Source organism: Rhizobium sp. CECT 9324, assembly GCF_918741265.1.
Lineage (GTDB): Bacteria > Pseudomonadota > Alphaproteobacteria > Rhizobiales > Rhizobiaceae > Allorhizobium.
Genome location: NZ_CAKKMZ010000001.1, coordinates 1,612,404 through 1,836,461, shown reverse-complemented (window position 1 = coordinate 1,836,461; position 224,058 = coordinate 1,612,404). Strand labels below are relative to the sequence as shown.

231 protein-coding genes, 1 tRNA gene and 2 pseudogenes (1 of these 234 cut by a window edge) are annotated in these 224,058 nt (G+C 62.0%); 107 read left to right on the top strand and 127 right to left on the bottom strand.

What is annotated here, in order from left to right:
* Positions 1-1,464, top strand: partial view of a LysM peptidoglycan-binding domain-containing protein gene (locus LQ231_RS09080; RefSeq protein WP_230171106.1) — the 3' portion only. It extends 579 nt beyond the left edge of the window; only the last 1,464 of its 2,043 coding nucleotides appear in the window; its start codon lies beyond the left edge, outside the window; the stop codon is at positions 1,462-1,464.
* Positions 1,465-1,590: 126 nt separating this feature from the next.
* Entirely contained in the window at positions 1,591-3,477 is a 1,887-nt protein-coding gene (locus LQ231_RS09075; RefSeq protein WP_230171105.1) for an ABC transporter ATP-binding protein/permease, read from the top strand.
* Between the two features lie 31 nt (positions 3,478-3,508).
* Here LQ231_RS09075 and LQ231_RS09070 read toward each other — a convergent pair whose 3' ends face one another.
* Complete coding sequence (locus LQ231_RS09070) at positions 3,509-4,798, bottom strand: GGDEF domain-containing protein (protein ID WP_230171104.1); 1,290 nt, start codon at positions 4,796-4,798, stop codon at positions 3,509-3,511.
* A gap of 186 nt (positions 4,799-4,984) precedes the next feature.
* On the opposite strand from LQ231_RS09070, the gene LQ231_RS09065 reads away from it, so the two are divergent.
* The 3 genes from LQ231_RS09065 to LQ231_RS09055 all read left to right on the top strand — a co-directional run bounded on the left by LQ231_RS09065 (position 4,985) and on the right by LQ231_RS09055 (position 6,968).
* Positions 4,985-5,746: a phosphatidylserine decarboxylase gene (locus LQ231_RS09065; protein ID WP_290371349.1), complete on the top strand. Its 762-nt coding sequence runs from the start codon at positions 4,985-4,987 to the stop codon at positions 5,744-5,746.
* Positions 5,747-5,757: 11 nt separating this feature from the next.
* The gene (locus tag LQ231_RS09060; protein WP_230171103.1) at positions 5,758-6,639 is read left to right on the top strand and encodes a phosphatidylcholine/phosphatidylserine synthase; all 882 of its coding nucleotides are present in this window, start codon (positions 5,758-5,760) and stop codon (positions 6,637-6,639) included.
* 191 nt (positions 6,640-6,830) lie between these two features.
* Complete coding sequence (locus LQ231_RS09055; RefSeq protein ID WP_230171102.1) at positions 6,831-6,968, top strand: hypothetical protein; 138 nt, start codon at positions 6,831-6,833, stop codon at positions 6,966-6,968.
* A 33-nt stretch (positions 6,969-7,001) separates the two neighbouring features.
* Here the strand turns inward: LQ231_RS09055 and LQ231_RS09050 are convergent, their stop codons facing one another.
* Complete coding sequence (locus LQ231_RS09050; RefSeq protein ID WP_230171101.1) at positions 7,002-7,766, bottom strand: SOS response-associated peptidase; 765 nt, start codon at positions 7,764-7,766, stop codon at positions 7,002-7,004.
* 146 nt (positions 7,767-7,912) lie between these two features.
* Between LQ231_RS09050 and LQ231_RS09045 the strand changes: the two genes are divergently transcribed.
* The 9 genes from LQ231_RS09045 to LQ231_RS09005 all read left to right on the top strand — a co-directional run bounded on the left by LQ231_RS09045 (position 7,913) and on the right by LQ231_RS09005 (position 13,951).
* Complete coding sequence (locus LQ231_RS09045) at positions 7,913-8,335, top strand: NUDIX domain-containing protein (protein ID WP_230171100.1); 423 nt, start codon at positions 7,913-7,915, stop codon at positions 8,333-8,335.
* 3 nt (positions 8,336-8,338) lie between these two features.
* Positions 8,339-8,794, top strand: a complete 456-nt coding sequence (locus LQ231_RS09040; protein WP_230171099.1) for a TIGR02301 family protein — start codon at positions 8,339-8,341, stop codon at positions 8,792-8,794.
* Positions 8,795-8,892: 98 nt separating this feature from the next.
* Complete coding sequence (locus LQ231_RS09035) at positions 8,893-9,150, top strand: hypothetical protein (RefSeq protein ID WP_007600255.1); 258 nt, start codon at positions 8,893-8,895, stop codon at positions 9,148-9,150.
* A 21-nt stretch (positions 9,151-9,171) separates the two neighbouring features.
* A complete protein-coding gene (locus tag LQ231_RS09030; protein ID WP_230171098.1) occupies positions 9,172-9,921 on the top strand; it encodes a hypothetical protein in 750 nt (249 codons plus the stop codon).
* A 99-nt stretch (positions 9,922-10,020) separates the two neighbouring features.
* A complete protein-coding gene (locus LQ231_RS09025) occupies positions 10,021-10,860 on the top strand; it encodes a folate-binding protein YgfZ (RefSeq protein ID WP_230171097.1) in 840 nt (279 codons plus the stop codon).
* Between the two features lie 2 nt (positions 10,861-10,862).
* Positions 10,863-11,492, top strand: a complete 630-nt coding sequence (locus tag LQ231_RS09020) for an HD family hydrolase (RefSeq protein WP_113140849.1) — start codon at positions 10,863-10,865, stop codon at positions 11,490-11,492.
* The gene (locus tag LQ231_RS09015) at positions 11,489-12,025 is read left to right on the top strand and encodes a tyrosine phosphatase family protein (RefSeq protein WP_230171096.1); all 537 of its coding nucleotides are present in this window, start codon (positions 11,489-11,491) and stop codon (positions 12,023-12,025) included. The genes LQ231_RS09020 and LQ231_RS09015 overlap by 4 nt, the downstream gene beginning before the upstream one ends.
* Positions 12,022-13,002, top strand: coding sequence for an NAD regulator (locus LQ231_RS09010; protein WP_230171095.1), 981 nt, complete (start codon positions 12,022-12,024; stop codon positions 13,000-13,002). The genes LQ231_RS09015 and LQ231_RS09010 overlap by 4 nt, the downstream gene beginning before the upstream one ends.
* Before the next feature lie 58 nt (positions 13,003-13,060).
* On the top strand, positions 13,061-13,951 hold the full coding sequence (locus LQ231_RS09005) for a mechanosensitive ion channel domain-containing protein (protein WP_230171094.1): 891 nt from the start codon (positions 13,061-13,063) through the stop codon (positions 13,949-13,951).
* 34 nt (positions 13,952-13,985) lie between these two features.
* On the opposite strand, the gene LQ231_RS09000 is transcribed toward LQ231_RS09005, so the two are convergent.
* The 4 genes from LQ231_RS09000 to nadA all read right to left on the bottom strand — a co-directional run bounded on the left by LQ231_RS09000 (position 13,986) and on the right by nadA (position 18,451).
* Positions 13,986-14,579: an EF-hand domain-containing protein gene (locus tag LQ231_RS09000; RefSeq protein ID WP_230171093.1), complete on the bottom strand. Its 594-nt coding sequence runs from the start codon at positions 14,577-14,579 to the stop codon at positions 13,986-13,988.
* Between the two features lie 242 nt (positions 14,580-14,821).
* Entirely contained in the window at positions 14,822-15,727 is a 906-nt protein-coding gene (gene nadC / locus LQ231_RS08995) for a carboxylating nicotinate-nucleotide diphosphorylase (RefSeq protein ID WP_230171092.1), read from the bottom strand.
* A gap of 20 nt (positions 15,728-15,747) precedes the next feature.
* Positions 15,748-17,340 (bottom strand): L-aspartate oxidase, encoded by a 1,593-nt coding sequence (locus LQ231_RS08990; RefSeq protein ID WP_230171091.1) that lies wholly within the window; start codon positions 17,338-17,340, stop codon positions 15,748-15,750.
* 31 nt (positions 17,341-17,371) lie between these two features.
* Positions 17,372-18,451: a quinolinate synthase NadA gene (gene nadA, locus LQ231_RS08985; RefSeq protein WP_230171090.1), complete on the bottom strand. Its 1,080-nt coding sequence runs from the start codon at positions 18,449-18,451 to the stop codon at positions 17,372-17,374.
* Positions 18,452-18,673: 222 nt separating this feature from the next.
* Here nadA and LQ231_RS08980 point away from each other — a divergent pair, with 222 nt between their 5' ends.
* The 5 genes from LQ231_RS08980 to LQ231_RS08960 all read left to right on the top strand — a co-directional run bounded on the left by LQ231_RS08980 (position 18,674) and on the right by LQ231_RS08960 (position 25,067).
* Positions 18,674-21,478 (top strand): DUF2339 domain-containing protein, encoded by a 2,805-nt coding sequence (locus LQ231_RS08980; RefSeq protein ID WP_230171089.1) that lies wholly within the window; start codon positions 18,674-18,676, stop codon positions 21,476-21,478.
* Positions 21,479-21,540: 62 nt separating this feature from the next.
* On the top strand, positions 21,541-22,194 hold the full coding sequence (locus LQ231_RS08975; protein WP_230171088.1) for an HD domain-containing protein: 654 nt from the start codon (positions 21,541-21,543) through the stop codon (positions 22,192-22,194).
* Between the two features lie 7 nt (positions 22,195-22,201).
* A complete protein-coding gene (locus tag LQ231_RS08970; RefSeq protein WP_230171087.1) occupies positions 22,202-23,050 on the top strand; it encodes an MOSC domain-containing protein in 849 nt (282 codons plus the stop codon).
* 138 nt (positions 23,051-23,188) lie between these two features.
* Entirely contained in the window at positions 23,189-24,415 is a 1,227-nt protein-coding gene (locus tag LQ231_RS08965) for an MFS transporter (protein ID WP_230171086.1), read from the top strand.
* Between the two features lie 397 nt (positions 24,416-24,812).
* Positions 24,813-25,067, top strand: coding sequence for a hypothetical protein (locus LQ231_RS08960; protein ID WP_113140841.1), 255 nt, complete (start codon positions 24,813-24,815; stop codon positions 25,065-25,067).
* Here LQ231_RS08960 and recO read toward each other — a convergent pair.
* Together recO and LQ231_RS08950 are read right to left on the bottom strand one after the other, a co-directional pair.
* Positions 24,995-25,768: a DNA repair protein RecO gene (recO, locus tag LQ231_RS08955; RefSeq protein WP_113140840.1), complete on the bottom strand. Its 774-nt coding sequence runs from the start codon at positions 25,766-25,768 to the stop codon at positions 24,995-24,997. The genes LQ231_RS08960 and recO overlap by 73 nt on opposite strands.
* Positions 25,769-25,818: 50 nt before the next feature.
* On the bottom strand, positions 25,819-26,457 hold the full coding sequence (locus LQ231_RS08950) for a TetR/AcrR family transcriptional regulator (protein ID WP_230171085.1): 639 nt from the start codon (positions 26,455-26,457) through the stop codon (positions 25,819-25,821).
* 105 nt (positions 26,458-26,562) lie between these two features.
* Between LQ231_RS08950 and LQ231_RS08945 the strand changes: the two genes are divergently transcribed.
* Positions 26,563-27,720 carry an AbrB family transcriptional regulator gene (locus LQ231_RS08945; RefSeq protein ID WP_230171084.1) on the top strand — a complete coding sequence of 386 codons (1,158 nt, stop codon included), beginning with the start codon at positions 26,563-26,565 and terminating at the stop codon, positions 27,718-27,720.
* Between the two features lie 16 nt (positions 27,721-27,736).
* Here the strand turns inward: LQ231_RS08945 and era are convergent, their stop codons facing one another.
* The 8 genes from era to rpoZ all read right to left on the bottom strand — a co-directional run bounded on the left by era (position 27,737) and on the right by rpoZ (position 34,498).
* On the bottom strand, positions 27,737-28,693 hold the full coding sequence (gene era, locus LQ231_RS08940; RefSeq protein WP_113140838.1) for a GTPase Era: 957 nt from the start codon (positions 28,691-28,693) through the stop codon (positions 27,737-27,739).
* Positions 28,694-28,702: 9 nt separating this feature from the next.
* Positions 28,703-29,425 (bottom strand): ribonuclease III, encoded by a 723-nt coding sequence (gene rnc, locus LQ231_RS08935; protein WP_230171083.1) that lies wholly within the window; start codon positions 29,423-29,425, stop codon positions 28,703-28,705.
* Positions 29,422-30,165 (bottom strand): signal peptidase I, encoded by a 744-nt coding sequence (lepB, locus tag LQ231_RS08930; protein ID WP_113140836.1) that lies wholly within the window; start codon positions 30,163-30,165, stop codon positions 29,422-29,424. Before lepB ends, rnc begins: the two co-directional genes overlap by 4 nt.
* Before the next feature lie 97 nt (positions 30,166-30,262).
* Positions 30,263-30,667, bottom strand: a complete 405-nt coding sequence (gene acpS, locus LQ231_RS08925; protein WP_230171082.1) for a holo-ACP synthase — start codon at positions 30,665-30,667, stop codon at positions 30,263-30,265.
* 2 nt (positions 30,668-30,669) lie between these two features.
* Positions 30,670-31,257, bottom strand: a complete 588-nt coding sequence (locus LQ231_RS08920) for a DUF2062 domain-containing protein (protein ID WP_113140834.1) — start codon at positions 31,255-31,257, stop codon at positions 30,670-30,672.
* A 128-nt stretch (positions 31,258-31,385) separates the two neighbouring features.
* Positions 31,386-31,538 (bottom strand): DUF3563 family protein, encoded by a 153-nt coding sequence (locus LQ231_RS08915; protein ID WP_007600225.1) that lies wholly within the window; start codon positions 31,536-31,538, stop codon positions 31,386-31,388.
* Positions 31,539-31,777: 239 nt separating this feature from the next.
* Positions 31,778-34,006 (bottom strand): bifunctional (p)ppGpp synthetase/guanosine-3',5'-bis(diphosphate) 3'-pyrophosphohydrolase, encoded by a 2,229-nt coding sequence (locus tag LQ231_RS08910; protein WP_230171081.1) that lies wholly within the window; start codon positions 34,004-34,006, stop codon positions 31,778-31,780.
* A 96-nt stretch (positions 34,007-34,102) separates the two neighbouring features.
* Positions 34,103-34,498 carry a DNA-directed RNA polymerase subunit omega gene (rpoZ, locus tag LQ231_RS08905; RefSeq protein WP_113140832.1) on the bottom strand — a complete coding sequence of 132 codons (396 nt, stop codon included), beginning with the start codon at positions 34,496-34,498 and terminating at the stop codon, positions 34,103-34,105.
* A gap of 295 nt (positions 34,499-34,793) precedes the next feature.
* Between rpoZ and LQ231_RS08900 the strand changes: the two genes are divergently transcribed.
* Both LQ231_RS08900 and LQ231_RS08895 read left to right on the top strand, forming a co-directional pair.
* A complete protein-coding gene (locus LQ231_RS08900) occupies positions 34,794-35,381 on the top strand; it encodes an NYN domain-containing protein (protein WP_007600220.1) in 588 nt (195 codons plus the stop codon).
* Positions 35,382-35,495: 114 nt separating this feature from the next.
* The gene (locus LQ231_RS08895) at positions 35,496-36,578 is read left to right on the top strand and encodes a trifunctional transcriptional activator/DNA repair protein Ada/methylated-DNA--[protein]-cysteine S-methyltransferase (RefSeq protein ID WP_230171080.1); all 1,083 of its coding nucleotides are present in this window, start codon (positions 35,496-35,498) and stop codon (positions 36,576-36,578) included.
* Between the two features lie 182 nt (positions 36,579-36,760).
* Here LQ231_RS08895 and smpB read toward each other — a convergent pair whose 3' ends face one another.
* Together smpB and dapA are read right to left on the bottom strand one after the other, a co-directional pair.
* Complete coding sequence (smpB, locus tag LQ231_RS08890) at positions 36,761-37,240, bottom strand: SsrA-binding protein SmpB (protein WP_113140830.1); 480 nt, start codon at positions 37,238-37,240, stop codon at positions 36,761-36,763.
* Between the two features lie 133 nt (positions 37,241-37,373).
* Positions 37,374-38,258: a 4-hydroxy-tetrahydrodipicolinate synthase gene (gene dapA / locus LQ231_RS08885; RefSeq protein ID WP_230171079.1), complete on the bottom strand. Its 885-nt coding sequence runs from the start codon at positions 38,256-38,258 to the stop codon at positions 37,374-37,376.
* A gap of 219 nt (positions 38,259-38,477) precedes the next feature.
* Between dapA and LQ231_RS08880 the strand changes: the two genes are divergently transcribed.
* Together LQ231_RS08880 and LQ231_RS08875 are read left to right on the top strand one after the other, a co-directional pair.
* Entirely contained in the window at positions 38,478-40,562 is a 2,085-nt protein-coding gene (locus tag LQ231_RS08880) for a lytic transglycosylase domain-containing protein (protein WP_230171078.1), read from the top strand.
* 59 nt (positions 40,563-40,621) lie between these two features.
* Positions 40,622-41,503 carry an alpha/beta hydrolase gene (locus LQ231_RS08875; RefSeq protein ID WP_230171077.1) on the top strand — a complete coding sequence of 294 codons (882 nt, stop codon included), beginning with the start codon at positions 40,622-40,624 and terminating at the stop codon, positions 41,501-41,503.
* A gap of 121 nt (positions 41,504-41,624) precedes the next feature.
* Here the strand turns inward: LQ231_RS08875 and LQ231_RS08870 are convergent, their stop codons facing one another.
* The gene (locus LQ231_RS08870; protein ID WP_230171076.1) at positions 41,625-42,602 is read right to left on the bottom strand and encodes a porin; all 978 of its coding nucleotides are present in this window, start codon (positions 42,600-42,602) and stop codon (positions 41,625-41,627) included.
* A 621-nt stretch (positions 42,603-43,223) separates the two neighbouring features.
* Here LQ231_RS08870 and LQ231_RS08865 point away from each other — a divergent pair.
* The 3 genes from LQ231_RS08865 (at position 43,224) to LQ231_RS08855 (ending at position 45,804) form a co-directional block, all read left to right on the top strand.
* Positions 43,224-43,314 (top strand) — tRNA-Ser (locus LQ231_RS08865).
* Between the two features lie 251 nt (positions 43,315-43,565).
* A complete protein-coding gene (locus tag LQ231_RS08860) occupies positions 43,566-44,603 on the top strand; it encodes a porin (RefSeq protein ID WP_230171075.1) in 1,038 nt (345 codons plus the stop codon).
* Positions 44,604-44,868: 265 nt separating this feature from the next.
* The gene (locus tag LQ231_RS08855) at positions 44,869-45,804 is read left to right on the top strand and encodes a site-specific integrase (RefSeq protein WP_113140825.1); all 936 of its coding nucleotides are present in this window, start codon (positions 44,869-44,871) and stop codon (positions 45,802-45,804) included.
* A 164-nt stretch (positions 45,805-45,968) separates the two neighbouring features.
* On the opposite strand, the gene LQ231_RS08850 is transcribed toward LQ231_RS08855, so the two are convergent.
* Complete coding sequence (locus LQ231_RS08850; RefSeq protein ID WP_230171074.1) at positions 45,969-47,186, bottom strand: FAD-dependent oxidoreductase; 1,218 nt, start codon at positions 47,184-47,186, stop codon at positions 45,969-45,971.
* Between the two features lie 282 nt (positions 47,187-47,468).
* Between LQ231_RS08850 and LQ231_RS08845 the strand changes: the two genes are divergently transcribed.
* From LQ231_RS08845 to LQ231_RS08835, 3 genes are all read left to right on the top strand, one after another.
* Positions 47,469-47,822, top strand: coding sequence for a hypothetical protein (locus LQ231_RS08845; protein ID WP_230171073.1), 354 nt, complete (start codon positions 47,469-47,471; stop codon positions 47,820-47,822).
* 197 nt (positions 47,823-48,019) lie between these two features.
* Entirely contained in the window at positions 48,020-48,430 is a 411-nt protein-coding gene (locus LQ231_RS08840; RefSeq protein WP_230171072.1) for a PilZ domain-containing protein, read from the top strand.
* A gap of 114 nt (positions 48,431-48,544) precedes the next feature.
* A complete protein-coding gene (locus LQ231_RS08835) occupies positions 48,545-49,657 on the top strand; it encodes a pyridoxal phosphate-dependent aminotransferase (RefSeq protein WP_230171071.1) in 1,113 nt (370 codons plus the stop codon).
* A gap of 162 nt (positions 49,658-49,819) precedes the next feature.
* Here the strand turns inward: LQ231_RS08835 and LQ231_RS08830 are convergent, their stop codons facing one another.
* On the bottom strand, positions 49,820-50,086 hold the full coding sequence (locus LQ231_RS08830) for a sel1 repeat family protein (protein WP_007600180.1): 267 nt from the start codon (positions 50,084-50,086) through the stop codon (positions 49,820-49,822).
* 513 nt (positions 50,087-50,599) lie between these two features.
* On the opposite strand from LQ231_RS08830, the gene LQ231_RS08825 reads away from it, so the two are divergent.
* Positions 50,600-50,935: a DUF2147 domain-containing protein gene (locus tag LQ231_RS08825; RefSeq protein ID WP_007600172.1), complete on the top strand. Its 336-nt coding sequence runs from the start codon at positions 50,600-50,602 to the stop codon at positions 50,933-50,935.
* 101 nt (positions 50,936-51,036) lie between these two features.
* Here LQ231_RS08825 and LQ231_RS08820 read toward each other — a convergent pair whose 3' ends face one another.
* A complete protein-coding gene (locus tag LQ231_RS08820; RefSeq protein WP_113140820.1) occupies positions 51,037-51,249 on the bottom strand; it encodes a 4-oxalocrotonate tautomerase family protein in 213 nt (70 codons plus the stop codon).
* A 42-nt stretch (positions 51,250-51,291) separates the two neighbouring features.
* Positions 51,292-52,032: an SDR family oxidoreductase gene (locus LQ231_RS08815; protein ID WP_230171070.1), complete on the bottom strand. Its 741-nt coding sequence runs from the start codon at positions 52,030-52,032 to the stop codon at positions 51,292-51,294.
* A 103-nt stretch (positions 52,033-52,135) separates the two neighbouring features.
* On the opposite strand from LQ231_RS08815, the gene LQ231_RS08810 reads away from it, so the two are divergent.
* Positions 52,136-53,032 carry a LysR family transcriptional regulator gene (locus tag LQ231_RS08810; protein ID WP_230171069.1) on the top strand — a complete coding sequence of 299 codons (897 nt, stop codon included), beginning with the start codon at positions 52,136-52,138 and terminating at the stop codon, positions 53,030-53,032.
* 45 nt (positions 53,033-53,077) lie between these two features.
* Here LQ231_RS08810 and LQ231_RS08805 read toward each other — a convergent pair whose 3' ends face one another.
* Positions 53,078-53,455: a glyoxalase superfamily protein gene (locus LQ231_RS08805; RefSeq protein WP_230171068.1), complete on the bottom strand. Its 378-nt coding sequence runs from the start codon at positions 53,453-53,455 to the stop codon at positions 53,078-53,080.
* A 294-nt stretch (positions 53,456-53,749) separates the two neighbouring features.
* Here LQ231_RS08805 and LQ231_RS08800 point away from each other — a divergent pair, with 294 nt between their 5' ends.
* Positions 53,750-53,920, top strand: a complete 171-nt coding sequence (locus LQ231_RS08800) for a hypothetical protein (RefSeq protein WP_162742590.1) — start codon at positions 53,750-53,752, stop codon at positions 53,918-53,920.
* Between the two features lie 49 nt (positions 53,921-53,969).
* Here the strand turns inward: LQ231_RS08800 and LQ231_RS08795 are convergent, their stop codons facing one another.
* Positions 53,970-54,263 (bottom strand): hypothetical protein, encoded by a 294-nt coding sequence (locus LQ231_RS08795; RefSeq protein WP_230171067.1) that lies wholly within the window; start codon positions 54,261-54,263, stop codon positions 53,970-53,972.
* A gap of 236 nt (positions 54,264-54,499) precedes the next feature.
* Between LQ231_RS08795 and LQ231_RS08790 the strand changes: the two genes are divergently transcribed.
* Positions 54,500-56,002 carry an AMP nucleosidase gene (locus LQ231_RS08790; RefSeq protein ID WP_113140816.1) on the top strand — a complete coding sequence of 501 codons (1,503 nt, stop codon included), beginning with the start codon at positions 54,500-54,502 and terminating at the stop codon, positions 56,000-56,002.
* A 150-nt stretch (positions 56,003-56,152) separates the two neighbouring features.
* On the opposite strand, the gene LQ231_RS08785 is transcribed toward LQ231_RS08790, so the two are convergent.
* Positions 56,153-57,019: an aldo/keto reductase family oxidoreductase gene (locus LQ231_RS08785; RefSeq protein ID WP_230171066.1), complete on the bottom strand. Its 867-nt coding sequence runs from the start codon at positions 57,017-57,019 to the stop codon at positions 56,153-56,155.
* A 127-nt stretch (positions 57,020-57,146) separates the two neighbouring features.
* On the opposite strand from LQ231_RS08785, the gene LQ231_RS08780 reads away from it, so the two are divergent.
* Positions 57,147-58,070, top strand: a complete 924-nt coding sequence (locus LQ231_RS08780) for a LysR substrate-binding domain-containing protein (RefSeq protein WP_230171065.1) — start codon at positions 57,147-57,149, stop codon at positions 58,068-58,070.
* 48 nt (positions 58,071-58,118) lie between these two features.
* Here LQ231_RS08780 and LQ231_RS08775 read toward each other — a convergent pair whose 3' ends face one another.
* On the bottom strand, positions 58,119-58,592 hold the full coding sequence (locus LQ231_RS08775; protein ID WP_230171064.1) for an OsmC family protein: 474 nt from the start codon (positions 58,590-58,592) through the stop codon (positions 58,119-58,121).
* Positions 58,593-58,796: 204 nt separating this feature from the next.
* Between LQ231_RS08775 and LQ231_RS08770 the strand changes: the two genes are divergently transcribed.
* The 3 genes from LQ231_RS08770 to LQ231_RS08760 all read left to right on the top strand — a co-directional run bounded on the left by LQ231_RS08770 (position 58,797) and on the right by LQ231_RS08760 (position 60,595).
* Positions 58,797-59,405, top strand: a complete 609-nt coding sequence (locus tag LQ231_RS08770; RefSeq protein ID WP_230171063.1) for a PadR family transcriptional regulator — start codon at positions 58,797-58,799, stop codon at positions 59,403-59,405.
* A 2-nt stretch (positions 59,406-59,407) separates the two neighbouring features.
* Positions 59,408-59,695, top strand: a complete 288-nt coding sequence (locus LQ231_RS08765; RefSeq protein WP_230171062.1) for a DUF2218 domain-containing protein — start codon at positions 59,408-59,410, stop codon at positions 59,693-59,695.
* A 108-nt stretch (positions 59,696-59,803) separates the two neighbouring features.
* Complete coding sequence (locus LQ231_RS08760; protein ID WP_230171061.1) at positions 59,804-60,595, top strand: SDR family NAD(P)-dependent oxidoreductase; 792 nt, start codon at positions 59,804-59,806, stop codon at positions 60,593-60,595.
* 29 nt (positions 60,596-60,624) lie between these two features.
* Here LQ231_RS08760 and LQ231_RS08755 read toward each other — a convergent pair.
* Together LQ231_RS08755 and LQ231_RS08750 are read right to left on the bottom strand one after the other, a co-directional pair.
* Positions 60,625-61,078 (bottom strand): annotated as a pseudogene (locus LQ231_RS08755) (DUF1801 domain-containing protein).
* Between the two features lie 91 nt (positions 61,079-61,169).
* On the bottom strand, positions 61,170-62,543 hold the full coding sequence (locus LQ231_RS08750; protein WP_230171060.1) for an aspartate aminotransferase family protein: 1,374 nt from the start codon (positions 62,541-62,543) through the stop codon (positions 61,170-61,172).
* A 196-nt stretch (positions 62,544-62,739) separates the two neighbouring features.
* Between LQ231_RS08750 and LQ231_RS08745 the strand changes: the two genes are divergently transcribed.
* From LQ231_RS08745 to LQ231_RS08725, 5 genes are all read left to right on the top strand, one after another.
* The gene (locus tag LQ231_RS08745; RefSeq protein ID WP_230171059.1) at positions 62,740-64,098 is read left to right on the top strand and encodes a glutamine synthetase family protein; all 1,359 of its coding nucleotides are present in this window, start codon (positions 62,740-62,742) and stop codon (positions 64,096-64,098) included.
* Between the two features lie 218 nt (positions 64,099-64,316).
* Positions 64,317-65,912 carry a peptide ABC transporter substrate-binding protein gene (locus LQ231_RS08740; protein WP_230171058.1) on the top strand — a complete coding sequence of 532 codons (1,596 nt, stop codon included), beginning with the start codon at positions 64,317-64,319 and terminating at the stop codon, positions 65,910-65,912.
* 58 nt (positions 65,913-65,970) lie between these two features.
* Positions 65,971-66,894, top strand: coding sequence for an oligopeptide ABC transporter permease OppB (oppB, locus tag LQ231_RS08735; protein WP_230171057.1), 924 nt, complete (start codon positions 65,971-65,973; stop codon positions 66,892-66,894).
* Positions 66,887-68,011, top strand: a complete 1,125-nt coding sequence (locus LQ231_RS08730) for an ABC transporter permease subunit (protein ID WP_230171056.1) — start codon at positions 66,887-66,889, stop codon at positions 68,009-68,011. Before oppB ends, LQ231_RS08730 begins: the two co-directional genes overlap by 8 nt.
* A 2-nt stretch (positions 68,012-68,013) precedes the next feature.
* A complete protein-coding gene (locus tag LQ231_RS08725) occupies positions 68,014-69,615 on the top strand; it encodes an ABC transporter ATP-binding protein (RefSeq protein WP_230171055.1) in 1,602 nt (533 codons plus the stop codon).
* Between the two features lie 39 nt (positions 69,616-69,654).
* Here the strand turns inward: LQ231_RS08725 and LQ231_RS08720 are convergent, their stop codons facing one another.
* Complete coding sequence (locus tag LQ231_RS08720; RefSeq protein WP_230171054.1) at positions 69,655-70,575, bottom strand: diacylglycerol kinase family protein; 921 nt, start codon at positions 70,573-70,575, stop codon at positions 69,655-69,657.
* Positions 70,576-70,831: 256 nt separating this feature from the next.
* Here LQ231_RS08720 and LQ231_RS08715 point away from each other — a divergent pair, with 256 nt between their 5' ends.
* Positions 70,832-72,058 carry an MFS transporter gene (locus LQ231_RS08715; RefSeq protein ID WP_230171053.1) on the top strand — a complete coding sequence of 409 codons (1,227 nt, stop codon included), beginning with the start codon at positions 70,832-70,834 and terminating at the stop codon, positions 72,056-72,058.
* Here LQ231_RS08715 and LQ231_RS08710 read toward each other — a convergent pair.
* Positions 72,047-72,448 carry a helix-turn-helix domain-containing protein gene (locus LQ231_RS08710; RefSeq protein WP_230171052.1) on the bottom strand — a complete coding sequence of 134 codons (402 nt, stop codon included), beginning with the start codon at positions 72,446-72,448 and terminating at the stop codon, positions 72,047-72,049. The two genes, LQ231_RS08715 and LQ231_RS08710, sit on opposite strands and share 12 nt — an antisense overlap.
* Positions 72,449-72,569: 121 nt before the next feature.
* Here LQ231_RS08710 and LQ231_RS08705 point away from each other — a divergent pair, with 121 nt between their 5' ends.
* Positions 72,570-73,592 (top strand): zinc-binding alcohol dehydrogenase family protein, encoded by a 1,023-nt coding sequence (locus LQ231_RS08705; protein WP_230171051.1) that lies wholly within the window; start codon positions 72,570-72,572, stop codon positions 73,590-73,592.
* A gap of 104 nt (positions 73,593-73,696) precedes the next feature.
* Here LQ231_RS08705 and LQ231_RS08700 read toward each other — a convergent pair whose 3' ends face one another.
* Positions 73,697-74,683: a DMT family transporter gene (locus tag LQ231_RS08700; protein ID WP_230171050.1), complete on the bottom strand. Its 987-nt coding sequence runs from the start codon at positions 74,681-74,683 to the stop codon at positions 73,697-73,699.
* 122 nt (positions 74,684-74,805) lie between these two features.
* Between LQ231_RS08700 and LQ231_RS08695 the strand changes: the two genes are divergently transcribed.
* The gene (locus tag LQ231_RS08695) at positions 74,806-75,576 is read left to right on the top strand and encodes a helix-turn-helix transcriptional regulator (protein WP_230171049.1); all 771 of its coding nucleotides are present in this window, start codon (positions 74,806-74,808) and stop codon (positions 75,574-75,576) included.
* A 3-nt stretch (positions 75,577-75,579) separates the two neighbouring features.
* On the opposite strand, the gene LQ231_RS08690 is transcribed toward LQ231_RS08695, so the two are convergent.
* Positions 75,580-76,194, bottom strand: a complete 615-nt coding sequence (locus tag LQ231_RS08690; RefSeq protein ID WP_113140799.1) for a L,D-transpeptidase — start codon at positions 76,192-76,194, stop codon at positions 75,580-75,582.
* A gap of 173 nt (positions 76,195-76,367) precedes the next feature.
* Here LQ231_RS08690 and LQ231_RS08685 point away from each other — a divergent pair, with 173 nt between their 5' ends.
* Positions 76,368-76,574, top strand: coding sequence for a type II toxin-antitoxin system VapB family antitoxin (locus LQ231_RS08685; RefSeq protein WP_230171048.1), 207 nt, complete (start codon positions 76,368-76,370; stop codon positions 76,572-76,574).
* Between the two features lie 36 nt (positions 76,575-76,610).
* Here LQ231_RS08685 and LQ231_RS08680 read toward each other — a convergent pair whose 3' ends face one another.
* From LQ231_RS08680 to LQ231_RS08670, 3 genes are all read right to left on the bottom strand, one after another.
* Positions 76,611-77,126: a GNAT family N-acetyltransferase gene (locus LQ231_RS08680; protein WP_230171047.1), complete on the bottom strand. Its 516-nt coding sequence runs from the start codon at positions 77,124-77,126 to the stop codon at positions 76,611-76,613.
* Between the two features lie 61 nt (positions 77,127-77,187).
* On the bottom strand, positions 77,188-78,849 hold the full coding sequence (locus LQ231_RS08675) for an electron transfer flavoprotein-ubiquinone oxidoreductase (RefSeq protein ID WP_230171046.1): 1,662 nt from the start codon (positions 78,847-78,849) through the stop codon (positions 77,188-77,190).
* A gap of 197 nt (positions 78,850-79,046) precedes the next feature.
* Positions 79,047-79,910 (bottom strand): DMT family transporter, encoded by an 864-nt coding sequence (locus LQ231_RS08670; protein WP_230171045.1) that lies wholly within the window; start codon positions 79,908-79,910, stop codon positions 79,047-79,049.
* Between the two features lie 128 nt (positions 79,911-80,038).
* Between LQ231_RS08670 and LQ231_RS08665 the strand changes: the two genes are divergently transcribed.
* The 5 genes from LQ231_RS08665 (at position 80,039) to LQ231_RS08645 (ending at position 85,325) form a co-directional block, all read left to right on the top strand.
* Positions 80,039-81,463 (top strand): PLP-dependent aminotransferase family protein, encoded by a 1,425-nt coding sequence (locus LQ231_RS08665; protein ID WP_230171044.1) that lies wholly within the window; start codon positions 80,039-80,041, stop codon positions 81,461-81,463.
* Positions 81,464-81,652: 189 nt separating this feature from the next.
* The gene (locus LQ231_RS08660) at positions 81,653-82,564 is read left to right on the top strand and encodes an NAD(P)-dependent oxidoreductase (RefSeq protein WP_230171043.1); all 912 of its coding nucleotides are present in this window, start codon (positions 81,653-81,655) and stop codon (positions 82,562-82,564) included.
* Positions 82,565-82,640: 76 nt separating this feature from the next.
* The gene (locus LQ231_RS08655; RefSeq protein WP_230171042.1) at positions 82,641-84,038 is read left to right on the top strand and encodes an FAD-binding oxidoreductase; all 1,398 of its coding nucleotides are present in this window, start codon (positions 82,641-82,643) and stop codon (positions 84,036-84,038) included.
* Positions 84,039-84,145: 107 nt separating this feature from the next.
* Positions 84,146-84,931 carry an SDR family oxidoreductase gene (locus LQ231_RS08650; protein ID WP_230171041.1) on the top strand — a complete coding sequence of 262 codons (786 nt, stop codon included), beginning with the start codon at positions 84,146-84,148 and terminating at the stop codon, positions 84,929-84,931.
* Between the two features lie 193 nt (positions 84,932-85,124).
* Complete coding sequence (locus LQ231_RS08645; protein WP_230171040.1) at positions 85,125-85,325, top strand: hypothetical protein; 201 nt, start codon at positions 85,125-85,127, stop codon at positions 85,323-85,325.
* Between the two features lie 22 nt (positions 85,326-85,347).
* Here LQ231_RS08645 and LQ231_RS08640 read toward each other — a convergent pair whose 3' ends face one another.
* Positions 85,348-85,698 carry a HepT-like ribonuclease domain-containing protein gene (locus LQ231_RS08640; protein ID WP_230171039.1) on the bottom strand — a complete coding sequence of 117 codons (351 nt, stop codon included), beginning with the start codon at positions 85,696-85,698 and terminating at the stop codon, positions 85,348-85,350.
* Positions 85,698-85,997: a nucleotidyltransferase domain-containing protein gene (locus tag LQ231_RS08635; RefSeq protein WP_159952948.1), complete on the bottom strand. Its 300-nt coding sequence runs from the start codon at positions 85,995-85,997 to the stop codon at positions 85,698-85,700. The genes LQ231_RS08640 and LQ231_RS08635 overlap by 1 nt, the downstream gene beginning before the upstream one ends.
* A 229-nt stretch (positions 85,998-86,226) precedes the next feature.
* Here LQ231_RS08635 and LQ231_RS08630 point away from each other — a divergent pair, with 229 nt between their 5' ends.
* From LQ231_RS08630 to LQ231_RS08615, 4 genes are all read left to right on the top strand, one after another.
* Positions 86,227-87,519 (top strand): Hsp70 family protein, encoded by a 1,293-nt coding sequence (locus tag LQ231_RS08630; protein ID WP_230171038.1) that lies wholly within the window; start codon positions 86,227-86,229, stop codon positions 87,517-87,519.
* 76 nt (positions 87,520-87,595) lie between these two features.
* Positions 87,596-88,477, top strand: a complete 882-nt coding sequence (locus LQ231_RS08625; protein ID WP_230171037.1) for a uracil-DNA glycosylase family protein — start codon at positions 87,596-87,598, stop codon at positions 88,475-88,477.
* 142 nt (positions 88,478-88,619) lie between these two features.
* Complete coding sequence (locus LQ231_RS08620; RefSeq protein WP_230171036.1) at positions 88,620-88,811, top strand: hypothetical protein; 192 nt, start codon at positions 88,620-88,622, stop codon at positions 88,809-88,811.
* A gap of 274 nt (positions 88,812-89,085) precedes the next feature.
* A complete protein-coding gene (locus LQ231_RS08615) occupies positions 89,086-89,244 on the top strand; it encodes a hypothetical protein (protein ID WP_162742588.1) in 159 nt (52 codons plus the stop codon).
* Positions 89,245-89,339: 95 nt separating this feature from the next.
* On the opposite strand, the gene LQ231_RS08610 is transcribed toward LQ231_RS08615, so the two are convergent.
* A complete protein-coding gene (locus LQ231_RS08610; RefSeq protein ID WP_230171035.1) occupies positions 89,340-90,236 on the bottom strand; it encodes a hypothetical protein in 897 nt (298 codons plus the stop codon).
* Between the two features lie 375 nt (positions 90,237-90,611).
* Here LQ231_RS08610 and LQ231_RS08605 point away from each other — a divergent pair, with 375 nt between their 5' ends.
* Entirely contained in the window at positions 90,612-91,862 is a 1,251-nt protein-coding gene (locus LQ231_RS08605; protein WP_230173297.1) for an MFS transporter, read from the top strand.
* A 12-nt stretch (positions 91,863-91,874) separates the two neighbouring features.
* Here the strand turns inward: LQ231_RS08605 and LQ231_RS08600 are convergent, their stop codons facing one another.
* Positions 91,875-92,813 (bottom strand): DMT family transporter, encoded by a 939-nt coding sequence (locus LQ231_RS08600; RefSeq protein ID WP_230171034.1) that lies wholly within the window; start codon positions 92,811-92,813, stop codon positions 91,875-91,877.
* 310 nt (positions 92,814-93,123) lie between these two features.
* Between LQ231_RS08600 and LQ231_RS08595 the strand changes: the two genes are divergently transcribed.
* The 3 genes from LQ231_RS08595 (at position 93,124) to LQ231_RS08585 (ending at position 99,818) form a co-directional block, all read left to right on the top strand.
* The gene (locus LQ231_RS08595; protein WP_230171033.1) at positions 93,124-94,233 is read left to right on the top strand and encodes a methyl-accepting chemotaxis protein; all 1,110 of its coding nucleotides are present in this window, start codon (positions 93,124-93,126) and stop codon (positions 94,231-94,233) included.
* A gap of 237 nt (positions 94,234-94,470) precedes the next feature.
* Positions 94,471-97,119 (top strand): aminopeptidase N, encoded by a 2,649-nt coding sequence (pepN, locus tag LQ231_RS08590; protein ID WP_230171032.1) that lies wholly within the window; start codon positions 94,471-94,473, stop codon positions 97,117-97,119.
* A gap of 347 nt (positions 97,120-97,466) precedes the next feature.
* Positions 97,467-99,818, top strand: a complete 2,352-nt coding sequence (locus tag LQ231_RS08585) for an ATP-binding protein (protein WP_230171031.1) — start codon at positions 97,467-97,469, stop codon at positions 99,816-99,818.
* Positions 99,819-99,866: 48 nt separating this feature from the next.
* On the opposite strand, the gene LQ231_RS08580 is transcribed toward LQ231_RS08585, so the two are convergent.
* The 4 genes from LQ231_RS08580 to LQ231_RS08565 form a co-directional block, all read right to left on the bottom strand.
* Positions 99,867-102,839, bottom strand: coding sequence for a bifunctional [glutamine synthetase] adenylyltransferase/[glutamine synthetase]-adenylyl-L-tyrosine phosphorylase (locus LQ231_RS08580; protein ID WP_230171030.1), 2,973 nt, complete (start codon positions 102,837-102,839; stop codon positions 99,867-99,869).
* A gap of 61 nt (positions 102,840-102,900) precedes the next feature.
* Positions 102,901-104,400, bottom strand: a complete 1,500-nt coding sequence (locus LQ231_RS08575; protein WP_113140784.1) for an ATP-binding protein — start codon at positions 104,398-104,400, stop codon at positions 102,901-102,903.
* Position 104,401: 1 nt separating this feature from the next.
* Entirely contained in the window at positions 104,402-105,079 is a 678-nt protein-coding gene (locus LQ231_RS08570; RefSeq protein ID WP_192814344.1) for a response regulator transcription factor, read from the bottom strand.
* 288 nt (positions 105,080-105,367) lie between these two features.
* On the bottom strand, positions 105,368-106,930 hold the full coding sequence (locus LQ231_RS08565; protein ID WP_230171029.1) for a Do family serine endopeptidase: 1,563 nt from the start codon (positions 106,928-106,930) through the stop codon (positions 105,368-105,370).
* A gap of 219 nt (positions 106,931-107,149) precedes the next feature.
* Between LQ231_RS08565 and LQ231_RS08560 the strand changes: the two genes are divergently transcribed.
* Together LQ231_RS08560 and LQ231_RS08555 are read left to right on the top strand one after the other, a co-directional pair.
* The gene (locus LQ231_RS08560; protein ID WP_230171028.1) at positions 107,150-107,410 is read left to right on the top strand and encodes a ribbon-helix-helix domain-containing protein; all 261 of its coding nucleotides are present in this window, start codon (positions 107,150-107,152) and stop codon (positions 107,408-107,410) included.
* A gap of 2 nt (positions 107,411-107,412) precedes the next feature.
* A complete protein-coding gene (locus LQ231_RS08555; protein WP_290371374.1) occupies positions 107,413-107,724 on the top strand; it encodes a type II toxin-antitoxin system RelE/ParE family toxin in 312 nt (103 codons plus the stop codon).
* On the opposite strand, the gene LQ231_RS08550 is transcribed toward LQ231_RS08555, so the two are convergent.
* The 19 genes and pseudogenes from LQ231_RS08550 to LQ231_RS08460 form a co-directional block, all read right to left on the bottom strand.
* Positions 107,725-108,165: a cytochrome c-type biogenesis protein gene (locus tag LQ231_RS08550; RefSeq protein ID WP_230173296.1), complete on the bottom strand. Its 441-nt coding sequence runs from the start codon at positions 108,163-108,165 to the stop codon at positions 107,725-107,727. It lies immediately after the preceding gene.
* Positions 108,166-108,440: 275 nt separating this feature from the next.
* Entirely contained in the window at positions 108,441-110,441 is a 2,001-nt protein-coding gene (locus LQ231_RS08545) for a heme lyase CcmF/NrfE family subunit (RefSeq protein WP_230171026.1), read from the bottom strand.
* Positions 110,438-110,887: a cytochrome c maturation protein CcmE gene (gene ccmE, locus LQ231_RS08540; protein ID WP_230171025.1), complete on the bottom strand. Its 450-nt coding sequence runs from the start codon at positions 110,885-110,887 to the stop codon at positions 110,438-110,440. Before ccmE ends, LQ231_RS08545 begins: the two co-directional genes overlap by 4 nt.
* Entirely contained in the window at positions 110,884-112,068 is a 1,185-nt protein-coding gene (gene ccmI / locus LQ231_RS08535; RefSeq protein WP_230171024.1) for a c-type cytochrome biogenesis protein CcmI, read from the bottom strand. The genes ccmE and ccmI overlap by 4 nt, the downstream gene beginning before the upstream one ends.
* A 202-nt stretch (positions 112,069-112,270) precedes the next feature.
* Complete coding sequence (locus LQ231_RS08530) at positions 112,271-113,398, bottom strand: hypothetical protein (protein ID WP_230171023.1); 1,128 nt, start codon at positions 113,396-113,398, stop codon at positions 112,271-112,273.
* Between the two features lie 323 nt (positions 113,399-113,721).
* Entirely contained in the window at positions 113,722-114,129 is a 408-nt protein-coding gene (locus LQ231_RS08525) for a hypothetical protein (protein ID WP_113143898.1), read from the bottom strand.
* Between the two features lie 131 nt (positions 114,130-114,260).
* Positions 114,261-115,655, bottom strand: coding sequence for an ATP-binding protein (locus tag LQ231_RS08520; protein ID WP_113143890.1), 1,395 nt, complete (start codon positions 115,653-115,655; stop codon positions 114,261-114,263).
* Complete coding sequence (locus LQ231_RS08515; protein WP_113143889.1) at positions 115,652-116,317, bottom strand: response regulator transcription factor; 666 nt, start codon at positions 116,315-116,317, stop codon at positions 115,652-115,654. The genes LQ231_RS08520 and LQ231_RS08515 overlap by 4 nt, the downstream gene beginning before the upstream one ends.
* 84 nt (positions 116,318-116,401) lie before the next feature.
* The gene (locus LQ231_RS08510; RefSeq protein ID WP_230173295.1) at positions 116,402-116,683 is read right to left on the bottom strand and encodes a hypothetical protein; all 282 of its coding nucleotides are present in this window, start codon (positions 116,681-116,683) and stop codon (positions 116,402-116,404) included.
* 167 nt (positions 116,684-116,850) lie between these two features.
* Positions 116,851-117,060 (bottom strand): hypothetical protein, encoded by a 210-nt coding sequence (locus LQ231_RS08505; protein WP_230171022.1) that lies wholly within the window; start codon positions 117,058-117,060, stop codon positions 116,851-116,853.
* Between the two features lie 34 nt (positions 117,061-117,094).
* Positions 117,095-120,880 carry a glycoside hydrolase/phage tail family protein gene (locus tag LQ231_RS08500; RefSeq protein ID WP_230171021.1) on the bottom strand — a complete coding sequence of 1,262 codons (3,786 nt, stop codon included), beginning with the start codon at positions 120,878-120,880 and terminating at the stop codon, positions 117,095-117,097.
* Positions 120,881-120,883: 3 nt separating this feature from the next.
* The gene (locus LQ231_RS08495; protein WP_230171020.1) at positions 120,884-121,438 is read right to left on the bottom strand and encodes an NlpC/P60 family protein; all 555 of its coding nucleotides are present in this window, start codon (positions 121,436-121,438) and stop codon (positions 120,884-120,886) included.
* A 166-nt stretch (positions 121,439-121,604) separates the two neighbouring features.
* A pseudogene (locus LQ231_RS08490) lies at positions 121,605-121,754 on the bottom strand (phage BR0599 family protein); the annotation flags it as partial.
* A 111-nt stretch (positions 121,755-121,865) separates the two neighbouring features.
* Positions 121,866-122,762 (bottom strand): DUF2163 domain-containing protein, encoded by an 897-nt coding sequence (locus LQ231_RS08485; RefSeq protein ID WP_230171019.1) that lies wholly within the window; start codon positions 122,760-122,762, stop codon positions 121,866-121,868.
* Positions 122,759-123,394 carry a DUF2460 domain-containing protein gene (locus LQ231_RS08480; RefSeq protein WP_230171018.1) on the bottom strand — a complete coding sequence of 212 codons (636 nt, stop codon included), beginning with the start codon at positions 123,392-123,394 and terminating at the stop codon, positions 122,759-122,761. Before LQ231_RS08480 ends, LQ231_RS08485 begins: the two co-directional genes overlap by 4 nt.
* A 229-nt stretch (positions 123,395-123,623) precedes the next feature.
* A complete protein-coding gene (locus tag LQ231_RS08475; RefSeq protein ID WP_230171017.1) occupies positions 123,624-124,277 on the bottom strand; it encodes a phage tail tape measure protein in 654 nt (217 codons plus the stop codon).
* 179 nt (positions 124,278-124,456) lie between these two features.
* Entirely contained in the window at positions 124,457-124,642 is a 186-nt protein-coding gene (locus LQ231_RS08470) for a phage tail assembly chaperone (protein WP_230173294.1), read from the bottom strand.
* A gap of 29 nt (positions 124,643-124,671) precedes the next feature.
* On the bottom strand, positions 124,672-125,043 hold the full coding sequence (locus LQ231_RS08465) for a gene transfer agent family protein (RefSeq protein WP_230171016.1): 372 nt from the start codon (positions 125,041-125,043) through the stop codon (positions 124,672-124,674).
* Positions 125,044-125,050: 7 nt separating this feature from the next.
* Positions 125,051-125,458, bottom strand: a complete 408-nt coding sequence (locus LQ231_RS08460) for a phage major tail protein, TP901-1 family (RefSeq protein WP_230171015.1) — start codon at positions 125,456-125,458, stop codon at positions 125,051-125,053.
* Between the two features lie 125 nt (positions 125,459-125,583).
* On the opposite strand from LQ231_RS08460, the gene LQ231_RS08455 reads away from it, so the two are divergent.
* Complete coding sequence (locus LQ231_RS08455) at positions 125,584-126,816, top strand: MFS transporter (protein WP_230171014.1); 1,233 nt, start codon at positions 125,584-125,586, stop codon at positions 126,814-126,816.
* Between the two features lie 144 nt (positions 126,817-126,960).
* Here LQ231_RS08455 and LQ231_RS08450 read toward each other — a convergent pair whose 3' ends face one another.
* The 13 genes from LQ231_RS08450 to LQ231_RS08390 form a co-directional block, all read right to left on the bottom strand.
* Positions 126,961-127,461: a GNAT family N-acetyltransferase gene (locus LQ231_RS08450; RefSeq protein ID WP_230171013.1), complete on the bottom strand. Its 501-nt coding sequence runs from the start codon at positions 127,459-127,461 to the stop codon at positions 126,961-126,963.
* Positions 127,462-127,468: 7 nt separating this feature from the next.
* On the bottom strand, positions 127,469-127,735 hold the full coding sequence (locus tag LQ231_RS08445; protein ID WP_230171012.1) for a DUF1778 domain-containing protein: 267 nt from the start codon (positions 127,733-127,735) through the stop codon (positions 127,469-127,471).
* A gap of 65 nt (positions 127,736-127,800) precedes the next feature.
* On the bottom strand, positions 127,801-128,202 hold the full coding sequence (locus LQ231_RS08440) for a DUF3168 domain-containing protein (protein WP_230171011.1): 402 nt from the start codon (positions 128,200-128,202) through the stop codon (positions 127,801-127,803).
* Positions 128,180-128,347: a hypothetical protein gene (locus LQ231_RS08435; protein WP_230171010.1), complete on the bottom strand. Its 168-nt coding sequence runs from the start codon at positions 128,345-128,347 to the stop codon at positions 128,180-128,182. Before LQ231_RS08435 ends, LQ231_RS08440 begins: the two co-directional genes overlap by 23 nt.
* Positions 128,344-128,691, bottom strand: coding sequence for a phage head closure protein (locus LQ231_RS08430; protein WP_230171009.1), 348 nt, complete (start codon positions 128,689-128,691; stop codon positions 128,344-128,346). The genes LQ231_RS08435 and LQ231_RS08430 overlap by 4 nt, the downstream gene beginning before the upstream one ends.
* Before the next feature lie 2 nt (positions 128,692-128,693).
* Positions 128,694-129,263 (bottom strand): phage head-tail connector protein, encoded by a 570-nt coding sequence (locus LQ231_RS08425; RefSeq protein WP_230171008.1) that lies wholly within the window; start codon positions 129,261-129,263, stop codon positions 128,694-128,696.
* Between the two features lie 309 nt (positions 129,264-129,572).
* Complete coding sequence (locus LQ231_RS08420; protein WP_230173292.1) at positions 129,573-130,868, bottom strand: phage major capsid protein; 1,296 nt, start codon at positions 130,866-130,868, stop codon at positions 129,573-129,575.
* 94 nt (positions 130,869-130,962) lie between these two features.
* A complete protein-coding gene (locus LQ231_RS08415; protein WP_230171007.1) occupies positions 130,963-131,574 on the bottom strand; it encodes an HK97 family phage prohead protease in 612 nt (203 codons plus the stop codon).
* A gap of 423 nt (positions 131,575-131,997) precedes the next feature.
* A complete protein-coding gene (locus tag LQ231_RS08410) occupies positions 131,998-132,318 on the bottom strand; it encodes a DUF6107 family protein (RefSeq protein WP_230171006.1) in 321 nt (106 codons plus the stop codon).
* Between the two features lie 339 nt (positions 132,319-132,657).
* Positions 132,658-133,302: a glutathione S-transferase family protein gene (locus LQ231_RS08405; protein ID WP_230171005.1), complete on the bottom strand. Its 645-nt coding sequence runs from the start codon at positions 133,300-133,302 to the stop codon at positions 132,658-132,660.
* Positions 133,303-133,392: 90 nt separating this feature from the next.
* Positions 133,393-134,565, bottom strand: a complete 1,173-nt coding sequence (locus LQ231_RS08400; protein WP_230171004.1) for a phage portal protein — start codon at positions 134,563-134,565, stop codon at positions 133,393-133,395.
* A gap of 327 nt (positions 134,566-134,892) precedes the next feature.
* Positions 134,893-135,198: a Dabb family protein gene (locus LQ231_RS08395; protein ID WP_113143871.1), complete on the bottom strand. Its 306-nt coding sequence runs from the start codon at positions 135,196-135,198 to the stop codon at positions 134,893-134,895.
* 87 nt (positions 135,199-135,285) lie between these two features.
* Positions 135,286-135,900: a glycoside hydrolase family 19 protein gene (locus tag LQ231_RS08390; protein ID WP_230171003.1), complete on the bottom strand. Its 615-nt coding sequence runs from the start codon at positions 135,898-135,900 to the stop codon at positions 135,286-135,288.
* A gap of 207 nt (positions 135,901-136,107) precedes the next feature.
* On the opposite strand from LQ231_RS08390, the gene LQ231_RS27195 reads away from it, so the two are divergent.
* Complete coding sequence (locus LQ231_RS27195) at positions 136,108-136,242, top strand: hypothetical protein (RefSeq protein ID WP_290371348.1); 135 nt, start codon at positions 136,108-136,110, stop codon at positions 136,240-136,242.
* Between the two features lie 376 nt (positions 136,243-136,618).
* Here the strand turns inward: LQ231_RS27195 and LQ231_RS08385 are convergent, their stop codons facing one another.
* From LQ231_RS08385 to LQ231_RS08345, 9 genes are all read right to left on the bottom strand, one after another.
* Positions 136,619-138,073, bottom strand: coding sequence for a terminase family protein (locus tag LQ231_RS08385; RefSeq protein ID WP_230171002.1), 1,455 nt, complete (start codon positions 138,071-138,073; stop codon positions 136,619-136,621).
* A 237-nt stretch (positions 138,074-138,310) separates the two neighbouring features.
* Positions 138,311-138,664, bottom strand: coding sequence for a DUF559 domain-containing protein (locus LQ231_RS08380; RefSeq protein WP_230171001.1), 354 nt, complete (start codon positions 138,662-138,664; stop codon positions 138,311-138,313).
* A gap of 252 nt (positions 138,665-138,916) precedes the next feature.
* On the bottom strand, positions 138,917-139,381 hold the full coding sequence (locus LQ231_RS08375) for a hypothetical protein (protein WP_230171000.1): 465 nt from the start codon (positions 139,379-139,381) through the stop codon (positions 138,917-138,919).
* Positions 139,382-139,534: 153 nt separating this feature from the next.
* Positions 139,535-140,695, bottom strand: a complete 1,161-nt coding sequence (locus LQ231_RS08370) for a diguanylate cyclase (protein WP_230170999.1) — start codon at positions 140,693-140,695, stop codon at positions 139,535-139,537.
* 421 nt (positions 140,696-141,116) lie between these two features.
* On the bottom strand, positions 141,117-141,311 hold the full coding sequence (locus LQ231_RS08365) for a heavy-metal-associated domain-containing protein (RefSeq protein WP_230170998.1): 195 nt from the start codon (positions 141,309-141,311) through the stop codon (positions 141,117-141,119).
* A gap of 146 nt (positions 141,312-141,457) precedes the next feature.
* Complete coding sequence (gene cueR / locus LQ231_RS08360; protein WP_230170997.1) at positions 141,458-141,889, bottom strand: Cu(I)-responsive transcriptional regulator; 432 nt, start codon at positions 141,887-141,889, stop codon at positions 141,458-141,460.
* A 224-nt stretch (positions 141,890-142,113) separates the two neighbouring features.
* Entirely contained in the window at positions 142,114-144,654 is a 2,541-nt protein-coding gene (locus LQ231_RS08355; RefSeq protein ID WP_230173290.1) for a copper-translocating P-type ATPase, read from the bottom strand.
* A gap of 86 nt (positions 144,655-144,740) precedes the next feature.
* Positions 144,741-145,034 carry a type II toxin-antitoxin system RelE/ParE family toxin gene (locus LQ231_RS08350; RefSeq protein ID WP_230170996.1) on the bottom strand — a complete coding sequence of 98 codons (294 nt, stop codon included), beginning with the start codon at positions 145,032-145,034 and terminating at the stop codon, positions 144,741-144,743.
* A complete protein-coding gene (locus tag LQ231_RS08345) occupies positions 145,031-145,339 on the bottom strand; it encodes a type II toxin-antitoxin system RelB/DinJ family antitoxin (protein ID WP_230170995.1) in 309 nt (102 codons plus the stop codon). The genes LQ231_RS08350 and LQ231_RS08345 overlap by 4 nt, the downstream gene beginning before the upstream one ends.
* 150 nt (positions 145,340-145,489) lie before the next feature.
* Here LQ231_RS08345 and LQ231_RS08340 point away from each other — a divergent pair, with 150 nt between their 5' ends.
* Positions 145,490-145,723: an antitoxin MazE family protein gene (locus LQ231_RS08340; protein ID WP_230170994.1), complete on the top strand. Its 234-nt coding sequence runs from the start codon at positions 145,490-145,492 to the stop codon at positions 145,721-145,723.
* Entirely contained in the window at positions 145,720-146,043 is a 324-nt protein-coding gene (locus tag LQ231_RS08335; protein ID WP_230170993.1) for a type II toxin-antitoxin system PemK/MazF family toxin, read from the top strand. Before LQ231_RS08340 ends, LQ231_RS08335 begins: the two co-directional genes overlap by 4 nt.
* 362 nt (positions 146,044-146,405) lie before the next feature.
* Here the strand turns inward: LQ231_RS08335 and LQ231_RS08330 are convergent, their stop codons facing one another.
* Positions 146,406-146,996, bottom strand: a complete 591-nt coding sequence (locus LQ231_RS08330; RefSeq protein WP_230170992.1) for a TetR/AcrR family transcriptional regulator — start codon at positions 146,994-146,996, stop codon at positions 146,406-146,408.
* Positions 146,997-147,173: 177 nt separating this feature from the next.
* On the opposite strand from LQ231_RS08330, the gene LQ231_RS08325 reads away from it, so the two are divergent.
* A complete protein-coding gene (locus LQ231_RS08325; RefSeq protein WP_230170991.1) occupies positions 147,174-147,572 on the top strand; it encodes a RidA family protein in 399 nt (132 codons plus the stop codon).
* 48 nt (positions 147,573-147,620) lie between these two features.
* Here LQ231_RS08325 and LQ231_RS08320 read toward each other — a convergent pair whose 3' ends face one another.
* A complete protein-coding gene (locus tag LQ231_RS08320) occupies positions 147,621-148,085 on the bottom strand; it encodes a YcgN family cysteine cluster protein (protein WP_230173288.1) in 465 nt (154 codons plus the stop codon).
* Positions 148,086-148,468: 383 nt separating this feature from the next.
* Here LQ231_RS08320 and LQ231_RS08315 point away from each other — a divergent pair, with 383 nt between their 5' ends.
* The 3 genes from LQ231_RS08315 to LQ231_RS08305 all read left to right on the top strand — a co-directional run bounded on the left by LQ231_RS08315 (position 148,469) and on the right by LQ231_RS08305 (position 152,805).
* Positions 148,469-150,625 carry a PBP1A family penicillin-binding protein gene (locus LQ231_RS08315; protein ID WP_230170990.1) on the top strand — a complete coding sequence of 719 codons (2,157 nt, stop codon included), beginning with the start codon at positions 148,469-148,471 and terminating at the stop codon, positions 150,623-150,625.
* 182 nt (positions 150,626-150,807) lie between these two features.
* A complete protein-coding gene (locus tag LQ231_RS08310) occupies positions 150,808-151,998 on the top strand; it encodes a GGDEF domain-containing protein (RefSeq protein WP_230170989.1) in 1,191 nt (396 codons plus the stop codon).
* Between the two features lie 525 nt (positions 151,999-152,523).
* The gene (locus LQ231_RS08305) at positions 152,524-152,805 is read left to right on the top strand and encodes a hypothetical protein (RefSeq protein WP_230170988.1); all 282 of its coding nucleotides are present in this window, start codon (positions 152,524-152,526) and stop codon (positions 152,803-152,805) included.
* Here the strand turns inward: LQ231_RS08305 and LQ231_RS08300 are convergent, their stop codons facing one another.
* Positions 152,806-153,579, bottom strand: coding sequence for a hypothetical protein (locus LQ231_RS08300; RefSeq protein ID WP_230170987.1), 774 nt, complete (start codon positions 153,577-153,579; stop codon positions 152,806-152,808).
* 351 nt (positions 153,580-153,930) lie between these two features.
* On the opposite strand from LQ231_RS08300, the gene LQ231_RS08295 reads away from it, so the two are divergent.
* The 4 genes from LQ231_RS08295 (at position 153,931) to LQ231_RS08280 (ending at position 156,627) form a co-directional block, all read left to right on the top strand.
* A complete protein-coding gene (locus LQ231_RS08295; RefSeq protein WP_113143544.1) occupies positions 153,931-154,281 on the top strand; it encodes a helix-turn-helix domain-containing protein in 351 nt (116 codons plus the stop codon).
* Between the two features lie 201 nt (positions 154,282-154,482).
* On the top strand, positions 154,483-155,166 hold the full coding sequence (locus LQ231_RS08290) for a hypothetical protein (RefSeq protein WP_113143545.1): 684 nt from the start codon (positions 154,483-154,485) through the stop codon (positions 155,164-155,166).
* Positions 155,145-156,050, top strand: coding sequence for a hypothetical protein (locus LQ231_RS08285; protein WP_230170986.1), 906 nt, complete (start codon positions 155,145-155,147; stop codon positions 156,048-156,050). The genes LQ231_RS08290 and LQ231_RS08285 overlap by 22 nt, the downstream gene beginning before the upstream one ends.
* Before the next feature lie 85 nt (positions 156,051-156,135).
* Complete coding sequence (locus LQ231_RS08280) at positions 156,136-156,627, top strand: hypothetical protein (protein WP_230170985.1); 492 nt, start codon at positions 156,136-156,138, stop codon at positions 156,625-156,627.
* A gap of 81 nt (positions 156,628-156,708) precedes the next feature.
* Here the strand turns inward: LQ231_RS08280 and LQ231_RS08275 are convergent, their stop codons facing one another.
* The 3 genes from LQ231_RS08275 to LQ231_RS08265 all read right to left on the bottom strand — a co-directional run bounded on the left by LQ231_RS08275 (position 156,709) and on the right by LQ231_RS08265 (position 161,489).
* Positions 156,709-157,614: an NAD(P)-dependent oxidoreductase gene (locus LQ231_RS08275; RefSeq protein WP_230170984.1), complete on the bottom strand. Its 906-nt coding sequence runs from the start codon at positions 157,612-157,614 to the stop codon at positions 156,709-156,711.
* A 175-nt stretch (positions 157,615-157,789) separates the two neighbouring features.
* Entirely contained in the window at positions 157,790-158,308 is a 519-nt protein-coding gene (locus LQ231_RS08270; RefSeq protein WP_230170983.1) for a histidine kinase, read from the bottom strand.
* A gap of 172 nt (positions 158,309-158,480) precedes the next feature.
* A complete protein-coding gene (locus tag LQ231_RS08265) occupies positions 158,481-161,489 on the bottom strand; it encodes an SIR2 family protein (protein ID WP_230173286.1) in 3,009 nt (1,002 codons plus the stop codon).
* A gap of 286 nt (positions 161,490-161,775) precedes the next feature.
* Between LQ231_RS08265 and LQ231_RS08260 the strand changes: the two genes are divergently transcribed.
* A complete protein-coding gene (locus LQ231_RS08260) occupies positions 161,776-162,384 on the top strand; it encodes a DUF2026 family protein (RefSeq protein ID WP_230170982.1) in 609 nt (202 codons plus the stop codon).
* 228 nt (positions 162,385-162,612) lie between these two features.
* On the opposite strand, the gene LQ231_RS08255 is transcribed toward LQ231_RS08260, so the two are convergent.
* Positions 162,613-162,969 carry a DUF1236 domain-containing protein gene (locus tag LQ231_RS08255; protein ID WP_230170981.1) on the bottom strand — a complete coding sequence of 119 codons (357 nt, stop codon included), beginning with the start codon at positions 162,967-162,969 and terminating at the stop codon, positions 162,613-162,615.
* Between the two features lie 371 nt (positions 162,970-163,340).
* On the opposite strand from LQ231_RS08255, the gene LQ231_RS08250 reads away from it, so the two are divergent.
* Together LQ231_RS08250 and LQ231_RS08245 are read left to right on the top strand one after the other, a co-directional pair.
* Positions 163,341-163,928 carry a DUF1214 domain-containing protein gene (locus tag LQ231_RS08250; RefSeq protein ID WP_230170980.1) on the top strand — a complete coding sequence of 196 codons (588 nt, stop codon included), beginning with the start codon at positions 163,341-163,343 and terminating at the stop codon, positions 163,926-163,928.
* Positions 163,921-164,469 carry a DUF1254 domain-containing protein gene (locus tag LQ231_RS08245; RefSeq protein ID WP_230170979.1) on the top strand — a complete coding sequence of 183 codons (549 nt, stop codon included), beginning with the start codon at positions 163,921-163,923 and terminating at the stop codon, positions 164,467-164,469. Before LQ231_RS08250 ends, LQ231_RS08245 begins: the two co-directional genes overlap by 8 nt.
* A gap of 120 nt (positions 164,470-164,589) precedes the next feature.
* Here the strand turns inward: LQ231_RS08245 and LQ231_RS08240 are convergent, their stop codons facing one another.
* The gene (locus LQ231_RS08240) at positions 164,590-164,805 is read right to left on the bottom strand and encodes a hypothetical protein (RefSeq protein WP_230170978.1); all 216 of its coding nucleotides are present in this window, start codon (positions 164,803-164,805) and stop codon (positions 164,590-164,592) included.
* A gap of 387 nt (positions 164,806-165,192) precedes the next feature.
* Here LQ231_RS08240 and LQ231_RS08235 point away from each other — a divergent pair, with 387 nt between their 5' ends.
* Positions 165,193-166,299 (top strand): DUF2336 domain-containing protein, encoded by a 1,107-nt coding sequence (locus tag LQ231_RS08235; protein WP_230170977.1) that lies wholly within the window; start codon positions 165,193-165,195, stop codon positions 166,297-166,299.
* An 18-nt stretch (positions 166,300-166,317) separates the two neighbouring features.
* Here the strand turns inward: LQ231_RS08235 and LQ231_RS08230 are convergent, their stop codons facing one another.
* Together LQ231_RS08230 and LQ231_RS08225 are read right to left on the bottom strand one after the other, a co-directional pair.
* A complete protein-coding gene (locus LQ231_RS08230) occupies positions 166,318-166,692 on the bottom strand; it encodes a VOC family protein (RefSeq protein WP_230170976.1) in 375 nt (124 codons plus the stop codon).
* A gap of 48 nt (positions 166,693-166,740) precedes the next feature.
* Entirely contained in the window at positions 166,741-167,088 is a 348-nt protein-coding gene (locus LQ231_RS08225; protein WP_230170975.1) for a DUF1491 family protein, read from the bottom strand.
* A 223-nt stretch (positions 167,089-167,311) separates the two neighbouring features.
* On the opposite strand from LQ231_RS08225, the gene LQ231_RS08220 reads away from it, so the two are divergent.
* Together LQ231_RS08220 and LQ231_RS08215 are read left to right on the top strand one after the other, a co-directional pair.
* Positions 167,312-167,665, top strand: a complete 354-nt coding sequence (locus tag LQ231_RS08220; protein ID WP_230170974.1) for a hypothetical protein — start codon at positions 167,312-167,314, stop codon at positions 167,663-167,665.
* Positions 167,622-168,140, top strand: coding sequence for a nucleotidyl transferase AbiEii/AbiGii toxin family protein (locus tag LQ231_RS08215; protein WP_230170973.1), 519 nt, complete (start codon positions 167,622-167,624; stop codon positions 168,138-168,140). The genes LQ231_RS08220 and LQ231_RS08215 overlap by 44 nt, the downstream gene beginning before the upstream one ends.
* A gap of 131 nt (positions 168,141-168,271) precedes the next feature.
* On the opposite strand, the gene LQ231_RS08210 is transcribed toward LQ231_RS08215, so the two are convergent.
* Together LQ231_RS08210 and LQ231_RS08205 are read right to left on the bottom strand one after the other, a co-directional pair.
* Positions 168,272-169,369 (bottom strand): peptidoglycan-binding domain-containing protein, encoded by a 1,098-nt coding sequence (locus LQ231_RS08210; RefSeq protein WP_230170972.1) that lies wholly within the window; start codon positions 169,367-169,369, stop codon positions 168,272-168,274.
* Entirely contained in the window at positions 169,341-170,894 is a 1,554-nt protein-coding gene (locus tag LQ231_RS08205; RefSeq protein WP_230170971.1) for a HAMP domain-containing sensor histidine kinase, read from the bottom strand. The genes LQ231_RS08210 and LQ231_RS08205 overlap by 29 nt, the downstream gene beginning before the upstream one ends.
* Before the next feature lie 456 nt (positions 170,895-171,350).
* On the opposite strand from LQ231_RS08205, the gene LQ231_RS08200 reads away from it, so the two are divergent.
* The 4 genes from LQ231_RS08200 (at position 171,351) to LQ231_RS08185 (ending at position 173,307) form a co-directional block, all read left to right on the top strand.
* Positions 171,351-171,842, top strand: a complete 492-nt coding sequence (locus tag LQ231_RS08200; protein ID WP_230170970.1) for a DUF5330 domain-containing protein — start codon at positions 171,351-171,353, stop codon at positions 171,840-171,842.
* Between the two features lie 291 nt (positions 171,843-172,133).
* Entirely contained in the window at positions 172,134-172,550 is a 417-nt protein-coding gene (locus LQ231_RS08195; protein WP_230170969.1) for a SufE family protein, read from the top strand.
* A gap of 53 nt (positions 172,551-172,603) precedes the next feature.
* Positions 172,604-173,041, top strand: coding sequence for a putative toxin-antitoxin system toxin component, PIN family (locus tag LQ231_RS08190; RefSeq protein ID WP_230170968.1), 438 nt, complete (start codon positions 172,604-172,606; stop codon positions 173,039-173,041).
* Positions 173,038-173,307: a hypothetical protein gene (locus tag LQ231_RS08185; RefSeq protein WP_230170967.1), complete on the top strand. Its 270-nt coding sequence runs from the start codon at positions 173,038-173,040 to the stop codon at positions 173,305-173,307. The genes LQ231_RS08190 and LQ231_RS08185 overlap by 4 nt, the downstream gene beginning before the upstream one ends.
* Positions 173,308-173,322: 15 nt before the next feature.
* Here the strand turns inward: LQ231_RS08185 and LQ231_RS08180 are convergent, their stop codons facing one another.
* The 10 genes from LQ231_RS08180 to LQ231_RS08135 all read right to left on the bottom strand — a co-directional run bounded on the left by LQ231_RS08180 (position 173,323) and on the right by LQ231_RS08135 (position 182,378).
* On the bottom strand, positions 173,323-174,321 hold the full coding sequence (locus tag LQ231_RS08180; protein ID WP_230170966.1) for a DUF6456 domain-containing protein: 999 nt from the start codon (positions 174,319-174,321) through the stop codon (positions 173,323-173,325).
* A gap of 97 nt (positions 174,322-174,418) precedes the next feature.
* Positions 174,419-174,817, bottom strand: coding sequence for a helix-turn-helix domain-containing protein (locus LQ231_RS08175; RefSeq protein ID WP_113140680.1), 399 nt, complete (start codon positions 174,815-174,817; stop codon positions 174,419-174,421).
* Positions 174,818-175,138: 321 nt separating this feature from the next.
* Positions 175,139-175,567: a MucR family transcriptional regulator gene (locus tag LQ231_RS08170; RefSeq protein WP_113140679.1), complete on the bottom strand. Its 429-nt coding sequence runs from the start codon at positions 175,565-175,567 to the stop codon at positions 175,139-175,141.
* Positions 175,568-175,974: 407 nt separating this feature from the next.
* Positions 175,975-176,313: a monovalent cation/H(+) antiporter subunit G gene (gene mnhG, locus LQ231_RS08165; protein ID WP_113140678.1), complete on the bottom strand. Its 339-nt coding sequence runs from the start codon at positions 176,311-176,313 to the stop codon at positions 175,975-175,977.
* Positions 176,310-176,726, bottom strand: coding sequence for a cation:proton antiporter (locus tag LQ231_RS08160; protein ID WP_230173283.1), 417 nt, complete (start codon positions 176,724-176,726; stop codon positions 176,310-176,312). The genes mnhG and LQ231_RS08160 overlap by 4 nt, the downstream gene beginning before the upstream one ends.
* Before the next feature lie 14 nt (positions 176,727-176,740).
* Positions 176,741-177,214, bottom strand: coding sequence for a Na+/H+ antiporter subunit E (locus tag LQ231_RS08155; RefSeq protein WP_113140677.1), 474 nt, complete (start codon positions 177,212-177,214; stop codon positions 176,741-176,743).
* Positions 177,211-178,818, bottom strand: a complete 1,608-nt coding sequence (locus LQ231_RS08150) for a Na+/H+ antiporter subunit D (protein WP_230170965.1) — start codon at positions 178,816-178,818, stop codon at positions 177,211-177,213. Before LQ231_RS08150 ends, LQ231_RS08155 begins: the two co-directional genes overlap by 4 nt.
* 2 nt (positions 178,819-178,820) lie before the next feature.
* Positions 178,821-179,198, bottom strand: a complete 378-nt coding sequence (locus tag LQ231_RS08145; protein WP_113140675.1) for a Na+/H+ antiporter subunit C — start codon at positions 179,196-179,198, stop codon at positions 178,821-178,823.
* Positions 179,198-179,617 (bottom strand): Na+/H+ antiporter subunit B, encoded by a 420-nt coding sequence (locus tag LQ231_RS08140; protein ID WP_113140674.1) that lies wholly within the window; start codon positions 179,615-179,617, stop codon positions 179,198-179,200. The genes LQ231_RS08145 and LQ231_RS08140 overlap by 1 nt, the downstream gene beginning before the upstream one ends.
* 358 nt (positions 179,618-179,975) lie before the next feature.
* The gene (locus tag LQ231_RS08135; RefSeq protein ID WP_230170964.1) at positions 179,976-182,378 is read right to left on the bottom strand and encodes a putative monovalent cation/H+ antiporter subunit A; all 2,403 of its coding nucleotides are present in this window, start codon (positions 182,376-182,378) and stop codon (positions 179,976-179,978) included.
* 329 nt (positions 182,379-182,707) lie between these two features.
* Here LQ231_RS08135 and msrB point away from each other — a divergent pair, with 329 nt between their 5' ends.
* Entirely contained in the window at positions 182,708-183,121 is a 414-nt protein-coding gene (gene msrB, locus LQ231_RS08130) for a peptide-methionine (R)-S-oxide reductase MsrB (RefSeq protein WP_230170963.1), read from the top strand.
* Here msrB and LQ231_RS08125 read toward each other — a convergent pair.
* A complete protein-coding gene (locus tag LQ231_RS08125; protein ID WP_230170962.1) occupies positions 183,084-184,058 on the bottom strand; it encodes a hypothetical protein in 975 nt (324 codons plus the stop codon). The genes msrB and LQ231_RS08125 overlap by 38 nt on opposite strands.
* Before the next feature lie 168 nt (positions 184,059-184,226).
* Entirely contained in the window at positions 184,227-185,516 is a 1,290-nt protein-coding gene (locus tag LQ231_RS08120; RefSeq protein WP_230170961.1) for an MFS transporter, read from the bottom strand.
* 160 nt (positions 185,517-185,676) lie between these two features.
* Between LQ231_RS08120 and LQ231_RS08115 the strand changes: the two genes are divergently transcribed.
* The gene (locus LQ231_RS08115; RefSeq protein ID WP_230170960.1) at positions 185,677-185,925 is read left to right on the top strand and encodes a plasmid stabilization protein; all 249 of its coding nucleotides are present in this window, start codon (positions 185,677-185,679) and stop codon (positions 185,923-185,925) included.
* 241 nt (positions 185,926-186,166) lie between these two features.
* Here LQ231_RS08115 and LQ231_RS08110 read toward each other — a convergent pair whose 3' ends face one another.
* Complete coding sequence (locus LQ231_RS08110) at positions 186,167-186,733, bottom strand: nucleoside 2-deoxyribosyltransferase (protein ID WP_007598068.1); 567 nt, start codon at positions 186,731-186,733, stop codon at positions 186,167-186,169.
* Between the two features lie 133 nt (positions 186,734-186,866).
* Positions 186,867-187,970 (bottom strand): helix-turn-helix domain-containing protein, encoded by a 1,104-nt coding sequence (locus LQ231_RS08105; RefSeq protein ID WP_230170959.1) that lies wholly within the window; start codon positions 187,968-187,970, stop codon positions 186,867-186,869.
* Positions 187,971-188,186: 216 nt separating this feature from the next.
* Between LQ231_RS08105 and LQ231_RS08100 the strand changes: the two genes are divergently transcribed.
* The 3 genes from LQ231_RS08100 to LQ231_RS08090 all read left to right on the top strand — a co-directional run bounded on the left by LQ231_RS08100 (position 188,187) and on the right by LQ231_RS08090 (position 190,748).
* A complete protein-coding gene (locus LQ231_RS08100) occupies positions 188,187-188,924 on the top strand; it encodes a hypothetical protein (RefSeq protein WP_230170958.1) in 738 nt (245 codons plus the stop codon).
* 127 nt (positions 188,925-189,051) lie between these two features.
* Positions 189,052-190,542: a hypothetical protein gene (locus LQ231_RS08095; RefSeq protein WP_230170957.1), complete on the top strand. Its 1,491-nt coding sequence runs from the start codon at positions 189,052-189,054 to the stop codon at positions 190,540-190,542.
* A 20-nt stretch (positions 190,543-190,562) separates the two neighbouring features.
* The gene (locus LQ231_RS08090) at positions 190,563-190,748 is read left to right on the top strand and encodes a hypothetical protein (protein WP_230170956.1); all 186 of its coding nucleotides are present in this window, start codon (positions 190,563-190,565) and stop codon (positions 190,746-190,748) included.
* A 280-nt stretch (positions 190,749-191,028) separates the two neighbouring features.
* Here the strand turns inward: LQ231_RS08090 and LQ231_RS08085 are convergent, their stop codons facing one another.
* A complete protein-coding gene (locus tag LQ231_RS08085; protein WP_230170955.1) occupies positions 191,029-191,526 on the bottom strand; it encodes a GNAT family N-acetyltransferase in 498 nt (165 codons plus the stop codon).
* Between the two features lie 134 nt (positions 191,527-191,660).
* Between LQ231_RS08085 and LQ231_RS08080 the strand changes: the two genes are divergently transcribed.
* The gene (locus LQ231_RS08080; RefSeq protein ID WP_230170954.1) at positions 191,661-192,110 is read left to right on the top strand and encodes an ABZJ_00895 family protein; all 450 of its coding nucleotides are present in this window, start codon (positions 191,661-191,663) and stop codon (positions 192,108-192,110) included.
* A gap of 35 nt (positions 192,111-192,145) precedes the next feature.
* Here the strand turns inward: LQ231_RS08080 and LQ231_RS08075 are convergent, their stop codons facing one another.
* Positions 192,146-192,832 (bottom strand): hemolysin III family protein, encoded by a 687-nt coding sequence (locus LQ231_RS08075; RefSeq protein ID WP_230173281.1) that lies wholly within the window; start codon positions 192,830-192,832, stop codon positions 192,146-192,148.
* 175 nt (positions 192,833-193,007) lie between these two features.
* Between LQ231_RS08075 and LQ231_RS08070 the strand changes: the two genes are divergently transcribed.
* Positions 193,008-193,427: an MAPEG family protein gene (locus tag LQ231_RS08070; protein WP_356635410.1), complete on the top strand. Its 420-nt coding sequence runs from the start codon at positions 193,008-193,010 to the stop codon at positions 193,425-193,427.
* Between the two features lie 132 nt (positions 193,428-193,559).
* On the opposite strand, the gene LQ231_RS08065 is transcribed toward LQ231_RS08070, so the two are convergent.
* Positions 193,560-194,624, bottom strand: coding sequence for a class I SAM-dependent methyltransferase (locus LQ231_RS08065; RefSeq protein ID WP_230170953.1), 1,065 nt, complete (start codon positions 194,622-194,624; stop codon positions 193,560-193,562).
* A gap of 98 nt (positions 194,625-194,722) precedes the next feature.
* On the opposite strand from LQ231_RS08065, the gene LQ231_RS08060 reads away from it, so the two are divergent.
* Entirely contained in the window at positions 194,723-195,799 is a 1,077-nt protein-coding gene (locus tag LQ231_RS08060; RefSeq protein WP_230173278.1) for a helix-turn-helix domain-containing protein, read from the top strand.
* A gap of 271 nt (positions 195,800-196,070) precedes the next feature.
* Here the strand turns inward: LQ231_RS08060 and LQ231_RS08055 are convergent, their stop codons facing one another.
* Positions 196,071-196,742, bottom strand: coding sequence for a glutathione S-transferase family protein (locus LQ231_RS08055; protein ID WP_230170952.1), 672 nt, complete (start codon positions 196,740-196,742; stop codon positions 196,071-196,073).
* 182 nt (positions 196,743-196,924) lie between these two features.
* Between LQ231_RS08055 and LQ231_RS08050 the strand changes: the two genes are divergently transcribed.
* Positions 196,925-197,830 (top strand): LysR family transcriptional regulator, encoded by a 906-nt coding sequence (locus tag LQ231_RS08050; RefSeq protein ID WP_113140659.1) that lies wholly within the window; start codon positions 196,925-196,927, stop codon positions 197,828-197,830.
* Between the two features lie 54 nt (positions 197,831-197,884).
* On the opposite strand, the gene LQ231_RS08045 is transcribed toward LQ231_RS08050, so the two are convergent.
* From LQ231_RS08045 to xylF, 4 genes are all read right to left on the bottom strand, one after another.
* The gene (locus tag LQ231_RS08045; protein WP_113140757.1) at positions 197,885-198,085 is read right to left on the bottom strand and encodes a hypothetical protein; all 201 of its coding nucleotides are present in this window, start codon (positions 198,083-198,085) and stop codon (positions 197,885-197,887) included.
* Positions 198,086-198,320: 235 nt separating this feature from the next.
* On the bottom strand, positions 198,321-199,106 hold the full coding sequence (locus LQ231_RS08040) for an ATP-binding cassette domain-containing protein (protein WP_230170951.1): 786 nt from the start codon (positions 199,104-199,106) through the stop codon (positions 198,321-198,323).
* Between the two features lie 14 nt (positions 199,107-199,120).
* On the bottom strand, positions 199,121-200,434 hold the full coding sequence (locus tag LQ231_RS08035) for a sugar ABC transporter permease (RefSeq protein WP_113140657.1): 1,314 nt from the start codon (positions 200,432-200,434) through the stop codon (positions 199,121-199,123).
* 270 nt (positions 200,435-200,704) lie between these two features.
* On the bottom strand, positions 200,705-201,745 hold the full coding sequence (gene xylF, locus LQ231_RS08030; RefSeq protein ID WP_230170950.1) for a D-xylose ABC transporter substrate-binding protein: 1,041 nt from the start codon (positions 201,743-201,745) through the stop codon (positions 200,705-200,707).
* 235 nt (positions 201,746-201,980) lie between these two features.
* Here xylF and LQ231_RS08025 point away from each other — a divergent pair, with 235 nt between their 5' ends.
* A complete protein-coding gene (locus LQ231_RS08025; RefSeq protein WP_230173276.1) occupies positions 201,981-203,231 on the top strand; it encodes an ROK family transcriptional regulator in 1,251 nt (416 codons plus the stop codon).
* A gap of 85 nt (positions 203,232-203,316) precedes the next feature.
* The gene (gene tam / locus LQ231_RS08020; protein WP_230170949.1) at positions 203,317-204,087 is read left to right on the top strand and encodes a trans-aconitate 2-methyltransferase; all 771 of its coding nucleotides are present in this window, start codon (positions 203,317-203,319) and stop codon (positions 204,085-204,087) included.
* Positions 204,088-204,141: 54 nt separating this feature from the next.
* Here the strand turns inward: tam and LQ231_RS08015 are convergent, their stop codons facing one another.
* From LQ231_RS08015 to LQ231_RS08005, 3 genes are all read right to left on the bottom strand, one after another.
* Positions 204,142-205,122, bottom strand: coding sequence for a magnesium transporter CorA family protein (locus LQ231_RS08015; RefSeq protein ID WP_230170948.1), 981 nt, complete (start codon positions 205,120-205,122; stop codon positions 204,142-204,144).
* A gap of 292 nt (positions 205,123-205,414) precedes the next feature.
* Positions 205,415-206,218 (bottom strand): class I SAM-dependent methyltransferase, encoded by an 804-nt coding sequence (locus tag LQ231_RS08010; protein ID WP_230170947.1) that lies wholly within the window; start codon positions 206,216-206,218, stop codon positions 205,415-205,417.
* A gap of 435 nt (positions 206,219-206,653) precedes the next feature.
* Complete coding sequence (locus tag LQ231_RS08005; RefSeq protein WP_230170946.1) at positions 206,654-207,364, bottom strand: helix-turn-helix domain-containing protein; 711 nt, start codon at positions 207,362-207,364, stop codon at positions 206,654-206,656.
* A gap of 171 nt (positions 207,365-207,535) precedes the next feature.
* Between LQ231_RS08005 and LQ231_RS08000 the strand changes: the two genes are divergently transcribed.
* The 4 genes from LQ231_RS08000 (at position 207,536) to LQ231_RS07985 (ending at position 212,509) form a co-directional block, all read left to right on the top strand.
* Entirely contained in the window at positions 207,536-207,781 is a 246-nt protein-coding gene (locus tag LQ231_RS08000; RefSeq protein WP_113140650.1) for a DUF982 domain-containing protein, read from the top strand.
* Between the two features lie 267 nt (positions 207,782-208,048).
* Positions 208,049-209,317: a hypothetical protein gene (locus LQ231_RS07995; RefSeq protein ID WP_230170945.1), complete on the top strand. Its 1,269-nt coding sequence runs from the start codon at positions 208,049-208,051 to the stop codon at positions 209,315-209,317.
* Positions 209,318-209,326: 9 nt separating this feature from the next.
* Complete coding sequence (locus tag LQ231_RS07990) at positions 209,327-211,168, top strand: cell wall hydrolase (RefSeq protein ID WP_230170944.1); 1,842 nt, start codon at positions 209,327-209,329, stop codon at positions 211,166-211,168.
* A gap of 498 nt (positions 211,169-211,666) precedes the next feature.
* Positions 211,667-212,509 (top strand): hypothetical protein, encoded by an 843-nt coding sequence (locus tag LQ231_RS07985; RefSeq protein WP_230170943.1) that lies wholly within the window; start codon positions 211,667-211,669, stop codon positions 212,507-212,509.
* Between the two features lie 145 nt (positions 212,510-212,654).
* Here the strand turns inward: LQ231_RS07985 and LQ231_RS07980 are convergent, their stop codons facing one another.
* Positions 212,655-213,416, bottom strand: a complete 762-nt coding sequence (locus tag LQ231_RS07980; protein WP_230170942.1) for an SDR family oxidoreductase — start codon at positions 213,414-213,416, stop codon at positions 212,655-212,657.
* A 149-nt stretch (positions 213,417-213,565) separates the two neighbouring features.
* On the opposite strand from LQ231_RS07980, the gene LQ231_RS07975 reads away from it, so the two are divergent.
* Complete coding sequence (locus LQ231_RS07975; protein WP_230170941.1) at positions 213,566-214,177, top strand: TetR/AcrR family transcriptional regulator; 612 nt, start codon at positions 213,566-213,568, stop codon at positions 214,175-214,177.
* Between the two features lie 89 nt (positions 214,178-214,266).
* Here the strand turns inward: LQ231_RS07975 and LQ231_RS07970 are convergent, their stop codons facing one another.
* Together LQ231_RS07970 and LQ231_RS07965 are read right to left on the bottom strand one after the other, a co-directional pair.
* Positions 214,267-215,949 carry a PAS domain-containing methyl-accepting chemotaxis protein gene (locus tag LQ231_RS07970; RefSeq protein ID WP_230170940.1) on the bottom strand — a complete coding sequence of 561 codons (1,683 nt, stop codon included), beginning with the start codon at positions 215,947-215,949 and terminating at the stop codon, positions 214,267-214,269.
* A gap of 426 nt (positions 215,950-216,375) precedes the next feature.
* Entirely contained in the window at positions 216,376-216,768 is a 393-nt protein-coding gene (locus LQ231_RS07965) for a hypothetical protein (protein WP_113140641.1), read from the bottom strand.
* A gap of 383 nt (positions 216,769-217,151) precedes the next feature.
* Here LQ231_RS07965 and LQ231_RS07960 point away from each other — a divergent pair, with 383 nt between their 5' ends.
* The 5 genes from LQ231_RS07960 to LQ231_RS07940 all read left to right on the top strand — a co-directional run bounded on the left by LQ231_RS07960 (position 217,152) and on the right by LQ231_RS07940 (position 220,947).
* The gene (locus LQ231_RS07960) at positions 217,152-218,726 is read left to right on the top strand and encodes a helicase HerA-like C-terminal domain-containing protein (protein WP_230170939.1); all 1,575 of its coding nucleotides are present in this window, start codon (positions 217,152-217,154) and stop codon (positions 218,724-218,726) included.
* Between the two features lie 370 nt (positions 218,727-219,096).
* The gene (locus tag LQ231_RS07955) at positions 219,097-219,903 is read left to right on the top strand and encodes an EAL domain-containing protein (RefSeq protein WP_113140639.1); all 807 of its coding nucleotides are present in this window, start codon (positions 219,097-219,099) and stop codon (positions 219,901-219,903) included.
* A gap of 75 nt (positions 219,904-219,978) precedes the next feature.
* Positions 219,979-220,299: a YnfA family protein gene (locus LQ231_RS07950; RefSeq protein ID WP_113140638.1), complete on the top strand. Its 321-nt coding sequence runs from the start codon at positions 219,979-219,981 to the stop codon at positions 220,297-220,299.
* Positions 220,300-220,393: 94 nt separating this feature from the next.
* Positions 220,394-220,642: a BrnT family toxin gene (locus tag LQ231_RS07945; RefSeq protein ID WP_230170938.1), complete on the top strand. Its 249-nt coding sequence runs from the start codon at positions 220,394-220,396 to the stop codon at positions 220,640-220,642.
* On the top strand, positions 220,639-220,947 hold the full coding sequence (locus LQ231_RS07940) for a BrnA antitoxin family protein (protein ID WP_230170937.1): 309 nt from the start codon (positions 220,639-220,641) through the stop codon (positions 220,945-220,947). The genes LQ231_RS07945 and LQ231_RS07940 overlap by 4 nt, the downstream gene beginning before the upstream one ends.
* A gap of 55 nt (positions 220,948-221,002) precedes the next feature.
* Here LQ231_RS07940 and LQ231_RS07935 read toward each other — a convergent pair whose 3' ends face one another.
* Both LQ231_RS07935 and LQ231_RS07930 read right to left on the bottom strand, forming a co-directional pair.
* Entirely contained in the window at positions 221,003-222,055 is a 1,053-nt protein-coding gene (locus tag LQ231_RS07935) for a fatty acid desaturase (RefSeq protein ID WP_113140635.1), read from the bottom strand.
* A 339-nt stretch (positions 222,056-222,394) separates the two neighbouring features.
* Positions 222,395-222,886 (bottom strand): histidine kinase, encoded by a 492-nt coding sequence (locus LQ231_RS07930; RefSeq protein ID WP_113140634.1) that lies wholly within the window; start codon positions 222,884-222,886, stop codon positions 222,395-222,397.
* A gap of 470 nt (positions 222,887-223,356) precedes the next feature.
* Here LQ231_RS07930 and LQ231_RS07925 point away from each other — a divergent pair, with 470 nt between their 5' ends.
* Positions 223,357-223,566 (top strand): cold-shock protein, encoded by a 210-nt coding sequence (locus LQ231_RS07925; RefSeq protein ID WP_007599595.1) that lies wholly within the window; start codon positions 223,357-223,359, stop codon positions 223,564-223,566.
* 223 nt (positions 223,567-223,789) lie between these two features.
* On the top strand, positions 223,790-224,029 hold the full coding sequence (gene rpsU, locus LQ231_RS07920; RefSeq protein ID WP_007599597.1) for a 30S ribosomal protein S21: 240 nt from the start codon (positions 223,790-223,792) through the stop codon (positions 224,027-224,029).
* Positions 224,030-224,058 lie beyond the last annotated feature (29 nt).

Genomic DNA, 224,058 nt, shown 5'->3' with positions numbered 1-224,058 from the left:
GACGGCTCGACCGTCATCGCCGGCAATGCGACGCCGGGCGCCAAGGTCGAGATCGTCAACGGCAACACGGTGATTTCATCCCTCACGGTCGATGGCACCGGCGATTTTGCCGCCGTGCTCGACAATCCGCTCTCGGCGGGCGACCATTCTCTGCAACTGCGTGCGACCGACCCCGACGGCCGGGTCGTGACTTCGGACGAAGTCGCAACCATTTCGGTGCCGGCAGGCGGCAAGGGCGAATTGCTGGCCATGGTTTCCAAGCCGGGCGAAGCCAGCCGCATGATCACCCTTCCCGGTCAGCCCGCGGCATCGGGCACGACCGCGACCCAGGGAAGGCTCCCGGCAGCGACAGCATCCACCGATGCCACAACTGCACCGGCAACATCCACGACTGTCTCCGCGAGCAATCCAGCCGTTGCGACCACCGACGTCGCTTCGGTCGATCCGAAAGCGGCAGCCGTGTCCGTCAACGGTGTAGCCGAAGTGCAGGTCAGTGCCGTCGAAATCGAAGGCGACAAGATTTTTGTTGCCGGCAAGGCACCTGCAGGCTCGACCGTACGAGGCTTTGCCGACAAGACCGTCATCGGTGAAATCACTACCGATGCCAGCGGCAATTTCATTATCGAGGGCGAAGTGAAGCTTTCGGTCGGCAGCCACATCATCCAGGTCGAGCTGCTTGATGCCGCTGGCAAAGTCATCGTGCGCGCCTCCGTGCCGTTCGAGCGTCCGGAAGGCGAGCAGGTTTCCGTCGTGGCGCAGACACCCGGCACCAACGATGCAACCGCGCAAGCCGGTCCCGATCTGGCCGAGTTCGAACGGCTGCGCATGGCCCTGACCAAGGGTCTGACCATTCTCGAAGGCCTGTATGCCGACGGCAAGAAGCCCGTGCTGGAACAGGTTGCCGCGGCCCGCTCCGCCACCGAATTCGGCCTGCAGTCGATCATCGACTTCCGCCCGACGGCGGCGGCTCCGGCTGAACTTGTCGAGCAGGTGGCAAAGAGCGCAACCACGGCACGCGAAGCGCTTTCGACACTGCGCGCCATCAAGCCTGGCGACATCGACGGACTGGGTGCAGCGCTGCCGAAGATCGTCGGCCTGATCCGTAACTTGCTGTCCATGCCACTGCCTGCGCCTGTCGTCGCCTTGGGCACCCAGAGCACCGTGGCTGCGACGCAGACCGACAGCGGCGCAAGTGTTTCGGGCGAACCGAAGGTGATCGAACAGGCGCCATTGTCCGAGAGCAAGTCGAGTGTGATCATCCGCCGTGGCGATACGCTGTGGCAGATCTCCCGTCGTCTCTATGGCCAGGGCGTGCGCTATACGACCATTTACCTCGCCAATGCCGAGCAGATCAGCAATCCGGATCGTATCGAACCCGGCCAGATCTTCAATGTGCCGACCGAAGCATTGCCGAATGCCGAGGAAATCCACCGCAAGCGGCTGAGTGGCGAAGCGGTGAACTGATCGTTCTACGCTGTGGCCCCTGCCGATCATTGCAATCGGTTGCTATAGAACTTATGTGATGCCAAGCGGCGGCCCCAACGGGTCGCCGCTTTTTATCTGCATGCGATCATGGCGGGGGCTCGTCCAATGGCAACCAAGAAGAAGACCGTTTCGGCGGATTCCAGCAATCCGATGGATACGCTGGTCAACCTCTGGCCCTATATGTGGCCTTCCGACCGGCTGGACCTGAAAATGCGCGTCGTCTGGGCGACGGTGTTTCTGGTGATCTCGAAATTCGTGCTGATCCTGGTTCCCTATTTCTTCAAATGGGCGACCGATGCACTGAATGGCAAGCTCGACATGGTCGGCTTGCTGCCGACCTTCCTCTTGGGCGCTGTCGTGCTGGTTGTCCTCTACAATCTGACCCGCATTGCCCAGGTCGGCCTCAACCAGTTGCGTGACGCGCTGTTTGCCAGCGTCGGCCAGTATGCCGTGCGCCAATTGGCCTTTCGCACCTTCGTGCACATGCACCAGTTGTCACTGCGCTTCCATCTGGAGCGCAAGACCGGTGGCCTGTCGCGGATCATCGAACGCGGCACCAAGGGCATTGAAACGATTGTCCGCTTCACCATCCTCAATTCCATTCCGACCCTGATCGAATTCCTGCTGACGGCGGCGATCTTCTGGTGGAGCTATGGCTTCTCCTATCTCGCCATCACAGCCTTCACCGTCTGGGCCTATATCTGGTTCACCATCCGCGCCAGCGACTGGCGCATCGGCATTCGCCGGGCGATGAACGACAGCGATACGGACGCCAATACCAAGGCAATCGATTCGCTGCTGAACTTCGAGACGGTGAAATATTTCGGCAACGAAGAGATGGAAGCCAGGCGCTTCGACCAGTCGATGGAGCGCTACGAAAAGTCGGCGACCCAGGTCTGGACCTCGCTAGGCTGGCTGAACTTCGGCCAGGGCGTGATTTTCGGCGTCGGCACCGCCGTGATCATGGTGATGTCGGCGCTGGCCGTGCAGAGCGGCCAGCAGACGATCGGCGACTTCGTCTTCGTCAATGCGCTTTTGATGCAGCTGGCCATGCCACTCAACTTCATCGGCTTCGTCTACCGCGAAATCCGCCAGGGTCTGACCGATATCGAACAGATGTTCGATCTGCTCGAGGTCGAGGCGGAAGTGGTCGACAAGCCGGATGCGACGACGCTATCCATCGACAAGGGCGCGATCGCCTTCAAGGATGTGCATTTCCACTACGACCCCGAGCGGCCGATCCTCAAGGGCATTTCCTTCGAGGTTCCGGCCGGCAAGACGGTCGCCGTAGTCGGCCCGTCGGGTGCCGGAAAATCGACAATTTCGCGCCTGCTCTACCGCTTCTACGACGTGCAGCAGGGTTCGATCTCCATCGACGGCCAGGATGTGCGCGACGTGACGCAGAAGTCGCTGCGCAGCGCCATCGGCATGGTGCCGCAGGATACCGTGCTGTTTAACGACACCATTGCCTACAATGTCCGTTACGGCCGCCCCGGCGCGAGTGACGCGGAAATCGAGCAAGCAACGGAAATTGCCCAGATCGGCCACTTCATCAAGGAGTTGCCGGACGGCTACGGCACGATGGTCGGCGAACGTGGGCTGAAGCTTTCGGGCGGAGAAAAGCAGCGCGTCGCGATTGCCCGCACCGTGCTCAAGGCCCCACCGATCCTGATCCTCGACGAGGCGACATCGGCACTCGACACCACCACCGAACATGAAATCCAGTCGGCGCTCGACATCGTGTCGAAAAACCGTACGACCCTGGTCATTGCACACCGGCTGTCGACGGTGGTCGGCGCGGACGAAATCATCGTGCTCAAGGGCGGCGAGATTGCCGAGCGCGGCAGCCACAACGATCTTCTGTCGCAAAATGGGCTCTATGCCTCGATGTGGAACCGCCAGCGGGAGGCGACCCAGGCGGAAGAGCATCTGCGGCAGGTCCGCGAAAGCGACGAACTTGGCGTGGTCGTCCGCCGGCCGCCAGCTATCTGACGGGAGCCAGCCTCCCCGCCTGACACCGCCCCTATTTGGCGCGGCTCAGGCGGTTTCGGCCGTTGCGCTTGGCGTGGTAAAGCGCTGCATCGGCGCGGCGCAGGGCGCGGTCGATGTTTTCGGCAGCCGGATCAAAGACCGCCATGCCGACACTGATCGTACCCGCCAGCCCGCCGGCCGCGGTCCTGATCTGGCAATAGTGGCTGATTTCGGTGCGCATCGCCTGCAGGATTTCCTCTGCCCTGGCGGCAGCGGTGCCAAAGAAGAAGACGAAGAATTCCTCGCCACCGGCACGCGCCACGATCATGCCTTCTGTCTCGTGCGAACGCAGGATATCAACGATCGAACACAGCGTGATATCCCCTTCAGCGTGGCCGAACTCATCATTGATCGATTTGAAATGGTCGACATCAATGGCCGCAACACAGAGCGTCTCGCCGTGCGCGATCGCATCGGCAATTGCGTCGTTAGCGATTTCAAAGAACTTTCGGCGATTGTAGGCATCCGTCAGCGGATCACGCTCGGCGGCGTTCATCAGCCTTGCCTCAAGACGTTTGCGCTCGGTGATGTCAATCATGACGCCGGCAATGCCGCATGGCTTGCCGTGCTCGTCCGTGACCAGCGCCTTGTGCAACATGACGTAGCGCTCATCGTCGTCATGCAGGCAGACATCGGTTTCGTAACACATCACGCCACCGATCTGGAGAAGATGGGCGTCGGACGTCTCGTGTTTTTCGGCCGTCTCAGACGGAGCGAGTTCGTGGAGCCGGTGGCCTATGACGTCTTCGCGCGGGCGACTCAGCAGGCTTGCAAAGGCCGTATTGCAGGCCAGATAGTGCCCATCAAGATCCTTCAGATAAATCGGGGTCGGCAGATGATCGAGGGCGGCCTGCAACACGTCCAGTCGCTCTCTCAGATCCCGACGCACCGCCTCGACGCCATGCAATCGCTGGAAATGCCGCTTGGCGCGTGCAAGGCAGGCAAACATCGCCTGGCGCCCGTCCAGCACATGCAGGTCATCGGCCCCCTCGTCATAAAGCTGCTGCTGTCGCGCGAGGTCCAGAGACTGGCGGGAAACCGCAATGATGTAGACGCTTTCGCCATGAACCGCGCGGATATGGCCGGGCCCATTGGGCGTGCTGGACGGCGATACCGGCAGGAACACGATCGCATGGGGCCCCAACACACCGAGATCACCGACAACGGTCAGCGCGAGATCGCACTCCGCAGGAACAGGTTCGCCGTTGGCAGCATACCAGCACAAACCGGTGACGGTTCCGGGGCGCGCCTGAAAAAACTCCGGTTTTCTGGCTAAATTCAACAAAATCATCCATGCCATTCGGCGCACATGGCCGCAGCCGTGCACGCAATTGATATATCTACCACCTCTTTTTTAGGGAGCAATTATTGATAGTTTATCGCTATAGATCATAAACACACTGATTTATTTTGGGCCGGTTGCCGATGTCGCAGCCCGGCTTTTGCGCGCCAGTTTGGCCCGTCAGCATTGCCCGCGGCGTACTTTCGCGGTACTCAGCGGGCGAACTTTTCTCAAAAGACTGAGGATTCCATGGATTTGCTCGAAACCATCCGCAAGACGATCGTGCCGGTTCACAAGGAGGGTTATCCCTTCATTGCGGCCTTTTTCGTCGGCTCGCTGGTCCTTGGCTGGTTGTGGGACCCGCTGTTCTGGGTCGGCTTGATCCTGACGCTGTGGTGCGCCTACTTCTTCCGCGATCCTGAGCGCATGACACCACAGGATGACGATCTTGTGATCAGCCCGGCCGACGGTCGCGTATCATCGGTGCAGATGTCGGTGCCGCCGGAAGAGCTCCAGCTCGGATCCGAGCCGATGTTGCGCATCACCATTTTCATGAATGTATTTAACTGCCATGTGAACCGCGCTCCGATGCGCGGCCGGGTGAGCAATATCGCCTATAAAGAGGGTAGCTTCCTCAATGCGGAACTGGACAAGGCCAGCGTCGAGAACGAGCGCAATGGCTTGGTGATCGACACGGCGCATGGCACTATAGGCGTTGTGCAGATTGCAGGTCTTGTCGCCCGTCGCATCGTCTGCTGGGCTAATCCTAACGACACCCTGAACGCCGGCGAGCGCTTCGGTCTCATTCGTTTCGGCTCGCGCCTCGACGTCTTCCTGCCCGCAGGTGCCGAACCGCGGGTCTCGCTTGGCCAGACAGCCATTGCCGGCGAAACGGTCATTGCCGAATTCGGTTCGGCCAAGGGTCCGGTCGTCAGCCGCCGCAGCTAAGGGACGAGCCGATGGAAACGCCAGACCAGACACCCGACCATGCAGTCGCCAACACGACTTCAGGATCGACCGGCCAGCAGGACAACAGTGCCCGAGGCCCAAGGCTGCGGGAAATCCCCTTGCGCCTCGTTGTGCCAAACCTGATCACGGTGCTCGCCATCTGCGCCGGATTGACCGGCATCCGTCTTGCGTTTGAAAATCGGTATGAACTGGCCGTCGCCATGGTTTTGGCGGCCGCATTTCTCGATGGTATCGACGGACGCATCGCCCGGATGATGAAAGCGACGTCGAAATTTGGCGCGCAGATGGATTCGCTTGCCGATATCATCAATTTCGGCGTGGCCCCTGCCCTCGTACTCTATGTCTTCGTGCTGGATCAGGCCCGCTCGCTCGGCTGGATCGCGGCGCTGATCTATACAATCGCGGCGGGTCTTCGGCTGGCGCGGTTCAATGTGATGTCCGAGCGGGAAACCAAGGCACCGTGGCAATCGGAATTCTTCGTTGGCGTGCCTGCCCCCGGCGGTGCGCTCCTCGTGCTGCTACCGGTCTATCTGGGCTTTCTCGGCGTAGCGCCGGTCGGCATCTTTGCCTATGCAAGCACCGCCTATACGATCATCATCGCTTATCTGTTGGTCAGCCGTCTTCCCGTCTGGTCGGGCAAGTCGGGGTTTGGCCATATCCGCCGCGATCTGGTCTTCCCGATGATCCTCGGTGTCGTGCTCTACGTTGCCCTGCTGATGAGCTTCACGTGGGAAGTTCTTGTCGTGACGGTGATTCTCTACCTCTGCTCGCTGCCTTTCGGTGCCCGCAGCTGGCACCGCCGCTATGGCACTTTGACGATTGGCGAGGAAACAGCCGAAAAAGGTCTGAGCGAGATCGATCGGGGCGTTTGAGACGGTTTTCCTGCATTTCCGGGGCAAAGCGCGGCCAAAACAGCGCCTTTCGATGCGCGAAGCTCGCTGAATGTATCCTTTTTGTTTAAATTTGATTTGTCTCTGTGCTTCGGCCACGCTTTTGTCATGATCTCCGCAGAGAGAGCGAAAAAACAAATACTGCGGTCAGGAACATTCAGAGGAACATGACAATGACAGCCCAGAACGAAGCCGAGCAACAAAAGCCGGCGAACCAGAATCTGGTGGCGAACTACCAGCCGATCGGCCTCAAGGCCGTGATCGCGGCAGCCTTGATGCTGAAGCCCAAGCCCGCCCCCAAGGTCGCCTGAACGACCCAAGCTTTGCGGCGATCGATTTCCTGATCAGAACAGGCTCATCTGCCCGCCCTCGGACTTCTTCGAGGCGGGCTTTTGCAGTTCAATACGTGGCACAACCGGCGTCTGCAGGTCCTGGCCGACATTGGCGACCTTGTTGACCAGATCCGAGACGGCAATGGCCTCGAACAGATCCTCATCCGCCGGTTTCATCAGGTCGGCCACTTCGCGCGGCTCCTGATTGAGACAATCGAGCCAACGGGTGAAATCTTGCTGTGCGATGACCACCGGCATACGGTCATGGACAGGCCGGATCGTCTGGTTGGCGGCGACTGTCAGAATACAGCCGGTGTCGAGTTCCGAACCGTCTTTCGACATATAGGTTTCCATCAACCCGGCAAAGGCGACGATGCCACCCCGCTTCGGGCGGATCCAGTAGGCTTGCGATTTTTCGCCACTTTCCTTCGATGGCCGATGCCATTCGTAAAATCCGGATGCCGGGATCAGCACGCGGCGATGGCGCATCGCCGCCTTGAACGACGGCTTGCTGATCGCCGTTTCTGAGCGGGCATTGATCAACAGGGTGAATTCAGCCGGATCCTTGACCCATCCCGGGATCAACCCCCAGCGCACAAGCAGCGCCTTGCGGTCCGGCGCGTTGCTGCCACGGTCGGCCGGCGGGGCAGGTTCCACGATCAGAATCGGCTGCGTCGGGGCAATGTTGAAACGCGCCGGAAAGTCCTCGACTTCCATCAGGCCGAAATGCTCGATCAGTTGCTCGGCTGTTGCCGTCAATGCGTAACGTCCACACATCCGCATTTCATCGCACCCTGTTTCGGACCGGTCAAGCGCGGCAGACCTTGCCGCGACCGGCAAAAGTGGCGATAGTTCGTGCGATCGACTGCTTCGTTTCTTTCGTGTCTCCGCGTCTCTGCCTGCCATTTGGAGTAAGCCTTTCCATGAGCCAAGCTCGTCTTGCCTCCTCAGCAATCGTCGAACGGTCGGGGCGGTTCCTGCTCGTGCGCCGCGGCAATCCGCCGGCAGCCAATCTGTTCGCCTTCCCGGGCGGCAGGGCCGAGCCGGGTGAAACGCCCGCCGAGACGGCGCTGCGCGAACTGCTTGAGGAGACCGGCGTGGTTGGGCGCAATCCGCAATTGTTCGAGACAGTCGAACTGCTGCCTGAACCGGGCGTTGCCGGAAGCCATTACCTGCTGTCGGTCTTCCGCGTCGAGGCCGACGACACATCCATCGCCAAGGCGGAAAGCGACGCACTTGAAGCCGGCTGGTACATGCCTGAGGAAATCTTCGCACTGCCGGTTCCGCCGAGCGTGCGCGACTGCGTGATGCGCCTGGTCGCACTTCGCGATCTGTCGGAAGCTTGAGCAATGGCGTTTGATCCAGTCATCCGCAGATCTGTCTGGCCGGCGATGGCAATTGTTGTGGCGACGGCAGGTTTCACTATCGCGCCCACAACACCTGTGATGGCGCAGTATACAATCGAGGACATCATTCGAAACGCGCCGGATCCTGAAAAGCCGACGCCTTATGACGGACGGCTTGGCCGGCTTTCGGAAGTCGTCGGCGCGGTGCATTATCTGCGCAATCTGTGCAACAAGCAGAGCGAGCCGGAATGGCGCGATGCCGTCCAGGCATTGATCGACGTCGAGACAAAAGACGAGCCGAAACGGCGGGCGCGGCTGACGGCCGCCTACAACCGTGGCTACCGATCTTTCGCATCGGTTTACACCTCTTGCACTGCGGCTGCGGTTCGGGCAGAGGAGAACTACCGTAACGAAGGCGCAACACTCGCCACGGAAATTACCGCCCGCTATGGAAATTAACGATTAATTCACCTCTTTTGGCTGTGCCCCGTGTCGTTTTGGCAAAAGGCTGATAGTGTTGTTAATGACTGAGTAAGATTGTGCTTCGAGGAATGCCCATGGAACCGCGCCGCAACGAGATCGACGAAATGATCGTTCACGAAAAGATGCAGGCCGCGCTGGAATACCAGAATGAAGCCTGGGCCGACGGCATGGCAGACGGTATCGAGCCGGAAATCATCGCGGACGCCGCGTTTGCGCTGGCCATGCGCGAAACCATTCGCATTCATGGGGAACATGGCGCAGAAGCCATTCTCGACGCACTGAAGGACCGGCTGCTTGCCGGCGAGTTTTCGCCCGAACGCCGGGTTCAGTGACACTTTAATCAGGGATGCATCATGACGTTCGCTTCGCGGGTCCGGCTCCTTTGCCTGACGAGCGCCTTGACCGTTTTCGCGGCAACTGGCGCGACGATCTTGCCTGCACGCCCAGCCTTGGCGTTGTCCGATATCAAGGACATCACACCGCCCGCCGCTGACAATCCTGCTCCGGGTAAGGCTGAACCCGGCATCGACGAAGAAGGCGAAGAACTGCCGCCGGAAGACGGCATTCCCGATCCTGATCCGCTGATCAAGGCGCCCGAACAGCACGACACAGCGGCGCCGGAGCCTGACGAACCGCCGGCGGAAGTCTTCTATGACATCGAAAAAGCACCCGAGCCCGTGCGCCGCATGCGTCAATTGATCATCGACGCCGCCGCGACAGGCGACATTTCGCGGCTGCGCCCGCTGATGAATCCCGGCCCGGATCAGACCCAGGTACAGCTGGAGGGCAGCGACAAGGATCCGATCGACCTGCTGAAGTCGCTATCGGGTGATCCGGAAGGCATGGAAATCCTGGCCATACTTCTCGACATCCTGTCAACCGGCTTCGTGCATGTCGACAAGGGTACACCGGACGAAGCCTATGTCTGGCCCTATTTTGCCGGAAAGCAGCTCGGCAAACTGACGCCGGTCGAGAAAGTCGAACTGCTGCGAATCGTCACTGCCGGCGATGTCGCCGAGATGCAGGAATACGGCAATTACAACTTCTTCCGTGCCGGCATCACCCCGGACGGGCGCTGGAAGTTCTTCACCGCTGGCGATTGATTGACCGTGGTCAATCTGTGGGCTGTGACAGAGGCGGCTTGTCGTTTAGACTTGCAGCTCTTAACTCTTCCGGCATCGAACTCATCGCGGTGATTTATCATGCCCTCAGCTTTTCTGCCCGACCGCGCCTTCATCCGGATCAGCGGTCCCGATGCCGAGCCTTTCCTGCAAAACCTGATTACCACGGACTTGGCCGCACTTCAGACGAGGTTGGCTTTGCCGGGCGCTCTGCTGACGCCCCAAGGCAAGATCCTGTTCGACTTCCTGATCTGGCGTGAGGACGCTGACTTCGTGATCGACACGCGGGCAGATCAGCAGGAAGCGCTGATCCGTCGGCTTTCGATGTACAAATTGCGCGCGCCCGTCGTGATCGAAGCTTTCGGCGAAAACGGCGCAACGGTCAGTTGGGGCACGGACCAATCTGATGCAGGCATCTCCGACCACCGCTTTGCCGTGGCAGGCGTCGATGTTCGTCGCCGCATCGGCTCATCTGCCGAGGCAGGACCGGTCAGCGCCTATGATGCGCTGCGCATTCTGAGCGGCGTGGCCGAATCAGGGAGCGACTACGGCCTGCAGGATGCCTTCCCGCATGACGTGCTGCTCGATAAATCCGGCGGGGTATCCTTCCGGAAGGGCTGTTACGTCGGCCAGGAAGTGGTGTCGCGCATGCATCATCGCTCGACGGCACGGCGCCGCGCAGTGATCGTGGCGGCCGAAAGCCCTCTTCCCCCGAGCGGCAGCGACGTGACAGTTGACGGCAAGATCATCGGCACGCTCGGGACGGTGGCCGGGCTGCGCGGGCTCGCCATCCTGCGCATCGACAAAGCTGGCGAAGCCATGGCCAAGGGTGCGGCGATCCTTGCCGGAGAGGTGCCGATTGCTGTCAGCCTGCCCGGCTGGACGGCGCTGACCTTCCCGGCAAACGCGGAGGAAAGCTGAGCATGCTTCCGGCTGACACCGTTTCGGGACGTGCCTGGCAGCGCATGCTTTCGGGGCGTCGGCTCGACCTTCTCGATCCCTCGCCGCTCGACGTGGAGATTTCCGACATTGCCCATGGCCTTGCCCGTGTCGCAAGATGGAATGGCCAGACCTCTGGCGACCACGCCTTTTCAGTTGCCCAGCACAGCCTGATCGTCGAGGACATCTTTCGCCGGTCGAACCCGAAGGCGACGCTGGATGATCTGCTGGTCGCCTTGCTGCACGATGCGCCGGAATATGTCATCGGCGACATGATCTCGCCGTTCAAGGCGGTGGTCGGCGGCGGTTACAAGGTTGTCGAAAAGCGGCTGGAGGCGGCCATCCATCTGCGCTTCAGCCTGCCGGCGCATGCCAAAGCGTCATTGAAAGACCAGATCAAGAAGGCCGATATCGTCTGCGCCTATTTCGAGGCCACCGTGCTCGCCGGATTTTCCGAGGCAGAGGCGCGCAAGTATTTTGGCCAACCGCGCGGCTTTACCCGTGACATGGTGGCAATCGAGCCCCTGCCCGCCTATCTGGCTCAGGCAAAGTTCCTGGAGCGCTTCGAGGCGCTGGAAGCTCAGCGCGCGAACCTGCCCATGGAGGCAAGATGAGCCTGATCGTCGTTTCGCCACTCGCGCGCATCGCGGAAATGGCCGTTCGCCACAAGGCGTGCGAGATGATCAGCCTTTTGGCCGTCAATCAGGATTTCCATCGGCCGGCAGTCATCCGCGCGGACCGGCATCTGAAGCTCGGGGTCAATGACATCACGGTTGCCGGGACCGGCGACCTGATCGCGCCGCAGGAGGTGCATGTCGGTCAGATCATCGACTTTGCCCGGTCCTGGGATCGTGAGGCGCCCTTGATCGTGCATTGCTGGATGGGCGTATCGCGCTCGCCGGCCGCAGCCCTGATCGCAAGCCTGGCAGTCGCGCCGGATGACGATGACGAGGATCTGGCCAACAGATTGCGCGCGGCATCGCCGTTTGCCACGCCGAACATGCTGCTGATCGAGATCGGCGACCAGATGCTTGGGCGGGGCGGCAGGCTGATTGCGGCGGTCAAATCGATCGGGCGCGGTGCCGATGCGGATGGCAATACGCCTTTCGCCCTGCCCTTGCCGATGCGCGAAACATTCAGCCGATGAGCGCCGCTGCCGAGATCGAGATCGGGCTCAATGCTGCCATCGTCGCTATGGCGGGCCGCAGCCCTCGCCTGCTGGTCGTCGGCGAGACCCACAACTCTCTGGAGGGCCTGCCTTTCGGTCCATTTGACCCGACCCGGCACCGGACGATGGAAATGTCGCTCCGCCACACGGTCGAAGCCCAGACTGCACTCGAACTTGGCTATATCGAACAGCTCTACACGTTTGGCGACCGCGGGCGGCACAAGCTGCCCGGTGATCGCGGGCCGCATGTGGTGTCGGTCGGCTATCTCGCCCTCACCCGCATGGAAGCCGACCGCGCCGCTCGACTGGAGGCATCCGGTGCGAAATGGCGTGACTGGTACGGCTATCTGCCATGGGAGGACTGGCGACAGGGCAGGCCCGATGTTCTTGATCACGTCATCCTGCCTGCCCTGCAAAACTGGGTGGAAGAAACGGTTGTGGCAAAGTCCGGCGGCCCGCAAATCGCGCGGCGCGCGCGGCTGAAGCTTGCATTCGGCCTGGATGATTTTCCGTTCGACGAAGAACGTGTGCTGGAGCGCTACGAACTGCTCTACGAAGCGGGCTTGCTCGATGAGGCCGTCGTCGACGGCAGGCTTGCGAGGCGGCGGATCGCCGGCGCGCTCGGCATCGCAATGCGTCATGATCACAGGCGAATTGCCGCTACAGCACTCGCCCGGTTGCGCGGAAAGATCAAATACCGACCGGTGGTGTTTGAATTGATGCCGTCGGAGTTCACCCTGACGGACCTGCAGGCCACCGTCGAGGCGATCTCGGGCCGACACCTGCACAAGCAGAATTTCCGGCGTCTCGTCGAGGGAGCCGAACTGGTGGAACCGACCGGATTGACGCAGTCCGCAACCGGCGGCCGACCTGCAGCACTCTTTCGGTTCCGGCGCCAGATTCTGGACGAAAGACCAGCCCCCGGCCTCAAGCTTGGTGGTCGTACCGGCGGTTGACCTCACGCGCCCCTGCCCCATGTAGCCCATTGACGACAATGGCAGAGGAGCAGAAAGCATGGAAGAACAAGCCAGCGAAGTTATCGTCGCGACACAAGCAGCGTTGACCCAGGCCAGCGCACTTGTCGTGCAATATTCGTTTTCGGTGATCGGCGCGCTGCTGCTTCTGGTGCTTGGCTGGTGGCTTGCGGTGCTGCTCAGCCGGTGGACCCATACGGCGCTGATGCGGATCCGCGGTCTGGATGAGACATTGGCGCGGTTCTTCGCTCATGTGGTCCGCTACGGCATTCTCATCCTTGTGTTTGTGACGGCCCTTGGCCAGTTCGGTGTGCAGACGGCATCCATTATCGCAACACTGGGTGCTGCCGGCCTTGCGATCGGCCTTGCCCTTCAGGGAACGCTGCAGAATATCGCGGCCGGCATCATGCTTTTGGTGCTGAGGCCATTTCGCGTCGGCGAGTACATCGATACCGGCGAAATTTCCGGCACGGTCGTGGATATCGGGCTTTTTGCGACCGAATTGAAAACACCGGATGGACTTTACCGGCTGGCACCGAATTCGATCCTGTGGAATGTACCGATCACGAACTACAGTCGCGAGCCCACGCGGCGCTTCGAGCTGAAGATCGGCATCGGCTACGATGACGATATCGAACTTGCCGAGACGATCATGCGAAAGCACGCGGAGGCAGACACGCGCGTGCTGCGCAGTCCGGAAGTCTCTACCTTTGTCGATCAATTGGGCGACAGCTCCGTCGTCCTGACCCTGTGGTACTGGACAAAGGCTGGCGATTTCTGGCCGACGTCGCGGGAGATGATCAAGAAGATCAAGACCTCCTTCGACGAGAACGGAATTTCCATCCCGTTCCCGCAGGTGACGTATCACGGCTTCGCTCCGCCCGTCAGCCTGCCCCGGCAATCCGAAGACGCCGAGGCGAAGACGGCCTGAATGCCGGACTGCCGCCACAATCCGGCATTGGCTATCAGGCCTGCTCGATTTCCGTTATGTCGCCGGAATTTTCACGATACGCGTCGATTACCTTCTGCATCTCGTCGAGAACGTCGAGCAGGCTCATCGTCGAACCGTCATCGCCGGTTTCCGCGTCTGCTAGCGGCGGAGCAGCCATTGGCGGTCCGCTGACCTCAAAAGCCTGAAGGAACTGATCCTCGGTCAGAGACCCAACGCCTTCGGTGTCGGCCGCAGAAAACAGGCTGATTGCCTCTTCCTCGCTCATGCCATCCGGCCGGCCGGTGACAAATTCTTCCTGCGTCACCGTGCCATCGGCATCTGCGTCAATGGTGGCAAACAGGTCGCGTGCATGCTCGGTCTGCCGATCATTGCCAGCCGCAGAATTGGCGCCGCTTTCGAGCAGCATGGTGATCAGGCTGCTGGTCAGTTGTGAGGCCATGCCTGTCGCGGCATTTTCGCCCTCGACGGTTGGATCCTGCGTCCGGGAAGGCTTGGCCGCTTCGAGTTCCTCGGCGCTGACGACGCCGTCGCCATTGGTATCGAGGCTCGAGATAGAGAGAGTGGAGCCCGCGCTTGCGCCGCTCGACATCGATGAGATACTCGTCATACAAACCTCCTTATGAAAAGGGCTTCAATGTTTGTATCCGCAGCACGCAAAACCAAAACCTGAGAACGACTTTGGGCTAGGAGATTCGATCTGGGGCGTCAAAAACCAATAATCACCCCTGATAAGTAGCGCACATGGCTGCTAATATTCACCCAAGACATTGATAAATATTAATTAAGCAATAACAATTTCGCGCCGGACGGCAGCAAATTCAGACAAATTCAGTCCTGCCGGGTACCAGATTATTTCAGTTCGATGTCGAGACCGATGTCGAGCGTCGGGGCGGCCATGGTTATCTTCGAGGTCGAGATGTAATCGACACCCGTCTCCGCAATGGCCCTGATCGTCTGGAGATTGACATTGCCGGAGGCTTCCAGCGCGATCCGCGCGGCGATTTCGCCATAGGCTTCGACCGACAGGCCGTGATGCTTGCGGTTGATCTCCACTGCCTCGCGCAGCATGTCCGGGCCCATATTGTCGAGCAGGATCGCATCCGGGCGTGCTGCAAGCGCCTCACGCATCTGGTCGAGCCCGTCGACTTCAACTTCGACCTTGACCAGATGGCCTGCATAGGCGCGGGCGGCGCGGATCGCGGATGCGACGCCGCCCGAAACGGCGATGTGATTGTCCTTGATCAGGATGGCATCGTCGAGGCCGTAGCGGTGATTGGAACCGCCGCCGAGCCGTACCGCATATTTCTCCACCGAACGCAGGCCCGGCAGGGTCTTGCGCGTGCAGGTCACGCGAGCGGCCGTGTGGGCGATCTCATCGGCGAAGCGGGCGGTATAACTTGCAACGCCGGAGAGATGCATGAGGAAGTTCAGGGCGACGCGTTCTGCCGAGAGAACAGCACGGGCCGGGCCTTCGACCCGCGCCAGCGGCTGGCCGGGTTCGACGCGGTCTCCATCAGCAACCAGCGCCTCGAAACGCAGCTCAGGATCCAGCAGGCGAAATGCGGCGCGCGCCAGCGGCAAGCCGGCGACCACGCCATTTTCCCGGCTGTTCATCGCGGCAAGCGCCATCTTTTCCGGCCCGATCGTCGCATAGGTGGTAATGTCGCCGGCGCGACCGAGATCTTCCAGAAGGGCTGCACGGACGAGATCGTCAACCATCAGGGGCGAGAGTTCGGGACGAAAGCTGCCGGTCATGATACGGTCCTTTTCCTGTCTCAGCCGATGATCTCGGCAACGATGCGATCGGCATCCTTGAGGGTCATATAGGTGCGGTGGCGCTGGGTGTCGCTGATTTGGGGGAAATCAGACCGCATATGGGCGCCGCGGCTTTCGGTGCGCTGCAAGGCGCCGACAGCGATCAGCTTGGCAACAGCCGCCATATTGCTGAAGCGAACACGGCTGTTTTCCCGCTCCAGCCGGGCAATCTCGCGGATCAGCGTCTTCAGCCCTTCCGCGTCGCGAATGACGCCCGCATGGGCGCTCATCAACTGGCGTAGCGCCTTCAACTGCCGACTGTCTTCGATGGTTACAAGGTCATCGTTTTCGCCGGCCGTCTTCGGCCATTCATACAGCGTCGCCTCCGGCAGCAGACCCTTGATATGATCGGCGATGCGACCGGCAAAGACCACCGCTTCGAGCAGCGAATTGGAGGCCAGGCGATTGGCACCGTGTACGCCGGTCGAGGTCACCTCGCCGGCGGCCCAAAGGCCGTCCAGCGAGGTGCGACCATCGGCATCCACCGCCACGCCGCCCATGTGATAATGCACCGCCGGCACGACCGGGATCGGCTGGGTGACGGGATCGATGCCGGCCGCGATGCAGGAGGCATAAACGGTCGGGAACTGGGTTGGAAAATGACTGCCGACCGCCTTGGTGCAATCGAGGAAGGCACCACGCCCGGCCGAAACCTCGGCGAAGACGCCACGCGCAACGATGTCACGCGGCGCCAGTTCGGCGTCGGGATGCAGATCGGTCATAAAACGATGGCCGGCCTTGTTGACCAGGATCGCGCCGTCGCCGCGCAGCGCTTCGGTCGCCAGGGGTGCCGGATCATGGCCGATATCGATGGCCGTCGGGTGGAACTGGACAAATTCGGCATCGGCCAGCGTGGCGCCCGCCTTGGCGGCCATGCCGACCCCGGTGCCGCGCGCTTCCGGCGGATTGGTGGTCACCTTGTAGAGGTGGCCGACACCGCCGGAGCACAAAACGACGGCGCGGGCCGGAAAGGCGACACGGCTTTTCGACTGGCCGGCATCGGGACGGGCGATGACGCCGGAGACGAAACGCCCTTCGGCGATCAGTTCCTCGACGACATAACCTTCCATGACGCGGATCGACGGGGTGCGGCGGACAGCGGCGATCAGGGCTTCCATGATCGCGCCTCCGGCCCGATCGCCGGCAACCCGGACGATGCGGCGTTCAGAATGGGCGGCCTCGCGCGACAAGAGCAGATGACCTTCCAGGTCGCGGTCAAACGGTACGCCATAGGCGAGAAGATCGTGAATGCGGTCCGGGCCTTCCGAGATCATCAGCCGGGCAATCTTTTCCTCGACGATTCCGGCACCGGCCGCAACCGTGTCGGCCAGATGCTTTTCGAAACTGTCGCCGGGGCTCATGGCCGCAGCAATGCCGCCCTGTGCCCAGGCGGAGGACGCGCCCTGCCCGATCGGTGCGGCCGCGAGAATCGTGACAGGCCGCGGGCTGAGCTTCAGGGCGCAGAACAGCCCCGCCAGCCCACCGCCGACGATGACGATATCGTCGATCCCCTGCCAGGATTGCGGCCGCATCGATTCCAGATTGATTGCCATGTCTGCCTCCCCCAGCACAGGCCGGGCATTCCTAATTCTTCAGATTGATCATGCGCTCGACCGCAAGCCGCGCGCGGCCGGCAATCGCCGGATCCACGGTCACCTCCTCCGTCATATAGAGCAGGCTGTCGAGGATCTTCGGCAGGGTGATCCGCTTCATGTGCGGACAGAGGTTGCAAGGCTTGACGAAATCGACGTCGGGGACCTCCACCTGGATGTTCGAGGCCATCGAGCATTCGGTGACCAGAAGCACACGGCCAGGACGCCTGGTCTTGACGTAGTCGATCATGCCCTTGGTCGAGCCGGAGTAGTCTGACACCGCGAGCACGCTCGGATGGCATTCCGGATGGGCGACGATCTCGATCGACGGATCGGCGCGCTTGTATTCGAGCAACTCATCGGCGGTGAAACGCTCATGCACCTCGCAATGGCCCTTCCAAGTGAGGATCTTCTTGGTCGTCTGGTTGGCAACGTTCATCGCCAGATATTCATCGGGAATGCAGAGCACGGTATCGCTGTCGAAGCTGTTGACCACGTCAACGGCATTGGCCGAGGTGCAGCAGATATCGGTCTCGGCCTTCACGTCAGCAGACGTATTCACATAGGTGACGACGGGCACGCCGGGGTAACGTTCTCGCAACAACCGGACATCGGCGCCGGTGATCGATTCCGACAGCGAGCAGCCGGCGCGGCCATCCGGGATCAGAACGGTCTTTGCCGGATTGAGCAGTTTCGAGGTCTCGGCCATGAAATGCACGCCGCACTGGACGATGATCTCGGCATCGACGGTGGTCGCATCGCGGGCGAGCTGCAGCGAATCGCCCTTGATGTCGGCAACGCAGTGGAAGATCTCCGGCGTCTGGTAATTGTGGGCAAGGATGACCGCCCCGCGCTCCTTCTTGATGCGATTGATCGCATGGATGTAGGGCGCAAACACCGGCCACTCGATGGCCGGAATGAAATCTCTGACCTTGTCGTAGAGATGCGCGGTTTCCTTGGCGACGGCCGGGGTGTAGCTCAGGTCCGGACGTTCCAGCACGCCGAAACGCTCGGCTGCGGTGCGCGACAATGCCTTGGCCGGATCAGCCTTCAGGGCTCTAACTTCTTCCATGGCGGCCTCTCCTCCCACTATTATGCTCATTTTGAGCATAATAAAATCCAAAGAAAACCGGCTGCTGCCGGTGACCTCGATTTAGGAAGTTTCGCATCGGAATGCAAGCGCGTTTGCATAAACGGCATGTCGGACACCGACGGCCCGCGTGACCAAGCGCTCTTTCACTGCTGCTGAAAAACGCTAGTGTTGTAGCAACCAAAGCACCCAACACGAGGCCGCATGCTCGAAATCCTGGTCCTGATCCTTGTCGGCATCTTGTTCACCACCCAGCGCGGAGCGAGCAAACGCATTGCCAAGCTCGAAAGCGACGTGGCCATCCTGAACGAACGGTTGGTGATGGGGCATCCAGCCACAGCCGTGATTTCGCTGGCTTCAACGGAGACCGCACCGGGCGCAGCGTCGAACGATATTGAAGGGCAAACGCCGGAGCAGATGCCCATTGTCGCTGCGCCAGAGGTGGACGAACCGGACGCAGGCCTGGATATCGCGGCGCGCGAGCAAGCGGTCGACGAGGCACCGGTCGGCGCATCGCAACCTGATACCGTGGCAGCGCGCGCGACATCCGCCACCAAGACCGACACGCTGGAAAATCTGCTCGGCGCACGTTGGGCCGTCTGGGCGGGTGGTCTGGCACTGGCGCTCGGCGGCCTGTTCCTCGTCCGCTATTCGATCGAAAGCGGCCTGCTCGGTCCGGGCGTCCGGCTGACGCTCGCGGTCCTGTTCGGCCTGTTGTTGATTGCCGGCGGCGAACTCGTCCGGCGCAAGGCCTTGCCGAAGATGGCGGCTCTTTATGAAAACGCGATGATCCCCGGTATCCTGACGGCTGCCGGCGCGTTGACTTTGTTCGGCGCGATCTACGCAGCACACGGGATCTACGCCTTCATCGGCGCGACCGCTGCCTTCCTGCTCCTGTCACTGGTTGCCTTTGCCGTGCTCGGCCTGTCTTTGCTGCATGGCCAGGTGTTGGCAGGCCTTGGTCTTGCCGGTTCGATGGTCACGCCGGCTCTGGTCTCGAGCACCGCGCCAAGCCCATGGACGCTGTTCGGCTTCCTGACCCTGTCGCTGGTCGCCACCGCTTTCGCCTCGCGCTTCAGGCGCTGGCATATCGTGCCCGCGATCGCCCATGCCGGGCTCGGGCTCTGGGCGCTCGTCTATATTGCCTTCAGCGGCCCTGCCGACCTGACACCGGTGACGCTGGCGCTGATTGCCATGGTCGCCAGCTGGCTGCTGATCTGGCCGGGCACGACATCCAGCGCCGAGCCGGACAACACGTCGCTTACCTGGGACAATCTCGGCAAGCTCGCCATTCGTGGCGCGATCGGCCTCGACATCACGATGGCGCTTGCCGTGATCTTGCCGGCGCTGATGCTTCTGTTCGTCGACAGCGTTGCGGACCTCTTTCCGCTCTACGCCTCGGTGGCCCTGATCGGCTCGCTCGCGGCGGCGGGTGCCGCCCGTCATGGCGCATTCTGGCCGGCCGTGCTGGCCGCCGGTGGCGCCCTGCTCACTGCTCTTGCCGAGGCGGGCTTGACGACGAATGTCCTGTGGATGCTGGGTTCGGCCAGTGGCAGCACTGTCAGCCTGCCAAGCCTCGGCAATCTGCAGATCCTCGTCTCCCTCGGCCTTGGCGCGATCTTCCTGCTGCTCGGCCTCAGCTTCATCCGCCGCCGCGGCGCTGCCGATCCGATCTTCGCCACGCTCTGGGCCGGCATTGCCGCAGCCGTTCCGACCGCACTTGCGGTAATCAGCTTCGTCTTCTACGGCGTCTACAGCCGCGACTGGACGCATGGCCTCTACGGGATTGCGGTCGGTCTCATCCTGATTGCTGCGGCCGAGGCGATCGGCAAGATCGGCCGGCAGGATGACCTGCGCCGCGCCCGCGACGTCATGATTGCCGGCAGCTTTGCAGCATTTGCCTTTGCGCTGCATGCACTGACCGATGGCATCGTCACGACCGTGCTGCTCTCGGTTCTCGGCTTTGCCTTCCTGATCGCCACGCGCCTGCGAGCATGGAGCGGATTGCCGTGGATGATGGCCGCGGCCTCTATCGGCGTGCTGTTGCGCATCGGCTGGGAGCCGACTCTGGTCGGGGCGGATGCACTCGGCAAGACGCCCTTCGTCAATGCCCTTCTGCCCGGTTACGGGATCCCGGCACTTCTGGCCGCGGCCGCAGCCTATGAATTGCGCCGCTGGCCGGGCGCGCGGGTGCGCAACGCCCTGCAGGCGATCGCCAGCCTGCTCGGACTTCTGGCTGTCGCCATCCTCATCCGCCATGCGATGAACGGCGGCGTGCTCGATGACAGCGTGCCGACGCTTGGCGAACAATCGATCTATACGCTGCTGTTCATCGGCCTTTCTGGCATCATGATGACGCTTGACCGGAAATCGCCGAGCCCGGTGTTCCGCTATGGATCGATGGCCGCCGGGGTTGTATCGATACTGCAGGTGCTGACGGCCCATCTCGGTGCGCTGAACCCATTCTTCACCGGTGAAAGCACCGGCAACTGGCCGCTGATCAACCTGCTTTTCATCGGCTATCTGTTGCCCGGCCTCGCCTATGCCGGACTGGCCCTTTATGCCCGCGACAAGCGGCCGCTGCCTTATGTGACGCTGCTGGCCATCAGTGGCGCAGCCCTTGGCTTTGCCTGGGTGACGCTCAGCGTGCGCCGCTTCTGGCAGGGCGAATTCATCGCCGAATGGAAGGGCTTCCTGCAGGCCGAGACCTACAGCTATTCGGTCGCCTGGCTGATGATCGGCGTCGGACTTCTGGCGCTCGGCTCGCGGCTGAATGCCCGCAGCCTGCGCATTGCCTCTGCCGTGCTGGTCATGCTGTCGGTCGGCAAGGCGTTTCTGATCGACATGAGCAATCTCGAAGGCGTGCTGAGGGCTCTGTCCTTCATCGGGCTTGGCGTGGTGCTGATCGGCATTGGCCTGTTCTACCAGAAGATCCTGAGCAGCAGACCGGTCCGGGACAATGAGGAGATCGCATCGGCACCGGCCGAAGAGGTTGCAGAGAAAAATTGAGTCCAATTGCTAGAGCCGGTTCGACTGGTCTAAATAACGCGCCGCAACCGCATGGAATCATCATGGCCGAGACACTGACCGCGAGCGCCTTTGCGCCCTTCGAAGCCTTGGCTGTGCATCTGCTGCCACATGCGACGGACAGCGATGACGGTTCGCATGACATCGCCCATATCCACCGGGTGTTCCGCAATGCGATGCGCATCCATGCGGGTGAAGGCGGCGATGGCGAGGTTCTGGCCGCAGCCGTGTTGCTGCATGACTGCGTTGCCGTCGAGAAGAATTCCCCACTGCGTTCGCAGGCATCGCGACTGGCGGCAGACAAGGCCTCCGGCATTCTGGCCGGTCTCGGCTGGGAGGCAGCCCGCATCGCCGCCGTCGCCCATGCCATCCTGACGCACAGCTTTTCCGCGAATATCGCGCCCGAAAGCACCGAAGCGAAGATCCTGCAGGATGCCGACAGGCTCGACGCGATCGGCATGGTCGGCGTAGCGCGCTGTTTCTATATTGCCGGCCGCATGGGCTCCGGGCTCTATGACCCAGCCGACCCCGAGGCGAAAGACCGACCGCTCGACGACAGGCGTTTCGCCATCGACCATTTTCCGGCAAAGCTGCTGAAGCTCTCCGACGGTTTCCAGACCGCGACCGGTCGCGAACTGGCCATGGAGCGGCACGAGCGCCTGAGCCACTTCCTGTCCCTGTTCCACGATGAAATCTGAGGCTGTCATGCAGGTCACCGAACTCAATATCTTTCCGCTGAAGAGCGCCCGCGGCATCACCGTGCCCTCCGCCCGCGTCGAGGCCATGGGACTTGCCGGCGACCGGCGGATGATGATCGTCGACCCGACCGGTCAATTCATCACCCAGCGCGATTTGCCGGCTCTGGCGAGGTTGACGGTTACCCCGACCGAGAACGGCATCCGCCTGACGCTGGACGACGGCCGCGAGCGCATCGTCGCACCGCCGCAGCCGGACAGCCGCATGGACGTGGCCGTGTGGAAATCGATCGTCAGCGCCGCAGTGGCGGACGATGCGACCAATGCGACGCTCTCGGCCTGGTTCGGCACGCCGATGAAGCTTGTGTTCTTCGATACGGCCGCCCGACGTCTCGCCAGCAAGGAATGGGCCGGCAACGACAGTCCCGTCAGCTTCGCCGATGGGTATCAGGTCCTGGTGACGACGACCGGTTCGCTGCGTGCCCTCAACGACGACATGGCCAAGCATGGCGAAGGCGCAGTCGGCATGGAGCGCTTCCGGCCGAATATCGTCGTCGACTGCGACGAGGCCTGGGCCGAGGATCGCTGGACGGCGATCGAGATCGCCGGCATCCGCTATGACTTCGTCAAGCCATGCGCCCGCTGCATCATGACCAGTCAGGACCAGAAGACCGGTTCGCGCGAGGGTGCAAGTCCAATCCCGGCCATGGGCCGGATCCGCATGTCGGCCGACCGGCGAGTGCCCGGCCCGCTGTTCGGCTGGAACGCCGTGCCGCGCGGTGAAGGCGCGATCGCGCTGGGCGACGGGGTGACCATCATCGAAGAGCGTTCGGAACCCTGGGCAATCAAGAAGCGCTGAGCCAGCGAGCCACGCGACATTACCTGTTTCGCGCGCGATGCTGACGTTCATCAATTAAGCTGATGGCCAGTTCATCAATTGGCGTTTTTCGTCACGAGAACGCTCCTGTATTGTCTGCGGACAATCGGAGCGAATCTCATGGCCACGACCACCATCCCCCGTTCCACCATGCCCTGGCTGATCATCATCGCCGGTTCACTTGTTGCCGTCATGACATTCGGCCCGCGTTCTGCGATGGGCTTCTTCCAGTTGCCGATGCTGGCGGATCGCGGATGGGACCGCTCGACCTTCGGTCTGGCCATGGCGGTACAGAACCTGTGCTGGGGCCTCAGCCAACCGTTCTTCGGAGCCCTCGCCGACAAATACGGAACCGGCCGCGTGGTTGTCATGTCCGGCGTGCTCTATGCACTCGGCCTGCTGATGATGGCACATGCGTCCGCGCCGATCTGGCTGCATATCGGTGGCGGCGTTCTGGTCGGCACGGCCATCGGTGCCGGCTCGTTCAGCGTCATTCTCTCGGCATTCGCCCGCAATGTGACGCCCGAGCAGCGCTCGATGGCGTTCGGCATTGGCACGGCTGCCGGGTCTGCAGGCATGTTCCTGTTTGCGCCACTGTCCCAGGGCCTGATTTCGGCCGTCGGCTGGTCGGACGGGCTTGTCTATATGTCGATCATGATGCTGATCGTGCCGCTGCTCGCCTATCCACTGCGCGGCAATGCCAACTCCGGCAGCCAGTCGAAGGCGCAGTACGAGCAGACGGTGGCCGCCGCGCTGAAAGAAGCGCTGACCCACAAGAGCTACCTATTGCTGACCACCGGCTTTTTTGTCTGCGGTTTCCAGGTGGCCTTCATCACCGCGCATTTTCCCGCCTATCTCGGCGATATCGGCATCGAGGCGCGCTATGCCGTGATCGCCATGGCGCTGATCGGCTTCTTCAACATTATCGGTTCGCTGGCCGCCGGCGTGATCGGCCAGCGCTATTCGAAACCGTATTTCCTGGCGCTGATCTATATCGGCCGCTCGATCGCGGTGACGGCCTTCCTGCTGTTGCCGCAATCACCGGCATCGGTGGTGATCTTCGCCGCCGTGATGGGCCTGCTGTGGCTGTCCACCGTGCCGCCGACCAATGGCCTCGTGGCGATCATGTTCGGCACGCGCCATCTCGGCCTGCTCGGCGGCCTGGTGTTCCTGTCGCACCAGATCGGCTCGTTCCTCGGCGTGTGGATGGGCGGCTATCTCTACGACCGCTTCGGCACCTATGACCAGGTCTGGTGGCTGGGTGTAATCCTTGGCCTGTTCGCCGCTGTGGTGCATTGGCCGATCCGCGAGAAAGCGGTCGAACGACCGGCTGTCGTCGCGGCTTAAATTTGCTCCAAATAAGATATTATTTCGGCTTTTCGGCCGGAGCGGATCAATTTTGCCTCAATTTGTGCACCTGCGAACGTCAGCAGAAAATTATTTTATTTTTGCTGGCAACCCCGTTGACGGATTCGCATCCTGCACCTACCTTGGGGATGCTGGATCGATACTGACTACGATCCCAGCGTAAGGTCTCGCCCTTGAGACCGCAGCCAAAGAAGGAGGTCAGCGAAATGCCAGTTGTGTTTCATGATACCGCCCGATCCTGGCAGATGACCCCGCGCTTTGTGATGGGCAAATCCCATCTCAAATGCACCTGTCGAATGTGACACTGCGCAAGCACTGAACTCAATACATCGACATCTAGTTTTGCTCCGTGCGTGCACGGGCGGGGAATATTGTTATGAAGAAGCAAGTTATCGAATATGCCGGAGTTCCGGTTGGCATCACCATACCCGATGGCGATCGGTTCAAGTTCATTGCCGTGAAATATCCAGTCATTGACCTGGATGGCGGCAGCTACCGGACCATTGGCGACCTGCAGGTTGCCATTCACCAACATATGCAGAAGTCTGCGCCGGAAGATCAGGAGATCTTCTTCGGCGCAGCCAATTCGGCAGGCTCAGCCAGCGACCGCAAGGTCTTCAATGCAGCCTGACAGAAACCTTCGCGTGCCGTGCCGGCTTCGAGCCCGCGCGGCACGTAGACGTGGCGATCGAGGAAATAGCGGGTAAGCCGAAACGCGGATGCCAGACTGTCGGCATCGGCTGCGGTGCGGGTTCCGGGCGACAGGAAACCCGGCAGTGTGAGCATTTTTTCGGCCCAGGGCTGACCGGCATCCCGACTGACGGCACGACCGGTCTTGGGAGAAACAAAAACGAGATCGTCACGCCTGCCGGTCGCGGCACATTCTTCCAGATCGAGACCAAACCCCAGATCGTCGAGCAACGCCAGCTCAAAGCGGACGAAGAGTTCGCCGGCCGAGGCCGGTTCGTGCAGATGATCGAGGATCACATCCAGCGCTTCGAAAAGATGCGGATGCGGGTCGCGCTCCGGCAATAGCCGCAGCAACGACCCCAGCGCCTGAACGCCGTAGACGGCCGTGGCACTTTCCATCAATCGCCCTGCCCGCAGTTCCACCGGCTCGACCCGGTATTCGCCCATATGTTCGTCCAGGCGTGCACGCCATGTCACCTCCAACCGGTTGCCCGGCTGCAGCACTGGCTGCATAGAGCGCGAACGCCCCGAGCGGACCATGCCAAGATGACGGCCGCGTTGACGCGTCATCATTTCGGCGATGACGCTGGTTTCGCCATGTCGCCGCACACCGAGAAGGATCGCTTCGTCTGTCCATTGCATCGGTGAATTCTACTCCGCCGGCGGCCTCAATAACAACCGCAGGCGAGACCTCAACCCGCCATATCGGCGAGATATGTGACCACCCAGCGACGCCAATGCGCCAGAGCCAGGGATTTGCCCGGAAAGCGCCCCTCCTGATGGAATTGCGCCATGGTTTTCATCGCCTCCAGCACCACCGCCGCCATGGCCTGCCGCTCCTCCTCGGCAAGAGATGGACGCCACGCGGCGAGAATCGAGACGATCTGTTGCCTTAGGCTGGCCCGCAGCACGCCGGGCCGTACACCGGGCTGCTCCCAGCGCGCATCAAGAAGGCTGAGCACAAGGCTGCGTTCCGCTGCATGCGCCACGAACAATTCCAGCAGTTTTCCGGCGAGGCCGTCAGCCTGCAAATGCGGGGCGGCCTCACGGATTGCCTCAAGCTCCGTCGCCAGATGCTCGGCGTAGCGGGCAACCAATGCGTCAGCGAGCAGATCCTTGCTGGGAAAAAACTGGTAGAGCGAACCGATTGGCGCGCCTGCCCTCACGGCAATTTCGGTCATTGTCGCAGCCTTGTAACCTTGCTCGGCGAAGACTGCGGCACCGGCATCGAGAAGCTTGGCAACCCGTGCGATACCGCGCTTGCGCTTGGGTTCCTTGGCGGTGGGCGGCACCTGAGGCGGCGGTGGCGAACTTGACTTTTGCGAGACCATATTCATAAATCTCAATTGTGAGGATAGCCTCATTTATTGTCTAATTCGACGTTTCGTCCAGCCCTTTCCATCCACGGGCGCCTCAGACGAAAGACGGGGTACCGCATGCCAGAGGATCAGGGTCAAAACAGTCCGCATTCGATCGTGACGGACGAAGCCCCGATCACCGTCCCGCCCGCGCTGCCTCTCGTCCCTGCACCACCCCCCGGCGTGCTGACCTCGCTGCCTAGCCTCGCCCGCTGGGCCACACTGGCCCTGGTTTCCTTCGTTCTGTCCGCAGCACTGTTTCTCAGCCATATCCCCGGCGCCCTGCTGCTTGGGCCGATGGCGGCCGCCATTCTGGTGGCGACCAATGGCGCCCGGCTGTCGGTGCATCGCGTGCCCTATATGGTGGCTCATGCTCTGATTGGCTGCATCATCGCCCGCTCGCTGGATCTCCAGACCTTGAAAGCCGTGGCGCATGACTGGCCGATCTTTCTCGCCATCGTGCTCGCCGTCATCGCGGCCAGCAGCCTGCTCGGCTACCTGATCGGCAAGGCCGATATCCTTCCCGGCACGACCGCGGTCTGGGGCACGTCAGCAGGTGCAGCCTCGGCCATGGTGCTGATGGCCGAGGCGCATGGTGCCGATGCGCGCCTCGTCGCCTTCATGCAATATCTGCGGGTGGTGTTTGTCGCGACCGGCGCCTCGATCATGGCCGCCTTCGTCTTCAACATTGAGGGCGGCGCGGCGCAGGAGATCGTCTGGTTTCCGCCGACCGACTGGATCGAACTGGCCAAAACAGTTGCTGTTGCGCTTGCTGCGGCTGTCGTGGGGGCTAAGGTGAGAATGCCGGCCGGTACCATGCTGCTGCCGATGATCGCGACCACCACGCTGCATGTACTCGGTTACATCACGATCGACCTGCCGGAATGGCTGCTGGCGGCCGCCTATGGCCTGCTCGGCTGGAAGATCGGGCTCAGCTTCACCCGGCGCATCCTGCGGCATGCGGCAAGCGCGCTGCCGCAGGTGGTCGGTTCGATCGTGTTGCTGATGGGTTTCTGCGGCGGACTGGCCTTCCTGCTCTGGTGGCTGAAGGGCATCGATCCGCTCACCGCCTATCTGGCGACCAGCCCGGGCGGGCTTGATTCGGTCGCCATCATCGCCGCCTCGACGCCGGTCGACATGTCCTTCGTCATGGCCCTGCAGACCACGCGCCTGTTGCTGATCATCCTGATCGGGCCGGCGATCTCAAGCTTCGTTGCCCGACGCCTGAAAGCATGAAGGGAGCCGCGCGACATCAGTCGCGCGGGAACTCAAGGCCCATCTCGCGGAAGCGTTCCGGGTCATTGCCCCAGTTTTCACGCACCTTGACGAACAGGAAGAGATGCACCTGCTGCTCGAGGATTTCCGACATCTCGCGGCGGGAAGAGCTGGAGATGGCCTTGATCGCATCGCCGTTCTTGCCGAGCACGATCTTCTTCTGGCTGTCGCGCTCGACATAGATGACCTGCTCGATGCGCACCGAGCCGTCCTTGCGCTCTTCCCACTTTTCCGTCTCGACATGCGAGGAATAGGGAAGTTCCTGATGCAGGCGCAGAAACAGCTTTTCGCGGGTGATTTCGGCGGCCAGCTGACGCATCGGCAGATCGGAGATCTGGTCCTCGGGATAATACCAGGGACCTTCCGGGAAGGTGTCGGCCAGATAATCCATGATGTCGTCACAGCCCGAACCGGTGGTCGCCGAGATCATGAAGGTGCGGTCGAACTTGACGGTCTCGTTGGCGGTCGTCGCCAGCTTGAGCAGCGCCTCGCGCTCGACCCGGTCGATCTTGTTCAAGACGAGGATCTTCGGCTGCGGCACATCCTTCAGCGCCTCGAGGATCGCCTCGGCATCACCGCGCAAACCACGCTCGCTGTCGATCAGGAGCAGGATCAGGTCGGCATCCTTGGCGCCGCCCCAGGCCGATGTCACCATGGCGCGGTCGAGTTTGCGGCGCGGCTTGAAGATGCCGGGCGTGTCCATGAAGACGATCTGGGCGTTCTTGTGGATGGCGATGCCGCGCATGACGGCGCGGGTCGTCTGGACCTTGTGGCTGACGATCGACACCTTGGCGCCGACGAAGCGATTGACCAGGGTCGACTTGCCGGCATTGGTCGGGCCGATCAGGGCAACGAAGCCCGACCGGGTCGGGCCGGTTCGGGTCGAGGTGGCGTCGGTCACTTCACCGACGTCAGGGGTTTGGTTCTCTGTCATATCTTCCAATCAGTTCGCGTCCGTGGCCTTGGCCCAGATGCCTTCGCGTTCGAGAATCTTGGTCGCGGCCACCTGTTCGGCAGCGCGCTTGGAACGATCGGTTCCCATTTCCGACTTCACACCGGGGATTTCGACGATCACCGTAAAGCGGGGATCATGATCCGGTCCGGAGCGTTCGGCAACCTTATATATTGGCGATGTCGCATGTTTGGCATGCGCCCATTCCTGCAGTTCCGTCTTGGCATCGCGGCGGGCACCATCGGCACGACTGGCACGCGCCGTCCAGTAGCGCAGGATGAAACCGCGCGCAGCCTCAAGACCGGCATCGAGATAGATCGCCGCGATCAGGCTTTCGACGACGTCGGCGCGGACATTGAGCATGTTGGACGCCATGATCTTTTTGACGTCGGAGCCGGTTCGGATGTAACGGTGAAGCTCCATCTCGTCGGCAACGGCTGCACAGGTTTCGGCACTGACCAACTGGTTGAAGCGGACCGACAGCTCGCCTTCCGCCGCATCGCGGTAGGTCATGAACAGCAGTTCGGCGACGCAGAGGCCAAGGACGCGGTCGCCCAGAAACTCAAGCCGCTCATAGTCTCCACGGCTTTTTGACACTTGCGCGCTCGCATGGGTGAGCGCGCGCTGCAACCGTTCACGCTCGGCAAAGCTATGACCGATCACAGCTTCAAGCTGTTTCCAATCCTCTTCGCCGAGCCCTCTTGCCTTCTTCATTCGACAACCTTGAACAGACGATCCCAACGCATGTTGGCAGGCCACTTCCAGATCTCGCGGAACGAAGTGTCGTTGCCGAGCGAGAAGAAGATCACCGAAGCGCGACCGATCAGGTTTTCCGCCGGCACGAAACCGACATCGAACCGGCTGTCGAGCGAGTTGTCGCGATTGTCGCCCATCATGAAATAATGGCCTTCGGGCACGATGAATTCGCGGGTGTTGTCACCGCGGGTATCGGGCGCCTGATCAAGCGTCTGGTAGCTGACGCCATTGTCCATGGTTTCGCGGAAGACCGGTACGTCGGTGCCCGGATCCATGCGATAGTCCGAGGTAAACGCACCGTCGGGCGCACGCGGCACAGGCTGGCCGTTGATATTCAGTACGCCATCGATGACCTGGATGCGGTCGCCCGGCAGACCGACAAGGCGCTTGATATAGTCGATCTTCGGGTTCGGCGGGAAGCGGAACACGACAATGTCGCCCCGCTCCGGCGCGCTTTCGAAGATGCGGCCTTCGAACAGGTTCGGCGAGAAAGGCAGCGAATACTTCGAATAACCATAGGAAAACTTGTTGACGAAGATATAGTCGCCCACCAGCAACGTCGGCATCATCGACCCGGACGGGATCGTGAAAGGCTGGAAGAACACGGTGCGGATGACCATGGCCAGCAGCAGGGCCTGGATGATGACCTTGATGTTCTCCCAGAGGGCACTTTGCGTCTTTTCAGCTCGTTCGCTCACGCGGGTCTATTCCTTTTTGCGAATTTCTTGCCCTGTCTAGTCGGTTCGCACCGGCGCGGCAACCGCTGCCGATGTCAAACAGGCGCGACCAAGCCGCTCAGTTGCTCTCTGGCAGGGCTTCGATGATGACGAATGCCTGGGCCAGCGGGTAGTCGTCGGTGATTGTCAGGTGGATGGACGGCACATGGCCGGGCGGCATCAGGCCAAGCAGAATGGTTTGCGCCCCGCCGGTCAGCTTCATGGTCGGCTTGCCGGACGGCAGGTTGACGACGCCCATGTCCTTCCAGAACACGTTCTGGGCAATTCCCGTTCCGAGCGCCTTGGACATGGCCTCCTTAGCGGCAAAACGCTTGGCATAGGAGGCTGCACGGTTCTTGCGACCATCCGATTTCTTGCGCTCGATTTCGGTGAAGCAGCGATGGGTAAAGCGGTCGCCGAAGCGCTCGATGGATTTTTCCACGCGCCGTATATCGATAAGGTCACTTCCAAGGCCGATGATCATGGTCAGACGCTCGCGGTCCCATCAAGCGCCTCGGCCAGACGCTGGCGGGCGCGGGTTGCCAGATGACTGCGCCGCCTGACCTGAAAACCGTGCACGGCCCAGTAGGTCGCACCGTAAATCACGATTGCGCTAACGGCAGCCAGCGGAATTGCGCCAATCAACATGGGTTTCAATACCGGCTCCCACAAGTGGGTCAGATCGAAGGAATGCAACAGTCGGTGGAGATCGAGCGGGGCTGCCTTCCCAGGTCCGTCGCGACCGAGAATGACTTCGCCGACTTCCCAGGTGGAAGCCCAGATCAGGGGAAAGGTCAGTGGATTGCCAAATGCCGTACCGAGAGCGGCTGCGGCAAGATTGCCGGCGACGACGTAGGCGATGGCCAGGGCAAGCACGATGTGCAGGCCCATGAAAGGGGTCCAGGATGAAATGACGCCTGCCGCTACGCCGGCTGCCACCGCGTGCGGGGTTGCCGTCAGCCGCAGGATCCGCTTGCGGACATAGTGCAGCGAACGCATGAAACCCTTACGGGGCCAAAAGAAGTCCCGGAGTCTCTGTATCAAGGGCAGTGGTCGGCGGCGTCGGAAAAGCATGCTGCACATGTAGTGGATCGGACACGCATCCGGCAAGAGCAGGGCCGAAAATCGACACAAGGCCTAAAAGCGAACGCCGGCATAAAAGCCGGCGTCGAAATCGTCACAATCGGTTGGGATCGATCAGCTTAGAAGCCGCGACGGAAGGCGCCACGATCGATTTCGCGCTGACGGTATTCCAGGTCAACCAGGTCACGGGCGCCGTTCAGGTAGTTCATTTCGCGCTCGGCAACAGTCGGGACGCGAAGGGCACGGGCAAATTTACGAATAGGAGCAAACATTTTTCTGTCCTCAGTTCTGTGTTTCATCTGTTGAGGAGAAGATAATATTGCGCCGCACAAACCACCAGTCCTGATTGGCGACACCAGCCATGCACGCAACGCATGCCTGAGCCCTGAAGGTTTACGTTTTAGGCAGAATAGTGACTAAAACTGAGGCAGGTCGCCTCCAGTGTGGCCCAGACAGGCCACACTGGAGGCCGTAACATGTGGAAACGGCAACGGCAGGCCGAGCGGCAGGTTTAGTCGTAGATCCGCTTGACCGTGGAGATGCAGTCGAGCTCTTTCAGTTCGCCGAGCAACTGGTTGAGCTGGCGAAGATCCCAGACTTCGATATCGAGGCCCATTTCAGTGAAGTCGGTTGCGATACGGATCATGTTCAGCACGCGGATGTTGATATCGAGACGCGCGACGCATTGCGCGACCGTGGCCAACGTGCCCGGTTCGTTCAACGCATTGATCAGGATGCGGGCGACAAAGCGCGATTTGTTGGCCTCGTCCAGATCCCAGCGCACATCGATCCAGCGTTCCGGTTCATCGTCGAAGCGCTGCAGCGCTGAGGCCTGGATAGGATAGATGGTGATCCGCCTGTCGTCTTCCATGATGCCGACGATGCGATCGCCAGGGACAGCGCCTGCCGGACCGAAATGCACTTCGGCATTGCCCGAGAGACCGCGGATCGGCAATGGCTCCGGTCCATCGCCGGCCGTCGGCGTATCGCCCACCAGCCGCGCCTTGCCCGGAATCTTGAAGACCATGCCATTGGCGCTGTTCATCGCGAACCAGCCTTCATCGGCATTAGGCTTCACGGTGACGCGCTCGTCCTGATAGTCAGGATAGACGGCACGCAGGACATCGAGCGACGACATTTCGCCGCGGCCAACCGAGGCAATCGCGTCTTCGACATCGCGCTGGCCAAGCCGGTGCAGGACGGGACGGAGATTGTCCTTGGAGAAAACCTTGCCGGCGCGCTCGAACGTGCGCTCGAGAATGCGCTGGCCGAGACCCGCATATTGCTTGCGGATCGCCATGCGGGTGGCGCGGCGGATAGCGGCGCGCGCCTTGCCGGTGACGACGATCTCTTCCCAGGCGGCGGGCGGAACCTGGACTCCGGAGCGGATGATCTCGACCTCATCGCCGTTCGACAGGCGCGTGACCAGCGGCATGATCGAACCGTTGATCTTGGCGCCGACCGTTGTGTCGCCGATATTGGTATGGACCGCATAGGCAAAGTCGATCGGGGTCGCACCGCGCGGCAGCGCGATCAGCTTGCCCTTCGGGGTAAAACAGAAGACCTGATCCTGGAACAGTTCGAGCTTGGTGTGTTCGAGGAACTCTTCCGGATTGTCGCCTTCGGCCAGCGCCTCGATCGTATGGCGCAGCCAGGAATAGGCATTGCTTTCCCGCGACAGAAGTTCGCCCGGCTCGCCGTTTTCGCCATCCTTGTAGAGTGCATGCGCGGCAATGCCGAACTCGGCGATCTCGTGCATGCGGCTGGTACGGATCTGCAGTTCGATACGCTGGCGCGACGGACCGACGATCGTCGTGTGGATCGAACGGTAGTCATTCTGCTTCGGGGTGGAGATATAGTCCTTGAAGCGCCCCGGCACGACACGCCAGCGGGTATGCACGATGCCGAGCGCCCGGTAGCAGCCGGGAATATCATCGACCAGGATGCGGAAACCGTAGACATCGGACAGCTGCTCGAAGGACAGCGACTTCGACTGCATCTTGCGGAAAACCGAATACGGCTTCTTCTGCCGGCCCTTGACGGACGTGTTGAGCAGGCCGTTGGCGACAAGCAGGTCGCGCAATTCATCTTCAATTTTGGTGATCAGCCCTTCGTTGCGGGTCGAAAGTTCGGCCAGACGCTGGGTCACCGTCTCGTAGGCTTCGGGATTGATATAGCGGAAGGACAGATCCTCCAGCTCGTCGCGCATGTCCTGCATACCCATGCGGCCGGCAAGCGGCGCATAGATTTCCATCGTCTCTTCGGAAATGCGGGCGCGCTTGTCATCGCGCATATGCTCGAGCGTGCGCATGTTGTGCAGCCGATCGGCGAGCTTGACGAGCAGCACGCGCACGTCATCGGAAATGGCGAGCAGCAGCTTGCGCAGGTTCTCTGCCTGCTTGGCCTTTTTCGAAACCAGATCCAGCTTCTTGAGCTTGGTCAGGCCTTCGACCAGGCGACCGATATCCTCGCCGAACAGTTCGTCGATTTCCGCGCGGGTCGCCGATGTGTCTTCAATCGTGTCATGCAGGAGTGCGACGGCAATCGTCGATTCATCGAGACGCATGTCGGTGAGAATCGCAGCGACCTCAAGCGGGTGGGATATGTAGGGATCGCCACTGGCGCGCGTCTGCTTGCCGTGCTTCTGCATGGCATAGACATAGGCCTTGTTGAGAAGAGCTTCATTGGCGTCGGGCTTGTACTTTTGTACCCGCTCCACAAGCTCATACTGCCGCATCATTCAGACGTCTCCTAGAAACGAAAAGCGCGCCAGTCTGTGTGACTGGCGCACGCAATTCAACCGTCCGAAGCAGACTAAGGTCTGACCTGTTGACGATTAGTAATCGTCGCTTTTTTCCGGCGGCACAAGGCCTTCGATTCCGGCCAGAAGATCTTCTTCCGACATCTGGTCGAACGTCACCGTTTCCGGTGCGTCATCTTCGTCGTCAGACTTCGATGCAGAGCCAGCAATCATCGAACCCGAATCCTGTTCAGGCTCGTCGACTTCGACATGCTTCTGCAGCGAATGGATCAGATCTTCCTTCAGATCGTCTGGCGAAAGGGTCTCGTCGGCGATTTCGCGCAGAGCGACGACCGGATTCTTATCCTTGTCGCGATCGATTGTGATCGGCGCACCCTGAGAAATCTGGCGGGCACGATGGCTTGCGAGCAGCACGAGCTCGAAGCGATTTTCGACTTTGTCGATACAGTCTTCAACGGTGACACGGGCCATTGCCTGTCCTTTGCGGTCATGAATGCATGGGATTGGGGCTGCGATACAATCAATAGAGGGGAAATTCAAGTTTTTCGTCATTCTCCGTTGCCAGAACGGCTAATAAAACGCGGGAAAGCCAAAAAGCGTCACCTGATTCAACCTGTGCGTGCTTGGAATATTAGAAATCCTGCCCTACATCTTTTCATATATGAACACTTCTTAATGTACTAGGAGTGCTCTGAAGTTGAAAGGCAAAGTCTTGTTTTGATTACTTTTTGCCCAGTATGAATATTTGCATCCAAGGATAATTCCCATGTTCGACCCCCGCGAAAAGATCGCCCTTTTTATCGACGGCGCCAATCTCTACGCTGCTTCCAAGAGCCTTGGCTTCGATATCGACTACCGTAAGCTGCTCAAGGCATTCCAGAAGCGCGGCTACCTGTTGCGGGCTTACTATTACACGGCACTGATCGAGGACCAGGAATATTCGTCAATCCGCCCGTTGATCGACTGGCTCGACTACAATGGCTACAAGGTCATCACCAAGCCGGCCAAGGAGTTCACCGATTCCATGGGTCGCCGCAAGGTCAAGGGCAATATGGATATCGAACTGGCCATCGATGCTATGGAACAGTCGGAAACCGTCGATCACCTGGTCATTTTCTCCGGCGACGGCGATTTTACCACACTGGTCGAAGCGCTGCAGCGCAGGGGCCGCAAGGTCTCGGTGGTGTCGACCATGGCAACCCAGCCGCCGATGATCGCCGACGATCTGCGTCGGCAGTCCGATCATTTCATCGACCTGATGACGCTGAAGGCGGAAATTGGCCGTGACCCGAGCGAACGGGGAGCGCCGCGCGTCATGAGCGAGCCGGCTCCGGCAAGCGAACACGACCACTAAGCACGCGGAACCTCAGAGGCCATAGCGCTTTCTTTGGGCTCACTCAGCGACACTGAGCAATATCGGCGCCCGATTTCCGGCGGCATCTGTCGCGCTTTGCGCTAGTATCGGGGCATGCTGTTCAAACGCCCCACCCACGACACATTGTACACTGCGCTGGTCAATCGCGATGCCGCCTATGACGGCTTCGCTTATGTCTGCGTGACCTCCACCAGGATCTTTTGCCGCTTCACCTGCACCGCGCGCAAGCCGAAGCCGGAAAACTGCGTCTTCGAAGAGACGATGGCCGCATGCATGGAGGCCGGCTTCCGGCCGTGTAAACGCTGTCGCCCGATGCTCACCTATGGTGCACCCGATCCGATGGTGAAAGGCCTGCTGGAGGCGCTTGATGCAGACCCCGTCCGGCGCTGGAGCGAGGATGATATTGTCGCGCTCGGCCACGATCCCTCGACCGTACGGCGCAGCTTCAAAAAACGGTTCGGCATGAGCTTTCTTGAAATCGCCAGGCTGAGGCGGGCGGGCCAGGCCGCTCAGACCCTGTCCCAGGGCGAATCGGTGATCGACGCACAGCTCGACGCCGGTTACGAATCGGGCAGCGGCTTCCGCCAGGCCATCACCCAGCTGTTTGGCGCAGCGCCGGCGGAACTCAAAGGCCGATCGCTGCTCAAGGCCGACTGGATCGAAACGCCGATCGGTCCGATGATGGCGATTGCCGACGAGCATGCCTTGCATCTGCTGGAATTTGCCGATCGCCCTGCCCTGCCGAACGAGATCCGCCGGCTGCAGACGCTAAACGGCCAGGTGGTGACACTCGGGCGCAACGCAGTCATCGAGCAGATAGCGGCCGAGCTTTCAGACTATTTCCACGGCGCGCCGGCCCCGTTCCAGACCCGGCTCGCTGGGCATGGAACCGCGTTCGAACGCGCCGTCTGGCAGGCGCTGCGTCAGATCCCGGTCGGCGTCACCCGCAGTTATTCAGGCCTTGCTGCAGACATCGACCGCCCCACCGCCGTCCGGGCTGTCGCCCGCGCCAATGGCGCCAACCAGATCGCGATCGTGGTCGCCTGCCACCGGGTGATCGGGGCGGATGGCAGTCTGACGGGCTATGGTGCCGGTCTCTGGCGCAAACGATGGCTGCTGGAACACGAACGCCGCATGGTCGAACGGGCCGGCGAAAAACACGCGGCAAACGGCTGAACTAAACCAATTCAGCCGCCATCGGCACGTCGCCGCGCGGCGTGTGGCCGATGGTTCTCGAAGCGTGCGCCGAACAGGAAATTACCGACCGGGACAGACTGCCTTGCCGCTCCAGCGCAAACATTGCCTCGAAGACAAATTCACCCACGGTAACCTTTAGCTGCGATGCGCGCTTTTACCGATCAACCGCCCGTCTTCAACAGACGGCTCTTCTGCCGGTTCCAGTCGCGTTCCTTCTCGGTCTCGCGCTTGTCATGCAGTTTCTTGCCCTTGGCGAGCGCCAGTTCGAGCTTTGCCCTGCCCTTTTCGTTGAAGTAGATCTTCAACGGCACCAGCGTCATGCCTTCACGGTTGATCGAATTGCGCAGACGGTTGATCTCGCGCTTCGACAGCAAGAGCTTGCGGCGGCGGCGCGGCTCGTGATTGAAACGATTGGCCTGCAGATATTCCGGCAGATGGGAATTGATCAGCCAGATCTCGTTGCCTTCGTCGGAGGCGTAGGATTCCGCAATATTCGCCTTGCCTTCGCGCAGAGCCTTGACCTCGGTGCCGGTCAGAACCAGACCGGCCTCGTAAGTGTCAATGATCTCGTAGTTGAAGCGCGCCTTGCGGTTTTCCGCGACGATCTTGTTGATGGTGCGCTGGCTGCCTCTGGGTGCCATGGTGAATTCCGATCCGCCCGATGCTTTTGTTATTGTGGACGGCGGGCTCCCGTTCCTGATGTCTGTGCCTCTATGTAGTATAGAGAGACCGGGAAGAAAAGGCGCCGAGTGTCTTGCCCCGGCGCCGACTGTCTCAGTTCAGCAGGCCCGCATGCTTCAGCGCCGCGTCGATGGCAGCTTCCGTTGCACCTTCCAGCGTCGGCAGAAGCGGCAGGCGCACGGTGCGGCTCATCCGGCCGAGGCGGTTGAGCGCATATTTCGCCCCGCACAGGCCCGGCTCCATGAAGATCGCCTTGTGCAGTGGCATCAGGCGATCCTGATATTCCAGAGCCTTGGCATAATCGCCGGCCAGCATGGCGGCCTGGAATTCGGCCGACAGGCGTGGCGCGACATTGGCGGTCACCGAAATGCAGCCGACGCCGCCATGGGCGTTGAAGCCGAGGGCCGTCGCATCTTCGCCGGACAGCTGGATGAAATCCGCGCCGCAGGTGATGCGCTGCTCGGAAACACGCTCGATCTTGCCGGTCGCATCTTTCACACCGACAATATTCTTGTGCGCCTTGGCGAGCACGCCCATGGTTTCGGGCGTCATGTCGACCACCGAACGACCCGGAATGTTATAGATGATGATCGGCAGCGAGACGGCCTCGGCGATCGCCGCATAATGGCCAATCAGGCCCTTCTGCGTCGGCTTGTTGTAATACGGCGTGACGACCAGCAGGGCGTCCGCGCCGGCCTTTTCGGCGTGCTGCGCGAGATCGATCGCTTCCTTGGTGTTGTTGGAGCCTGCACCGGCAATTACCGGCACGCGCTTGGCGGCCACCTCAATACAGAGTTCGACGACACGTTTGTGCTCAGCATGGGAGAGTGTCGGCGATTCACCCGTCGTGCCGACCGGCACGAGACCGGATGAGCCTTCGGCGATCTGCCACTCGACATGGGCGGCGAAAGCGGCTTCATCAACAGTACCCGCTTCGGTGAAGGGGGTAACGAGAGCGGGAATTGATCCCTGAAACATGCACTGAACTCCTCAGGGCCGATATCCACGCTTCGGCCGCATTCTCTATTTAAATCGGGGGCACATTACTTCGCGCCTTCGGGTGCGACAAGCGCATGTCGCGTGCTTTTGTGATAGTTTCAACGGGCTGATCGACGGAATGTGATCGCCCCGGTTAAGGACTTGTTAAGCAAGGTTTCGCCTTACTGAAGGGGTGGCGCATATAGGTCTGGTGTGTAGATGAGAAAGTCGTCTCTTTTTGTTTCGGCCCTGGGGCTCGGCATTGCCGGGATCATTGGCGTGCAGAATGCCGCCGCCCTTTCCGACGTCCCGGCAGGCGTTCCGGTTCCGGCGGAAAAACCGCTGGGCTTTGCGCCGATGAAAGCCGAACCGCCGTCCTTCGAGACGACCGGCACCATTCCCAAGACATCCTCGCCGGCTGCGCAGGTCAACCCGCTGCTGAAAGCCGGGCTCGACGCGCTGTCGGACAAAGATGGTGCCAAAGCACTTTCGATCCGTAACCGGATGACCGTTGGCCTCGATCGCCATATGCTGACCTGGTCGATCGCCATGTCGGGGTTGCGGGACGTATCCTCCAGCGAAATCGCCACGGCGCAGCGTGAGCTGAAGGGCTGGCCGGGACTGAAATCGTTCCGCGCCAATTCAGAACGGGCGCTCTACAGAGAAAATCCAAACCCGAAAGGTGTTCTTGCCGCATTCGGAAATTCCGAAGCCGAGACGACCGAGGGCGCGATGTTGCTTGCGCGAGCGCATCTTGCGATCGGCAATACCACGCAAGCAGCCAAGGTGATCCGCAAGCTGTGGCACGAGGACGGCCTGGACAAGCCGACGGAAGACAGGATACTCGGCGAGTTCACTTCTCTGCTGCGCCCGGCGGACCACAAGGCGCGCATGGACTATCTGATGTATCGCGGTCGCGCGAGCCAGGCAAAGCGCTTCTCGGCGCTCGGCGAGGCACAATCGCTTTACAATGCCTGGGCAGCGCTGATCCAGAAATCCGGCAACACCGCCGCCCTGATCAAGGCAGTCGACAGCCGCTGGGCGTCCGACCCTGCCTATCTCTTCATTCGCATCGAGAACCTGCGCCGACAGGACAAATACGAAGACGCTGCAAAGCTTCTCGAACAGATGCCGCGCGACAAAGCCAAGCTCATCAACACCGGCGAATGGTGGAACGAGCAGCGGATCGTGGCGCGTGGGCTCGCCGATCTCGGCAAGTTCCGCGCCGCCTACCAGGTCACCGCGCATCATGCGGCCGGCGAGACCGCGGACATGGCGGATGCCGAGTTTCATGCCGGCTGGTATGCCTTGCGCTACCTGAACGACCCGAAGACCGCCTCGAAGCATTTCCAGCGGATCCTGGAAGTATCAAACCGACCGCTTTCCGCCTCGCGTGGCTGGTATTGGCTTGGCCGCGCGGCGGAAGCCGCCGGCGACGACAAGGCGCGCGACTACTTCAATCGTGCGGCCCAACATCCAAGCACCTTCTATGGCCAGCTTGCCAGCGCGCGGGTGCAGATGGGTGCGATCAGGATACCATATCCGGCGCCATCGCCCGCCGAGCGCGACCTGTTTACGTCGCGCGAAGCGGTTCAGGCCATATCGCGCTATGAGTCCGCCGGCCATGGATGGCGGGCGCAAAGCCTGTACCGGGCGCTGGCTGAACAGCTGGACAATCCCGGCGAGCTGGCTTTGCTCAGTTCACGCGCGGAAAAGTCGGAAGGCGGGCACCAGCTCTCGCTGCAGATCGGCAAGACGGCCTATGCCCGCGGCATCAATGTGCCGGCGCTTGCCTTCCCGATCGGCGTCATTCCCTCCTCGGCCAACATTGCCGGCTCCGGCAAGGCGCTGGCCTATGCCATTGCCCGCCAGGAGAGCGCTTTCAATCCGGCCGCTGTTTCGCCGGCGAATGCGCGCGGACTGCTGCAACTTTTGCCATCGACCGCCAAAGGGGTCGCTGCCCGGCATGGGCTTGCCTATGCACCGGCCAAGCTGACCACGGATCCGGGTTTCAACGCCACGCTTGGCGCGCATTATCTTGGCGAGCAGATCGATGCATTCGGCGGCTCCTACATCATGACCTTCATTGCCTATAATGCCGGGCCGCGCAAAGTGCCGGAATGGATCGGCCGTTACGGCGACCCGCGCGGCAAGTCAATCGACGAGGTCGTCGACTGGATCGAACGCATCCCCTTCCCCGAGACACGCAACTATGTGCAGCGGGTGATGGAGAACTATCAGGTCTACAAGAGCCGGCTCGGCCAGGAGACCGACATCGTTCACGACCTTCGCTTCGGTCGCTGATCGACGGCACTGAAGATCTTCGCTAGCGTGTCTTCCAGCAACACTCAGCGGAGGACTAAATGCCTGATCCTGTGACCAACGGCATCGAAGATCGCTTCATCAGCGTCCCGGATGGCCTCAAGCTTCATGTGCGGGTTCACGGCCGTGAAAATTCCGGCCTGCCCGTCGTCTGCCTGCCGGGCCTGACCCGCAACGGCCGCGATTTCGAAGCCATTGCCCGCTTGCTGTCTAGCGCGCCACACGACTGCAAGGTTATCAGCATCACCTCGCGTGGGCGTGGCCTGTCAGACCGCGACCCGGAGCCTACGCGTTACACGATCCCGGTCGAAGCGATGGATGTGGTGGCCGTGCTCGACCAGTTGGCGATCGAGAGGGCGCATTTCATCGGCACATCGCGCGGCGGACTGATCCTGCATGTGCTGGCGATGACCCATCTCGATCGGATCGCGAGCGTTGTCCTCAACGATATCGGCCCTGTCCTCGAGATCGAAGGACTGCGCCAGATCCAGGCCTATCTGGGCCGTCGGCGCAAGCCGCAGACATTTGCCGAGGCGGCGCTGATCCTGAAGGAGGCGCATGGCGACGAGTTTCCGGCTTTGTCCGATGAAGATTGGCAGGGGCTTGCCTCGGCGATCTACCGGGAGACCGACGGTGAGATTGTCACCGACTACGATCCGGAAATCGGCATCCAGTTCCGCGCGGCGGACTTCAATCAACCGCTTGCAGATCTCTGGCCGCAGTTTGCATTGTTGGCGGATCTTCCGGTTATGGTGATCCGGGGGGAGCATTCGCGGCTGTTGTCTTCCGAAACGGTGGATTTAATGAGTGAGCGGCATCCGCGTCTGCTTGCTGTTACCGCCAGCGGCCAAGGCCACGCGCCGCTGCTGGATCTGGGACCACTGCCCGAACAGATCGCCGGCTTTCTCAACAAGAGCATTTAGAGAAGACAAAGTTCGCGGCAGTTCGCGTAGACGAAGCTGCGCGGTCCGTTGGCAACCATCTCGCCAAACGGAAAAAGCCCGGCACAAGGCCGGGCTTTCCCTATCCAATCCGTAGATTGAATTAGAATGCGCGCTGCAGACGGAAGTAACCGTACGTGTCGTCCGATTCGTCGTTGTGCTGAAGCGATACGCGAGCAAGCAGGTTTTCAACCGGCTTGTAGTCCAGCGTGATGCCGTATGTGAAATCGTCGGTGCCGTCTACGAAATCGACGTTATCCCAGTACTGGATGCCCGGAGTGATGGTCAGCTTGTCCGTTGCCTTGAAGGCGTAGGAAGCAGCAATCGTCCACTCAGCAGCATCGTAGTAAACGTTTGCGTCCGAAGCGTAAACGCCGGCGAGGTAGAAGGTGCCCGGACCAACGTCAGCCGAAGCGATAGCGCGAACAGCGCCTTCTTCAACGTCGAAGTCGTAACCGCCGAGGATGGCGATCGAAGCCGGACCGAAGGTTGCCGTTACAGTACCAGCAAGACCGATGTCGGTGTTGGCCGAGGTGCCGTTGATTTCGTCAACCGAAACGCCGATCGAGAAAGCATCAGCAGCGTATGTGTAAGCGAACGAGACGAATTCGGTGTCGTTGCCGAGGCCATCGGTCTCGCCAGCGATACCAAGGTCCCACCAGCTGTAGAACCAGCCAGCCTTGAAGCCGCCGAGAGCGAGGTAAGCTTCGTCAGCGTAGAAGCCCTGCTCAGCGCCGTTAACGCTGATGTCGCTTTCGAGAGCGATGAAGGACTGCAGAACGCCGAGCTCGGTGTCCGACTTTGCGTCAACCGTGATCAGGGCAGAAGCGCGCATGTCGTAGTCGTTGCCAGACTGCGAGTCAGCATCGCGACCGAAGTCGACCTGTGCACGAACCCAACCACCGATCTGGAGGCAGGTTTCGGTGCCCGGGATGTAGAAGTAGCCGGTGCCGAAAGCGTCGCAAACGCGAACGTATTCCATCGGCTCTGGCTCAGCAGCAACGATAGCGTCGGCAGCCTGGGCGCCAGATACTACAGCGAGAGCTGCAGCGGAGCCGAGAAGAAGGCTCTTGATGTTCATTATTGACCTCCAGTCAAGTTTCGTATGGGTCTGGCCAAATTGGCTGAAGGACAGCAGTTCCTGCCCCATCCCCGTCGGTTTCTCAGAAGACGGACGATCCACCGCCTCGCTTCCGAAGTTGAAAATACAAAACGCCGCCCGTCATGCAATCACCAATCACCGGAAAGAATGGAAACGGGGGACCCTTCCGTCTGCGCTGTTGCTCAAAGGACACAAAACCGTGTCCAGGGATCATTAAAACTTTACACTTCGTTAAGAAAGCCCTTAGGAAATGGGCACTTAGCGACTGGCCTCAGAAACACTGGCGGTTAAAACCAGGATTTGTTTCCAACCGAAATGGGCGAAATCCCCTATGGCCAAACGCTTTTTGCGGGCAGCGGTGACAAGCGCTCACTCTATATAAGGATCGATATGTTGAGTGAAGCGCCGTGGGCGACCGCCATTTTCGATCTTTGAGAACAGAATCGATCATTGAAAAGCCTCTCGATTCGGGAATCGCCGCGGTCGCCCGTAGCCCGGCGCCGGCGATTCCCTGAAATTTGCCGGCTCCATAAGGTAAAATGTGCAGGATTGCGAAAAACCCTTGCAATCGCCGATTCAAGCACATAATCAGGCCGCACCGGAGAGGTGGCCGAGTGGTCGAAGGCGCTCCCCTGCTAAGGGAGTATACGTCAAAAGCGTATCGTGGGTTCGAATCCCATCCTCTCCGCCATTCAACCCAATCTCAAAATTCCCGCATTTGCTTCTGCCCGCGTCGTCGAGCTGTGTTTTCGCATGGCGTTCCCGCACGTGAGCTGTCGACGGAAAGCCGTGCTGGCGACGGCCAATCCGAGGCCATGCTGGCGCGATTGGCGGCACCGCTCCCGATGAGCGCCGCGACAATTATCACTTATCTATATGATTTAAAACGATAATAACAATATATCCGCAGTGCTCCGGTCTATAATTGACTGGAGGTCAATAATGAACATCAAGAGCCTTCTTCTCGGCTCCGCTGCAGCTCTCGCTGTAGTATCTGGCGCCCAGGCTGCCGACGCTATCGTTGCTGCTGAGCCAGAGCCGATGGAATACGTTCGCGTTTGCGACGCTTTCGGCACCGGCTACTTCTACATCCCGGGTTCGGAAACCTGCCTCAAGATCAGCGGTTATGTTCGCTTCGAGACCCAGTTCTCGGAAGACGACAATGAAGATCTCGACTGGAACGCCCGTACCCGCGCCAAGATCAACTTCGAAGCCAAGAGCGATTCCGAGCTCGGCACCGTCGGTTCCTACATCGCAGTCCGCACCTGGGCTGAAAGCGACGGCACCGACAACGGCTCGGGCAACGACCTCGAGATCGACGAAGCCTACATCACTGTCGGCGGCTTCAAGGTCGGCTACATGTATAACTACTGGGATAACGATCTCTCGGGCGAAACCGATGACCTCGGTTCGAACCGCATCAACTCGATCGGTTACCAGTACACTGCCGATGCGTTCTCGGCTGGCGTCTTCCTTGACGAACTGACGAAGACCTATTCCGGCGACTTCGACACCTTCTACGACGACAACGACAACCTCGGCATCGAAGGCCAGATCGCTGCGACCTTCGGCGTTGTCACCGCAGAACTTCTCGGCTCCTACGACTTCGCAGCTGAAAATGGCGCGATCCGCGCAAAGCTTCTGGCTGATGTTGGTCCGGGCACATTCGGCCTCGCCGCCATCTACTCGACCGGCGCAAACGCCTACTACGACGTTTCCGAGTGGACCGTTGCTGCTGAATACGCCGTCAAGCTGAGCGAAAAGTTCACCCTGACGCCTGGCGTTCAGTACTGGGACAGCTACGGCCTCGTTTCGGCTGACGACTTCGACTCCAGCAACGACGCCTGGAAGGCCGGCCTGACCCTCGATTACAAAATCGCCCAGGGCCTGACTGCCAAGGTTGCCGTCAACTACTTCGACGAAGACGCAGCTGATGATGGCGTCTGGGACGGCTTCGTCCGTCTGCAGCGCTCGTTCTAATTCGATCTTCGGATTGATACGAGATCCGGCCTTCGGGCCGGATCTCACGCAAAACCCACTGAAAACGTGGTTTTGCCGAATACAGGTTGTGAAATGTCAAATGCTGGCCAGTTGTGACGACTGTTGCCGGCCGGCACCGTTTCTTGAGGAAAAACTCCACCATCCGTGCTTCCGCGCAATTATGAGCTATACTTTTTATAATGTATAACGATATTCGATCTCGTGAGGCCCGCATGGCGCTGGCCGGATCGTATGAGGCCATGGCGTGAACAACATGATATCGGAAAAAAGCGAGGCATTCGACACAGCCGTCGAAGTGCCCTCCTATTCCGTTCATTATCAGTACAGCACCGCGAACAAGCTTTTCGAAGTCCGCGACACGTCGCTGCGTGCCCTGTTCGCAAAATATGGCGACATTCTCTGGCTCAACGGCAGCCACAAATACAATGTCACCAATTTCATCGCCGAACTTCATGACATGTTGGATATCCCGGGCTTCTCCACCTTTTCCCAGGAGATGCTCGATCAATTGATTGGCAAATTGCGCAAGCGCGGTAACAGCAACGCCACCATCAATCGAAAGATGGCGGCCCTAAGCAAACTGCTGCGAAAGGCGTATAAAATGGGAGATGTCTACAGTCTGCCCGAATTCAAGCGCGAAAAGGAAAAGGCAGGGCGTATCCGCTTCCTCGACAGAGACGAAGAGGACTTGCTGTTTTCCGAAATCCGCGCGCATTCGGACCTTTATTATCGTTTCTGCACATTCCTGGTGGATACCGGTGCCCGCCTGAGCGAAGGTACCGACCTTCGCTGGGGTGACCTCAATGCACACCGCGCCACATTCTGGGTGACAAAATCCGGGCGTTCGCGTTCCGTCCCCCTCACCCAGCGGGCCGCTGCTGCAATCGCTGCCTCGGACCGGCGCTTCCCTGGTCCCTTTTCAGAGATTGACCAGCAAAGGTTCCGGATCGCCTGGCACAATGCCAAGGACGCCATCGGTCTCGGCGATGACAAAGATGTCGTGCCGCACGTGTTGCGCCATACCTGCGCCTCGCGCCTGGTCCAGGGCGGCATCGACATCCGCCGCGTTCAGATGTGGCTTGGCCACCAGACCCTGACAATGACCATGCGATACGCACACCTCGCCTCGCATGATCTCGATATGTGTGTTCCCGTTCTGGAGCGCGCAGCCGCAAACTAACGGTTCATTTTTTTGTTAGTGACATGATAGCGCTACCATCACTTTGATTCTGCTTATTATTTGTTGTCATAAATAACAGTTATTATAAAAACACAAAAGGGGTCCCGGAGAAAAATCCGGGACCCCTTTTCACTATAAGGTGTAGAGAGTGTGCTTGTACTGCGTCAGAGGATCAGCGTCTTGAGATCCAGTAACGGGTCAGCGATCGCGGCCCTGTCCGGAGTTCGACCCAGATCGAGAAGTTTCTTGCCGGCAACATAGGCCTTGGCATCATTGATCGCATCCACTGCGATGAAGTCCCCCTTGGCAAAATACCAAACAGACAGACTGCCTTCGCGTGCACCAGGGCGGACGACCGTTTCGTCATAGCCGAGATTGAAGCCGGCGATCTGCAGCTTGACGTCATACTGATCCGACCAGAACCACGGTTTCGGCCGATAGGGCAGCGCCACGCCCGCCAGATTGCTGGCGGCCGCCTCAGCCTGGTCCACGGCATTCTGCACCGACTCGAGCCGGATCTTCTGCCCCTTCCAGTCGAAGACCGCGCAATCGCCCACGGCATAGACGTTCGGATCGGAGCTTTGCTCCATGTCGTCGACGAGAATGCCGTTGGCGGTTTCGATCCCGGCTTCTGCGGCAATCCGGTCATTGGGCACGACACCGATCCCGGCAATGACCAGATCGACGTCGATGACGCTGCCATCCGACAGTTCGGCCGCCTTGACCCGTCCATCCTCGCCGATCAAGCGCTTGAGGCCGGTGTTTTCGCGAATGACGACACCCTCTGCCTGGTGGATTGCGCGCATTGCATCGGCGGTTTCCTTCGCGGCAACGCGGGCGAGCACGCGTTCGGCCATTTCGATCAAGGTCACGTCCAGGCCAAGTTTGCGCGCCACGGCGGCAGCCTCAAGACCGATGTAACCGCCGCCGACAATCAGCAGCCGTCGCCCGGCCTTCATTTCATCGGCAAGGCGATCGGCATCGGCCTTGTCGCGGGCGGTATAGACACCGTCAAGATCACCGCCGATCTGCGACGGCAGGCGGCGCGGCGTAGCACCCGTGGCAAAGACCAGCGTCTCATAAGCAATCGTCGAGCCATCGAAGAGCCGAACGGTCCTGGCCTCGCGGTCAACCGCCTCTACCGGCGTCGATAGGCGGATCTCGACATTGTTTTCCTCGTACCAGGCTTGCGGGCGAAACAGCAGGCGATCGAAACTCATCTCGCCCAACAGATATTTCTTCGACAGCGGCGGGCGCTGATAGGGAAGGCAGGGCTCGGAACCCAGAAGGAGGATGGGGCGCTCGTCCTTCAATGCCCGAAGTTTAGCCGCCAACGCAAATCCTGCCTGGCCTGCGCCAATGATCACCAGTCTGCCCGCCACGTGTCACGCCTCGTCTTGTTTCAGGAAAAGTCTTGCTTCAGGAAAAGCGCCTGACATCCGCAATGGGAGGCGCGTCAATGAACAAGGCGTAGCTTTATGGCAATTTCCGGTCAAGGAGCGGATGCAGGGCCGCGATGACGCATCCGCCCGCGACAAGCCGTGTAAGCACCTGAGTTCAAAGACAAAACATTCACTTCCCATGCATTTTAACGATCCGATTGAGAAAGCGTCGAAGAAGATGCGTTAAATTGGGATTGTGCCAAATCGCCAAGGGAGGGTGAGATGCCCTTACAGATGATACCCGACGTAAAAGCGAACATTCCGCAGGACAAGGTCTTCGAGAAATTCAGGATCGACCGGCCGGGCAAGATCATCTTCGTCGGCCATCACCTGAGCACCACGACCTCGCTGCGATGCCTGATCCGCACGATATCCCTGCATGGCGCAGAACTCGAGGTCTCGCCACACCTGCCGATGCCCAGCAACTTCTTCCTGGAGATCCTTGGCATTCATGACGAAATCGGCTGCACGCTCATCCGCCGCGAAGCTGAGAAGCTCACCATCGGCTTCAACATGCTGATCGATCCAGAATTCCTGCACCACGTCGTGCGACTTTCCTTCGAGCTGGGCCATTGAGCCGCGCTTCTCCACCTAAAAACAACTGGCTGGATCGAGACGGGTATCGATGTAGCGACAAGACAGTATTTCTCTTTGTGTTTTCTTCCCATTCGAGAAAGCGCAAATACTTAAAACTTGACTGATCCTCTTGACGCTAATGCAAATATTAGAACCCACAGTGCAAGCAACACCGGGCTTGGAACGCGAGAACAACAATGGAAAACGCAACGCATCTGGCGACAGTCAAGTCGGAAATGTACGAACGCAAATGGGAGCGTTTCTATGTCCAACGTCCCGCCAAGGTCATGGCGGTCAGCCCTGGACTGAGCGGCATCACGATCCGCAGTTGTGAAGTCGTGGATATTTCGCAAGGCGGCGCCGCACTTGTGATGACAACCACCATCGGCCTGTCCTCCCATTATTACCTGCAGGTCGTTGGTCTTGCCGATCGCATCGGCTGTGCTGAAGCCTATCGAAACGGCAATCGGGTTGGCGTGAAATTCATCCGGCCGATCCCGGAAGCCATGCTGCACCGGATCGTGCGCGCCGACTTCATGCTCGGCGAAAAGATGGATGCGCCGATCAAGCCGTTCACCAACGGAAACGGTGCGCGCCTGGGGCGCTGATTTCGGCAAAACTTTCTACCGGCAGGCCAATGGCGCCGGTTCTCGCCCTTGCGCGCGCCCTGCGGAAACCTATTGTGGGCTCAGTTCAAACTCTGCCCGGGATTCCAGCATCGCATGTCCGCCTTCTCTCGCTTTACACACCTGTCGTCCACCCTGCCGGCAACCGTACCCTTCGTTGGGCCGGAGGCCATCGAACGCCAACGCGGACTGCCGGTAAAAGCCCGGATCGGCGCGAATGAAAGCGGCTTCGGCCCGGCCCCTTCCGTCATTGCGACGATTGCGGAGAAATCGGTCGAGATCTGGAAATACAATGATCCGGAAAACCACGCGCTGAAGACCGCGCTGGCAGCGCATCTGTCGCTGAAGCCGGAGAATTTCGTCATCGGCGAAGGCATCGACGACCTGCTCGGCTTGATCGTCCGGCTGGTGATCGAGCCCGGCATGCCGGTCGTCACCTCGCTCGGCGGCTATCCGACCTTCAATTTCCATGTGAACGGCTTTGGTGGTCGCCTGGTCACGGTGCCCTACCGCGGCGACCGCGAAGATCTCGACGGATTGCTTGCCGCCGTCAAAGCCGAGGATGCGCCGCTGGTCTATTTTGCCAATCCCGATAATCCGATGGGCAGTTGGTGGGATGCCGACAGCATCGTCGCTTTTGCCCGCGCGCTGCCGGAAACGACGCTGCTCATCCTGGACGAAGCCTATAGCGAAACGGCCCCGGCCGGCTCGATCCCGGTTGCCGACGCCTTGATCGACCTGCCCAACGTGATCCGCACCCGGACATTCTCCAAGGCCTATGGTCTTGCCGGCGCCCGCGTCGGCTATGGCATCGGCACGCCCGGCACGGTCTCGGCCTTCGACAAGATCCGCAATCATTTCGGCATGCCGCGGCTGTCGACGGAAGCGGCACTCGCCGCGCTGAAGGACCAGCGCTACCTGGCCGACGTTCTGGCGCGCATTGCAGACGCGCGTACACGGATTTCGGCCATCGCCACGGCCAATGGTCTGAAACCGCTCCCGTCCGCGACGAATTTCGTCACGGTCGATGCGGGACGAGACGGTGTCTATGCGCGTGCGATCGTCGATGGGCTGATGGAGCACGGCATTTTCATTCGCATGCCCGGCGTTGCGCCACTGAACCGCTGCATCCGCATCTCGACAGGCCTGCCGGCTGACATGGATCTTTTGGAAGAGGCCTTGCCGAAGGTGCTGGCCGCGCTCGCCTGAGACTAGCGTCAGCGCAATAAAAAGAACCGCGCCGGCCTTGTTCCTGCCGGTCGCGGTTCTGATGTGTTGGCACTGGCCCCGTCCAAAGGTCCCCCGCCACGTTCCCCTGCATCAGGGTTCTTGTGCTTTTTCGTCCTCCCGCCAAAGGCGGGGTAACTGCATTCAGTGGATGGTCATCCATTCGCGGGCCGCGCGCAGCGCTGCGGCGAGATCGGGCTTCGTCATCGTCTGGGCGAGATCGGCACGCAGTTCGGCGGCGCGCTCGCATCCCTTGATTGCCGCGATGTTCAGCCACTTGTGGGCCGAGACCAGGTCGATCGGGCAACCGCGGCCGGTTGCATACATCAGACCCATGTCGCAGAAGACATCGGCTCGGGTTTCGCCACCCATGGTGGCCATTTCGGAATTGCGCATTTCAAAGCGTGCCATCGGATTTGTCCCTGTCTAGCCTAGTGGTTTAAACTGTCCCTGTTTTGCCCCTTTCGGAGCGCCTTCCGGACCGTTGCCATCTTCTTTTGTGGCGTTTCGAACCTTCAGGTATCGGCGGGTTTTTCCCTGCTCGTTTGATGACCCAACTATGCCGGAAGGCTTTCAATGGTCGCTTAAAATGCATGCTTAATTTGCTGAAAACAAAGTACAAATGCTTCGTAAACTTGGTTTTTTGTTAAGCATCGGATGCCCTGCATTTTAAGGAATTTGGCTCGAAATTTACGAAAACTTCAGGTCTGGAAATCAACCGATTGTTCACCACGAAATTCGAAGGCACTTTTGACAAAGCCCGGAAACGCCGGTTTTGAACGCCATCCACAGCTGCAAAATCCGGCGGATTGCATTTTACCTTTACGTGTGCGTAAGATAATTCTTAACCGTTGAGCCGCGATTTCGGAGGAATTCAAGCGCGCTTGACGGCTGTTACCATCATCCCGGGAGGAAAGATCACACATGCGGACCATCATCATCGCAGCCGCGCTGGCATTTTCGGCCATCACCGCGCAGGCGGCAGAGCCCATCGAGGGCAACTGGAAGACGGCAACCGGCGCCACGGCCGAAATCGCCCCTTGCGGCGGCGCGTTCTGCGTGACGCTCAAGACCGGCAAATTCGTCGGCAAGCAGATCGGCAAGATGTCGGGCAGCGGCGACAGCTATTCCGGCGAAATCACCGACCCGGAAACCGACAAGACTTATTCGGGTTCAGGCACCGTCTCTGGCAGTTCGCTGAAGATGAAGGGCTGCGTTCTCGCCGTCCTTTGCAAGAGCCAGACCTGGTCGCGGCTCTGATCGGCTGACGCTCTCACTATAAAGAGCGGAACCGGGCACTATAAAGAGGGGAACGGGCGGTGGGAGCGATCCCCCGCCCGAACTTTTTCCGCCTGACGCACCTAGTCGACGGCGCGATAGTCGTCGGGGATGGTGAAGACGATATCGGCCCGACCATAGCCGCCGTCCTTGACCTCCTCGATCAGCACCATGGTATGCGGACGTGCTGCCTCGGACAAATACTCGACCAGCATGGCAGTCGTTCGGTGGACGATTTCCTCTTTCTGGACCTTGGACAGCGCCCCTTCCGGGGTCTTGATGTTCACAAACGGCATTTCATTCTCCTGCTTGGTTGTCTCTCAGAAGGGCTGCGCGTGTCAGACCACGCCGCCATTGGCGCGGATCACCTGGCCGTTGACCCAGCCGCCATCGGGGCCGGCGAGGAAGGACACGACAGCGGCGATATCATCGGGCTGGCCGAGCCGCTTCAGTGGGTTCATGCCGATGATCGCGTTGACCAGGTCTTCCGACTTGCCCTTCATGAACAGTTCGGTCTCGACCGGGCCCGGCGCGACGGCATTGACGGTGATCGCTTTCGGTCCGAGTTCCTTTGCCAGGATATGGGTCATGGCTTCGACCGCCGCCTTGGTTGCGGCATAGACGCCGTAGGCCGGCTGGTAGACACCAACCACGCTGGTCGAGAAGCTGATGATGCGGCCGCCGGGGCGGATGCGGTTCGCGCCTTCGCGCATGCCGCGGAAGACGCCGCCAAGATTGGTCGCGACCTGGCGCTCAAAGGCTTCATCCGACGTGTCGGCAATCGGCGAAAGCTGCATGATGCCTGCATTGTTGACCAGCACGTCGACACCACCGAAAGTTTGATCGGCGGCATCGAACAACGCTCTCATACCGTCGATCGAGGCGATATCGGCCTGAACCGCCACGGCGCGGCCACCGGCCGCTTCAATATCGCCGACAACGGCTGCGGCTGACTCTGCGCCCCTTGCATAATTGACCACGACGGCAAATCCGTCGCGGGCAAGACGTCTGGCAATCGCCGCTCCGATGCCTTTCGATGATCCGGTGACGATGGCAGTCCTGGTTTCAGTATCGATCATGGCAGCTCTCCTTGTTTCTGTCTGCCTGAAGATATGCCGATGCTCGTTCCAAACAATCACCCGTGTCTTGACATCATAATTCTGTTGGTGCGAACAATGAGCGATGGATCGACTTGACCGAATGCAACTCTTTCTTCGTGTGGTGGAGCGGCGCAGTTTTTCTGCGGCGGCGGCCGATCTCGGGCTCGGACGATCGACGGCGACCGAAGCGATCAAGCAGTTGGAGGCCGATCTCGGCGCGCGGCTGTTGGAGCGGACAACGCGCCATGTAACGCCGACTCTGGAGGGGCAGGTTCACTACCAACGCTGCCTCGCCATTCTTTCGGACATTGACGAAGCCGAAAACGCATTTCGCGATGGCAAACCGCGCGGCATCCTCAGGATCGATGCGCATCCGCTGCTGACGCGGACCTTCCTCCTGCCGCATCTGCCGGAATTCCTCGAGTGCTATCCCGGTCTCGATCTGCATATCGGCCAGGGCGACCGGTTGGTGGATCTGGTCCGCGAAGGCATCGATTGCGCCCTTCGCGCCGGAGAGCTTGCCGATAGCGGCCTGATCGCGCGCAAGCTTGCGACGATTAACGAAGTGACCTGTGCCAGCCCCGCCTATCTTGCCCGCCATGGCATGCCGGCAACGCTTGATGATCTTGCGACCGGGCATCTGTGCATCGGCTTCGTCTCGTCGCGCACCGGCGAGGTGATGCCGCTCGAATTCATGGATGGCAAGGACATAAGACTGGTGCCAATCGCCTCGCGCGTCACCGTCAACAATTCCGACACGATGACGGATCTCTGCCGGCTCGGCTTCGGTCTGATCCAGGCACCGCGCTACCGGCTGGCACAAGATCTTGCCGAGGGCCGGCTGGTCGAGGTCCTGGCGAACCATCCGCCCTCACCCACGCCACTGTCGGCCGTCTATCCGCAAAACCGACATACCGCCGCCCGCCTGCGCGTCTTCCTCGACTGGGCGACGGAGATCTTCGCCAAGGCGAACCTTTAGCTGCGGCGGAACCCTCCCCCACAGCCAGCAGCACCGCTATACGGCTCAGATCGGTTCGCCGACGTCGATGCGATTGCCGTCAGGATCCTCGAAGACAAAGGCGCGCAGCCCGTAATCCTTGTTCTGCAGCCGTTTGATCACCCGCAGGCCCTTGCGCTGGATGACGTCATGCAGCGCATCGATATTCTCGACCATCATATGGGCGACGTTGAAGTCCGCGGCTTCATAACCGGGCTGTAAGGTCAGGTGCAATTCAGCCGAATCCCGCTTCAGGATCATGAAGCCGACCGGACTGCCGTTCTCGAAGGTTTTGCTGAAACCCAGTACCTCCGTGTAGAATTTTTCGGCGCGTGCCATCTGCTTGACCGGTAGCATGACAGCGACCCGCCCGAAGCGCATCGTCTCGTGTTTGATGTTGTCCATCGTGTGGTCTCGTTTTGTGAAGACCGCATATCCCGGCCGCGGTCGGTGCCGCGCAGGGAAGCGTGCTCAATTGTTGTGACAAACGAGACGGTGCCCGTTGCATCAGTATTGCAGAGAGAGGCATCCGGATAAAGACCCGAAACCCGTATCCTCGCCGGATGACGCCGCGCCTCGGAGCCGCGCCCCCCCAGAATTGCCCCGATTTCTGAATGCCTGATGAACCCGACTATCAGCAGGCGTTCAGGCAGGTGTCAGCATAGTCGGTCACAGGGACAAGGGACTGGAGATTTTCACATGAGCACGCTTTCTCGCCGCATGACCATTCTGACGTTGACCATGGCCGTTTTCGCCTTCCTGTTCGCCCAGCTGGTGGTGTCCACAGGACCCGGTCAGCGGCACGGGCAGGCAGCGATGATCTCAAGCTGCGGCATTCCCGGCAGCCCGCTCTGCAAGGCTGTCTTCTAGGAACAGCTCTCATCGGCTCAGGTTCGGCCAGACGGTCTGTGGTTGCCGCCTATTTGGCCAACAGCTTGTTCTTGATCAGCCCGACGACGATCTGGACCACCAGACCCGCGACACCGCCGCCGACAAACTGGCCGGCAAGCGCTGCAATATCCACGCCTCCCGCGGCCGCGGCTCCCCCCGAGCCGACCAGCGAGCCCAGAATCGTCCCGCCTCCGACGCCGCCGATCGCCCCGGCGAGCAGGTTGCCGATCTGACCGAGATCCGAATCCTTCAATATCTTGCCGCCTGCCGTTCCACCGGCTGCGCCGCCGATGAGCTGCGCCAGGATTGATGCGATATCCATGAAAAATCGCCCTCCACACGATCCCGTCCACCAGAACGGAACAACTCTGGCATTGTAAGCCGTATGCACTCGCCCGAAAAGACACCGGAGCATTTAATTATTCCGATGTTCTAATGTCTGTTTTTCTCACACAGGAGCGTTCGTCGGCGCGGCTTCACGAACGGCGTCTTGTGGTTTTCTGAAATCAGCCGACAAAACGTCGTTTGCTTGTCAAACTCTCTCTCTTATAATGCATCATGAACACACGAATCCCTATCTCCGCACCCGTCAATTTCATCAGCCCCGAGCCGTATGAACCGCAGGCTTTCAACAATGCCGCTGAAGCGGTCGATGCGCTGACCGCGCTTTATGAGCGCAATACCAGCTTCCTGATCGACGGGTTTGGCGACCTTGCGCAAGGCGGCCCGATTGCGGGCCGCTACCGCGCATTTTATCCGCAGGTGGCACTCGAGACGACCAGTTTCGGCCATATCGACACCCGTCTCGCCTATGGGCATGTGACCTCGCCCGGCCTCTACACCACGACGATCACACGCCCGACGCTGTTTCGTCACTACCTGAAGGAACAGCTCGGCCATCTGATGCGCAATCATCAGGTTCCGGTGATCGTGTCGGAATCCGCCACGCCGATCCCGCTGCATTTCGCCTTTGCCGAAGGTGCGCATGTCGAGGCGTCGGCCGGCGGTCTGGTCGACATGCAGTTGCGCGACATCTTCGATACGCCGGATCTGGCAGTCACCGACGATGAGATCGCCAATGGCGAATACGAGCCGAAGCCAGGCGAGCCGCATCCGCTTGCGCCGTTTACCGCCCAGCGCATCGACTATTCGCTGGCGCGCCTGTCGCATTACACGGCGACCAGTGCCAACCATTTCCAGAACTTCGTGCTGTTCACGAATTACCAGTTCTATGTCGACGAGTTCTGCGCCTATGCGCGCAAGCTGATGGCCGATGGCGGTGAAGGCTATACGGCCTTTGTCGAGCCGGGCAATATCATCACCAAGCCCGGCGACACCGAGGCGAGCGAAGGCGTTTCGCTCGGACGCCTGCCGCAGATGCCGGCCTATCACCTGAAGATGAAGGGCCATGCCGGCATCACGCTGGTCAATATCGGCGTCGGCCCGTCCAACGCCAAGACGATCACCGACCATATCGCCGTGCTGCGCCCGCATGCCTGGCTGATGCTCGGCCACTGCGCCGGGTTGCGCAACAGCCAGAGACTTGGCGATTATGTGCTGGCACATGCCTATGTGCGTGAAGACCATGTTCTCGACGACGACATCCCGGTCTGGGTGCCAATCCCGGCGCTGGCCGAAGTGCAGCAAGCGCTGGAAGATGCGGTCGAGGAGGTGACCGGCTACGAGGGCTTCGAGCTGAAGCGCATCATGCGCACCGGAACCGTTGCCACGATCGACAACCGCAACTGGGAACTGCGCGACCAGCGCGGCCCGGTCAAGCGGCTGTCGCAGTCGCGCGCGATCGCGCTCGACATGGAATCAGCCACGATCGCCGCCAACGGCTTCCGCTTTCGCGTGCCTTACGGCACCCTGCTCTGCGTTTCCGACAAGCCGCTGCATGGTGAGCTGAAACTGCCCGGCATGGCGACCGCCTTCTACAAGACCCAGGTCAGCCAGCACCTGCAGATCGGCATCCGCGCCCTGCAAAAGCTTGGCGCCATGCCGCAGGAAAGACTGCATTCGCGCAAGCTCAGGAGCTTCTTCGAGACTGCATTCCAGTAGAGGTCCAGACAGCGGCCTTACGCCCCAGTCTTGAATGCGAAGCGAATGCGCGCTTGCGTGTAAATATGAACCGTCGGCTATCTGGACGTTGCCGACGGGGCTGCATCTCCGGACCGGTGGCAATCCTTTGCCACCGGCATTTCCTGTCTGCTAGGCGGCCATTCCATTGAGTTCCGACATAACTTCGTCAGAAAGCTCGATCGCGGCGACGCCGAGATTTTCCCGCAAATGCGCCCGTGACGACGTTCCGGGAATAAGCAGGATATTGGGCGCTCGCTTCAGGAGCCAGGCGAGTGCGACCTGCATGGGCGTTGCCTCCATATGCGCAGCCACGTCGGAGAGCGTGGATGACTGGAGCGGCGAAAAGCCGCCGAGCGGGAAGAACGGAACATAAGCCGTTCCCTGCTCTGCGAGCTGGTCGATCAGGGCGTCGTCTCCCCGGTGCGCGAGATTGTACTGGTTCTGCACGCAGACGATGTCGGTGATCTTCCTCGCATCGTCGATTTGTTTCGCCGTGACATTCGACAGACCGATGTGTCGGACAAGGCCCTGGCGCTGCAAATCCGCGAGAACCTCCAACGGTTCTTCCAGTGAACCTTCCGCCGGACCATGCACGTCGAACATGGCGCGCAGGTTGACGACTTCGATCACCTCGAGACCGAGGTTTCTGAGATTGTCGTGCACCGCCCGGGTCAGCTCCTCCTTCGAAAAGGCCGGATTCCAGGAGGCGTCCTCACCACGGATGGCGCCGATCTTCGTGACGATCACCAGATCATCCTTATAGGGATGCAATGCTTCCCTGATGATTTCATTGGTGATGTGAGGACCATAGAAATCGCTTGTGTCGATATGATTGACCCCGCTTTCCACGGCCTCTCGCAACACCAACACAGCTTCCTGGCGATCCTTTGGCGGACCGAACACGCCTTTGCCGGCAAGCTGCATGGCCCCGTAGCCGAGGCGGCGTACGGCACGATCGCCAAGTCTGTATTGGTTCGAATTGCGTAAGTTCGACATGACGTCATCTCCAATTGATTGCCCGCAGTTGATACGGCCGATTGATATATGCCACAATCGCGTACAATCCGAACGAGCTGTCCGCTTTGCCGGACACTCTCGCAAACTATCAAACGTGGGGACTGACATGTCGGAGGTCGATGATTTGAGCGCGTTCCTGATGGTGGCTCGCGCTGGTGGCTTCAGACAGGCCGCACGCGCCAGCGGTGCGAGTTCTTCGGCGCTAAGCGATGCGGTCAAGCGCCTGGAAACCGAACTCGGTGTTCGACTTTTGAACCGCACCACGCGCAGCGTCCTGACCACGGAAGCAGGTCGCGCCCTCATGGAGCGCGTGGGGCCGGCGCTGCGTGAAATCAGGGCAGCGCTTGACCATGCCAGCAGCCTTCGTGATCGCCCCGCGGGATTGCTTAGACTGAACGTGCCGGTCAGCGCTACCCGGCTGGTTCTGCCGCAGATTGTACCCGCATTCCTCGCAGCCTACCCCGATATCCGGCTCGAAATCGCCACCGACGAAAATTTTGTCGACATCATTGCAGAGGGTTGTGACGCGGGAATCCGATATGATGAGCGTCTCGAACAGGACATGATCGCCGTGCCCATAGGGCCGCGCATACAACGCTTTGCGCTTGCTGCCTCATCCGACTATCTGGCCGCACGCGGGAGACCCGAACACCCCGGTGATCTTCTGTCTCACGCCTGTATCCAGGGTCGTTTTGCCGGACGAGCCGTCACCCCCTGGGAGTTTGAAAGGGACGGCGAATCGATGGTCGTCAACACATCCGGTCCACTCCTGGTCCAATCTGGCGGCGGCTCCGATCTTGCAGTGGCGGCGTCTGTCGCGGGCACAGGCATTATCTACCTTTTCGAGGACTGGCTCCGCCCGCACTTCGAAAACGGCACACTCGAGCCGGTCATGGAGTCTTGGTGGCTAAATTTCTCAGGCCCGTTTCTGTACTATCCCGGCAGGCGGCTGGTTCCCGCGCCGCTTCGTGCCTTTATCGACTTCGTCAAGGCCATGCAGAGGACCGACGGGAAGGAACAGGATCGTTGACCCGCGTGGGCTGGGGGAAACCGCAGAGTCTGCAGATCGGCGGGACTGTCACGCCTCGATAATCTCGGCCTGACAGCGAACGGGGAAATTGACCGAATTGGCAATGAAACACTTCTCATGCGCCTCGGCATGCAGCTCAGCGGCGATATCGGGATAGGTGCCGGCCTTGATCGTCACGCGCGGCTTCAAGAGCACATCGGTAAAGCGGCCCGTGCCTTCCGCATCGATCTCCATCACGCCTTCGGCATGATCCTCATAGTGGGTGACGATGACGCCGGAAACGGCGCAGAAATGCAGGTACCAGAGCTTGTGGCAAGCCGACAGCGAGGCGAGGAACATATCCTCCGGGTTCCAGCGGCCCGGATCGCCGCGAAAGGCAACATCCGACGAGGCCAATATGTCGGGCTTGCCGTCCGCGGAGATCACATGGTCACGGCCGTAATCGCGGTAGCCGGATGTGCCGGTTCCGGTATTGCCCTGCCAGGTGACCGTCACCTTATACTCGTGGCGCTTATCACTCATGTCGTCGTCTCCCGATATCCTGCTTGCCACGCCGAGTCTGAATCGCGTGGGCTATAACGAACGATAGGCCAAGGCCATGTCAGCCGAAAGCGTTCCGCGCGCACTTGCCTGCACCTGCCTGAAATTTAATCGTGAAGCCTCTTGCAACGATCGCGCTAAGATATATCTTAGATGCAGTTGAAACCTATCAGAAAGAAACCGACAATGAGACATTCCAATTGTGAGCGCCAAGGGCGCGACGGACCCATGCAGGCGATGCGCGAAGCCTTCCATGCCATGCGCCATGGCGGGCCATTTGGCGGCCCGTACGGTGGCAGACCGGAAGGTGGCCCGCGCGGACGAGGCGGCGAACGTCGCCGGATGTTCGAGAGCGGCGAGTTGCGCCTCGTGCTGTTGAAGCTGATCGAGGAACAGCCGCGCCATGGCTACGACCTGATCCGCGAAATCGAAACCCTGTCCGGTGGCGCCTATGCACCAAGCCCTGGTGTGGTCTATCCGACGATGACCCTGTTGCTCGACATGGGCCTTGCCGACGAGCAGGCGAGCGACGGCCCACGCAAGCTGCTCGGCATCTCCGATGCCGGTCGCCTGCATCTGATCGAGCGCGCCGACGAGGTTGCGACCGCCATGGCGCGGTTGACTGCCCTTGCCAAGGTCACCGAACGCACCGATGCGGCACCGGTTCGCCGTGCCATGCATAATCTCCGCGCCGCCCTGCAGGACCGCCTCGCCCTTGACGGCGTGACACGTGAAACCCAACTGGAAGTAGCCCGCATTCTCGACGAGGCGGCGAGCAAGATCGAAAGGCTCTGAACATGGCGAAAGTAACGGCAACGGTTGCCACGGAACACGGCTGGAAATATGTCCAGCAACTGTGCAAGCACTGGGCACACAAGCTGGAGGTCGAACTGACCGACAACATGGGCGTGGTCAAGTTCTCGGAAGCGGTCGCGACCATGACCTCGGATGAGACCGGCCTGACCGTCGTCATCGAGGGCGAGCAAGCGGAGGTGCTCGAACGGATGAAGGGCGTGGTCTCCAGCCATCTCGACCGCTTTGCCTTCCGCGAGGCGCCGCTGCCTTTCGCGTGGCAAGCCGCCTGAGACTGCCGCATCCGCTCCACGCATCGGGATGCGGATAATCTTTAGACCGGTCTTGCCAAGTTGGGGCATGACCGGTCTAAGCTTGTCCGACAACAGGAGGACTGCCGCATGACCGATCATCTCATCATTCCCGACCTCATCATTCCAGACCTCTCCGGCAAGGCCGTGCTGATTACCGGCGCCTCAAGCGGCATCGGTGCTGCATTGGCCCGCGCATTCGCCGCCCAGGGCGCCCTGATCGGGCTGCACTATAATTCCAATGGCGCTGCGGCCGAGGCGATCGCCGGCGAGATCACGGCATCGGGCGGTAAGGTCGTCACCCTCAAGGCGGATGCGGCGAACTCCGCGGACATGGCGGCGGCCGTCGACAAGATGGCGCAGGCATTTGGCCGGATCGACGGCCTGATCAACAATGCCGGCAGCATGATCGCCCGCGTCGCCTACGAGGAGATGACGGACGCGCATTACGACAAGGTGATGGACGTCAATGCCCGCTCGGTCATTTCCACCAGCCAGGCGGCGCTGCCGCACCTGAAGAAACAGGGCGGCTTCATCATCAACACGACGTCCGTCGCGGCCCGCACCGGCGGCACCGCAGGCTCCGGCGTCTATGGCTCGTCCAAGGCCTTTGTCGGCGCGGTCACCAAGGGCATGGCGCTGGAATTCGGCAAATACAATGTGCGCGTCAATGCCGTGGCCCCCGGCTTCATCGCAACACCGTTCCAGGACCATTATGCCCTGCCCGGCCAGGCCGAGCAGGTCGCCGCCGCCGTGCCGTTGAAGCGGGCGGGCACATCAGAGGACTGCGTCGGCGCCTATCTGTTTCTCGCCTCTGACATGCTGTCGGGCTATATCACCGGCCAGACGGTGGACGTGAACGGCGGTCAGTTCATGCCGTGACGGCGTCTGCGACGGTCGCCGCTTGACGTTTACAGACGTTCGCCAGGCAAGCGGCTGGCTTGATCCACCCAATCGAGGAACTGTGCCTCGTCGAAATGACCGCCCTCGTAGATGTCGAGATAACGTACCGTCGCCTGCTTTGATTTGCCGGGCGGCGGTGGCTGCAAGGACGTGCCGTCGAAGAATGTGACCTTCAGGTATTTGGTGAAGCAGTGGAATGCGAGAAACCAGCGCCCGCTTTCCACCCCATAAAAGGGCGTATTCCACTTTACCGCCTTGCTTACTCCTGGCACCACACTCTCGATGAGAGCGTCGATACGTCTGCCAAGATCGCTTTTCCACCCGGGCATGGCGGCAATATAGGCTTGCACAGGCGCGTCACCATCGCCCTTGGCGATCTGCGGATTGCCCCCCCGACAGCAGTCGAACGTCGACCCCGGCATGGGGCTGTGCCGTTGCCGATCCAGCCGTTTTGGCCGGCAAGGTTTTGGCGGCCTTTGCTGCTTTCCTCGTGCTCTCGTCCGATATCGGCTGGCTCCTTGCTGAAAGGGCGCCCGTCTTTCCGACGGATGCCTCACCCCTCGCCGCGATTGTCCTTCAGCCAGTCGAGACCGTTGCGCAAGGCGCCGACCGCCTGGTCGATCTCGCTGCGTGAAATGATCAAGGGCGGCGAAAACAGCATGCGGTCGCCGGTGGCCCTGAGGACCACACCGGCATTGACGCACTGGTTGCGCACGGCGGTGCCCGTGTCGTCCGGCTTGACGAACCGGCGGCGGGTCGCCTTGTCGGCGGCAATCTGCACGGCTCCCATCAGGCCGACGCTGACGGCTTCGCCGACCAGGTCGTGATCGGCCAAGGAGGCAAGGGCCTCGGCCAGATAGGGGCCGACATCGTCGCGCACGCGCTCGACCAGGCCTTCCTCCTCGATGATGCGGATGTTCTCGAGTGCGGCGGCTGCCGCCACCGGATGACCGGAATAGGTGTAGCCGTGATAGAAGTCACCGACCTCGTCCATCATCACCTGCGCCACACGGTCCGATACCAGCACGCCGCCGATCGGCAGGTAGCCCGACGACAGGCCCTTGGCGATCGGGGCGAGATCCGGCTCGAAATCGTAATATTGATGGCCGAACCATGTGCCGAGACGGCCAAAGCCGCAGATCACTTCGTCGGCCACCAGCAGAATCTGGTACTTGGCGCAGATGCGCTTGATCTCCGGCCAATAGGTCGAGGGCGGCACGATGACGCCACCAGCGCCCTGGATCGGCTCGGCGACAAACGCCGCGACATTCTGCTCGCCCAGTTCGATGATCTTTTCTTCGAGTTCGCGCGCCACCTTTAGGCCGAAGTCTTCCGGCGTCTGGTCGCCGCCCTCGCCATACCAATAGGGCTGATTGATGTGGTGAATGCCCTCGATCGGCAGGTTGCCCTGTTCGTGCATCCATTTCATGCCGCCGAGCGAGGCGCCGGCAACCGTCGAGCCGTGATAGCCATTCTTGCGGGCGATCACCTGCGTCTTGGTCGGGTGGCCGAGCGCCTTCCAGTAGACGCGGACCATGCGGAACCAGGTGTCGGAGGCTTCCGATCCGGAATTGGAGAAGAAGACGTGGTTCAGCGTCTTGCCGGCCTTTTCCGCCACCTTCTGGGCAAGCAGCGTGGTCGGCGGCGTCGTGGTGCCGAAGAAGGTGTTGTAATAGGGCAGTTCCTGCATCTGCGCATAGGCCGCATCAGCAATCGATTTGCGACCATAACCAACATTGACGCACCACAGGCCGGCAAAGGCGTCGAGATACTTCTTGCCGGTCGAATCCCAGATATGCACTCCATCCGCACGGTTGATGATCTTGGTGCCTTCGGCATTCAGCTTCTTCATATTGGAGAAGGGATGCAGGTGGTGGGCGGCATCAATGGCACCGAGATTGGAAACGGCGGAGGCAATCTTGTTCATGGTTTCTGATCCTTGCCGGAAGCGACGGGAACGCCCGCCCGGCCAATCTTGGTCCGGTCGGGCGCCTGCCTCCGCATTGAAAGGCGGAACTTTATCGGCTACGAACATGACCTTCCAAAACGTGTTTGGCAAGGCACCGCGTGCCGCGTTTCTCCGGCCAAAACCGTTCCCATCGAGCCCATGAAAGTCCACCCGCATGACCGCACAGACCGAGGCAGCCGATCTCAATGCAGCCGATCCTTCCGCACGCATCGAGGTGCTGCTTGTCGGCATGAACGGCGACCTGCGCGGCAAGATGATCCCGCTCGGCGCGGAGGACAAGGTGTGGAAAAACACGGTGCGGCTGCCCGCCTCTACCCAGTCGCTCGACATCTGGGGCGACGACAATGACGACATTACCGGCCTGTCGCTGACGCTCGGCGACCCGGACGGCATCTGCGTGCCGGACAAGGGATCGCTCACCACCCTGCCCTGGGGACCAGCGGGCTCGAAGCAGGTGCTCGCCACCATGCACACACTGCAAGGCGAACCACATTTCATCTGCCCGCGCGCCATTCTCGCCAATGTGCTGAAGCGTTACGCGGAACGCGGCCTGACGCCGGTGGTTGCGACCGAACTCGAATTCTATGTCATCGAGGACGACTGGCGCGAGACCGGCAAGCCGAGACCACCACAGGCCTTGACCTATCGCGGCGAGCCGAACGGCTTCCAGCTTTATGACATGAGCGCCACGGCGGCGATGGAAGACTATCTCGATATCATCCGCCGCTATTGCGACGACATGGGCCTGCCGGCCGATGCGACGACCGCCGAATTCGGCCCCGGCCAGTTCGAAGTCAACCTGCTGCACAAGCCGAATGCGCTCGCTGCCGCCGACGACTGCATCTATCTGAAGCGTGTCGTCGATTTCGCCGCGCGCCGCCTCGGCCTGCGCTCGACCTGCATGGCCAAGCCTTATGGCGACCAGGCCGGCTCCGGCCTGCATGTGCATGCCTCGATCATCGACAAGGATGGCAAAAATATCCTCGACGCCAAGGGCGGCGATCCGGTGAAGCTGCGCTCGGTGACCGCCGGCATGCTCAAGACCATGCAGGATGCGCAGCTGATCTTTGCGCCGCTGGCCAATTCCTATCGCCGGTTCCAGCCGGGCTCGTTTGCGCCCGACAAGGTCGACTGGGGCTTCGGCAACCGCGGCACCGCCGTGCGCATTCCCGACAAGGACGGCCCCGCGGCCCGTGTCGAACACCGCGTCGCCGGCGCAGACGCCCATCCGCATCTGCTGCTGGCTGCCATCCTCGGCGGCATGCTGCTCGGCCTCGACGAAGATCTCGATCCCGGCCCGGTCACGACACCGACCAGCGCGCCGGAAAACCCGGCCATGCTGACGCATGACTTTTTGACCGCCGTCGACCGTTTCCGCCAGTCGCCTTTTATCGCCGATGTCTTCGGCGCCGGCTACCAGAAGCTCTATGGCGATACCAAGCGCAAGGAGGCGATCGCCTATCTGCGCACGGTGTCCAGCTTCGACTACCAGACGTATCTGGCTCGGCTGTGATAGATATCAACAATACCAATTTTATCAGGCAACCAAAGATGTCGTGATTGCGACGCAATCTTTTCATTGATTGCGCCAAAATCAAATTTACGTTTGAAATCGTGCGTTTGCACTGACTTCGATCAATTCTGCCCAGTGCCCTAAAATTGGCCTCTTGTATTTCTTGTCTTTTTCTCGTCTGTTTCGGCCTTCCATCACGCCTGAAAGGGGAGAACAAAATGACAAAAATGCAAAAACTGGCGACCTCGCTTCTGTTCGGTACCATGCTCATGAGCGCCGCTCCGGCATTTGCCGAAGCCGTGCTTCATCGCGGCAATGCCGGCGAACCGCAGACACTCGACTATGCCCATATCTCCATCGACATCGAAGGCTTCGTGGTCCGTGACCTGTTCGAAGGCCTGACGATTTATGACGCCAATGGCAAGATCGTTCCCGGCACGGCGGAAAGCTGGACCGTTTCGGACGACGAAACCGTCTACACCTTCAAGATCCGCGACAATGCAAACTGGTCGGATGGCTCGCCGGTAACGGCTGAAGACTTCGTCTTTGCCATGCGTCGCCTTGAGGATCCGAAGACGGCTGCCGAATACGCCAACATTCTCTACCCGATCAAGAATGCCGAAAAGGCCAACAAGGGCGAAGTGCCGATCGACCAGCTCGGCATCAAGGCGATTGACGCCAAGACCGTCGAAATCACACTCGAGCGTCCGACGCCGTTCTTCCTGCAGCTTCTCGCCCACTATACCGCGCTGCCGCTCAGCAAGGCCAATTTCGAGAAGTTCGGCGACCAGTTCGTCAAGCCGGGCAACATGGTCTCCAACGGCGCCTTCGTCCTGCAGGCTCACGTGCCGAACGACACGCTGACCGTGGTGAAGAACGAAAAGTACTGGGATGCCGCCAACGTCAAGCTCGACAAGGTGATCTTCTACCCGATCGACGACGATGCCGCTTCGGTTCGCCGCTTCGAGGCCAAGGAACTCGACCTCGTCTACAACTTCTCGGCCGACCAGATCAAACGCCTGCGCGAAAGCTACACCGACCAGGTGCATGTGACCCCGGGTCTCGCCACCTACTACTATGTCTTCGACAACCGCGAGCCGCCGTATAACGACGTCAACGTTCGCCGCGCACTGTCGATGGCGGTCGACCGCGACTTCCTTGCTCAGGAAATCTATGCCGGCGCCCAGCTTCCGGCCTACAACCTCGTGCCGCCGGGCCTTGAAGGCTACGGCCAGGGTCCGCAGCCGGATTTCGCAGCGCTGTCGCAGATCGATCGCGAAGACAAGGCTGTCGAGCTGATGAAGGCCGCCGGCTACGGTGAAGGCGGCAAGCCGCTCGAAATCGAGATCCGCTACAACACCAACGCCAACCACGAACGCGTCGCAACCGCCGTCGCCGACATGTGGAAGAACACCTTTGGCGCCAAGGTCTCGCTGGTCAATCTCGACGTGGCTTCGCACTATGCCTACCTGCAGGAAGGCGGCAAGTTCAACGTTGCGCGCGCCGGCTGGACAGCCGACTATGCCGACCCGGAAAACTTCCTGGCGCTGAACGTCGGCAGCAACGTCACGTTCAACTACGGCAAGTACAAGAACGATGAATTCGATGCGCTGATGAAGGCTTCCTACGAGGAACGCGATCCGGCCAAGCGCATGGAAGAAATGAAGAAGGCTGAAACCATTCTCATGAATGATCAGCCGATCGCGCCGCTGATGAACAACGCCAATCTGTGGCTGGTTTCCTCGCGCGTTTCGGGCTGGGGCGACAATCCGGTGAACGAACACCTGTCGAAGTTCCTCAGCGTTTCCGAATAACAAACATAGGGAATGGCGCGCGGCAGCATGATGGCTGTCGCGCGTCATCTTTTTCACCATGATCTCATTTGTCCTGCGCCGACTTCTGAGCGCCGTGCCCACGGTGTTCGTCGTCGTGACGATCTCGTTCTTCCTGATGCGTTTCGCGCCGGGTGGTCCGTTCAATCTCGAACGCCCGCTTCCGCCGCAAACGATGGCCAACATCATGGCCACCTACAAGCTCGACCAGCCGCTGTGGCGCCAATACGTCAACTATCTCGGCAACGCCGCGACCGGCGATTTCGGTCCAAGCTTCATCTACAAGGACAACACGGTTTCCGAACTGATCGGCAAGGCCCTGCCCTATTCGGTCGAGCTCGGTCTCTATGCCATCCTGATCGCCCTGATCGGCGGTGTGACGCTCGGCACCATTGCCGCCCTTCGCCAGAACAGCGCGCTGGATTTCGGCCTGATGGCCTTTGCCACCGTCGGCGTTACAGTTCCCAATTTTGTCGTCGGCCCTGTTTTGACGCTGATCTTTGCCGTGATGCTGTCGTGGCTGCCGGCCGGTGGCTGGGGTGACGGTTCGGCCCGTAACCTGATCCTGCCGATGACCGCACTCGCTCTGCCGCAGCTCGCGGTCTTTGCCCGCCTCACTCGCGGTTCGATGATCGAGGCCCTGCATACGGACCATATCCGCACCGCCCGCGCCTATGGCCTGCCGTCGCGGGTCGTGGTCATCACCCATGCGCTGCGCGGCGCCATGCTGCCGGTCGTGTCGTATCTCGCCCCCTGCGCTGCCGCCCTGCTTACGGGTTCTGCCGTGGTCGAGAGCATCTTCACCATTCCCGGGGTCGGCCGCTATTTCGTGCTCGGCGCGCTCAACCGCGACTATCCCCTGGTCATGGGCACCGTCATTCTCGTCGCCGTGTTCGTGATCGTCTTCAACCTGCTGGTCGACATTGCCTATGGCCTGCTCGATCCGAGGGTCCGCCATGACTGATACAACCACAACTCTTGCCCCCACCGTCGAGGGCCGCAGCCTGGGCCAGCTTGCGATGATGCGCTTCCGGCGCAACAAGGCGGCCATGGCCGGCTGTTTCGCTTTGCTGCTGATCTGCATCTTCTCCTTTGCCGGTCCGCTCGTCTCGCCGCATACCTATGACGAGGTCTTCCCGTCCTATGTCTCGATCCCCCCGAGCCTGACACCGCGGCCGGATCCGCAGACGCTGACCGAGGTTGCCGAAAGCACTGCCAAGCGTGCGCGCCTGACGCTCGAAAGCTTCGAGATCGAGAGCGGCGTGTTCACCGCCAAGGTAACGTCGACCCGGCCGATCGATCCGCGCTCCGTGCGCTATTTCGACCGCGTCAACGAGTTCAAGAACACCACGGTTGCCGAAACATCGCCGGACCAGCTGTCGATGACGCTGACCGGCTCGGTCAATCAGCAGTATTTCCTCTTCGGCACCGACAGCAATGGCCGCGACCTTCTGGTGCGCGTCATGCTCGGTGGGCAGATCTCGATCGCCGTCGGCCTTGCCGCCTCGCTCGTGTCGCTCGGTATCGGCGTGGTCTATGGCGCGACATCGGGCTATATCGGCGGCCGCGTCGACAACGTCATGATGCGCTTCGTCGAGATCATCTATTCGCTGCCCTTCGTCTTCCTCGTCGTCGTGCTGGTGGTCTTCTTCGGCCGGTCGATCGTGCTGATCTTTGCCGTCATCGGCGCGGTGCAATGGCTGGAAATGGCCCGTATCGTGCGCGGTCAGACGCTGTCCCTGAAGCGTCGGGAATTCGTCGGTGCGGCACAAGCGCTTGGCCTGACCGACTGGCAGATCATTCGCCGCCACATCATCCCGAACACGGTCGGCCCGGTCATCGTCTTCGTCACCGTCGTGGTGCCGCAGGTGATCCTGACCGAAAGCTTCCTGTCCTTCCTCGGCCTAGGTGTCCAGGCGCCGCTGGCCAGCTGGGGCACGCTGATCTCGGAAGGCACGAAGAACATGCAGAGCGCACCGTGGCTGTTGATCTTCCCGGCGATCTTCTTCGTCATCACGCTGTTTGCCCTGAATTTTGTGGGTGACGGCCTGCGCGATGCGCTTGATCCGAAGGACCGATAAGCATGGACAGGACTGAAATGACCAATGTGCTGGCCGTCAGGGACCTGAAGGTCACCTTCACCACACCGGATGGCGACGTGCAGGCGGTGAAGGGCGTGTCCTTCGACGTCAAGAAAGGCGAAACACTCGCCATCGTCGGCGAATCCGGTTCCGGCAAGAGCCAGACGATGATGGGCATCATGGGATTGCTCGCATCGAACGGCCGCGTCGAAGGCTCGGCGTTCTACGGCGCGACAGATCTTGCCCATGCCGGGCTGAAGGAGTTGAACGAGGTGCGCGGCTCGAAGATCACCATGATCTTCCAGGAGCCGATGACTTCGCTTGATCCGCTCTACACGATCGGCAAGCAGATCGCCGAACCGCTGCGCTACCACCGCGGCATGGGCAAGCGCCAGGCGCGTGAGCGCGTGCTGGAACTGCTCAACCTGGTCGGCATCCCCGATCCGAACCGGCGCATCGACAGCTATCCGCACGAACTGTCCGGCGGCCAGCGCCAGCGCGTGATGATCGCCATGGCGCTTGCCAACGAGCCCGACGTGCTGATTGCCGACGAGCCGACCACTGCACTCGACGTCACCATCCAGGCGCAGATCCTCGACCTGCTTGCCGACTTGCAGAAGCGTTTCGGCATGGCGATCGTGCTGATCACTCATGACCTCGGCGTGGTCAAGCATGTCGCCGACCGCGTCGTTGTGATGCGGCGCGGCGAGGTCGTCGAACAAGGCTCGCGCGAGGACATCTTCGAGCGGCCGACGGCCGACTACACCAAGATGCTGCTGGAAGCCGAGCCGCATGGCGTCAAGGCGCCGCCGGCCGACGATGCGCCGATCATGCTGGAAGGCCGCAATGTGGTGGTCGACTTCAACATCGGCGGTGGGTTCCTGTTCAGGGGCACAAAGACTTTCCGCGCCGTCGACAATGTCAGCCTGACCCTGCGCCAGGGCCAGACCATCGGCGTTGTCGGCGAATCCGGTTCGGGCAAGTCGACGCTCGGGCGTGCCCTGCTCAGGCTGCTGACCTCGGACGGTCGCTACCGTTTCGAAAGCACGGACATCTCGCTGCTCGACCGCAGCCAGATGCGGCCCTATCGCCGGCAGATGCAGCTGGTGTTCCAGGACCCCTACGGCTCGCTGTCACCGCGCCAGACCGTCGGCGAGATCATCACCGAGGGCCTCTATGTGCACGAGCCACAGCTGACCAAGGCCGACCGCGACAAACGGGCGATTGCAGCACTTCTCGAAGTTGGCCTCGATCCGGCGGCTCGCAACCGCTATCCGCACGAGTTCTCCGGCGGACAGCGCCAGCGCATCGCCATCGCCCGCTCGATCATCCTCAAGCCGAAAGTCATCGTGCTCGACGAGCCGACCTCGGCACTCGACCGGTCGGTGCAGTTGCAGGTCATCGAACTGCTGCGCGACCTGCAGGCCAAACATGGCCTGTCCTATGTCTTCATCAGCCATGACTTGTCCGTGGTCAGGGCGATGTCGGACCATGTCGTGGTGATGAAGAACGGCAAGATCGTCGAACAGGGCGATACCGAAGCGATCTTCGAGCGGCCGGCCGAGGATTATACCAAGGCCCTGATCGCCGCAGCATTTGCGTAGTGATCATATCCTCCCCCGACAGGGGGGAGGATTTCCGGCTCAGGCGGGCATTGCAACCTTCTGTGCCGGCACGAGCACTTTCAATTCGCCGGCATGGATCTTGATCTCGACGTCACGCGGCATGCGCAACAATTCGCCGTCTAGAACGCAGGCTGCCCCCTGGCGATGCTTGGGGAAATGCAGCCGCAGAACCTTGGCTGTCGAGGCGGTTACCGCCTGATTGTCGGTGAAGCGTCCACGCATGATATCGAAGGCCAGCGAGAACACGCCCGTCGGCTCGAGCGGATCGGCGAGATAGACGCCGAGCTTGCCCGTGGTCAGGTCATCGGCAAAAAACAGCGCATTGTTGCCGAGCGGATTGTTGGACACCGAAATGGCAGAGACCGGCCGTTCGTCGCTGCGGCCGTCACCGTCGATATCGAAGATGACCTCGAAACGCGGCGGGTCGAGCATCACGCCGAAGGCGGCATTGGTGCTGGCGCGCATCTTGCCGAGCTTCGAGGCAAAATTCATCGAATTGCGCATGCGCACCATGCGCGCGTGAAGGCCTGCGGAAAACTGGTGCACATAGGGACGGCCGTTGGCCGTTGCGATGTCGACCGACTGGATCTGCACATCCGCCAGCGTATCGAGCACTTTCCAGATGTCGAGCGGCAGTTTCAATGAGCGGGCAAACAGGTTCATCGTGCCGGCCGGAACCACGCCGAGCGGCAGGCCAGTCTTCCAGGCGATGCCGGCAGCGGCCGAAATGGTGCCATCGCCGCCGCCTGCCACCAGTGCATCAGCGCCGGATGTGCTGGCTGTTTCCAGCGCCGAGACGACCTCGTCACCTCCGACCACGACACAATCGAGATCATGCCCCTTGGCCGCAAACGCCTTGACGGCACTGGCGCAATAGGCCTGCATGTCCGTGGTCTTGAAGGTACCACCGTCGCGATTGAGTACAGCCGTGATCTTCATTTCGTCCTTTCACAGCGCCATCATGCGCCGCAGCCTTCGACAACGCGCCATTTCGGCAAATGTTTCCTTATCGCAACAGATCGCGTCCGATCGGGTAAAATTCAAGGGCACGGACAAAAGCCTTTGCCGCAGTGCACACTGATATGATAAATAACAATTCTGCCTCTGCTTCGGTCCATCACGGATCGCCTTCCCTTCCCTGCTTCTGATGAAGCCTTTTGCGCCGTCGCTCCCGGTCGGCGCCTGTGGTATTTTGATGACCGATTGCACGACCGCCGACCGTTCCCTCGCCGACAGCCGGGTCGATCCGGCGCAGCTGGCACCCGCCACCATCCTGCTGATCGAAATTGCGCTGGCCGCCGGCGGCTTTGGCATAGGCACCGGCGAATTCGTCATCATGGGCCTGTTGCCGGAAGTCGCCACCACCTACCAGGTCAGCGTGCCGGAGGCCGGCAATGTCATCAGCGCCTATGCGCTCGGCGTGGTCATCGGCGCACCCATCATCGCGGCCCTTGCCGCCAAGCTGCCGCGCAAGACCTTGCTGCTGATGCTGATGGGCCTGTTTGCCATCGGCAATTTCGCCAGCGCCATGGCGCCCGGTTTCCTCTCCTTCACCGCATTGCGCTTCATCACCGGCCTGCCGCATGGCGCCTATTTTGGTGTCGCGGCGCTTGTTGCCGCCTCGATGGCGCCGCCGCACAGGCGGGTTCGCGCCGTTGGCCGCGTCATGCTCGGATTGACCATTGCCACGCTGATCGGCACGCCGATCGCGACCTTCCTCGGCCAGATGATGAGCTGGCGGGCGGCCTTCTTCATGGTGGCGGCCATCGCCTGGCTTACGGTGGCGCTGATTGCGATCTACCTGCCCAGGGATGAAGTGGCGGAAGGCGCCAGCATCCGCCGCGAACTGAGCGCCTTCGGGCGCCTGCAGGTCTGGCTCTCGCTTGCCGTGGCCGCCGTCGGCTTTGGCGGCATGTTTTCGATCTTCAGCTATATCGCCAAGACGACAACCGACACCGCAGGACTGCCGACCGCCATGGTCGCCGTCGTGCTGGCGCTGTTCGGGATCGGCATGAATGTTGGCAATGTGCTGGGCTCGCGCATGGCCGACTATTCACTCAACGGGACGATCGGCGGCGTGCTCGCCTTCAATGTCGTGCTGATGGCGATCTTCTCGCTCACGGCCCACAACCCGGTCATGCTGTGCATCTGCGTTTTCCTCACCGGCTGCGGCTTTGCCGCCTGTCCGGCCGTGCAGACCCGCCTGATGGATGTGGCAGCCGATGCCCAGACGCTGGCAGCCGCCACCAACCATTCGGCCTTCAACATCGCCAATGCGATCGGCGCCTGGCTCGGCGGCATGGTGATTGCAGCGGGCTACGGCTACGGCGCGACCGGCTTTGTCGGCGCCGTGCTGTCGGCGCTCGGCCTCATGATCTTCCTGGTTTCGGTAGCGCTGGAAAAACGCACGTCACGCGGCTGACGCAGCCTGCGGGACGTCATCGGGATGGACCACGCGCTGCGTGCCGTCCTCGCAGACAATGTGGCGGCTTCCCCACTGCTCAAGCGCCTGGATCACCGGACGCATGCTGTGACCAAGCGCGGTCAGCCCGTAGTCGACCCGCGGCGGAACGACAGGAAAGACCGTGCGCGTCACCAATCCCTGCTCCTCGAGTTCACGCAGCTGCTTGGTCAGCATTCTTTGGGTGACGGCGGGCAATCTGCGGCGCAACTCGCTGAAACGCAGGCTGCTGTCGGCGATCAGCAGGTGGTAAAGGATGACACCTTTCCATTTTCCATCGATAAAGCCGAGCGTCGTCTCCACTGGGCAACCCGGGAAGTGGGTGTTCATCTTCGCCCGCGGCTTTGACATTGACGGTATCCTTTTGGGTAGTAAGGGCCTATTTTGTGCCTATAGACACAATTTGTGCATTCTTGCGCTGTTCAAGCCTACGTCGTTAAACGGCGCTGTGCAAACTTGACAGGAGACCTTCATGCGCGCCATCGGTTTTTACGCTCCGCAGCCCATTACATCCGACACAGCCCTGGTCGATCTCGACCTGCCCACGCCCGAGGCCCATGGTCACGACCTGTTGGTTGCCGTCAAGGCCATCTCGGTCAACCCGGTCGACACCAAGGTCCGCCGCAGTCATCAGCCGCCGGACGGCCAGCCGCGGATCCTCGGCTATGATGCGGCCGGCGTGGTGACCGCCGTCGGACCCGAGGTCACACTCTTCCAGCCCGGCGACGCCGTCTATTATGCCGGCGCCATCGGTCGCCCCGGAACCAACGCGGAATATCATCTTGTCGACGAGCGGATTGTCGGGATGAAGCCGCAGAGCCTGAGCTTTGCCGAGGCGGCGGCATTGCCGCTGACCGCAATCACCGCTTATGAGGCGCTGTTCGACCGGCTGCGGGTCGATCAGCCGGTGCCGGGTGCTGCCCGGGTGTTGCTGATCACCGGCGGCGCCGGCGGCGTCGGCTCGATCGCGATCCAGCTCGCCAAGCAACTGACCGACTTGACGGTTGTTGCGACGGCGTCGCGCCCGGAAACGGCCGATTGGGCCAAGTCGCTCGGGGCCGACCATGTCATCGATCACAGCAAGCCGCTTGCGGCGGAATATGCAGCACTGGGCATCGGCGCTCCCGGCTTCATCTTTTCCATCACGCACAGCGTCCAGCATCGGCTTGATCTGGCCGAGATCATCGCGCCTCAAGGACGTCTGGTGCTGATCGACGACTTCGATCAGGCGTTTGATATCATGGCCTTCAAGTCGAAGGCCGTGTCGCTGATTTGGGAATTGATGTTTACCCGCTCGATCTACGGGACACCGGACATGATCGAGCAACACAAACTGCTGAACCATGTCGCCCAGCTGGTCGACAGCGGCGCCCTGCGGACGACCCTCAACACCGTTCTCGGCCCAATCAATGCCGCCACCTTGAAGGAGGCGCATGCGCAGGTCGAAAGCGGTCGCATGCGGGGCAAGGTCGTGCTCGAAGGCTTTGCCGACTGACGACGCCCAAGGCGAGCCACTGTCCCATGCGTGGCGGCTCGCTGCGACAAGCCCCATCGTTGACGACACGCGTCACGACAGTCGCCAGCTGCCCTGACTGCCGATCACCGGCTGCGCCAGTCCCGTCGCCGGTCGAGCGCGGCGCCTTGAGAAAGCGGATCCCTGGCCGCGGCGTCGAGACCCTGGCCCGACGGCTGGCGCATGCCGATCGCCACGCCGGCCAGCGCCATGCCGCCGCCGACCAGATGGAAAAACGCCAGCGTTTCTCCGAGCAGCAACCATGCCAGCGCCGCCACCAGCAGTGGCAGCAGGTTGATATAAAGTGCGCTGCGGGCAGCCCCCAATTCACGCACGGTAATCATCCAGCAGAACGGAGCCAGAAGCGATGTCGGGATCGCGGCAAACAGGACCAGTGGTAGGTTCTGTTGCGTGAGCGGACTGATGTCGCTGAGCAGCCAGAGCGGCAACAGGAAAGCCGTGGCCACGGCGATCTGACACCAGATCTGCTGCCACATCGGCAATGGCAGCGCCCAGCGCTTGAGCAAGACGCCATAGAAGGAATTGGCAATAATTGCGACGATCATCAGCGCGTCGCCGATATGAAGGCCGCCCGCCAGCAACCGAACCGGGTCACCGTGTGAAATCAGATAGATAACACCCAGCAGCGACAGAATTCCACCAAGGATTCGCGAACGGGTCAGCCGTTCGCCGGCGAAAGCGGATGCCAGGAAAATGGCGATCAGCGGCATCAGCGCTGCCAGAAGCCCCATGTTGAGCGCCGTCGTGGTCTTGGCGGCCTCATAGGCAAGGCTCTGGTAGATCACCATGCCCAGCATGCCGAGAACGGCCAGTTTCGGCCAGAGCCGGAGCGCCACCCGGCGATTGCCCCAAAGGCCGCGCATGACAAAAGGCGTCAGCAGCACCAGGGCAATCAGCCAGCGATAGAACGCGATCGAGGCCGGTTCGATCAAGCCCGCCGATGCCTTGGTGACGATCGTATTGCCCGACCATATCAACATGGTCAGCAATGGCATCAGGGCAAGGTAGAAGCCACCGCTTGTCCTATCTGTCCGCTGCGCGTGAGCTGTCATCTTGCATGCCTTCATCTTCGGAACCGCAAATCCTGATGGCGGCGATCATCGCACCATGCTCTAGCAGACGTCCTGATTTCGTTATATAATGAATTTAAGACACAAAATTGCGGAGAACGGCCATGCTTTATGCGCATGAAGGGATTGACGGCGAGCCACCCCGGCCGGTGTCCTTCCGGACCGTCCGCTACAAAGGCGGCACCGGTTTCCCCCTCAAGCGTCAGGTGTGGGGCGAACTGAACTACGCCCTGCAAGGGATCGCCCAGATCAATATCGAAGGCGTGCGCTTCCTGTCGCCGCCGCAATACGCCATCTGGATCCCGCCGGGTTTCGAACATGACGCCAGCAACCCGCAGGACGTGCTCTATGTGACGACCCATATCGCCGCCGAGCTTTGCGCGGATCTGCCGCAGCAACCCTGCACACTGGATCTGAGCGCCCTGTTGAAAGCGGTTCTCGCCGATTTCGACCAGCGCGGCATCCGCCATCCCCGCGCGCCGGAAGATCTGCGGCTGGCCATGGTGATCGTCGACCAGGTGCGGGCAGCGCGCCATTTTGTGCAATATCTGCCGACCACCGACGATGTCTTGCTGGGGCCCGTGTTCGGCCAATTGCAGCAAGCGCCGGGCGACAAGCGCTCGGCTGCCGAATGGGCACGAAGCGCCGGCACCACCGAACGCACGCTGTCGCGCCGCTGCCAGGAGGTGCTTGGCATGTCATTCAACGACTGGCGCCAGCGCCTCAGGCTGCTGACAGCCCTTGCGCTGCTGGACGAGGGAGAAAGCGTGCATCAGGTGGCGGAACGGCTGGGCTACAGCAACCCTTCCGCCTTTATCGCGATGTTCCGGCGCTTGACCGGTACCAGCCCGTCACAGATGCGCAAGCGCCCCTAGATCTTAAGCCTGCAGCACGACGACCTTGTCGCCGACACTGGTGCGGGCATAGAGGTCGATGACATCGTGGTTCATCATGCGCACGCAGCCGGACGACATGGCCTCGCCGATTGACCAGGGCTGGTTGGTGCCGTGCAGGCGGAACAGCGTGTCGTTGCCGCCGCGATAGAGATACATGGCGCGGGCGCCAAGCGGATTGTTCGGGCCACCCGGCAGACCGCCGGCATATTTCAGGTTCTTTTCCGGATCCCGGCGGATCATGTTCGGCGTCGGCGTCCAGGTCGGCCATTCCGCCTTGCGGCCGATATAGGCATTGCCGGCCAGCGCATAACCGTTGCGGCCGACACCGATGCCGTAGCGCATGGCGCGACCGTCACCCAGCACGTAGTAGAGCCGGCGTCCGGGCGTATCGACCACCACCGTTCCAGCCGAATAGGCAGTCTCGTAGGCCACTTCCTGACGGCGCAGTTCCGGCTTGATCTTGTCGAGCGGCACCTTCTTCAAGGGAAAAGGCTCGGTCGTCACGTCGCCATACATGGCCTGCTGGTTCGGAACGGCCTGGCAGCCGGCAATGAAGAGTGGCAGGCCAAGCAACAGACCGCGGCGGGAAATGGTCATGGATCAAACGTCCTCGGAGATGATTCTTCTGCCGAGAAGCCTAGGAAATTTATGGTTAATGCCCGGTTAAATCCGGAGGTGCGGATTAAGATCAGTGGCAGAATGAAGGCGGGGCCTGCGTTGTTGGTGTCACGCGAAGATGCTAGAATTAAAGCCTGCCAAAGGAAGTGACCATGCGCACGACGGTCACCATTGACGACGATTTGCTTGCCGCCGCAAAGGATTATACGGGAATTTTCCGGACGTCAGCCGTACTCAGGGAGGCGCTGACTGCCCTTGTGCAAAGGGAAGCTGCGCACAGACTGGCTTTGCTCGGTGGCATCGCGCCCGACCTTGATCGGCCATCTCGGCGGCAGCTTGGGCCGGATGATCCGAACTGACCTTGGTTGGGTGCCGATGACGCAGCGGGCTCAGTCTCATGAGAGGACCATTTCCATCGCGCAGCGGCGTGCCGGATCGAGTCCTTTGGCGACTTCTTCCCGCAAAAGCTGCGTCAGCCTCGCCGGCATCTCTGTCTCTTCGATAATCTGGAACCTTAGCTTTGCGTAGAATGGCGCGTTGAAATCCGCCAAGCGATCCGTGGTCAATGTCACCGTGGCGACACCTCGAAGTCGAGCCTGCTCTATCATCGTCTGCATGAGGCATCTGCCGATTCCTCGACGCTGCATATCTGGATCGACATCCATCTCGGCAACATGGACAGCACCATCCTCCGTCTCGTAACCGCCCACATAGCCGACAGGCCGCCCCGCGAGGTCGAAGGCGGCGAAAAGAAGCCCCTGGTCGAAAAAATGCATCAGATCCTCATCCGAACTGGCGACGGGCACACCTCGCACAGCGCCTGCGGCTAGAAGTGTCCGGAATGCCTGCAATTCGATATTGCGCAGTTGGGAAAAGTGTTGTGGGCCGGCAGATTGAATCCGAAAGTCCATGTTCATGTCCAAGCAAGTCGGGACTCAGAAGAAAGGCGGCCTCTCGGCCGCCCCTCTCTTATCACATATTCGGATAAACCGGCCCCTCGCCGCCCTGGGGCGGCACCCAGGTGATGTTCTGGTTGGGGTCCTTGATGTCGCAGGTCTTGCAGTGCACGCAGTTCTGGGCGTTGATGACGAAGACGTCCTCGCCGTCCTTCTCCACCCATTCATAGACGCCGGCCGGACAGTAGCGCGTCGACGGACCGGCATAGACGCCGAGTTCGGAGCGCTTCTGCAGGTCCATATCCTTGACCTTGAGATGGACCGGCTGGTCCTCCTCATGGTTGGTGTTGGACAGGAAGACCGAGGACAGGCGGTCGAAGGTCAGAACGCCATCCGGCTTCGGATAGGCGATCGGCTTGTGCTTGGCCGCAGGCTCCAGCGACTGGGCGTCGGTCTTGCCGTGTTTCAGGGTGAAGGGCGAGGTGCCGAAAATCTGGTTGATCCACATGTCGAGGCCGCCGAGCGCGACGCCGAGCACGGTGCCGAGCTTCGACCACAAGGGCTTGACGTTGCGCACGCGCTTGAGGTCGCGGCCGATATCGGTCGAGCGCCATGCGTTCTCGATCTCGATCGGCTCGTCATTGGCGCGGCCATTGGCAATGGCGTCTGCGATCTTGTCGGCCGCCAGCATGCCCGACAGCACGGCATTATGGCTGCCCTTGATGCGCGGCACGTTGACGAGACCGGCGGAACAGCCGATCAGCGCGCCGCCCGGGAAGGACAGCTTCGGCACCGACTGGTAGCCGCCCTCGGTGATGGCACGGGCGCCATAGGACAGTCGCTTCGCCCCTTCGAAGGTCTTGGCGATCGCCGGATGGGTCTTGAAACGCTGGAATTCCTCGAAGGGATAAAGATAGGGGTTCTTGTAGTTCAGGTGCACGACGAAACCGACGGCGACCATATTGTCTTCGAGATGGTAGAGGAAGGAGCCGCCGCCGGTCTTCATGCCGAGCGGCCAACCGAAAGAATGCTGCACGAGACCCGGCTTGTGATGCTCGGGCTTGACCTGCCAGAGCTCCTTCAGACCAATCCCGTATTTCTGCACGTCTCTGTCCTTCGACAGATCGAACTTTTCGATCAGCTGCTTGGCCAGCGATCCGCGCACGCCCTCGCCGATCAGCACATATTTGCCGATGAGCTCCATGCCGCGGGTATAGGCCGGACCCGGCTCGCCGTTCTTCTCGATGCCCATGTCGCCGGTGGCCACGCCAATCACGGCACCTTCGTCATTGTAGAGCACTTCGGTTGCGGCAAAGCCCGGATAGATCTCAACACCCAGCGCTTCGGCATGGGTGGCGAGCCATCGACAGACATTGCCAAGCGAGACGATGTAGTTGCCGTGATTGTTCATCAGCGGCGGCATGGCGAAATTCGGCAGGCGGACGGAACCAGCCGGGCCGAGCAGCAGGAACTGGTCGTCCGTGACCGGGGTCTTGAACGGATGATCGGCCTCATTGCGCCAGTCGGGCAGCAGCTTGTCGATGCCGATCGGGTCGACCACGGCGCCCGAGAGAATATGTGCACCGACTTCGGCACCCTTTTCCAGCACGACGACGGTCAGATCCGGATTGACCTGTTTCAGTCGGATCGCTGCCGACAGACCGGCCGGGCCAGCGCCCACGATCACGACGTCGAATTCCATGCTTTCGCGTTCCGGCAGTTCCATCTCAGTGCTCATCGTCATTCCTCCGCGCGGCGGTTCTTTGCGCCTACCTCCTTGACAAAACCCAACCAGATTGTCGAGCCGAAGCGCGACACCACAGGCGCAAATTCCGGCAGGGGGCTATGAAGGACAAGAATATCTGACGTGCACGTAAGCGTCAATCGTGGAAACCGGCGAGCGGGTGTGGCGGGTCTGTCTGACTGGCCGCCGCCTTACCTGGCGAAGCGTTTCGCGCCGGCGACACACAGCACGATTGCAGCCGTGCTGGCGACCATGCCGAAACTCACCGGCTCGTGCAGCAGCACGGCGGCAAGGGCCAGGCCGAAAAACGGCTGCAGCAGTTGCAGCTGGCCGACGGCGGCGATGCCTCCGAGCGCCAGGCCGCGATACCAGAAGACAAAACCGACCAGCATGCTGAACACCGAGACATAGGCGAGCCCGAGCCATGCCGGCATGGTGATCGCCTGCCAGGAGCCGGGCACGGTCAGCAAAGCAAGCGCCAGCATCACCGGCAGCGACAGCAGCAAAGCCCAAGAAATCACCTGCCAGCCACCAAGCCGGCGCGACAGTTTGGCGCCTTCAGCATAGCCAAGTCCGCAGAGCACAATGGCTGCGATCATCATGAGATCGCCCATGCTTGACGTCGCGTCACCGGTGACCAAGGCGAAACCAGCAACAATGGCGCTGCCGAGACCGGAAAACAGCCAGAACAACGGTTTCGGCCGTTCGCCGCCGCGCATGACCGCAAAAATTGCCGTCATCAGCGGCAGCAGACCGACAAAAACCACCGAATGCGCCGCGGTGATGGTCTGCAGCGCCCAAGCGGTCAACAGCGGAAAGCCGATGACAACGCCGAGCGCAACGATGGCGAGCGAGACGAGGTCCTGGCGCGCGGGCCGCTTCTGGCGCCAGAGGACCAGCAGGGCCGCGGCCAGAAGGGCTGCGATCACGGCGCGTGCCGAGGTCAGGAACAGCGGTGAAAAGCCGCCGACCGCAATGCGGGTCGCCGGCAGTGATCCGCTGAAGATCAGCACGCCGAGCAGACCACTGCCCCAGCCGTCCATGGATGTTTTCATTTGTCCTCGCTTTCTGCACCCGTCCTAGGTCGAGCGCGCTGGCGATAACAGAAACAGTTCAATACAATTTGGCAAAACTGTATTGGTCAATTCACAATACAGATCATCCTTGTCGAGGAACATTCAGCATGGACAGCAAGACGCGCACGGGCGAGGTGATGGCAGCCATCCGGCAAAGGATCGCCGGCCGCGTGCTCGGTTCCGGCGACCGCCTGCCCTCCATCCGCAGCTTTGCCGGCACAATGGGCGTTTCCCCCTCCACCGTGGTCGAGGCTTATGACCGCCTGGCGGCGGAAGGCCTGATCCGGGCGCAACGCGGTTCGGGCTTTTATGTCTCGACCAGCGCCTCGACCAGCGCAATGGCGCCGCTGAAGCTCGCCGAGGCTACGGCACCGCTCGACCGGGCGGTCGATCCGTTCTGGGTTTCCCGTCAGTCGCTCGATGCCGATGCCGCGGTGCTGAAGCCCGGCTGCGGCTGGCTGCCGGCGGCATGGATGCCGAACACGGCACTCCGGCGCGCGCTGCGCAGCCTGTCGCGCGCCGATGATGCCCTGCTGTCGGACTACGGCAATACGCGCGGTCCGCTTCTTCTGCGCCGGCTGCTGCTGTCCCGTTTTGCCGAAGACGGCATTCAGGCCTCGCCCGACCAGGTGTTGCTGACCGGTTCCGGCACCCAGGCGCTCGACCTGTTATGCAGGTTCCTGCTTCGGCCCGGCGATACGGTGCTGATCGACGATCCTTGTTACTTCAATTTCCAGGCGCTGCTGCGCGCCCACCGGGTCAGGATCGTCGGCGTGCCCTATACCACCACCGGGCCTGATGTCGCCGCCTTCGAGGCCGTGCTTGCCGCCGAAAAACCGTGCCTCTACATCACCAATTCCGCCCTGCACAACCCGACCGGGGCGACGCTTTCGCCGCAGGTCGCGCACCGCCTGCTGAACGCGGCGGCACTTCACGACCTGACGATCATCGAAGACGATATCTTTGCCGATTTCGAGCCCGAACCATCGTCACGGCTGGCAGCGCTCGACGGCTTGAACCGCGTCATCCGCATCGGCAGCTTTTCCAAGACGCTGTCGTCGTCGGTGCGCTGCGGTTACATTGCGTGCCGACCGGACTGGATCGAGGCGCTTGTCGACCTGCAGGTTGCCACCAATTTCGGCGGGCCAAGCCCGGTCGCGGCCGCCCTGATCCTCGAGGTGCTTGCCGGCGGCAGCTATCGCAAACATATGGAAGAGCTGCGCCAGAAGCTGGTGCGCACGCGGCGCCAGACAGCCGAGCGTTTGCAGTATCTCGGCATTGCGCCATGGCACATGCCGCGCGGCGGTTTCTACCTCTGGTGCCGGCTGCCGGACGCGGTGGATTCGGCCGAACTGGCGCAGTCGGCCCTGGCAAAAGGCGTGGTCCTTGCGCCCGGCAATGTCTTCAGCGTAACGCAATCGGCCGGCGCCTTCATGCGCTTCAATGTCGCCCATTGCCAGGATCCGGCCGTGTATGGGGTGCTGTCAGGGGCAATTGAGACCTTGCGCACTCACCACTATCATCAAACCTGACGAACGGCTCCAGGTCTCATGATAATCGCGGAGACCTCTTCGGGCACCGCCAACACGTCGCCCACGCAGAAAAAACGTGTCCGCCTGTTCTGCCTGCGCCACATCGCGTCGCCTGCCAAATTCTGCCTTTGAACGCGCCTTCGCTTTGTCGCACTCTCTCTACCAAACGCCACAGGAGACAAGCAGGACATGGCCATCACATACGGTTTCATCGGTCTCGGCCATCTCGGCCGGCATCTGGCGGGCAGCCTGGTCAGGGCCGGATTTGACGTCACGGTCCACGATCTCGACCCAGGCAACGCGATAGACCTTCTCGCCAATGGCGCCCGCTGGGCGGATGATCCACAGGCCGTGGCGCAAGCGGTCGATGCCGTAATCACCTGCCTGCCCTCGCCGCGCGTCAGCGAGCGCGTGCTGACCGGCGAGCGCGGCATCCTCAAAGGTCTGAAGCCCGGCGGAACCTGGATCGAGATGAGCACGCTCGACGAGCAGGAGGTGCTGAGACTGGGCAAGATCGCCGCCGATCACGACGTGCGCATGCTCGAGGCACCAGTGACGGGCGGCGTGCATCTGGCCGCCTCCGGCGAGATCACTGTGATCACCGGCGGCGATGCCGACCTGCACGCGCTGCACCTGCCGGCCTTCGAAGCGATGGGAAACAAGATCTTCCGCGCCGGCCCGCTCGGCAAGGCCTCGGTGATCAAGGTGATCACCAACATGCTCGCCTTCATCCACCTGATCGCCACCGGCGAGGCGCTGATGCTCGCCAAAAAAGGCGGCATCGACCTGACCGACGCCTTCAACATCATCAAGGCCTCCTCGGGCAACAGCTTCGTGCACGAGACCGAGGGCCAGGTAATCCTGAACGGCAGCTACAACATCAATTTCACCATGGACCTCGCCGTCAAGGATCTCGGTTTTGCGCTCGGCTTCGGCCGCGACTACGGCGTGCCGCTCGACCTTGCCTCACATGCTCTGCAGACCTTCATCCGCGCCCGCTCCACCTATGGCGGCGACGCCTGGTCGTCGCAGGTGGTCAAGCTGCTCGAGGATGCGACCGGCACGGACCTGCGCGCGCCGGGCTTTCCGGCGGAACTCTGAGGCGGTCGGCTTCGATCTCTTGCGACGGCGGGATTTTCACGGCAAGAAGCGGGCAACGCAAGTCCGGATACCCACAATGCCGCAGATTCCCACCCCGCTCCAGATCGCCGGTTCGCTGGCGACCTTCCATCCAGATCTGCGGCTCATCGGACCCGATGCCCTGGCCGGTCGCCATCCGGGAGAGCATGAGGACAATCTCGGCGCTGGCGTGGTTGCACAGCCCGCAACCACGGCTGCCGTCATGGCGCTCATCGACTGGTGTCGCCAAAACGGCGTTTCGATCGTGCCTCAGGGCGGCCTCAGCGGATTGGTCGGCGGAGGCGTGAGCGATGCAGGCCAGGTGATCCTGTCCTCGATCCGGCTCAACCGGATCATCGCCGTTCATCTGGAGGAGGAGACGGTGGAGGTAGAGGCCGGCGTGACGCTCGAAGCTCTGCAGGCCGCACTCGCGCCGCATGGCCTGACCACCGGTATCGACCTCGGCTCACGCGGCAGTGCCACGATCGGCGGCATGGTGTCGACCAATGCCGGCGGCATCCTCGCCTTCCGCAACGGCGTGATGCGCCACCAGATCCTCGGGCTCGAGGCTGTTCTTCCTTCCGGCGCGCTGTTCAGCGACATGACGCGCGTGGTCAAGGTATCGGCCGGACCGGACCTCAAGCAGTTGTTCATCGGCGGCGAAGGCGCATTCGGTTTCGTCACGAAAGTAGTGATGAAGGTCGAACCTCTGCGCCCCCATCGCGCCGTCGCCCTGCTCGGCGTGGCGGATGCCGGCCGGGCGCTGCAGGTCGCGGCGCGCCTCAGGCGACACGGCGCGCTGGTGCTCGAGGCCGCGGAAATGATGTGGCCGCGTTATCTGCGCGACCATGCGGCGCTGAAAGGCTTCGACCTGTCATGGCTCGAAGACGACGCTGCCGTGCTCCTGGTCGAGATTTCGGCGCAGAGCGCGGACCACGCGACCACGCGTCTCGAAGACGAACTCGCGGCAATCTGGGACGAGGCGGATATCAAGGGCGCAATCGTCGCCCAATCGTCGGAGCAGGCGCGGCGGTTCTGGGACCTGCGCGAAGACTCCGGCTTCTATTTTTCAGCTTTTCCGCAGGCGCCGTCCTTCGACGTCTCCCTGCCGCCGACGCTCGTCGATGGCTATGTCGTCGAGATCACCAGCCGACTGCGATCCATCGGCATCGGCTATGACGCCTATATCTACGGTCATATCGCCGACGGCAATCTGCATATCGCGCTGGCCACGCCCGGTCCTCTGCCGTCCGACACCAAGCAGCTTGTCGAAGACGTGGTCTATCACGGCATCACCGCCTGTGGCGGCAGTTTTTCTGCCGAACACGGCGTCGGACTGGACAAGCGGCAGGCCTATCTCGCCCACGCAGATCCCGGAAAACAGGCGCTGGCGCGGCAGTTGAAGAGCTTGCTCGATCCGGGCGGCCTGTTCAATCGGGGCAAGGTGCCGTTCTGATCAACGGTTGCCGACGGAGGTTGGGCTTCCGTCCGGCATCATCGCCCGATAGACTGTGCACGAAACATTTGCCTTAGACCACATTTGCATCAGACAAGGACATCGCCATGGATCTCGGTATTGCCGGTAAACGCGCCCTCGTACTCGCCGCCTCGCGCGGCCTTGGCCTCGGCATTGCCAAGGCGCTTGCGGCTGAGGGGGTGCATGTGCTGATCTGCGGCCGCACGGAAGAAAAGCTCAAGGCCAATGTCGCGGCGATCGTGGCTGCCGGCGGCAAGGCGGACTATGTCGTGGCCGATCTCGCCGACGCGCATTTCGTCGATACCATGCTTTCGGCCGTGCATCACAAGCTCGGCGGCATCGACATCCTGGTCAACAATACCGGCGGCCCGACGCCCGGGACTGTCGAGGACATGGATGCGGAAAAACTCTACAACTTCTTCCAGTCGATGGTGGTGCGCGTCATCACGCTGACCAATGCGCTGGTGCCGCTGATGAAGACGCAAGGCTTCGGCCGCATCCTCACCGTCGCCTCGTCCGGCGTCTTCGAACCGATCCCGAACCTTGCACTGTCCAACACGTTGCGTGGCGCACTGGTCGGCTGGAACAAGACGCTCTCGTCGGAAGTCGCGTCTTATGGCGTCACCGCCAACATGATCCTGCCCGGCCGCATCCATACCGACCGCATCGACGAACTCGACGGCGCCAATGCCAAGCGCAGCGGCAAGTCGCTGGAGGAGATCCGCTCCGCCTCGGTCAAGTCGATCCCGGCACAGAGGCTCGGCACCGTCGAGGAATTCGGCGCGGCCGGAGCGTTCCTCTGCTCGGCCCAGGCAAGCTACATCACCGGCACGATGTTGCGCGTCGATGGTGGCGCGGCGAAATCGAACTGACGGCATCTACGGCAGAGGCGGACATGGCGCAGCCGGTGCCCGCCTTCGCTGAAAACCCACTGAGTTCGATGTGTTCGACGGGCACCTGTCGCCTGCATCATTGTCGCGCCGGCAGGCGAAATTCGGCGCTCTGGCGCCTTTGTCACGTCATTGCTATGCTTGTCCGGCCCCTCTTGTTCCGGAGAACCACGTCATGGCCGTCATTCGTATCGTGTTGCAGGTCATCTCAGTCCTTGCCGTCCTGATCGGCCTGATCTGGATCGGCCAGGGAACCGGCCTCTTCCCCTATCCAGCCTCCAGTTTCATGATCAACCAGACGCCCTGGATCCTGCGCGGCGCGATTCTCGCAGCCATCGGGGTGGCCGCCCTCCTGTTCATCCGGCCGCGGCGCTAGAAATCGGCGGCATCGATGCTCCTTATCCTGCCTGATCGGCAAGCATTTTGTCGATCACGACGGAAAGTCTGGGCAAGCTGACGGTCACTGTTCGCCAGAGGGTCCGCGGTTCAACCCTCTCGTACTCGTGACGCAGAAGATTGCCGATCGATCGCACCGCATGCCATTCGATCTGCGGATAGGAATCCAGCATATCGATGGGCAGGGCCTTGGCCGCCTCGGAAATGATCAGCAGCCCTCTTTCGGCTGCCCTTATCTGCACAATATCTGCGGCAAAAGATTCAAAGGACACATCGTGGAACGTTGGCAGAATCCAATCGAGCTCATCGCGTATATGCCGTAACCGAAGCAAAGGCGCTTTCGAGGCCGACATCAGAAGACCCGCACGGCTTCACGCTCCACGGCAGCCCGAATATAAGCCGAGAGACCATTGCGCGTGACATATCCTATTTCGCTGCCGCCAAGCGCTTGCTGGATATCGCGATAGGCTCCCATGAAGTTTTCGAGGTCATAAAACCGATCGTTGGCAGGATCGACAAAGACATCGACATCGCTGCCTTGCCGGGCCTCGTCGCGCGCATGCGAACCATAGAGATACAGGGCTGCCACCCCGTGCGCGCGGATTTGCGGCTCGGCGGCTTTGAGACGGGCAATAGCGACATCACGCTTCATGGACGCCAGAATACTGCCACAAGGCGCGTTTGTCACGGAGGCGAACCGCGTGTAGATCGCAGGACCCCGGCTGAGATAGGCCCGGCCCACTCGCAATGCAGCATTTTCGCTTGCCCTTCAGCCACCCCTGTGGCATCAGGCGCGCTTTCCCGTGCCCGGCCAGACGCCCGGGCCATGTGCCGGCCCGACCGGCATTCTCTGACAGCACAATGATAAGGGAGCGGCGGCCATGGCACACGCGCTTGGGCTCGATTTCGGCACGACCAATACGGTAATCGCGCAGGCTGAAAACCGCGAGCAGACCCATTCGATCCGCTATACCTCGCCGGCCGGCACGTCCGACAGCATGCGCACCGCGCTCTCCTTCCTGAAGGACCGCCAGCTCGGCGCAGGCGTGCTGAAAGTCGAGGCCGGACAGGCCGCCATCCGCACCTTCATCGACAATCCCGGCGAATGCCGCTTCCTGCAGTCGATCAAGACCTTTGCCGCGTCTGCCGTGTTCCAGGGCACGCTGGTGCATGCGCGGCGCTTCCAGTTCGAAGACCTGATGGAAGTTTTCCTCAAGCGCCTCGAAGCCTATGCCGGCGACGGCTGGCCGAGCGACGCGAAACGGCTGGTTGCCGGGCGCCCGGTGCATTTTGCCGGCGCCAGCGCCGATCCGGCACTCGCCACCACCCGCTACAACGAAGCGCTGTCGCGGCTCGGCTTTCCCGAGATCCATTATGTCTATGAGCCGGTTGCCGCCGCCTTCTACTTTGCCCAGAACCTGAAACAGGACGCCACCGTCCTTGTCGCCGACTTCGGCGGCGGCACAACCGACTTCTCGCTGGTGCGCTTCGAGACCCATGGCGGCAAGCTGTCGGCCAAGCCGATCGGCCATTCCGGCGTCGGCATTGCCGGCGACCAGTTCGATGCACGCATCATCGATCATCTGGTGGCGCCCGAAATCGGCAAGGGCAGCCAGTTCAAGAGCTTCGGCAAGCTGCTCGACGTACCGAGCAACTACTATCTGTCGTTTTCGCGCTGGAACCAGCTGTCGGTGTTCAAGACGATGAAGGAATTCACCGATCTGCAGTCGCTGGTGCGCCAGGCCGTCGAGCCGGACAAACTCGAGCTGTTCATCGAACTGATCGAACATGACGAGGGCTACCCGCTCTATCAGGCGGTGTCGGCCACCAAAATGGCACTATCATCGGCCGACGAAGCGGATTTCCGCTTCGCACCGCTTGGCAAGGCCGGGGAAAAGCGTGTCACCCGCGCCGAGTTCGAAGGCTGGATCGCCGAGGACCTGACACGCATGGAGACAGCGCTCGACCAGTTGCTGACCGAGACCCAGACGGCTGCCGGCGAGATCGACAAGGTCTTCCTGACCGGCGGCACATCCTTCGTGCCGGCCGTGCGCGATATCTTCAAGCGGCGCTTCGCCGCCGACAAGATCGAAACCGGCGGCGAGCTCGTGTCGATTGCCCATGGTCTGGCGCTGATCGGCGAGCGCGACGACATCAGCCAATGGACAGCCTGAGGGCTATCGCGTCTGGCAGGCTTCTGGCGGCGGAATCGGTTTGCATTCCAACGGCGGGCAAGGCTAGAACAGTGCCATGATCCAAGCCCGTGACATGACGCATGCCGAACTGGCCGCGCTTTTGCATTTTCATGCGGAAGCGGGTGTTGAGTGGCTGGTCGAAGACGCGCCGATCGACAGGATTGCCGCCTTTGCCGCGGAGAAAACGGCGCGCCAGGCAGCCCGGGCGGTGCCGGAGCCGCAGGCGGCCGCATCTGCGCAGACGCAGCGCGGCACGTCATCCAACGAACGCCAGGCGGCGCGGCCAGCACCCTCGCTGTCCTCCGCCCTGCCCGCCATTCCCGACGAAAACGCCGTGGCGGAAGCCCGCTTTGCCGCTGAAAGCGCGCGTTCGCTCACGGAATTGAAGACGGCGATCGAAAGCTTTGCCAGCTGCAACCTCAAAACCAGCGCCCGCTCGACCATCTCGGCAACCGGCGGAGCCGCATCCGGGATCATGCTGATCGGACCGATGCCCAATGCCGATGACGACCGCGAGGGACAGGCCTTTTCCGGCCGTGCGGGGCTGCTGCTCGACCGCATGCTCGCCGCCATCGGCCAGACCCGCGAGACAGTGACGATCTCCACAATCATCCCGTGGCGGCCACCCGGAGACCGCATGCCATCCGTGCCGGAATGTGCGATCTGCCGGCCGTTCATCGAACGACAGATCGCGCTCGCCGCGCCGAAACAGGTTCTGGTGCTCGGAAATTTTGCCGCGCGATTCTTCTTTGGCGAGAGCGGCACGATCCATGCGCTGCGCGGCCAGTGGCGCTCACTCGGCGCCGGCGGCCATGCGGTTCAATCCATGGCAACCCTGCATCCGCAGGAGCTGTTGACCGCGCCGGCCAGCAAGGCATTGGCCTGGCAGGATCTTTTGGCGTTTTCCGCACGGATGAATACCGGCGACGCTGATTAAAAAAGCGCCATTATTAAAGAAATATGAAATAAGCCATGCGTTTAACGCAATGCAGCAACGCACTTTGTGATCTTGCCGAATCCATGCTGCACTGCGATATCTGATATCGAAAGGGAGGACGTGCTTAACAAGGAATTTCACCGTGAGCCTTCGCACACGCCCGATCCATTGCAAGTTTGAAACCGTGCGTCTCGCCGGAGAATATGCACGGACAAGCAACCCCTATCACCGCGGTGCAGCGCTTGCCGCCTGCGAGCAACTGAGCGCCCGGTTCACCGACGCCAACGGCCGCATCGCCCGCCCGTCCACCGTGTTTGCCGACTTCCGCGCCTGAACCTTCTGGCACCGTCGCCGATAACTATGCCGCGCGTCAGATCTGACACGCCGATCACGCCGATCACGCCGATCACGCCGAAAGGCGTTTGATCCTCAGCCGACTTCGCGTCAATCCCCATCATTCTACATTGCAGGAAGCGCATTTGCGCCCGGTGCCCCATGTCTGCGCAGGATGCATGGCAGGGTCACCGATTTGTGCATTGCACAAACGGTTCAGCCATGAACTAATATAGGCATTGAAGCTGATATGCGTTCACAGCAGAGGACTAGCCATGACCCTTTCGTTCCATCCCGTCCGCAGCCTGCGCCAGGTCGTCCATCAGATCGGCCACGCGGTCAACGCCTCGGCCGAATATTCCCATGCCGCCCGCCAGCGTCAGGCCGCGCTGTCGCGTGGTGAACGTCCGGCGGTTCAGCCGCTGGCCTTCTGATAGATCCGACCGTTCAGGACAGCCAAGGCATAAAACCGGGCCGCTGACGCAACTGCCAGGCTGTGCAAGCAAGTCGGCGAACCTGCGCCTGGGGCTTACCCTTCGCCGACCGCCATCAGTTGCGGCTCAGGCTTTGCCACGCAGACTGGTCCACAAATCATTTCGTAGGCGTGGTCGACGATCGAGAACTTGACCGCTTGCCAGCCACAATATTCGGCGAGAAAGTCTGCGTTGAGCAGATACCGGCTCTTCGCCTTGTCCGACCACGCGAGGCAACCGGTGTCGACCGCGCGGCGCAGAAGACGCTGAAGATGCGTTCTTGAGATCATGAATTGTTCGGCCATCTGGCGGGCATCGATGCGACCGATGTCATAACCCTCGGTGCCGGGAGACAATTCGATCGCCCGGCGGATCAGATCGTCCATGACCAGACCGCCAGCCTCGGTCCAGAGAAACAGCGCCACGCGGGGTGGCGGCTCAAGCCAGCGCGGATCAAGGCAGGCCCGTCTGGCGATCTGCGGCTGGATACGATGCATCAGTGTCGGCTCGTCCATGACGCGTGCCACACGCCCCGCGCCGTCGAGGCGATCGAGGACCGACAGATTGGCCAGCACCCAGCGATACATTGCCGCATAGGAAACCTCGGTTGCCTCATAGCGGCGCGGACGTCGGTTGCTTTCTCCGGCAATGCGCAGGAAGCGATAGCTGAGCAGCTGGTCGAGGAAGTTCAGCACTGTGTTGCGGCTCGCCGCATTGCTGGAGGTGATGATCTCGCGCAGGTTCGTTGTCGTCAGCCCGCTGCCGGGCTGGTTGGGGTCGTATTCCAGCTGCAGGGCGAAAGCGGCCTGACTCAACAGCCAGCGCTGATGCGAGGCCAGCATGCGAGACAGGCGCGGGCTTTCATCAAACTGGGCGCGAAGCGTAGCGGCGAACACCTGCAACGCTTCGATAAAACCGGGATGGCCGGTAACGTCGTCAACCTTCAAAGCCATCGGCAATCTCCGACCGCCGACGCTTCACGGGCTCGTCCGCCATGCAATCGGCCCAGCCTGTCCCCGCGCGAACCATTTCGGCACAATGCAAGGATCATGGTTCCGCAAGGAACCGCGCGCCGGAGCATTGGAGTTTGTTCGAAACGCATGGAACCCCTTCGGCTCTACAGAATTTCCCGCAAGTGAAGTCCACCCTCTGGGAATTTATAGTATCGTAAATGAAATCGTATCGGCTTTTCAATCAATTATTCCCAGGCCCTTATGACAATACGTGAAACGACGTAGAGGCTTTGCGTCGCAACACGTCGCAATCGACAGTTCACGCAAGACCGAATATTGGCAGAGTTCGTTTTCCATGATGCGATAGGTATCCCATTGCTCAATAGCCTCGCTTCGATCACCACCCTGATGTTCTCGACCCTGCTGATGATGGCGGGTTTCGGCCTGATGGGGTTCATGCTGCCGATCCGCTCGATCAGCGAGGGCTGGTCCACCTTCACCATTTCCGTCATCGCCACGGGCTACACCTTCGGCTTCACGGTGTCTTGCATCGTCACGCCGATCTTCGTGCGCCGGGTCGGGCATGTGCGGGTGTTCGGGGCGCTCATCACCCTGCTCACCGTCTCCATCCTGCTCTGCGCGCTGGTGGTCGAATGGTGGGCCTGGATGATCTTCCGCGGACTGTCCGGATTTGCCATTGCCGGCGCCTATCTGCTGATCGAGAGCTGGCTGAACGAACGGGTCAACAATGCCAATCGCGGCGCCCTGTTTTCGGTCTACATGGTCACCTGCCTCGTCGGCTCGATCGGCGGCCAGTATATCGTGCCTCTCGGCAATCCGGACGGGCCGGAACTGTTCATGGTCTGCGCTCTGATCTTCTCGCTGGCGCTGTTTCCTGTGGCGCTGTCGACCGCCCAGTCGCCCACCCCGATCGCCGAGGCCAAGTTCGACCTGAAGCGGCTCTATCGCCGCTCGCCGCTCGCCTTCTTCGGCTCGCTGCTCTCCGGCGCCCTCTCGGGCACCTGGGGCAGCCTTGGCGGCGTCTATTCGCAGAATATCGGCATGAACACCACCGAAGGCGCGACGCTGCTCGCCGCCCTGCTCGCTGGCGGCGCGATATCGCAGGTGCCGATCGGCCGGCTCTCGGACCGGATCGATCGTCGACTGGTGATGATCGGTGCCGGCATCTTCGGCGTTCTGGCCTGCCTGATGATGACGATGTTCGATGCCGACAATGCGGTCGCGGTCTATATCGCCGGTTTCTTCATCGGCACCGTTCTCTATCCGGTCTATTCGCTCAATGTCGCCCATGCCAATGACCTGGCCGAACCGGATGAATATGTGACGCTGTCGAGCGCAATCATGATCCTCTATGGCCTCGGCACCGTCACTGGACCGGTGATGGCAGGTTCGCTGATGCAATGGCTTGGACCGGGCGCTCTCATCTGGTTCCTGGCAACCGCCTTTGCGCTCTATGCGAGCTATGCCGGCTGGCGCATTTCACGCCGGCCAGACAGCGGCAACCAGGCCGACAAGACCGACTTCCTCGCCGTGGCCCTGCCGATGCAGGGCACCGACGTCACCGGTTCGCCGAACACGCCGGACCCGGACGAAAGGCCGCGCTGAAACACAGGCCGATCAGCCCTGCGGGGTCGAGGCCTTGCGTGCCGCGCGGCGCTCAAGGCCGAGCCGGTGCTCGCGGAAGATGATGAAGATCCCGGCGCCGACAACGATCGCAGCCCCGATCAGCGTCGTCGATGTCGGGACATCGTCGAACAGGATATAGGCAATCACCGAGCCCATGATGATCGAACAGTATTCGAACGGAGCGATTGTCGAGACATCGGCAAAACGATAGCTCTCGGTCAGCAGGATCTGCCCCAGACCGCCGCAGAAACCGGCAATCGCCAGGAGGCCAAGAGCGGTCCAGGACAGCTCGGCCCAGCCGAAGAACCAGGTGCAGGCCGACAGCAATGCGGCGATGACCGAAAAGAACAGCACGATCGTTGATGTCTTTTCCACCCGCACCAGTTGGCGCACCTGCAGCATCGCGGCAGCGCCCAACATTGCGGCGACCAGAACGGCAATCGCCCCGAAGGCCTGCTCCGATCCCATGCTGCTGTCACCAAACAGGCTCAGTTTCGGCAGCGATATGATCAGCACCCCGACCATGCCGACCACGACCGCCGTCCAGCGGTAAAGCCGAACCGTTTCGCCGAGAAAGATCGCGGCAAACACAACGGCAATCAGCGGCATGGCATAACCGATGGCGATCGAATCCGGCAGCGGCAGATGCACCAGGCCGTAGAAGCCTGCGCCCATGGCAAACACGCCGAGAAGCGCGCGCTTGACATGGCCGAACGGGTTGTCGGTCTGCAGCGCCTGGCGCAATTCACCGCGCCAGCCGAGATAGAGCAGGATCGGCAGTATGGCGAAGGCGGACCGATGGAAGCTGATCTGGCCTGCCGGAATGCCTGTACCTGCAAGCTTGATGCAGGTTTGCATGCCGACGAAGACGGTGACGGAACAGATTTTCAGGATAATGCCGCGAAGCGGATCAGGGTCGGCAAATGCCATGATGCTCTTACTAACGTATCGATCGAAATTCGGGGCGGCGGAGAACGGCGACCGGAAGGCTTTGTGACGGGAACTGTCCCTGGATGAATCGCTGCGTTCAACCTTGCACTTCATTTGTCGACAGACAAGCCGCAAATTAACCAGATTAAACCCAAAAATGGCTTGAAACCCGGGTTTCCTCGCCCGATTTCCTTAACCGATATTTTAATCCGAATTAATTATCTTTCCTTGCAGGGCGAGTTTTGCCCGCCAAGCGCGATTTGCGCGCGACTGAACATTTAATCGGTTTCTTTTCACACCGGATGTTGCCATGACCCAGACAGTTGCCAAGTCAGCCTCCTTCGCTGCCGAACTTGCCACCCCCCGGTCGATGCGGCTGATCACCGACAGTATCGGTTCGGATCTGGAACAGTTCAGCGCCGATAACACCCATGTGGTCCGGCAGATCCGGCTGCTGGCGATCAATGCACTCATCGAGGCGGCGCGGGCCGGAGAAAGCGGCAAGGGCTTTGCCGTCGTTGCCAATGAAGTCCAGCGCCTGGCCCAGGGCGCCGCCGATATCGCCGATCGTTTCCAGGAAAACGTGCTGACCCGTATCGGTCTCGGCCGGTCCATGGCCGACGCGCTGGTTGCGGAAATGGAGGGCGTGCGGCTCATCGACCTTGCCCAGACGCTGGTGCAATTCATCGTCCGCAACCTGTTCGAGCGCACCGCAGATGTGCGCTGGTGGGCAACCGATTCGGCGCTCTGGGGCGCACTCTCGGACCCCTCTTCCGCAGCTTTCTCCCATGCCGCCGGGAGGCTCGGCGTGATCAACCGCTTTTATACCGTCTATCTCGACCTGGTGATGACCGATACCACGGGGCGTGTCGTCGCCTCGGCCAATCCGAAATACCAGCGCAAGACAAAGGACAGCCATCTGGGCTCGGACGCTTGGTTCAAGGCGGCGCGCGAATGCAGGAGCGGTGACGATTATGTCGTCGACGAAGTCCGGCGCAGCCCGCTGCATGATGATCGCGACGTGCTGGTCTATGCGACAGGGATTCGCGAAGGCGGCCGCAGCGACGGCGCCTTGCTCGGCACGCTCGGCGTCTATTTCGACTGGCAGGGCCAGGGCACGGCCATCGTCGAAAAGGAGGCAAACCTGCCGCCGCAGGTGGCGGAAAAGACCGAGGTCCTGCTGCTCGACGGCAATAACATGGTCATTGCCTCGAGCCGGCCGCAGCGTGCCTATACCCATTTCGCCCTGCACAATCCGCAGCGCGCCATGCGTGGCAGTTACTATGACAACAACGGCGCGATCGTCGCGTTTGCCCGGACGCTCGGCTATGAGGATTACGACGGGCTCGGCTGGTATGGCGTGATTATCCAGCAATGCGACAGCGATGATGCGATCCGCAGTCAATTGTCGCTGAAGTAGAGCGGGAATACGCAGCGCTGTGAAGATGAACAGGCGACACATCGATCGCTATTCTATTCGGCCGTGCTGTTTTGCCACGTTCAAGCCTGACCTTTATCGGTCATTCGCACGATAAATTGTATCGTGTTTTAACAATCGTTCAGAAATTGATGCAATCATCGCCCTCGATTTGGCCTGGAGAGGTGCGGGAAAACCTTGCCTCGTTCCGGCCTAGCCTCGAAGCGACCAGGACAAAACATGCGCACAGACACGGGCCGGATCGTTCATCTGGCAGACTACCGCCCCACTGATTTCGTTCTGGAACGGGTTGATCTGACCTTCGAGCTGGACCCTACGGATACCAAGGTGGAAGCCCGGTTGATCTTCCACCGGCGCGAAGGCGTCGATGCCTCGGCACCGCTGGTGCTTGACGGCGACGATCTGACCATGACCAGCCTGCTGTTCGACCAGGTCGAGATGGACAAGGATCGCTACACGGCAACGCCGGAAAGCCTGACCATCCGCGGCCTGCCGGCCGAAACGCCCTTCGAGATCACCATCACCACGATGATCAACCCTGAGGCCAATACCCAGTTGATGGGCCTCTATCGGTCGAACGGCATCTATTGCACGCAGTGCGAAGCCGAAGGCTTCCGCCGCATCACCTATTTCCCCGATCGCCCGGACGTTCTGGCCGTCTACACGGTCAATATCATCGCCGACAAGGCCGCCAACCCGCAGCTGCTCTCGAACGGCAATTTCCTCGGCGGCGCTGGCTTCGGCCCGGACAAACATTTCGCCGCCTGGTTCGATCCGCATCCGAAGCCGAGCTATCTGTTTGCGCTGGTCGCCGGTGATCTCGGCGTGGTTGAAGACACGTTCACGACGATGTCGGACCGCGAAGTCACGCTGAAGATCTATGTCGAACACGGCAAGGAAGCGCGTGCCGCCTATGCCATGGACGCACTGAAGCGCTCGATGAAATGGGACGAAGAGGTTTTCGGCCGCGAATACGACCTCGACATCTTCATGATCGTGGCCGTCTCCGACTTCAACATGGGCGCCATGGAGAACAAGGGCCTCAACATCTTCAACGACAAATATGTACTGGCCGACCCGGAAACGGCGACCGACCAGGACTATGCCAATATCGAGGCGATCATCGCCCACGAATATTTCCACAACTGGACCGGCAACCGGATCACCTGCCGCGACTGGTTCCAGCTGTGCCTGAAGGAAGGCCTGACGGTCTACCGCGACCACGAATTTTCCGCCGACCAGCGCTCGCGCTCGGTCAAGCGCATTGCGGAAGTGCGTCACCTGCGCTCGGAGCAGTTCCCGGAAGATGCAGGTCCGCTCGCCCATCCAGTCCGCCCGACGACCTTCCGCGAGATCAACAACTTCTACACCACGACCGTCTATGAAAAGGGTTCGGAAGTGACCCGGATGATCGCGACCATTCTCGGCCGCGACGATTTCAAGAAGGGCATGGATCTCTATTTCGAGCGCCATGACGGCGATGCCGCAACGGTCGAGGATTTCGTCAAGTGCTTCGAGGAAGCCAGCGGCCGCGATCTCACCCAGTTCTCGCTGTGGTATCATCAGGCCGGCACGCCGCAGATCACCGTGTCCTCGACCTTCGATGCGGCCGCCAAGACCTTGTCGCTGTCGCTTGAGCAGATGGTCGCGGCAACGCCTGGCCAGACGGCCAAGGAGCCGATGCACATTCCGCTGCGTTTCTCGCTTCTGACCGAGAATGGCGCTGAGGCAACGGCAACCGCGATTGCCGGCGGCGAAGTGTCGGGCGACGTTTTGCATCTGACCGAACGCAGCCAGACCTTCACCTTCTCCGGCATCGGCGCGCGCCCGGTCGTGTCGCTCAACCGCGGCTTTTCCGCCCCGGTCACGCTGCATTTCGACCAGAGCAAGGATGATCTGTCCCATGTCGCCCGCCATGACAGCGACCTCTTCGCCCGCTGGCAGGCCATTACCGACCTCGCCTTGCCGATCCTGACGGCTGCCGCCAATGCGGCACGCAGCGGTGGCGAGGTCCTCGCCGATGCAGCCCTGACCGACGCGCTTCTGGCCATCGCTGCCGACGAAAGCCTGGAGCCGGCCTTCCGCGCCCAGGCGCTCGCTTTGCCAAGCGAAGCAGACATCGCCCGTGAACTCGGCAGCAACAACGATCCGGACGCGATCCATGCCGGTCGCCAGGCCGTAATGGCAGCGATTGCCCAATCGGGCGTCGAGATCTTCCGCACGCTGTACGCCACGCATTCGGCCACAGGCGCGTTTACACCGGATGCCGCAGGTGCCGGTCGCCGGGCATTGAAGAACGCCGCCCTGTCTTTCCTGACGCAGGCAGAAAACAGCCCTGCTCTCGCCGCCGAAGCCTTCGCCAAGGCCGATAACATGACCGACCTTTCGCAGGCTTTGACCGTGCTGGCCCATCGCTTCCCCGATGCCGCCGAGAGCAAGACTGCCTTGGCGAGCTTCGAACAGCGTTTCGCCAGCAATGCGCTGGTGCTGGACAAGTGGTTCGCGATCCAGGCCACCATCCCGGGGTCCGCGGCCCTCGGGCGGGTGCAGGACCTGATGAAGAACCCGCACTTCATCGCCAGCAATCCGAACCGCGTCCGCTCGCTGATCGGCACCTTTGCCTTTTCCAACCCGACCGGTTTCAACCGCGCCGACGGCAAGGCCTACCAGTTCTTCGCCGAGCAGATCCTCGACATCGACCCGCGCAACCCGCAACTGGCCGCCCGTCTGCTGACAGCCTTGCGCTCCTGGCGCCTGCTGGAGCCGGTCCGGGCAGAGCATGCCCGTTCTGCCCTGACGGCCATCGAGGCCGCCGGCAACCTTTCGACCGATGTCAGCGATATCGTTGAGCGTATTTTGAAGGGCTGATCGCCCGACAAAACGTTTAAGACAATCAATGTGGCGCGGGCTGGTCCCGCGCCACATTCGTTTGAGGCTCAGAAGCATCGTGCCGAAGCACTGCAGCATGGGTGCAATCACTGCCCCGCGACTTTCGTTTTGCGCATGCGGGGAGGCACCGCATGAGCCTGCAGACGCGTGGAAATTCGATCCAGCCCGATGATCCGCAGGCACCGGCGCAGAAAAAGCGGATTCGGAAGAACGGCTTAAGATTTTCTTTACCCTTGCGGGATGGACAAGCCGAATCGGGCATGATTCCTTGGGGTTGGTTCGGGCGAGCGGCGCAGCGAATCACACGAGGGATAGAGGCAGGGGCGATGTTGAACGCGCGGCGGGTTTCCGCAGCCGATGATCGGTTGCGCATCAAATTTTCGGGTGTTTCGGCAATATTTGAGGCGTTCGGCCGAAAGCTGTTTCGCTCTTCACCATCCCTGCGGGAGGACGGCACCGGGCCTGAGCGTCCCGTCGAGACCCTTCTGCGCCGGTCCATTCCCATCCTGATCATCGCCTTCCTGACCGTCGTCGCCCTGGCACGCTTTGTCGGCATCCTGTCCGAACATGGCCGGATGGAAGCGTCGATCCGGCAATCCACCTCGCTGATTTCGGCTACGGCGCAGGCCGCACTCGCGACCCGACCGGAACTGTTCGTCGAGCGTAATCGTGAAGGTGCTGAGCAGGCGCTGTTTTCCTATCTGTCGCAGGAGCATCTGTCCGACGGCGCTTTCGTGCTGCTGGTCGATCCGGCCGGCCGGGTATTCGGCGCATCGCCGAGCGCGTCCGGTCAGGTTGGCTTCATGCTCGCCAGCCTGCTTCCGGAAGTGACCACCATTCGTCGCTTCGGCGATCGCTCCGGCGCAATCGAGACCAATATCAATGGCGAGCCCCATTACGCGGTCGTCACCCCCGTCGGCACCGATGGCGCGCTGATCCTGACAGGCCATTCGCTGCAATCGGTCGACGAGTTCTGGCGCCGCGAACTGTCGCTCAATGTCACGCTGTTTGCCGGCATCTCGCTGACGCTGCTGGTCGTGCTCTATGCCTATTTCCATCAGGTCCGGCGCGCCCGCGAGGCCGACGACATCTTCCTCGAATCCAATATGCGGGTCGAGGCCGCCCTGTCGCGCGGCCGTTGCGGATTGTGGGATTTCGACCTGTCGAGCCGCAAATTGATCTGGTCACGCTCGATGTATGAAATGCTCGGCCTTGCGCCGTCGAACCAGCCGCTGGCCTTTGCCGATGCGGCCCGCCTGATGCATCCGGCCGACGGCAATCTCTATGCGCTGGCGCGCTCGGTCGGCCGCGGTAGCTCGCGCCAGATCGATCAGGTCTTCCGCATGCGTCATGCCCAGGGGCATTATGTCTGGCTGCGCGCCCGCGCCCAGATCATCTGCTCCAATACCGGCTGCCTGCATGTCATCGGCATCGCCATGGACGTCACCGAGCAGCATCGCCTCGCCCAACGCTATGCCGAGGCCGACCAGCGCCTTGCCGACGCGATCGAATGCACGTCGGAAGCCTTCGTGCTGTGGGACAAGAACGATCGCCTGGTGATGTGTAATGCACATTTCCAGAAGGTCTATGGCCTGCCCGACAGCGTGCTCGTACCCGGCACGGAACGCGCAAGCGTTCTCGGTTCGGCCTCACGGCCGATCATCCAGCGCCGCATCGCCGATCCGGATCTCGGCACCACCTCGCGCACCACCGAAGTGCAGCTCGCCGACGAGCGCTGGCTGCAGATCAACGAACGCCGCACCCGTGACGGCGGCCTGGTCTCCGTCGGCACCGACATCACCCTGCTCAAGCGCCACCAGGAGCGGCTGCGCGATCAGGAGCGTCGCCTGATGGCGACCATCGGCGACCTGTCGTCGTCGCAAAAAATCCTCGAGCGGCAGAAGACCGAACTCTCGGATGCCAACGAGAAATATCTCGCCGAAAAGCAGCGCGCGGAAGCGGCCAACAAGGCCAAGTCGGAATTCCTCGCCAATATGAGCCACGAACTGCGCACGCCGCTCAATGCCATTCTCGGCTTCTCGGAAATCCTGCTCGCCGGCATGTTCGGCCCGGTCGGCTCGCCGAAATACGAGGAATATGCCAAGGACATCCACGAGAGCGGCAAACATCTGTTGAACGTCATCAATGACATTCTCGACATGTCGAAGATCGAGGCCGGTCAGATGAAGATCCGTTGCGAGACGATTGATCTCGGACCGCTGATCGAAGAGAGCATGCGCCTGACCGCCATCCCGGCTCTGGAAAAGAACATCACCGTGTCGCAGCGCGTCGACAATGGCCTGTCAGTCGTTGCGGACCGTCGCGCGATGAAGCAGATCCTGCTCAACATCCTTTCGAATGCGGTGAAGTTCACCAATGACGGCGGCAAGATTTCGTTGCGTGCCCACAAGGTCGAAGGTGCGGTGATTGTATCGATCGTCGACACCGGCATCGGCATCCCGAAAAACGCCCTGAACAAGATCGGCAATCCGTTCGAGCAGGTACAGAGTCAATACGCCAAGTCGAAGGGCGGCTCCGGCCTTGGCCTTGCCATCTCCCGCTCGCTGGTGTCCCTGCATGGCGGATCGCTACGGATCCGTTCCCGCGAAGGTCAGGGCACTGTGGTGTCGCTGCGGATCCCGGACATGATCGTCATGCCGATGCGCCGCCGGGCCTGACGGCCCGCTGGCTGGAGGGCGGAACCGGCGTATCCAAGCGCCGCGCCCTCACCCGCGCTGCACCACCCTGCCGAACACCTTGCGCACTGCCTTGGATAGCCGCTTGATCTCGGCCTCCAGCAGTTTCAGATCAGGGCTTTCTCCGGCCCGGCAGACGAGGTCCGTCAATCCCGCCGGCACATTCGCCGGCTCGAACGGACCTTCGATGCACAGACGGATAACCTGCGACACATCCGTGTAGAGCTTCAACGCCTGCTGGCAGGTGTCGAGATCGTTCGGATCCATCAGCGAGGCCAGCGCCTTCAAGGCCTCCGCTGTCGAAAGCCCGTTGGTGCGCACCGGCGTGCCGCGGACTGCCGCAACCAGCGCCAGATGCTGGGCAATGAATTCGATGTCGATCAGGCCACCGGCAATCAGCTTCAGGTCCCAGATATCGCGCGGCGGCTTCTCCTTGTCGATCAGCGCCCGCATCTCGGCGACATCCTTGGCGGTTTTCGCCTCGTCGCGATTGACCGCCATGATCTCGGCGACGATCGCCTCGGCTTCGGCAATCAGCGAGGCATCGCCGCACAGAAGCCGCATGCGCGACAGCGCCATATGCTCCCAGGTCCAGGCTTCCTCGCGTTGATATTTGGCAAAGGCCCGGAGCCGGGTTGCCACCGGTCCTTTGTTGCCGGACGGCCTGAGCCGCATGTCGACTTCGTAAAGCACGCCTTCGGCCGTCGGCGCAGACAGGGCGGCGATCATCCGCTGGGTCAGGCGGGTGTAATAGCGCACGGGATCGAGCGGCTTGGGTCCATCGGATTCATGCGCGTCGTCGTCATGCTCATAGAGCAGGATCAGATCGACATCGGAGCCTGCCGTCAGCTCGTAGGAACCGAGCTTGCCCATGCCGGCCAGCGTCACGCGCCCGCCGGGCAGGCGGCCATGGGCCAGTTCCATTTCGGCGATCACCGCCCTGAGCGCTTCATCGATCACCAGCCCGGCAAGGTCGGTAAAGGCGCGGCCGGCCTGGCTGCCGGCGATAGAGCCCGTGAGCAGGCGAATGCCGATCAGGAAACGCTGTTCGGCGGCGAAGATGCGCAGCCGGTCGAGGATTTCCTCATAATGCCGGCAGCCGCCGAGAAAGGCCGACAGGCGTCTTGCCAGATAGTCGCGGGTGGGAATCTCGACCATCAGGCCCGGATCGAGCATGCCGTCGAAGACATGCGGCCGGGCCGCGATGATCTCGGCAAGCCTCGGTGCCGAGGACATGATGTTGACCAGCAGGTCGAGCAGGGCCGGATTGTTGCCGAGCAGGGAAAACAGCTGGATGCCGGCCGGCAGTCCGGACAGGAAACTGTCGAAGCGTAACAGTGCCTCGTCGGCGCGCCGGCTTTCGCCAAAGGCCTTCAGCAGATCCGGCGTCAGCTCGGTCAGCCGTTCGCGCGCCTCGACAGACTGGGTGGCGCGGTATCGGCCATAGTGCCAGGTGCGGATGACGCGGGAAATGTCCTCCGGCCGCTCGAAGCCGAGGACCTTCAGCGTCTTCAGCGTATCGGGATCGTCCTTCTGGCCGGTGAAGACGAGATTGCCGGTCGCGCTCGACAGTCCCTCCTCTTTCTCGAACAGACCCGCATAACGCCGCTCGACGGTCTTCAGAACGCTTTCAAGCTTGGTGGAGAAGGCCGTCGTATCGATGAAACCCAGCATGAAGGCAATGCGCTTGAGCTCGACTTCCGTGTCCGGCAGCACATGGGTCTGCTCGTCATGCACCATCTGGATGCGGTGCTCGACATCGCGCAAGAACCAATAACAATTGGTCAGTTCCTCGGCCGTCACCGGATCGATCCAGCGGGCACCGGCCAGCGCGTTCAGCGCCGCCTCGGTCGGGCGCAACCTGAGATCCGGCATGCGGCCGCCGGCGATCAGTTGCTGGGTCTGGGCAAAGAACTCGATTTCGCGAATGCCGCCACGACCGAGCTTGACATTGTGGCCCTTCACCGCGATCGCGCCATGGCCCTTGTGCACATGGATCTGCCGCTTGATCGAGTGGATGTCGGCGATCGCCGCATAGTCGAGATATTTGCGGAAGACGAAGGGCGTCAGTTCGCGCAGGAAGCCCTCGCCGGCCTTCAGGTCGCCGGCCACCGGCCGCGCCTTGATATAGGCGGCGCGTTCCCAATTCTGGCCGCGGCCCTCGTAATAGATCAGCGCCGCCTCGACGGGCACGGCCAGTGGCGTCGAGCCCGGATCGGGCCGGAGCCTGAGATCGGTACGGAAGACATAGCCGTCCGCCGTGCGCTCCTGCAGGATGCGCACCAGCCGGCGCATCATCCGGCCATAGGTTTCGGTCGCATCATCGGGACTTTTCAGGATGCCCGCGTCCGGATCGAAGAAGACGACGAGATCGATATCGGAGGAATAATTTAGTTCCAGGGCGCCGAGCTTGCCCATGCCGAGCACGATCAAACCGCTGTCTGCAGCCGGCTCCGCCGTATCCTTGAGCATCAGCTTGCCGGCCTGATGGCCCGCCAATAGAAGATGATCGATGGCGGCGGCCACCGTCGCATCGGCCACGGCACTCAGCCAGGCCGTCGTATCGCGTGCGTCGAAGATGCGGGCAAGATCGGCCAGCGCGGTCAAGAAGGAGACCCGCCGCTTGGCACTGCGCAGCCGCGTCATCACCTCGGCTTCCGATGGAACGGCGCCGTCTGGACCGGGGGCCCAGGCAGCCCTAGCCTCGGCGACCGCGGTCTCGAGCAGGGGTTCGAGCGGTTGGCTGATCGCGGCGGCCAAAAGCGCCGGTTTCAGGTTGGCAATGTCGCGCAGGTATGGCGAAAGCGTCAATGCATTGGCGAGAAAGGTCTTCAGCGCGGTCTCGCCGGCGATCAGCTCGGCAATCACCGGCTCCTGCTTGGCGAGATCCTTCAGCGTCGCGGCTGCGGCCTTCAATTCGGTCTGATTGAACGGCCGGATCACCCCGTCCGCCACATCGGCCAGCCGTCTTGCCGCCTGTTCCGCTTCCGATTGCTGCAACATCGCATGAGCCTCCCTTCTCTTGCGCCGGAGATCTCTGTCGAATCTCTCGGGCGCAGACAGGTTATGGCTTCATGCCGGGAAAGACCATGGTTGCCGTCAGTCCGGGTGCCGCGTCATGCCCGCTCTGTGTGTCGGACAAGACAAGCCGGCCGCCATGCAGAGCCATGATCGCCTCGACCAGAGACAGGCCCAGGCCAGTTCCGGGCTTGGAGCGGCTCTTGTCGAGCCGGACGAAGCGCTTGACCACTTCGGCCCGCTTGTCCTCGGGCACGCCCGGCCCCTGGTCGGAGACGGAAATCTCGACGCCGGACGCGCCTCTCGCAACCCTCACCGTGATTTTGGAAAGAGGCTCGTCAGATTGCGTCGCTTCCGTTTTGCTCGCCTCGGACTCGGTCGTCCCTGAGCTGGAGGCCCCAGAGTTGGAGGCCTCTGACTTGATCGCCCCGTACTTGATGGCATTGTCGATCAGGTTGGAGATCGCCTGGCCGATGAGCTCGCGGTTGCCCCGCACCGAAAGCCCCGGCGCGATGTCGCAGACCATCTGCTGGCCCGCCTCCTCGACCACCGGCTCGTAGAGTTCTGCGCTGTCGGCTGCAATCGCCGACAGGTCGACATCGGTGAGTTCGGCCGCAATCGAACCCGCCTCGACGCGGGAAATCATCAGCAGCGCATTGAAGGTGCGGATCAACTGGTCGGATTCGACGATGATCGCTTCCAGCGCGGCATGCTTGGCGCTTTCGTCCACCGCCGACAGCGCGTCCGACGCCTTGTTGCGCAACCGCGTCAGGGGCGTCTTCAGGTCATGGGCAATGTTGTCGGAAACCTGCCGCAAGCCCTCGTTCAACTGCTCGATACGGCCCAGCATGCCGTTCAGCGACGACGACAGCCTATCGAATTCATCGCCGGAGCCTGAAACCGGCAGGCGCTGCGACAGGTCGCCCGCGGTGATCTTCTGGCTTGCGGCCGAAACGCGGTCGATGCGTTTCAGCGCATTGCGGCCGATGGCAAACCAGATCACCACGGCACCGATGCCCATGATCAGCAGCGCCACCATCAGGGCCTGGCGCACCAATAGCCGAAGTTTGCTCGGTTCGCCGAGATCCCGCCCGACCAGCACGCGAAAGCCATTGTCGAGGAAAAACACATGCGCCGTGGCCAGATGGCGCTTCACGCCGCCACTGTCGTCGTAGCGCTCATAGCGGAAGGGAAATCCCGTCCAGCCTTCGTCGTCGAACACGCCCGGCTGGACGGAGGCGACATTGCCGGCAACGATCTCGCCATTCGGCCCGGCGATCACATAGAGATTGGCCCCCGGCTGGCGGGACCGTCGCTCCATGGTGCGCAACAACTGGGTGACCCCGCCGCGTTCATAGGCCCTCTCGATGTCCTGCACCTCTTCCTTCAGACTTTCGCGTGTCTGGTTGTTGAGGATACGTTCGGAGAGGCCCGTCACGTAGAAGACGAGGAAAGCGGCACAGAGGGCAAAGAGCAGGATGTAGAGTGCCGACAGCCTGACGGCGGTCGACTTGAACAGCACGCCCATACGGCTTTTCAGCGGCATGTCAGCCTTCGTCCTTGATCATGTAGCCGGCACCGCGCACCGTCTTCAGCAGCGGCCGGTCGAAATCCTTCTCGATCTTCGAACGCAGGCGCGAAACATGCACATCGATGACATTGGTCTGCGGATCGAAATGGTAGTCCCAGACATTTTCGAGCAGCATGGTGCGGGTCACCACCTGGCCGGCATTTTTCATCAGATATTCGAGCAGGCGGAATTCGCGCGGCTGCAGCAGCACGTCCTTGCCGGCGCGCTTCACTTCATGGGAGAGCCGGTCCAGTTCCAGATCGCCGACTCGGTAGACCATGTCCTGTTCCGGCTTGCCCTTGCGGCGGCCAAGAACCTCGACACGGGCCAGCAGTTCGGAAAAGGCATAGGGCTTGGGCAGGTAATCGTCGCCGCCGGCGCGAAGGCCGGTGACGCGATCATCGACCTGGCCAAGCGCCGACAAGATCAGCACCGGCGTATCGACGCCGCGCTTGCGCAGTTCGGTGATGACGGACAGGCCATCGCGGCGCGGCAGCATGCGGTCGACCACCATCACGTCATACGTGTTCTCCGATCCCATGAACAGACCGCTTTCGCCGTCGCTCGCATGATCGGCGACGATGCCGGCCTCGCGGAAAGCCTTCGTCATATAGGCCGCAGCCTCGAGATCGTCTTCAATCACCAGTATTTTCATGTGGGCGACATTAGCGCCGGCTGTCGCATCCGTCCAACCGGTTTCACCACTTTGCACGGCTGTCGTTTCGTCGGTGCTCATGCTGTGTATCCCTGTCCTTCGTCCCGGCTGTCTCGCCGGGTCAGTGGCCATGTATCTGGCCCAATCGTGGGTCCAGTCCTTGGCCCAATCACTGGCCCCGTCCTTGGCTAAGCCAGGCGCGTGACCAAGGTCCCGGTCATGCCGGAATAGAAAAGGGCGCCGCCCGGTTGCGATACCGTCGGCGCCCTCGACACATTGGCCGCGTGATCAGCCCTGGTTGATCGGCAGCGCGACGAAGCGGCTACCGCTTTCCGACTGAACCTGGAACAGGGCGCGGGTGCGTCCGTCCTTCTTCGCCTGGTCGACGACCTTCTGCACGTCGGCAACCGAGGAGACTTCCTGATTGTTGACCGAGGTGATCGTTTCGCCGGCCTTCATGCCCTTGTCGGCAGCGTCGCTGTCCGGATCGACATCGACGATGGCGAGGCCCTTGCCGTCTTCCGACGGGCGAACGGAAAGGCCGAGATTGGCCAGTTCCTGCTCGACGGCCGGCGCCGGTGCGGCGTCCTCTTCGGTGCCTTCGGTAGCCGAGGCCTGTTCGGTCGGCAGTTCGCCGAGCTTGACCTTGACTTCGGTTGCCTTGCCTTCGCGCCACAGAGCGACATCGACGGTAGTGTCCGGGGCAAAGGCTGCGATGCGACGGGCGAGATCGCGCGGATCCTTGACCGGCTCGCCGTTGACGGCGGTCACCACGTCACCCTGCTTGATACCGGCCTTTTCACCCGGCGAACCCGCCTGCGGCGACACGACCAGCGCACCCGATGCTTCCGACAGGCCGAGCGAGTCGGCGATATCGTCGGTCACCGGCTGGATCTGCACGCCGAGCCAACCGCGTTCGACGGTGCCGCCATCCTTCAGCTTTTCGATGACATCCTTGGCAACGGAAGCCGGGATGGCAAAGGCGATGCCAACATTGCCGCCGGACGGCGAGAAAATCGCGGTGTTGATGCCGACGACTTCACCGCTCAGGTTGAAGTCAGGGCCACCGGAATTGCCGCGGTTCACCGCAGCGTCGATCTGCAGGTAGTCGTCATAGGGGCCGGAGCCGATGTCGCGGCCACGGGCCGAGATGATACCGGCGGTGACCGTGCCGCCAAGGCCGAACGGATTGCCGACAGCCACGACCCAGTCACCGACGCGGGACTTCTCGTCATCGGCGAACTTCACATAGGTGAACTTCTGCTTCGGGTTCTCGATCTTGAGCAAAGCGAGATCGGTGCGGCTGTCCTTGCCGACCAGCTTGGCATCGAGTTCCTTGCCGTCGTTCATCACGATGGTGAAGGCAGCGCCCTCGTCGACGACGTGGTTGTTGGTGACGATATAGCCGTCTTCGGAGATGAAGAAGCCGGAGCCCTGGGAGGTCGGACGCAGGCGGCCTTCATGACGGCCGTGGCCCTTGGGACCGCGCGGCGGACGGGCTTCCTCATTCGGGCCACCCGGGCCGCCGAATTCCTTGAAGAAGCGCTTCAGCGGGTGATCGTCGGGCAGGTCGTTGAAATCACGACCACCGAAGTTGAAGGAGAAATTGCTTTCGTCGTTGGACGTGTTCTGGATGTTCGACTGGACACGAACCGACACGACGGCCGGCTGCACCGCAGCCACGACATCACTGAAGCTCGGAACCTGCGGCGCGGTCACGGTGACTGGCTCGGCATAGGCATTGAGCACAACAAGCGGAACTGCACCGACCATCATCGCGACGGCCAGGCCGGCAACGGTCGAATTCTTCAGGATCTTCTTGAAGTTTGAACGATCTTTAGTCTCGGTCATGGATCTTACCTTCATCATTTCTTCCGACTGGAGCCGCCGGCTATCGGCGGTTTTGAAGCGGTGGATGAAGAGAGATATAGGGGCTGCCACCTTACTGCGAACTGTACGGCAGATGAATTCTTCGTAATCTTTCAGCGAACGCTGTCGCCGCCAGATTGCAGCATTTGACCGGACCGTGGGCCGAGGCTATTATCCGTATTACAAACGGAGCGAAAAGCGATGCCGAAACAGGACCTCTCCGATCCGATTACGCTAAGACTGCCGCTCGATCTTCTGGCTGAAATCGAATCCGTTGCCGGCATCTGCGAGCGAAGCCGCAGCTGGATCATGGTCCGCGCATTGAAGGCCTATATGGCGCAGGAAGGCCGCGAGATCCTGGAGATGGCGGAGGCCCGACGGGCCGTCGACGAAGGCCACGGATCCAGCGCAGATGACGTGCTAGCGGAAGTGGCCGCCATAATAAAAGGTGCCGCTGCTTGAAGGTGATCTTCTCGCCCAGCGCTAGAGATTACGTGCGGCGGGAAGCTTCCTACTTGATGGCTCGGAACCGGTCAGCGGCCGATCGCTTCAACCATGACCTGAACCAGTTTGTGAAAACCCTCACCCATTTCCCGTCAATGGGGCAGGATGCGACGGATCTGCCCTTTCGCGGAGCGAGGCGGTTCATTCTGGGCCACTATCTCATTCACTACGAAATCGGTGCGGCGGCAATCGTCATTCTGACGATACGCCATGGTCGCGAAAGACCGTCGGATCTGCCGTTGGACGAAGACGACGACTTCGAAGCCCCCTGATCACTCCCCGTCCATCAACCTGCCAAGCCGCGCCTCTTCCTCGGCCGACAACTTCTCCGCCGGATCACGATCATTGGCCCGGCGGCGGGCGTAAAAGACGGCAACGATCAAGGCGACGAGTGCGAGCGCGGCCGGTGCACCCCACAGGATCAGCGTCTTGGCACTCAGCCGCGGCTTCAACAGCACGAATTCACCGTAACGCGACACGACATAGTCGAGAACCTGCTCATCGCTGTCGCCATCGACGAGCCGTTCGCGCACGACAAGCCGGAGATCGCGGGCCAGCTCGGCGTTGGAATCATCGATCGACTGGTTCTGGCAGACCATGCAGCGCAATTCCGCCGACAGTGTGCGCGCCCGCTGTTCCAGCACCGGATCGGCGAGCACCTCGTCGGGATTGACGGCGAAGGCCGGGATGGGAGCAAGGAGCAGCATCAGCATTGCGCCGAGGCGCGCCACTGTAGCGATCCGTTTGCTCGCCGCTCGCGCCGTCTCGATACCCCCCTCTGTCCTGCCGGACATCTCCCCCACACGGGGGGAGATCGGCTGGAGCGCTGTTCGACGTCCCTCGAAAATGCCTGCACAGAACGCGCCCATGCGTTGCGTTGAGGTCAGAGAGGATTGGCAAACTGTCCGCGCATCGATCTCCCCCCTTGAGGGGGAGATGTCCGGCAGGACAGAGGGGGGTGCTAGTTTGGCACACATGTCCTGCCGCTTCATTCCGCCGCCTCCGCCACCTGTCCGGGCGCCGGCTCCGCCACCTTGGCGCGCCGCTTCGGCACGCCGACGCGCAGGCGCCGGTCCGACAGCGACACGACACCGCCGGCCATCATCACCACGGTGCCGAGCCAGATGCACAGGATCCACGGCTTCCACCAGATGCGCACGACCAGGCCGCCATCGGCCATCGGATCGCCGAGCGATACGTAAAGCTGGCTGAGGCCGAAGGTGACGATGCCGGCTTCGGTGGTCGGCATGCGCCGCGCGGTATAAAGCCGCTTGGATGACCAGACATCGGCAACCGCGACGCCCCCCTTGCGGATGGTGAAATGGCCGCGGTCCTCGGTATAGTTCGGCCCCTGGCCAGCCCGCATGCCGTCGAAGGTCAGCACGAAGCCGCCGGCCTCGGCGGTCATGCCCGGCTTCATCTCGACCACGGTTTCCGTCTCGAAGGTCGTGACCGCAACGATGCCAAGCACGGTGATGCCCATCCCCATATGGGCAAGCGCGGTGCCGAAGGCCGAGCGCGGCAGGCCCTTCAACCGGTTCCAGGCGACGGATGCCGTCTGCTTGCCGAAACCGGCGCGATACCAGAGATCGGCGAAAGCGCCGAAGATCATGAAGAAGGCCATGGCGAGACCGACAACAGCCAGAACCGGGCCGCCGTTTTCGGCATAAAACAGAACGAGCCCCGCCACCAGCGCCAGTCCGGCTGCAAAATAAAGCCGCTGCAGGGCCGCCAGCAGGTCGCCGCGCTTCCAGGCGAGCATCGGCCCGAAGGGCACAGCCAGCAGCAGTGGCGACATCAGGAAGCCGAAGGTCAGATTGAAGAAGGGCGGACCGACCGAGATCTTCTCGTTGGTCAGCGTTTCCAGCAACAGCGGGTAAAGCGTGCCGATCAAAACGGTCGCGGCCGAGACAGTCAGGATCAGGTTGTTGAGGACCAGTGCACCTTCGCGCGAAATCGGCTGGAACAGACCACCGGCCTTCAGCATCGGCGCGCGCAGGGCAAAGAGCGAGAGCGCGCCGCCGATGAAGATGATCAGGATGCATAGGATGAAGATGCCGCGGGTCGGATCGGTGGCAAAGGCATGCACCGAAGTCAAAACGCCGGAGCGCACCAGGAAGGTGCCGAGCAGCGACAGCGAGAAGGCGATGATCGCAAGCAATACCGTCCAGATCTTCAGCGCTTCGCGCTTTTCCATCACCAGCGCCGAATGCAGCAATGCTGTGCCGGCAAGCCAGGGCATGAAGGAGGCGTTTTCGACCGGATCCCAGAACCACCAGCCGCCCCAGCCGAGTTCGTAATAGGCCCAGTAGGAGCCCATCGAGATGCCGGCGGTCAGGAAGGTCCAGGCGGTCAGCGTCCAGGGCCTGACCCAGCGCGCCCAGGCCGCATCGATGCGGCCGTCGATCAAGGCTGCCACGGCAAAGGAGAAACAGACGGAGAAGCCGACATAGCCGAGATAGAGCAGCGGCGGATGGATGGCGAGGCCGATATCCTGCAGCACCGGGTTGAGGTCCTGGCCTTCGGCCGGCACCGGCGACAGGCGGATGAACGGGTTCGACGTCAGCAGGATGAACAGGGTGAAGGCCGTGGTGATCCAGGCCTGCACCGCCAGCACATTGGCCTTGAGGCGATCCGGCAGGTTGGTGCCGAAAAAGGCGACCATGGCCGAAAACAGCGTCAGGATCAGCACCCAGAGCATCATCGAGCCCTCGTGATTGCCCCAGACGCCGGAGATCTTGTAGATCATCGGCTTCATCGAATGGGAGTTTTCGTAGACGTTCTGCACCGAGAAGTCGGAGACGACATAACCCCAGGTCAGCACGCCGAAGGAGAAGGCGACCAGGCAAAACAGCACATAGGTGCCAGTGGTCGCGACCGCCATCATCGCCGCGTCGCCGCGCCGTGCGCCGATTACCGGCAGCACGGAAATGACCAGACAGGTGGCCAGCGCCAGAACCAGTGCATAGTGGCCAAGCTCGATGATCATTGGGTCTTTTCCCCGCCCTGCCAGACGCCATCCTGCTTCAGACGGTCGGCGACTTCCTTCGGCATGTAGTTCTCGTCATGCTTGGCCAGCACGGTATCGGCGACAAAGACCTGGCTTCCGGCGGTGAACATGCCTTCGGTCACCACGCCCTGCCCCTCGCGGAACAGGTCGGGCAGGATACCGGTATAGGTGACCGGCACGGTGCCATTGCCGTCGGTCACGGAAAACTTCACCGTCGAGCCCTCGCTGCGCACCACCGAGCCTTCGGCGACAAGCCCGCCGAGACGGATGCGGGTATCGGGGCCGACGCCCTTCTCGGCGATATCGGACGGCATGTAGAAATAGGCGATCGACTGGCCGAAGGCGAACATCACCAGCAGCACCGCCGTCAGGATGAAACCCATGCCGCCGGCGATCACGGCGAGACGCTTCTGCTTGCGGGTCATTGCACGATCTCCTCGACAGAAAGGCCGAGATCGCGGGCAGCCGCGATCAGTTGCTGGCCTTCAGCGCCCGAAGCCGGGAAGGTTTTCAGGCCCTCCTTCAGTGCTTCGACGGCGCGGTCCGGTTGCTTGAGCATGGCATGGGAGCGGACCAGCCGCATCCAGCCGTCGAAATTGTTCGGATCCTCTTTCAGCTTGGCGTCGAGACTGTCGACCATGCCGCGGATCATCTGGGACCGGTCGCCTTCGGACATGGCTTGAGCCGCCGCCACGTCCTCTGCCGTCGGTGCACCGAGCGGCTTGGCGCTACCCGCTTCCGCCACGGGCGCATCGGCAAGCGCCATGCCGGCGCTGTTGGCTTCGATATGCCGGTTGATCAACTCCATCCACGGCGCCGTCGGCGGCGATGCCTTGGCGATGTTCTGGAAAGCCACCAGAGCGTCGGCTTTGCTGCCGGCCTGCTCCAATGCCAGCGCGAGATAGTAGTCAGCGCGCGGATTGTCCGGCTGGAGCTTGACCGAAGCCTCGAAGGCCTGGCGTGCATCCTCGGTGACGATGCCGTCATTCACAGCCACCAGCGTTTCGGCCAATCCGTTCATGCGGTCGGCGCCCGGACCCAGCAAACGAATGGCGTTGCGATAGGCAAGCTCGGCATCGGCGAGGCGACCGACACGCACATAGACCGGTGCCAGTACATCCCAGCCCGCGCCGTCTTCGGGACTGGTCGCCAGATGGCGCTCGACCTTGGCGATCAGCAGCGTGACATCGTCGCCGGGGTTCTCGATGCGGGCCGCCAGCGGCGCTGACGGCGTATCCGGACTGCCGGTCAGCAGATAGACATAGAGCCCGACGGCGGGAAGACAGAGGAGGACGAAGGCCTGCGACAGCGTATAGGCAGTGCGCCTGGCCGGCGCAGCATTTGCCGCCGATGCGGCTGGCAGCGGCGTCTCATCCCCTGAGACCGCCAGCAGCCGGCGGCCGATCTCGGCGCGGGCATAGGCGGCATCCTCGGGCGAGATCAGCCCGCCGGCCTTGTCGCGCTCCAGTTCGCGCAGCTGGTCGCGGTAGACTGCGGCCTCGCCTTCGTCGTCGTGATGGGTACGACCCGCGGCACGCATCAACGGCCACAGGAGCGGGACGGCAACGGCAACCGTCATAAGGGCGGATAAGATCCAGAACAGCATAAGGCCCAATTACTTCAAGGCAGGTCGCATTCCAACAGACAAACGTCCAATGACACAAAGTTGAGGCGTTTGGCCGCAAGATCATCCAATAGAGGAGCGAATGCGGGCCGGCTTTGACCTATAGCAATGGAAATCGGCTCGACCTGCCATTGCGCATGCTTGCGCCTCAGGCAACTGAGCCCGGTCCCGGCATGCGGTCCGCTCACTTGCTGGGCGGGGCGCCGATCTCGCCGGACTGCGGGCCATGCGGATATTCCGGGCTGTGGGAATGCGTGGCCTTGTCCACAACAGCCGGCCCGACATAGCCGTCCGGACCGTAAAAGGCGAAATGAAGGCCCCAATAGGCCGACCCGTAGAGCACGAATGCCGCCGCCACTCCGAGCGGGATATGGCGGATCTTGCGCTTGAACTCGGGCAGGAAATGCGTCTCGCGGCTCTGGTCGGCGGCAACAGCGAGCAGGATCGCCATGATCAGCCCGTGGCCGATCAAATCGACACGGCCGAACGGCCAGACGGCGGCGGTGAAGATGACCAGGAGCGCTATCGCCGACAGCCGGCGGATCAGCGGCGTCCAGACCAATCCGAGCCCCAGCGTGAACTCGGTGACACCCGCCATCGGGATGAAGACGTCGCGCGGCAGGCCGAAAGTCAGGAACGGCTTTTCGACGACAAGCGGATAGAACCAGCTTGGAAAGGCGAATTTCTCGAGGCTCGACCACATCAGCGCAATCGCCAGCCCCCAACGCAGCGCTTCGATCCGGTGAACGCGCCAGTTCTCGCGTCGCGATGGTTCGAGGATCAGATACGCGGCAACGCCGAGGCCCAGCGCCAGATAGTCGAACAGGTGGAAAAGATCGTAATCCCGCAGCGCCAGCAGCCACAGGGCGATGATACCGAGGCCGGCAATCGGCATGGTCCTGCGGGAAAAGATCATCGCGGCAATCGCCAGCTGGATCCATGAGACCCATTCCGCCGGGGTCTTCAGATCCGGCGTCAGGTAAACGCCGCCAACTGCGAAGATCGCAACGAAGAACGCGCCGATGATCGCGCGCATGTAGTCGTCGAGCCGTCGCCAGAGCGGCTCGGTCACCCGGTCGAGAATATCCAGGGCGATATCGCCATACCGGCTCCGTTCGATCGCGCGGGTTATGCCGAAAAATACCAGCACCAGCGCGATCCCGATCCAGAACCATGAATTGCCAAGGGTCGACGCAACCGGCTCGGGCGGCGCGCCGACGATGTAGGGCGCAAACCATTTGACATGCGCCTGCGCCGACTGCGTCATGGCAAGAAGCGCAAGACCTGCTCCCGCCAGCAGCAAAGGCCCCAACTGCCGTGACCCCGGCTGCCCCGACCCCAACGGCCGTGACCAAAGGCGCGATTTCCGCACGACAAAGCGCATGTCATCTCCGGGGCGTTCAAACGCAGGATGGCGGTCTTAATCAGGATCGGATGTGGCGATCGAATATCGGTTCTTAAAGTATCAAAAAAATCCGATACAACCTGCGCCAAGTCAAGCCCTGCCGCTCGAAACACGGAAACCGACCATAAATCGGCATGGCGTCAGGTTGGACAGGTAAGCGCCATCAGATCGCATCGCGACCGAGACAGCATAATGCCGTCGACGGACTGCGCTCACAGCATGCGGAACACTCAGCTCAGCGGCGTCCAGGTGCCGTTCGGGTTGCGGCATGCCGCACCTCTGGCTTGGATCTCTCGGCCGCCATCGTTCAGCTTGTGGGTGAATTGCCGGCAGTTCTGCTTGCCGACCTGATAGGGGGCCGCAGCGACCACTTCGCCGCTGACGCTGCTACCCGCCCAGGTCACCGGCTGGCCACCGGCTGCCGCTTCGAGCGCCCGATATTCGGCTTCCAGCGCCCGCTGCGTCTCACTTTTCGACAGCTTGACGCCGGTGCGGGAGACAATTCCGCCCTGAAGGGCGGTAATATAGACGGCGGAATCCGTTTTTACGGCTTCCTTTCCACCCGTCGTGGTGCAAGCCGAAAGCGCCAGTATCGCCACGACGGCGACTGCTGCGGACCCATATCGCGAAACACCCATCACACCAGTCCAAGTCTCATCGAAACGTTCAAGCATTCCCACGGTATCCGCTTTGCTGTGTCAAACACATGGCATATTTACGGGCCTTCGCCATAGTTTCATAGCTCTCTGTAATCTCATAGGAAAATTGATCACGCAGTGTCCTTTGTCACAGCAGGAAGGATCACTTGTGCGCGAAGTCCGCCGATCTCGGCGCGCGACAAGCCAAAACTGCCCTGGTACTCGCCGGAAATCTCCTTGACGATCGACAGTCCGAGCCCCGTGCCCGGCTTGCTCTCGTCGAGCCTGCGGCCCCGTTTCAGCGCCTCGCCGATCTGTTCGGGCAATAATCCGGGCCCGTCATCCTCGACGATCACCTCGACCCAGCTGCGCCGCCCGTCCTGCACGCCATCGGCGGCCGGCGTGGCGGACACACGGGTGACGATCCGGGTGCGGGCAAAACGGGAGGCGTTCTCGAGCAGATTGCCGACCACTTCCTCGACATCCTGCTGTTCCATGGCAAAGGTCAGGTCGGGTGCGACCTCCAGGACAAAATCGATCTCGGCATTCAGTTTGCGCATCACCCGCACCAGACGCTCCAGCACCGGCTGGGCATCCGTTCTGGCCAGTACGCTGTCGCGCTGGGCGGCAATGCGCGCCCGGTTGAGATAGGAGCCGACCTGCGCCTGCATCGCCTCCGCCTGGGTGCTGATCACCTCGCCATGGCCCTTGTCGAGCACCCGGGCCTCGTTGAGCAGCACCGCGATCGGCGTCTTCAGCGAATGGGCGAGATTGCCGACCTGCATGCGGGCGCGCTCGACCAGACGGCGGTTGCTGTCGATCAGTGCGTTGATTTCGTTGGCAAGCGGCAGGATTTCACTCGGAAACGCGCCTTCGATGCGCTCCGCCTCACCACGGCGGATACGCTCCAGCGCGCGGCGGGCACGGTCGAGCGGCTTCAGGCCGTAGAGAATGGCGAGGCCGTTGACGATCAGGCCGCCGATGCCGACCACGGCCAGCGCCGCATAGAGGCGATTGCTGAAGAAGGCGATTTCTTCCTCGATGACTTCGAGATTGCCGGAGACGCGAAAACGCGCCGCCCGACCCTGATCGTCGAGAACCACTTCGGTTTCGACGACGCGGATCCGGTTTCCGACAGTATCGTCCATCTCGTAGAAACGCTCGTAGTTTTCGTCGAACGGCGTCTCGTCCAATCCCGGCACGGCGAGGTTGGCCATGCCGAGCGAGGCCGACGCGAGCGGCGCCGTCGCGTAGTTTCCCAGCGGCTCGACCAGCCAGTACCAGCCGGTCTCGGGCTGGGAAAAGCGCAGATCGCCAAGTGCCGGACTGCCGGCAAGGCTGTCGCCGTCGCCGATCGAGACGGAGTTGACGACGTTATAAAGCTGGGCACGCAGCAGATTGTTGAAGCCGCGTTCGACACCCTCCCGGTAGAGGGTGGAAATCGCCACCGCGATGGTCACAAACGACAGCGCCGACCAGAGGGTGGCGAGCAGGAGGACGCGCGCGGTGAGCGAGCGGATCCTCATGCGGCAGGGGCTTGGATACGGTAGCCTAGGCCGCGCACGGTCTCGATCATGTCGATGCCGATCTTCTTGCGCAACCGGCCGACAAAAACCTCGATCGTGTTGCTGTCACGATCGAAATCCTGGTCGTAAAGGTGCTCGACCAGTTCTGTGCGCGACACGACCTCGCCCATGTGGTGCATGAGGTAGGACAGGAGCCGATATTCGTGCGAGGTCAGCTTCAGCGTCACGCCGTTGACCACGGCCTTGGAGCTCTTGGTGTCGAGGCGCACAGGTCCGCAGACGATTTCCGACGACGCATGGCCGGCGGCGCGGCGGATCAGCGCGCGGATGCGGGCGAGCACTTCCTCGACATGGAATGGCTTGGTGACATAATCGTCAGCGCCGGCGTCGATGCCGGAGACCTTGTCCGACCAGCGGTCGCGGGCCGTCAGGATCAGCACCGGCATGACCCGGCCCGACGCACGCCACTTTTCCAGCAGCGTGATGCCGTCCATTTCGGGCAGGCCGATATCGAGGATCACCGCGTCATACGGTTCGGTATCGCCGAGGAAATGCCCCTCCTCGCCGTCAAAGGCCTTGTCGACGACATAGCCCGCCTCCTGCAAGGCTTCGACCAGCTGGCGATTGAGATTGATATCGTCCTCGACGACGAGAATGCGCATGAAGCCCTACCCCCAGTATTCTCACATGCAACCGCATAAATATTGGCACATGTCTCGACAGCCCGACCGAACGGTCAGCGCCATTTATCCGGCAACCCGCATTGTGACCTTGCGGGGACGCTCGCTGCCATTGCCCGGCACAAGCACGATGATCACGCATTCACCGCCCGATTCGCGCACCGAAAGCAACTGCCCGCCAACTTCCGCCACGACACGGGCCGCCGCCGCACGGCAATCGGCCGCGTTCTGCGCCAGCAACTGGCCTTCGACCCGCTGCGGCCGACCGGCCTCCTGCCCAAGCGCCGGCAGGGCATAGGCTGCCCCCGTCGCGGCCACCGAGGCGGCGCAAGACACGGCCCCGGACACGGCCATGGCGAAAGCCAATCGCGTGATTTTCATGAATAATGCCATTTCTGCTTCTTCTTGGTGACGTCCACTCTGGCAATTTATGTACCGCACCCCTTCTGAATGGCAAATGAATGCTTGTCCATGTCGTGTGACAGAGCGTGATCCGGCAGCCCTTTTCTTCCCTTTCACCCCCCCACCCCCTTCGTCGCCGTCAGCCGGCCATAGAGAGCGAGCAGGCCGCCGAACGTGCCGGCCAGCGTCACCAGCGCATCGGCCAGCACGGCCTGATCGCTGCCGGCAAGATCAAGCCCTGCCCCGCGCAGCAGTGGTGCGGCCATGGCGATCAGCGCGCCCCAGACGGTCTTCGACTGGTACCAGGGTTTCATATCCAGCATGATGTCTCTCCTGTTTGTCTTGGTTTGGAAAAATTCAGAGGATGCGAACTGTCGCCTCGGCGGTGATGCCTGCCGCCAGCCGGCCGAGCTGACGGACCCGCAGGGTCAATTCGGTCTGGGCGATGCCGAAATCGGCAATTTCTTCGAGTTGCGGATAGGTCCATTGCGGCTCGCCCACCTCCAGCCTGCGCCGCACAACCGTGCCGTCGATCAGTTCCAGCCGGTAGGCCTCGGCGGGTTCATCAAGCGGAATATCGGTGGCCGTCCAGCCATCGGCGTCGATCCGTCCCCGCCTGACCCAGCCGATGCCGATATCGCCGCTTTCCAGCCTTGTGGCCGTCAGATGCACCGGCGAAAGCGGCGTTTCCGCCCGGATCCCGCCGGAAAACAGCCGCCGCTCGGAGGCACCGGCTGCCATGCCGGCCGGCTCGAACATCCAGTTCTGCGGCCTGCCTCGCTCATCCGTCGTCAGTGCCAAAACCTGCACCGCCGGATCGAGCAGGACCACCGCCGCGCCTTCGACCGCACCCGACGCCATGGCGTCTTCCGTGCCGCCGAGCGCGCGCAGCAGTCCGGTCAGGCGGAAGCGATTGACCGAGATTTCCTCGGCCGTGGTAAACGACAGCACCTCGCAAAGCCCGTTCGCGCAGGTGACCGCCAGCCGGTTCCCGCCGTTCAGCACCGCCAGCCGGCTTGCCGAAGACAGCGCCGCGAATGTCAGCTCGACGACCAGCGCCTGGGCATGATCAAACCGGCCGCGCGGGCCCGGCGCCAGTGGCGCCACCAGCCGCCCAAGCGTTGCCGGCCTCTCCAGCATCAGCCGCGGCCGATAGCCTTCCGCCTCCACCGAACTCGACACGACAATACGCCGCCAGGGCCTGCAGAATGCGGCGACCGCCGCATCACCGGCCATCGCGCCATTTTCCAGCCGCGGCAGATCGAAAAACTGCACCACCGGCGCAAAACCCTCAGCCGCCGGATTGTCCGGGCTGCGGCCGGGTTCCTGCGGCACGACGGGCGCCGAGACCTGGCCGGCAAAACTGCGCAGTGTCAGCCGCCGTTCCAGTCCGTCATCGATCTCGGTGACCACAAATCGGCCGGACGGACCGTCGGCAATGCTCAGCACATCGCCCGGCTGCACCGCCATCTCGCCCGGCCCGAGCGCCAGCTGCAGGGTTCGTCGGGCCAGACGGTTGTCGCGCAACCAGGTTTCGGCGGCAGCGATGCCGGTCTCTTCGGCGATCACCGCCGGCAGGTCACGGGCCAGTTGCCGCTGCGTGGCGGCATCCAGCTTGCGCGATCGGGCGCTGGTTTCGCCATAGTCGGCCGCCGGATCATAGAAAGTGATCAGCGCTTCGGAGGCAAAATCGCCGTCATGGCCGCGCGTCTCGCTCCATAGCGGCTGCCCGTCGATATCGGCGAGCACGTCGATCCGGCGCGCCGGCAGGCTGGCGGTGGTGCGGCTGCGAAAGCGCAGGATCCCGCCATCCTCGATGACGTCGATCTGAAACACCTCGATCAGCGGCTCGATCAGGTCGCGCGCCGCGGTCAGGTCGCCCTTTATATAGCCGCCGAGATCGCCGGCCACTTCGGAAACGTCGAAATCGAAAAATCCATGATCGGTGAGGATGGCGGCAATGGTATCGGCCAAAGTCGCGGTGCCCAGCCTTCCGTTCAGCCAATGCCCCGTGCGCCAGTTGATGCCGTCGGCCCAGAGACCCGTATTGGCCGGAAAGGCCGGCTGCGGACGCGCATCCCAGGTCCAGACAAAAATATGCTCCGGATCGACCATGCCGGCCGGCGTCGCACCCTCTGCAGCTCCGTCCTGCCAGTGCCCCAGATGCGCCTCGAGAAAACGCCGCTGCTGGCTGTCGCTGCGCCGGCCGGCGGAAAAATGCGGCCGGGCGCTTTCCGCCGACTTGCCGTCGACAAAGACATTCGGCTGGTTTGCCCCCTTGTCGGCAGCGCCGCAGCCGAGCTCGGTGAACCAGATCGGCTTCATGCCCGGCAGCCAGGCGGTCGGCGTCGTCACTTCCACACCGCCCAGCCGGTTGAAATGCCGATTGCCCCACCAGCCTTCGAGATCCTTGAACCGGTAGACCCAGGGCTTGCCGGCCGTGCCGTCGGTGATCGGCGTGCGGATGCGGTTCTGCCGATCACTGTCCGAGGCATAATACCAGTCATAACCCTCGCCGGCCGTGATCATCCGGGCAAAAGCCGCCCGGTCGTCGGTACCGGCGAACCCGTCCGGATTTGCGCTTTCCAGATCCGCGTCGCGCCAGTCGGCCAGCGGCATATAGTTGTCGATGCCGACTGCGGTGATTGCCATATCGGCCCAGAGCGCGTCGAGATGAAAGAAGACGTCGCCGCTGCCATCGCCTGGCTGGTGGCCGAAATATTCGCTCCAGTCGGCGGCATAGGTGATCGCCGTAGCGGGCCCCAGCACCGTGCGCGCCGCCTGCGCCAGTTGGGCCAGCGCCTCGACAAAGGGAAAGGCGTCGGCGCCGTCCCTCAGCGTCGTCAGCCCGCGCAGTTCCGAACCGATCAGAAAGCCGTCGACGCCGCCCGCAGCGTTAGCCAGCGCGGCATAATGCAGGATGAAGCGCCGGTAGCCCTCTGCGCGGTTCACAAACGCATCGACCTCGGCCCGCGTCGCCGACGTTCCATCGGCCGACATCGGAAATACCGTGATGCGCCCACGCCAGGGATAGGCAGCCTGCTCTGCCGCGCCGTAAGGGTTGGGCAGGCCGTTTCCGGCCGGAATGTCCATCATCACAAAGGGATAGAGCGTCACCTTCAGGCCGCGCGCCTTCAGATCGCGGATCGCCTCGATGACGCTGTCATCGCTCGGACTGCCGCCATAGGCCGGCCCGCCATTGTAGCGGCTGACCACATGGGCCGCGTCGCGCCCCATGCCCGCGACGCTCCAGGCCCGGCTTTCACCCTGCCGATACGGCACCTCGACACCGGGCAGCACCCGGCATTGCCCGGCCCTGAGGTCGGTGCCGAACCAGGCAACCACCAGCGCCACATGCTCGAGATTGGGGCACAGCGCCTGCAACTCGTCGAGCGAGGCCTGCCAGTCGGTGTCGGCCGTCAGGGTATTGCGGTTGAGAAAACGCTGCTCGCCCTCGCCCGGCTGCTCCGACACCTTGAGCGTCGCATAGCCATGTTCGGTCGCGCCAGGAATGATCGTCACCGCACGGATGCGGCTTTCCAGTTCGCCAACCGCGCGGATCACCTCGAATTGCAAAAGCGGGATGCGATTGCCGAAATCATCGAGCGGCAGCCGTTCGAACACCACATAGGCCAGCCCGCGATAGGCCGGAACCTTGTCCTCTCCCTGGCGGGCCAGGATCAGCGGATCGGCCGGCTGGTCTGACGTGCCGCGATAGACACGCATCTCGATCGCGGTCAGATCCAGTTCGCGGCCATCGGCCCAGACCCGCCGCACGCCGGCCACCTCGCCCTCACAGAGCGCCAGCGCCAGATTGGCGAAATAGCGATAGCTCTCGGTCCGCGTGCCGCTTGCCTTGCCGCCGGCCCGCTCACTGACCGTCTCCTCCTCGAAACGCGTCGCCCAGATCAGCGTGCCGCCGAGCCGTGCCGTGCCGTAAAGCCTCGGGATCGCCGTGCCCTCGCTGGCGCCGCTCAGCCGTGCTGCCGAGAGCCGCGCGCCGCTCACCGTCGTGCCGCCCAGCAGGCTGCGGTCGATCATGCTGCCGGCCAGGGCGCCGGCCGCTCGGCCGAGCACTGCACCAACCGGCCCGAAGACCGAGCCGAGCGCTGCCCCTGCCGCCTGCAATAAAACCGTCGCCATGGATCAGACCTCCGGAAACCGATAGAGCCCGGCAATCCGCCGCCGCCACGCCGGCACCAGCGTCGAGCGGGTCACCGCGGATTGTTCATAGGCATGGATGAAGTGGTCGGGGACCGGATGACCCTGGACGCCCTCGTCCTCAGCACCCTCACCTGAGCCACTTTCGCCTGAGCAAAGCTCGCCTGTGCCACCCCCGTCTGGACCACCCTTGCCGACCGCCGTCGAAGCTTGATGCCGCGCCAGAATGCCGGCATGTTTGGCCGCACAGCCGGGCCGGAACCGAAAGATCACCAGATCGCCGGGCAGGCTGTGCCGAAACGAGGCCACCGGCCGGAAATGCCGCGCCGCCGCCTCCAGCAGCCGCTCCTCGCCCGATCGCTCGGCCCAGTCCGCCGCATAGGCCGGCACATGCTCCGGCTCGCATCCATAGAGCCCGCGCCAGATCCCGCGCACCAGCCCCAGGCAATCGCAGCCAATCCCGATTGCCGAACCCTGATGCCGATAGGGCGTGCCGATCCATTGCTCGGCAATGCCCAGCACCCGCACATTGATGGTCATGGGCGTATCCTTGATGAAAGAAGTTTGGGCCAGAAACGCCCCGCCAACCTCGACGCCTTCCCTCTCCCCTCGAGGGAGAGGACGCAATTTCAGCACCTTAGCGTCAGCTAAGTGCTAGAAATTGCTGGTGAGGGGGACGCTACATTCGCCGCCTCGCGACCGCGCTTCAATCAAACAGCACCGAGCCATCATGCGTGGTCTCGCCGCCGACATAGGAATAGGCAAAGTCGCTGCCCGGCATATGCGGAAAGCCCCGGAAATTCAGGCCATTGCCGAAGCGCTCCCGGCACATGGCAATACTCTTGTCGCAGCCGGCGCCTTCCCTCTCCCTTCGAGGGAGAGGACGCAATTTCAGCACCTTAGCGTCAGCTAAGTGCTAGAAATTGCTGGTGAGGGGACGCCACGTTCGCCGCCTCACCACCGCGCTTCAATCAAACAGCACCGAGCCATCATGCGTGGTCTCGCCGCTGACATAGGAATAGGCAAAGTCGCTGCCCGGCATATGCGGAAAGCCCTGGAAATTCAGGCCATTGCCGAAGCGCTCCCGGCACATGGCAAAACTCTTGTCGCAGCCGATGCTGAGCGTCACCGGATCGCCGACGACCGGCTCCGCCTCCAGCGGCAGCCAGAGCCGGATCGAAGCCGCGCCGCCTTCCGTCGCGCCGCTTTCCTCGACCGCCACCGTCCGCCCGGCGAGGATGCCGGCGTCGAACCGCAGCCGCCCCAGCCGGAAATGCCCGGCGCCGAGATCCGGCAGCCCGGCGATCACCAGCCGGTCCGGCGTTTCCACCGCCGCGACCAGAGCCATCACCCGCCGCCCGCCGACCGTCATGTCCACCCGGCAGCGGCCGTCGCCAAGGTCTGCATCGCAGCGGCGATTGTAGATCCGCCCTGTCGGCTGCTGCAGCCTGTGGGCAAAGCTCCTGAGTTCCGCCGAAAAACCCGGCCCCGCCCGGCTGACCTCGCCGATTTCCTGGAGAGCCAGCAACGCATGCTGAACCTCAGGCGCCCGCCAGTTGACCAGGAAGAGTTCAACGCGCGCGCCGTCATAACGCCCGGCAGCGAGATCCGCCTCGGTGATCGCTGCGCTGGAAAAGCCGCCCTCGACCGCTGCTGCCGGCGCCTGCAGCCCGCTCGCCACGCGCGCCTCGCTCGCCGCAAAGCCGCTCGCCGCCTCGAAGGTCGTGCCGTCAAAATCCAGCGCATGGTCATGCTCGGTAAAGCCGAGCACCGCGCCGTCGCGTCGCGTCAGCCGCCAGGCCCGGCACATGGTCGTTGCGCCCATTTCGATATGGGCGTTAAAGGCCTCGGGCAACTGTCTCATGGCGCGATCTCGATCAGCGGGATGGAGGGAATGCGGCCGGCGCGAAAGGCTTCCAGATTGAGTTCAATGCGGTCGATATCGAAACGCACCGGCACGTCGAACTCATAGCCGGCGCGGATCTCGACACCCTCTGCCGGCACATGCCCTTCGGCAAAATTGACGATGCCGGTCGCCGTATCGACGACAAATGCGCCGGCAGCCACCGGCACGCCGCCGACCGCGATGCGAACCGTGCCGTCGATCGGTTTGCTGATCTCGCGCCGATGGCTCGCCAACGCGTCGCCATAGGTCTTTGCCAGCTGGAACACGTCCATCTCGCCATCGCCGATTCCGATCAGCTGGTCGAGGCCGGTGACCGGATCGCCCGGTGCGCTGGAGGAAAAATCGACCGGATCGCGAAAGCGAAAACCGTGCAGCGCACCGCCGCGGGCCTCGAAGAATTCGAGCACCGCATAGAGATCCGCCACAGACCGCACCCCCGATCCGGCATCATAACGCCGCCTTGCATCGCGCCAGCGCCGGTTTCGCGCCTCGCGGCCGTTCGACAGGTTGACGATATCGACCTTGCGTTCCGGCCCGCCGCTGATCGACAGCGACAGGCGCAGCGGAAAACGCACCTCATGAAAGCTCATGGCACCCTCCGATGGAAAAGAAACTGCCCGCAGCGATCGCTCCGGCAGCCGCGACAATGAAATCCGGCACCGTGCCCTCCTGAAGGCTTGCCCTCCCGCAGGCGCGCGCCCAAGGCCGCGCCCCTCTGAGCGATACCCCACACAGCCGTGCCTCACAGCCATGCCTCTGACAGCGATACCCGTCCTGCGATGCCCCTGACACCACTGCCCGCCTGCAGACGCGCCACCGCTATAGATTGCGCCGGCCGCGTCCGACCGAACGGGCCAGCATGGCGGTGATCTGGCCTTCGCTGCGGGCAAAGCTCGCCGCATCGGTCGCCGTCACGTTGAAATGGATCTGGGTCACGCCGCCGCCCTCGGATGCGACGCCGAGCGACCCGTCGGCCCCACGCTTCAACGGCAGGATCGCCTCGGCCCCGGCCTCGCCCATCAGGCCGAAGCCGCCAGCCATCGGAAAGTAACTCGGCACCGAGACCACCCCGCCATCGGCAAACGGCATGATGCGCCCCGGCACGCCGCCGGCGGCAAAGGCCGGGGTGGAGCCCGCGCTGGCCGACAGACTGCCGGTCAGGCCAGAGGCCAGGCCAGAGGTCAGGCCAGAGGTCAGGCCAGAGGTCAGGCTAGACACCAGTCCGGACGTAACCTGGCCGAGCAGGCTTTCCAGCGGCTTCAGCCCGGCCGACAGGGCAATATCGGACAGCCGCACCCCGACTGTGCGCAGTGTCTCCTCCAGCCCCTTGCCACCCGTCGTCGCCGTCTTCAGCGCGCCCGTCAGCGCGCGGCCGAAACTGGCCGAGCGGCTTTCGAGATCATCGAGCACGGCCAGCGCCGCCGAACCATTGAGATCGAGCGAAACGGCAAGCCGGTCATCATCATCGGCCATAGGACCTCTCCTGTGATTGTTCGCTGAACACGCTGCGTCGATGACAGTCTTCGACGAATGCCGGAATTCTCAACTCCCCTTGAGGGGGGAGGTCGACGCGCAGCGGCGGGTGGGGGTGTTTCCCGTTACGCATCTTTTTGCCCTCAAGGCGCCCTCAAGGAGTGCCTCCAGCCACCGCGTCACCCATCCGGAAACCGCTGCATCAACCCCGCCAGCGCCGGCCGCGTCAGCGCACCGCCGCCCTGGCCGATCAGCCCGGCAACGGCTGCAAATTCGCGCAGGCTCAAGCCCCAGAACACTCTTGGATCAAGCCGCAGGCGACCGAGCCCCACAGCCATCGCCATGTCCCAGGGAAAGGGACGCATAGCTGCTGCGGTCTCATCGCCTGCGGCCATCAAGGGGAGGCTGTCGCCTCGCCCGATGCGGATTGAGGTGCGGCGGAAAACGTCACCGCCAGCAGATCACCCACCAGTCTTGCCGCGCCCGCCAGCCCGCCCTCGACCGCCATGTCGGCGACATCGTCGTCGGATAGCCGGTTGCCGCCGCCGCGCAGGCCGCAGGCAAGGATGCGGATCAGGTCGGCGCTTTTCAGCCGACCGCTTGAAAACCGGCTGCCGAGATCAGCCATGCTTTCGGCACCGAAGGCGGTTTCCAGCTCGGCGAGCGCACCCAGCGTCAGGCATAGGATACGCCGTTCACCATCGATCACCGCCTCGACCTCGCCGCGATGGCGATTGGCCCGGCTCACCGTCACAGGTTCGTGCATCGCGGCCTCACAGCGCCGCAAAGGAAACGGCACCAGCCGATTCCAGCGCCAGCTCGAAGGTCAGCTCGCCGTCGTGATTGCCGGCATATTCCAGCGCCGTCACCTGGAACGGCGCCGTCACTGTGCCGAAATCCGGGATCACCACCTGCCAGTTGAGGATCGACCCGGCAAAGAAGCTTGCCCGGACCAGCCCATCCGATGCCTGGTCCTTGAACAGGCCCGCCCCGGTCAGCGATGCCCGCCTCACCCCCGCCCCCGCCAGCAATTCGCGCCAGCGCCCGGCGCTCTCGGCATCGGTCACATCGACCGCCTGCGCATTGAATGCCAGCCTGCGCGCCCGCAATCCCGCCACCGTCACGAAACCCGCCCCCTCGTCGATCTTGAGCAGCAGATCCTTGCCCTTCTGTGCCACCATGTCCGTCGTCCTTGTGTTTGCAGAAATATTGGAATGTCTCGCTGGAAGAGATTTACCGCTGTCGCATTGCGTGTTTTCACCCTACAACCGCGCCATCCTTCCGGTTGCATTCCCCTCGAGTCGTCATGAACATTGCTCGCACCGCCCTGATTGCCGCCCTGTCTGCCAGCCAGATCATCGGCTGGGGCACCAGTTTCGACATGCCCGGCGTGCTCGGACGCAAGATCGCCGCCGATCTCGGCATGGCCAATGAAGCGGTCTTTGCCGGCCTGACGGTGATGATGCTGGTGATGGCGGCCCTCGGCCCGCTGACTGGCCGGATGATCGCCAGACACGGCGCCGCGCGCACCCTGGCCTTTGGCTCGATCCTGATGGCATTGGGCCTTTTCACGCTTGCGGCCGCACAGGGCGTGGTTCTCTATGGCCTCGGCTGGTTGCTGCTCGGGATCGGCGGCAGCCTTGGCCTCTCCGTGCCGGCGTTTGCCGCCGTGGTCGAACGCGAGGGCCGTAGCGCCAAGCGCACGATCGGCATCCTGATGATCTTCACCGGCCTGTCGTCCGCTGTCTGCTGGCCGCTGCTGGCGCTCGCCGAACAGGCGCTCGGCTGGCGCGGCGCGCTGGTCGCATCGGGCCTTGCGCAACTGATCCTTTGCCTGCCGCTCCATCTCGCCATCGGCCGGATCGCGATCGAGCGTTCCGATGCCGAGCGTGCCGCCGACAGCATCGAGCCTTTGGCGCTCAGCCGGCGCATGGGCATGATCGCCTTCCTTTTGATCGCGCTGTCGACCTCGCTGGTCAGCCTGATCACCTTCGGCCTGTCGCCGTCGCTGCTGCATATCCTCGAACTGTCCGGCGCCACGCCGCAGCTGGCGCTCGAGCTCGGCTCGCTGCGCGCCGTGTTCGGCATTTCCGCCCGCGCCGTCGATGTCGTCTTCGGTGCGCGCTCGACGCCGTTGATCACCGGCATGGTCGGCACCGGCCTCTTGGTCATCGCCACGCTGTCGCTGATCTTTTCCACCGGCGACACGACCGGGCTTTTCCTCTTCACCGCCCTTTACGGCTTCGGCTCCGGCGTCTCGACGATTGCCCGCGCGCTTCTGCCGCTGAGCTTCTTCTCCGCCAGCCGTTTCGCCGCGCAGTCTGCTCGCCTCGCCCTGCCGCAAAACCTCGCCAATGCGCTTGCGCCCGTGCTGATGACGGCGATTATCGACCGCTCCGGCGTCAATGCCGGGCTCTATCTCTGCGTCGCCTTCGCCATCATCGCCTTTTCAGCCGTCGCGGCCCTGGCCCTGATCGCGCGGCACAGCGCTCCGGACACAGCGAGCGCCGTCGGGAGCGAACCCCGCGAAATTGCGTGAAACGTCAAGCAATTCCAGCAAAAGTGGGAACCGGTTTTGCGTCAGGAATTGTGTAAAAACAAAGAGATAGAGCATTGAAGGCGACTCCGTTTTCGCCGGAAATGCTCTAGACGCCGATGGCTGAGCCGGCATGTACCGGAAAGGCTAACGGCCGATCGCCGCGAGGATGTCTTGCATCGGCAGCAGCATGGATTGCTCCAAGCCTTTCGCTGCTCGAAACCCGAAGTGCCGGTAGAACAGGCGCGCCTCGTCGTCGAGCGGATGAACCATCACGGCGCGAAACGCCACGCTCTCGCTGGCCGCAACAGTGAGCAGCAAGGCTGATCTCAGCAAGTCCCGCCCGATCCCCTGCCGGTGGAACTGCCGATCGACCGCCAGCCGCGCCAGCAAGGCAACCGGTATTTCGCCCGGAGCGCCATGACCGCCGACCTGGCGTGGCGCCTCCTTGCGATTGATCATGCCGGCGCAAAGCGAAAAATAGCCGACAACGCGCCGGTCATCCTGCACAATCACATGCGTTCGGCTAAAGCCGTTGGACTGGTTGAACAGCGCCTGCTGCTTGAGAAACTGATCGAGCACCGGTCGACCGCTCTCGAACCGATCGACGTCGTGACGATCCGTCAATGGTTCGACGAAACGTTCCATCCTCCGGTCAATCGCGCGGCGAACGCAGAAGATCGGTCAAAGCCGCGTTCGCCTTGGCCGGTCCGTCCAGCAAAGCCTCCAATTCGTCGAAAGCGGCCGCATCGAGATTGATAAAACGCCGGTCCAGGAGTTCCTGTTCGGCCGCAGCCTGGGCCGCCTCCGTCATGAAGGCCGTCATGCTCTTGCCCGTCGCCTCGGCCGCCCGCGCGATGAGATCGCGTGTCGTCAGGTCGACGCGCAGGTTTATCGTCTCGGTTTTCTTCAAGCCAGCCATGGCAAACCCCATCTGTATGGACAATGACCATACATGGCAGTCGCGTCAATTTCAACCAACCCCCACTACTCCACCACCGCCCGCATCGTCACCTCCGCCACGAACAGTCCCGTCTTCGCCTCCCGCCGGCTGACCGTCCGCCGATGCACCATGTTGACCAGTCGCAGGCTGGCCAGCGCCGGTTCCAGCCCTTGCGCCAGCTGCCGTAGCCGATCCGCCAGCACCTCCGCCTCACGTCGGCCCTGCTCGCTCCATGCCTCGAGCGTGAGCAGGACCTCGAAGCCCGTCTCGGTCCCCGTCGACCAATCCCGCGCCTCGACAGTGCCGAGGCTGATCGCCGGAAACCGCGTCGCGCGCAGCCGCCGGTCGGAAAATCCGTCCGCGCCGACCAATGCGGAAAGCGCTGCATCGGCCATCACCGCCACCTGCAGGGCCGCGAGCAATTCATTGACCGGCGCGCCCATCATCGACCTCCGTCACGTTTGAAATTCTGTCCTGCTTGCGGCCGTCCACGGGCGGTTGACGCGCGGCATCCAGCCGTTCCAGCCGCGTGTTCAATGCCCGTCGCAGCAGACGCGCCAAAGCCATGCCGGTCTCTTCCACCGCCGTCATCCGACGATCTCCCGGCAGCGGGCCAGCGCATAGCGCCCGGTCTCGTCGGGATCGCGCAGCGCGATGATGACAAACAGCCGCGCGCCCTTGCGAAACCGCTGGCCGGGGGCGAGATCGGTCCTTGCTCGCAACGTCACATGATGGGTCACGCTGGCAACGGCCCCCGCGCCCCGCTCTTCCTCGGCAAAACCCACCGGCTCGATCAGCGCCCAGACGCTAGCAAATTCGACAAAACCGATCTCCGCCCCGCCCTGGCCATCGCCGACAGGGTCGGGCCGCTCCAGCACAAGCCGCGCCGTCAGCCGGCCGGGATCAAGATCCAGCATCGCTGCCATTCGTGCCATTGTCAGAGCCTCCGCCGGCAATAGGGCGCGATCAGCCGGTCATAGCCCGGCGGCACCACCGCCGGCTGGGCCTCGGCCGGCAGCACACCGCGAAAGGCAAACATCGCCGCGACATGCTGCAGCATGGCCCGCTTCAGCGTGTCGGGCACCTCCGCGCCGGTATCGCCAAGACCGGCCTCGAAATCCACCTCGATGCCGTTCAACGCCTGGCCCGGCTGCGGCACGTCGCGCAGCCAGAGCCGCGCCGGCCGCGCCGCGCCATCGAGCAGGTGGCCATCCAGCGATACCGCCTGCGCCATGCCCTCGCCGTCATAGACCACCACCGATGTCACCCTGCGCACCGGCCCATGCGCCAGCGTCAGGATGCCGTCATCCGGCCAGCGGTCGAGGCAAAGACGCCAGCCTTGCGTGAGCAACGACAGCCCCGTCTCGCGCTCCAGATGTTCGCGCGCCGCGGCAATCAAGCCGAGCAGCAGCGCATCTTCCTCCTCGGTATCGAGCTTCAAATGCGTCCGCGTCTCGACCAGCGTCAACGGCTCCACCGCCGGCTGCGCCGTCAGGATATAGGTCATGGGATTTTTTTCCTGTTGTCTGGATGGATGGCAATTGAATTGGGTGCGGGTAGGCGGCTGCGCTACCCCCCTCTGTCGGCTCCGCCGACATCTCCCCCACACGGGGGGAGATCACCGACGCGTCGCGGCCCAAACCATTGAACCGGATGCTTTCGAAGCGCTCACGGAGGCACCGCCGCCACCCAACGCGATCTCCCCCCGTGTGGGGGAGATGCCCGGCAGGGCAGAGGGGGGTAGCCACGGCAGAGAAGCTAAAGCACCAATGGGCTACCGCTAAACCCACGCGCACCGGCCGGCCAAAGCACCCCCTCAAGCCGAAAACTTCACCAGCTTGATCGCCTCGAAATTCTGCACCCCGCCGCCGACGCGCTTGGTGGTGTAGAACAGCACATAAGGCTTGGCCGAATAGGGATCGCGCAGCACGCGCACCCCGACCCGGTCGACGACCAGGTAGCCCGAGCGAAAGTCGCCAAAGGCGATCGCCGTGGCACCGGCTGCAATCGTCGGCATGTCTTCCGCCTCGGCGACCGGGAAACCGACCAGCGAGGCCGTGTCGCCAACGCGGGCCGGCGGCTGCCAGAGATAGTTGCCATCGGCATCCTTCAGCTTGCGGATCTCACCCTGCGTCCGGCGGCTCATGACGAAGCTGCCGTTCTGGCGATGGCCGGCCTTCAGCGCGTAGATGACGTCCATCAGCACGTCCGAGGCGCCGCTGGCGGCAAAACCTCCGGCAACGCCGGTCGCCTTGTAGCCGATGCTGCCCCAGGTCCAGGCGCTGTCGAGAACCTGCGGATAGCTGAGGAAACCCTTCGGCTTGTTGATCCCATCGCCCGAGACGAAGGCCGTGCCCTCCTGCTCGGCAAATGCGATGTCGACCTCGGAGGCGATCCAGGCCTCGATGTCGACGGCGGCATCGTCGAGCAGCGCCTGGCTGGCCGCCGGCATGGCATAGAGTTCCATGGTCGGAAACGACAGTTCCGACAGTTCCGGCGTCGCGGTCTGCGGCCGGGCCGCCGTCTCGGCCACCCAGCCGGCGGCAAAACCCGCGGCTGCAAACGGCTTCTTCAGCACCGAACCCGACACCTGGCGCACGGTCGAAAGCGCCCGGATCGGCGAAATCGCGGTCAGCCGACGGCCGATCTCGCCATCGGTTTCCGGCGGCACGAGATAGCCGCCCTCGCCCGACACGCCGGCATTCAGCGCCTTCTGGTCAAGGTCGCGCAAGGCCGCATCGTCGCCACGACGGATATAGGCCTCGAAGGCCGCCTTGTGTTCGGCATCAGCGGGGCTGCGCAGATCAGGGCCCAGGCCCTGACCTTGTCCCTGACCATAACCGTGACCCTGTACATCGCGACCACCGCGCGACAGCGGCGGCCTGAGCTTCTTCAGCGCCAGTTCGTCGAGCAGCCGGCCCTGGTCGTCCATCGCCTTGTTGATCCGCTCGACCTTGTCGCGGGTCACGACATCGGCGGTCAGCTTGTGCTCGATCTCCGACAGCCGCTGGTCATTGCCCTCCTTGAAGGCCTCGAAGGCCTGCATGAAGTCCTCGAACGCTGCCGTCACCGTATCGGGTGCGGCCTTGATCTCGGGCGCCACCGTCGCCATGGCCAGGCCCGCAGTTTGGCCTGCCCGTCGCCCTGCCCCATAACCCGCCCCTTGCGCCATCCCGCTTTCCTCTATCCCCTGCTCGTTCATCGCGTCATCCTTTCATGAAGAGATTGCCTGCCATCGACCGTGCCGCCCGGCGCATCAGCCGGACCAGTTCGGTTTCCTTGTCGCGGTAGAACCGCTGATGCTTGACGTTGGAGACCCGCGCCGTCGGCAGCATCGGAAAGGTCACCACCGAGATTTCCCAGAGATCCGCTTCAAGGATGCGGCGCACGCCGCTCCTGCGGTCGGCACGGCTCCTGACGGCGCGAAAGCCGATCGACAGCCCGTCGAGCGCGCCCGCCTTCATCAGCGCATGCACCTCCCGGGCGCGCCCGACATCGGTCGCCAGCCGGCCTTCGACATAGAGCCCGCGCTCGTCCTCGCGCAGCGCCGTCCATGTGCCGATCACCTCGGCCGGGTCATGCTGATAGAGCATGCGCACGCCGCCCGCGCCGCGCTTGGCGAGCGAGGCCCTGAACGCACCCGGCTCGATCGCGTCACGGCCGAGATCGACCTCGCCGAACAGGCTGGCATAACCGGAAAACGTACCGTCACCGGCGACGCCCTTCAGCACCAGCCCGGCATATTTGAAACTCGGGGCCCCCGCTCCTGCACCCGTCCCGGCCTCAGCCCCCGTCCCAGCCTTTGATGGTCGCAGCATCTTTGTCTCCTCGCGATTGTGATGATGTGTCTCGGGCTTCTCACCGCCCAGGCCGGGTTGAACCCACGGGAGGCCGGCCCACATTCCACCCTGCCGAAATCACCCCCACCCGACGCTGCGCGTCGACCTCCCCCCTCCAGGGGGAGGTGGAGAGCGCCGTAGTCGACGGAATGAGAGGTCGACCGCAGCCACCACCCTCCCCTTGAGGGGGAGGGTCGGACCGAAGGTCCGGGGTGGGGTGACATCCCGGCCCGCCAAAACCCAGACAAGCCAAGACCTGCCCTCAATCCTATCTCCCCCCGTGTGGGGGGTGAGGAATGGTCTGCGCAGCAGAGCAAACGATCCAGTGAACCGTTTGCAGTGACGAACGGCCGGCAGGGCAGAGCGGGGTATGCCAGCCCCGGCATGGCCAAACGCCGATCCCTAGATCCCCGTCTTTCCCCCTGCCCGCGTGGTCAGCCGGACCAGAAGGCCAAGCCCCCACCAGGCGGTGAACGAGGCGAGCGTCGCGCCGGCCAGCATGATCTCGGCCGCCGACAGATGCTGCGCCAACCCCAGCCGCGTCGCGCACCACACGCCCGTCGGTCCGCCGAAGATCAGCCCGCAGGCGACGCCGGTCAGCAACCGTCCGGCGGCCTCGCGGCGACCCTTGGGCAGGAGATAGACCAGCGAGATCGCGGAGCCCGCGACAGCACCGATCAGGCGTGCGGAAAACACCCCGCCGTCATGGCTGAAGTCAGTCATTTGTTCATCTTTCACGCTTAGTCTTGGAGCCGCGCCGGCCTGAACGATCCCGCCTCTGTAGGCGTCGGCCGGCGCAATTTTCCCCCGCACAGAACCGGCACCAGTCGCCGATCGCCGCTTCATGTCGCACATGAAGTGCGGGTGTTTTTGCGAGTCGATGGAATCGCTTATGCGCCAAAGCTGAGAATTTGATTCCGCGCCTCAATGTGGCGGATGAAGTGCTTGCGGTTCCGATTCAGGTTGAGCAAGCGACGGCCGATGCCGGACGCCTCTCCCCAACCGCCGATTATCAACTGCCTCATGACCCGCTGCCCCCGGCAGCGCCGCTGCCAGATGTTTTCAGGACCGCGTCAGCGGGCATGTTGCCAGAAAGCTTTCCCGGCGGCCGATACGGTCACGCCAAGTCCGAAGGTTTTCGATCTTGCGAAATGCGTCCGCGCCTTCTGGCACCAGCAGAAAATAGTCGAGCATCGGTGCGAGATAGAGATCGGCAAGCGTCAGTCCGTCGCCACAGAACCAGAGGCTGTCAGCGAGAAAATCCGACAACGCACCGAGGCAGACAGGCATCTTTTCGCGGGCCTCGCCCACCCAGCGTTGATCGGGCGGCTCGCCGCTTGCTGCCTTCGAAACGAGCTCGACATACAGCCCCCAGACAAGGGGGCGATAGATATAGGCATCGGCAATGCTGATCAGCTGGTTCATCCGTGCCCGTCGCCTCGGGTCTTCGGGTTGCAGCCTGGGACCAGGAAAAGCCTCGTCAATATAGCGGGTGATGGCGCCGGTCTCGTACAGACGGAAACCGTCATGTTCGAATGACGGGATCTTGCCGAAGGGCTGTCTGTCGACATAACTCGCCGGCACGCTGTCCACCGCAAATATGTCGATTGGCATCAGTTCATAGTCGACACCCTTTTCGTGCAGCGTCATGCGCGCAATGCGCACATAGACACTGTCGTCGGTGCCGAAGAGAGTGATCTTGCTCATAAACTGCCCTTGTGACGGAACCCCTGCGGGCGAGGATATCATTTGATGCCGGCGCGACAACACGCCATCGACGTCATCCCCACCCCACCCTCAATACCCCACCGCCTCGCGCTTCTCCTCGTCGCTCAGGAACCCCGCCGCGCCGACCCGTGCCCAGAGCGCGTCGCGCTCGGTGGCAAGGCCCGCCACCGTGTCGAGATCCGGCTCCAGCCGCAGCGCAGCGCCGGTGAGTGCGCCGAGAAACACCGAAAGGCTGGCGGCGATGCGCGCCACCAGCGGCAGCACGGTCAGCCGGTAGAAGGCCCGGTTGGCCTCCTGGTAATTGGCATAGGTGTTGTCGCCGGGAATGCCGATCAGCATCGGCGGCACGCCGAAGGCGAGCGCGATGTCGCGCGCAGCCCCATTCCTCGCCTCGACAAAATCCATGTCCTTTGGCGAAAGCCCCATCGACTTCCAGTCGAGCCCGCCTTCGAGCAGCAGCGGCCGGCCGGCGCGCATCGGGCCGGAATAACCCTCGTCGAGTTCGGTCTTCAGCCGCTCATACTGGTCGGCCGAAAGATTGCCGCCCTCCTTCGGCTGGTAGACCAGCGCACCCGAGGGCCTGGCCGAATTGTCGAGCAGGGCCTTGTTCCAGCGGCCCGACGCATTGTGCAGGTCGAGCGCCACCTGGGCTGCCGCCAAGGGCGGAAACCCCTGGTGGTCGTCAAGCGGGTGAAACAGTTTCAGATGCAGCAGCCCGTCGACGGCGATGCGCCGGACGGCACTGCCGGCACGGTCGTCATAGCCGGTGGGCCAGCCGTCGGGACCGAGCACGACCGAAAGCCGGTCGGGCCTCAGCAGATGCAGTTCGGCCGCCCGGTCGCCAAGCCTGATCGGCTCGACATAGGCATTGCCGGCCAGCAGCAGATGGCCATAAAGCGTCTCAAGGAAATCCGGCCCCGTCATCGCCGCGTTCGGCCGCGCCAGAAGCGCCAGCGCCGGATGGTCCGGCTGCTCGGCCGCATCCCGGTAAGCCAGCCAGGGAATGCTGGCGGCCGCCTCTGATATCATCCGCACCGCGCGATAGGCGACCGGGTTCTTCATGAACCCCTCGCGCGACAATGCTGCGTAGGAGCGCCCGGTCCAGCGCGCCTGCCCTTCGCCGGCAATCAGCGCCAGGGGGCCGGTCATTGCGCCGGTCATCGGACCGGTCAGCGCCTTTTGATCCGGCACGGGTCGTCGATCCCTGGCTGTAACCCAGGGCAGTCGGAACGGGAGTTTCATGCAGTGTCTCCGTTGATCGTGGAGGAACGGTGGTAATGCGCAAATGGCGTTTCGGCCGGCGGTCGGGGATGCGAACACGGCGGCAGGTGGTTACCCCCCTCTGCCCTGCCGGGCATCTCCCCCACAAGGAGGGAGATCAATCCTCGGCACGGCCATGCCCCAAACCATCGTCAAACTTTCAGCCGGCATCACAGAAAAGACGTCGTACAAACAAAAGCGCCCACCGTGTCCGCCGATCTCCCCCCTTGAGGGGGAGATGTCGGCGTAGCCGACAGAGGGGGGTGCCCCCAAAGCACAGCCCCAAACCTCAGCCGGAACGCCAGCCGCTCAGATCGCCTCGGTCACCGCCGCACCAACCTCGTAATCCGCCGCAAACCGCGCCTCTCGCAGCGGCTTCACCCGGTCGATGCTCTCCTGATAAAGCGGATGCGCCTTGTAGGCGGCCAAAGCTGCCGCATCTTCAAACTCGCCATAGACGATAAGGTCGATGCCCTGGTCGAACTGATCGGTCTTCACATTGGTGCCGATCTCCAGCGTTCTCGCATGCGGAATACCGGTCAGGATCGACAGCCCCGACCGCACGGCCTCCAGATTTTCCGGCCGCACGGTGAAGAAGACGATATGGCGGATCATGGCGAGCTCCCGGCAACAGATCAATGCTGCGGCGCGATAGCATGGCCGGCCCATCCGCTCAATGCCGCAGCCGGCCGACATGCACGCTTACAGCCCCGCCCGGATCGCCGCGTCGAACAGCCGTGCGGTCGCGGCCACCTTGGCCGCCCGCTCCAGCCCGTTGATGATCCGCCGCGCGCCGATCCAGTCGGCCTTCTGGCCGTCGAAATAGTCCTTCAGCCGGTGGCCGGTAAACGTGCCCTCCGTCATGCCGGCCAGCAGGATCGTCACCGCCACGTCGGGCTGCAGCGCGCGGTCGGGATCGGCGACGAGATCGACACCCGTCACCCGGCTCATCGCCGCATAATTCGCCTTGTGCGTCAATTGCACCAGGCCGCGGCCGAGCCAGCTCTTTCCGTCGGCATCGCGCCGCCAATAGGGTGTCGCCACCCAGGGCAGCCGGCCGCCGCGCCAGGCACGCTCGAGAATTGCAATTGCCGCGTCGTCGCTCGTCGCCAATGTCTCGCGCACCGGCTGCATGCATGCCGCCGTCTCGTGATGGGCGGTGGCGAGCATATAGGCAAGGCTTCGCGGATCACCCCAGCCGCGCCGCTCGAAACGGGCGAGAATCATCTCCATGCCCGCCACCTGTTCAGTCGTCAGCCGGCCGCCGAACACGGCCGCGCGCACGCCGGCAAAGAAGGTTTTTCTCGCGATCGGCATGGCGATCCCTCACGTCTGGCGGGTGAAAAAATGGCTCTGGTCAAGCGCGCGCAGCCGGCCCTGAAAAAATCTGCGGATTTAAACCGATTGAAGAAAATTCAATCGTTTAAAGGGGCTTCGGCCTATATTTACAAAGATTTAACACTGTGGAACTTTCCCCCCACAAGGACGTTTGAGGCACAGACTTCCAACGCGAGGAGGATAGACATGCAGACGAATACCGCTTCCCAGACCAAGGCTTCGGCCGTTTCGACCATCCCGGCCCATGTGCTGGAACGCCTGGAAAACGAGTGGCGCCAGATGCGCACAAGTTCGGCCCAGCCGTCATCCGCTTCGAAATAAGCGATCCACCGCTCAAGTTTCAGACCGGCGCCGAAAGGCGCCGGTTTTTTGTTGTCGATTGCGGTTTGATCGGGTGCAGTTTCCGCGAGCCTACTTCGCCGGGGCCGATAGTCCTTCGCCCCTGCCACCCTGATCTCGATCAGCGTTGGGCGTTGCCCCTCTATCGCGACCTGCTCTCGGTGTTGCCCCTGCCCCTCACCCTGCCCCTCTCCCCGCAGGCGGGGAGCGGGAAGGCCGACCGTCTGCCGGCCATGGAAAGGCGAGGCCAGCCCCAGCCGTTCTTCTCCCCGTCACAACGGGGAGAAGATGCCGGCAGGCAGATGAGGGGCAGACGCCCACGCCAACACAACACCCACGCCAAAACCATAGCGCCCGCTCAAATCCCCCGAATGCGCGGCTCGCCGCCGCCTTCCAGCATCAGCGCCGTCAGCGCCCAGACCAGCGCATCGAGCCGATCGGGCGAACGGCCGCTGCTCAGGCCATCCGGGCCGAAATCGCACATCTGGTCTTCGATTGCCGAAAACCGGGCCGCATGCACCACCCGGCCCTGCTCGTAAAGTGCTGCCACCGGTTCGGCGCGGAGAAACTTTCCGCGCGTCGCCCGGACCGTCGAGATCGGCAATGACGCCTCGATGCCGGTGAGTACGCTTGCCACCATGTCGCCGCCCTGGTTGATTTCGGCCACCACCCGGTCGGCCTCGAAACGGCGAAAGGCTGACACCACCGCGCGCGCCCAGACCGCCGGGCTTGCGCCCTCGACCGAGACATCGGCAAGCACCACCGCCTGGCCATTGTCCTTCAAACCGGCGACCACGATGCCGCAGCACGACGATGCGCCGCCGGCCGGCGGATCGACCGCGACCACGATGCGGCGCAAGGGTTCGGTCACCTTGACGACAATCTCGTCCAGCCGCTCGCGTTTCCACAGGGCGTCCGGCCGATCCTCGATCAGTTCGCCATCCAGTTCCTGCCGGCCAAGCCGCGTGCCGCCATAGCGGGCATCCAGCGCTGCAATGAAACCCGGCGCCAGATTGCCGGCATTGCCCGCCGTCGATATCCGCGTCAGCGCCGTCGTCGCGTCAGCGATCAGCCGTTTCAACAGCGGCACCGCGCGCGGCGTCGTTGTCACCACCTGGCGCGGCCGGTCGCCGAGTCTCAGGGCAAACTGCAGCATGTCGAATGTCGCGTCCGCATGTTTCCATTTCGCCAGTTCGTCGCACCAGGCCAGGTGAAACTGCGGCCCGCGCAGGCTTTCGGGATCTTCCGACGAAAAGATCTGGGCAATTGCGCCATTCGGCCAGACCAGCCGCCTACGGCTGATCTCGACCTCCGGCACCATCGGCCCGGCAAGTCGCGCAAGGCCCGAAGCGCCGTCGATCATCACCTCGCGCGCATCACCCAGCGTCTCGGCCACCAGCGCGATGCGCAGATCCGTGCGCCGCCCGGCCGCCAACACTTGCGCCTGCACCCATTCGGCCCCGGCGCGGGTCTTTCCCGAACCGCGCCCGCCGAGAATGAGCCAGGTCAGCCAGTCGCCCTGCGGCGGCTGCTGCTCGGTGCGGCCGACCAGCGACCAGTCGCGCAGCAGAAAAGCGAGGGCTGCCGGGTCGAGATCGGCGAGCGTGCCGGCCAGATCCAGTGCCTGCAGATCGGAAACTTTGCGAGCCGGTACCAAAGCACCACCGATCGCCTCCGCTACTGCCCTTGCCGAGGCCACCGCCATGGTGCGACACGCATTGACAGTGGCCATACCCGATGAAAATTCATCCAAAATGCCAGTCGCCTTGCGCTGTTGGCTGCTCTGCACCCGCTCCCCACTGCTCTTGGTCATCGCCACTCCCGATGCCTGGCGATAGCGCCGCGACAATCTCGACGCCTTTCCTCTCCCCTTCGAGGGAGAGGACGGAAAATCACGATCTTAGCCAAAGGCTAAGTCGTAGATTTTCCTGGTGAGGGGGACATACCATCGCCGACAAAGCCCCCTCATCTGCGAAATCTGACGTTTAGCCTGCGGCTAAGCCCTCGATTTCGCTTCTTCTCCCTCAAGGGGAGAAGCAAGGCCTTGCGCTCAGGCGCGCCCCTCGAGAACCTCGACAAGATGGCGAAGTACATCGTTGAGACTGGAATAGACGTCCTGGTTCCAAAAGCGCAAAACCCGGTAGCCAGCGGTGTTCAGATAGCGGTCGCGGACCAGATCTCGGCCGTCTTCCGCATGTTGAAACCCGTCCAGTTCCACGACAAGCCTTCGCTCCTGACAGACAAAATCCGCAATATACGGACCGATTGGCACCTGCCGGCGAAACTTGAAGCCGTTCAGCAGGCGATTGCGCATATGCGACCAGACGATCGCCTCGGCATCCGTCGCGTCCCGGCGCATCGATCGCGCTCGGCTGCGAACAAGTGGCGGAAAGGTCCTGGACATGGCGAAACCTCTTTTCGAGATTGTGCCAAAAGCCCGTTGAAACACAAGTTCACCCTTGGAACCCCAGCCATGGGGTGCCTCGCGGTGCAGACTTGTCATCCACCTTCTGCAACAACCGCAACGCCTTTCTTCTCCCCTTCGAGGGAGAAGAAGCGAAATCGAGGGCTTAGCCGAAGGCTAAACCTCAGATTTCGCAGATGAGGGGGACCAGCCGCCAACCCAAAATCCCGCCGACCCAAAACTCCACCCCCCTCACGGCGGCGCCCGCGCGGCCAGTTCGACATCGACCCGCTCCGCCACCCGCGCCTCGATCATCAGCGCCAGCTTCTGCCGCAACGCCTCCGGATCCTGGCTCAATTGCTGGCGCTCGTCGGCCTCAGTCCGGTCGCGGGCCAATTGCCGCTGCAGGCTGTCGATCTTTTCCAGCGTGCGGATGATCAGCGCGATCGCATCGGTCGCCGCCTTGATATCGGCGCGCGCCAGCTTGGCGGATGCCTCGTCGGCACCATCGAGCAACGCTTCGGCCGCCGCGCGCAGCCGGCGGAAGAGGTCGAACTGCGCCCGCATCTCGAGGGTGAAATCGGCAAGCAATCGCGCCAGTTCGCGGTTGGCGCCAATTTGCGCGTCATGTTGCGCGCCAAGCTCCGCTTCATCGGCCGACTTGACCTCCAGCGGCAGCAAAAGCGCCAGATCCACAGCCTCGTCATCGGTGATCATGTCAGACCTCCAGAAAACAAAAAAGCCCGGGCGACCCCGAGCTTCAAACGTCAATACCGAACCAGACCGGCCGCATCCGCGGATTTCCAACCATGACTAAACACTAGCAAAGCAGCGTCACGCCGTCAAGGATTATTTTCCTATATTGTGTTTTTACGCCGCCCGTGACCGGTCGCGGCCCTGGCGCTTGGCCTCGTAAAGCGCGTCGTCGGCGCGGGTGATCAGGTCGGCGGCCGTGCGCGGCAATCCTTCTTGCGTGCCGGCAAAGCCGGCGCTGACGGTGACCACCGAGAGCCCGTCGGTGCGGGCCGGATGGGGAATGGCGAGCGTGCGCACCGCCTTGACCACGCGGTCGGCGAGGAAGGATCCACCATTGGCCGCATCCATCTGAAAGATCAGGGTAAATTCCTCGCCACCATAACGGGCGGCAAAGCCGTCATAATAGCGGGCATAATCGGCCAGACGCTGGGCCACCAGCTTCAGGCATTCGTCGCCGGCCGGATGGCCGAGCAGGTCGTTATAGGGCTTGAAGTGGTCGACATCGACCATCATCACCAGCACCTCGGAACCCTCTTCCAGCCATCCAGCCAGCGTCTCGTCGAGATGTCCGCGATTGGCGATGCCGGTCAGCGTGTCGGTGCGCGACAGGTCGCGCAGCCGGTCGCCGAGGCGTTCGGCCCGGTCAGCACGGCGGCGCGCATCGTTCTCGGCCAGAAAGGACCGGCAACGCACGCGCTCGACATGCCAGTTGGCATAAAGCGTCAGAAAGGCGCCGGTGACGATCTGCACGAGAAAGGGGAAATGCAGCGCCGGATCGATGCCGACCTTAGTCTTCACCACCGCGATGGCGACGCCGCAGGTGATCAGGGTGAACGGCACGGCATAGCGGAAACGCAGTACCAGCAGCATGTTGCCGAAGACCAGCGCCAGCGGCAATTCGCCGATCGTATAGGTGGCCAGCGGCGATTGCGACAGCCAGAGCAGATAGAGCGGCAGCAGGCTGGCGACCATGACGCCCGGCAGCAGGATCGCCTCCCGCCAGGCCACCGGCAGGCGCGGCACCAGGAAAAAGACCAGCAGCGAACCGGGCGTCAGCACGCCGAGCCGCAAAAACACCGTCCAGGCCTGGATATCGGCCATCAGATAGAGGCTGGTCAGGTTGTAGACATTGTAGACCGCAAGCCCGACCAGAATCGTCTGGCGCAGATGCACGATGCGCATGGCGCCATAGGCGCGCTCATGCGCCGCCTCGACATCGGCGCTCATCCGCAACAGCCAGTCCGCCCTGGCACCACCCCGTTTCAATCCCTGCATATCCAACCTCGGTTGTCGGCAAACGCGTGGCGCGTCCGACACGAAACCCGCTTGTCATACAAACAACTTTCTAAATTAGACCGGAGAACCGCTAAAAATTGAGAGGATTGTCACTTTCCGCAGAAAAATGCCCGGCCCGCCTGCGCTCTTGCTGTCACAAAGACACCACGGAGACCTGACCGTGCAGCCCTAAGACAGTCGCCAACGCGCCTTCCCCCGCGTCTTCCTGCGCGCACCTTACACCTGCGCCCCTTCCCAGCGCCAATCAGGTCTGAGCCCCCCGTTGGCCGGGCGCACGGATTTCAGCAGCCGCCGCTCTCCCTTTAGATCGGCACTCCCGACAGACCAGCGCTCCCGATCTGCACTCGGGCCGGGCCGGCAACGCTACACGGTCGGGCAACTGGCTCCGAAAAGCGCCCTGTCAGAGCCTGACCGGCGTATAGCCTGCGTCGCGGATCGCTGCCTCGGCCTTGCCCGCGTCGCCCTCGACGCTCACCCTGTGGCCGACGAGGTCGATCAGCACGGCAGCCCCCGGCAGCGCGTCGGCGAGCGCCTGGGTGACGGCCTTTTCGCAATGGCCGCACGTCATGTCCTCGACCGAAAATTCTGCTTTCATGCTCAATTCCAACTCCTTCAATACTCGGTGCTTTTCCAGTCGATCCTGGATGTGCCTATGCCTGTGCGAGCGCCTGTCCGGTCGAGCCTGCCCAGTTTTACGGTCAGACCACCGCCATGCTTCTGCACCCTGCCCCGATGGCAAGGTCAAGCATTTTTCCCCGCCCCGCCCCCGGCCTTTTGCCGCAGCGGCTTGCCGGCAAGGTCGGCGAGGATCGGACAATGCGGCCGCGTGTCGCCATGACAGCTGTCGGCCAGATGGCTGAGCGTATCGACCATCGACTGCATCTCGGCGATCTTCACCTGCAGGTCGGCAATATGGCTGACCGCCAGCGCCTTGACCTCGCCGCTCGCCCGCTCCTTGTCGGCCCAGAGCTTCAACAGCCGCTCGGTTTCCTCCAGCGAAAAGCCGAGTTTGCGGGCCCGCCTGACAAACCGCAGCCGGTTGACCTCGTCCTCGTCATAGACCCGGTAATTGGAGGCCGTGCGCCCGGCCGGCGCGATCAGGCCGATCTCCTCATAATAGCGGATCATCTTGGCCGAAACGCCCGAGGCCGCCGAGGCTTCACCGATATTCATCTGTTTCTCCTTGGTTTTTTCCGCCCATGTTATCGATCCTGGATGACAAAGCCCCCTCACCAAGAAAATCTACGACTTAGCTGACGCTAAGATCGTGATTTTCTGTCCTCTCCCTCCAGGGGAGAGGAAAAGCCCCGCGTGCGCCGCCGCCTTTCTTTTCCCCCGGGAGGGGCCTTTCTTCTCCCCTGGAGGGAGAAGAAGCGAAATCAGCATCTTAGCGTCAGCTAAGTGCTAGATTTCGCAGATGAGGGGGACGCAATGATGGCAACATCCGTCACCCTTGCCCGCCTCAGCCGCAATGCATTCGACAGCACAAACACGCTCGACAGGCCCATCGCGCCGGCCCCGACCATCGGCGAGAGCATCCAGCCGAAGGCCGGATAGAGCGCGCCGGCAGCGACCGGGATCAGCAGCACATTGTAGCCAAAGGCCCAGAACAGGTTTTCGCCGATATTGCGCATCACCTTGCGCGACAGTTCGATGGCATGCAGGGCACCGGCCAGATCGCCGCCGACCAGCACCACATCGGCGCTTTCGATCGCGACATCCGTGCCGGTGCCGATGGCAATGCCGGCATCGGCCGTGGCCAGCGCCGGCGCATCATTGATGCCATCGCCGACAAAGGCGAGCTTGGCGCCTTTTGCCTGCAGGTCCTTGATCACGTTCACCTTTCCCTCCGGCAGAACCTCGGCGACGAGATCATCGATGCCGGCCCTTGCGGCAATCGCGCGTGCCGTGCGGGCATTGTCGCCGGTGACCATCATCACCTTCAGCCCAAGCGTTTTCAGCGCCGCAATCGCCGCAACGCTGGTCTCCTTCAGCGGATCGGCCACCGCCAGTGCCGCTGCCAGCCGGCCGTCGATCGCCACATACAGCGGGCTTGCGCCCTGGTCGGCCAGTTCGGCAACACGCCCCGAGAGCGGCGTCACATCGAGCCCCAACTTCACCATGTAGCGATCCGCACCGGCGGCGACCGAACGGCCGGCAACGGTTCCGATGAGACCAAAGCCCGGCACCGCCTGCATGGTCTCGACCGCTTGCCGGATCAGCCCGCGCCCTTCGGCCGCCCGGACGATCGCGTCGGCGAGTGGATGTTCGGAGCGCGCCTCAAGGCTTGCGACAAGGCCAAGCACCTCGGCCTCGTCAAAACCCTCGGCCACGACAATCTCCGTCAGTTCCGGCCGCCCCTTGGTGATCGTGCCGGTCTTGTCCATGACGACGGTATCGATGCCGGCCAGTGTCTGCAGCGCCTCGCCCTTCCGGAACAGCACGCCGAGTTCGGCCGCCCTGCCGGTGCCGACCATGATCGAGGTCGGGGTGGCGAGCCCCATGGCGCAGGGGCAGGCGATGATCAGCACGGCAACGGCCGCAACCAGTCCGTAGGTATAGGCAGGCTCCGGCCCGACGGCCAGCCAGACGACGAAGGTGACGAGTGCCACCGCGATCACCGCCGGCACGAACCAGGCCGTCACCTGGTCGACCAGCTTCTGGATCGGCAGCTTGGCGCCTTGGGCTTCACCTACCATGCGGATGATGCGCGACAGCATCATGTCGGCGCCGACGCCGGTGGCGGTAAACCTCAGGCTGCCGGACCCGTTGACCGTGCCGCCGATGACGGTTGCCCCCGGCCCTTTTTCGACCGGGATCGGCTCGCCGGAAATCATCGCCTCGTCCACCGCACTGGTGCCGTCGATCACCGCGCCGTCGACCGGAATGCGCTCGCCCGGACGGATCACGACGATATCGCCGACCACGACCTGACCGACGTCCAGATCGAGTGTCTGGCCATCGCGCTCGACCCGTGCGGTCTTTGCCTGCAGGCCCGCCAGCTTGCGGATCGCCGCCCCGGTCCGGCCCTTGGCGCGGGCCTCGAGCAGGCGGCCGAGCAGGATCAGCGTGACGATGACGGTGGCCGCCTCATAATAGACATGCCGGGCTTCGACCGGCAGCAGACCGGGCGCAAACGTCGTCACCAGCGAATAGAGATAGGCAGCCCCGGTGCCAAGCGCGACCAGCGCATTCATGTCGGGTGCCAGCCGCAAAAGGGCCGGAATACCCTTGGCGAAGAAGCGTCGGCCGGGGCCAAGCAGCACCAGCGTCGCTAGCGCAAACTGCAGATAATACAGGGTGTTGCCGGGAAATATGCCCATCAGCGTGTGATGCAGAGGCGGATAGAGATGGCTGCCCATTTCCATGACAAACAGCGGCAGCGACAAGACAAGCGCGATCAGGAAATCGCGCTTCAGGACGGCGATTTCGCGTTCCTTGGCCTGTTCGCGATGGTCGGTCTCGCCTGCTTCCGCCTGAACCTTCGCCTTGTAGCCGGCCTTTTCGACCGCCCTGACCAAAGCCGGCACGGCATCCTTGCCGCCAAGCACGGTCACCAGCGCCTTGCCGCTCGCCAGATTGACCGATGCGTCCTCGACCGCGGGCACGGTTTTCAGCGCCTTTTCCACCCGCGCGACGCAGGAGGCGCAGGTCATGTCCTCGATATCGAGGGTGATCACCGCGACGCTTGCCTGATAACCGGCATCGCGCACCGCCTTGACCAGTGCCCCGGCGGAAAAGCCCTGCCCCGGCGTGACGGATAGCGTCTCGGTGGCAAAATTGACCGCGCTCGCCGCGACGCCCTCGACCTTCGCCGCCGCCGTCTCGACCCGCTTGACGCAGGACGCACAACTCATGCCGTCGACGCGGATCTGCAGGGTCTGGACGCCGGGCTGGAGGGCAACGTCTGGTGTGACAAAGTCTGGTCTTGATTGCATGTTCATGGTCATTCACCTCTGCCCCCTACATGGACCTTCCCATCATGGGAGGGTCAAGGGGTGGGTGGGGAAATTTTGTGGGATGTTTACGTTTCCGGCGACGCATCCGGCCAGCGTTGCGCGCCATGCAGAACACACAGAACCCGGATGCGGTCATGAAGAACAGCATAGGCCGCAATGTAAGGCGTCCCGCTGATAACGATCTCCCGCGTTGCCTCGATACGGCCGGGCCGACCGCTTTCGGGAAAGTCCCGGAGCCTACCGATGGCCGCGGCGATGCGCTCGTCCACGTCGATTGCCGCACGCGGATTTTCGGCTTCGATATAGTCGAAGATCAATGCACGGTCAGCCAGGGCATAGGCCGACCATTTGAGCTTCACAGCGCCTCACCACCCAGCTTGCCGCGCGCTTTCTGCCGCCGTTCGGCAAAATGCGCCTCGACGTCCTCATCCTCGATATCAGGACGCGAATCCTCCAAAGCCTCCAAGACCTTCCGGCGAAACCAGGCATCATGCTCTTGCGGATCGGCGAGCAGTTCCAGCGGCAAGGCGCCCTCATTGGCGGTGCGGGTCAACAGAATGCGCACGGCGTCGGACACCGTCAGGCCCATGCGTTCCAAAACCACAGCCGCCCGGTCTCTGATGTCGGGATCAATCCGGGTCTGGACGAGCGCGTTGGATGACATGGCGAAACTCCGTTTGATGCGAACAATGTAATGCATATGCATGACGTTCGCAAATCATAACGCCCCCGACTTCTGCTCCATGTTTGCCGCTGTGTTGCAGCGTCGCCAGAAGCATGTTACATGTAACTTCTTCACTTTGGAGAGCTATCCATGGCGACATCTGTCAGCAAACGCGTGGAAAAGCGGCGACAGGCAATGCGCGCGGCCGGGCTGAGGCCGGTGCAGATCTGGGTGCCGGATACGCGCCGGCCGGGTTTCATCGAGGAATGCCGGCGGCAGGCGCTGCAGGTGGCGGCAGCGGATGCCGGCGATCGCGACCTGCAGGACCTGCTCGATGCTGCGTTTTCCGATCTTGCAGCAGGGCTTTCCGAGGATGAGACTTGAGACGCGGCGACGTCGTCACGGTTGCGATGTCCGGCGATTTCGGCAAGCCGCGCCCCGCCCTGATCGTCCAGGCCGACGCCTTTGCCGAAACGGGCACCCTCGCTGTCCTTTTGATTTCCAGCACACTCGTCGATGCACCGCTGCTGCGACCAGATCTGGCGCCTGCGCCTGAAAACGGGCTGGTGCGGCCCTCGCAAGTGATGGTGGACAAGATCATGGCGGTCAAGCGCGAGCGAATAGGCGCGGTGATCGGACGGGTGGACGACGAGACCCTGCTGACCGTCACGCGGAATATGGCGGTGTTTCTCGGGATGGGGTGACGTCTGATCAACCGCCCCTCATCCGGCTGCCGCCACCTTCTCCCCGCAAGCGGGGAGAAGGACGAGGACCGTGGACATCCCGGCCCCGACTGGCCGACATAGGCAAGTGCTGCGACTGTCGTTGATCGGGGCAGAACGACGACCAGCTGCGCCTTCTCCCCGTCAAAACGGGGAGAAGGTGGCGGCAGCCGGATGAGGGGCAAGGCAGGCAGACGCGCCGATCGATATCGCGCCGGTACCGGCGCGCACCGCTATGCGTCACGCCCTGATGGCGGATCTCGGCGATGCCCCCTAGTCCCCCACCCGATACTTCCATCGCCACTTCTGTCATCACGCGGAACAGTCGCCGCCCCGCGTCGCGCTCAAGCCTCTTTCAACAGTCCCGACGCGAGCGCGCGAAACGCCTCGATGGCCTTGGGCAGGACGTCGTGCGGGTGGTCGCTGGCGGCGATCCATAACGCTGCGTTGAGGGCGGCGCCACTGACCAGCCGCGCGGCGGCCTCGGCATCGACCGGTTTGAGGACGCCTTTTTCCAGCAGGTCGGCAATCGCCTGCCGGGTCGCGACGAGGCAACTGTCTTGGCTTGGCCATTGCGACGGGTCGCCGAGGACCGCGGGGCCGTCGAGGAGGACGATGCGCTGGATCTCCGGGTCAAGCGCCATCTCGATATAGGCGACACCCTCGGCAAGCAGCGCCTGCCAGCCGTCAGCCTCGCTTGCGCCGACCGCCTTGGCGCGGGCCGCCATCTCGCTGTCGATCTGGTGGACGACGGCGGCCAGCAGGCCGCGCTTGTCGCCGAAATTGTGGTAGAGCGCGCCGCGCGTCAGGCCGACTTCTGCGGTCAGTTCGTCCATCGACGCCGCCGCATAACCCCTGACTGCAAAGGCCCGGCGCGCCGCAGCGATCAGCCGGGCGCGATTTTCTTCCATCTTTTCCAGCCGCTTGGCAGCCATGGCGACGCCTTCTCACATACGTTGCGTATTTGAATTTGACATACGATGCGTATGTGAATATCAATTCCACATACGCATCGTATGTCACCGGATATAGCACCGCCGGTTGATGACGGGAAGTCACACCGGTTCACGTGACCCTCCGATGCGTGCAAGCGATCACGAAAGGATCCGACAATGACAAAACGCGACGCAGTCTTCCCGGCCAACCGGCACGCGCTCTATGACGCGCATGGCTATTCGGCCGCCATCCGCTCGGGCGATTTCCTCTTTGTATCCGGCCAGGTCGGAAGCCTCGAAGATGGCTCCGCCGAACCCGACTTCGAAAAACAGGTGGAACAGGCGTTCCGCAATCTCGAGGCGGTATTGCAGGCCGCCGGCTGCGGCTTCGACGACATCGTCGATGTGCAGACCTTCCACACCGATCCGCAAAACCAGTTCGACACGATCATGGCGGTGAAGAACCGTATTTTCCCCGAAGCGCCCTATCCGAGCTGGACCGCGCTCGGCGTCACCTGGCTTGCCGGGTTCGACTTCGAAATCAAGGTGATCGCAAGGCTGCCGCAGGCCGGCTGAACCGGCAGACGGTGATGGCGATCAGGCGGGTAGCTCCCCCTATCCGCCCTACTCCGCTCCGTCGCCCACCGTCATCGGCCAGTCGACCAGATAATCCTCGAAATCGTCGACATCGACATCGTCTTCCGAGACCGTGCGGCCGCGGGCCGATATGCCGGCCTCGTGCACGGTTTCGGGATCGCCGGAAACGAGCGGGTGCCACCAGTAGAGGTCGCGGCCCTCATGCACGAGGCGGTAGCCGCAGGTCGGTGGCAGCCAGACGATGGTGTCGACCTGGTCGGGGGTGAGCTGGATGCAGTCCGGCACGATCTTCTGGCGGTTGGGATAGTCCCTGCACCGACAGCTTTCGCCGTCGAGCAACGTGCAGGCAACGGAGGTGAAGGCCACCTCGCCGGTGTCCCAGTCCTCCAGCTTGTTGAGACAACAGAGACCGCAGCCGTCGCACAGCGCTTCCCATTCGGGCAGGCTCATTTCGGTCAGGCCCTTGGTCTTCCAGTACGGGATCTCCCTCATGCCGCCTTTGACGTCGCCATTGACGGTGTCATTGATGTTTTCATTGATGTTGTCCGGGCCGGTGTCATGGCTGATGTCCGTTGTCATCTCTGGTGTCATGGCCATCGTGAACGCTCCGCACGCAATTCTTCTTGTTCTTTTCAGTCAAATCGACCATCAATCAGCAAAGGCCGATTTGCCCTTGTCTCGCCCCGGTCCTGAGCCTTTCGGGCCGTCGCGTCAAGGGTTTTGGGCCGGCCGAGGGTCCGGGCAGACCTTCCGGTGAAGGTCGAGGATACACGGCAACAAAGCCGTATTTGCGACAACCGGTCGTCGCGCGCGCAGGCGGCAGCCGACAAAGACAGGCCAGTTATGGGCCATAGACGGGCCAGGGGCAGACCAGAGTGAGCGAGCAGAACCAGCCAGAACCGGGACAAAAGCCCCGCCTCAAGCGGCATTTCTTTCTGCGCATCGACAGCTGGCTCGACTCGACGCTGTGGAATGCCGGCTATGATCTGGTCGAGATCTGGGAGGAGATCACCATCTTCTTCCGCCGGTTCCGGGTGCGCGGCTGGAAGAAGCTCGGTTTCGAAATCGCCGGCGAGGCGATGACGCTCGGCACGGCCGGCATGGTCGTGCTCCTGACGCTGGCCCAGCCGGCGCTGGAGGAAACAAAGAAAGACTGGCGCAACCACGACAATTTCGCCGTCACCTTTCTCGACCGCTACGGCAATACGATCGGCCATCGCGGCATCATCCATGAAAACCTGGTGCCGATCGACGACCTGCCCGACCACCTGATCAAGGCGGTGCTGGCGACCGAGGACCGGCGTTTCTTCGAGCATTTCGGCATCGATTTCCTCGGCCTTGCCCGCGCCATGACCGAAAACGCCAAGGCCGGCACGGTCGTGCAGGGCGGCTCGACACTGACCCAGCAGCTGGCGAAAAACCTGTTCCTGACCAATGAGCGGTCGATCGAGCGCAAGATCAAGGAAGCCTTCCTGGCGCTGTGGCTGGAGGCCAATCTCTCCAAGAAGGAGATCCTGTCGCTCTATCTCGACCGCGCCTATATGGGCGGCGGCACGTTCGGGGCGGCGGCGGCCTCGCAATTCTATTTCGGCAAGAGCATTACCGAGGTGACTTTGGCGGAAGCGGCGATGCTGGCCGGCCTGTTCAAGGCACCGGCGAAATATGCGCCGCATGTCAACCTGCCGGCGGCGCGTGCGCGTGCCAATGACGTTTTGACCAATATGGTGCAGAGCGGGCTGATGAGCGAGGGCCAGGTGGTCTCGGCAAGGCGCAATCCGGCCACCGTGGTTGATCGCGACGAGGCGGAAGCGCCCGACTATTTCCTCGACTGGGCCTTCGAGGAGGTGCAGAAGATCGCCGCACGCTTCAAGGACCATACGCTGGTCGTGCGCACCACGATCGATACCGGGTTGCAGCAGGCGGCCGACGAGGCTGTCGCCTCGTCGCTGCGCGAATATGGCGAGAGCTATAACGTCAAGCAGGGCGCGCTGGTGATGCTGGAAAGCGGCGGCGCCGTGCGGGCCATGGTCGGCGGGCGCGACTATGGCGAAAGCCAGTTCAACCGCGCCACACGGGCGCTGCGCCAGCCGGGTTCGTCGTTCAAGATCTATACCTATGCGCTGGCGATGGAAAACGGCTACACGCCGTCGACCGTGGTCACCGACGGGCCGATCGCCTGGGGCAATTGGAGCCCGCACAATTACGGCAACAGCTATGCCGGCCGCGTCACCATCGAGACGGCGCTGGCGAAATCGATCAACACCATTCCGGTGCGGCTCGCCAAGGAAAAGCTCGGCATCGATGCGATCATGCAGACGGCCAAGGCGATGGGCGTCGAGACGCCGCTCAGGAAGGACGTCACCATTCCGCTCGGCACGACGGAAGTCACCGTGATGGACCAGGCGACGGCCTATGCGGTTCTGCCGGCCGGCGGCTACCAGTCGCGCCGGCACGGCATCGCCCAGATCATGAACTACCAGGGCGAGGTGCTCTATGACTTCGACCGCGACGCGAAGCCGGCCGAGCGCATCCTGACCGCCCAGGCGGCTGCCTACATGAACCAGATGATGACCAAGATCCCCTATATCGGCACGGCGCGCCGGGCAGCGCTCGATCACGGCATCGTCACGGCCGGCAAGACCGGCACGACCCAGGCCTATCGCGATGCCTGGTTCGTCGGTTATACCGGCAATTACACCGGCGCCGTCTGGTTCGGCAATGACGACTATACCTCGACCAACAACATGACCGGCGGCTCGCTGCCGGCGACGACCTTCAAGAAGCTGATGGATTATGCCCATCAGGGCATCGACCTGAAGCCGATCCCCGGCATCGAGAACCCGCTGCCCGGCCCAGAGGTGGCGAAGGCCGCAGCCGAGGCCAAGCCCGAAGACGACCCGGCCGCCCTGCCCGCCATGGTGCGTCCGCGCTCGCTGTCGGCGCAGTCGACCCGGCTGATTCGCGATATTGCGGCGAAACTGCGGCTGGCGGCGCCGCTCGGGCCTTCACAAAGCGCATCCATCCTGAATTGACACAGACGCCCGGCCGCCGGCCGTGGCCCGGCACCCCATTTTTAGGGGGCCATTAATCATAGCGTCAGCGATCCTCGACGGTTTCCCGCATCGGCACACAACCTTCACCCATGATTAAATCGGCTGGGCTAAGGATTCCGCCAGATTTGATCAACGTATTTGCTTTCGGTGATTGTGCATCCATGAAGAGATGGTCAACCTTGTTCCCGCGGCTTCGCATGACGGCGGACCAGCAGGCAGCCTTTCTAGCCATGCGGACACCCACGCGCACCCGGCTGCTGCTCGGCTCGGTGATCGGCGTCTGCGCCTTCTATCTCGCCTGCATCCTGCTCGACATCCTGCTGCTCGGCGATGTGACGCTTCTGGCGCTCAGCCTGCGCTTCGGCGTGGTGCTGCCGGCCGCCCTCTTGCTGATCGCCTATGTCGCCGGCGACCACCCGATCGCGCGCAAGGAACATGCAGCCCTTGGCGTCGCCATCCTCGGCAATGTCTGTTGGTGCATCATCCTGGTGTCGAGCCACAATCCGGCGGTGCTCGGTTATTTCTACGCCGCCGCCTCGTTCCAGATGGTCGTGACCATCGCCGCCGCCTCGCCGTTTCGCCCCAGCCTGATCGCCAGCCTGGTGATCTTCGTGCTCAACTACACGGCCATCTGGCTGCTCGAGGGCACCAGCGGCATGTATGTGATGCAGCACCTGTCCGTCTATCTGCCGACGGTCGGCATGACGCTTCTGGTCACCTACCAGCTGGAAAGCGAGGCGATCGCCAATTTCCTGCAGAGCCAGGAAAACGAGGTTCTGAAGCGGGAATTGTCGCGGCAGAACAAGGACCTCGCCCGCCTGTCGGTGACCGACCCGCTGACCCGGCTGTCGAACCGGCGCGGCACCGAGAGCGAGCTTTCGCGGCTCCGGCTCGAGGCACCGCAGGCGATGGAAAACGCGGTGGTGCTGATCATCGATGTCGATCATTTCAAGGCGTTCAACGACGGCTACGGCCACGGCGCCGGCGACGACTGCCTGAAGCGGGTGGCGCGCGCCATGCGCCGGGCGCTGCCGCTCGATGCGCATCTGGCGCGCCAGGGCGGGGAGGAATTTCTCGCCATCCTGCCCGGGACCGATGCCGACAAGGCCGGCATTGCCGCCGAGGCCGTGCGCCGCTCGGTGCGCCAGCTCGGCATCGCCCATGAGTTTACCCGCGACCGCAACCGCCATGTCACCGTCAGCGTCGGCGCCGCCATCGGCTCGATCCTCGGCGACAGCGACTTCCAGTCCCTGGTCGACGCCGCCGACCAGGCCGTCTATGCCGCCAAGGCCGATGGCCGCAACGGCTGGCGGATCAACGAACGGCCGACGGTGGCGCAGGATGTCGCGTGAACGGCGGCGTGACGGTTTTGCCTGACCGGACGCTCAGGCGGCAAGGCCGGCGGGTGCGATGGCTGGCGGATCAACGCGCGGCACCTATCTCCGGACAGCCCGAGCCTTTCGGCACCCCCCTCTGCCCTGCCGGGCATCTCCCCCTCACGGGGGGAGATCACTGAGATGCTGGCCTTGCGCTCCACAACGTGCCCCTTCTGCCGGATGATGTCAGGCTGCGGGGCGACTGTGTCTTCGCGATCTGCTCCGCCTGATCTGCAGATTGAGGGTGATCTGCACATTTTGATCGCCCGGTGAAATCGGCCCCTTGTGATCTCCCCCCTTGAGGGGGAGATGTCCGGCAGGACAGAGGGGGGTATGGCACGGCCACCGACTGCGGCATGGCCGGAAGCCGCCCGCGCTGACAGGACCAGCAGACGGCGTCGAGGATCGAGGCGCCAGACATATTGCATTTTAGCAATATCTTTTACTGGAACGAAAGACGCCGCTTGTTACAGTGCCAGGCCTGTGGTTCGGGGGTGGAACATGAAGTTTCCAGCGCTTGTCATTGTCAGCGCAGTCGTTGCCTTCTTCGGCGCCGGTGGCCATGAATATCTGCCGCGACCCGTTGCCGGCGCGCTGCCGAATGCGCTCAACCCTTCCTGCCGGATCAAGGGCACTGTCAGCCCTGCCAGCGGCGAACGCATCTATCATCTGCCGGGCCAGCACTGGTATGCCGAATCGGCGATTTCGCCGCATCTGGGAGAGCGCTGGTTCTGCACCGAAGCCGAAGCGCGCGCCGCCGGCTGGCGCAAGGCCGGGTACTAATCACCCTTTCATCGCATAGAGATACAGCCTCGTCTTGCGGCGGTCAGACAGGTCCCAGATCTCGTCGGCGTCGAGGCCGGGGATGGCGAAGCTGTTGGAGACCAGCAGGCTGCCGGGTTTCATCTCGCGCCTCGCCTTGTCATGGATCATCGGCATCGGTTCGGGCGAGAGGAAGACATAAACGAGGTCGGCCTCGGTGATATCGGCCGACCAGATGTCGCGGCGGTAAATCTGGCCGCGGCCGGTCAGTTTCGACAGGATGGCCGAGATCAGAAAGGCCATCGGCGCGGTCTCATACCCTTCCGCCTTTCGACCATCACCGGCGATGCCGCGGACGACGCCGCCGAGGCCCGAGCCGAGATCGATGAAGTGGCTGGCGGATCGCTCGCGCATCAGCCGGCCGAGCGCCCCGGTCGTCGCGCGGTTGCTCAGATAGAGCGGCACGCGCTCGCGCGCGGTGTTGGAAAAGAACAGGTAGAGCAGCAGGAAAGCGAGGCCGAAGGGCCAGGCCGGCAGGGAGCCCGCAGCCAGCGCCAGCGCCACGGCGAAGGGAAAGGCGAGCGCGATCCACTGCCACCAGACGGCAAGGCCGAGCGCCCGGGTCAGGCCGGCGGACAGCAGCGCCTGCAGCACCAGTGCGGCCCCGATGACCGGAGCGATGCCGAACCGGCCGGCGAGTTCAGGCAGCACCTGGAGAAGGCCGGCAAGCACGAGCGCTGCCAGCGCCTGGGCCAGCAGGGCGCCCAGGATCGGCGTTGCGCGGAGGAAGTGCATGGCGGTCGGGCCTTTCGTTCTGGGCAGTCTGTGTCGTTCAGGCAGGCTGGCGTTCGAGAATTGCCGGCGGTTCGCCTGCCGACATCGGGTGGGCCACCACCGGTCGCCCTCACGGCATCGCCAAGGCCACACTGCGCGGCCCGGCAGGCGACACTGCCTGGCGCAACACTGGCAGTGGCGGGGATGATTCTCAAGCTATCAGAGCGGGTGACCACAGGTCAGGTGTTTGCCGGGCTGTGGGCCGGGCAGAATCCGGCCGCAATCAAGTACAACTTTAAGATGATATTCTTGGAATTGATAACATCCATTAGTTGCCTATCATTCCGGGGAACAATCCTCGGGAGAAACGCCATGTCCCATGACCCGGCGCGCGGCAGGCGCGTGCGCGACGCGATCTTTAAGCGGCACATTCACAAGACGCTGGCGCTGGCGGCCGAGCTCAATGTCTCGGCAGCGGCCGTGTCGCGCTGGCAGAATGGCGGCCATCTGTCGCTGGAAAGCGCCTGCGCGCTGGCCGAACTGCTCGACGTGTCGCTCGACTGGCTGCTGCTCGGGCGCGGCACGATCGACTGGCACCGCGACAATTCGGTCTCGGCGGCGGAACTGCGCTGGGTCGTCGGGCTCAGGGCACGGCCGGAGCGGATCCGCCGGCTGCTGGTCGAACTGCTCGAGGCGATCCCGCCGTCAGCACCTTTGCGCTGAAGGTAAATTGCGGCGCAATCGCAACCGCAGCTCAACAGCTATCGGTTGCTTAAAATCCCAACTCAACCAGAATGTGCGCAGGGTTCAGCACAACAGCCGCATGCCATCGACATCCATTCCGCCAGGGGCTGAACGGGTGCTGGGTCCCTCTGTCTTCAACGCAACGACACCGCAACCGCAACGCAAATCAAGGGTGAGACCATGTCGACCATGCTGACGATCAACGTGAAGAATTTGGAGCCGCAGACGCAGAATTTCTACTTCTTCCAGCAACCGGCGATCTATACCGGCGGCGGGAAGGTCTATTCCAACAGCCTGTTTTCCCAGTCGCTGGCCAATTTCGGCGATAGCGGCGCGATCCTGACCTTCCAGGTCAACCTGCAATTCTATGCCGGCATCCAGCAGTCGAACCAGCCGCCGCAGGTCGGCTCGTCGTCGGGCTTCTCCTCCGCCAGCCGGGCGATCGATCTGGCGCCGGCGGCCGGCTCTTCGACCAGGCCGAATGATGCGACGACGGCGACCGTCGTCGGGCCGAACACCACGCTCGGCCTGTCGCCGCCGGTCAATCTTTCGGGCGTGCAGGAAGGCGCATTCCGCATCACCACGCCGAGCTTCACCTCGCCGCCCTATTACAATGTCGGCTCGGCGGTGTCGGTCAATGGCGGGATCGTGCTGTCGAACTTCGTCCAGGCCAACCCGGCCGACAACACCGATTGCCAGCCGATCCTGCAATATTACGTGCAGACCGGCACCTATACGCCCGGCAATGTGATGAACTTCACCCAGTCGAGCGTCAATGCAGCGCTGTGCGATTTCACCGGCGGCTATGCCACCGCCAATGTGACGCTGAAGGCCGACGGCAAATGGGACGTCAAGCTGCAATAGGCAGCCGCCAGCCGGCCGCGATGTCGGCGTTGGCGCTGGCGCCGATGCTGGCGTTGGCGCCGGCGGTGCGGATGGAGGCTGGAGAGCCGCCTCCCCTTCATCCGCATCCGGACAAGCAGGACAGGACACACCATGACAGGGGAGCCTTGCAGACCATGGCCAGTACCTACGAGATCATCGTGCGCAACCTGTCGCAGACGGTGCTTTATTTTCACGTCTTTCAAAAGCAGGCGTCGTTCCAGCCGCCTATCGCCAGCGGCTCCATCTTCGCCAGCAGTCTCGGCTGCCAGAGCCTCGGCAATTCGGTCCAAAGCGGCGCGCAGATCAGCTTCGTGTTCGAGCGCCAGGTCTATGCCGGGGCGATGACCACAATGGCGCCGAAGCCGCCGCCGACACATGCGCCGATGCTTGCCAATGCGATCGGCGCGGCCACGCGGTTTCTGCTGTCGAGCACGGCCGCCGCCCAGCCGATCGCATTATCCGGAGGTAGTAGCGGCGCAAGTCCGGCCAATTGCACCACGCTGTCGCTCGATCCGCTCGGGCTGTCGCCGCCGGCCTATCAGGCGGGTCTTGCAGACGGGAGTTTCGGCATCGACGTGCCGCCCTATACGCCGGTGCCGGTTGCCGAACTCTATTGCGGCGCTGCCGTGTTTACCGGCGACGGCCATATCATCCTGTCGAGCTTCGTCGCACCGCCGCCCAACACGACGACGGCTTGCGCGCCGCAGCCGGTCTATTTCGTCAAGACCGGCTACCAGCCGACGGGAGACGTCATCGCCTATGACGAGAGCCTGTCGGCGCGCTGCGACTTCACCACCGGCTTTGGCAGCGTCACCGCGACCTACAATGCCAATGGCACATTCTCAACCAAAGGAGGGCCGTAGAACCAGGCAGAATCCGATTTTTCGACGTGACTTCAATGCCTTGAAATATCACCCGATGGAAGAAACCAATCAAAGGAAGATAACGATGACCCTACAGACAATGACCCTTCAGGCCTTGCCTATGCAGACGGGGCCTATACAGACGGGGCCAATCCCGGCACAGCCCGCGCGCACGGAACCGCATCCGGGCGCAAACCATCGGCGCCACCTGCCGCCATCCAGGGCAAGGCTCGCCGTTGCCATCGCCGCCGCTGCCCTTGCGGCATGCACGACCTCGGCCACGGCGCAGATGGCGTTTTCACCCGCCTGCACGGCGTTTACCGCGCTGGCGGTCGCTCTGCCGCAGAATGCGATCGTGTTGTCGAAACATCCCGTGCCGCATCCGGCCGGCGACGCGACGGTGTTTTCGATCAACGGATTGAACAATTACGTCGTGCCGGCAGGCTCCAATTCCTGCGTCATTGCGGCACCCGACGCGAACGACGTCTATTGCTTCCAGGCCCGCAACGACCCGACGATTACGCATGTCGGCATCGCGGCAATCGTCAATCCCGGTGGCCTGACCGCTTGCCAGTAACGGCAGCCACGCAAACGAGCGATCAGGACTGGGCCGCAAGGCGCAGCCCTGATTTGTCGTTTGCCGAAGCCAGCCGGATGCTCAGTCGATCGAGCCGTCCGGCAGTTCGTCGCGCCAGTCATGCTGTTCGCGAAAGCCGAGCACGCTGCGGATCTTGGCATTGGACAGAGGCGCCGCATAACCGTCGAGATCACCGGTGATCGGGGTGTTGGGCGCCCATTTGGCGAGGAAGTCGCGGGTCGGCTCGTTCGCCGTGATCGTGTCGTTGACGGCGTTGAACACCTGGAAGCCGAGGCCGTCCTTTTCGACGCAGAGATCGACGATCTGGCCGAGATCACGCGCGTCGATATAGCTCCAGGCATTGCGCTTGCGGCTTGGCGGATCGGCGAGAAAGCCGGGGAAATTGGCGTAATCCTCCGGCGAGATGACATTGCCGATCCTGAGCGCATAGATATCGGCGCCGGTGCGCATGGCGAATGCCCGCGCCGTCTTTTCGTTGACCACCTTGGACAGGCCGTAGCTGTCCATCGGGTCGACGTCATAATCCTCGGTGAGCGGGAACTGGTGGTAATCCTTGTCGCCTTCGGCGAAGCAGACGCCGTAGGTGGTCTCGCTGGAGGCGATGATCACCTTGCGGATGCCGAGCTTCACCGCCGCCTCGATGACATTGTAGGTCGAGACAGTGTTGGCGGCGAAGGTCGTGTTGTCCGGCTTCATCAGGATGCGCGGGATGGCGGCGAAATGCACCACGGCATCGACCTTGGCCGGGCCGTTACCGGTGTCGAAACCGTCGAAGCCGAAATGCTGGGACAGCGCGTTGAACACCTGGCCGCTGTCGGTGAGGTCCGTCAGCAGCGTGTTGACGCCGGGACAATCGAGGGGGGTGAGGTCGAGATTGAGGACCGCATGGCCGCGGCCGGTCAGATACGGCACGACATGGCGCCCGGCCTTGCCGCTGCCGCCGGTAAAGATGATCCGCTTGCCCATGATGGTTCCTCCCAATGCGTGGCTGCGCTGATTGCGCGTGGTCGGCGCAAGACATAGCGCGGCAGACCGGCTCTGGCGAGGTCTCAAGTTACGGGATCTGGCGGAAGGCGATGGTATCGGGGAACGGCAGGCCGCGCCCCGATGCCGCGTTCAGTGTCAGACAGTCAGCTGAGCCTTATTTGGCCGGCTTCAGCGACTTCAGGATGGCGACGAGGTCCTTGCTGTGGGCGCCTTGCGTTTCCTTGGTGCCCCAATAGGTGACGACCAGCATCTTGCCTTCGGAGGGCGAGGCAAAACCGAGCGACACCTCGACCGGGCCGTCGGCATCCTCGCCGTCGAACTCGATGCTGCCAAACGTCATGCCGTTGATCTCGATATCGCCGGAATCGCTCTTGGTCGTCTCGTCGATGGTCACGCCATTGTCGGTCAGAAACTTGATCGCGTCGTTGATCACCTGGTCCATGGTCGCATCGGAGGCGACATCGATGGAGAAATAGATCGCCGCATCCGGCGAGGTCGCCTCGATGCCGGAAATGGTTTCCTTCGGCTCCCAGGCGTCGGGAATGGTGACCGAGGCGATCGGCGCATCGCTCGGAAATTCAAGCGTGGCGGCTTCGGCGCGGATCGGGCCGAGCACGGGTGCGAACAGGGGCGCGATGGCGAGCGCCATGGCGAGGACGAGCATTCTCTTCATCGGAAATCCTTCTGGAGTGTGGGAAGGCCCGGTGTATCAGGGATTGGCGAAGGAAGGGTGAAGATGGGGGTGGGGCCTACAGTAGACTTTATTTTGAACGAAGTAGAAGCGGACGCCCGTCTGGCAGGCAGAGGATATAGACGTACAAGGGACTGTCAGTGCCTCAGGCGTCTCAACTATTGGGGTCCTCTTTCTCTCGTTCCCAAAAGCCGCCTGCATCTAACTGCCCGATAGCTCGCTTGATCGCCTTGGGACTTGGCGACCGCAAATTCACGTCACGCCTCAACCGCATAGTAGCAAGAAGCTCCTTCAACCCCTGACGTTCAGATTCAGAGTTGATCTCCGAATTGAACTGCATAAGAGCTGCATAAAGCATATGCCTGAGGTAAATGTCATCCCGCCTTGTATCGCCTACTTGTTTCTTCGCGCTGAGAAGCCACCCGGTAGGCTTGCTTTTAATCAGGAGGCAAAACAATAGGTGCCTCTTTATGTTCGTGTCTATTGCATTATCGTCCCTCAAAGCGAGAAAGACTTGCCCCAACTTTCTACTTCCGAACTGATCTGCTGCGTTGCGGCCCATTGAGTGAGGCAATGCATATGCAACCAAACCTTGCATACGCTCTTTGTTTGCCTCCTCATCTGAGGTTTCCTCACTCGCGTGCTTGTCCTCAATCAAGTTGATATACGTGAAGCCATTCCAAGATACGTACTTTTTCTCCGCAATCAGAGGAATGAAGACGCTAGCAACCTCGTAGGCCAGCACATGCCCACCCATGACGGCAACCGCCGCTGCTTTTTTTGATCCGGCGCTTGCTTGCTTGGCTCCTTCTAGAGCCGTCGTGAGATACCAAGCATTGTTTGTAACGCTTTTCTCTGAGGCAATGAACTTAATAATCGATACCTTCTGATCAGCTGTACGCCGTTCGGCATGAATAGATGTTTTAAGCTCATCAAGCTCTTGAGTGCTGGCAGGCCCCTTGTCCAAACGGTCAGAAACAGTGTCCCATAGGAGACTATCCTGTTTACTGGCCTCCCATTTTGCATCTTTGTGGAAGTCTAGTCCTCGGATCGGGTAACTTTCGTAGAACTGCTCCATTGAAAGCGTAAGTTTTTGGGTCAGGTCCTCTAACACTGGGCTGCAGTCAGGGAGCATCCCACAAAGTACTTCTACAAGACCGTCCAGCTCAAGATGCCTGTTCTCAGCAAGGCAATATCTGAGCATTTCCGGACGATCCGCGATGCATCTTCCCACAAAATAACTAAAGAACATTCTGTAACGAAATACGTACGAAGAACCGTCTTTTACAACAATCCTTCCATTATGTAAGTCGCCTAAAATCTGAGTAGCACTAAATTCCACAAGGTTTTTACCCTTGTATTCTTTACAATAATGAATCCACTCACTCTCGGTAAATGTAGGTATGCCTTTCGTAAAAAGAACATAGCAAAACTCACTAATGAGATCGATTTTATTTATAAAATTAAAATTGTCGGCATAGGCGTCACTTGCTCGTTGCAGCGCCTCCGCCACAAAACGGTCAACAATGTGCAGGCGAGACACAGGTGAAAAACTGCCGTCTTTGCACAAAACGCTAGAGTACATGATGACGTTAGAAGGTGTCAGCGGGATACAAAGCTGAAGTAAGTCAGCATATACTTTTTCAACAATGACGGATGTGTCATCTGAGTTTCGGTCTGGTGCCATGATGTTAACTACCGAACGAATGTCCCATCGTGAGAATCCTGCCACGTTAAAAGACTTAAACTTAAGCTCTGACAAACTATCGTCTAGATCGCCATTGAAATTGGTTTTTTGAAGTACAAATATCCTAACTTTTTCGTATGTCCCGACTAACTCTCTTACTGTCCTCTGGTGCTCAACCACCGAGAAATTGTCTAGTACAACAGTGAATTCCTCCAAAGGCTGCAATGCTGCGAAGTCGACATCAGCTTGTATGCCTTTGCGGTACTTTGGCACCCCATGTGCGTCTCGATAGAGCGCCTTTCTACCCGCTAAAATTAGCTCAGAGACTATCCTCTTGCCGATGTTGGATAGTCCATATTCGTGTGGAGCCATTAGATTACAGTTGAAATTGCCCGCCAACAATTCCGATAGGCTGATCTTTGTATCAACCGGAGCATCGGCACCGCTATTCGCATGCCAAATGTTTGGCTCGCAGTAAATTACCTTGTCACCTATGGTAAATAGACTGCTTCTGTACGAAATCGTGGCTTCTTTAACGGCCGGTTGCTTGTTTATCATTTGTGAAGTTACGGCTCGGCTGGCAGAGCGGGGCCGGGAAGCGGCGATAGCTTCTAGAATGACGAGCAGCGCCTTGTGATCAGGTCCGGCATACGTGTTTCCAACGGGATAGAACAGCGTTTCCAGCTTATATTTGGTGCTGTATTTCCGCCTTTCCAACTGAATATTACCTTGGTTATCCGCATCCACCCCAATGATCGCAAAATGACTGTTGGCCTTTGGAAGCGGCTGCATCACTGAATTCAGTTCTCGCTCGATAAAGGGATCGCTGAAGCCAAAACCAACCATCAAGACTTGATGGGTCTTAAATACGTCGCGTAAAGTTTCTTTTCTTGCTGAATATCTTTCATAGAACGAAACGTAGTCTGAGCCGCTCAGGATTATACTAGAGGCATCCGCAGACCTTCCGTGCCAATGAAGGATAGGTGGTAAATTTGATGTTGCATCATGCCGCAGCCAATCATCGACCTCACTCACCTGGACAGCAGTGATGCTTTGAACGTGTTGCGAGTGCTGCTCCGCGTAAGCCATCTCAAGGCCTGCATCGTAGTTCAGGGTCAGAATGCGGTCAAACGCAGTCCTAACCAGAAGTGTATGTGCCTCAGTTGGGCGATCTAACGACGAGAACAACCTGCAGACGCGGGCTTTCGTCTGCGCCTCGCCGACTGCATTGTATATCTCATCAATCACATATAGAACGTCTTTAGTTTCAGCTCTCAATGAGGCAGCAGTTACACCGTCAAGGCGACCGTCTTTAGCTGCCTCATCGACCAAATTTCTTACTAACGTGCCCCAACTCGGCAAAGCCGGCATGCTGGTCCCGGCACCAGTAAAGGCGGTCACCCCGCCGGCCTCCATGGCTGCAAGCAGCTTCTCCATAACAGAGGCATTGCCGGGGTATAAATCTTCGAACAGCATCACTTCCCGTTCTTCAGTCACTGGTTTAGCTAGCTCGCCTATGAATCAACCACTTCACCTAGAAGGCTCGCGGGTCAGAACAACTTATCCGGGTTGGCTCTTTAAGTGCAATGACAAATGCTGCGTGGTACACCGTTTTCCGTGTGGAGACCCAGGTAGCTCAAAGTAAGCTCGTGTTATGCCCCAGTATATTGCGAGTAGATATTCACAAATCCCCCTCACCTCGTTTACATCCGCGCCTCCCTCGCCTACAGACAGCGCACCCCCCCGTGCACAGGTGCCTCCCATGTTGATCAAGCAGAGCGACTACCAGCGGATCTACCGCGTCATCAACAGCCTGCTGGTCAATGAAAATGCCGATCCGGCGGTGGGGGCGATGTATTTTGCCACGTTTGGCGCCTTCATTCTCAAGCGGCATTACAAGGTCAATGCCGTGCCGAAGAGCGGGCTTGCGGCCTATAATCTCGGCGGCGCGCTGATCCTGTTTGCCGATCACCGCGACGACGGGCATGTGACGGGGGCGGGTGAGAATTTCCATTGCTGGGTCGAGGCGGACGGCTGGGCGATCGATTTCATGGCGCCGGCGTTTTCCGAGAGTGCGCGGGAGTTGTCGCTGCCGTCGAAGATGTTCCAGAAGCCGCTTTCAGCGATGGCGTCCGATATCAATGCGCTCAGCCAGTCGGGCGATTTCTTCTACCAGTCCGAGCCGGAGGCGAGCGCCCGGCGCTTTGCCGCCTGGCAGAAACACGCGCTGATCGGCGATCTCGCAACGGTCGCGGCGCAATGGTTTCGCCGCTCGCCGAAACAGATGGCCGGCGCGATCTCGTCGAAGGATGCGCAGGGCAAGCTGAAGGAGATCCCGCTGATCGGCAATGCACTGGCCGGCAGCTGGTGAGCGGCGGGCGTCGTGATGGGTCCTGATGGCGGGGCCTGATTGCGGGGCCAGATCGGGGGCCTGATTGGGATCCTGTCATCGGTGCTGATCACCTGTATTCATCGGCCGCTGCCGCGATGACGACGGGTCTCTTTTCCTAAGCAAAAAGCCCGGCGCATGGCACCGGGCTTCTGGCAGATCGTCCTCGTGGCCACCCTTTCAGGCGTCCAGTCAGTCGAGTCCTAGCGATCAGTCGAGGATCTGGACGACGGCGCGGGTCTGCGGGTCGACGATGACGCGGCGTTCGTTGACGACGGTGTAGGAATAACCGTCATAACCATCGACCGGGTAGAGTTCGACCGGGCCGTCGATGACGCGGCCGATCAGCACGTCGCCTTCGTAAGGCACGGACTGGACCTCCTGCTGCATGACATAGGTGCGGACCTCGCCGGGGATGACGACGGTTTGCGGGGCCATTACCGGTGCTGGGGTCATTACCGGTGCTGGGGCCGGCGCCTGCTGGATGATCACGGTTTCCTGGGCATAGGCGGATGCCGACAGCGTCAGGAGCGTGGCTGCGGCAGAAAGAATGAGCCTGTTGCGCATGGTGGTTCTCCTCGGGTTACAATGCGTTTCCGCGTGTTTGTCATCGATTGTCTCTGGTTCAACAACGGTTCGCACCGGCTTCGGTTCCATGAGCGGCGGCGGCCGAGGGTGCCAAGGCCGGGTGATGCGTGCGGCTTAATTGTGGGGTCGAGGGCTGGGGGTGATGGGTGGAGCGGGGCTGGCGCGTTCGCGTCGAACGGCCGGGGCCGGATCGGCCCTGCTGCGGATGCCTTGCCTTTTCCCGATGGCGAATCAGTGATACCGCTAGCCGATCTCCGGCAGCCTGCCGGCAAGTCGAACGCTGACCGCAAGTCCACCCCCGACGACAAGTCCAACCCCGACGATAAGTCCAACTAGGTATCTGACGAGACGTGTTTCGTGTTCCCCTGCTCATTGCGCTTGCGCTGATCATCACCTTCGGCGGCGGCATCCTGTCGGCCCTTTCGGCGCTGAATGCCTCTGTCGGCTTCGGGGCGATCCGCATCGGCGTGTGGTCGGCCTTTCCGGCGGCACAGACCGCCGAGGCCGATCCCTATGCCAAGGCGCATCGGGCAAAGGCCGGGCGGCTGCTCTATGGTTCGGCCGAGGGGCTGACCTTCACGGCGTCGTCCGACGACAAGGATTTTCACCTGACCGGCACCTGCACCTACCGGCTGTCCGGCCGCACGCCGACGGCGCGGCTGTGGACGCTTTATGCCGCCGACGGCGACGGGCTGCCGCTTGTCGCCGGTGCGGACCTTCCGACCGCGCTCAATTCGCAGACGGTGCTGCGCCAGCGCGACGGCACGTTTTCAGTGACGATCTCGCGCAATGCCAAGGCCGGCAACTGGCTGGCGCTGCCCGATACCGGGGCGTTTTCGCTGGTGCTGACGCTGCTCGATACGCCGGCTGCCGGCTCGACCGGGCTAATCGGCCTCGACATGCCGGGCATCGAAACGCTCGGGTGCGGCAATGAGTAGACTGCTTTACGCCGTCATCACCGGGATTTTCGGCGCGGTGCTGCTGCATATCATCATCATTCTCGGCATTCCGCATTTCACCGGCAAGGATGCCTATACGCGGGTGGTGGCGGAAGGCGCGCCGTTCCTGTTCCACCGGCTGGAGGTCAAGCCGGACGCAACGGGCCTGTCGAGCCTCGATCCCTTTATGCGGGTCGCCGTCTGCCATTTCGACATCAGCCGGCAGCCTTTGTCGCTGGTCGCGCTCGGCAGCGGCAGCTTCTGGTCGATCTCGCTCTATGATAAGGATGCCAACGAGGTGTTTTCGATGAACGACCGGACCTCGGTTGCCGGCGATGTCGATGTGCTCCTGGCGACGCCGGTGCAGATCGCGCAATTGCGCAAGGCGCCGATTGCGGCGCTGGCCCAGACGATCCTGGTCGAGCATCGCGGCACGACAGGTTATGCGGTGTTGCGCAGCATGGTGGCGCAGCCGAGTTTCGAGGCGGAAGCGCGGGAGTTTCTGGCCGAGGCGGAGTGCCTGCCGTTTACCGGGCGGTGAATTGTGCGACACGGTCGCGATTGCCCTGAGGCCATCACACCCGATGGCGCGTGTCTGTTGGCAGCCGGTCCGTTTGCCGCCGGTCTATCAGCGGAAATGGCTGTGGCGCTTCAGCCGGTTTCAGAACGGCATCACATCCGGGCCGACGCTCTGTTCGAGCGGCTTGGGCAAAGCCGGCACGCGCGGCTTGTTCTTGCGTGTCGTCGGGATCTGCGCCGTTTCGCGGCGTTCGTAGCGAATGCCGGTGAACAGCAGGATTTCCGCCTTGCGGCCCTCGGTGTGTTCGCGGGTTCGAGACAGATCCAGCCGGTCCGTCATCTTGATGATTTCCGCCATGCCTCGTCTCCATTCGCAGTCGAGACGGATGAAAAGATCGATTTCACCCTGCCCCCGGTTAGGAGGGCTGGCACAATCCGGGTCGTGTCGCGGAAGATTTCGCACAATCCGGGGTCATCTGCGCCTTTCTCTGACGCGCCCCTTCCGTCGTGGATCTGGCCCACTCTACTCAGGGGCACGCATATTCCTAATATCTTAAACAGTACGCGAATCGCCGTCCAGTGCCATCCGTGTATGGTGATCAAGCCATAGGTTAGTTAACAGCTTGCTAACAAATTCGTTCTAAACTGAGCCATAGTTGTATTGCGTTGGGGTGGGTTTGTCGTGAACGATCGGTTTCGGGAGCTGGAAAAGCCCATCAGCGTGCGTAAAAAGGACGTTGTTCTGATGGCCACGGTCACGAGTTTTCAGGCGCTTTCCTTTCCCGGCAAGTCGGAGCTCCGACAGTTTGCCGAGCTGTTCCAGCCACTGTTTGCCAATTCGACGCTCGAAGCGCGGCGCGAGGCCGTGGCGGCGCTGTCGCAGAGCCCCAACCTGCCGATGGCGATCACCGTTTTTATCGCCACCCAGCCGATCGCGATCGCCGCACCGTTTCTCGCCGCCTCGCCGGCGCTGACCGACGAGATGCTGGTGATGATCGCCCGCACGCAAGGCGCCGACCATGCCCGCGCGATCGTCAAGCGCGAGCGCCTGTCGCCGACCGTCATCGATGCACTGGTCGGCCTGCGCCATAGCGAGCCGGCACGCGAACCGGCCGCCGCGAGACCGGCCGTGACGGCCGATGTCACTGTCGATACGGGTGTGGCCGAAACGGCTACGGGGTCTGGGGCTGGTTCTGGTTCTGGCACCGTTGCCACCGCCATGCCGAATGTGCGGCGGACGGAAATGCAGATTGCGCCGCCGCCGACCGACGTTGAGCGCCTGGCGCGCGAGGAAGAGTTGCGCCAGCAGATCAAGCGGCTCGCCCATCACCTCAATCCGCCCGACAGCGACCGGCTGGGCCGGCGGACCGTCAGCCAGATGCAGGCAGCGCTTCTGGTGCGTTTTGCCCGCAGCCACGAGGGCGGCAATTTCGCCACGACGCTTGCCGACCTGCTGTCGTCGAGCCGCTGGCTTGCGGAACGCATCCTGCTCGACATTTCCGGCCGCCAGTTGGCCACGACGCTCGTCGGCGTTGCCATGCCGCTCGCCGAGATCGTCTTCGTGCTCGAGCATATCTATCCGCATCTGGCGCGGGCCGAAGGCGGCGTCAGTCGCGCCGACCGGCTGGTTTCCAGCCTCGATGCGCATGATTGCGAAGCGCGCATCGACAGCTGGCAGCGGGCCGACAGCTATACGTTCGGCAGAGATGGCGACACGGGCGGCGACGAAACGCGGGTGCCGGCGGCCAGCAACGGCCAAAGGGTGGCCGTCGCGCCCAGCCCGCCGGCCGCGGCGCGCAAGCCGGTCGGCGACGAGCTTGGCCGCCAGCTGCTCCGGGCACGCAAGCGCTAGGCGTCGCCGACAGCTATCTCACTTCGTCGGCTGCGACCGCGCCGTCAGTTTGTTTCCATCGGGATCGCGGAGATATGCGACGAATGCCCCATTCGCGCGCTCCGAGGGCGGGCTCTCGATCGCCTTGCCACCATGCGTAGTGCCGGCGGCGTGCCATGCCAGCACATGGTCGCGGCTAGCCGCGGCGATACCGATCGTCCCTCCATTGGCCGCAGTCGCCGGATTGCCGTCAATCGGTTTCGTGATCATCAGCCGGCTGCCCTCATGGAGGTAGATCAGCCTGCCTCGCGCGTCCATCTCGCCGGGCTTGCCTCCCAATGCGACAAACGTGGCGTCGTAGAAACTTCTGGCCCGCTCCAGGTCGTTACTTCCAATCATGACGTGGGTGAACATGCTTCATCTCCGGTAAATGGCTCAATCTGTCCCGCTCCAGACTAAATGTCAGCCTTGCCCATCGGCGAGCGGTACATAGTCGCCGATCTCGTCGACTTCGATTTCCACCAGCCAGAGATCACTGTCGAAGCGCTGTTCGCGGGCGATCAGGTCGCTGACGGTCTCCGGTTCGGCCCGCGCCAGGCGGATCTCGAACTGCCGGTCATCGCGATCCTCGACCATCACCATCGATTGCGGCGCCGGGCCATAGAGCGTTTCCAGGCCGTCGCGGAAGCGCTGGCGGATGAAGATCGCGCCGGACGCGTCAGACCCCTTTTCGACCACGGCGGCAAAGCCGCCGGCGGAAAAGACGCGGCGGGTGAGAGCAGAGACGAAGATATCGGAGCGGATGCGCATGGCAAGGGTGTAGGCGATGCGCGGGCAGATGGGAAGGTGGGGCGGATAGGAAGGTGGTTTGGGCGCTTCGGTACCACAAGGTCGATACGGGTCTCGGCTATCGGCCGAACGCTGCGCTGCGGGTTACCGCCGCCGGCGGTCGATCAACCGCTGGCGAGAGGCACGCACCTGACCTCAGACTGGCCTTCTTGAGACAGCCCGGTCGATCTGGTAGAGATTTACGATGGGAAACGCGATGAAGAGCCGGGCGATATGGCGGGCATTGACCACGGTCAACGCCCCGCTGCCGAAGCATATCGATGCCGACACCCTGATCGCGTGCCTGCGTCTGACGACGACGGACAGACAATGGCGACCGCATGTCAGAGCCTTCTTCAGGGAGGTCGGCCTGGAAATCATGATGGATATGGTTGTCGAAGGCGCGATTACATTCGATAGTCTGTCAAAGGCGATCTCGTTCTGGGACGTCGATGAGGATGAGAACAGTGCGCGATGGATCCGGGAGATGGCTGCCGTCCCAATGGCAAAAGCTGATGGATCTGACATTGCAGGCACTCGATTCCGTCACGACGGATGAAGAGCCGGCGCCGATCTGGACGTTCGGAGGCGGAACATCTCTGGCGGTCGATCTCGGCCATCGTGTCAGCTACGACATCGATGCGTTCCTGGATTCAGCAAGAACCATCCAAAGACTTGTTCCAATCAAGAACATGGTGACGAGGCTCATTTGCTGGAACGAAGAAACCCAGCGTCCAGACTATCAGTATCCTGGACATCACTTGAAGCTCATCGTCCGGGGCGTTGGCGAGATCGATTTTCTCGGAGCATCGCCCTTGCTCGAAGACGCAACGACCCCATTCCCTTTCGAGGGACGCATCATCAGCCGCGAGCGTCCCGCTGAAGTCATCGCCAAGAAGATCTATCATCGAGGATCGACATTCAAAAGCCGTGACGTCTTTGATCTCGCCTTGACCTACATCGCCTCGCGCTTGAAGCCCTCGATTTCATGGAACACAGTGCCCACCCGTCCCGCTGAGCGGTTTAACCATTGATGCGCGATGTTGCGCGGCAGTTGGCGCATGGTTACGCAAAAACGCTCACACACTCGATTGGCCGCAGCACGCGTCCGTCCCTCCCCTGACGCGCGAGGAGGGGTCACGGGAAAGCCTAGCAAAGGCTTGGGCTACAACGCGCCGATCGACTTCAGCTTCTTCAGCACCAGGGCGCTCGGCTCTCCGGTTTCGGCCATCCTGTAGTGGCGCTCGAAGCGGCGGATGGCATTGCGGGTCTGTTCGCCGGGCACGCCATCGATGGTGACATCGGCATAGGCCATGTTGGACAGGCCGCGCTGGATCTCCATGACCAGGCCCGGATCGAAGCTTGCCTGCTGGACGGGCAGTTGCGTGTCCGGCCTTGCTTGCGTGGCGCGGATCTCGCCGGGCGGTACCGGCATCGGCGCAGATGGCTTGGCCACCTCGCGACGCGGCGCTGTGACAACCTGTGTCTCGGCACGGCGGATCGCGGCGGCGACGGGATCAACGGCGGCACCCTCGCGGACCAGATCCTGCGTCGGGCGCTGGGCGGGAACGGCGGCGGTGACGCTGCGGTCGACCCGAAGTGCTGCGACCAGTTCGGCGCTGACCAGGCCATTCGGCTCCATGCCGACCGATTTCTGGAAGACGGCGATCGCGGTTTCGGTGCGCGGACCGATGACACCATCGGCCTCGCCGTCATAGAGGCCACGACGCGACAGTTCGGCCTGGACGTCGCGGATAAGAACTGCCGTTTCCGCGGTTGCAACCGGCCAGTCGGCGGCTGGTGCCGGTGCCTCGGCCGGTGTCTCGGCCAGTGTCGAGGGCGCCGGGTTGGCGACGGCCGGCGTGGTGGTGGCCACATCGCCGGTCGCCTGGACTGGTGATGGTGCTGCTGCGGCTGGTGCGTCGACGGCCGGGACCTCGCCCTCGCGGGCGATCTTGAATGTGGTGACATTGGTCTGCGGTTCGTCGGACAGATGCGGGGCGCGGCCGACACCGGCAAGGGCGGTGAAATCGGCGGCGTCACGGGTCCGCAGCAAGGGCGACGGATGCTGACCCGGCTGGTACCAGAGGGCATTGGCGGCAATCGTGCCGAAGATCACGCCGAACGTCGCCATGCCGCCGACCAGGCGCGGATGGCGCCCGGCAAGCCGCGCAAGCACGGCCACGCCGGCAGACAGAAGACCGAGCGCACGCAGCGCCGGCTTTTTCTTCTTCTCAGGCGATTTTCGCGTTCGCTTGCTCATACGCGATCTCTTTGCTTTCCCTTCCGTGAGAAACCGGCTGCGCGGTCAGGCGCGGCGGAAACTCGACCATATTATCTTCATTCTCAGCCTGCGCGACAGCGCCCGAGCCGTCAACCGGCAGAGTGACGGTAACCACAGTCCCTTCGCCCGGACGGCTGGAAATCGCGAATGCGCCACCATGCAGCGCAATCAGTCCCTTGACCAGCGAGAGGCCAAGGCCGGTGCCTTCATAATTGCGGTTGAGATCGTCATGCACCTGGGTGAACGGCCGGCCGAGCATGCTCAGCTTTTCCGGCGCCATGCCGATGCCGGTATCGCTGACGCTGATCACCAGGTCGGTGCCTGTGCGATTGGCATCGATGATCACGGCGCCGCCATTGTCGGTGAACTTGATCGCGTTGCCGACGAGATTGATGATCACCTGGCGCAGCGCGCGGCTGTCGGCGACCGCCTCGCCCAGGCCACGCGGCAGCCGGCTGGTCAGCTTGACGCCCTTGGAGGCGGCCTGCAGCGACAGCATGCGTTCGCATTCGGTGATGGTTGCGGCGACATCGAAGGGTTCGATTTGCAGCTCATAGCGGCCGGCCTCGATCTTCGACATGTCGAGCATGGTGTTGACCACCGACAGGAGATGGGCACCCGACTGGCGGATCAGCTGGACATATTCGCGCTGGCGGTCATTGGCGAGCTTGCCGAAATATTCGCCGGCGAGAATGTCGGAGAAACCGAGAATGGCGTTGAGCGGCGTGCGCAGTTCGTGGCTGACGGCGGCGAGGAACCGGCTCTTTGCCTCATGGGCGGCAACGGCTTCGTTTTCCTTGACGCTGACGGTATCGCGGATCTGCATCTCGCCCTCGATATCGAGGATCTGGGCCTGGACGCCAGTCAGCGCGCCGTCGGCGCAGCGAACAGCGGTCATGTCCATGCGGACATTGAGGAATTGGGTGTGGTCGAGACCGAGGACCGGGCGATCGAGCCGGAGATCGATGACAACCGCATCGGCGCCCTGGCGCAGCGCATCGAGCGCCTGGATGAAGGACAGGCGGTCGGACACATGCACCTGTTCGACGAAGGGGCGCGACAGCGGCTCGCGCAGGAAGGAGACGAACATCTGGCGGTCGCGGCCACCGGCCGTGCGCACCAGTCCGGCCGCATCGAGGCCGAGGAAGAGGCCGGGGCAGAGATCATAAGGCGAGCCGGCTTCTGCCGACTGCGCGGCGGCGGCAAGATTGTCGACCGTTTCGGCACCAACACGGCGGCCGGCGATCAACGCCACGGCCGTCATCATATAGAGGGCAACGATCAGGCTAAAGCCGAGCGGAAGACCGATGGCGGCACCGAAGAAAAACGAGACCGTGGTCGGAACGATCGGCAAGGCCGGCAGGAAAGCGAGCGTCAGCTTGCGCATCAGCCGGATTTCCGCGGCATCCGCCATACGTCCATGGGACTGGCGCGGCAGGCAACGCGCGGCCAGGCGATCGATGATCGCCGTCAGTCCATCCACATTTTTACGCAATACAAACACGCGGGAAATCCGAGACTCATTTTCGTCATTTCGAGCCCGACCATAGGCTTCACGCGCTTAAGGAAAAGATAAGGCGAGCCCTCCGGAAGGCCCGGAAACGGCCCATCTGGCCCGAAACGAAACAGCCGGACCGGGCTTTCGAATTTATGGTTAATCGGGCGTAAGCGCTGGATTTCCATGCGTTTTCACAGTTGCGTTAACTTCTGTGTCGGCGGCAGCGGGCAAAAGCCGCGGGATTGCCGAGGGCGCGCCACAATTATGCTTAACAGCAACCGTTACAATTCGAGACAAAGGCCATCAAAAGGCGATTTAGGCGGCATTTTAATCAAATTTGCCTCAAAGCCGAACAGGTTCTGAAAAGCCATCTTTGCGACTCAGCGATAGGTTCAAATCACGAATTCGGGACGCAACCCGAGAGGTCCGGCAACGACCGGCAACAGGGATTTGGTGACGACAATGTGGTTTCTGATCAAGGGAACTTTCTATTGCTCCATGGCGCTGGTGGTGCTGTCGTTCTTCGGCAATCCGCCGCAGGAGGAAACCGCCGGCGGACCGCGGCTCGTCATGGGCGATGCGATTGCGGCAGCAACGGATGCCTACCAGTATGTCTCGGCAATCTGCGTCGAGAAGCCGGAGGTCTGCGAAAAAGGCAAGGAGACCTTCCAGGCTCTCGGCCAGCGGGCCCGCGAAGGCGCACTGGTTGCCTTCCAGCTGCTCGACCAGCAGTTTACCGATAAAGGCCAGAGCAATACGGCGCTGCCGGCCAAGGGCCGCGTCGAGATCGTCAAGCCCGCGGTCGAGACCGCAACCGCCCCGACGTTCGATCCGATGCCGGTCGACCTGTCGGAAAACCTCGACACGGCAGCGATCGTGACCGGCACGGTGGTCCCGACACCGCGGCCGCCAAACAAGAACCTGCCGAAACCCTATACGCCGCCGAAGCTTTGAAACCGGCCTGATCATTCGACCGTCCGGAGCGACAGCGCGGCCCAGCCTGCAGCAGATCGTTTCGAACGCCATTCAATTCGGGGTCAACGCCCCACCCATCTTGCATCAGAGCGACCGTGCTTATGACGGTTGTGCGGATGCCTGTTTGCCTGTCCTAAACTGTCCCTTTGGCATTTTGCCGGGCCGCGAGGTTAACCGCCTCGCGGCTTTCTTTTTTTACGCGACAGAGGCGGTTCAAAATGGGCGGCGCTTGGCCTATATGGCATGCAACAGGAACAGACCCGGTGTGCCATGACGACGCTTGAACAGATGATCGACGATTTTGCCTTCCTCGACGACTGGGAGGACCGGATGCGGTTTGTCATCGAACTGGGCAAGGCGCTACCGGACCTTCCCGACGACGACAAGACCGCCGACAACAAGGTGCAGGGCTGCGCCAGCCAGGTCTGGCTTGCGACGTCCTCCGGCGATGGTGCCGATCCTGTGATGACCTATCGCGGCGACAGCGATGCCTTCATCGTGCGCGGACTGGTGGCCATCGTGCTCGCCGCCTATTCCGGCAAGACGGCCGCGAAAGTTGTCGAATTCGACGCGATCGAGCTGTTCAAGCAGATCGGCCTGCTCGAGCACCTGTCGGCCCAGCGCGCCAACGGCCTGCGCTCGATGATCCAGCGGATCCGCGAGGAAGCCGCCCGCCGGCTCGTGTGACGACCAAGGGATCTCCTTTGACATGATATCGCAGATGATATCATATAGGCAGCATGATCGTTGTCGATGCGAATGTCTTGCTGGCAGCCATGCGCTCGTCAAACGGTGCATCGCACGTGGTCTTGCGCGCCTTGATCGCCAGCCCACTTAGATTTGCGGTTTCACCAGCTGTCGTCGTCGAATACGAAGATGTGTTGAAGAGGCCCGGCATTCTTGGCCGTCACTCAACGATCGGGATGGCCGACATAGACGTGGTGTTGGATGCCATGCTCAGCAGAGCCCGACTGGTGTCGCCGCACTTCCGATTTCGACCATTTCTCGATGACCCAAAGGACGATCTCTATATCGAATGTGCCTTGAGCGCGGGCGCCAACACAATTGTCAGCAATGACAAACATTTCAACCATCCTGCCATGGCAGCTTTCGGGCTGACCACATGCAAAGCGAGCGATATCGCGAGACAACTGGCGACGAGGAGTACCGATCGATGAGCACCTACCCATTGAGACTGCCCGAGCATGTCATGGACGAAGTCCGGCAGGCCGCTTCCGAGGACAATGTCTCGTTGAACCAGTTGCTGACAGCGCTGGTTGCCGACGGCATCGGGCACCGCAGGGCGATCATGGCCCTCAAGGCACGCGCGGCGCGCGGTGATGCGAACGCCGCATTGGCGATCCTGGACAGAGTGGCGAATGTCGAGCCTGACCCGACCGATGCGCTCGACACAATTGAACCCTTGTCCGGGCGAAAGGGCTGAATTCGCCACCGCCTTTCATCTGTCCGAAGCCGGGATTTCCGGCCGGTAACCCTCCTCGCCCCAGTGCCGCGGCAGGCGCTGGCCTTGTCGCGGCGGCGGGGCATAGTGGCGGGCAAGTGCCAGCAAGGCTGCGCGCAGCATGAGCTTGGCGGAGCGGGCCGGCCACTGGCGTTCGCGCTCGACCGTTTCCAGCCCCTTGCCGAAGCAGCAGACGTCGAGCGCCACGCCGGACAGTTCCGGGCCCATGGCGGTGATGGCGGATGCCAGGCGGCGACGGGCGGATTGGGCCACATCTGCGAGATCGGCGGTTGTCGCCGCCTGCCCGCGCGTCCGACTGGCCAGGCGCGGCTCCCAGGAGGCGGTAATGCGGGGCTGCAGGCCGCCGCGTTCGAAATCTTCGGCCAGTCTTTCGCCGGCTTGAACCGCAACGTCCGAGAGGAACGGCAGACCCTGCCGATCCTTCAGGCGCAGCAAGGGAAAGAGCGGCGATTCGGCGAGATTGCGGCGCACGCTGCGGCGGCCGTCGGGCTCCTTCAGCGTCACAGTCTCCAGCACGCGGTGCTGGTCGAGAAAGGGCTCGGACGCCGCATCGGTGATGGCACGGCGCAGGAAGCTTGCCGTCTCTGCGGTGGCGGCAAAACCCTGCGGCACGGCGGCCAGCAGGCCGTCGGCCACCAATCGGCGCAGGAGGGCCGGGTCGATATCCGACAGCGTCCTGCCGCCGGCCTCGATCACCGGGCGCGCATCGCCTGTGGTCGTGACGGTGAGCGGACCATAGAGCGCCAGGCGCAGCAGGCGCCGGACCAGCTTGCGGTCCTGCGCATTAAGGGCAGTGCCGATACCTTTCGTGACGCCGGTGCCAGTGTCAGTGCTGGTGCTGGTGCTCGTGCCGGCTCTGTTTCTGGTTGCATCACATGTGCCGGTTCTGGTGGCGTCACCAGTGCCGGTTCCGGACCTTGAGCAGAAGTGGCTGGCCGTTGCTTGGCTGATGGCGGTCGGCGGTAGTCTGGTCATCGGATCTCCTCGCTGGTGTTGCTTGTCCGTGTTCGGCTGGTGTCTTCGGCGGTTGTTCTGTGCCGGATCCTAAAGCAGGCCCGTGCCGGCATGCGGATCACGGCCGCGGACCGGCGAGAAGGACAACCGCGCAGGCCATGCGTTCGACGATGGCAACGAAACCGTCATAGGCCGGGTCATCCCGGCGATCCTCGACCATGCGGCAGGCGTGGCGCACCGTGGTGCGGTCGCGGCCAAAGGCCTCGGCGACCTCGATCATCGGCATGGAATAGGCGACATGACAGACATACATGGCGATCTGGCGCACATGATTGGTGGCGCGCCGCCGGCTGTCACGCTCGGCATCGAAGCCGACGGCGGTGAGAAGCTCGATCGCCAGCTGGCGCACGACCATGCACAGCAGCCGGCGTTCCGGGGTGAGCGGCAGCGCCTGGGCCAGGCAGTCCGGCTCGTCGTCCGGCAGATGGATGGGGTCGGGCTCGGATACAATCGACATCTGAAGCTCCAATATAGGATCATATTCCTATATTGATAACAGAGTTCGAGACGAAAGATAGTCCTAAAATTTCCCCCTATGCCGCGCTTCGCGGATAGGCCGTTAATGGATCAGCCTTATTTCAACAACTATTTCAACCTGCATCCGACGTTTTCGGTTCAGCGGCAGTCGGCCCCGATCGTGAGATTGAGGTCGTTTCGGGCAAGGAAATCAGCGTAAATAGGATTTTTTTCTTTCGTGTTGACAACAAAAAACCGGGCCTTGTGGCCCGGTTCCTGTTCGGCTTGATGTGCCGGATCTGTTTGGAAGTAACTTGAAAGCTTACTTGCCGCGCTTGCGGCGCTGGCCGAGACCCATTTCCTTGGCGAGACGCGAGCGCGCCTCGGCATAGGCCGGGGCGACCATCGGATAGTCGGCAGCCAGATCCCACTTCTCGCGGTACTCTTCCGGGCCGAGCGAATGATGGGTCATCAAATGACGCTTCAGCGACTTGAACGAACCGCCGCATTCCAGGCAGACGATATGATCGTCCTGGACGGACTTGCGCACGGCGACAGCCGGCTTCGGCTTTTCGACCACGGCCACCACGGGCGCGGGCGACGAAGTATTGCTCAAGGCCTGGTGAATATCGGCAATCAGATTGGTCAGATCGCCAACCGGCACCACATGGTGGCTGACATAGGCCGCAACGATATCGGCCGTCAGCTCGACCAGCAACTGCTGGCCGGGGCCTTGTTGTATTTCCATCATTTCATTCTCCTGTTCATCTCGTCGCTGGTCGCCGCCGCACCCAGCCTGAGTCAATTATATCCGCTCCTACCGGTCGCCAATCGACCAGTCCCGGAACGCGTAACTACCCCTCAACCCGCTTATCTTTCGGTCCGGCCCCAAACCGTCCGTTGCCTGCGCCGCAGTCAATGCGGTCATCGCCCTGAATATTACCAAGTGGTAATCATTGGTTCAGACCAGCCATCAATCAACGAATACAGCTGAAAAGCATCGTATCAGTGGATTAGCACTCCCAACGCAAATGTCCACCCGATATTTCTACTAGATGTCACGGGTATAAACCGGATTTATTGTCATTTTGCTTGGAACACTGCTGATTTAACCGCCTACAGATTGCAGAGGATCTGCTAAATTAACCTGCAGGGCATTTATGACGGTTTTTTGTTCATGTCGTCCTGCAATGATACAGGCGATAGCCTATAGCCAACCTTGTGGGCGGCGCGGGCAAGCAGATGCGCCGAGACAGGCGCCGTCAGAATGAAAAACACGAAGCCGGCCAAGGCACGGAAAAAAATCGCAAATTCACCGGAATTGAGACCGACGGCGAGCAGCAACAGGCCGGAGCCGACCGTGCCGGCCTTCGAGGCGGCATGCATGCGCGTGTAAAGATCCGGCAGGCGGTTAAGGCCGATGGCGGCAACCAGGGAAAACAGCGCACCGACAATGATGATGGCGGCAATCAGGATGGCGACGAGAAAATCGATCATTTGGCCTCCTTGCGGCGGCTGGCGCGGGGTTTCGCCGGCTTCGGCGCCTTGGCCTGGCGTGGCGGTTTTTCTAATTCAGGTTGTGTTACAGGCTCGGCCCGAATTCCACGGAAATCATGCGCCTCGCCGTCGCCGACCTTGCCGCGGGCGAGGATGAAACGGGCAAAGGCGACCGTTGCCAGGAAGCCGACGAGGCCGAGCGAAATCGCGATGTCGATATAGAGCGTGTAGCCGGAGCGCAGCGCGATCACCGCGATGAAGCCGATGACGATGCCGACCAGCATGTCGAGGGCGATGATCCGGTCCGGCAGGGTCGGGCCGACGACGGCGCGGTAGACGGTCAGGAGAAAGGCGATGCCCAGCGCCAGCAGGGCAAAGACAGAGGCATAGTCGACGATCATGTCGGGGGTGATCATGTCGGGGGGCATCATGCAAAGGCCTCGCGGATCTTGCGCTCGAAGCCATTGGCGATGTCGAGCCGGGCAGCGTCCGGGTCGGCACAGTCGATGGCATGAACATAAAGCGTCTTGCGATCGTCCGAGACATCGACCGACAGCGTGCCGGGGGTGAGCGTGATCAGGTTTGCCAGCAAGGTGATCTCGAGATCGCTGGTCACGGTCAGCGGATAGGCAAAGATGCCGGGCTTCACGTCGAGCTTCGGCCGGGTGACCATCACGGCGACCTTCCAGGCGGATTTGGCCAATTCGATCAGGAACAGCCAGACCAGCGACAGGATGCGCAGGGTGCGATTGGGTCTGGCGTCGCCGAGCAACTGTTCGCGCAGCAGGCTGAGGATGACCAGCGAGAGCACGAAGCCGAGCAGGAGATTGTGCAGGGCGGCACTTTCGCTGACGGCCGCCCAGATGGCGGTCATGATGATGCTGATGGCAAACACACTCATGGCGCAGCTTTCTCCGGGAAGACAGAGAGGATGTAGGCCACCGGATCGGAGAGACCAGCCGCCGCCTGCTGGCTAACGACGATCAGCGGATCGGGAAACAGGCCGAACCAGACGACGAAGACGGACAGCAGCAGGATCGGTGCGGTGCGCCACAGGCTCGGGCGGGGCGTCGGCGGCGGTGGCACGAAGGCGGGGCTGCCGATGTCCTGCGTTCTTGCGGGTGCCTCGATCAGGCCTGGACGCCAATAGGCGAGCAGGAACAGCCGGCCGAAGCCGATGGTTGTCAAGAAGCCCGAGAGCAGGACGGCGCCGGCCAGCCACCAGGCGCCGATATCGAGCGAGGCCTTGACCAGCAGCGCCTTGGGCCAGAAGCCGGAAAACGGCGGCAGACCGCTGGCGGCAAAAAACAGGGCGAGCGACAGCGCGGCAAAGACCGGCGCCGCCGTCCACAGGCCCGCCAGTTTCGACAGGCTGAAACTGCCGCCGATGCGGGCTGCCTCGCCCATTACCAGATAGAGTGCCGTCATCAGCAGGATCGAATGCAGCGCGTAAAAGATCGCAGCCCCGACGGCCATATCGCCGCCAATGGCGATGCCGGCCATCATGTTGCCGATGCCGGCGATGACGACATAGCCCATGAAACGGCGGATGTCGGTCTGGGCCAGCGCGCCCATGGCGCCGAGGATCATGGTGAGGGCGGCGACAATGGCGATGACAAGGCTCAGCGCCTCGCGCTCGATCGGCAGCAGCATGACCATGACACGCAGCAGCGCATAGACGCCGACCTTGGTCAGCAGGCCGGCAAAGAGCGCCGACACGACGACACGCGGGGTGTGATAGGAGGCCGGCAGCCAGAAATTGACCGGAAAGGCCGCCGCCTTCATCGAGAAGGCGAGAATGAACAGCGCCGACAGCGTCATCAGCGGCGCGGAGCCCGAGAGTTCCGGCGCCTTGAGCGCGATATCGGCCATGTTGAGCGTGCCGAAGATCGCATAGAGATAACCGACCGCGATCAGGAACAGCGTCGTGGCGATCAGGTTGAGCACCGCATATTTCAGCGCGCCGTCGATCTGCTCACGCTCGGAGCCGAGGATCAACAGGCCGAAGGACGAGATCAGCAGAACCTCGAACCAGACATAGAGGTTGAAGATGTCGCCGGTCAGAAACGCGCCGGAAACACCGGCCATCAGCACCATCAGCAGCGGATAGAAGCCATAGCGGCGGCCGCTATTGTCGATATCGACCTCGGCATAGAGGGCGGCGGCAAAGGCGACGATGGCGGCAGCCAGCGCCAGAAGCGCGCCGGTGAGATCGACGGTGATGGCAATGCCGAACGGCGGACGCCAGCGGCCCATCATCATGGTCAGCGGGCCATCGGCGAGAACCTTCGACAGCAGCAGGACATCGACAAGCACCAGCAGGGCGAGCGCGGCAAGCGTCACCTTCGAATGCCAGGTGATGCGGTGGCGGATCATCATCAGCAACGCACCGGTGGCAAGGCACAGGCCCATCGGCAGGATGGCGAGCCACTGGCCAGCGGTTGCCGGATCCATGACCAGGGCGGCGGACAGGTCGATCGGGGTCGAGGTCACGGGCACGGCCATTCTCAATATCCCATCGGAGGCATGGGTTCGTCCTTCGGCTCGGCGACGCGCATGTCGTCGGTGTCGTCGGTGCCGAGGTCCTGATAGGCGCGGTAGGTCAGCACCAGCAGGAAGCAGAAGAAGGAAAACGAGATGACGATCGCCGTCAGGATCAGCGCCTGCGGCAGCGGATTGGCAGCATCCATGGCGAGCGTATCGCTGCCGGCCGGAATGATCGGCGGGACTTCGGCGGTCAGCCGGCCGGCGGTGAACAGCAGCAGGTTGACGGCATTGCCGAGCAGCACCACGCCGAGCAGGACGCGGATGATATGCTTGGACATCATCAGATAGAGGGCGGCGGCAAAGAAGATGCCGACCAGGATTGCAAACAGCGCTTCCATCAGCCGTCATCCCTTTCTTCGAGCGCAAGCGCGATCGAGGTGAAGGCGCCGAGCACGACCAGATAGACGCCGACATCGAAGGAGACGACGGTGGCAAGCGGCACCTCGACGCCAAACAGCGTCGGATAGATCCACACCCCGGTCATGAACGGCAGGCCGAGCGGCGCGGATACGAAGCCGGACAGGGTCGAGAGGAAAAGGCCACAGCCGGCGATCGACATCGGGTGGAAATACAGCGCCCGGCGCACAGCCTGGACGCCGAAGGCGATGCCGTAGATGGCAAAGGCAGATGCGGCGATCAGGCCGCCGATGAAGCCGCCGCCGGGCTCGTTGTGGCCGCGCAGCAGGACAAAGATCGAAAACAGCAGCATCAGCGCGGTGAGGAACGGCGCGACGGTGCGGAAGATCAGGGTGTTCATGTCAGCGGCCTCCCGAATGGCCGGCGTGCAAGATTGGCTACCCCCCTCTGCCCTGCCGGCGTTCGTCGCTGCAATCGATTCACTGGATCGATTGCTCCGCTGCGCGGACCGCTCCTTACCCCCCACAAGGAGGGAGATCGGCTGGAGCCGCAGGCGTGCTTGATACTGAGCTGAGTTATAGGCAGTAAACCCCAGTTTGCCGTAATCTTCGAGGTTACTCGTTTGGCAATGTGGATAGATACAGGCAGGCCCTGGCGATGGTCGGATCTCCCCCCGTGTGGGGGAGATGGCCGACAGGCCAGAGGGGGGTGAGCTGCAAAACGGATGGCGGGCATGGCCGGGCGTCCCAAGGTCGCGATCATTTCTTCGCCCCCTTCTTCTTGCGCGCCGGCTGCGCGGTCTCGTCGGCAACCGGTGTGGTTTGCGCAACAGCCAAAGCCGCCGGGCGGGCGCGCACGCGGATCAGGGCGAGGATCGACAGGCCGGTGATCATCACCACCGAGATCTCGCCCAGCGTGTCGACGCCGCGGAAGTCGACGATGATGACGTTGACGACATTGGCGCCGTGGGCAATCGCCTTGGAATAGGTGTTGAAGAATTCGGTGAGCGTGGTGTCGAAGGGCATTTCGGTTGAAGCCATCAACAGCAGTGCAAAACCCGTTCCGCAAGCGACTGCCACGGCGCCGTCACCGAAGGTCGCCCAGAGCGGGCGGTGATCGGAGGGCGACAGCCTGAGGCGCGACATGACCAGCGCGAGGATGACGACGGACAGCGTTTCGACCATGAACTGGGTAAAGGACAGGTCCGGTGCGCCGAACAGCAGGAAGATGACGGCGATGGCAAAGCCCTGGATGCCGAGGCAGACAATCGCGGTCAGGCGGTCCTTGGCAGTGAGCACCGCGAGCACGCCGATGACGGCGATGGCGAAGATCGCCAGTTCATGGAAGCGCAGGTTCACCGGCCATGCGGGCAGGCCCGGAAACTCGCCATAGACCAGCGGCGGCAGGAGCAGGACAACGGCGAGAAGGATGAATGTGCTGGTGATATAGACTTCAAGCCGTCCGCCCTGCAGCCGGCGGGTGACGTGGAAGGACAGTTTGACCAGACCGCTGATGGCATGATCGAAGCCGCGATCGGGGCCGGTGCCGATGGACTCGACCAACTCGGCAACCAGAGCGCGGGCGCGGTCGAGATTGCGGTAGATCAGCACGCCGAGCGCGATCGTCAGCAGCGACAGGACGAGCGGCACACCGAGATGCGGGATCAGGCTGATCGACACCGTCTTGGCCTCGCCATCGATAGCACTCGCCATCGGTGACGAGATCAGCCAATGGGTGAGAGGCGCAAAAATGGCCAGTATCAGGCCGAGAAGCGCCAGCTTCAGCGGACCCAGCCAGAGCAGCGCGGGTCCCTCATGGGCATGTTTCGGCGTTTTCACCTGCGGGCCGATGAAGGGTTTCAGCCCGACGGCAAAGGCAATGGCGAACATCAACGCATTGCCGAAGACGGCAACGGCGGTGAAGACCACGGCGCGCGGATTGCTGCCGACAAGGGCCGTGTAGATCTCCTCCTTGGCGAGAAAGCCGAAGAGCGGCGGCAGGCCGCCCATCGACAGCGCGGCGATCAGGGCTGCGGCAAAGGTGATCGGCATGGCCTTGCGCAGGCCACTCAGCTTTCGAACGTCGCGGGTGCCGGTTTCATGGTCGATGATGCCGGCGACCATGAACAGCGCGCCCTTGAACAGCGAATGGGCAACCAGATACAGCACCGCCGCCTCGACCGCATAGGGCGTGTCGAAACCGGTCAGCATGACCAGCAGGCCTAGCGAGGCAACGGTCGTATAGGCGAGCATCAGCTTCAGGTCCGTCTGGCGGATGGCAAGCACCGCGCCGACGATCAGGGTGATGCCGCCGAAGAAGGGCAAGAGGATTTCCCAGGCGGGCGTGCCGCCCATGGCCGGATTGAGCCGCATCAGCAGGTAGACACCGGCTTTGACCATGGTGGCGGAATGCAGATAGGCCGAGACGGGTGTCGGCGCCTCCATGGCATTGGGCAGCCAGAAATGGAACGGAAACTGGGCCGACTTGGTGAAGGCGCCACCGAGCACCAGGAACAGCGCCGCCAGGTAAAACGGGCTGGCGCGCAGGTTGTCGCCCATGTGCAGGAGCAGGGAGAGCTGGCTGACGCCAGTGATGTTCCAGATCAGGATCAGGCCGGCGAGCAGCAGCAGGCCACCGCCACCGGTGACGACCAGCGCCTGCAGGGCGGCGCGACGGGCGGCCTCGCGACCATGGTCGAAACCGATCAGCAGGAAGGAGGTGATCGAGGTCAGCTCCCAGAAGACGAAGAGCATCAGCAGGCTGTCGGAAACGACGACGCCGAGCATTGCGCCCATGAACAGCAGGATATAGGCGAAGAAACGACCCTGCTGGACATGACCCTTCATGTAGCCGCCGGCGTACAGCACGATCAGCGCGCCGATGCCGGTGATCAACAGGGCAAAGGTCAGCGACAGGCCGTCGAGGAACCAGGAAAAGGACAGGTTGAGGCTCGGCACCCAGGCATAACCGCCGGTCACCACTTCGCCCGCCGCAATTTCTGGCATGAAGCCGACGAAATGCAGGAAGGCGAGCGCCGGAAACAGCGCCAGCAACCAGGCAGCGGACGCGCCAAGCCGTGATGTCAACCATGGCGCCACAAGCGCACCGGCAAAGGGTAGCAACATTGCGATCCAGGTCAGATCGCCGGTCAAAACAGGCATTCCACCTCCCCGGGCGGTCGTTCGATGGTGAACTTGGCTGCGATGCAAGGAGGTTCCGTGTTAGGACATGGGGGCCGTCGTCTCAAGCAAAAACGGACCAAAATCCAATCACGGAGGTGTCAACCCCCGGTTTCCTCAGGTCAAACTGCCTTTTGTGCCGTGCGTTGACGGGGCCGGCAAAGGCAAAGTTTCCGGCGCCGCACGACAAAAACCGCGCGCAAGAGGATTTGCCGCAACCGCATCGGCATCCTATCTATAGGACAACGGAGGCCGGTTCGCCGGCCGCCCATTCGAAATTCCAGTCCGAAATTCCAGTTGGAGAGCGCAAGATGAGCGACACGACAATCGCACCGAAGATCACCAAGAGCGACGCGGAATGGCGCGAGCAGCTGACGCCCGAGCAATACCGGATCCTGCGCGAGCACGGCACCGAACGCGCCTTCAGCGGCCCCTATTGGGACATGACCGACAAGGGGCTCTATCGCTGCGCCGCCTGCAACGAACCGCTGTTCGTTTCCGATACCAAATTCGACGCCGGCTGCGGCTGGCCGAGCTATTTCGAGCCGGTCAAGGCCGATGCCGTCACCGAACATCGCGACACCGCCTATGGCATGGTGCGCACCGAAATCCGCTGCGCCAATTGCGGCGGCCATCTCGGCCACGTCTTCCCCGACGGCCCGAAGCCAACCGGATTGCGCTACTGCATCAACGGTCACTCGATGGTGTTTGAACCGCTGGCGTGAGGGGTGGGGGATGGCTCCCGGCGGCCGCGGTACGGATCGCGGCCATCACGCTTTCCCGGTCGGCAAACGGTCCCTCGCCGCTCTTCCTGGCGGGGATGCCAAGCAGGATATTCTCCGGCTCGGGATAGAGATCGCGATCGATCGACGGGTTGATCACTTCGAGTGTCCGAGGCCGTTTCTTCGGGCCGAAATAGCATTGCGGCTGACCTTCGGTCATCAGCATGCAGCCCAGAAGAAGAACCGGGATCGGGGGATAGGCATCAACCGATACCTGGTCAATCAGCGTCATCACCGGCCCATCGGCACCACTTAACTGAATGCCGCTTGCTCGAAGTTGCGGGCTGTCCTTGTACAGCGTGTGCTGTCTGGTGATCCGGACGCTCTGCCTGGCCGGTTTTCCGGGAACTGTCACGACACAGACGGCGCCGAATATGCCCGGCGAAACATCGGCCCAGCTACCCGGCATAGTCTTGATAAAATCGGCAACGATGCTGCAGTCGTCGTCACTCAAGGCGCTGATCTGGGCAAACTCCTTTTCGAACAAGCTTTGCTTGTCATCGTAGGCTGTTGCAATTGCATTCAAGCGGACGAAACGCTGTGCGTCCGGCAGCACAAGGTCATACAGGCTCGGATCAAACGCACCGATTGTGATTGGATTTTGCGCGGCGATCTCGTCGCGAATGCGTCGAAGATCCAGTTGGTCGAAAACCACCAGACCATAATACCAGACAAGCGCACCGACCGGCAAAACGACAAAAGCAACATGCAACCGTCGGATGAGAACATCGAGGACGATGGCGAGCAGTCCCAGTGCAGCCAAAGAGCCAAGGATGAATGGCATGAACAAGATGAAGACGGCGCCGACAAGCGGAACCAGGGCTCCCACGAGGCAAATGCCGCACAAGATGAACCAGCAGAGGATGAAACCAAACTTCATCGGCAAAACCTCGCAAAGGCGCAGAGCTATCAACCAATGATTGATAGAATATCCGGCCTAACCAAATGTGTGCAAAGCTGCATGGTTTTTAACCGCCTTCAAATGCGTGTTGCGCTCGCTGCTTCGCTCTGTGCCGTCGCTACCCGGCCGCCGCCGCGACGGGCTTGATCACTGACCGGCGAAATCCTTCAGCGCTTTCGGCGACACGCGTTTCCATATGCCGACCAGCAAGAGCAGCGACAGGACGGCACCCAGCGCGAAAGGGGCGGCCAGCGCCTGGCTGCGCGGCATGAAGCCTTCGGCAATGGTGACGCTCAGGCCGGAGACGAGAAGGCCGAGCGGCATGGTGCCGAGGCCGAAGAAGCGGTAGACGCTGTTGACCCGGCCGAGCAGATGCGGCGGGATCATGCGCTGGCGCAGCGACACGGTGATGATGTTCCAGATCATGCCGGTGAAGCTGGCGAGCATCAGGGCGAACCAGACGGCGACCGAAAACGGCATGAGCAGGATGACCAGCGCCATCGCACAGCAGCCGCCGATGGTCAGCCGCAGACAGACGGAGGGTCCAAGACGGCGGATGACACGTTCGCCGAGCAGACCACCCAGCAGTCCTCCGGTGGCAAGACCGGTGAGCAGCAGGCCGTAGTGCGCCGAGTTGAGGCCCATCACCTCCTGGGCATACAGCACCAGTCCCATCAGCAGCATCACATCGATGGCATTCAGGGCTCCAAGCCCGATGGCCAGATCGCGCAACAGCGGCCGCTGGAAGAGATAGACCGCACCTTCGCGGATCTCGGCGACCCAATGGCGCTCATCCGGTCGGATTGTGCGAAACCGGCCGGGGATGGACAGGACCAGCAGTCCGGCAAATGCAAAGGCGAGGCCATAGAGGCCGAAGGCAAGCGGCAAGGCCAAGCCGATCATCAGACCGGCAAGCGGCGGGCCGATCATCATGTTCATCACGGTTTCCAGGCTGCCCATGCGGCCGTTTGCTGTTTCCAGCCGTTCCAGCGGCACGATCGCCGGCATCAGGGTGACAGCGGAATTGTCGCGCAGCACTTCGGCGAAACCAACCATCAGCGCGGCTGCGAGCAGCAGCCAGTAGAGCGTGGCGGTCGGAAAGTCGGCTATCGGGTCTTGCGGCAGCAGGCCGGGGACCAGAAGCGCTGCGGCCAGCGTCATCAGGACCACGAAGCGCACGAGATCCATGGCGACCACCAGCTTGCGGCGGTCGAGCCGGTCGGTGATCACGCCGGACGGCAGGGCGAAGAGGAACCAGGGCAGTTTCTGGGCGGCCGCCACCATCGAGATTGCCAGCGGGTCGCGGGTGATCAGCGAGGCAAGCCAGGGCCAGGCGACGACGCCGACGCCATCGGCGAGATTGGCAAGGCCACTCGACAGCCAAAGGCGGTAAAAGCTGGCGCCGAGCTTCGGTTGCGGCGTGACGTGCTGGTTCATGACGATTCCTTTTGCAACCGCAACGGAGCATTGGCGATGCGGCTTGGCAAGCCGTGAAAAGGCAGGGGATTGGGGGGTGGCGGGTGGTTGGCACACCATCAGTTGCCGTCTTGATGACTGACGAGAAAACGCCCAGATTGGGCGTTGCAGGAGATCCAGCATGGCAGAACCACGACTGTCCGTTCGCAGCGCCCGGGCGCGCGACCTTGCCCACCGACTGGCGCGGCGGGAAAATTGTTCAATTGCCGATATCGTCGTACGGGCGCTGGAGGCCTATGAGATGCAGCATACCGGACGCGAGCCGGCCGCCGATTTCTATCGCCGGGTCAGCGCCGAGACAGACCTCGATTTCGACCTGAGCGATAAGATCCGTGAGGATTGCCAACCGCATCAGGGGCCGGAACTTTGATATTGGGCAGATGAAGGCCCAGCAGCTCGGGCGGCCCGGGCTGTCATTGGCCGCTCATCGTCCGTATCCATCCGTCCGGCACCGCCCCTCATCCGGCTGCCGCCACCTTCTCCCCGTGAACGGGGAGAAGGCCAATGCGGCCGCCGTTCTGCTCCCTTCGCCCCACCTGGGGGGAGAAGGTCCCGGCAGGGGGATGAGGGGCAAGACTCCGCCAAGTCCCCGGCAAGTCCCCCGTGCAGCTCTAGCCGCGTTCGGCCAGCGCCTTCAGGCATTGTTCGAATGCGGTCAGGTCGTGATAGAGGCGGTCGGGGCTGGCGGCGTGGATGGCGATGGGGCCGCCGCGGCGGGTGACGCCACCGTGCAGCATGAGGTTTTCGATCATCTCGAAATCCTCCAGCGAATGGCCGTCCGCGCCGCGCTTGCGGCCGTGTTCGTCGATGGTCAGTTCGCCGCCATACCAGGCTTTGGTACGGGCGAAATGGCTATCGGTGACATTGGTATAGGCGGCGACCAGCTTGCCGGACGCACACATATAGCCGAGTTCGAACACCGTGCCGGGATCCGCCGCAATGCCACGAAACGGGGTGAGATTGGCGATCACGCCATCGGCGGCATTCATGAAACCCTCGTCGACGGCACTGATCTTCAGGCCGAATTCATGGCGGGTCGGGGCCGGCTCGATCTCGATATCGCCGGGGCAGATCGGCTCGAAGCCATAGGCCCGGGTCATGGCGGCCTTTTCGTCGAGCACCTTGCGGGCATCGGGCAGGAAGACTTCGGGGCCGGCGAGATAGAGCTTCAAAGGCATCTTAAATCCTTGGGTGATCAAATGATGCGCCAAGGGAACAGTGCGGCCCGGCGAAAGGCAAGGCGGTTATGCGCTGCGAATGTTGCTGTGCACATCTTGTGTGGTGATGTGGCAGTCCCCTGCGGCGCGTGTGTCACGCCGCCTGTTTCTGCCGGCGCCAGTCGCTCGGGCTCATGCCGGTAACGCGGAGGAATTCGCGGTTGAAATTGGACTTGGTCATGAAGCCGGCATCAAAGACGATGCGGGTCACCGGCAAGTCGGTTTCAGACAGCAGCCGGCAGGCGTCCGCGATGCGGTGATTGTTGACATAATGCGAGACGCTGATGCCATGCACCCGGTTGACCGCCTGGGAGACGCTGCGGGCCGGAAGGCTCAAACGCCGGGCGATCCTCGCGAGATTCAGGCCGGTATCGGCATAAAGGCGGCGTTCCGACATCAGGCGGTCGAGGTCGGCGGCGACCTGCCGGTCCTCGGGCGAGGCCGCGGTGGCGTTCGACGGTCTTTCTGATCCCTGGATGCGTTGGTGTGAGCGACCTTCCTCTGGTGCCGTATCCAATCCTGCCGGGTCGTCGTGCCCATCGTTCGGCGCATCGTCCTCGCCTTCTTCCGAGCCGACGGCGACGGCGACGGCGGCGATGCCGAGCAGCAGAAGAATGGCGGTCGTTGCGGCCGAGACGAGCAGGGCGGAATACTGGCCGCCGCTCCACAGCATGTCGAGGCTGATGGCGATATCGGTCAAGGCGGAGCCCACCAGGGCAAGGCCGGTCAGTTGCAGCGAGCGATAGGAGCGCAGCGTGCCGTCGAGCCTGGCGGTGACAAGGCCATCGGGACCAAGCCGGGCGAGCCAGAGCAGCGCCAGGCCATAGGCGAGAAATTCCGTGATGATCAGCAGGTCGATGAGATGGCGCCAGACCAGCATCATGGCGACCAAAGCTGCGACCGGCAGGAGATGCGGCCAGTCGCGCGCCGCCAGGCCACGCTGTTCGCGGGCGAGATCGCGGAAGGCGAGATAAGACAGCGGCGGCACGAGACTGGCGAGCGTCGACAGCAGCGGCAGGATCGTCACGATGCCATAACCCCAGCGCAGGCCGACCAGCACGGTCTGGACGATATAGACGGCAATCAGCAGCAGAAAGAGGCCATTGGCGGCAAAGGTATCGCGGCCGCGCAGCAGCAGCCGGACGAGAAACACGGTCAGATAGAGCGAGACGAGAAAGGAAAGCGGAACAAGGATCATCGGCGTCTTGCAAGAAAAAGGGTTTGGACTGGGCGGACCGGGATCCATGGCGGAACGCGGCCCGATGCAGGGCAATTCCCGATGCATGGCACATGATGACCTCAAACGCGATGCGCTTCGACCTGAAACGCGATCAAGGTCGCGATGGAGAACGCGGGCCGGCACGGTCGGGGCTCAAACCACGGCCCGTCGCGGCCCAACCAGGAGCCCTGCCCGATGAAACGCAGAACCATTCTTCTCTCCGTTGCCGGCGTGATCGTCGCCATGCTTGCCATCGACGGCGGTGTATCGCTGATCAGCGCCAGCGATAGCCTGTCCGGCCCGCTCGACCTTGCCGGCGTATCAAAGGTCCGGGTGACGGGCACGGCGAGCGAGATCAGCATCAACGCCCACGCCGACATGCCGCAGGTTGCCGAACTGTCCGGCGAACGGCATGGCTGGGGCGCGCTGTGGCATTCGAGCTGGTTTTCCAACTCCTGCCCGGCCGAAGGCACGATGCAGAGGGACGGCGACACGCTGACGGTCGATGTCGGCCGCGGTGGCCGTTTCTTCGACTGGAGCGATTGCACCATGACACTGACGGCCAATCTTCAACCCGGCGCTACCGTCATCATCGACCAGCGGGCGGCGCGAACGCAGCTGGATGGCGAGTTCGGCGCGCTCGACATCCGCAGCGATGCCGGCGATATCGCCTTTACCGGCCACGCAGCCTCGATCGCGGTTTCGGGGGCGGCACTTCGGGCACGGCTGACCTTCGAACGGGTGATGCAGAACGAGGCGATCGCCATTTCCGGCACGATGCTCGATGCGACCGTGCGCTTCCTGCAGCCGACGCCGATCAGCTACCTGGTCGAGACGGTCGCCTCCTATGTCGACAGCGCGCTGCCGAATACGCCTGGCGCACGGCCGTCGATCACCATTCGCGGCGAGATGGCGCGGGTGCGGATCGAATAAAGGGCTCGCTTGCCCGCGATCGGGGCGAACGGACGGTGAGAGAGGGAGGCGGGAACAAAGCGCATGGAGCGCGCCGGGATTTCGGGGTATTGTCTGCCCAAACCGGGCGCGTCAGGGAGGGGACGGGATGAACCAGAGCGAGTTTCACCGCCAGCCGGACACGCCTGCCCCAACGTCGACCCACGCAGCGTCTCATGCATCGGCCCATGCAAGTGCCCATCCGCTGGCCGAGCCGCCAGCCTCCCTCTCTCAGACGTTCTCCGGGGAACTGAACGGCCTCCTGCCCGCAGGCTCCTCCGAGGCCGCCCTCAATCCCGCGCGCATGCCGGCGATCCCGCGCAGCCCTAGCTTCGACGACACGTTCAATCTGGCCCGGGAAGGCTATGGATTCCTGTCGCAGCGCTTCCGGTCGATGGACAGCCCGATCTTCCGGACGCGGCTGATGCTGCGCGACGTCATCTGCCTGACCGGGCCGGATGCCGCCCGGCTGATCTATGACGACGACCGGCTGACCCGGGTCGGCGCCATGCCGCAGATGGTGTTGCGGCTGATCGGGGGCAAAGGCAGCGTGCAGCAGCTCGACGGCGCCGCGCACCGGCACCGCAAGGCGATGTTCGTGCGCATGCTGGTCGAGGACCGCACCGGCATCGACCGGCTGGTGGCGATCTTCCGGCGCAATTTCATCGAACGCGTGCCGGACTGGATCCGCTGGGGGGCCGTGCCGCTCGGCGCCGAGCTCGACCTGATCCTGATCCGCACGGCGCTCGCCTGGACCCATGCGCCGATCGATGCAGACGAGATCGACCGGGACGACGCGCTGCTGGCGGCGCTGGCCGAGCAGGCCGGCCATTTCGGGCGCCGCCGCCTGACCCTGTCACTGGGTCTGGCGCTGGGTCTGCCGGGCTGGCGTTCGGCACTGGAGCGGCGGCTGAAGACAGCCTTTCGCCAGATCCGCCGGGGCCGCCAGGCGCCGCTGCCGGGAACCCCGATGGCGATGATCGCCGGCTATCTCGACCCCAAGGGACGGCCGCTTTCGCCGACGGTCGCCGCCGGCGAGCTGATCAATCTGCTCGGGCCGATCGCCTCGCTCGGGCGCTATATCCTGTTTGCCGCGGTCGAACTGGAGCGGCATCCAGAGTGGCGCGAGATCCTGCGTGTGCCGGACGACCGGCTGCTCACCGATTTTGCCGAAGAAGTACGGCGCAGCGTGCCGTTTTATCCGTTTGTCGGCGCCGTGGCCCGCACCGGCTTCGACTGGAACGGCCACCAGATCCGGTGCGGACAATGGCTGCTTTTCGACCTCTACGGCACCTGCCATGACGAGGCGCACTTTCACAATGCCGGCGAGTTCCGGCCGCTGCGCGAACTGCGGCACGGGCCGGACGACTACAGCTTCGTTGCGCAAGGGGCCGGATCGGTGAAGGACGGCCATCGCTGTCCCGGCGAAGAGGCAACGCTTTCGATCATCAAGGAAGGCGTGCGGCTTTTGACCACCGCGATCGACTACGACATGCCGCGCGAACAGGACATGTCCGTTTCGCTTGCCGACATGCCCTGCCGGCCGAAGGACGGCGTGGTGATTTCAGGCGTGCGCTGGCAGGAGACGGCAGCGGGGTGAGTGGGGGGATGAGAGGTAAGATGAGCGATACATCCAAAGGTGCAGCAGCTGAAGACAGCATCACCAGCCACGACATGAAGCACATCCTTGCGCGGCAGTCGAAGATGGTCGCGCGGCCGAATGACGAGACGGTCGATGTGATGGAGTTTGCCATGAAACTGCTGAAGGAGCAGCCGGTCCTGATGGACGAACTTGCCAAGTCGTGAGCGGACAGGGGGACGTTTGACGGCGTTCAGCACTTGGCTGCTTTGTGGTGCAGAGCCTACCCCCCCTCTGCCCTGCCGGGCATCTCCCCCACACGGGGGGAGATCGGGCTGGCGCCGGCGCGGCATTTCCATCGGGGGTCGGCAAGGTGTCCAGGCGTGAGCTACGTTCAGCTATATGGAGCGGCATCCCGTTGGCGGACTTGCTGATCTCCCCCCTTGTGGGGGAGATGGCCGGCAGGCCAGAGGGGGGTAACCGGCCCCGACCTTTCGCTGGAATAGCTCAGACCCTGAGCTCCATCATCGCCAGATCGAGCCAGCGGCCGAACTTCGTGCCGACTTCGCGGTGGATGCCGACGAGGGTGAAGCCCATGCGTTCGTGAAGCGCAATGGAGGCCTGGTTTTCGGCTTCGATGGCGGCGATCATGACATGGACATTGCCCGTTCTTGCCCTATCGACCAAAGCTGCCATCAACTGCCTGCCGATGCCGCCGCCGCGGCAGTCCTTGTCGACATAGACCGAATGCTCGACCGTGTGGCGATAGCCGTCGAAGGCGCGCCAGTCGCCGTAGGAGGCGTAGCCTGCCACCTTGCCGTCACGTTCGGCGACCAGCACCGGAAAACCCTTGGCGCGGCGCAGTTCGAGCCAGACGCGGCGGTTGTCGACGTCGATCAGAACCTCGTTCCAGATCGCGGTCGTGTGTTCGACGGCGTGATTGTAGATATCGCGGATTGCCGGCAGGTCGGCTTCGGTGGCGTCGCGGATGATGAGGTCGGTCATGGGAGGCTCTTGGGTGTGCTCTCTGGGGATGCCGGACGGGCGAGACGCCGACGGGCTTGCCATGGCGGCGAAGGCGTCGGTAACTATCGTCTGATCCTTGCCGGGCGTTCCGTCAAGGCATGAGGAGTTTGCATTTGCCCGGTTTCATCAATGCCCTGTGCATACGCTATTTTTTCGTCGCCCTGGCAATGACCATCGCCCTGGTGATCATCACTTTTCTTCTGGTCCATTACGGCGTGGTCGACGGTATCGGCGCCAGCGGCAATGCCGGCATTCTGGCCGGCAGTGGCACCTGGGCCGGGACATATTTCCGCAAAAAGCATGGGCGCGTCGCAAGCTGGGGCGAGAGCTGGCGGTTCGCCGGCATCCTGACCGTGGTGCAGACGCTGCTGACAGTCCTGCTGTTCGGCGCGTTCACAGCATTGGGCGGTATTCCGCTTGCCAGTCTTGTCGGCTTCTTCACCGAGATGACCATGCTGTCGCTGTTCGCGCTTGCCGCCTTTGGCTTGGCGATCTGCTGGATACCGACGGCGCTGTTTTTCCGCATTGGATCCAAGCAGGTACCGAGACTGAAGAAGGCCTGACGTCGGTCCGATCCGCCCCGCCTCTCAAGGATGGTTCAGGCGATCGCCGTAAAAACCGCCGAATAATGCACCACGGCGGCCGTGACGACGAAGCCGTGCCAGATGGCGTTCTGGAAGCGCAGGCGTTCCCAGACGTGGAAGATGACGCCGGCGGAATAGATGCAGCCGCCGATGATGATCAGGGTCAGCGTGATGCCCGGGATGATCTCGGAGATCGGGCCCATGGCCAGCGCCCCGCTCCAGCCCATGGCGAGATAGAGCAGGATGGCAAGCCGGTCGTAACGGCCGGGATAGCGGAATTTCAGCCAGATGCCGAGGGCGGCCGTCAGCCAGATGCCGATCAGCAGTGCCAGGATCATCGGCTGGTCGGCACCCTGGACGAGGAAGGGCGTGTAGGTCGAGGCGATCAGGATGAAGATGGCGGAATGATCGAAGCGGCGCAGGATCCACTTGATGCGCGAATGCGGCCACATGTTGTAGGTGAAGGAGACGCCGAGCGCGATGATCAGGCCGAGGCCATATATCCAGGATGCGGCGATGTCGGGATAGTCGGAATAGACCGTCGCGTAGAAGATCAGCGCGGTGGCGCCGACCAGGGCAAAGACAACACCGATGCCATGGATGATGCCATCGGCGACCAGCTCGTGCAGGTCGTAAGGCCGGCCGAACTTGAAGTTTTCGCCGGTTGCCGCCGTGGTCGTTTCACGGATCGTTTCGCTCATCGTTTCGGAGGTCATCAACGCGGTCTTTCTTGCTCGCACTGGCTGCAACGCAACTCCTGGAATGATGGCGGAATTCGTCGTTTTGCGCAAGCTTCGATGCGGTGCGGCCGCAGCATGGCGCTTGCGCGGCCCAGGCCTTTCTCCTACCAGTTGGTGGCTACTCAATGACGATTTCATGGTCAATTTCAGGATGATTTTGGAGCAGATCTCGATGCGTTTCACCATTCTGGCGACATTTGCGGCGCTGATGACCTATTGCTGGTTCATGGTCAAAGTGGCGCGGGCGCGCCAGCAATTCGGCGTGGAAGCGCCCAAGACTTCCGGCAACCAGAATTTCGAGCGGATCTTCCGGGTGCAGCAGAACACGGTCGAGCAGCTGGTGCTGTTCCTGCCGGCGCTGTGGATCTTCGGCACCTATGTCTCGGACGAGCTCGCCGGGCTGCTCGGCCTCGGCTGGACGGCAGCGCGGGCGCTCTATGCGGCGGAATATTATGCCGATGCGAAGAAACGCGGACCCGGGGCGGCGCTGACGACGCTGATCGGCCTGGTGCTTTTGGTCGGCGGCACGATCGGCGCGCTGGTGAAGATGGGGTGATGGGTTGAAACCTGTCCCCTCTCGATGGCTGAACTTCGCAACGCCAGGCTTCGGGCAGGCGGTCGCCGAACCACCCGCCCCTCCGCTTTCACTTGCCCTGCGCTTTCACTTGCCTTGCGCTTTCACCCGCCCTCAAAGACGGGCTTCCAGGACCATGTTGAACGGCGTTTCGGCCGCGCGCCGGACCCTGGAAAGGCCACCTTCGTTGAGCGTCTGGGTCAGGCGTCGCTCACCGGCCTGTGCCCCCAATGCCGCCCCCACTTCCTGGCCCAGGGATGCCGGGACGCAGGTATTGGCCGATGCGGCATAGAAGATCCGCCCGATCGGATTGAGGTTGTCGGCAAGGGTGTCGCCGGCCATCGGCTCGACCAGCATCAGGACACCGTCCGGTTTCAAGGACTTGGCGATATGGCGGGCGGCGCCGACGGGGTCGCCCATGTCGTGAAGCGCGTCGAACAGGGTGACAAGGTCGAAGCCCGAGCCGTCAAAGTCCTGTGCGCGTGCGGTCTCGAACTGCACATTGGCCAGTGCCTTGCCGCCAGGTGCTTTGGCGTGTCGCTTCGCATGGTCGATGGACGGGGCATGGTAGTCGATGCCGACAAAGTGCGAGTTCGGAAAGGCTTCGGCCATGATCAGGGTCGACGAGCCGAAGCCGCAGCCGACATCCGCCACCAGCGCTCCGCGCTCCAGCGTGTCGATGACGCCATCGAGCGCGGGGAGCCAGTTGGCAACGAGGTTGGCCTTGTAGCCCGGCCGGAAGAAGCGGTCGGTGCCGCAGAACATGCAATTGCAGCGATCCGTCCACGACACGCCGCCGCCATGACGAAATGCATGCGCGAGCTTGGGGCGATCCGCATAAACGGCTTCCAGCGCCTGGAACCCGCCGATCATGTTGACCGGGCTGTCATCGACGGCAAAGACCGCGGCCTGTTCCGGCGAGAGGGCAAACTTGGCCGTGGCCGCATCGTAGGTGACGAAGCCGGATGCCGCCTGCGCCGCCAGCCATTCCTGTACATAGCGTTCCTTCGTCTCGGTGGCGGCCGCGAGGTCTGCTGCCGAGAGCTGTCCCTTGCCGGCCATCGCCCGGTAGAGGCCCAGTTCGTCGCCAATCGTCACCAAAGCAGCATTCTGCGCCGCGCCAAGCTCATTCACCATGACGCCCAGCAGGGCGTTCAGCTTGTCAAAATTCACTTCCATTGTCGTTGGATCCTGCTCTCTCGGACCGCGAAATGCCGCCCGTTCGGCAGGGGTTTTAGGCGTTGCCTCTGCCCCTCAACAGAGGCAGAATGGCCGCTATGGAGCCGATCGAGCCAGAGCCCAAGAGCGTAAAACCTCCCTTGCGGGTCAGCATCGTGACCTTCCGCGAATGTGATCCGTCCATCCTCTACGGCATTTTTGATACGCTCTGGATCGCCGGCGCGCACTGGAAGAGCCATTCGAACGAGCCGACCAGCGAGGTGCTGTTTGCGCCGCGCCTGGTGGCGGCCGAGCCCGGCCCTTTGACGCTGATCACCGGGGTGACGATCATGCCGCATGTCACTCTGGATGAGGTTGACGACACCGATTATGTGCTCGTTCCGAATGTCGTCGTCGATACGCCCGACACGATCCGGGCGCTGGACCGCCGGCTGCTGGAGTGGATCGCCAGGATGCATCGCAAGGGCGCCCGGCTGCTGGCGGCCTGTGGTGGATCGATCGTGCTGGCCGAGGCGGGCCTCTTGGACGGGCAGTCGGCGACGACGCACTGGATGTATGCGCCGCTGTTTCGCCAAGAATTTCCGAAGGTGGACCTCAAGGAGGAGCGCATCCTGGTCCAGTCCGGTGCCGGACACTCGATTGTCTGCTCCGGCGGCGCGTCGTCCTGGCAGGATCTGACGCTCTATCTGATTGCAAGGCATGCCGGCACGGCGGAAGCGATCCGGATCTCCAAGCTGTTCCTCTACCAGTGGCATCGGGACGGCCAGCTTCCCTATGCCTCGATGATCGCCAATATCAGCCATGGCGACGCCGTCATCGAGAAATGCCAGGCCTATGCGCCCGACCATTATCAGTCCGCCGCCATCCTGACCGAGTTGCTGCAGCTGTCCGGCCTGCCGAAGCGGTCGTTCGATCGACGATTCAAGAAGGCGACGGGCTTTTCACCGCTGGAATATATCCAGTGCCTGCGGATCGAGGAAGCCAAGCAGATGCTCGAACTCGAGGATCGGCCGATCGAGGAGATCGCCTGCGATGTCGGATATTCGGACCTTGCGTCGTTTCGCCGCCTGTTTCGAAAGATCGCCGGATTGACGCCCGGCGACTATCGCCGGCGCTTCCGGCTACCCGCAACCGTCGAGGCGGCCATTCGCCATTCGGGTGATGGGCGCGGTTAGGGCAAGTGGGTGGTGGGAGCGGGATACAGTCGGCCCATGCCAGTTTGCCGTTCAGTTCGGCCGCGGCTGTGTTCAGGCACGATCGGGGCGCTGGTGAAGATGGGGTGATTGGGAGAGAGAGACGGTTCGAAGCGGACTTTGCCACGTCAGACGACGTCACGCGGGAAAGCGGGGTCAGAGATAGAGCTCAATCGTGCAACGGGAGAGATGAGGTGGAAAACACGATGTCTGCCACCTCATCCATCAAAGAGAACTCACAAAATTGGTTGGCTCATAGGGTCACGCCGGCGCTGGACAAGAAGCTGTCGATGCGACGATCGACCTCGACTTTCGTCTCAGCCCAAGCGGGAACAGATTGCAGCAGGTTGTCATGCCACGCCATGAGACTGGGGTAATCCCGAAGAGGAGGCTTCGAACGGTCAATCTGCGAAAACGGACCCGCAATATCGATATCAGCTAGGGTAAGAGTCTCGCCAACGATAAATTTGCGGCCTTCCAGGTGCTGGTCAAGCACTTTCGCCGCGGCACGAAGCTTGCCCTCTGCGAACTCGATGACGGGCTCATTCTTTGGCAGGCCCATGACCGTCTTGCCCACTCTCTCGTCAAACAGTGCCGTTGCAAAGACGCGCCACTGCTCACCCGACCAGAACATCCATTGGAGAACCTGAAAACGTTCTTCCGCGTTCGCTCCGACCAATGGCGAGTTTGCCTTAGCCGCCAGATACAGGTTGATTGCAGCCGCCTCATAGAGAATGACATTCCCGTCTTCCAGAACGGGCGTCAGACCGTGGGGGTTAAGGCGTGATTTGAATTCGTCGGTCTGGCTTTCGCCCTTGAAAAGATCGACCATGACGTGTTCGATTTCGATACCCATGATTTTTGCCGCCGTGGTCACACGCCGTAAGCTGCCCGAGCCTGGGTCGCCATAAATCTTGATTGTCATAACTCTTCCTTTTGGGTTCAGGACCGCTGCGGCCCAACGGAAACACCCTTCCCATATTCTTTTTTTGAATGAAATTGAGAGATTATGCATAGAATCTATTCGATATACGAATGGATATGTGCAAACCAATGCACTATTGCGTTGGGAAACGCCGATGCCTTTGATCAGCGGAGGGTGCAAAGATGGACAAACTGGATGCAATGCGGACATTTGTGCGTGTCGTCGAGAGTGGAAGCTTCTCGCAGGCAGCGCGAGACCTGAACGTGAGCCAACCGACCGTCAGCAAACAACTCGCCGCACTCGAAGCGCGGCTTGGGACGCAGCTTCTCGCCAGAAATTCGCGCGCGCTCACCGTGACACTGGCCGGACAAGAATATTATGAAGCCACGGTCCGGATTCTTGAGGATATCGAGTCGGTCGAAGAAAGAGTTCTCGAGGGGCAGTCATCACCATCGGGTCTGGTCCGGATAACCCTCTCGCCCGCCTTCGGGAGGATGTATGTTATTCCGAAGCTACTTGCCTTCAGAGATCGATTTCCAGACGTTTCCATCGAAATCGAGGTCTCCGGCCGTCACGTCGACCTAGTCGAGGAGGGGATCGATATCGCGATCCGCATTGGTCGGCTCTCAGACTCCGCGCTGGTTGCCCGACGGATAGGCGACATGCGCATGATCACTTTGGCTTCCGCCAGCTATCTCGCCCGGCACGGCACGCCGCAAACGCTGGACGCGTTGCAGGCGCACCAGCGGATCGGCTACGTCCATCAGGGCCACACGGTCGGGTGGGATTTTACGGTTGACGGCCAGCAGCATACCCTTGAGGGCGGCGGCGCGTTCCGCACGAATGATGCTGAACATGTCCGGGGCGCGGTCCTCGCGGGTCTCGGCATCGCCCATCATGCGAGTTGGTTGTTCACGGATGTACTGGCCTCCGGCGAAGTGGTGCGGATTCTCGACAAGCACACGCCGCCCCTTCTTCCGATCAACGCAATCATCGCTGGAGGTCGCCGCATGCCTTCCCGGGTGCGGCAATTCATAGATTTCCTAGCTGATATTTGCGCTGAAGAGCCGGAGCTGCGGTCGGCCTGAGGAACGGCCCAAGGCTTGGCGCGATGGAGGCGCCTCAGCGCCCACCGCTTCAGTTCAGCTTTTGCGTGCTTCCAGGCGGCGCTTGTCGCGGGTGACGTGGTCTAGGCCGAGCTTGGTCAGGCAGAACTGGCGTTTCTGAAACTCGCCGCGGATCTGGATGAAGCCCTGTTCCTCGGCTTCGCTGAGCGTCTTCAGGCTGGTGCCCTTGGGCGGAGACTGCCAGCCCATGCCATCGGCGCTGTGCAGCAATACCATGATCTTGATAATTTTCGCCTCCATCGGGATGCTTGCGGCGCGGGGCGTCGCCTGTTTGGCGTGCTTCGTCCGGCCGGGACTTCATTCAAGCGATCCTATGCCCGAGCGGCGGCGCAGCGTCGAGGGGGAAATTGGTTTCGAAGGTTCACGGGGATGCCCCGCAGGCCAGCGTCTTCGCCCGCCCAAACGCAACGAGGGGGCCGAAGCCCCCTCGCCTTGCGTCAATTTTCGATGTTCACGCCGTCTGCATGGCGCCGGGTCCCGGCACGGCGCCGGGGGGGCATTTGCCGAGGATGATCATGCCGAGCACTTCGTCCTTGGTCACATCCTCAGTGCGGGCATGGCCGACGACGCGGCCGTTCTTCATGACGAAGACGCGGTCGGCGAGGTCGAAGACGTCGTGGATGTCGTGGCTGATCAGGAAGATGCCGATACCTTCCTTCTTCAGCTGCAGGATCAGTTCGCCGACCTGGGCGGTTTCCTGCGGACCCAAGGCGGCCGTCGGCTCGTCCATGATCAGGATGCGGGCGTCGAACAGGATGGCGCGGGCAATGGCAACCGACTGGCGCTGGCCGCCGGACAGGGCTTTCACCGGCTCCTTGAAGCGCTGAAAGTTGGGGTTGAGGCGGCCCATGACTTCGCGGGCCTTGGCTTCCATCGCGACATCGTCCAGCGTGCCCCAGGGGGTACGCAGTTCGCGGCCGAGATAGAGGTTGGCGGCGGCGTCGACATTGTCGGCGACGGCGAGCGTCTGGTAGATCGTCTCGATGCCGTATTTCTTCGCATCGCGCGGATTGTGGATGTCGGCGAAATCGCCGTTGATCAGGATATCGCCGTTGTCGCGTTTGTAGGCGCCGGACAGGATCTTGATCAGGGTCGACTTGCCGGCGCCGTTGTGGCCGAGCAGCGCCACGACTTCACCCGGGAAAAGGTCGACGGAGGCATCGTCCACGGCATGAATGCCGCCAAACGAGATGGAAACATTGCGCATTTCCACCAGTGGGGTGCGTTCTTCTGTCATTGGTTCTACTCCCCTTACTTGGCGCGGGCGCGGTAGACGGTGTCGAGCCAGACCGCGACGACGAGAACAATGCCGATGACAATGCTCTGGAGCGGAGTGTCGAGACCGAGCAGGACCATGCCCGAATTCAAGGATTGCATGACGACGGCGCCGAGCATGGCACCGGCAATGGTGCCGACGCCGCCGGCAAGCGAGGTGCCGCCGATGACGGCCGCGGCGATGGTGTAGAGTTCGTCGAGCGTGCCTTGCGCATTGGTCGCGGCATTGAGGCGGGCGGTCGAGATGGCGGCGGCGATGGCGCAGAGTGCGCCCATCAGCGCGAACATCTTGACGGTCACCCACTTGACCTTGATGCCGGCGAGTTCGGCGGCTTCCGGGTTGCCGCCGATGGCGAAGACATAACGGCCAAAACGCGTACGGTTGGTGATGAAGGCCATGAACATGGCGATGCCGATGGCGATCAGGACCGGGATGGCAATGCCGAGACCGATCTGCAGGCCACCATCCGGCCAGGCGATGCCATGGGCCGCGGCATATTTCTTCGCCAGATTGACCGGCATGTAATAGCTGTTGGCGACCCAGACGGCACCAAGGATGGCGGCGCAGCCGGAAGCGACGAGGAAATATTCGGCCCAGAGCGGGCGGAGCGGAAAGCCGAAGCGGCGGCGCTGCTTGCGGGTGTTGAGGATCGACAGCACGATCAGCACGCAGGCGACGATGCCGACGATCCAACTGGCGGTAACCCCGATCGAGCCATCCGCGCCACCGCCCATCAGGCGGTAGGTGGTGTCCATCGGGGCAACGGTCGCACCTGATGTGACCATCCAGGCGGCACCGCGCCAGACCAGCAGGCCGCCGAGCGTGACGATGAAGGCCGGGACGCCGAGGAAGGCGATGATCGCGCCCTGGAAGGCGCCGATCGCCGTGCCAACCGCAATGCCGGCGGCAAGCGCGATCACCCACATCAGCGGATGTTCAAAACCGATGATCGGCGGCAGGATACGGGCCTGCAGCACGGCCATGATCATGCCGACGAAGCCGAGGATCGAGCCGACCGAGAGGTCGATGTTGCGGGTGACGATGACCAGCACCATGCCGGTTGCCATGACCGAGACGGAGGCCGCCTGGACCGAGAGGTTCCAGAGGTTTCGCGAGGTGAGGAAGAGGCCGTTCGACAGCACGTCGAAGCCGATCCAAATGATGCCGAGCGCAATCACCATGCCGAGCAGGCGCGTGTCGATTTCGGTGGCTTGAAAGAAGCGTTTGACCGCAGATGAATTGGATGCCCGGGCTGCGGGCGCAGGCGTGGCAAGGCTTTGATCCGCCATACAGATATCTCCCCAGTCGTTTTACGGCTTGCTGCCTGTCCGCATCGTTTCATGCGGCGCCGACCCTTGGCCGGCGATGCGGATCGCGAACTTCCTGCAGCGGACATTGGACGCGTTTGCCCGAAAGGCGCCCCGACAAGACGGACGCTTCCCGATGCCTAGTGTCGCGGACACGGCCCGGCCGCTTGAAGTTCCCGATCAGCCGAAACGCCGCAGCAACTGGCTGCGGCGTTTGCGGCTCAAGCTCGGTGGTCAGTTAAACCAAAGCACTCAGTTGCAGGCTGCGACCGAACCGGCAGCAACGCTCTGGCAAGCTTCTTCCTTGGAGATCCAGCCAGCGTCGATGACGACGTTGAGGTTGTCCTTGGTGATCGGCTGCGGGGCGATGAAGTAGGAGTTCATCTCGAGACCCTTCGGGCCACCAGCGAACTTCACGGCGCCTTCAACGGCATCCATCGCGGTACCGGCTGCGAGTGCCGAGGCGATTTCGCCGGCCTTCTTGCCGAGTTCGCGGCTGTCCTTCCAGACAGACACGGTCTGGGTGCCGAGAGCGACGCGGTTCAGCGCAGCCTTGTCGCCGTCCTGACCCGAAACCGGAACGGAACCGGCGAGACCCTGGGCTTCCAGCGCGGCAACCACACCGCCGGCCATGCCGTCGTTGGACGATACAACGGCGTCAACCGCGTTGTTGTTGGCGGTCAGGAACTGCTCCATGTTCTTCTGGGCAGCTTCCGGCTTCCAGCCGTCCGTGTAGGCTTCGCCGACATTCTTGATCTTGCCGCCATCGATGGCTTCCTTCAGCACTTCGATCTGGCCGGAATAGAGGAAGTCGGAGTTCGGGTCGGTGGATGCGCCCTTGATGAAGACGTAGTTGCCTTCCGGCTTGACCTTCATGACTTCGCGGGCCTGCATCCGGCCGACTTCCTTGTTGTCGAAGGTGATGTAGAAGGCGTTCTGGTTCTCGATCAGGCGGTCATAACCGACGACCGGGATACCTTCGGCAACTGCCTTTTCGATGGCCGGGCCGATGGCTTCGGAATCCTGGGCGAGAACGATCAGGGCGTTTGCGCCCTGCGAGATCAGGCTTTCGATGTCGGTCAGCTGCTTGGCGGCAGACGTCTGGGCGTCAGCCGAAATATACTTGTCGCCACTGGCTTCGAGTGCAGCCTTGATCGCGGCCTCGTCGGTCTTCCAACGCTCTTCCTGGAAGTTCGACCAGGAAACGCCAACGATCATGTCCTTGGCGCTTGCGACGGAATGCAGGCTCACGATGACGGCGGTGCACGCCATCAGCTTCAATACGGATTTCATTTTAAACCTCCCAAGGTGATAGCGGACCGCTGGAAGACCTCCCAACCAAACGACCCGCTGCAAAACTGCCCCTACCCCATGGACCCCCGTCCAATGGTTTTTCTCGACAGTCGAGAAAATAACTGGCAGAAGATTCCCGTGCTGTCAACTCAGGCCCGCCGCGGCTTGCAATGCAGCCGACCAAATGCTTTGGGAGGAGCATGCGGTGGATACACAAAAACCGGCCACACGGCCCATGCTGAACAAGTCCAGCCAGAAGACCAGCAACGAGAACGTGCGCCAGCAAAACAGCGGGCTGGTGCTCGAGGCGCTTCGCCGCGACGGCGCGCTGGCCCATACCGACCTGTCGGCATCGACCGGGCTGTCGTCGGCAACCGTGTCGGCAATTACCGCGGAGCTGGAGAAACTCGGCCTGATCGAGCGGCGGGAAGTCGCCAATGTCGGCCATCGCGGCCGGCCGCGCGTGCTGTTCAACCGGCGGCGTGACGCCGCCCATGTGATTGCCGTGCGCATCTCCTCGCATGCCGTACAGTATTCGCTGGCCGACTACCGCGGCACGCTGATCGACCGGATCGAAGAGCCACGCGACCATGGCGCGACAACGGCCTCGGCCTTTCTCGCCGGCTTTCGCGACGCGATCGACCGTTTGATCCGGCGCTCGCGACTACCAGACGACGCAGTGATGACGATTTCGATCAGCAGCAAGGGCATTGCCGACCGCGATGGCGCCAAGCTGCTGTGGTCGCCGATCTTCGGCTACGAATCGCTCGATTTCGAAAGTGCATTGTCCGGGCTTTCGCAGCCCGGCCTGTCGCACCCGGGTGTATCGGACAAAGGCCGCATCCGGCTGTTCAACGAGAGCCTGCTGGTCACGCATGCGCTGTTGCTCAGGCTGGAGAAGAGCCGGCAAACACCCCTGCCCGCGCTGGCGACGCTGTCGCTTGGCCATTCGATCGGGCTCGGCGTGGCGCTGCGCGACCGCAGCGGGCTGGTGCGCGTCGTGGCGCCGAATTTCGGCCATATGCTGCATGCAGCCGACGGCAAACTCTGCCGCTGCGGCGCCTATGGCTGCGTCGAGGCCTCGGCCGGGTTCTACGGCATCCTGCGTGCCGCGTTCGAAGTGCCGCCGGATACGATCCCGGCGAAATTCGTGCCGCTTGGCGAAATGGAAAAGATCGCCAGCCGCGCCCGCCAGGGGCACCGGGTTTCGGAATATGCCTTTCGCCAGGCGGGCCTGGCACTCGGCCAGAGCCTGTCGCGCATGCTCAGCCTTGCCGAGGAAACCATGCCGATCGCCATTACCGGCCCGGGCACGCGGTTCATGGACCTGTTGATGCGCGGGCTGACCGAGGGGCTTGGGCAATCGCAGCATGTAAGGGTGCATGGCGCACCGGAAATCCTGATCATCACCGAGGAAGAAACGCTGGTCTTCGAGGGCCATGTCGATCGGGCGCTGACGGAGATCGACCAAGATCTCGGGGGATAACAGGACGGCTCACGGCAACGGATCTCGCGCCTGTCATGTCACGACGCAATCACCACGCTATAGTGTCGGCAAAGGGAGTATCGCCATGGCCTGGTCGGCTGAACAATATCTGAAATTCGAGAATGAGCGCACCCGCCCGGCGCGTGACCTGCTGGCGCAGGTGCCGCTGGCCTCGGCCGCAAGCGTGATCGACCTCGGCTGCGGGCCGGGCAATTCGACCGAATTGCTGGTCGAACGCTTCGGTGTGGATGCGGTGAGCGGCCTCGACAGCGACGGCGACATGCTGGACAAGGCGCGGGCACGACTGCCGCACACCCGTTTTGACGCGGCCGATCTCAGCCAATGGCAACCGCCGGCCGATACCGACCTGCTTTATGCCAACGCCGTGCTGCAATGGATCCCGGATCATCTGGCGCGGATGCAGCAATGGCTGGCGGCGCTTCGTCCCGGCGCGGTTCTTGCCGTGCAGATGCCCGACAATCTCGGCGAGCCGACGCATCGGCTGATGGAGGAGAGCGGCGCTGCAGGGCCGTGGGCCGCACGTTTTGAAGGCTCGCGCCTGCGCCGGACGACATTGCCGCAGCCCTCACGCTATCTGGACGCGCTGTCGCCGCTCTGCAGCCGCGTCGATGTCTGGCACACGATCTACAATCACCCGATGGCCGATGCGCAGGCGATCGTCGAATGGGTCAGGGGCACCGGCCTTCGGCCGTATCTGGCAGCGGCCGGCGCGGCGCACGAAGCGGCGTTCCTGGCCGACTATACGGCGCGGATCGACAGCGTCTATGCGCCGCTTGCCGACGGGCGGCGGCTGTTGCGTTTTCCGCGGCTGTTCGTGGTCGCCGTCAGGGCCTGATGTGAAGATGAGGACCGTCGCCGGGTGCGACGGTCCCCTCGTCTTTTTCCTGTCCTAAAGCCAGCCGCGACGGCGGAAATAGAGATAGGGCAGTGCTGCCGAGAGAACCATCAGGCCGATCGCCATCGGGTAGCCGATCTGCCATTGCAGCTCCGGCATGGTCTCGAAATTCATGCCGTAGATCGAGGCGACCAGGGTTGGCGGCAGGAAGGCGACGGAGGCGACCGAGAAGATCTTGATAATCTGGTTCTGCTCGAGATTGATCAGGCCGAGCGTCGCATCGAGCAGGAAATTGATCTTGCCCTGGAGGAACTGGGCGTGATCGCCGAGCGAGACGGCGTCGCGCTGTAAAAGCTTGATGCGCTGGCGGGTTTCCTTGGCCACCTTGCGGGCCGGCGTTTCCAGCGCGGCATGATAGGCGACGAGACGCGAGATCGACACCAGGCTTTCGCGGGCGCCGGTCAAGAGGTCGCCCTTGCGACCGATCTGCTCGATCAGCGACTGCAAATCGCGCGTCTTCTTGTTGACCTTGGCGGCCTTGGAGCGGAACACCTCGCGCGAGACGCCGTCGATCTCGTTGCCGACGCGCTCGAGCACGTCGGCAAGACGGTCGATGACCGATTCGAGCAGGCCGAGCATGACCGTTTCGCCATTGGTGCAGACCAGACCATTGGATCGCTTGGCACGGGTGACGAAGGTCTCGAAGGGCCTGGGATCGGCATAACGCACGGTGACCAGGCTTTCGCCCTTGAGGATGAAAGTGACCGGCGTCTTGACCGGATCGTCGCCATCAAGGCCGGCAAGTGCCGTCATCGTCATGAACTCGGCGCCGTCCTCTTGGTAGAGACGGGCGGACAGCTCGATCTCTTCCATCTCGTCACGGGTCGGGATGGCGATATCGAGAGCGGCCTCGACCGAGCGGCTTTCGGCCATCGACGGGTTGAGCAGGTCGAACCAGATGACGGGGGTCGGCTCGAGGGCCGCGGGATCTGCAGACACGATGTGATCGGCTTGACGCGAAAAATTGCGCAGCATGGGGCACTCCTTGGCGACCTTGCGGTCACCGGGCGCCTCGACGAGGGCTAGATGACCGTTGTTCGCGGGCTATCAGACGTCGAACTTCGACTGTCGGGGTTCATCTTCCTGTCCTCGGTTCGGGTGGCATTTGTTGCGGCGCACCCATCAGGGGCAAATGGACCTTGATGGACGTCAAGTCAAGATGGATATCGCATCAGCTCGCGGCAACGGATGGGCGCGACGCAAGAAGCCGCCGGAAGGCTCCGACGGCTTTTATCCTGTTCAGATCGATGTGGGCGAGCCGGTCGCCTCAGCGGGCGGTGACGATGACCTCGAGATAATCGCTCGGCATGACCAGGGTGCCGTCTTCGGCGCGGTTGGAGCGGTTGATCACGGCAAGGATGTCGCGCTCGAGGGCGGCCCGGGCTGCGTCATCCGGCAGGCTGGCAAATGCCTTGTGCACCGGGCCATACCAGGTGCGGAAGATATCCAGCCAATGGGCCGGCGAGCGATAGCGGAAGGTGTAGCTGCGCTTTGTGGTTTCGATCGCGGCCGCATCCTCGAACAGTTCCGACAGCCTTGCCCGCGTGCCCCAGAGCGCCGGTGACTTGACGCCGGCCGGTGGCGGCAGATGCCGGCCGAGGGTGGCAAACAGCTGGCCGATGACACTTTCCGGTGTCCAGTTGGCAAGGCCGATGCGGCCACCGGGCTTGAGCACGCGCAGCATCTCGGCCGCCGCCTTGCCCTGATCCGGCGTGAACATCACCCCGAAGGTCGACAGAACCGCATCGAAGCTCTTGTCGGCAAAGGGCAGCGCCTCGGCATCGGCCGTCTGGAAGGTCACGTCGAGACCTTCGGCTTTCGCCCGTGCCCTGGCCTTTTCCAGGAGTGCCGGCACATAATCCGTCGAGGTGACGTCGCACCAGCGGCGGGCGGCGGCGAGCGTCGCATTGCCATTGCCGGCGGCGACATCGAGCACGCGGCTGCCGGCATGCAGATCGAGCGCCTCGCACAGGTTTTCGCCGACGATCTGCAGTGTCGTGCCGATCACGGCATAATCGCCGGACGACCAGGCGCCCTGCTGGCGCGCCTTGACGGCGGCAAGATCGGCCATCGGAGCGGCAGATCCGGGCGGCATGGGGGCTGAAGATGGCGACGGGTGGACTGAGGATTGGGGGGATGGCATGGCATTTCTCCCTGGATGGATGGATCGGGTCACAGGCAGGTTTCAGAACGCTTGCCTGTTGATGCCAAGGATGCGCCCCGGACCGTGGTTGCGGCCAGTGCAGGAAGTGTAGCGGGCGATACAGAAACTGTAGTGAAGGGGATGGGCGGGGGCCTCGTTTCCGACGTTGCGTCAGCGCTCGCGAACGTCACCCTCGGGCTCGTCCCGAGGGTCTGCTGTGTCTTGCTGTTGGCATTGTATTATCTGCTGACTACGGGCTTGGGCCGGCCTTGGCAGATGCTCGGCACAAGGCCGAGCATGACGATCGTCTCATTTTGTCGGATTTGCTGGAAAATGGCGCTGCAATTGCCGACAGAAAAGCGCTTATGCACTTTTCCTCGAATTGCTGGGACAGACCGCGGCATAGGAACTGCGGACCAGCCAGCGGTCGATGGTGGCGGCCAGCGTGCGGTCGCCGATCAGGGCGATGCGTTCGCGGGCGATCTCGGCGTGGTATGTCGAATGGCCCATCCAGGCGGCGGTCATGGCGTAGAGATCGGCGCGGATGAAGAGATCGACATTGTAGCGCGGATCGATCGAGCAGAGATCGACGATTTCGCCGGGCTTGGCGACCAGCCAATAACTCTGTTCGTCGCGTGGCAGGTCGGGAAAGGTGAACTGGATCACCGACCGCCTGTCCGGCGGCAGGAAAGCGGCATCGACCTTGCGACGGATGTTCCACATCAAAAGCCGGGCATCGAGATGCTCCAGCGACACTTCGGAATCAACATTGCGATGGGCCCATTCGCCGAGCGCATGCACGATCGGCTCCAGTTCGTTGGCCATGGTCGTCGTGCGGTAGTGGATCTCGCTGCCGTTCAGGCTTTCCCGGCGCTCGACGAGGCCCCGCTCCTCCATCTCGCGCAGGCGCTTGGAGAGCAGCGTCGGCGAGATGCCGGGCACGCCGCGCTGGATCTCGTTGAAACGGCTTGAGCCGGACCACATCTCGCACAGCAAGAGCATGGTCCAGCGCGGTTCCAGCAATTCGCAGGCCTTGGCCACGGGGCAAAACTGGTGATAGCCGTCATTCGACATTGCCGATCCTCCGCGCAGATCCCTGCCAGCGGAAACTATGAGCCTGTGACAGCGGGCCGTCCAGTACAGATAGTGTAGTGACGGGATGGCGCGCTTGGCTCTATAGAGAACGAAACGGGGCCGCCTGCCGGCCCTCCCTGCTGCCAAGCGCCTGTTCGAAAGCCCGAGACCATGCACAAGACCTGGACCCAGCCCGTGATCCTCGCCATCGGAGAAGAGGGTGCCGATGTCACCATCGACAGCACCATGGCCGCCTGCTGGGCGCTGATCGAGGACTGGCCGGCGGAAGACGGCAAAGCCCTCGATACGGCCCTGCTGGTCTGCGCGGCGGTCGATGCCGGCAAGAAGACCGACGAGGATGCCCGCAAGGCCTTCATCGCAGCGGCGATCGAAGCCGGGATTGCGATCAAGGGGTGAAGCCGAACGCCTGACATCTTGAACAGCAGCCTCCGCAGCAACCATATACACGCAATACGATAGTTCGAACCGTGGATTATCTCCCATAGTTATCCGCATAAAAGTAATTAGTATCAATAAATTAAGCGAACACACCGAATGAAATTTCTCCTGAACGTGTGAGATTTTTCAGGAAGGGCCTAATTTTTTATTCAACTTCTGATAAATTTCAATTGACGCACGTCATGCGCGAGCGCAGATTTTCTTTCATGTCTTAATTGAAAGGGCATGATCGTGATGCTGCGGCGGATACTCTTTTTCATCACGCTGTGCCTGCTCGCCGGCTGCACTCCAGCGCTTGGCAACAGAGGCGTCGGGCAGGATCTGTATTCCAGCCAGACATCGCTGGCGACCAACAATATTGCCGCTTATTTCGGCGAACTCTGCAACCAGGCCAATCTGCAGCGCAGCGGCACCTCGGCCCATTGCAGCGACTATTCGATGCTGGTGCAGGCCGGTTTCAACGATATCGACGCGCGATGCGACCACTATCTGGCGTGGATCGACACCAAGCGGATCGAGGCTGGTCGCGTGCAGTCCTCGCTGGTGGCCATCGGCAGCGCGGCAACCAGCGTGCTGACGATCGCCAGCGCCAGCACCGACACGATTGCTTATGTCGCCCATGCGCTCGGACTGACCGGCTCGCTCTATGACGCCTTCAACAATTCCATGCTGATGGGGTGGGAAAGCACCACGATCAAGCGGATCGTCTATGAGCGGCGGCTGGAGTTCCGCCGCCAGTTCATGCAGGTGGCATTTTCGAAAAGTCCGGAAATGGTCTTCGCGCTGCGCGGCTATCTGCGGATCTGCACGCCTCAGACGATCGTGCTCGACGGCAATACATATGCACTCGCCGCCGCCTCAGGGATCGCACCGCAATCGCTGGCAGAGAACATACGGCAGGAAGTGGATGCGATCAGTGCCTTCACGTCGGGCAAGGGTCCTGCCACGGCGGGCATGCGGGCGGATCAGCAACCGGTCCGGCCCAAGATCTCCTGCAAGGAATGCGGCACAATCTTTCCGAAGGACAGCGGCTATACGGAGGCCGAAATCAAGCTGGTGCAACGCGCGATCTGCGTCCCGGACGACGGAAAGCCGGGGGCTGACACCCTGGCCGGCATCCAGAACTATCGCGACACCCAGGGGTCCCGCAATACCGGCCCGCTGCTACGGGCGGAGTTCGAATTCCTGGCGACATCGGGCTGCAAGGCGGGCGATCCCGACAAGGGCGTACAGAACTACTACGAGGCGGTGGTGATGCGCGACAATCCGAACAAGGTTTCCGATCTGGTCGACGACCTCAACGCCGTGATCAAGAAGCCTCCCTCCCTCGACAAGGCGACGGTGACGCTGAACACGCCGGAACTGCGCGACAGGATCGCCGACGCGAGAAACCTGTACGGCATGCAGGCCGCCACCGAAAAACAGAATAGGTCGCTGAGCGCAGAACTCGTGAAGAAATTAGCAATCGCCGCCGCAACGGCAGCCGAACAATAGGAGCCGGCCATGGAGCAAGTCTATGTCGTCGTGGCGTCTGGCCAGAAACGTCGAGCACGGCTCTATCCAGAGCCATCGACGGACACTGCTCTGGTCAATGTCCTTTCCATTGACGACCTGATCTATCTCGACCTTTCGTCGGATCAGAACGTATCGGCACCCGAGGGCTGGCGCCATGTCACCTACAGGGCGACCCCAGGCGCTGTAGGTGACACCGGCTGGATAGGGCTCGGTCATGTCGGCCCGTTGAAGTCATTCGATGTGCCGCCGGTGGACGAGGACGTATTCGTCAAGCACTGCGCCCGGATAGAAATCCAGGCCCATGCCAGTGAAACGGACGGGGCGCCGGCGATCCTTGCGGACTATCTGATCGCGCTGGCCTGGATCGAAAGCGAATTGATGAAGTTCGACAACCGGCTGCCTGGAACGTCGGCCATCGGGCCATTCCAGATTACCGAAGAGGAATGGGCTGACTTTGTCGCCGCCAATCCGGCGGCAGGATATGGGCCGTTTCAACGGTTCAACCCGCTCTCGCAGGTCACCGCAGCGCAGTTCCTCACCCAGCGCGACTGGGAGACTCTGGAGGCGGAGGGCGTTACCGCCGGCATTGCCGAGCCGGAGCAGAGCTTCATTCCGAGCTTCCTGCTTCTCTTCCAGGCCCGGTTGGTCGGCGCCAAGGCGGCATTTGCCATCGACCGGATCCATGTCGAGGGCAATGCGCAGACGCCGGTCGCCGATGCGCTTGCGCCATTTTATCCGGAGCCTGGCAACCGGGAGGCGCTGATCGACCGCCGACCGCGCTTCCTGCGGCAGGGACTTGCCGGTCATGCGACCACGGTGGACGAGTTCGTCGAGAAGACGGCTGCCGTGTTGAACGATGCGTTCCAGGTCGGCTTTTCCAAGCTGAAGCAACATTTTCCCGAATTTGCCATTCCCCCGGCAAGCGCCCTTGCGGGCGGAACGCCTTGGGTGGCCCTCGCGCAGGCCGAGGAGACGTTCTGGGCACAAGCCGATGTCAGCGAAACCACGCCGGCCGGCAAGGCCCGGGTGAAGGACTATTTCAGCACGACAACCTATCGTCCTCCTACCGTGGAACCGTGGTGCGGCGCGTTCGTCGCCTGGTGCCTGACGCAGGCGGGCGCACCGATCGTCGAACAGGCCGCCACGGCAAAAAGCTGGAAGACCTGGGGCTCCGTCGAATTGCGCAAGGGCGGATTGACCGACCCCAAGGTACAGGCCGTGCTAGAGGGTGCGGTCGTGGTGCTGCATCCCGGCAAGAATACCGGCACAACCGGGCATGCCTGTTTTGCGCTCAGCCGGATGGAGAGTTCCCGCAAGCTGACCTGTATCGGCGGCAACCAGGACGACACGGTGCGCACCGAGCCCTTCGACCTCAGCCGGGTGGCATCGATCCGCGCCCTGACACCGGTGGACATGCCCACCGGCGACGAGCAGTTGATTCTGGCGCGGACGATCTATGGCGAGGCGCGCAGCGAAAGCGAGATGGGGCGCCAGGCCGTGGCGGAGGTTGTCCTGAACCGCCGAGCATCGCCGCGCTATCCGGACAGCATCATCGAGGTCTGCCTGCAGCCCTTTCAATTTTCCTGCTGGAACGCCAATGATCCGAACCGGGCAAAGATCATCCATCTTCAACCGGGCGCGGATGACGACTTCGATGAATGCCTCGTCGTCGCCGGCGACGCTCTGGCCGGCAAGATCGATCACCTCAGCGACGCGGTGCTGCATTATCATTCCACATCGATCGGCAGCCCAAGCTGGGTGCGCAAATCCCCACAGGCCGTCATGGAACGGAAGATCGGGCGGCATCTGTTCTACAGGGGCATCGCCTGACGCGCGAAGGCGGTTGCCGGATCGCTGTGGAGCGAGCGTCGGCCCCGGCCGGTGCCTCCGAGCAGCTTGGCACAACAGCCGGCGCCGAGTATCCGGAGCCTCATCCCTATGGTGCCGTCGCGGCCGGTCCGGCTGGCAGAGAATGGCAAAATACGGCTGCGCTGCCACCCTATCCGATCAAATATTCGCGATCCGGGCAGAAACATGGTCGATACAACCGCCATGATAACCTGATCTCAATACAATCAGCCTTTTCTACTGTCCACTTGCGCCGGTCCATCGCCGGCCAAGCCTTGTAACCGGAGCGCCCTGATGGCGCGTCACCAGAGCCTGCAGACAACGCGGCGATTGGTGCGGGACGATGGATGCGACGCGTGCAAACGGGGCCTGGCTTTTTGACGCCGGCTTTGTTGCGGATGCTGGTCGATACGGGCGCGCTGGGCAGAATGGACGTGGACCCGGCCCGGCGATCATGCTGCAAGACAGAGATATTTCCTGATGATGACATTGGATGATTTCAACGGCGCCGTGGTTGTCATGGCACATCCGGATGACGAGGTTCTCTGGGCGAGTTCGATCCTGGCATCCGCCAAGAAGATCATCATCTGCTACAACGAGGCGCCCAATAGCGGCGATATCAGCCAGGGACGCCGGACGGTGTTTCAGGACTTTCCGCTGAAGACCGTGGTCGACCTCGCCATCACCGAATCCAATACCTATCAGACGACCAACTGGCGCAAGCCCGAGGAAACCGTCTATGGCATCCGCTGCGATCGCAACAGCGATGCCTATGCGAAGAATTTCGATCTGCTGACGGCAGCGCTGGAGGCGCATCTGGAGGCGGGAGATATCGTCGTCACCCACAATCCCTGGGGTGAATATGGCCATGAAGAGCATGTGCAGGTGTTTCGGGCCGTCTCGCACATCAAGCGTCAGCGCGATTTCCGGTTGTTCGTCAGCAGCTATGTCAGCGACAGGGTGCTCAATTTCATGGAGCGAAACACCCCTCGCCTCGGTGCGCCATCGGCATTCATGCCGACCGACAAGGCGCTCGGCGCCCGACTGATGCAGCACTATCAGGCGCATAATTGCTGGACATGGGAAGACGGCTATACATGGCCGGATTATGAATGCTTCTATGAAGTGACAGATCCGGACGGACCGCTGCGCCCCGACGAGCGGACGATGTCATCGCTGCCGGTCAATGTGATCTTTCTCGACGAGCAGACTTTGGTGTGGAGCCGCGTGTTGCGCAACATGAGACGGCGGATCGGCACGATGATCCACCGCCTGCTCCGGCCGGCGCATCACCAGCCGAAACACAAGACGAGAGAGGCGTGAAGATCCGTCTCAGCCCCAACGTCGACCCGATCCTGCCAGCTTTCCTACACCTGCCTCTGGCCTTCCCTCGCCTTCCCTCGTCTTCCCTGGCCTTCCGCAGCCGTATGGCCGAGCCTCGGTCGACGCTCAGCCATACGCCGCGTGATCAGATTGCGAGGCCGCCGGCGATATTCACGGTCTCGCCGTTGATGTAGCCGGCGTTGGGTCCGGCAAGGAAGCAGATGGTTTCCGCCACTTCCTCAAGCGTTGCGATGCGACGAATCGGATGCATGTCCAGAATGGCGTCACGATTGGGAAGCTCGCCGGCAACGTCGGCTGCCATGTCCGTCGGCATTATGCCCGGCTGCACCACGTTCACGGTGATATTGCGCGGGCCAAGGTCGCGGGCAATGCCCTTGGCATATCCGGCCAGCGCCCATTTCGTCCCGGCATAGTCGGCGACCCCTGGGAAGGGCACAGCAGCGCCGAGCAGCGAACCGATAAAAATGATCCGGCCACCGTCCGTCAGCTTGGAGGCTGCCGCGCGCGTGTTGGCGATCGTACCCATGACATTGACCTGCCACTGGCGATTGTAGTTTTCGCCGTCGAGTTCCGGATCATCGACCAACTGCCCCTGGATCGCGATGCCGGCGTTGTTGACGAGGATGTCGAGCCGGCCGAATTCGGCCATGACCCGATCGATCAGTGGCTTCGCTGAGTTGAGGTCTGACTGGTCGCTCTTGACCGCGATGGCGCGGACGCCCTTTGCCTTCAATTTTGCCACGACGGTTTCGGCTTTGTCTGCGGATGAGGCGTAGCTGATCGCCACGTCTGCGCCGTGATTGGCGAACGCTTCCGCCGTGGCCGCTCCCAGCCCGCGTGAACCGCCGGTGATGAGCACGACCTTGCCTTTGAATGTCTCCGACATATCCTCATTCCTTCAATGTTGAATTTGATGCCATCCACCGAGCGGACAACTTTTCGTAACGTTCGTTACGATAATGATCGGTATGAAATTTGACGAAAGACGTCAAGAGGATTAATAATGGTCATTATGAAATCATCCGAGACCACCTGATGGGACGCCATCGCGAGTTTGACGTGGAGAAAGTCCTCGACGCCGTGTTGTGCGTGTTCTGGCGCAAGGGCTATGAGGGCGCGTCCTATGCCGACCTGACAGCGGCAGCCGGTGTCGAGAGGCCCGCCCTCTACTCCGCATTCGGCAACAAGGAGATGCTGTTTCGCCAAGTCCTCGCGCGCTACTACGAACGCTTCCTCGACTATGTTCCGGCGGCACTGAACCTTGAGACATCGCGGGAGGTTGCCGCGCATATTCTGCACAATGCTGTTGACCTGAACACACGGTATCCCGAGCATACGGGCTGCCTAGGTATCAACGGCGTTCTGGCAGGATCGGATGATGCGGAGCCGGTTCGGCAGATCCTGATCGAGGCGCGCGCAACGGCTGAGGCGCAATTGCGCGCCCGTTTCGAAAGGGCGAAAGCAGAGGGCGACCTGCCCGCGACAGCCAAGCCCGATGCGCTGGCGGCTTTCCTCATGGCTGTGCTGCATGGCATGGCGGTACAGGCCAAAGCGGGTTTCAGCCGCGACACGCTGGAAGCTGTTGCCGAACAAGCCCTGTCGACATGGCCGGCGGCGGGTGTGCTTCCCGCTGGAACCTCAGCGTAAGCGCTCGGATCGCCAAGCCCCCGGGCTTGTTCCGTATCCGCCTGCCGGTATCTTCTCCCCGCGGGCGGGGAGAAGAGCGGTGAGCCCAATCAGGCCGCGCGGCGCGGCCTTTCGGCGGTCAGGGACTGGCTGGTCTTGAACTGCGAGATCAGCACATACAGCGCATTTGCCTCTTCGGAGAGCGTCGCGGCTGTGGCATTTGCCTCCTCGACGGTTGCAGCGCTTTGCTGCGTGACCTTGTCGAGACTGTTGATCGACGCGTTGATCTCGTTGATGCCGATCGTCTGCTCGCGGGCAGCGGTCGCGATGGCATCGACATTGGCGTCGATCTCCTGGACCTGGTTGACGATCGACTGCAAAGCGACGCCGGTCTTGTCGACCAGGGCCACGCCCTGACGGACCGCTTCGGCGGATTTTGCGATCAGGTTCTTGATGTCCTTGGCAGCACTTGCCGAGCGCTGGGCCAGTTCACGCACTTCCTGGGCGACGACGGCAAAACCCTTGCCGGCTTCCCCGGCACGGGCCGCCTCGACGCCGGCATTCAGCGCCAGAAGGTTGGTCTGGAAAGCAATCTCATCGATCACCCCGATGATGTTTTCGATCTCGCGCGAAGAGCTTTCGATCTCGCCCATGGCCGAGGTCGCCTGGCGCACCACGCCGCCCGAGGCTTCGGCATCGCTGCGCGTCACGCCGACGAGGCGGGTGGTCTCGGCGGTGCGGGCCGAGGTGTCGCGCACGGTCGTGGTGATCTCTTCGAGGGCAGCGGCTGTTTCCTCGACAGTCGCCGCCTGTCTTTCGCCATTCGACGCAATGCCGGCCGAAATCTCGTTGATGACGCGGGCATTCTGCGCCAGCGCCTGGGCCGATTCGACGATCGAGGCGACGGTGTTTTCCAGCGCGCGGGCCGCTGTGTTGAAATCGACGCGCGTTTCTTCGAGAACCGGATCAAGCTTGTCGACGATTTCCACCGTCAAGTCGCCATCGGCCAGCCGCTTGATGGCGGCACCTATGGTGCGGACGGCGACCATGCGTGGCGTGATGTCGGTTGCGACCTTGATGACGCGGTACACGGCACCACGCGAATTGAACACCGGCGTGTAAGCCGCCTGAATCCAGACCTGCTTGCCACCCTTGCCGTAGCGGACGAAATTGCTGGCGATGAATTCGCCGGCGCGCAGACGCGTCCAGAAATCGCGATATTCGGACGTCTGCGCATAGGCCTTGTCGCAGAACATTGCATGCTGGTTTCCGACAATCTCCTGGGCATCGTAGCCCATGGTGGTCAGGAAGTTTTCATTGGCCTGGACAATCTTGCCATCCGGTTCGAATTCGATGATCGCCTGGGAATGATTGATGGCGCGAATGCGGTTGCCGTCATGCAGCGCGGTGATCTTGCTTGTCGTGATGTCGGAAGCGATCTTCAGGATGCGGACCACCCGCCCGCCATGAAAGACCGGGTTGTAGCTCGCTTCGATCCAGACGTCGGCACCCGCCTTGCTCTGACGGCGAAACTGGCCACTCTGGAATTTTCCAGCGGAAAGATCCGACCAGAAGCGGCCATAGTCCGGGGACTTGACGATCGCGTCTTCGCAGAAGATCCGGTGATGCTTGCCGATGATCTCCTTGACGTCATAACCGAGTGCCTTGCAGAAATTCGCATTGGCATCGAGGACCAGACCATCGGGAGAGAACCAGATCATCGCCTGGGAGTTGGCCAGCGCCGCCAGGTCTTCCGCCATTCGGTTTGCATTCAGATAGTTACTCAGTGCCATTGCTTCGTCCCCAGATTGACTGAGCACGATAAAAGCACCCTTACGTTAAGAGTTACTAAATTGCTGAATCACGCATGCCTAAATTTGATAAACGTCAAACGAGCAGCCGGGCGAACGCGCATTATAATGATTGAATGAACGATCGTGCATAAAGGTGGGGCTGTTCGATGGGTGCCGATTCGGGCCGGATCGCAATTCATGTAGGCTGTGGGGCGATATTTCGCTCACCAAGCGCAAACAAAGATCGTCGGACTTTTCCCGCGACCAGTTCGCGCGATCCCGCACTTTGGACGGTCGTCGGATGGCAGGCTCCTTACGAGCTGACCGCCAGTCCTTGGTTTTGCCCCTCATCTGCCTGCCGGCATCTTCTCCCCGCCTGCGGGGAGAAGAGAGATTCATATCGAACTTTCTGTCCGGCGGAAATGCTCAGACGAACTGGCTCAGGCCCGGGACCGAGGCGATGACTTCGTCGACGGTTTCGGCGCCGGCATATTCGCGGGCGACGGCCATGGTTTCCTTGGCGAGCGTCGAGATCTCGCCCATGCCGAGGCCCTGGGCCATCAGCTGCTGGCCGAGGCCCATGATGCCGCCGCCGCCGATGGCGCTCATCAGGCCGCCGAGAAGGCCGCCGCCGCCCGCACCTTCGCCGTTGTGGGCGGCAACCAGCTCGGCCGCACCCGGAATGGCTTCGATCATCTTCGCGACCGGGCCGTCGGCTGCTTCGCGCTGCAGGAAGCCGAGCATCATGCCGAGCGCCTTTTCGGCGAGGTCAGGGGAAATGCCGACATTGTCGGCGATGCGGGTGACGATTTCGCTCATGATTTGGAGGCCTCCTGCCCTTGGAATATTGACGTTAACGTCAACGTAATGGAAGTTTTCACTGAACTCAAGTGGACTTAGGCGGAAGCTTGCGGTGCGGCCCGATAATCGGTGCAAAACCGACGGGCCGCACTGTCGCGCGCCCTGCCCCAGCCTGCGCTCCGGCTTCTGCCCTGTTTCTGCCCTGTTTCTGCCTTGCGGCGCCTGCCTTGGCAACCGTTCCGCGCCTTCCGGATACCACGCACATGACAGGCCAGTTGCCAGCCCCAACAACAGTTCAGTTGACGGGCCAGAATGACCGTTACCGGACGTTGTCGATGTTCCACACTATCCTTATAAGAGCAAGCAGACGATTGCATGACGCGCCAGGGAGATGAGTGCATATGCTGAAAGACGGCGAACTCTATATCGGCACCAGCCGCAATCCGGACGACAGCCTGAACAAGGGCGAATATCTGGCGCTGAAATATGGCAACCGCCATGGGATCGTCACCGGCGCCACCGGCACCGGCAAGACGGTGACGCTGCAGGTGCTGGCCGAAAGCTTCTCCGAGGCCGGCGTTCCGGTGTTTGCCGCCGATATCAAGGGCGACCTTTCGGGCATTGCCGCCATGGGCGAACCGAAGGACTGGATCACAGAACGGGCGGCGCAGATCGGCTTCACCGACTATGCGCCGGCCGAATTCCCGGTGATCTTCTGGGATCTCTACGGCGAAAAGGGCCACCGGGTGCGCACCACCGTCGCCGAGATGGGGCCGCTGCTTTTGTCGCGGCTGATGAACGCATCGGAAGCCCAGGAAGGCGCGCTCAACATCGCCTTCAAGATTGCCGACCAGGGCGGATTGCCGCTGCTCGACCTGAAGGACCTGCAATCGCTTCTGACCTATATGGCGGAGAATGCCAGCGAGCTTTCCAGCCAGTTCGGCCTGATCTCCAAGGCCTCGATCGGCACGCTGCAGCGCGGGCTGCTGGTGCTCGAACAGCAAGGTGCGCAGAATTTCTTCGGCGAACCAGCGCTGAAGATCACCGACATCATGCGCACCACAAATGACGGTCGCGGGGCGATCTCGGTGCTGGCCGCCGACAAGCTGATGATGAACCCGCGTCTTTATGCGACCTTCCTGCTCTGGCTGCTGTCGGAACTGTTCGAGGAACTGCCGGAAGTCGGCGATCTCGACAAGCCGAAGCTGGTGTTCTTCTTCGACGAGGCGCATCTCTTGTTCAACGACGCGCCGAAGGTTCTGACCGAACGGGTCGAGCAGGTGGTGCGGCTGATCCGCTCCAAGGGCGTCGGCGTCTATTTCGTCACGCAGAACCCGCTCGACGTGCCGGAAACGGTGCTCGCCCAGCTCGGCAACCGGGTGCAGCATGCGCTCAGAGCCTATACGCCGCGCGAGCAGAAGGCGGTGAAGACGGCGGCCGACACGTTCCGGCCGAACCCGGCCTTCGATTGCGCCACCGCGATCACCACGCTCGGCATCGGCGAGGCGCTGGTCTCGACGCTGGAAGCCAAGGGCGCGCCGTCGATTGTCGAGCGCACGCTGGTGCGCCCGCCGTCCGGCCGGGTCGGACCGCTGACCGACCAGGAACGGCAGAAGGTGATGAACCTCAGCCCTGTCGCCGGCCAGTATGATCAGGACCTCGATGCGGAATCGGCCTATGAGATTCTCAATGCCCGCGCCGCCAAGGCGGCCGAGGCCGCCGCTGCCAAGAAAGCGGCGGAGGAACGGGCGAAAAACGGCGAGGCGGAAGACAGCGCATCCGGCCGCTGGACGCTGCCGGGTTTTGGCGACGACGACACGGCGGACGACGATGGCGCCCGCAAGCCGACACGCAAGTCGTCTGGCTACCAGCGCGAAACGGTGATCGAGGCGGCGATGAAGAGTGCGGCGCGTTCTGTCGCCACCTCCGTCGGCCGGGCACTGGTGCGCGGCATCCTGGGAAGCCTCAGGCGCTAAGCCAGGATCCCCGTTGACACGATCGAGGACGACAACAAAGGCGACAGGGTTGCATCCTGTTGTCTTGTTGATGGTCTCCTGTCTTGTGAGGCACGTGTCTTGCCGCCCGCCTGTTCAAGGCGCCCCCCGGGCAAGATGAATTGCGAGGGCCGAAAGTCTCTGTTTTTATTCAATATGGCAACGGGCGCATTTACACCGATGAAAGCTTCGGCTGTTCCAGACCAGCACAGTGGAACGGAACCACAATATTTGACCCGTTAAACCTCAGCGTGAAATGGGGCTGGTGATTCACCGAAGCGCAACGGATACTGGGTTATAAGCGGCAGATTATCGGTGGCGGGCATTTTGCCGGTCCTGTGTGAGGTGTAGCGTGGATAGCGGCCTGAACCATGTCGTGCTGGTGAACAATGCCAGACGGGCCCTCGAGAAGGGTCGCTTCGAGCTGATCTACCAGCCGATCTATTCGGTCGGCCATCGGGAGGTGGACAGTCTGGAGACTTTGCTGCGCTGGCGCACGGAGCCCGGCAAGCTGGCGGCAGCACAGGAATTCCGCGGCATCTTCCGCGACCCGTCGATGTCGTTGTCGATCCGCAACTTCGTGCTCGAAAACACCATTCGCCAGGCGGCCGCGTGGCAGGACGACGGCCATCATTTCGGGCGATTGAGCATCAACACCACCGCCTTCGACCTCTGTTCCGGCGATCTGGCCGGCCGGTTGAACGCGATGCTCGACATGTACCGGCTGTCGCCGGACATGATCGAGATCGAAGTGCCGGAGAATTCGCTTTACGGATCGCATGCCGTCGAGGTGGGCCTTGCCATCGAAATGTTGCGCTATTCCGGCTTTTCGCTGGCACTCGACAATTTCGGCGCCACCTATGCCGGCCTGTCGGCGCTGCGCCGCTATCCGTTCAGTCGACTGAAGATCGACCGAAGCCTGATCCGCAATGCGCTGACCAATACGGTCGACCGGGCGATCATCCGCCATGTGATCGGCCTTGGCCATGATCTCGGCATCACGATCACCGCGTCCGGCGTCGAAAGCGAGGCGCAGATGGAGGCCGCCCTGCATCTCGGGGTCGACAGCATCCAGGGCTATTTCGTCTGCTTCCCGAAGGAGGCCGAGATGGTGCCGCGGGTCTGCCATGTGCTGAACCTGCAGGGCCGCAGCGGCTGATAGTCTCGGCCTGCGTATCGTTCCTCGACCTGCGGGCATACTGGACGTGCGGGCCGACACGTGGCAGGCTCGGGCATGCTTTTTCTGATCTATGCCAGCGCCGCCCTTGCCGAAATTGCCGGTTGTTTTGCCTTCTGGGCCTGGTGGCGCCTCGGCCATTCACCAATATGGCTGGCGCCCGGCCTTCTGTCGCTGGCGCTGTTTGCCTTCCTGCTGACGCTCGTGCCGTCTGACGCGGCCGGCCGTGCCTATGCGGCCTATGGCGGCGTCTACATTGCCGCCTCGCTCGCCTGGCTGTGGCTGATCGAAGGGCAGCGGCCGGATCGGTTCGATCTGGCGGGGGCGGCCATTTGCCTGGTCGGCGCCATGGTGATCCTGTTGCCGCAGCGCGGTTGAGGGTTTCGGCCGGCCGTCATTTGGCTGGTTTCAGGCGGATTTCCCCTCAAAAGCCGGAATACCGGCTTGCGAAATTTGCGTATATACATAAATTATGATGATCGTCTGGGATGAACCGAAACGGCTCGCCAATCTCGACAAGCACGGGCTCGATTTCGCTGACCTGTCGCTGGACTTTTTCTCGACGGCTGTCATTCGGCCAGCCAAGCGCGGACGACAACAGGCAATCGGACGACTCGAAGACGGAACGATCGCGGTGATCTTTCTTTTGCTCGGCTCGCAAGGTCTATCCGTTATCTCAATGCGCCCGGCAAACGTGCAGGAAAGGAGACTGATCCGATGAAGCGCCAAAAGACTTTGAAAGCCTTTACAGAAGGCCGCGGCTATTCACGCAGCGACTGGGATGAGGTTGGCGACAATCCGGAAGCCACCGACGAAGAGCTGAAGGAATTCCGGCCGTTGCGCGAGGCTTTTCCCGAAATCGCCGAAGTAATCGACCGCAAGCTCGCCGGACGGCCGAAATCTGAGGCGCCGAAACAGGCGATCAGCATCCGGCTCGATGCCGAAGTGATCGCGCGTTTCAGGGCAACCGGCGACGGCTGGCAATCGCGGATGAACGAAGCGCTGCGCAAGGCCGTAGGGCTATGACAAAAAAGGGGAGAGCGATCCGCCCTCCCCTCGTTTCAGTTAACTGACTGGTCGATCACACCGCGACGGGCTTGCGATTGGCTTCGCGGAAGGACACCAGGCGGCCGAGCTTTTCGTCCCAGAGGACCAGTTTCACGCAGGCGAAGCTTTCGCGCAGGGTGATGCGGCTGATGCCGCGCAGCTCGGGATGATCGCGCAGGACTTCCGGCAGGCGGTAATAGGGAACCTTGCTCGACAGGTGATGCACGTGATGCACGCCGATATAGCCGGTCAGCCAGCGCAGGCCCCAGGGCAGGTCATAGTGCGAGGCGCCATGCAGGGCCGCGTGCTGGAACTGCCATGCCGGAGGGTTCGACCAATGGGTGTCCTCAAACTGGTGCTGGACGTAGAACAGCCAGATGCCGGCGGCTCCCGCCATCAGCACGATCGGCAGATGCACGGCGAGGAAGGGACCCAGGCCGACGGCCCAGATCAGGATCGCGGCAAGCACGACCATGCCGACATTGGTGGCCATGGTCGAGATCCAGGGCAGTGCGCCCGAGCGCATCATGCCGAATGGCAGGCGCTGCTTGAGCAGGAAGACCCAGGCCGGGCCGATGCCGAACAGAACCAGCGGATGGCGATAGAGGCGATAGAGAAGACGGCCGCGGGCCGACAGCGCCTTGTATTCGGCAACCGTCAGCGTGGTGATGTCGCCAATGCCGCGTTCGTCGAGATTGCCGGCCGACGCATGATGCTCGGCATGGGCGCGACGCCAGTAGTCGTAAGGGGTCAGTGTGAACACGCCGAGAATGCGGCCGGTCCAATCGTCGAAACGGCGGCGGGCAAAAAACGCGCCGTGGCCGCAATCGTGCTGGATGATGAACAGGCGCAGCAGGAAGGCCGCGGCCGGGATGGTCAGGAGCAGGCCCGCCCAGTAGCCGTAGTGCAGAAGCGCCCAGCTGGCGACCCAGAGCAGCACGAAGGCAAGGCAGGTCACGCCGAGCTCAAACGTGCTGCGCTTGAGATTCGGCTGGCGATAGGCATTGATGATCTTCAACCACGCCTTGGCGTCGCGGCTGTCGTCCACATCGGCCGCCTCGGCGGAAAATTCCAGAGCCGCGCTCATGAACGCCCTCCGATCTCTTGGCTCGCAAGAGGCGCAGAGGCGGCGGCCGAAGCCGACGTGACTGCAAGAGCAGCGCGGTAGACGCACGAATTGTGGGCAGCAGTGTCCATCGTCATAGTGCTTTCAGATCATCCCGAAACATGGTTCCCCGGACGGTCATCAGCGCGGGGTTAAGCTCCCCTAGCCTTTTTTGGCGGTAAAAGAAACCAATTCCGCTGCCGCAAATAGACGCAGCCGGAAAAACCAGGGGCGCTCAACCCGGCCTTTGAATGCCGAACCTTGGTCGAAAACAGGTGGCGGCGGCTCCCGCCACCTGTTGTTGCCGGCTTTGGTGCCCGTTTACTTGACCGGCTTGACGGTCGCGAGAATCTTGCCGACCTCCGGCAAATTCTTGTCTTCGGTTTCGACCGATGCCCAATAGGTGACGATGGCGATCTTTTCGGCCGACAGGCCGATAATGCCGACGCCGATGGAAACCGGGCCGTCCTTGTCCTTGCCCTGCCAGTCGATCGCCTCGAACGGCATGCCGTTCAGCGTGTCCTTGCTGTCCTTCTGGGTTGCCGGATCCGGCTCGACGCCGTTTTCGGACAGGAAGGCGAAGACCTGCGTCATCACCGCGTCCATGTCGCTGTCGCCGGCGATGTCGAGCGAGATATAGGTGCCGCCGTCATCGGACGTGCCTTCGACGCCGTATTCGGTCTCGGACGGTTGCCAGCTATCGGGAATGGTGACGGTTGCCACCGGCGCGTCGGACGGGAACGCAAATTCGCCGGCGAGCGACGTGGTGGCGGAGAGCAGCAGGATGACTGCTGCGGAAAGGAACTTCTGCATCGGATGGGCCTGTCGGTAGCGTTGAATGGGTCAGCGCACGCCATCTCGGCGGGCGAACTCGGCGAGGCGAGCGCTTTCGTGTAGCAGGAAGCCCGAAGATTCGTCGTACTGTTTTTGCAGAGGACGCATGGTCGACGGAGAAATCCGGTGTCGCGCCAAATCCGGAGCATCGATGCCTCCGCCCTTGCCCACCTCGCAATCCGCGCCGGACGAAATCATCCTCTACAAACCGCTGGTTACACCTGTAAAAACAGCCTGATCGCCCGGCGCATTCTCTGTATGGGGAAGCGCCGCCAAGGGGGCATCGGCCTTTTTTCTTGTGTTTGACCGCTGGCAGTCTATATTGCGCCCATCGAAGATTGCTAGTGACCTTTGTCTACGCGCCAGCGGCGCACGCCAGATTTCCTCTCAAGATCGATAGGCCGGTCGAATATCTCTCCGGTTAGTCCAACGATTGAAAGGGAATCGTTATGAGCACAGGTACCGTTAAGTGGTTCAACAGCACCAAGGGCTTCGGCTTCATTCAGCCTGACGAAGGTTCTGCTGACGTTTTCGTTCATATCTCTGCCGTCGAGCGTTCGGGCATGCGCGAACTGACCGAAGGTCAGAAGGTCGAATACGAAATCGTCAAGGACAAGCGCACGGGCAAGAGCTCTGCCGACAACCTTCGCGCCGCTTGATTTTGTCGCTCGCCCTGCCGGCCACGGATTTTCCGGAACGGTCGGCTGAGTGACAGGAAGAGGTCGGGTTTTCCCGGCCTTTTTATTGTTTTCGGCCGAGAGGCCAATTTTAGCGATTTCGGCACTTTTCCGGGATCTTTCGAGGGGAATGGCGCATTTGCTGTTCATCCCCATTGTCCGTCCATTCAAACTCGCGGGCCTACAGCCCGGAAAGGAAGCGAATTTGCAAGTCCTCGTCCGAGATAACAATGTCGACCAAGCCCTGCGCGTTCTCAAGAAGAAGATGCAGCGCGAAGGCCTGTTCCGTGAAATGAAGACCCGCAGCGCTTATGAGAAGCCTTCGGAAAAGCGCACACGCGAAAAGGCTGAAGCCATTCGTCGCCAGCGCAAGCTCCAGCGCAAGAAGCTGCAGCGCGAAGGCCTGCTGCCGGCACCGAAGAAGGTGCTGCGCCCCGCCCGCTAAGGGCCATGGGTTCGGGCGCGCGCCTCTGG

Coding starts and splice junctions, on each gene's coding strand:
- LQ231_RS08015 (WP_230170948.1), bottom strand. CDS start 205,122: ATGCTGCGCAATTTTTCGCGTCAAGCCGATCACATCGTGTCTGCAGAT.
- LQ231_RS08155 (WP_113140677.1), bottom strand. CDS start 177,214: ATGAGTGTGTTTGCCATCAGCATCATCATGACCGCCATCTGGGCGGCC.
- LQ231_RS08385 (WP_230171002.1), bottom strand. CDS start 138,073: ATGACCAAGAGCAGTGGGGAGCGGGTGCAGAGCAGCCAACAGCGCAAG.
- LQ231_RS08760 (WP_230171061.1), top strand. CDS start 59,804: ATGACCGATCATCTCATCATTCCCGACCTCATCATTCCAGACCTCTCC.
- LQ231_RS08790 (WP_113140816.1), top strand. CDS start 54,500: ATGAACACACGAATCCCTATCTCCGCACCCGTCAATTTCATCAGCCCC.
- LQ231_RS08525 (WP_113143898.1), bottom strand. CDS start 114,129: ATGGGTGTTTCGCGATATGGGTCCGCAGCAGTCGCCGTCGTGGCGATA.
- LQ231_RS08000 (WP_113140650.1), top strand. CDS start 207,536: ATGCACAAGACCTGGACCCAGCCCGTGATCCTCGCCATCGGAGAAGAG.
- LQ231_RS08870 (WP_230171076.1), bottom strand. CDS start 42,602: ATGAACATCAAGAGCCTTCTTCTCGGCTCCGCTGCAGCTCTCGCTGTA.
- LQ231_RS08300 (WP_230170987.1), bottom strand. CDS start 153,579: ATGCACTTCCTCCGCGCAACGCCGATCCTGGGCGCCCTGCTGGCCCAG.
- LQ231_RS08215 (WP_230170973.1), top strand. CDS start 167,622: ATGGATCTGACATTGCAGGCACTCGATTCCGTCACGACGGATGAAGAG.
- LQ231_RS08740 (WP_230171058.1), top strand. CDS start 64,317: ATGACAAAAATGCAAAAACTGGCGACCTCGCTTCTGTTCGGTACCATG.
- LQ231_RS08780 (WP_230171065.1), top strand. CDS start 57,147: ATGTCGGAGGTCGATGATTTGAGCGCGTTCCTGATGGTGGCTCGCGCT.
- LQ231_RS07985 (WP_230170943.1), top strand. CDS start 211,667: ATGATGACATTGGATGATTTCAACGGCGCCGTGGTTGTCATGGCACAT.
- LQ231_RS08495 (WP_230171020.1), bottom strand. CDS start 121,438: ATGACCATCAATGTGCGGGTGCTGGGCATTGCCGAGCAATGGATCGGC.
- LQ231_RS08560 (WP_230171028.1), top strand. CDS start 107,150: ATGCCGAAACAGGACCTCTCCGATCCGATTACGCTAAGACTGCCGCTC.
- LQ231_RS08710 (WP_230171052.1), bottom strand. CDS start 72,448: ATGTCAAAGCCGCGGGCGAAGATGAACACCCACTTCCCGGGTTGCCCA.
- LQ231_RS08115 (WP_230170960.1), top strand. CDS start 185,677: ATGGCAGAACCACGACTGTCCGTTCGCAGCGCCCGGGCGCGCGACCTT.
- LQ231_RS08975 (WP_230171088.1), top strand. CDS start 21,541: ATGGCCGAGACACTGACCGCGAGCGCCTTTGCGCCCTTCGAAGCCTTG.
- LQ231_RS08390 (WP_230171003.1), bottom strand. CDS start 135,900: ATGCCGATCGCGAGAAAAACCTTCTTTGCCGGCGTGCGCGCGGCCGTG.
- LQ231_RS08945 (WP_230171084.1), top strand. CDS start 26,563: ATGCCAGAGGATCAGGGTCAAAACAGTCCGCATTCGATCGTGACGGAC.
- LQ231_RS08750 (WP_230171060.1), bottom strand. CDS start 62,543: ATGAACAAGATTGCCTCCGCCGTTTCCAATCTCGGTGCCATTGATGCC.
- LQ231_RS08515 (WP_113143889.1), bottom strand. CDS start 116,317: ATGCGCATTCTCGTCGTCGAGGACGATATCAATCTCAATCGCCAGCTG.
- LQ231_RS08040 (WP_230170951.1), bottom strand. CDS start 199,106: ATGACAGAAGAACGCACCCCACTGGTGGAAATGCGCAATGTTTCCATC.
- LQ231_RS09050 (WP_230171101.1), bottom strand. CDS start 7,766: ATGTGTGGACGTTACGCATTGACGGCAACAGCCGAGCAACTGATCGAG.
- LQ231_RS08595 (WP_230171033.1), top strand. CDS start 93,124: ATGACCCAGACAGTTGCCAAGTCAGCCTCCTTCGCTGCCGAACTTGCC.
- LQ231_RS08110 (WP_007598068.1), bottom strand. CDS start 186,733: ATGCCTTTGAAGCTCTATCTCGCCGGCCCCGAAGTCTTCCTGCCCGAT.
- LQ231_RS09005 (WP_230171094.1), top strand. CDS start 13,061: ATGGAAGAACAAGCCAGCGAAGTTATCGTCGCGACACAAGCAGCGTTG.
- LQ231_RS08235 (WP_230170977.1), top strand. CDS start 165,193: ATGGCCACGGTCACGAGTTTTCAGGCGCTTTCCTTTCCCGGCAAGTCG.
- LQ231_RS08095 (WP_230170957.1), top strand. CDS start 189,052: ATGAACCAGAGCGAGTTTCACCGCCAGCCGGACACGCCTGCCCCAACG.
- LQ231_RS08395 (WP_113143871.1), bottom strand. CDS start 135,198: ATGATCCGCCATATCGTCTTCTTCACCGTGCGGCCGGAAAATCTGGAG.
- LQ231_RS08005 (WP_230170946.1), bottom strand. CDS start 207,364: ATGTCGAATGACGGCTATCACCAGTTTTGCCCCGTGGCCAAGGCCTGC.
- smpB (WP_113140830.1), bottom strand. CDS start 37,240: ATGGCACCCAGAGGCAGCCAGCGCACCATCAACAAGATCGTCGCGGAA.
- LQ231_RS08195 (WP_230170969.1), top strand. CDS start 172,134: ATGACGACGCTTGAACAGATGATCGACGATTTTGCCTTCCTCGACGAC.
- LQ231_RS08845 (WP_230171073.1), top strand. CDS start 47,469: ATGCCCTTACAGATGATACCCGACGTAAAAGCGAACATTCCGCAGGAC.
- LQ231_RS08480 (WP_230171018.1), bottom strand. CDS start 123,394: ATGAGCTTTCATGAGGTGCGTTTTCCGCTGCGCCTGTCGCTGTCGATC.
- LQ231_RS08415 (WP_230171007.1), bottom strand. CDS start 131,574: ATGCTGCGACCATCAAAGGCTGGGACGGGGGCTGAGGCCGGGACGGGT.
- LQ231_RS08685 (WP_230171048.1), top strand. CDS start 76,368: ATGCGCACGACGGTCACCATTGACGACGATTTGCTTGCCGCCGCAAAG.
- LQ231_RS08445 (WP_230171012.1), bottom strand. CDS start 127,735: ATGGCTGGCTTGAAGAAAACCGAGACGATAAACCTGCGCGTCGACCTG.
- LQ231_RS08265 (WP_230173286.1), bottom strand. CDS start 161,489: ATGCTGTTCGAAGATTTATACCCCGGCAATGCCTCTGTTATGGAGAAG.
- LQ231_RS08690 (WP_113140799.1), bottom strand. CDS start 76,194: ATGACCATTTCCCGCCGCGGTCTGTTGCTTGGCCTGCCACTCTTCATT.
- LQ231_RS08405 (WP_230171005.1), bottom strand. CDS start 133,302: ATGAGCAAGATCACTCTCTTCGGCACCGACGACAGTGTCTATGTGCGC.
- LQ231_RS08325 (WP_230170991.1), top strand. CDS start 147,174: ATGACAAAACGCGACGCAGTCTTCCCGGCCAACCGGCACGCGCTCTAT.
- LQ231_RS08875 (WP_230171077.1), top strand. CDS start 40,622: ATGCCTGATCCTGTGACCAACGGCATCGAAGATCGCTTCATCAGCGTC.
- LQ231_RS09055 (WP_230171102.1), top strand. CDS start 6,831: ATGACAGCCCAGAACGAAGCCGAGCAACAAAAGCCGGCGAACCAGAAT.
- LQ231_RS08060 (WP_230173278.1), top strand. CDS start 194,723: ATGGAGCCGATCGAGCCAGAGCCCAAGAGCGTAAAACCTCCCTTGCGG.
- acpS (WP_230171082.1), bottom strand. CDS start 30,667: ATGATCATCGGCCTTGGAAGTGACCTTATCGATATACGGCGCGTGGAA.
- LQ231_RS07995 (WP_230170945.1), top strand. CDS start 208,049: ATGATCGTGATGCTGCGGCGGATACTCTTTTTCATCACGCTGTGCCTG.
- LQ231_RS08600 (WP_230171034.1), bottom strand. CDS start 92,813: ATGGCATTTGCCGACCCTGATCCGCTTCGCGGCATTATCCTGAAAATC.
- LQ231_RS08200 (WP_230170970.1), top strand. CDS start 171,351: ATGTGGTTTCTGATCAAGGGAACTTTCTATTGCTCCATGGCGCTGGTG.
- LQ231_RS08765 (WP_230171062.1), top strand. CDS start 59,408: ATGGCGAAAGTAACGGCAACGGTTGCCACGGAACACGGCTGGAAATAT.
- LQ231_RS08705 (WP_230171051.1), top strand. CDS start 72,570: ATGCGCGCCATCGGTTTTTACGCTCCGCAGCCCATTACATCCGACACA.
- xylF (WP_230170950.1), bottom strand. CDS start 201,745: ATGAAATCCGTATTGAAGCTGATGGCGTGCACCGCCGTCATCGTGAGC.
- LQ231_RS07965 (WP_113140641.1), bottom strand. CDS start 216,768: ATGAGCGAAATCGTCACCCGCATCGCCGACAATGTCGGCATTTCCCCT.
- LQ231_RS08505 (WP_230171022.1), bottom strand. CDS start 117,060: ATGCTGGATATGAAACCCTGGTACCAGTCGAAGACCGTCTGGGGCGCG.
- LQ231_RS09030 (WP_230171098.1), top strand. CDS start 9,172: ATGACGTTCGCTTCGCGGGTCCGGCTCCTTTGCCTGACGAGCGCCTTG.
- LQ231_RS08920 (WP_113140834.1), bottom strand. CDS start 31,257: ATGCTTTTCCGACGCCGCCGACCACTGCCCTTGATACAGAGACTCCGG.
- LQ231_RS08125 (WP_230170962.1), bottom strand. CDS start 184,058: ATGAAGTTTGGTTTCATCCTCTGCTGGTTCATCTTGTGCGGCATTTGC.
- LQ231_RS08665 (WP_230171044.1), top strand. CDS start 80,039: ATGGACAGCAAGACGCGCACGGGCGAGGTGATGGCAGCCATCCGGCAA.
- cueR (WP_230170997.1), bottom strand. CDS start 141,889: ATGAATATCGGTGAAGCCTCGGCGGCCTCGGGCGTTTCGGCCAAGATG.
- nadC (WP_230171092.1), bottom strand. CDS start 15,727: ATGACCGGCAGCTTTCGTCCCGAACTCTCGCCCCTGATGGTTGACGAT.
- LQ231_RS08305 (WP_230170988.1), top strand. CDS start 152,524: ATGAAGTTTCCAGCGCTTGTCATTGTCAGCGCAGTCGTTGCCTTCTTC.
- recO (WP_113140840.1), bottom strand. CDS start 25,768: ATGCAATGGACAGACGAAGCGATCCTTCTCGGTGTGCGGCGACATGGC.
- LQ231_RS09035 (WP_007600255.1), top strand. CDS start 8,893: ATGGAACCGCGCCGCAACGAGATCGACGAAATGATCGTTCACGAAAAG.
- LQ231_RS08320 (WP_230173288.1), bottom strand. CDS start 148,085: ATGAGGGAGATCCCGTACTGGAAGACCAAGGGCCTGACCGAAATGAGC.
- LQ231_RS08695 (WP_230171049.1), top strand. CDS start 74,806: ATGCTTTATGCGCATGAAGGGATTGACGGCGAGCCACCCCGGCCGGTG.
- LQ231_RS08820 (WP_113140820.1), bottom strand. CDS start 51,249: ATGCCGTTTGTGAACATCAAGACCCCGGAAGGGGCGCTGTCCAAGGTC.
- LQ231_RS08435 (WP_230171010.1), bottom strand. CDS start 128,347: ATGACGGCGGTGGAAGAGACCGGCATGGCTTTGGCGCGTCTGCTGCGA.
- LQ231_RS09075 (WP_230171105.1), top strand. CDS start 1,591: ATGGCAACCAAGAAGAAGACCGTTTCGGCGGATTCCAGCAATCCGATG.
- LQ231_RS08045 (WP_113140757.1), bottom strand. CDS start 198,085: ATGGTATTGCTGCACAGCGCCGATGGCATGGGCTGGCAGTCTCCGCCC.
- LQ231_RS08190 (WP_230170968.1), top strand. CDS start 172,604: ATGATCGTTGTCGATGCGAATGTCTTGCTGGCAGCCATGCGCTCGTCA.
- LQ231_RS07980 (WP_230170942.1), bottom strand. CDS start 213,416: ATGTCGGAGACATTCAAAGGCAAGGTCGTGCTCATCACCGGCGGTTCA.
- LQ231_RS08500 (WP_230171021.1), bottom strand. CDS start 120,880: ATGGCGACGGTTTTATTGCAGGCGGCAGGGGCAGCGCTCGGCTCGGTC.
- LQ231_RS08895 (WP_230171080.1), top strand. CDS start 35,496: ATGCTGTTCAAACGCCCCACCCACGACACATTGTACACTGCGCTGGTC.
- LQ231_RS08545 (WP_230171026.1), bottom strand. CDS start 110,441: ATGATCATCGAGCTTGGCCACTATGCACTGGTTCTGGCGCTGGCCACC.
- LQ231_RS08660 (WP_230171043.1), top strand. CDS start 81,653: ATGGCCATCACATACGGTTTCATCGGTCTCGGCCATCTCGGCCGGCAT.
- LQ231_RS08650 (WP_230171041.1), top strand. CDS start 84,146: ATGGATCTCGGTATTGCCGGTAAACGCGCCCTCGTACTCGCCGCCTCG.
- LQ231_RS08950 (WP_230171085.1), bottom strand. CDS start 26,457: ATGGTCTCGCAAAAGTCAAGTTCGCCACCGCCGCCTCAGGTGCCGCCC.
- LQ231_RS08100 (WP_230170958.1), top strand. CDS start 188,187: ATGAAACGCAGAACCATTCTTCTCTCCGTTGCCGGCGTGATCGTCGCC.
- LQ231_RS08680 (WP_230171047.1), bottom strand. CDS start 77,126: ATGGACTTTCGGATTCAATCTGCCGGCCCACAACACTTTTCCCAACTG.
- LQ231_RS08965 (WP_230171086.1), top strand. CDS start 23,189: ATGGCCACGACCACCATCCCCCGTTCCACCATGCCCTGGCTGATCATC.
- LQ231_RS08430 (WP_230171009.1), bottom strand. CDS start 128,691: ATGGCACGAATGGCAGCGATGCTGGATCTTGATCCCGGCCGGCTGACG.
- LQ231_RS08815 (WP_230171070.1), bottom strand. CDS start 52,032: ATGATCGATACTGAAACCAGGACTGCCATCGTCACCGGATCATCGAAA.
- LQ231_RS08145 (WP_113140675.1), bottom strand. CDS start 179,198: ATGGAAGCGCTGTTTGCAATCCTGGTCGGCATCTTCTTTGCCGCCGCC.
- LQ231_RS08050 (WP_113140659.1), top strand. CDS start 196,925: ATGGACAAACTGGATGCAATGCGGACATTTGTGCGTGTCGTCGAGAGT.
- LQ231_RS08240 (WP_230170978.1), bottom strand. CDS start 164,805: ATGGCGGAAATCATCAAGATGACGGACCGGCTGGATCTGTCTCGAACC.
- LQ231_RS08465 (WP_230171016.1), bottom strand. CDS start 125,043: ATGCACGAACCTGTGACGGTGAGCCGGGCCAATCGCCATCGCGGCGAG.
- LQ231_RS07935 (WP_113140635.1), bottom strand. CDS start 222,055: ATGAGCGCGGCTCTGGAATTTTCCGCCGAGGCGGCCGATGTGGACGAC.
- mnhG (WP_113140678.1), bottom strand. CDS start 176,313: ATGATCGATTTTCTCGTCGCCATCCTGATTGCCGCCATCATCATTGTC.
- LQ231_RS08075 (WP_230173281.1), bottom strand. CDS start 192,832: ATGAGCGAAACGATCCGTGAAACGACCACGGCGGCAACCGGCGAAAAC.
- LQ231_RS08825 (WP_007600172.1), top strand. CDS start 50,600: ATGCGGACCATCATCATCGCAGCCGCGCTGGCATTTTCGGCCATCACC.
- LQ231_RS09020 (WP_113140849.1), top strand. CDS start 10,863: ATGCTTCCGGCTGACACCGTTTCGGGACGTGCCTGGCAGCGCATGCTT.
- LQ231_RS08630 (WP_230171038.1), top strand. CDS start 86,227: ATGGCACACGCGCTTGGGCTCGATTTCGGCACGACCAATACGGTAATC.
- LQ231_RS08860 (WP_230171075.1), top strand. CDS start 43,566: ATGAACATCAAGAGCCTTCTTCTCGGCTCCGCTGCAGCTCTCGCTGTA.
- LQ231_RS08255 (WP_230170981.1), bottom strand. CDS start 162,969: ATGCGCAACAGGCTCATTCTTTCTGCCGCAGCCACGCTCCTGACGCTG.
- LQ231_RS08440 (WP_230171011.1), bottom strand. CDS start 128,202: ATGATGGGCGCGCCGGTCAATGAATTGCTCGCGGCCCTGCAGGTGGCG.
- LQ231_RS08085 (WP_230170955.1), bottom strand. CDS start 191,526: ATGACCGACCTCATCATCCGCGACGCCACCGAAGCCGACCTGCCGGCA.
- LQ231_RS09000 (WP_230171093.1), bottom strand. CDS start 14,579: ATGACGAGTATCTCATCGATGTCGAGCGGCGCAAGCGCGGGCTCCACT.
- LQ231_RS08135 (WP_230170964.1), bottom strand. CDS start 182,378: ATGCCTGTTTTGACCGGCGATCTGACCTGGATCGCAATGTTGCTACCC.
- ccmI (WP_230171024.1), bottom strand. CDS start 112,068: ATGCTGTTCTGGATCTTATCCGCCCTTATGACGGTTGCCGTTGCCGTC.
- LQ231_RS07970 (WP_230170940.1), bottom strand. CDS start 215,949: ATGGCACTGAGTAACTATCTGAATGCAAACCGAATGGCGGAAGACCTG.
- LQ231_RS08520 (WP_113143890.1), bottom strand. CDS start 115,655: ATGAGGATCCGCTCGCTCACCGCGCGCGTCCTCCTGCTCGCCACCCTC.
- LQ231_RS08655 (WP_230171042.1), top strand. CDS start 82,641: ATGCCGCAGATTCCCACCCCGCTCCAGATCGCCGGTTCGCTGGCGACC.
- LQ231_RS08245 (WP_230170979.1), top strand. CDS start 163,921: ATGAGTAGACTGCTTTACGCCGTCATCACCGGGATTTTCGGCGCGGTG.
- LQ231_RS08720 (WP_230171054.1), bottom strand. CDS start 70,575: ATGAAGATCACGGCTGTACTCAATCGCGACGGTGGTACCTTCAAGACC.
- LQ231_RS08670 (WP_230171045.1), bottom strand. CDS start 79,910: ATGAAAACATCCATGGACGGCTGGGGCAGTGGTCTGCTCGGCGTGCTG.
- LQ231_RS08355 (WP_230173290.1), bottom strand. CDS start 144,654: ATGCAATCAAGACCAGACTTTGTCACACCAGACGTTGCCCTCCAGCCC.
- LQ231_RS08035 (WP_113140657.1), bottom strand. CDS start 200,434: ATGGCGGATCAAAGCCTTGCCACGCCTGCGCCCGCAGCCCGGGCATCC.
- LQ231_RS08730 (WP_230171056.1), top strand. CDS start 66,887: ATGACTGATACAACCACAACTCTTGCCCCCACCGTCGAGGGCCGCAGC.
- msrB (WP_230170963.1), top strand. CDS start 182,708: ATGAGCGACACGACAATCGCACCGAAGATCACCAAGAGCGACGCGGAA.
- LQ231_RS08910 (WP_230171081.1), bottom strand. CDS start 34,006: ATGATGCGGCAGTATGAGCTTGTGGAGCGGGTACAAAAGTACAAGCCC.
- LQ231_RS08830 (WP_007600180.1), bottom strand. CDS start 50,086: ATGGCACGCTTTGAAATGCGCAATTCCGAAATGGCCACCATGGGTGGC.
- LQ231_RS08330 (WP_230170992.1), bottom strand. CDS start 146,996: ATGGCTGCCAAGCGGCTGGAAAAGATGGAAGAAAATCGCGCCCGGCTG.
- LQ231_RS08150 (WP_230170965.1), bottom strand. CDS start 178,818: ATGGCCGTGCCCGTGACCTCGACCCCGATCGACCTGTCCGCCGCCCTG.
- ccmE (WP_230171025.1), bottom strand. CDS start 110,887: ATGACCCGCAAGCAGAAGCGTCTCGCCGTGATCGCCGGCGGCATGGGT.
- tam (WP_230170949.1), top strand. CDS start 203,317: ATGGCCTGGTCGGCTGAACAATATCTGAAATTCGAGAATGAGCGCACC.
- LQ231_RS08475 (WP_230171017.1), bottom strand. CDS start 124,277: ATGGCCGATGATGATGACCGGCTTGCCGTTTCGCTCGATCTCAATGGT.
- LQ231_RS08635 (WP_159952948.1), bottom strand. CDS start 85,997: ATGAAGCGTGATGTCGCTATTGCCCGTCTCAAAGCCGCCGAGCCGCAA.
- LQ231_RS08800 (WP_162742590.1), top strand. CDS start 53,750: ATGAGCACGCTTTCTCGCCGCATGACCATTCTGACGTTGACCATGGCC.
- LQ231_RS08065 (WP_230170953.1), bottom strand. CDS start 194,624: ATGGAAGTGAATTTTGACAAGCTGAACGCCCTGCTGGGCGTCATGGTG.
- rpoZ (WP_113140832.1), bottom strand. CDS start 34,498: ATGGCCCGTGTCACCGTTGAAGACTGTATCGACAAAGTCGAAAATCGC.
- LQ231_RS08310 (WP_230170989.1), top strand. CDS start 150,808: ATGAAGAGATGGTCAACCTTGTTCCCGCGGCTTCGCATGACGGCGGAC.
- LQ231_RS08260 (WP_230170982.1), top strand. CDS start 161,776: ATGTTGATCAAGCAGAGCGACTACCAGCGGATCTACCGCGTCATCAAC.
- LQ231_RS08770 (WP_230171063.1), top strand. CDS start 58,797: ATGAGACATTCCAATTGTGAGCGCCAAGGGCGCGACGGACCCATGCAG.
- LQ231_RS09045 (WP_230171100.1), top strand. CDS start 7,913: ATGAGCCAAGCTCGTCTTGCCTCCTCAGCAATCGTCGAACGGTCGGGG.
- LQ231_RS08365 (WP_230170998.1), bottom strand. CDS start 141,311: ATGAAAGCAGAATTTTCGGTCGAGGACATGACGTGCGGCCATTGCGAA.
- LQ231_RS08745 (WP_230171059.1), top strand. CDS start 62,740: ATGACCGCACAGACCGAGGCAGCCGATCTCAATGCAGCCGATCCTTCC.
- LQ231_RS08470 (WP_230173294.1), bottom strand. CDS start 124,642: ATGCGTCCCTTTCCCTGGGACATGGCGATGGCTGTGGGGCTCGGTCGC.
- LQ231_RS08460 (WP_230171015.1), bottom strand. CDS start 125,458: ATGGTGGCACAGAAGGGCAAGGATCTGCTGCTCAAGATCGACGAGGGG.
- LQ231_RS08550 (WP_230173296.1), bottom strand. CDS start 108,165: ATGCTGATGCTGCTCCTTGCTCCCATCCCGGCCTTCGCCGTCAATCCC.
- LQ231_RS08055 (WP_230170952.1), bottom strand. CDS start 196,742: ATGACAATCAAGATTTATGGCGACCCAGGCTCGGGCAGCTTACGGCGT.
- LQ231_RS08840 (WP_230171072.1), top strand. CDS start 48,020: ATGGAAAACGCAACGCATCTGGCGACAGTCAAGTCGGAAATGTACGAA.
- LQ231_RS08775 (WP_230171064.1), bottom strand. CDS start 58,592: ATGAGTGATAAGCGCCACGAGTATAAGGTGACGGTCACCTGGCAGGGC.
- LQ231_RS09010 (WP_230171095.1), top strand. CDS start 12,022: ATGAGCGCCGCTGCCGAGATCGAGATCGGGCTCAATGCTGCCATCGTC.
- LQ231_RS08570 (WP_192814344.1), bottom strand. CDS start 105,079: ATGAAAATACTGGTGATTGAAGACGATCTCGAGGCTGCGGCCTATATG.
- LQ231_RS09040 (WP_230171099.1), top strand. CDS start 8,339: ATGGCGTTTGATCCAGTCATCCGCAGATCTGTCTGGCCGGCGATGGCA.
- LQ231_RS08580 (WP_230171030.1), bottom strand. CDS start 102,839: ATGTTGCAGCAATCGGAAGCGGAACAGGCGGCAAGACGGCTGGCCGAT.
- LQ231_RS08915 (WP_007600225.1), bottom strand. CDS start 31,538: ATGTTTGCTCCTATTCGTAAATTTGCCCGTGCCCTTCGCGTCCCGACT.
- LQ231_RS08270 (WP_230170983.1), bottom strand. CDS start 158,308: ATGAAGAGAATGCTCGTCCTCGCCATGGCGCTCGCCATCGCGCCCCTG.
- LQ231_RS07940 (WP_230170937.1), top strand. CDS start 220,639: ATGAAGCGCCAAAAGACTTTGAAAGCCTTTACAGAAGGCCGCGGCTAT.
- LQ231_RS08420 (WP_230173292.1), bottom strand. CDS start 130,868: ATGGCGACGGTGGCGCCCGAGATCAAGGCCGCACCCGATACGGTGACG.
- LQ231_RS08225 (WP_230170975.1), bottom strand. CDS start 167,088: ATGCGCATCCGCTCCGATATCTTCGTCTCTGCTCTCACCCGCCGCGTC.
- LQ231_RS07950 (WP_113140638.1), top strand. CDS start 219,979: ATGCTTTTTCTGATCTATGCCAGCGCCGCCCTTGCCGAAATTGCCGGT.
- LQ231_RS07960 (WP_230170939.1), top strand. CDS start 217,152: ATGCTGAAAGACGGCGAACTCTATATCGGCACCAGCCGCAATCCGGAC.
- LQ231_RS08175 (WP_113140680.1), bottom strand. CDS start 174,817: ATGTCGATTGTATCCGAGCCCGACCCCATCCATCTGCCGGACGACGAG.
- LQ231_RS08725 (WP_230171055.1), top strand. CDS start 68,014: ATGGACAGGACTGAAATGACCAATGTGCTGGCCGTCAGGGACCTGAAG.
- LQ231_RS08900 (WP_007600220.1), top strand. CDS start 34,794: ATGTTCGACCCCCGCGAAAAGATCGCCCTTTTTATCGACGGCGCCAAT.
- LQ231_RS07990 (WP_230170944.1), top strand. CDS start 209,327: ATGGAGCAAGTCTATGTCGTCGTGGCGTCTGGCCAGAAACGTCGAGCA.
- LQ231_RS08785 (WP_230171066.1), bottom strand. CDS start 57,019: ATGTCGAACTTACGCAATTCGAACCAATACAGACTTGGCGATCGTGCC.
- LQ231_RS08795 (WP_230171067.1), bottom strand. CDS start 54,263: ATGGATATCGCATCAATCCTGGCGCAGCTCATCGGCGGCGCAGCCGGT.
- LQ231_RS08380 (WP_230171001.1), bottom strand. CDS start 138,664: ATGTCCAGGACCTTTCCGCCACTTGTTCGCAGCCGAGCGCGATCGATG.
- LQ231_RS08565 (WP_230171029.1), bottom strand. CDS start 106,930: ATGACCGAGACTAAAGATCGTTCAAACTTCAAGAAGATCCTGAAGAAT.
- LQ231_RS08370 (WP_230170999.1), bottom strand. CDS start 140,695: ATGCAGGGATTGAAACGGGGTGGTGCCAGGGCGGACTGGCTGTTGCGG.
- LQ231_RS08400 (WP_230171004.1), bottom strand. CDS start 134,565: ATGAAACTCCCGTTCCGACTGCCCTGGGTTACAGCCAGGGATCGACGA.
- LQ231_RS07975 (WP_230170941.1), top strand. CDS start 213,566: ATGGGACGCCATCGCGAGTTTGACGTGGAGAAAGTCCTCGACGCCGTG.
- LQ231_RS08280 (WP_230170985.1), top strand. CDS start 156,136: ATGACCCTACAGACAATGACCCTTCAGGCCTTGCCTATGCAGACGGGG.
- LQ231_RS09015 (WP_230171096.1), top strand. CDS start 11,489: ATGAGCCTGATCGTCGTTTCGCCACTCGCGCGCATCGCGGAAATGGCC.
- LQ231_RS08880 (WP_230171078.1), top strand. CDS start 38,478: ATGAGAAAGTCGTCTCTTTTTGTTTCGGCCCTGGGGCTCGGCATTGCC.
- LQ231_RS27195 (WP_290371348.1), top strand. CDS start 136,108: ATGCAGACGAATACCGCTTCCCAGACCAAGGCTTCGGCCGTTTCGACC.
- LQ231_RS07925 (WP_007599595.1), top strand. CDS start 223,357: ATGAGCACAGGTACCGTTAAGTGGTTCAACAGCACCAAGGGCTTCGGC.
- LQ231_RS07930 (WP_113140634.1), bottom strand. CDS start 222,886: ATGCAGAAGTTCCTTTCCGCAGCAGTCATCCTGCTGCTCTCCGCCACC.
- LQ231_RS08180 (WP_230170966.1), bottom strand. CDS start 174,321: ATGACCAGACTACCGCCGACCGCCATCAGCCAAGCAACGGCCAGCCAC.
- LQ231_RS08230 (WP_230170976.1), bottom strand. CDS start 166,692: ATGTTCACCCACGTCATGATTGGAAGTAACGACCTGGAGCGGGCCAGA.
- LQ231_RS08575 (WP_113140784.1), bottom strand. CDS start 104,400: ATGCCGCTGAAAAGCCGTATGGGCGTGCTGTTCAAGTCGACCGCCGTC.
- LQ231_RS08010 (WP_230170947.1), bottom strand. CDS start 206,218: ATGGCCGATCTTGCCGCCGTCAAGGCGCGCCAGCAGGGCGCCTGGTCG.
- era (WP_113140838.1), bottom strand. CDS start 28,693: ATGACAGAGAACCAAACCCCTGACGTCGGTGAAGTGACCGACGCCACC.
- LQ231_RS08610 (WP_230171035.1), bottom strand. CDS start 90,236: ATGGCTTTGAAGGTTGACGACGTTACCGGCCATCCCGGTTTTATCGAA.
- LQ231_RS08675 (WP_230171046.1), bottom strand. CDS start 78,849: ATGAGCACTGAGATGGAACTGCCGGAACGCGAAAGCATGGAATTCGAC.
- LQ231_RS08340 (WP_230170994.1), top strand. CDS start 145,490: ATGGCGACATCTGTCAGCAAACGCGTGGAAAAGCGGCGACAGGCAATG.
- LQ231_RS08980 (WP_230171089.1), top strand. CDS start 18,674: ATGCTCGAAATCCTGGTCCTGATCCTTGTCGGCATCTTGTTCACCACC.
- pepN (WP_230171032.1), top strand. CDS start 94,471: ATGCGCACAGACACGGGCCGGATCGTTCATCTGGCAGACTACCGCCCC.
- LQ231_RS08615 (WP_162742588.1), top strand. CDS start 89,086: ATGACCCTTTCGTTCCATCCCGTCCGCAGCCTGCGCCAGGTCGTCCAT.
- LQ231_RS08485 (WP_230171019.1), bottom strand. CDS start 122,762: ATGAGACAGTTGCCCGAGGCCTTTAACGCCCATATCGAAATGGGCGCA.
- LQ231_RS08700 (WP_230171050.1), bottom strand. CDS start 74,683: ATGACAGCTCACGCGCAGCGGACAGATAGGACAAGCGGTGGCTTCTAC.
- LQ231_RS08285 (WP_230170986.1), top strand. CDS start 155,145: ATGGGACGTCAAGCTGCAATAGGCAGCCGCCAGCCGGCCGCGATGTCG.
- rnc (WP_230171083.1), bottom strand. CDS start 29,425: ATGAAGAAGGCAAGAGGGCTCGGCGAAGAGGATTGGAAACAGCTTGAA.
- LQ231_RS08455 (WP_230171014.1), top strand. CDS start 125,584: ATGAACATTGCTCGCACCGCCCTGATTGCCGCCCTGTCTGCCAGCCAG.
- LQ231_RS08970 (WP_230171087.1), top strand. CDS start 22,202: ATGCAGGTCACCGAACTCAATATCTTTCCGCTGAAGAGCGCCCGCGGC.
- LQ231_RS09060 (WP_230171103.1), top strand. CDS start 5,758: ATGGAAACGCCAGACCAGACACCCGACCATGCAGTCGCCAACACGACT.
- LQ231_RS08275 (WP_230170984.1), bottom strand. CDS start 157,614: ATGGGCAAGCGGATCATCTTTACCGGCGGCAGCGGCAAGGCCGGGCGC.
- LQ231_RS08170 (WP_113140679.1), bottom strand. CDS start 175,567: ATGATGGAAATACAACAAGGCCCCGGCCAGCAGTTGCTGGTCGAGCTG.
- LQ231_RS08220 (WP_230170974.1), top strand. CDS start 167,312: ATGGGAAACGCGATGAAGAGCCGGGCGATATGGCGGGCATTGACCACG.
- nadA (WP_230171090.1), bottom strand. CDS start 18,451: ATGGAAGAAGTTAGAGCCCTGAAGGCTGATCCGGCCAAGGCATTGTCG.
- LQ231_RS07945 (WP_230170938.1), top strand. CDS start 220,394: ATGATGATCGTCTGGGATGAACCGAAACGGCTCGCCAATCTCGACAAG.
- LQ231_RS08185 (WP_230170967.1), top strand. CDS start 173,038: ATGAGCACCTACCCATTGAGACTGCCCGAGCATGTCATGGACGAAGTC.
- oppB (WP_230171057.1), top strand. CDS start 65,971: ATGATCTCATTTGTCCTGCGCCGACTTCTGAGCGCCGTGCCCACGGTG.
- LQ231_RS08345 (WP_230170995.1), bottom strand. CDS start 145,339: ATGTCATCCAACGCGCTCGTCCAGACCCGGATTGATCCCGACATCAGA.
- LQ231_RS08290 (WP_113143545.1), top strand. CDS start 154,483: ATGTCGACCATGCTGACGATCAACGTGAAGAATTTGGAGCCGCAGACG.
- LQ231_RS08645 (WP_230171040.1), top strand. CDS start 85,125: ATGGCCGTCATTCGTATCGTGTTGCAGGTCATCTCAGTCCTTGCCGTC.
- LQ231_RS08025 (WP_230173276.1), top strand. CDS start 201,981: ATGCTGAACAAGTCCAGCCAGAAGACCAGCAACGAGAACGTGCGCCAG.
- LQ231_RS08625 (WP_230171037.1), top strand. CDS start 87,596: ATGATCCAAGCCCGTGACATGACGCATGCCGAACTGGCCGCGCTTTTG.
- LQ231_RS08105 (WP_230170959.1), bottom strand. CDS start 187,970: ATGATCCTTGTTCCGCTTTCCTTTCTCGTCTCGCTCTATCTGACCGTG.
- dapA (WP_230171079.1), bottom strand. CDS start 38,258: ATGTTTCAGGGATCAATTCCCGCTCTCGTTACCCCCTTCACCGAAGCG.
- LQ231_RS08375 (WP_230171000.1), bottom strand. CDS start 139,381: ATGATCACCGATGACGAGGCTGTGGATCTGGCGCTTTTGCTGCCGCTG.
- LQ231_RS08640 (WP_230171039.1), bottom strand. CDS start 85,698: ATGTCGGCCTCGAAAGCGCCTTTGCTTCGGTTACGGCATATACGCGAT.
- LQ231_RS08960 (WP_113140841.1), top strand. CDS start 24,813: ATGAAGAAGCAAGTTATCGAATATGCCGGAGTTCCGGTTGGCATCACC.
- LQ231_RS08090 (WP_230170956.1), top strand. CDS start 190,563: ATGAGCGATACATCCAAAGGTGCAGCAGCTGAAGACAGCATCACCAGC.
- LQ231_RS08715 (WP_230171053.1), top strand. CDS start 70,832: ATGACCGATTGCACGACCGCCGACCGTTCCCTCGCCGACAGCCGGGTC.
- LQ231_RS08410 (WP_230171006.1), bottom strand. CDS start 132,318: ATGACTGACTTCAGCCATGACGGCGGGGTGTTTTCCGCACGCCTGATC.
- LQ231_RS08990 (WP_230171091.1), bottom strand. CDS start 17,340: ATGGCAATCAATCTGGAATCGATGCGGCCGCAATCCTGGCAGGGGATC.
- LQ231_RS08295 (WP_113143544.1), top strand. CDS start 153,931: ATGTCCCATGACCCGGCGCGCGGCAGGCGCGTGCGCGACGCGATCTTT.
- LQ231_RS09025 (WP_230171097.1), top strand. CDS start 10,021: ATGCCCTCAGCTTTTCTGCCCGACCGCGCCTTCATCCGGATCAGCGGT.
- LQ231_RS08805 (WP_230171068.1), bottom strand. CDS start 53,455: ATGGACAACATCAAACACGAGACGATGCGCTTCGGGCGGGTCGCTGTC.
- LQ231_RS08210 (WP_230170972.1), bottom strand. CDS start 169,369: ATGAGCAAGCGAACGCGAAAATCGCCTGAGAAGAAGAAAAAGCCGGCG.
- LQ231_RS08140 (WP_113140674.1), bottom strand. CDS start 179,617: ATGAACACCCTGATCTTCCGCACCGTCGCGCCGTTCCTCACCGCGCTG.
- LQ231_RS08810 (WP_230171069.1), top strand. CDS start 52,136: ATGGATCGACTTGACCGAATGCAACTCTTTCTTCGTGTGGTGGAGCGG.
- LQ231_RS08425 (WP_230171008.1), bottom strand. CDS start 129,263: ATGACCTATATCCTGACGGCGCAGCCGGCGGTGGAGCCGTTGACGCTG.
- LQ231_RS08120 (WP_230170961.1), bottom strand. CDS start 185,516: ATGAACCAGCACGTCACGCCGCAACCGAAGCTCGGCGCCAGCTTTTAC.
- LQ231_RS08835 (WP_230171071.1), top strand. CDS start 48,545: ATGTCCGCCTTCTCTCGCTTTACACACCTGTCGTCCACCCTGCCGGCA.
- LQ231_RS08585 (WP_230171031.1), top strand. CDS start 97,467: ATGTTGAACGCGCGGCGGGTTTCCGCAGCCGATGATCGGTTGCGCATC.
- LQ231_RS08070 (WP_356635410.1), top strand. CDS start 193,008: ATGGTCAATTTCAGGATGATTTTGGAGCAGATCTCGATGCGTTTCACC.
- LQ231_RS08450 (WP_230171013.1), bottom strand. CDS start 127,461: ATGGAACGTTTCGTCGAACCATTGACGGATCGTCACGACGTCGATCGG.